The organism is Xanthomonas sp. NCPPB 3200 (genome assembly GCF_056393585.1).
Map to the genome: position 1 here is coordinate 2,348,662 of NZ_CM150785.1, position 230,686 is coordinate 2,579,347.

Sequence of the window (230,686 nt, forward strand, 5' to 3'; positions counted from 1 at the left end):
AGCGAGCGCAGCACGTTTTCTTCGTCGTCCAGCAGCAGCAGCGTACGGTCCGGGCGGCTTTCGGCGAACGATTCCGGGCGCAGGTAGCGGCGGCGTAGCGCCATGCCGGCCGACTCGGCCGACATCGGCTCGCCGAACAGATAGCCCTGGAAGATGTCGCAATCGTTGCGCCGCAAAAAGCCCAGTTGCGCCTGCGACTCCACGCCGTTGGCGATCACCGTCATGCCGAGCTGGTGGCCCATCGCGATGATCGCGCGCGCAATCGCCGCCTCGCGGCTGCCGGCCGGCGCGCTCTTGATGAAGCTGCGATCGATCTTCAGCCGGTCCACCGGATAGCGCACCAGCGCGCTCAGGCTGGAATCGCCGGTACCGAAGTTGTCCAGGCTCAGGCTGATGCCTTCGTTGCGCAGGTTGGCCATCGTCTCGTGGACGAAGTTGACGTTGTTGGTCAACGCGCTTTCGTTGATCTCCAGCGTGACGAACTGCGCCGGCACGCCGGCGGTCTGCAGCATCGCCATCACTTCGTTGAAGAAGCCCGGGCGCAACAGCTGCAGCGTGGAGACGTTGACCGCGATGCTGAAATCGTCGAAGCCCTGGTCGCGCCACAGCCGCGCCTGGCGCACCGCGTTCTGCAGCACCCATTCGCCGATCTGCACGATCACCCCCAGGCGCTCGGCGGTGCGCATGAAGCGCTCCGGCACCAGCATGCCCAGCGTGGGCGACTGCCAGCGCAGCAGCGCTTCCATGCCGACGATGCGGCCGTCGCGTGCGCTCACCAGCGGCTGGTAGCGCAGCCGCAGTTCGCCATGCGGGATCGCATCGACGATCTGCCGCGCAATGATGCTTTCGCTATGCGCATTGGTGGTCGAGTTGCGCGTGTACAGCCGCACCGTATTGCCGCCTTCGCGTGCGGCCTGGTAGCTGGCTTCTTCGGCGTAGTCGAGCAGGATCGACAGCGAGGTCGAGTGTTCCGGGCACAGGCTGATGCCGACCTTGCCGGTCATGAACAAGGTGTACGGCAGCACCGACAGCGGCAGTTCCAGCTGCTGGCGGATCTCTTCGGCAAAATCCTCCGGCAGCGGGGTGTCTTCGCGACGCACCGCCACCACCACCATTTCATCGCTGCCATGACGCCACAACTTGCCGCGCGTGCCGAGAAAGTCCTGCAGCCGGCGCGCCACCAGCGTCAGCGCCTGATCACCGACTTCGGCACTCATGTTCTCGTTGATCGAGGCGAAGTGATCGATATCGATGTGGAACACCATCAACGGCGGGCCGCCGGATGCGGCAGCGTCCACCAGATGCAGCAGTTCGGGGTTGCCCGCGCCCAGGCGGGTGGGTTTGACGATTTCCAGTCCGGGCGGGATTACGGGGCTCCACATGACTTAACGTCCACCATCGTCGTGGACGGACTCGCCGACCGGGTGATAGGGCAGGCGCAACGTCACGCGCGTGCCTGCTCCGGGTGCTGATTCTATCGCGAGCGCACCGCCGACGGTTTGCGCACGCTCACGCATCACGATCAGCCCGAGCCCACGCGGGCCTTCCGGTTCGAAGCCATCGCCGTCGTCGCTGACTTCCAGGCGGAAGCTCTCGCTGTCGATCGAGTACAACCGCATGTGCACTTCGCCGGCGCAGGCGTGGCGCAGCGCGTTGGTCAGGCTTTCCTGCGCAATCCGGAAGCACGCCTGCTCGATCTCGTTGCCCGGGCGCACGTCCAGTGCCTGGATATCCAGCTCCAGCCGCACCGGCGATGCGCGAAACAGCATCGAGGCCTGCCAGCGCAGGGCCGCTTCCAGGCCCAGCGCATCCAGCTGCGGTGGACGCAACAGCATCGACAGGTTACGCAGCTTGGTCACGGTGCTGTCGGCCAGCGACACCACTTCCAGCAGGTCTTCGCGGCGCGCGTCAGGATCCGGCTCGTCCAGCGCCGCATGCGCGGAAAGCTTCATCGCGGTGATCGCCTGGCCGATGTCGTCGTGCAGATCGCGCGAGATCGCGCGGCGTTCGTCCTCCTGCAGCGAGAACAGACGCTTGGCCATCGCCTGCAACTCGGCATTGCTCTCAGCCAGCGCATCGCGCATGCGCTCGGGTTCGCTCAGGTCGCGTACCACCAGCAATTTGCAGCTGCGTCCGCCATAGCGGATATCGCCGGCCGACAGGCCGGCATAGAACGTGCTGCCATCGCGACGGCGCATCGCCCGTGCGCTGGACACCGGCTCGTTGCGATCGCTGCCCGCGCGCAGGTACTCGCGCACCACCGGCAGGTCGCTGTCGCCGACCAGCGTCTGCAGCGGCTCGCCCAGGATGGTTTCGCCCTGGAAACCGAACTGCACAGAACCGGCGGCATTGGCATACATCACGTGCTCGTCGGCCAGGATCAGCACGCCATCGGGCAGCACCCTGACCAGCTCGCGGAACTGCTCCTCGCGCTCGCGCAGCAAGCGGCGCGACTGCTCGCGCTCGCTGACGTCCTGCAGCGTGCCATGGATATGCCGGGCGCCGTTCGGGTTGGTCACGCTTTCGGCGCGCAGATGCACGGTGCGCGGCTGCGAATCGCCGCCGGTCAGCGGCAGCAGCACATCGATCTGCACGTCGCCACCGGTGCACATGTCCTCGATCATGCGTTCGATCCGCGCCTGGGTGGCGGTATCCGAGGCGGTCAGCAGTTCTTCCAGCCGATGTTCGCGCCGATGCATCGGCACGCTGCGGCCGAGTAGGCGGTACACCGCCGGCGAGTAGCGCCCCAGTCCGGTCGCGCGATCCAGCTGCCATGAGCCAAGCCGCGCGATGCTCTGCGCCTCTTCCAGCCGCTGCAGCGCCTCGTCGCGCAGATGCTGTGCCTGGCGTTCCTCGCTGCGGTCCACGGTAACCACCAGGCGGGCAGGGCCGCTGGCCAGATGCAGCTGGTTGCTGCGGATCTCGACATGGCGCGGGCCGCTGCGGGTCAGCAGATCCTCGTGCAGGGTGCAGGTGGCGTCGCCCTTGGCGCGGATCTGGGCGATGATCTCCTCCAGGCGGGCGCCGTCGGCATTGGGCCAGATCGCCTGCAGCGTCTGCTGCAGAAATTCGTCGCGTTCCCAGCCGAAGAATTCCAGCGCTGCCGGGTTGGCATCCAGGATGCGCAGCGTGGCCAGGTCGTAGATCAGCGCAGGGCTGGGCAGGGCCAGGAACTTGGCCTGCAGCACCGCCTCCGATTGCGCAAGTTGCGCGTGCTCTTCCACGATCAGCGCCACGAAACGGCGCAGCACCAAGTGGATCACCACGCTCGACACCAGCAGGAAGCTGGCGTCCGACCAGCGTTCCGGCATGGCAGCGCCGGCCAGGTGCAGCAGCCGGTTGCCCAGCAGCAGCCAGATCACGCCGACCAGCAAATACAGCCCGGTCAGGGTCCACAGACCTTGTTGCAGGCGCTCGGCGAGGCGAAGACGGGACACGGGAGCGGACGAAAACGCGGGCGCGGCGACAGGATGAGGCATGGGTCCGCGGACGACCTTTGGTGCTGGCGATGCAACCATCTTAGCCGCAACTCGTCCCGGTTCGGTCGAGCCCGAAACGCACGCCTCAACTAATCGGAGAAACGGCCGTTATCCATTGCGACTCCGAAGGCCGGGGTCGATTCTTCGGAGTGTTCCAGAGTGGACTCAGGCGTCATTGCAAGCATGCTGCAGCACCCGCTGACCTCGGCGGTGGTGTTGTTGGATGCGCATGGTCAGCCTCTGGCGGCCAACCGCGTTGCGCAATCGTTGGGATTGCCGGCCACCCTTGGCGCCTATGCCGAAGTCCTGGAAAGCAGTCGGGCCCAGGTGGCCAACAGCGGCGGCATGACCGCCTGCGTGCTGCCGGGTACCGGTGGCGGGCGTCTGGAGGGCTGGCTGCGCGCGGTCAGCGACGAACACGGCCAGGTCATGGCCTTCACCCTGAGCATTCCCGAGCCGATGGGCGCCGACGGTACCAGCCGCTGGGAAATTGGCCTGGACAGCGCCGATCACGGACTGTGGGACTGGGACATTCCAGCCGATGTGGTCTACCGCTCCGAGCGCTGGACCCGCATGCTCGGATATTCCGAACAGCCGCTGCCGAACAATCTCACCGCGTTGTCCGGGCTGATCCATCCCGACGACCACGCGCTGGTCAGTGCGGCCGTGCAGGCGCACCTGGACGGCCGTACCGATACCTATACCGCCGAATTCCGCCTGCGTCAGCACGACGGCCAATGGCGCTGGATCCTGGATCGCGGCCGCGTGGTGTCGCGGACCGCCGACGGCCGCCCGTTGCGCATGGTCGGCACGCATACCGATGTGCACCACCACAAGTTGCTCGAGCAGCAGCTGCGCGAGCAGCAGGCCCAGCTCGAAGAGGCCCAGCGCATCGCCAGCATGGGCAGCTGGAGCTGGGACACGCTCAAGGACACGCTGTGGGTGTCGCCGGATTTCCTGCAACAGCTCGGCATGACCCAGCAGCGCCTGCAGGGTATTCGCGACATCCTGCGCCTGCTGGGCCGGCCGTCGGTCGCGCATCTGCGCAGTGCCTGGCGCAAGATCAAGCACGAAGGCCTGCCGGTGCATTTCGAGCTGGAGATCAACGGGCTTGCCGGCGTCAATCCGCATCACCTGCGGGTCTGGGCACAGCCGGTGTTCGACGGCAATGGCGGCATGGTGCGTCTGCTCGGCCAGTTGCAGAACGTCACCGAGCAGCGCCAGACCGATGCATTGATTCGCTGGCGCACCGAGCTGCTCAACCGCGTGTCTGCGCTGGGCAAGATCGGCGGCTGCGAGATCGAGGTCGACACCCGGCGCATGCAGTGGACCGAGGAGTGTTACCGCATCCATGGCCTGCGCAAGGAAAACATCACCCTGGAGCAGGCGCTGTCGCTGTACACGCAGGATTCGCGCGACGCCTTCGAGGCGGCGCTGCTGCGTATCTCCGACGGCGGCCTGCCCGAACAGCTGGAGCTGTGTTTCTACCGCAACTCCGGCCAGCGGATCTGGGTACAGGTGCTGATCGAGCTGGATCGTCGCGAAGGCCTGCCGCCGCGGTTCGTCGCCTTGTTCCGCGACGTCACCCGCGAGCGCGAAGCCAACGAGCGCATCGAGCTGCTGGCCCACTACGATCGCCTGACCGGTCTGCCGAACCGCTTCCTGCTGCGCGAGCAGGCAGAGAACGCGATCCGCGAAGCGCACGAGCGCGGCCAGGTACTGGCGATGCTGCTGATCGATCTGGATGGCTTCAAGAGCATCAACGATTCGTTCGGTCACGCCACCGGCGACAATCTGCTCAAGCTGGCTTCCGCACGCCTGCACCAGCATCTGCGCAACAGCGACCTGTTTGGCCGCTTCAGCGACGACGAATTCATCGTGCTGCTGCGCGATCTCTCCGAACCGGAAGACGCCGGCCACGTAGCGCGCAAGCTGATCAGCGCGCTCGGCGAGCCGCTGCGCAAGGACCACGTCACCCTCAAGCTCGGTGCCAGCATCGGTATCGCGCTGCAAGGTGAAGGCCTGTCGGATTTCGACAGCCTGCTGCGCGCCGCCGATGCGGCGATGTATGCAGCCAAGGAATCGGGCCGCAACACCTTCCATTACTACAGCCAGGACGTGCTGATGCGTGCACAGCGCCGCTTGGAGCTGGAACACGCGCTGCAGGGTGCGCTGGAACGCGAAGAGTTCACCCTGGTCTATCAGCCGCTGGTCAACACGGTGGGGGAATCCTCGCCGGCGATCGAAGCGCTGATGCGCTGGAATCGCCCCGGCCATGGCCAGTGCAGCCCGGTCGAGTTCATTCCGATTGCCGAGGAGTGCGGCGAGATCGTGCGCCTGGGCGAATGGGTGATCGGCGAGGCCTGCCGCCAGGCCGTGGTCTGGGATCGCGCCGGACTCAATTTCAGCCGCATCGCGGTCAACGTCTCTGCGGTGCAGCTGCGCGAGCGCGGTTTTGCCGAGCGCGTACTGGAAATCTGCCGCGACAACGGCTGGTCGCCATCGCGCCTGGAACTGGAATTGACCGAATCGGCCTTGATCCGCGATTCCGACTCGCTGCGCCGCTGCTTCGAGCTGTTTGAGCAGAATGGTGTGCTGTTGGCGGTGGACGACTTCGGTACCGGCTTCTCCAACCTGCATTACCTCAACCGCTTCCCGGTGCAGCGTCTGAAGATCGACCGCAGCTTCGTGCAAGGCATGCTCGACGACGCCAACACCGCCGAAGTGACCCAGGCCATCGTGCATCTGGGCCATGCGCTGGGCATGCAGGTGGTCGCCGAAGGCGTGGAAACGGTGCAGGAAGACGCATTGCTGCGCCAGCAGGGCTGCGACGAAATCCAGGGCTACTTCTACTCGCGGCCGCTGTCGCCGCGCGACATGGCGCAGTGGCTGCGTGAAGCCGAAGCCGGCATGCGCCTAGGCGCGCGCCTGGTCATCGCCAGCTGACGCAATCTGTCGCAGCGCCCGGCGTCGCCCGCCCGGCTGTTGAAATGCGCCGGTCAAAAGCTCAGTGAGTCGAGGGCGCGATGCCCTCACCACTTGCGCGACACGCCGTAAATCCATCCATGGAGGCGCCCCGGGTTCCAGCAACCGGCAGGGGCACTGCACCAGAGAGTTGGTCGGTGGCCTGACAAAAACACACATATTGCAAGGCCTTGAGACTTTGAGAAGTCCATAGCCTGCCTGTCGAAAGCCTGCCTGTTATTCGGCTTGCATGAGGAAGATTTTCGGACGCAAGGTGATCCGAACAATGCACCTCATGCTCTGCTTGCAACTACACACACCGACAATCTCGACTGGTCCTTGTCCGCCTACCGTCGCGGGACCTTACGCGGCATGGATGCCGCGTAAGAGCCTACACGGACGTACTTGCGGCGTGTCCTGCGATGGTGGGCGGGTAAGGGCCTCGCAGCCAACCTGCAAGGCTAGGCGCTCTACACCTGATCCATCACCCGCCAGACGACCGAAAAGGTACACGCCGGGATTCTGGGCAAAAGTAGCGTCGTGCCGGTGCAGCCCGCTCATCATCGCGGGACCTTGAGCGGCATGGATGCAGCTCAAGCGATTTCGAGAATGGATTCAAGGTATGACCAGCGACAGTAGGCAGGCAAGGGCCCTGCAGCCAGGCCGCAGATCATCCGATTGACGTGTTGCGTTATGTCGTAGAAGTGCTCGAGCAGACGGGCAGGGGAGACCTCACCCTGTTGCTGCAATCGCACGGCATTGCGTGTTCGGCGCCACGCCGGGTGGCACGGCCTGATGCACAAACGCCACAGGTCGGGCAGTGAATACAGCCAGCGGGGCGCCTGCCGAGGCACGCCCCGCTGTCGCACAGAAACGTCAGCGTCCGGATACGTCCACAGCGGCGCCATCCAGGCCCAGATCCCAGGCCACGGTCGCGAACAGCAGTTCTTCTTCGCTGCAGCTGCGGCGCGGGTGCTGCATTGCCTGCACTTCCGCACGCGCGGCACGCTCCAGCCGTTCCAGCGCGGCCGGCATGCGTACGCTGCGCAGCGCGGGCCGGGCAGCGTCGCTTTGCGCAATGCGCTGGGCGTGTGCAGCCGCCAGCGCGGCTGATTCCAGCACGGCCGTGGGTGCATCGGTGGGCGGGGCAAGGAGCGTCATCAGCGGAATACCAGGTTGTTGCGGAACGACAAATCCCCGGAAGGCCGGGGAATGTCGGAAATCAGACAGTGCGTGGCATCGGTCTTAGAACAGCTCGACCGTACCGGCGCCCATGCCTTGCTGCGCCACCGGCTTGTGCGGCGGACGCTCCCATTCCACACGCATGTCGCGCAGGCGGTTGGACACCTTGGCCAGCGCGGCGACCAGATCGCTGTCGTACACGCCGCCATTGCGATGCAGCAGTTCCTGCAGCGCCACCGCTTCACGGTTGATCGCGGTGAGGCGATCGAGGTGGGTATGGATACCGCTCAGCGTCTGCGTGGCGATGTCCTCGAACTGCAGGGCACGCACCGCTTCGGCCACGCTACCGTCGATGGAGCGCGCGCATTCGGAGATTTCGCGCATGCCGTCGCCCAACGAGGCATTGATCTGCGCGACGTTCTCCAGCATCGCCGCCGATTCGTGGCGGGCTTCGCGGGAGCGATCCATGTGACGCGAGGCCAGCTGCGAGACCGTTTCACGCACCTTGGCGATCGATTCCTTGGAGCTGTGTGCCAGCTTGCGGATCTGTTCGTTGAAGGTAGTGGAACGCTCGGACAGATTGCGCACCTCGTCGGCGACCACCGCGAAGCCGCGACCGGCTTCACCGGCACGGGCTGCTTCGATGGCGGCGTTCAATGCCAGCAGGTTGGTCTGGTCGGCGATCGACTTGACGTCTTCCAGCAACGCGAAGATGCCATCCAGGTGCTGCGCCATCTCATCGATGTGATGCACGGTGTTGGTGCTTTGGCCGCTCACCTGTTCCAGCGCTTCCACCAACTGCTCCATGCGGGAGCTGGCGTGCTGGGCGAAGCGGGCGACGTCGACACCGGCGCTGCCGTCGTCACCGGCACGGTCGACGATGCGGGCCAATGCCTGGCTTTGCTGGCGCGACTTGCGGTTCATCGCTTCGAAGCTGCCACCAAGACCGGACACGGCCTGGCGGATCAGTTCGCGGGCACGCTCGACTTCCGAGCGCGATCCGTCGACTTCGTTGCTGACGAACGTACGCAGTTCGTTGAGCAGTTGGTCCTGCTCGCGCAGGATGCGGGTCTGGTCCGGATGACGCCGGAACTGGGAGTAGGTCACCCAGGCAGCGAAACCGAGCCAGCTGAGCGTCATGGTCGCCAGGATCGCCCAGCGCACCGAAGCGGGCCAGTCGAATCCGACAGCGAAGGGAAACAGCAAGGTCAGGGCCAAAGGGGCGGCCAGACGGATAAGTGGACGTGAATACATGGGCGTTCTCGGCAGAGTCACGGTTGCTGTATCGGCCGTACCCCCTTTGTCTTTAGCGACGATCGCCACATCGTCTCGCCCGTTCAAGCTTCGTTGACACGCGCCAGCGACCGCCAGCGCGTGTAGCACACCGGGATCGTCAGTGGTCTAGCGCAGCGCGCGGTCCACCGCTTCGATCATTGCGCGCTTGGCAAACAGGAAATCCCACAGGCTGCCACCCATCTGCCGCCACAACACGGCCGAGCGGACCGCGGCCAGCAGCAGCGCGCGGATTTCCGCGACCACGCCGGCCTGGCCCAGGTAATGCGGATTGCCCTGCACCATGACCTTGGGGCGCAAGTGGCTGATGGTCTGCGCATACAGCCCGCCCAGCGAACTCAGCACGTCAGGGTGGCCGCTGTCGCCCAGGCTGTGTGCCTGCCGCGCCGCTGCCTCGATGCCATTGGAGACCGTGGCCACGGTGGCGGTGTCGCGCACGAAGCGGCGCTCCAGCTGCAGCACTGCCAGCGCCAGCCGCGGCAGGACCTCGTCCTGGCCCTGGTTGTGGAAATAGTTGTGCAGCAGCCGCAGCCCTGGCGCCAGGTCCGCTGGCGAGCCGTACACGGCCTCCGGCGAGGACGCATCCACCCGGAACACGCTGTCCATGGCGGTACGCACCGTCGCAGCCTCCGAATGCCCGGTTTCGGCGATCCGCCGCACCTGTTGCAGGGCCTGGGCGACGCCGGCAAGCGCCAGCACGCGGTGATCCATGGAAGAACTCATCAAGCCACTACCTCAGGTGAAAAAGAAGATCCCGCCAGTTGGCGTTCCAGCGGCGCATCGGTGGCGGCGATGACCGCACCGCCCAGGCATTCCTCGCCGTCGTACAGCACCAGCGACTGCCCGGGCGTCACCGCCCGCTGCGGCCGCTCGAAACGCACCTGCACGCTGCCATCGTCCTGCACCTCGACCGTGCACGGCTCGTCGGGCTGCCGGTAACGTGTCTGTGCGGTGCAGACGAAGCTGCGCGCCGGCGGCGCCCCGGTGACCCAATGGGCCTGCTCGGACTGCAGCCAGCGCGATTGCAGCAGCGGGCTGTCGCGGTCCTGGTCCACATACAGCACGTTGCTCGCCACATCCTTGCCGACCACGTACCACGGCGCGGCGGCACGCCCACGCACGCCACCGATGTTCAGGCCTTCGCGCTGACCCAGGGTGAAATAGAACACCCCCGGATGCTCGGCGATGCGCTGCCCCTGCGGGTCGCGGATCTCGCCGCTGCGTGCGGGCAGGTAACGGCCCAGAAACTCGCGGAAGTCGCGCTCGCCGATGAAGCAGATGCCGGTGGAATCCTTCTTGGCATGGGTCGGCAGACCGGCGTCCTGGGCGACCCGGCGCAGCGTGCTTTTTTCCATATCGCCGATCGGAAACAGCGTCGCGGCCAGCTGGGTCTGGCCCAGCTGATGCAGGAAATAGCTCTGGTCCTTGCTGCGGTCAGCGCCGCGCAGCAGGCGCCAGCGCCCGCCGCTGTGCGCCACCCGCGCATAGTGGCCGGTGGCGATGCGCTCGGCGCCCAGCGCCTGGGCCGCCTCCAGAAAATGCTTGAACTTGACCTCGCGGTTGCACAGCACATCTGGATTCGGCGTGCGCCCGGCCGCGTATTCGGCCAGGAAGTGCTCGAACACGCCGCTCCAGTATTCACCGGAAAAATCGCGGAAGTGGAACGGGATGCCCAGCACCCCGCACACCGCCACCGCATCGCGGCGGTCGTCCTCGGCGCGGCAATCGCCGCTGCCATCGTCGGCCCAGTTCTGCATGAACAGCCCTGCGATCGACTCACCCTGCTGGGCCAGCCGCCAGGCCGCCACCGACGAATCCACACCGCCGGAGACCCCCACAACGATCCGCGGCGTACTCATGCGACGTGCCGCACCAAGGCCAAGGGATGGCGCTGGCCGGCCAGATAGTCGGCCACCACTTCCCACACCAGCGGGCTGCGCAGGCGCTCGCTCGCGCTGCGCAATTCGTCCGGCGTCATCCACAACGCGCGCACCACGCCGGTATCCAGGCTGCGCTCGGGATGGTGGGTCACGGCCTCGGCGACAAACGCAAACCGCAGGAAGCACTGCCCAGTCGGGGCGACCCATTGGTAGGTGCCGATGAAGTGGGTCAGGCGGACATCCCAGCCGGTCTCTTCCAGCGTCTCGCGCACCGCCGCATCAAGCAGGCTCTCCTCCGGTTCCAGATGCCCGGCAGGCTGGTTCAACAACAGCTTGCCGCCAATGGTCTCTTCCACCTGCAGGAAGCGCCCGTCGCGCACCACCACGGTGGCCACAGTGACATCCGGATGCCAGCGTTGGTCGGAAGCGCTCATCGCTGCGGGTCCTGCATGATCGGCGCCGCGCTCGCGCTGGCGGCGAACCGTACGGTCTGAAGCCGGGTCAAGCGGCGCTGCGACCCGGCAAGGTGCACGGAGCTGGACACGTCGGTAGTGAACGACGGCGCCAGCAACCGCGCGGTCAGGGAATCGGTCATCAAGGGCCAGCCATGGAATCGGAGACAAATTGTGCGGGGCGCGGCGTAAATCGTCCAATGCGTGCGGCGATGAACCGTATAATGCCCGGATGCCTCGTAAGACCTCACACGAACACGATCACGGCCTCACCGTCGAAGCCAGCAAGCCTGAAGTGGCGCCACCGCCGCGTTATCAGGTGCTTTTGCTGAACGACGACTACACCCCGATGGACTTCGTGGTGACGGTGCTGCAGCAGTTTTTCAACCTCGATCTGGAGCGGGCCACGCAGGTCATGCTGCATGTCCATACCCGTGGACGCGGCGTCTGCGGGGTCTATAGCCGCGAAGTCGCAGAGTCCAAGGTGGCGCAGGTCAACGAATTCTCGCGCATGAACCAGCACCCGCTGCTGTGCACGATGGAACAGACCTGAGGCGTCAATTCGATCATTCCAGCAGCGCAACACTGTGGCTGCAATCACATGCTAACGCCGTCTGAACATGCCTATCCGATAGGGTTGTGGTAAATCCCAACAAAAGCCGCATATTGTTGGCAACAGCCGTTCGGAGTTACCAATGTTCAGCAAAGACCTAGAGCAAACCATCGGCCAGTGCTACAAGCGAGCACGCGAGGCGCGTCATGAGTTCATGACCGTCGAGCACCTGCTGCTCTCGCTGCTGGACAACCCGTCCGCCCATGCCGTCCTCAAGGCTTGCGGCGCCGACCAGGTGCGTTTGCACAACGATCTGGAGCAGGCGATCGAGGCCTCGGTCTCGCGCCTGGCCGAAGACGATGGCCGCGACACCCAGCCCACCCTGGGCTTCCAGCGTGTGCTGCAGCGTGCGGTCTATCACGTGCAATCCTCGGGCAAGAAGGAAGTCACCGGCGCCAACGTGCTGGTCGCGATCTTCGGCGAGAAGGATTCGCACGCGGTGTACTTCCTGAACCAGCAGGACATCACCCGTCTGGATATCGTCAATTACCTCTCCCATGGCATCGCCAAGCTGGGCGAAGACGGCGAGCAGCCGTCCGCCTCCGATGGCGAGCCCAAGAGCGAGGGCGGGGAGGGCGAGGCCAAGGGCGATGCGCTGGCCGAGTTCGCCACCAATCTCAACGAGCAGGCCCGCAACGGCAAGATCGACCCGTTGGTCGGCCGTGGCGACGAAATCGAGCGCACCATCCAGGTGCTGTGCCGCCGCCGCAAGAACAACCCGCTGTACGTGGGCGAGGCCGGCGTGGGCAAGACTGCGATCGCCGAAGGTCTAGCCAAGCGCATCGTCGACAACGACGTGCCGGAGGTACTGGCCGATGCAGTGATCTTCTCGCTGGACCTGGGCGCGCTGGTAGCCGGCACCAAGTACCGCGGCGACTTCGAAAAGCGCCTCAAGGGCGTGCTGGCGGCGCTGAAGAAGGTGCCCAACGCGGTGCTGTTCATCGACGAGATCCATACCATCATCGGTGCCGGATCGGCGTCGGGTGGCACCATGGATGCGTCCAATCTGATCAAGCCGGCGCTGTCGTCGGGCGAGCTGCGCTGCATCGGCTCGACCACGTTCCAGGAATATCGCGGCATCTTCGAAAAGGACCGTGCACTGGCGCGTCGCTTCCAGAAGATCGACATCGTCGAGCCGACCGTGGGCGAGACCTTCGAAATCCTGCAGGGCCTCAAGCCCAAGTACGAGGCGCATCACGGCGTGACCTATGCCGATGACGCGCTACAGGCGGCCGTGGACCTGTCGGTCAAGCACATTGGCGACCGCCTGCTGCCGGACAAGGCGATCGATGTGATCGACGAGGCCGGTGCGCGTCAGCGTCTGCTGCCGGAAGGCAAGCGCAAGGAACTGATCGATATCGAGGAGATCGAGACCATCGTCGCCAAGATGGCGCGGATTCCGGCCAAGCAGGTCAGCGCGACCGACAAGGACGTGCTGCAGCATCTGGAGCGCAATCTGAAGATGGTGATCTTCGGGCAGAACCCGGCAATCGAGACGCTGGCCGGTTCGATCAAGCTGGCGCGCTCGGGCCTGGCCAATCCGGAAAAGCCGATCGGCAACTTCCTGTTTGCCGGCCCTACCGGTGTCGGCAAGACCGAGGTCACCAAGCAGCTCGCGCTGCAGCTGGGGATCGAGCTGGTGCGCTTCGACATGTCCGAGTACATGGAAGCGCATTCGATCAGCCGCCTGATCGGTGCGCCTCCGGGTTATGTGGGCTTCGATCAAGGCGGTCTGTTGACCGAGAAAATCGTCAAGACGCCGCACTGCGTGCTGCTGCTGGATGAGGTGGAGAAGGCGCATCCGGACATCTTCAACATCCTGTTGCAGGTCATGGATCGCGGCATCCTGACCGACACCAATGGGCGCGAGGCGAACTTCAAGAACGTGATCCTGGTGATGACGACCAATGCCGGTGCCACCCAGGCGTCGCGGCGGTCGATCGGCTTTACCAAGCAGGATCACTCCACCGATGCGATGGAGTCGATCCGTCGCGGCTTCACGCCCGAGTTCCGCAACCGCCTGGATGCGATCGTGCAGTTCCAGCCGCTGGGCTTCGACCACATCCTGCGGGTGGTGGACAAGTTCATCATCGAGCTGGAAATGCTGTTGCAGGAAAAGCACGTCTCGCTGTCGGCCACCCCGACTGCCCGCGACTGGCTGGCCCAGCACGGCTTCGATCCGTTGATGGGCGCGCGCCCGATGTCGCGTGTGATTCAGGAGAAGATCAAGCGTCCGCTGGCCGACGAACTGTTGTTCGGCAAGCTGGTGGAAGGCGGTCGGGTCAGTATCGACGTCAAGGATGGCGAACTGGTGGTGGAAGCGCACCCGGAACCGGAGCGTCTGCTGCCGGCAACGGTCGACTGATCGCCTTGCGGTCCTGAAATGAAAGAACCGCTCGAAAGAGCGGTTTTTTTATGCCCTCAGAACGTGTGGCCCGAGTGAGGGGCGCATAGAAGCCGGGCGGCGGTCGCAGCTCGCGAGGAGCCACGACAGCGCGCTCCGGAGCTTGGGCGGGGTAGCGATCGAGGCGCAAGCGCGGAGGCAAGGTGCAAGCGAAGACAGAAGCAAGCCGACACTGCCGGATCACCGCTGCCAACCCGATACGCAAATCTCGGGCACGACAAAAAGCGGCCATTGGCCGCCTCGCGTCTCACACCAGAACCGCTTACTTCATGCGGTAGGTAATACGACCCTTGGTCAGGTCGTAGGGAGTCATCTCAACTTTGACCCGGTCGCCGGTCAGGATGCGGATGTAGTTCTTGCGCATGCGGCCGGAGATGTGGGCGATGATTTCATGCCCGTTTTCCAGCTTGACCCGGAACGTGGTGTTGGGGAGCGTCTCGCTGACGCTGCCTTCGAATTCAATGGAGTCGTCTTTCGACATGTAATCCTGTGCAATCACGGCTGGCCCGGAAGGGCCGTAAGGGACCGCATTTTACGCCCCATCTCCCCGCGGTGCAAATTTTATGTTAAGCGGACTTCAGCGAGCGCGCTGGCAGGCCGCTCGCCGTAGCGCTTGGACCAACTGCCGGGTGCCGCCGCCTGGCCGACCTGCAGCCGCACCTGCTGCAGGAACTCTGCACGTGGCAGGCGTTGCGCACCCAGGCGCATCAGGTGCGGATTCTCCACCTGCGCATCGAGCAACGGCCACCCGCGGGAATGCAGGTGCGCGGCCAGCGCCGCCAGCGCCACCTTGGAGCCGCCGCTGTCGGCACTGAACATGCTCTCGCCGAAGAACATCCGGCCGACCGCCACGCCGTAGATGCCGCCGACCAGGCGTGTGCCATCGAATACTTCCAGCGAATGCGCATGGCCCAGCCGATGCAGTTCGAGATAGGCCTGCTGCATCGGCGTGGTGATCCAGGTGCCATCCTGGCCGGCACGCGGAATCGACGCGCAGGCATCGATCACCTGCGCGAAGGCGGTATCGGCGCGCACGATCCAGTGGCTGCTGCGCAGCTGGCGACGGAAGCGCGAGGACAGGCGCACGCCATCGGTGCGAAACACCGTGCGTGGGTCCGGGCTCCACCACAGAATCGGCTGGCCTTCCGAGAACCACGGGAACACGCCACTGGCATAGGCGTTGAGCAGGCGCTGCGGCGACAGATCGCCGCCGATGGCGAGCAGGCCGTCCGGCTCGCGCAACGCGGACTCGGCCGGAGGAAACGGGGCGGCCGGATCGGCCGCCAGCAGGTAGGGAAGGGCGCGGGACATGCGCGCAGTGTAGAGCGTGTCGTACATGCTGCACCCAGTGCGACGACCATCGCCGGCATGCGACGAATCGCGTGTGTGGTCGACGCGCTTTACGGCATGCGTCCGCGAGCACCGCGCCGCTGGGCGCGTAGTGCGCACTCGGCCGAGGATTAGTCCTTGGATGGTTGAATCGCACCGCCGCCACATCTGCAAGACGCCCGGCCGGCGATCAGCAGTGGCTACGCCCTACGTCGCCGCCGCGCGGCTCAGTCGCGAAACGGGCTGTGCTCGGACAGCTCGCGTGCATGCCGGGCCACCGCCTGGCGCTCGTCGGCACACCATTGCGCCAGCGGCTCGCGGAAGCCGGGGTCGGCGATCCAGTGGCGGCTGCGGACCAGAGTCGGCAGAAAGCCACGCGCGATCTTGTGCTCGCCTTGCGCGCCGGGCTCGAAGCGGGCCAGGCCCTCGCGCAGGCAGTATTCGATGCCTTGGTAGTAGCAGGTCTCGAAATGCAGCCCCGGAAGGGCTTCGCCGCCCCAGTAACGCCCGTACAGCGTGTCGCGCCCGCGCAAACAGAGCGCGCCGGCGATCGGTTTCCCGTCCAGCTCGGCCAGAAACATCACCAGCTGGCGCGGCAGGTGCCGGGCCAGGTGATGCAGGAATTCCGGCGTCAGCGCAGGCGAGTTGCCGTATTCGTTGAAGGTCTTGAGATAGAAGCCGTACATCGCTTGCAGGTCGGCGTCGCTGGCTTCATCGCCATGCACCACGCGCAACTGCACGCCGGCTCGCTGCACCTTGGCGCGCTCCTGGCGGATGTTCTTGCGCCGTTTGTGGTCCATCGCGGCCAGGAAGCTTTCGAAATCGCTCCAGCCGCTGGCGTTGTGCCAGTGGTACTGCAGATCGTTGCGCTCCAGCCAGTCGGCGTCGAAGGCGGCATCTTCGTCGGCCGGGTGGAAGTTGACGTGCGCCGACGACAGCCCGCTGCGCTCCACCAGCGTGCGCATCGCCGCGAGCAACTGCGGGCGCCAGCGCGCTGCGCCCAGCAGGCGCGGTCCGGTCACCGGCGAGTAGGGCACCCCGCACAGCCACTTGGGGAAGTACTCCTGCCCGTAGCGCGCGTAGGCGTTCGCCCAGGCGTGGTCGAACACGAACTCGCCATGCGAGTTGTTCTTCAGGTATCCCGGTGCGGCGGCGACCAGCGTGTCGCCGTCCCATAGTGTCAGGTGCAGCGGGTTCCAGCCCCAGTCCGGGCGCAGGCAGCCCTCCTGCTCCAGGCCTTCCAGGAACGCGTAAGAAATGAATGGGTGCGCGCCGTCATGCAGCGTTTCCCAGGCACCGGCCGGAAGCTCGTCCAGCCGCCGGCACCAGCGGGCCGTGACGCTCATGCGCACGGTCCACTGGTTTCGGCGCTGCCCGCACGGCGCGGCCGGCGGTCAGCAGCCACCTCAGGCGCTCTTGTCGAGGTAGCGCTCGGCATCCAGCGCGGCCATGCAGCCGAAGCCGGCCGAAGTGATCGCCTGGCGGTAGTGCTGGTCGGCGACGTCGCCGGCGGCGAACACACCGGCCACCGAGGTCTCGGTCGCCGCGCCGTTGAGGCCGGAGCGGATTTCCAGGTAGCCGTTGTTCATCGCCAGCTGGCCGTCGAACAATTGCGTGTTGGGATGATGGCCGATGGCAACGAAGAAGCCGTGCGCGACGATCTCGCGGGTGCTGCCGTCGAGGGTGGACTTGACCCGCACGCCGGTGACGCCGGCGTCGTTGCCCAGCACTTCATCGATGGCGTGGTGCCAGACGGTTTCGATCTTGCCGGCGGCGACCTTGGCGAACAGCTTGTCCTGCATGATCTTTTCGGCGCGCAGCGTGTCGCGGCGATGCACCAGGTAGACCTTGCGGGCGATGTTGGACAGGTACAGCGCTTCTTCGACTGCGGTATTGCCGCCGCCGACCACCACAACGTCCTGGTCCTTGTAGAAGAAGCCGTCGCAGGTGGCGCAGGCGGACACGCCGCGGCCCTTGAAGGCTTCCTCGCTGGGGATGCCCAGGTACTTGGCGGTGGCACCGGTGGAGATGATCAGTGCGTCGCAGGTGTATTCGGCACCGTCGCCGGTCAGCCGGAACGGGCGCTGCGACAGGTCGGCGGTGTGGATGTGGTCGAAGATCACCTCGGTCTCGAAGCGCTCGGCATGCGCCTGCATGCGGCTCATCAGGTCCGGGCCCATCAGGCCGTGGGGGTCGCCCGGCCAGTTGTCGACTTCGGTGGTGGTCATCAGCTGGCCGCCTTGCTGCAGGCCGGTGATCACCACCGGCTTGAGGTTGGCGCGGGCGGCGTAGACCGCGGCGGTCCAGCCGGCCGGGCCGGAGCCCAGGATCAGCAGACGGGAATGCTTGGCGGGACTGGCAGAAGAGGCGCTCATGTATACTCGCGATCTAGGAATTGGCAGGGCAGGCGGGTGAATTCGCGCCCCTGTGGCGGCATAGAGTGGCGGTCCCCACCCGGTGAATCAAGGCGGCGCGATGGAACTGCTTGAACCGCAGATGGCATGGTCCACCCAGTACGCGTAATCAACGCCGCCCCGTGCGGCGTTTTTTGTTGACCATCGCATGCCCGCGCAGGCGATGCGCATGCAACAGCTGAAACCGTGGCCTCAGTCGTTTATTATCAACCACTAACAGCATTTTTCTAAGGTCTGGCTACAGGTGGCAAAGCAGGTTCCCGAACGCAGCAAGCCCGCTGAGGGCAAGACGTCCTCGCGCAAGACAGCGGCGGCGGACAATCCGCGTCGGCAAAAGCTCTGGCGCGATCTGGCATTGATCGCGGTGGCGCCGCTGCTGCTGTATCTGCTGGCCAGCCTGTTCACCTATTCGAGCGCCGATCCGGGCTGGTCGCAGACCGGCAGCGTGGTCGCGCCGGTGCACAACATGGGCGGCCGCGTCGGCGCCTGGACGGCCGACGTGCTGCTGCAGTTGTTCGGTTATGTGGCCTTCCTGCTGCCGGTGGTACTGGGCGCGGTGGCCTGGATCGCCTTGTTCGGCATGGACAAGGAAGGGCAGGCCGAGGCCGACCTGGGGCCGGCATTGCGGCTGGTCGGCATGGTGGGTTTCCTGATCGCCTCGACCGGCTTCCTGCATCTGCGCCTGTTCAACGGCGACGTGGCCGCCGCTGGCGGGATCCTGGGGCGGTTGGTCAGCAATTCGCTGAGCGCCGGGTTCGGAGCCTTGGGCGCCAACCTGTTCGTGCTGGTGCTGCTGCTGGTGTCGATCACCCTGGCCACCGGCCTGTCGTGGTTTGCGGTGATGGAGCGCATCGGCACCTGGGTGCTGGCGCTGGGGCCGCTGATGCAGCGCAAAACCCACCAGGCCACCGAGTGGCAGCAGACCCGTGTGATGCGCGAAGAGCGCGAGGAAGTGCGCAAGGTCGATGCGGTCAAGCAGGCCAAGCGCGAGCCGGTCAAGATCGAGCCGCCGCCGGCACCGGTGGTGGAGAAGAGCGAGCGCGCCAAGCGCGATACCCAGATCCCGATGTTCCAGGGCGTGAGCACCGACGGCTCCGACCTGCCGCCGCTGGCCCTGCTGGACGACCCCAAGCCGCAGGCCAAGGGCTATTCGGAAGAGACGCTGGAGACGCTGTCGCGGCAGATCGAGTTCAAGCTCAAGGATTTCCGCATCGAGGCGCAGGTGGTCGGGGCCTATCCGGGCCCGGTGATCACCCGCTTCGAGATCGAGCCGGCACCGGGCATCAAGGTCAGTCAGATCAGCTCGCTGGACAAGGACATCGCGCGCGGGCTGTCGGTCAAGTCAGTGCGCGTGGTCGACGTGATCCCGGGCAAGTCGGTGATCGGCCTGGAGATCCCCAACGTCAGCCGCGAGATGATCTTCCTGTCCGAGCTGCTGCGCTCCAAGGAATACGACAAGTCGGCCAGCCCGCTGACCCTGGCCCTGGGCAAGGACATCGCCGGGCGCCCGACGGTGGCCGACCTGGCGCGCATGCCGCACTTGCTGGTGGCCGGTACCACCGGCTCGGGCAAGTCGGTGGCGGTCAACGCGATGGTGCTGAGCCTGCTGTTCAAGGCCTCGCACAAGGAACTGCGCATGCTGATGATCGACCCGAAGATGCTCGAATTGAGCGTCTATCAGGGCATCCCGCATCTGCTGGCGCCGGTGGTCACCGACATGAAGGAGGCCGCCAACGGCCTGCGTTGGTGCGTGGCCGAGATGGAGCGCCGCTACAAGCTGATGAGCGCGGTGGGCGTGCGCAACCTGGCCGGCTTCAACAAGAAGATCAAGGACGCCATCGACGCCGGCCAGCCGATGATGGACCCGTTGTTCAAGCCCAACCCCGAGCTGGGTGAGGCGCCGCGGCCGCTGGAGACACTGCCGTTCATCGTGATCTTCATCGACGAATTCGCCGACATGATGATGATCGTCGGCAAGAAGGTCGAAGAGTTGATCGCGCGCCTGGCGCAGAAGGCGCGTGCGGCCGGTATCCATCTGATCCTGGCCACGCAGCGGCCGTCGGTGGACGTGATCACCGGCCTGATCAAGGCCAATATCCCGACCCGCGTGGCGTTCCAGGTCAGCTCCAAGATCGACTCGCGCACCATCCTGGATCAGTCCGGCGCCGAAGCGCTGCTGGGCAATGGCGACATGCTGTATCTGCCGCCCGGCACCGCGCTGCCGGACCGCGTGCATGGTGCCTTCGTCAGCGACGAGGAAGTGCATCGGGTGGTCGAGCATCTCAAGGCCAGCGGGCCGGTGTCTTATGTCGAAGGCGTGCTGGACGAGGTTCAGACCATGGGCGATGGCACCGTGGTCGGTGCGACCGGTTTGCCGGAAAGCAGCGGCGGTGGCGGCGACGAGTCAGATCCCTTGTACGACGAAGCCTTGCGCATCGTCACCGAAACCCGGCGTGCCTCGATCTCCGGCGTGCAGCGGCGCTTGAAGATCGGCTACAACCGCGCCGCACGCCTGATCGAAGCGATGGAGGCGGCCGGCGTGGTCAGCCCGCCCGAGCACAATGGCGATCGCACCGTGCTGGCACCGCCGCCGCCCAAGTAATCGGCGGCCGGCAACGCGGCGCGTATCGGCCTGGTCGACGCCGCGTTCCGTGCTGATGCGGAGTGTGTGCGCGCATGCACATGCGCATGGATGCGGCAATGTTGGAAGCCGGTGCCTGACGCTGCGGCGCACACCCGCTACCCTGTTGACCGAGGGCCGCTCCGGCCCGCCGCGATCGAGACCCATGCTGCGTCGTTCCGTGTTGCTGCTCCTGCTGCTGATCTCACTGCCATTGCTGGCCCAGGCCGAGCAACAGGCCGCGCCTGCTGCCGCTGCGGCGCGCATGCAGGCCGACACCAACTACAGCTTCGTGCGCTATCGCGCCGACTACGAAGTGCGTGCCGATGCCAGCAGCGTGGAAACCGACGAGTACGAGATCCTGCTCAAGACCAAGTCGGCGGTGGAACAGTTCAGCCAGGTGCGGCTGAGCTATAGCGAGAAGATGGAAACCCTGGAGGTGCTGCAGGCCTACACCGTCACCGCCGAAGGGCTGCGCCAGGATGTGGCGCCCGACAAGATCTACACCCAGGAAAGCTATTCCAGCGCGGCGGCGGCGATGTATGCCGACCGCAAGGTCAAGGTGGTGGTGTTCCCGAATCTGGCCCCGGGCGCGCGCATCGTCTATCGCGTGCGGCGTGCGCAGAACACCCCGTACTTCCCCGGCTACTTCAGTCTGTGGGAGACCTTCAGCGTGTTCGCGCAATACGACGATGCGGTGGTCACGCTGGTGGCACCGAAGGCATTGCCGATGCATTTGTCGGTACGCGGCTTGCAGGGCGGGACCCGGCCGGTGGTGCGTGGCGATCAGGCGCGCTGGGAGTGGCGCTATCAGCGCACCACGCCGATGAAGAACCAGAACTGGAGCGCGGCGACCTGGGAGTTCAGCCCCACCTTGATGGCCAGCACCTTCGACAGCTGGTCGCAGATGGGCCTGGCCTATCACGTCAAGGGTGGCCGCGCCGCCACGGTGACGCCGGCGATCCAGTCGCTGGCCGACGAGGTGACCCGCGGCATCGACGCGCCGCGGGCGCAGGCCGCTGCGCTGTACGCGTGGGTGGCGCGCAATATCCGCTACGTGGCGGTATACCTGGGCAATGGCGGGCTGGAGCCCAACAGCGCCGACAGCATCCTGGCCAACCACTATGGCGACTGCAAAGACCACACCGTGATCCTGGAAGCCTTGCTGGCGGCCAAGGGCATCGCCAGCACACCGGTGCTGATCGGTGCCGAAGGCGGGCCGACGCTGCCGCCGATCCCGGTGCTCGGCCGCTTCAATCACGCCATCACCTACATCCCGGCGTTCGATCTGTATGTCGATTCGACCAATCCGTACGCGCGCTTCGGCCAGTTGCCGGCCGGCGACCTCGGGGCGCCGGTGGTGCATACGCTGGACGGCAAGGTCACGCATACCCCGCCCAACGACCGCAAGGTCAACCGCTACGTCGCGCGTACCGAGTACCGCTTTACCCCGCAGGGCGGGCTGCACGGCCTGACCACGCTCGACAGCGGACAGACCGGCGAGGTGGGGCTGCGTGCGATGTTCGTGCAGCTCAATGCGCAGAACCGCAATCGCATCGAGGAGTCGATCATTGCGCAGTCCGGCTTCGACGGCACCGGCGATCTGTTGATCCAGGGCGACCCGCTGGATCTGGATGCGCCGTTCAACTATCGCTACTCCTTCCAGGCCGAGGATGCGGTGGATTTTTCGGTGGTCGGCGGCATGACCTTGCCTGATATGCCCGGTGCCGAATCCACCCGAGGCATCTATACGACCACCTCGGCCGACGACAACCTGACCCCGTTCTACTGCAACGACAGCGTGCGCGAGGAGACCTATGTGGTGAGCTTCCCGGCGACGGTGCCGATCATCGCGATTCCGCGCAGCAGTCGCTTTCGCAACGCTGCTGGCGAGTACGCGGTCGAGTGGACGCGCCAGGGCCAGACGGTGACGGCGGTGCATCGCTTGCAACGCGCGGCAGTACGTGGGCCGCAGGCGCTGTGTCAGCCGCAGGATTACCGCGCGTTTCGCGAGCTCTACCAGCAGGTGCGGCGCGGCTTTCGCGGGCAGATCGTGTACGGCGATCTGTCCAGGGTACAGACGGCGCAGTGAGATGAATCCACTGGCGGCGGCCGCGATCTGAACGCCTTGTGCGATAGCGCTCGCCCATTCATCCAGGAAGTATCAGAATTCCCGCATACCCTTTCTGGAACACCGCGATGCATCGCCAGCTCCGTTATGCCGTTCTCGCCACCGCCCTGTTCGCCGGCACCGCGTTTGCCGGTGCGCGTCAGGAGCTGGACACGTTCACACGCGGCCTGAAAGGCCTGGACGGGCAGTTCAGCCAGCAGGTCTCCGATGCCAACGGCCGGGTCAAGGAACGCGCGAGCGGGCGGGTGGCATTGTCGGCGCCGCGCCAGTTCCGTTGGGAATACGCCAAGCCCTACAAGCAGCTGATCGTGGCCGATGGCAAGAAGGTGTGGGTGTTCGACCCGGACCTGGAGCAGGTGACCGTGCGTGCGCAGGGCAGCGAAGAACAGAACAGTCCACTGGTTGCATTGATCGACCCGGCGCGCCTGGACAAGCAATACGACGTCAGCGAAGAAGCGGCGCCGCGTGACGGACTGCAATGGCTGTCGCTGACGCCCAAGGTCGACACCGAAGCCAGTTTCCAGATGGCCTCGCTGGGGTTCGGCAAGGATGGCCTGGCCAGGATGGAAGTGGTGGATGCCGTCGGCCAGCGCACCGCGATCAGCTTCAGCGGCTGGAAGCGCAATCCGGCATTCGCGGCCGACACCTTCCGCTACACGCCGGGCAAGGGCGTGGACGTGGTCGGCGACGCGCAGTAAGCCGTTGCTTGCAGGAGTCGTGCAGCCAACGGCCGTGTTCGCAGAAGGTCGTTGGCTGACGCGATACAATGCCGCGTGGCACGAACCAAGCTCCCCATCACTCCCGAAGCCGATCTGCTCAGCGTAGACGGCGAGCACCTGCGCCCGCTGGCCGAGCGCATGCGTCCGCGCACCCTTGACGAGATGGTCGGGCAGAAGCGACTGCTCGCGCCCGACAGCGCATTGCGACGCGCGGTGGAATCCGGCCGTGTGCATTCGATGATCCTGTGGGGCCCGCCCGGTTGCGGCAAGACCACCCTGGCACTGCTGCTGGCGCATTACGCCGACGCCGAGTTCAAGGCGATCTCGGCAGTGTTGTCGGGTTTGCCCGAGGTGCGCCAGGTGCTGGCCGAGGCTGCGCAGCGCTTTGCCGGCGGGCGCCGCACGGTGTTGTTCGTCGATGAGGTGCACCGCTTCAACAAGGCGCAGCAGGATGCGTTCCTGCCGCATATCGAGCGTGGCACGATCCTGTTCGTCGGTGCGACGACCGAAAATCCCTCGTTCGAACTGAATTCGGCATTGTTGTCGCGCTGCCGCGTGCACGTGCTGGAAGGCGTTTCGCCGCAGGACATCGTCGAGGCCTTGCAACGTGCGCTGCACGATCCGGAGCGCGGGCTGGGGCAGGAGAGCATCCAGGTCAGCGATGCCTCGCTGCTGGAAATTGCCAGCGCGGCCGACGGCGACGTGCGCCGCGCATTGACCCTGCTGGAGATCGCCGCGGAACTGGCAGGCGGCGAGGGTGGCCAGATCACCCCGCAGACGCTGCTGCAGGTGCTGGCCGACCGCACGCGTCGCTTCGACAAGAACGGCGAGCAGTTCTACGACCAGATTTCGGCGCTGCACAAATCGGTGCGCAGCTCCAACCCCGATGCCGCGCTGTACTGGCTCACGCGCATGCTCGACGGCGGCTGCGACCCGGCCTATCTGGCGCGGCGGCTGACCCGCATGGCGATCGAAGATATCGGCCTGGCCGATCCGCGCGCGCAGAGCATGGCGCTGGAAGCCTGGGACATCTACGAGCGTTTGGGCAGCCCGGAGGGCGAGCTGGCGTTCGCGCAACTGGTGCTGTATCTGGCCAGCACCGCCAAGTCCAATGCCGGCTATGCCGCCTTCAACCAGGCCAAGGCCGAGGTGCGCGCCACCGGCACGCAGGAGGTGCCGCTGCATCTGCGCAACGCGCCGACCAAGCTGATGAAGACGCTGGGCTACGGGCAGGACTATCAATACGACCACGACGCCGAAGGCGGGATCGCGCTGGACCAGACCGGCTTTCCGGATGCGATGGGCGAGCGGGTCTATTACAACCCGGTGCCGCGCGGGCTGGAGATCAAGCTCAAGGAAAAGCTCGACCGCCTGCGCGCCGCGCGCGAACAGGCGCGGGCTGACAAGGGCGGCAAGCCCACGGCATAATCGGCCGCACAGGAGATGGCATTCCTCCTTGAACCGCACGCACCCTGCGCGCTGATGATGCCTGCCCACCCCCGCCGGGGCGGCAGGTCTGCGCCCCGGCATCTTTTCTCGCCCAGAAACTGGATGATGCCGATCATGCGCGACACCTTGTTGAACCCCCCTTCTGCCGCCTGCGGAGTGCGCGCATGAACACGCCGGTGTGGTGGCAGCAATTGCTGCTGGCGATGACCGGCGGTGCGCTGGGCTCCGGCCTGCGCTTTGCCATCGGTGCCTCGTTGCTGCAGCGCTTCGGTAACGGATTTCCGTGGGGCACGCTGACCGTGAATCTGCTCGGCTCGTTCGTCGCCGGCGTGCTGCTGGTCTGGCTGGATGCGCGCGGGCCAGCAAGCTGGCCGTTGCGGGCCTTGTTGATCGTCGGCGTGATCGGCGGGCTGACCACGTTCTCGTCGTTGATGATGGAATGCCTGGTATTCGCACGCACGGATCGGTCCGCGATGATCGGCGTGTATCTGGCCATCACGCTGGTGGCCGGGCTGGCGCTGGTGTTCGCCGGTGCGCGTGCCGGTCAGTGGCTGGTGGCGCGTTAGGCGCAGCTCTGCCGTGTAATCGCGGCAGTGAAGCCAAGGCCGGGATGCGGCGACGTTGCGAGCGTAGATACACGCCGACGATTGAATAGCTGGCATGTGTTGGCGCCGCCGGGCAACGGTCAACCTGCCATCAGGAGCCATGCTCGGACGCGACGCCTGGTCGCGTGCCTGTCGGGCGCGCCGACGGATGCTTGGTGTCGCTGGCATTCGCTGGCGACCGTTTGCACTGGCGCATAAAAAAGGCGTGCTCGCGCACGCCCTGATTGACTGACAGCCTGATCTGCACTGCGAGATCGGCCCGGCGGCCGATCCCGCAGTACATGACTTACAGCGCTTCGATGATGCCCGCCGCGCCCATGCCGGTGCCGATGCACATGGTGACCATGCCGTACTTCTGCTGACGACGGCGCAGGCCGTGTATCAGGGTGGCGGCACGGATCGCACCGGTAGCGCCCAGCGGGTGGCCCAGGGCGATGGCGCCGCCGAGCGGGTTGACCTTGGACGGATCCAGCTCGCTGTCGCGGATCACCGCCAACGCCTGCGCGGCAAAGGCTTCGTTAAGCTCGATCCAGTCGATCTGGTCCTTGGTCAGGCCGGCCTGCTTCAGCGCCTTGGGAATCGCCGCGATCGGGCCGATCCCCATCACCTCCGGACGCACGCCGGCCACCGAGAAGCTGACAAAGCGCGCCAGCGGGGTCAGCCCGTAATCCTTGATCGCCTGCTCGGAGGCCAGCAGCACCGCACCGGCGCCGTCGCTCATCTGCGAGGAGTTGCCGGCGGTGACGCTGCCGCCGAACTGGCCGTTGCGGAACACCGGACGCAGCTTGGCCAGGCCTTCGAGCGAGCTGTCCGGGCGCGGGCCTTCATCGGTGTCGACCAGCCGCTTGCGCAGCGCGATGACATTGCCGGCCAGGTCGGGCTGGTGCGACAGGATTTCGTAGGGAGTGATCTCGTCGCGGAATTCGCCGGCGGCAATGGCGGCAATCGCCTTCTGGTGCGAAGCGAGCGCGAATGCATCCTGATCCTCGCGCGAGACCTTCCATTCCTCGGCCACTTTCTCGGCGGTGATGCCCATGCCGTAGGCGATCGCGACGTGGTCGTCGGCAAAGACGTTCGGCGACATGGCGACCTTGTTGCCCATCATCGGCACCATCGACATCGACTCGGTACCGCCGGCCAGCATCAGGTCGGCATTGCCCAGACGGATCTGGTCGGCGGCCATCGCCACGGCCTGGATGCCGGACGAACAGAAACGATTGATGGTCTGGCCGGCCACGCTGTTGGGCAGGCCGGCGAGCAGCACGCCGATGCGCGCCACGTTCATGCCTTGCTCGCCCTCGGGCATCGCGCAGCCGATGATGGCATCGTCGATCCGCGACAGATCGATGCCCGGCGCCTGCGCCACCACCGCACGCAGCACGTGCGCCAGCATGTCGTCGGGACGGGTATTGCGGAACACGCCCTTGGGCGCCTTGCCGACCGGCGTACGGGTGGCGGCGACGATGTAGGCTTCTTGAATCTGCTTGCTCATGGCTATCTCCGATAGCCGGGAATCGAGAATGGGGAATCGGGAATCGCAAGTGCGGATTCGCCTGAGTTCGCCATTTTCATTACCCGGCAGAATAGTGGGGAGAAGCGGGGAGTCGGTTGGGCTTTTACCCATTCCCGATTCCCCACTCCCGATTCTCAGTTCCTGAGTGGCTTACCCGTCTTGAGCATGTGCCCAATCCGCGCCTGGGTCTTTTCCTGCTGGGCCAGTTCGACGAAGTGCTTGCGCTCCAGCTTGAGCAGCCATTCTTCGTCGACCAGTGCGCCGCGATCGACTTCACCGCCACACATCACCGTGGCGATACGGGTGGCGATTTCATAGTCGTAGTCGCTGATGAAGCGGCCTTCCAGCATGTTGACCAGCAGCATCTTGAAGGTGGCGATGCCGACGTCGCCGGCGACCTGGATGCGGCGTGCCGGCAGCGGGGCGCGGTAGCCACCCTCGGCCAGGGCGCGCGCTTCGGCCTTGGCAATGTGCAGCGACTCGAAGCTGTTGAACACCACCTTGTCGGTGGCGCGCAGCAGGCCCAGCTCCTTGGCATTGACCGCCGAATTGGAGACCTTGGCCATCGCGATGGTTTCGAAGGTCTTCTTCAGCTCGGCGAACACATCGCCGCCCGGACCTGCGGCCTGCGAGGCGCGCACGGCGATTTCCTTCAGGCCGCCGCCGGCAGGCAGCAGGCCAACGCCAGCTTCGACCAGGCCGATATAGCTTTCCAGCGAAGCCACGGTCTTGGCGCTGTGCATCTGGAACTCGCAGCCGCCGCCCAGCGCCAGCCCGCGCACGGCCGAAATCACCGGCACCTGCGCGTACTTGATGCGCTGGCTGGTGGCCTGGAAGTTGGCGACCAGCGCTTCGAATGCATCGACCTTGCCGGCCTGCAGCAGACCCAGCGCGCCGGCCAGATCGGCGCCGGCGGAGAAGGGCTCCTTCTGCTGCCAGATCACCAGCCCGGCGAAGTCCTTCTCGGCGCGGCCGACGACCTCCTGCAGGCCGTTGAGCACGTGATCGGAGACGGTGTTCATCTTGGTCTTGAAGCTGACCACGGCGATGTCGTCGCCGTCATGCCACATGCGCACGCCGTCGTTTTCGAACACCGTCTCGCCCGGCGAGAACTGCTCGCCCAGCAGCGGATCGGGGAAGCGCTGGCGCTTGTACACCGGCAGTGCCGAGCGCGGCAGCTTGGCGTCGCGCGCCGGGCTGTACGAGCCTTCGGCCGCATGCACGCCGTCGCGGCCGTCGAACACCCAGTTCGGCAGCGGCGCGCTGCTCATGCTCTTGCCGTTGGAGATGTCTTCGGCAATCCACTGCGCTACCTGCTTCCAGCCGGCGGCCTGCCAGGTCTCGAACGGGCCGAGCGACCAGCCGTAGCCCCAGCGGATCGCCAGATCCACGTCGCGCGCGGTCTCGGCGATATCGGCCAGGTGGTAGGCGCTGTAGTGGAACAGGTCGCGGAAGGTAGCCCACAGGAACTGCGCCTGCGGGTGCTGGCTCTCGCGCAGTTTGGCGAACTTCTCGGCCGGGTTCTTGATCTTGAGGATCTCGACCACTTCCGGCGCCGCGCTGCGATCGGCGGTTCTGTAATCCTGCTTCTCCAGGTCCAGCACCACGATGTCCTTGCCGACCTTGCGGAAGATGCCGGCACCGACCTTCTGGCCGAGCGCGCCCTTGCCGATCAGCGCCTCCAGCCACTTGGGCGACTTGAAGTACTGGTGCCACGGATCGTCGGGCAGGGTGTCGCCCATGGTCTTGATCACGTGCGCCATGGTGTCCAGGCCGACCACGTCCGAGGTGCGGTAGGTCGCCGACTTCGGGCGCCCGACCAGCGGGCCGGTCAGCGCATCGACTTCATCGAAGCCCAGCCCGAACTCGGCGGTGTGGTGGATGGTGGACAGGATCGAGAACACGCCGATGCGGTTGCCGATGAAGTTCGGGGTGTCCTTCGCATACACCACGCCCTTGCCCAGCGTGGTGACCAGGAAGCTTTCCAGTCCTTCCAGCACGGCCTTGTCGGTGCCCTTGGCGGGAATCAGTTCGGCCAGGTGCATGTAGCGCGGCGGATTGAAGAAATGCACGCCGCAGAAGCGGTGGCGCAACTGCTCGGGCAGCACGTCGGAGAGCTTGTTGATGCCCAGGCCCGAGGTATTGGAGGCCAGCACGGCGTGATCGGCCACGAACGGGGCGATCTTCTTGTACAGGTCCTGCTTCCAGTCCATGCGCTCGGCAATCGCTTCGATGATCAGGTCGCAATCGCGCAGCTGCTCCAGACCGCTTTCATAGTTGGCCGGCGTGATCGCCTCGGCCAGGGCCTTGCTGGCGAGCGGGGCAGGGCTGAGCTTGCCGAGGTTGGCGATGGCCTTGAGCACGATGCCGTCGGCAGGACCTTCCTTGGCAGGCAGGTCGAACAGCACGGTGTCGACACCGGCATTGGTGAGGTGCGCGGCGATCTGCGCGCCCATGACGCCGGCACCGAGCACGGCAGCACGACGGACTAGCAACGGATTGGACATAGCGATGAGCCTTTGGTGTGAGCGACTACGGTGTGGAATGGGTACGGAAACCGGGTTCCGCAAAACGAATCAATTCGCGCGCGGCGCGCGCGCGGTGGTCGGCCTCGCTGACCCCGGCCGGGCGCTTGATCAGTCCGAAATCGGCCATCGCATAGGTGAGCGCACCGGCCAGGAAATCCAGGCGCCAGTACAGCTCTTCCTTGCTCAGGCCCGGCACGCAGGCAGCGATGGCCTTGCCGAACTCGCGCAGCACATGCCCGTAGTGGTCGGACAGGAACTTGCGCAGGTTGTCGTTCTTTTCAGCATAGGCGCGCGCAATCACCCGCACGAACGCGCCCCCGCTCTGGCGGTCCTGCGCCATTGCCAGCGCCGGCTCGACGAAGGCCGCCAGCACCGCGGTGAGCTCGCCCGGCTGTGACTTCCTGGCCGCCTCCAGTTGCTGCAGGCGCGCGGCGGTCATCTCGTCCATGCGGCGACGGAACACTTCGTTGACCAGGTTTTCCTTGGACCCGAAGTGGTAATTGACCGCCGCGATATTGACGTCGGCCTGGGTGGTCAGCTGGCGCAGAGAGGTTCCCGCGAAGCCATGCTGGGCGAACAGCTCCTCGGCCGCGCCGAGGATGCGGTCCTTGGTGGAGAAGTGGGCGGGCTTGGGCATGCGCGGGGCGGAACTCAATCAAACGATTGTTTGAGTCTACGGGCTGGACGCTGTGGCGGTCATGCGGCAACGCAGCACGATTCAGGGGGCGGTGTGCAAATGCAGCGACGAAGGGATAGAATTGACCATCGCAAAGAAGCCTAAGCCCGCGTTTTGACGCGGGTTTTTTTCATGATAACCTCGGGCCTTCAGTGGCCCGCCCAACGGAGATCCTCCCATGGCGCTGGAGCGCACCCTGTCCATCATCAAGCCCGACGCCGTTGCCAAGAACGTCATCGGCGAAATCTACAGCCGTTTCGAGAAGGCCGGCCTGAAGATCGTGGCGTCCAAGTACAAGCAGCTGTCGCGTCGCGAAGCCGAAGGCTTCTATGCCGTGCACCGCGAGCGTCCGTTCTTCAACGCGCTGGTCGAGTTCATGATCTCCGGCCCGGTGATGATCCAGGCGCTGGAAGGCGAGAACGCCGTTGCCGCACACCGTGACCTGCTGGGCGCGACCAATCCCAAGGACGCTGCGCCGGGCACCATCCGCGCCGACTTCGCCGACTCGATCGATGCCAATGCCGCCCACGGCTCGGATTCGGTCGAGAACGCTGCCAACGAAGTCGCGTATTTCTTTGCCGCCACCGAAGTGGTCTCGCGCTGAGGCCGAGAGAGTCGAATCGTGAATGAGGTCGTGATCCCCTCCGTGCTGCAGGACGTTCCCGTCCGTACCCCGGAACTGCGCAAGCAGAACCTGCTCGACCTCGACCGCGAGGGACTGGAGCGCTTCTTCGCCGATACGCTCGGCGAAGCGCGCTACCGTGCCCATCAGGTGATGAAGTGGATCCACCATCGCTACGTCACCGATTTCGATCAGATGACGGACCTCGGCAAGGCGCTGCGTGCGAAGTTGCACCAGCACGCCGAGGTTCTCGTCCCGAATGTCGTGTTCGACAAGCCGTCCACCGACGGGACCCACAAGTGGCTGCTGGCCATGGGCACCGACGGCAAGAACGCGATCGAAACCGTCTACATCCCCGACAAGGGCCGCGGCACGCTGTGTGTGTCGTCCCAGGTCGGCTGCGGCCTGAACTGCACCTTCTGTTCGACTGCCACCCAGGGCTTCAACCGCAACCTCACCACCGCCGAGATCGTTGGGCAGGTGTGGGTGGCGGCGCGCCATCTGGGCAACGTGCCGCACCAGCAGCGCCGCCTCACCAATGTGGTGATGATGGGCATGGGCGAGCCGCTGATGAATTTTGACAATGTCGTGCGCGCGATGAGCGTGATGCGCGACGACCTGGGCTACGGCCTGGCCAGCAAGCGGGTGACGCTGTCGACCTCGGGCCTGGTGCCGATGATCGACCGGCTCTCGACCGAAAGCGATGTCTCGCTGGCGGTCTCGCTGCATGCGGCCAACGACACGCTGCGCGAAAGCCTGGTGCCGTTGAACAAGAAATACCCGATCGCCGAGCTGATGGAATCCTGCGCGCGCTATCTGCGCGGAAACAAGAAGCGCGATTCGGTCACCTTCGAATACACCTTGATGAAAGGCATCAACGACCAGCCCGAGCATGCGCGCCAGCTGGCCAGGTTGATGCGTCAGTTCGACAATGCGGTGCAGTCCAAGGACGCCGGCAAGGTCAACCTGATTCCGTTCAATCCATTCCCGGGCACGCGTTACGAGCGCTCGGGCGAGACCGAGATCCGCGCGTTTCAGAAGATCCTGCTCGACGCACAAGTGCTGACGATGGTGCGGCGGACCCGTGGCGACGATATCGACGCCGCCTGCGGGCAGCTCAAGGGGCAGGTCATGGACCGCACCCGTCGTCAGGCGGATTTCCTGCGCACCCTGGAAGGGCAGGCCGGTCGAGATGCGGCAGCGTGATCTAGCAGCCATGGCGGCTGTGGCGATCGCACTGTGCGCGGTCGGCTGCGGTGGTCGCAATGCCAAGCCTGGCAAGATCAGGAGCGTGGAACAGGTTGCGCCGAGTTATGACTTCCATGACAGCGCGGCGACACGCGACCGAATTGCGTTGGAACAGAGGCTGGGTCTTGCAAACAATCGCCTGCAAAGTGGTGACTATGCGGCTGCCGAGCAATTGGTGCGTGAGGTCTTGAAGAAAACGCCTGATTCGGTCGATGCGTTGATGTTTTTGGGCGTGATTCAGCAGGGCCAGGGGGATGCGGCAGCGGGCGAAACTTATCGCCGAACTGCCGAGTTGGCGCCCCAGCGCGGTGACGTCTTGAACAACTATGGTGCCTGGCTGTGTGCCAACGGACAGCCGGCCGAATCGCTTAGCTGGTTCGATCGGGCACTGCAGGACACTAATTACCCGCCTGCTCCGGCATTGGCGAATGCCGGCGGGTGCGCGGCACGGGCTGGGCAAACGGAGCGCGCGGTGCGCGATCTCCGCAAGGCTTTGGAAATGGATCCTGTCAACGCGTATGCGCTCGAATCGATGGCGCGTTACGAAGCAGGGCAGAAAGCGTATTTCGAAGCGCGTGCGTTTATTGAACGACGGCTTGCGGCTGCACCGGCAACCGCTTCCGTGTTACAACTCGCCATTCAGATTGAGCAAGGGCTAGGCGACAAGGTAGCTGCCAGCCGTTATCAACAGCGGTTGGTCAAGGAATTTCCTGACGCAGCGACCGCTAACCCCGGGGCCAATGCATTGTGATCAGTGATTCCAATCCGAACCCTTTCGAGCAGGAAAAGGGCTGCGGACAGCATTTGCGCGACGCGCGCGAAGCGGCAGGTCTGAGCGTGGACGATGTCGCCGGCAAGCTGCGCATGCCGGCGCATGTGGTGCGCTCGCTGGAGCAGGAAGACTGGCAACGCCTGGGTGCGCCGGTCTTTGTGCGCGGTCAGTTGCGCAGCTATGCGCGCTTGCTGCATGTGGACCTGGAGCCACTGCTGCAGCAAGCGGCGATTGCGCCGATCGAGCCGGTCAAGCTGGTCAGCCACACGCATACGCCGCGGGCGCGGCGCATCCTGGAGAGCACGGCGCGCAAGGCGATGTATGTGGTGATCACCGGCGTGTTCGCGGTGCCGGTGTGGTACGCGACCCGTTCGCATCTGGATGGCAAGGCGCCTAGCACGGTATCGCTGGACAGCATGCCGGAAGCGCCCGGGACCGGCACCCCGGCCAACACTGCCACGCAGCCGGCCAGTGCGCCGCGCGAGCAGCCGGCGCCGTACATCGCGTCGATGACGCCGGTGCCGCGGGCCACGCCCGAGGTCGAGACCCCTGCAGGCGGCAGTTTGTCGTTGAGTTTCAGCGGCGACAGCTGGGTGCAGATTCTGGCACCGGATGGCAGCGCGGTCGAAAAAGCACTGGTGCGTGCCGGCGAGCGTCGCAGTTATTCGCCAGGGCAGGTGGGTCGCATCGTGCTGGGTAATGCGTCGGCGGTAGAGGTTCAGCAAGGCGGCAGTATCGTCGATGTGAAACCGTTCCAGCGCGCTAACGTGGCCCGTTTTGCGGTATCCTCCGACGGCTCCGTGGTACCTGCTTCCGAGTGAAGCGGACTGCGGTTTTTCATTTTTCCCTATTGATGTTCCGCGCCTCCGGGATGACGGAGCGAGAGTACGCATGGCGATCGACGATCTGCTGGACGAACACGAACAAGGCGAACGCGTTCGTTCCTGGTTGAGAAAAAATGGCGCAGGGCTGGTAGGCGGCGTCGTGGTTGGCCTGGCCCTGATCCTGGGCTGGCAATGGTGGCAGAAGCACACCGCCACCCAATCGGTGGAAGCCAATGCCCGTTACGAAGCGGTGGTCAAGTCCATCCAGGGCAAGGACCTGGACAAGGCGGCCAAGGACATCGTGGCGCTCGATGACGGCAAGGGCGGTGTCTACGCCGAACTGGCTGCATTGCGTCTGGCCAAGGCCCAGGTGGATGCCGGCAAGCATGCCGAAGCGATCAAGACCCTGCGCGACGTGCCCGCCGAAGGCGAGCTCAAGCAGATTGTGCAGCAGCGCCTGGCGCGTGTGTTGACCGAAAGCGGCAAGCCGGACGAAGCGATCAAGCTGCTGGCCGATGCGCAGGACCACACCAGCCTTGAGATCCGCGCCGATGCGCTGGTCGTGCAGGGCAAGCCGGACGAAGCGCGTGCGCTCTACGCCAAGGCCCTGACCACGGTGGACGTGGCCTCGCCGCAGCGCCGTTTGCTGGAAACCAAGCTGATGGATGTGGGCGGCAAGGTGCCCGATCCGGCGGAGCAGATTTGATGAAGCAGGTTGATATGTACAAGCGCATTGCATTGATCGCCCTGATGGGCGTGTCGCTGGCCGGTTGCAGCACCGTCAAGGGCTGGTTTGCCGGAAAGGACGCCGCCGCCAAGAAGGCGCAGGAACCTGCCGAGCTGGTCAAGTTCGAGCCGACGGTCAAGGTCGACAAGATCTGGTCCACCGGCGTGGGCAAGGGCGAAGGCCATATCGGCGTGCGCCAGCGTCCGGCGGTGGCCGATGGCAAGGTGTACGCCGCGGCGATCACCGGCGGCGTGCAGGCGCTGGATCTGCAGACCGGCAAGCGCGTGTGGGAATACAAGCCCAAGAAGGAAGAGCGTAACGATCGCAAGTTCAAGCAGCGCCTGTCCGGTGGCCCCGGCGTCGGCGAAGGCCTGGTGGTGATCGGCACCCTGTCTGGCGACGTGATTGCCTTGAACCAGGCTGATGGCACCGAAAAATGGCGTGCCAAGGTGCCGAACGAAGTCATCGCCGCACCGGCGATTGCACAGAACCTGGTGTTGGTGCGCAGCAACGATGGTCGCGTCAGCGCCTTCGACGCGGCCACCGGCGAGCGTCGCTGGTTCCATGCCGAAGAAGGCCCGACCCTGTCGGTGCGCGGCAATGCGCCGATCGTGACCGGCCCGGGCGTGCTGTTCGTCGGCAACGACAGCGGCACCTTGAGCGCCCTGGCGCTGCAGGACGGCCGCCCGTTGTGGGAACAGGCGATCGGCGTGCCGGAAGGCCGCACCGAGCTGGAGCGCATGGCCGATGTGGACGGCGCCCCGGTGCTCGATGGCACCACGCTGTATGCGACCAGCTTCAAGAACGAAACCCTCGCACTGGAAGGCCCGAGCGGCCGTCCGCTGTGGACGCGCGATCACGGCGGCGCCGGTGGCGTTGGCGTGTCTTCGGCGGTGGTGGTGGTCTCCGACAACGCCGGCTCGGTGTGGGGCCTGGACAAGAGCAGCGGTGCGGCAATGTGGTCGCAGGCTGCGCTGGCGCGTCGCTCCCTGACCGGTGTGGCCATCCAGGGCGATTACGCTGTGGTCGGCGATTACAAGGGCTATCTGCACTGGCTGAAACTCAGCGACGGTGCACTGGCCGCGCGCGCTCGCGCTGGACGCGACACGCTGCTGGCGCAGCCGATCGTCGTGGACGGCATTCTGTTGGTACAAAACACCGATGGCGATATCACCGCCTTCCGGTTGGCACAATAAGGACTTCGCGATGCTGCCCCTGGTCGCCCTGGTCGGACGGCCCAATGTCGGCAAGTCCACCATCTTCAATGCGCTGACGCGCACCCGTGACGCGCTGGTCCACGACCAGCCCGGCGTCACCCGCGACCGTAACTACGGAGTCTGTCGTCTCGACGAGGAACGTCCGTTCATCGTCGTCGATACCGGCGGTATTGCCGGTGACGAGGAAGGCCTGGCCGGCGCCACCGCGCGGCAGGCCCGCGCCGCTGCCGGCGAGGCCGATCTGGTGCTGTTCGTGGTCGACGGCCGCGAAGGCGCCTCCTCGCTGGACGACGAGATCCTGGCCTGGCTGCGCAAGCTGGCGCGGCCGACCGTGCTGGTCATCAACAAGATCGACGGCACCGATGAGGAAACCGTGCGCTCGGAATTCGCGCGCTACGGGTTCTCCGATGTGGTGGCGTTGTCTGCCGCACATCGGCAGGGCATCGACGAACTGCTCGAGGAAGTCGGCGCACGTCTGCCCGAGGAAGGTGCCGGCGAGTTGCTGGATACCGACCCGGCGCGTGTGCGCATCGCCTTCGTCGGCCGCCCGAACGTGGGCAAGTCGACGCTGGTCAATCGCCTGCTCGGCGAAGAACGCATGATTGCCTCGGAAGTGCCGGGCACCACGCGCGATTCGATCGCCGTGGACATGGACCGCGACGGGCGCCAGTACCGATTGATCGATACGGCCGGCCTGCGTCGCCGCGGCAAGGTCGAGGAGGCGGTGGAGAAGTTCAGCGCGTTCAAGACGCTGCAGGCGATCGAGCAATGCCAGGTTGCGGTGCTGATGCTCGATGCCGGCGAAGGCGTCACCGACCAGGACGCGACCATTCTGGGCGCCATCCTGGACGCTGGCCGCGCCCTGGTGGTGGCGATCAACAAGTGGGACGGGCAGAGCGACTACCAGCGTGCGCAGGCCGAAGACCTGCTGGCGCGCAAGCTGGGCTTTGTCAGCTGGGCCGAGGCGGTGCGGATTTCCGCGCTGCACGGCTCGGGCATGCGCGAGCTGTTCCAGGCGATTCACCGTGCACATGCGTCGGCCACGCACGAATTCAGCACCAGCGAAGTCAACCAGGCGCTGGAAATCGCCTACGAGACCAATCCGCCGCCGAGCATCCGTGGCCACGTCTCCAAGCTGCGTTACGTGCATCCGGGTGGCGCCAATCCGCCGACTTTCATCGTGCACGGCACGCGCCTGAAGGTGCTGCCGGAGTCCTACAAGCGCTATCTGGAAAACTTCTTCCGCAAGCGCTTCAAGCTGGTCGGCACGCCGGTGCGTTTCATCTTCCGCGAAGGTGCCAATCCGTACGAGGGCAAGAAGAACACGCTCACCGAACGGCAGGTGGCGCGCAAAAGGCGGTTGATGAAGCACGTCAAGGGCAAGTAAGCAGGGAACGGCCCGTGCCTGGCCAATGATCATCAGATGGAGTGGCCACAGCGCCTGCACCTGCCGTGGTCCAGTGCCGCGAGCTACGCCAGGAAGGTGCAGTGATTCCTTCTGGCATCTGCACTGGCAGTGCCTGGCATTCTGAGTCGTCGTGGTGCACTGTTATCCTGCGTGCCATGACCGACTATCCCTCCCGCATTCCCTATGCACAGGCGCTGCAGATCCTGCAGGCCGTCGCTGCCAACAGCCGTCCGCCCGACGAGAACATCGCCACCTCGCGTGCCGACGGGCGGATCAGCGCTGCCGATCTGATCGCACCGATCGCGTTGCCGCCCTTCGCCAACAGCGCGATGGACGGCTTCGCGTTGCGGCATGCCGATGTCGCTGGCGGCGATGCGTCGTTGCAACTGGTCGGCGAGCAATTCGCTGGCGAGCGCTGGACCGGAACGCTGGGCGCCGGCCAATGCCTGCGCATCACCACCGGTGCGCCGCTGCCCGATGGTGCCGATACGGTGATCCCGAAAGAGGATGCGCAGGAACGCGATGGCGTGGTGCGTTTCCATAGCATGCCTGCGCCGGGTGCGGCGGTGCGCCAGGCTGGCAGTGACGTGCGCGCGGGCGATCTGGTGGTGCAGAGTGGCCAGGTGTTGACGCCTGCCCGGATCGGACTGGCGGCTGCGCTCGGTCTGTCGCGGCTTGCGGTGGCGCCGCGGCCGACCATTGCGGTGCTGGCCACCGGCGATGAACTGGTGGAGCCGGGCATGCCGTTGGGACCAGGACAGATCTACAACAGCAACCGCGACATGCTGATGGCGCAGCTGCGGGCACTGGGCTACGCGCCGACCGCATGGCCGACCCTGCCGGACGATCCGCAGCGCATCCGCACCATGCTGGAGGACGCGGCTGCGGCGTTCGATGTGGTGATCACCTGCGGCGGCGTGTCGGCTGGCGAAAAGGATTACCTGCCGCGCCTGATCCAGGAGCTGGGGCGGATCCATTTCTGGCGTGTGCGCATGCGCCCGGGCATGCCGGCGGTACTGGGCCAGATCGGGCGCTGCCTGGTGCTGGGTCTGCCAGGCAATCCGGTCTCGGTGCTGGCGACGCTGATCGCCTACGGCGTGCCGCTGCTGGATGGCCTGCAGGGACGTAGCGAGCCGCGCCCGCTGTGGCATGCGGCCCTGGCCAGTCCGTGGGAAAAACGCCACGAGCGCCTGGAGTTCCTGCGCGGGCGGCTGGAGTGCGGCGAAGACGGGCGTCTGACGGCGTTGCCGCATCGTGGCGATGCATCGCACCTGCTGCGTGGCGCGGCCGACAGCAATGCCTTGATCGTGTTGCCCGAGCAGGCACGGCGCTTCGAGGCGGGCGAGAGCGTGCGGGTGATTCCTTACGCGCTTTGAGCGTTTGGTACAGCACGCGCGACAAACAGCAGGGGCCGCGCTCGCCGTCAGGCGGGCGCTATCGGATGCAGGCCGGTCCTGAACGCCGACGGTGCGTGACGTGATGGCAGCCACGGAGGGCGCACGCAGTGGCGCACTGCCCCGTCCACGTCACGCGCAGGAACGTGGCGGCCTGATGCGAAGCGACAACCAGCGCCGATCGGTCGCGCTCAGCCGACGGCGCTGCCGCAGAAGGCGGCGTAATCGGCATATCCGGTGAATGCGACACCGGGAGCACACACCGGGCAATGCGGGTCGGGCGGCAGCCGGATTTCGCGAAAGCGCATTGCCAGCGCATCGAAGCTGAGCAGGCGCCCGGTGAGGGTATCGCCGATGCCCAGCAGCAACTTGATCGCCTCGGTGGCCTGCAGCAATCCGATCACCCCGGGCAGCACGCCCAGCACGCCGGCCTCGGCGCAGCTTGGCGCAAATTCGGGCGGTGGCGGCTCGGGAAACAGGCAGCGATAGCACGGTGCATGGCCGCGCTTGCGGCCGGCATCGAACACGCTCAATTGCCCTTCGAACTGCTGTACCGCGCCGTAGACCAGCGGTTTGCCGAGTTTGACGCAGGCATCGTTGAGCAGATAGCGCGCAGGAAAATTGTCGGCGCCGTCGACCACGACATCCACGTCCTTCAGCAGGGCTTCGACATTGCCGGCAGTCACGCGTGCCTGCAGCGCTTCGACCTGCACGCGTGGATTGAGCGCGGCAATGCGTTGCGCGGCCGAGCTGACCTTGGCAACGCCGACGCTGTCTTCCACATGCAGGATCTGGCGCTGCAGATTGCTGCGGTCCACCACATCGTCATCGGCGATCCGCAGGTGGCCGACCCCGGCGGCAGCGAGATAGAACGCCGCCGGCGAGCCGAGCCCACCTGCACCGACCAGCAACACGCGCGAACGCGCCAGACGCTGCTGGCCTTCCAGACCGACCTGTGGCAGGCGCAGATGGCGCGAATAGCGCTCGAGAAAATCCTGTTCGTCCGGCGGCAGGGTAGGGCGCACTAAGGGAAGGCCGGCGCTGGTCCATGCGGCGGTGCCACCGAGTACCGAAGACACCTGCGTATAGCCTTGCGCGCGCAAGATCTCCGCCGTGTGTGCCGAGCGCTTGCCGCTCTGGCAGATCAGCACGATCTCGCGCGCCTGCTCCGACAGATGCTGTGCGGGTGCGGTTTCCAGATCGTGTTGCGCAATCGCCAACGCGCCTTCGGCCTGGCCGCCGGCACGTTCGTGCAACTGCCGGATGTCGATCAGCAAGGCGCCTTGCAGCGCGCGCAGGCGGGCGTTCGCAGGGGAGATGTCGTGGCTGCTCATGGCGCCATTGTCGCGCAAACACAGGCCATGCGATGCACAGGACTGCCATGTTGGCATCAGGCTCACCAGCATGACGGTAGCGTGGGCACACAAGGAGACCCTCAATGACACCCGATATCGACGCGCAATTGAAACAACTTGCCGATGCATTGCCTGATATTCGTCGCCAGCATCCGGACGATTTCTGGGATGTATTCCACGCACGTGCAGAGAAGATCACCGCTGCCGCAGAGTCGCATGAGCAGGCGGCGCAAATCGTCAAACGCATCGACGAAATCCTGTCGGCGCATCAGCTCGGACCTGCGGATCCCGGTGCCTGACCCGGCAGGCCTCGCTTTACGGGCAGTCTTGCAAGTGCGCATTCGCGGTCCTGAATGCTGAGTATTCCAAGGCAGCCGGACGGCTCGAGCCATGGTCCTTCGAAACAGGAGCTGGTTGCTCAGTGTGCCAGCACCGTCCGAAGTCACCCAACAGGGACGCCATGCCACCTTCACTCCATGTGAAGCGCACTGCGGTGCAGCACGGTTTCCTCTCCAGCTTTCGACGCCGGTACGACGATCGGGTCACGCGACGAGGTCCAGCATGAAGGCACACCTTCTGGCTGGAGATCCATATGAAAGTACGTCAACCGATGTTTGCGGCGCTGACCCTGTGTCTAGGCATCACCGCCGCTGCGCATGCGCAGAACGCAACGCAGGCCGGCATGCCCGCCACTGCCCAGCAACAGGCGGGCACTAATTCCCCGAGCGCGAAGGAGCGTGAGGCGCTAGGCACCCTGAGCGCCATCAACACCAGTGAAATCGGTGCGGCCAATCTCGCGCTGCAGAAGCAGGTGCAAGGTGGCGTGCGCGACTATGCGATGCAGATGGTCAAGGAGCATACCGACAACAATCAGAAGCTGGCCAAGTGGTCGCCGGACCTGTCTGCTGCCGCTGCCAAGGCGCAGATGAGCAAGGGCAAGACCGAACTGGCGGTGTTGCAGAAGCTCGACGGCAAGGCCTTCGAGGCCGCCTACGTCACGGCAATGGTCAAGGACCACACCGATGCGCTGGCGGCGCTGGACAAGCAACTGATTCCTGCGGCCAAGACGGCACAGGTGCTGGCGCATCTGCAGACCACGCGCAGCCATGTCGCCGAGCATCTGGCGGCTGCCAAGACGCTGCAGGCCAGCAGCAGGGGTGCTGGGCGCTGAGGCATGCCTGGCTTGCCGGCAATACCGGTTGCCGTTGTTGAAGACCCGATGCTGCGGATACGTCGCCTGATCATCCTCGCAGAGCCGCACCAGATCCTGGATGCGTGGTGCGATGCCAATGTGCAGCGACGCATCCTGCGTGGAGTGGCGGAGCTGGTCGCTGGCGATGGGCATGCATCGCGCTGGGCGCCGCAGGCCACCTGGTGCCGGCGCGGTATTGTCGGGTTGCAGCGTGGTGAGGCGCGCCTGGGTGAATCGGTGCGTTACCAGGTTGATGGCGGTCGCGGCCTGCAGCTGGGCGTGTTGCTGCATGTGCAGACTGCGCCTGGATGCGAGGGCAGTTGTGTCACGTTGAGCCTGCAGGGTGCAGATGAGCGAGAGCGCGCTGGGCCATCGGTCGAGCGCATGCAGCGTGTCCGGCATCTGTGGATGGGCAAGGCGTTACGGCGCCTGCGTGACGGTATGGACGTGTGAGATCGCGTCCGCTCGTCCGCACCTTGTCGATGAACTTCGAATGCTGGCCCCCCGATTGCAGTTGCTACGGGCGGCCAGGTTTTGAGGGTTCAGTCGGATGGGGTACTTGCGTCGACCACCCCGGGGATCGGTTCGGCATTGCCGAAGTGCGGCCGCAAGGCATCCACTCCGTGCTGCGGCCTGGCCAGCGGGGTCAGGTCCTGGCGATTGGCGCGACGTTGCGCCGTAGAGAACGTGGCCAGCTTGTCGCGCTGATCGATCAGCGGTTGCTGCACCTCGCCATCGCGATTGAACGACCAGGCCAGCATCGGCTCGCCCAGCGGCAATGCATCGCCCGCGGCGGTGCCGTTGCGCGAGTGCCAGGTGTGCCAGGTCTTGCCATAGCTGTTGAGCTTGCTGCGCATCAGTTCTTTCTCCGCAACCAGCGGCAGGTTGGGCGCGGATAGCTGGCCCGACAGGATTTCGCCATTGTGCGGATGCCAGAAGTTGCGCTCGTGCTCTGGCAACTGCGCGAACAGTTGTTCGGAAATGATGTACTCGATACCGGTGAGGTGGGCCTGATCGGTATTGCCGTCGTAGAGCGCGCATTGCGCCAGGTCTTCATTGACCTGATGGCAGTAGTGATGCGCTTCCATCTGTACATGCGGTGCGTCTTTCATCGGATGGAAGCCCACCAGGTAGATGTCGAGCTTGCCGACCGGCCCGGTCGGTTGCAGGACCCTGGCGCCGGCTTCCAGCACATTGGTCTTGGCGCTTTCAGGCGCGCCCGGTGGGGTAACCGAAGGCGGGCTGCGCGAGCAGCCGGCGCACAGCAGGGCAATCCAGAGCGCGGACGGTCGCATGCGATCTCCAACAATCAGTAGTGGGGCCAGCCTACGGAGGCTGATGGTTTGCGAGGCGTGAGCGCGTGCGCAGATATCCAACGGAGCTTCACCTCGCTTGAGCATCTGCTTAATGCCATGGCGGCGATGCTGCGTAGCTACGCATGCCTGGTCGCTCACCCATGTCCGCCACCACCCGCAAGATCGCGACATTCAACGTCAATGGCATCACTAGCCGGCTGCCGCATCTGCTGGAATGGCTACAGCGCGAGCAACCGGACATCGTCGGCTTGCAGGAATTGAAAGCCACGCAGGACGCCTTTCCGGAACAGGCGATCCGCGATGCCGGCTATGGCGTGATCTGGCAAGGCGAGAAGTCGTGGAACGGTGTGGCATTGCTGGCGCACGGCGCCGATCCGGTCGAAATCCGTCGTGGGCTGCCGTGGGACCGCGGCGATACGCAGAGCCGTTATCTGGAAGCTGCAATTCACGGGGTGGTGGTGGCCTGCCTGTATCTGCCCAACGGCAATCCGCAGCCCGGGCCGAAGTTCGACTACAAGCTGGCGTGGTTTCAACGCCTGATCCGGCACGCCAGGACGCTGGTGGACCTGCCGCACCCGGTAGCACTGATCGGCGATTTCAACGTGGTGCCGACCGACGCCGACATCTACGACCCCAAGGGCTGGCGCAAGGATGCGTTGCTGCAGCCGGAGAGTCGCCAGGCGTACCAGACCCTGCTCGAGCAGGGCTGGACCGACAGCCTGCTTGCAGTGCATGGCGAAACGCCGATTTACACCTTCTGGGATTATTTTCGCCAGCATTTTGCGCACGATCGCGGCTTGCGCATCGACCACTTGCTGCTCAATCGCACCCTGGCGCCCGGGCTGCAGGACGCCGGCGTGGACAAGTGGGTACGTGCGCTGGAAAAGGCCAGCGATCATGCGCCGACCTGGATCAGCGTGCATGTGCCCGAAGCGGTAGCCGAGCCAGCAACGCAGGCCAAGGCCGTGCCCAGGCCACGGAAGCGGGCCGTGGCAAAGGCAAGCCCGGCACGCAAGTCCACGACGAAGAAAACGCCCAAGACTGCGGCGAAAAAGGCCGCGACGCGGTCTGCCGCCAGCAAGTCAACCGGACCCACCAAGCCGCGCAAGCCGGCGAAGAAAACCACCAAGTAACGCGGCAGTGCTAGCCAATACTGCCCGCGTGGCGCTCCATCCGACGCTGCTTGACCCGGTGCAGCACATGCCCGATGAGGGCGGTCAGCAGGATCAACACATTGCTGACGATAAACACGGCATTGCCGACCAGGTAGCTGTAGAGGATGAACAGCACTGAGGCGCTGATCTGGCCGATGAACAGCCAGCGCGAAACGCCCTGTGCCGTATCCGAGCGCCATTGCTTGTAGATCTGGCGGATCAAGGTGGCAATCAGGACGGCACTGGCGAGCCAGCCCACAAGGTCGACGAGTTGCATGCGGCACAGATACCGTGGGGGAACCAGGTGCCACTGTGCGATCTGCCGTGTAGGCGCTGCGTTCTAGCGGCTTCAAGCGACGTGCGCCCTGGTCGAGACGAGGGCATGCATGCAGCAGGATGCGGTGATGCCGCGATCGCTGCGCCTGTACCGGCCGCGTCGGGGGCCGGTATCCTAGCCAGGTCATCCACCGGTCGACCGTGCCTTGCTCATGATCAGCTACGCCGACGCACTTGCGATTGTCCATCGGCAGATCGCCGTGCTTGCCGGCGAGTGGGTGAGCAGCGCCGATGCCGAGGGACGGGTGCTTGCGCAGGCGTTGTCGAGCCCGGCCGAGTTGCCGGCGTTCGACAACAGCGCGATGGATGGATTTGCATTGGTCACGGCCGGCCGTGGCGCGATTGCCAGCAGCGAACATGTGATCGGTGGCAGCGTTGCCGCAGGCGAAGATGTAGGTGGCATCACGGCGGGCAGCGCGTGGGAAATCATGACCGGTGCCGGTTTGCCTACAGGTGCCGATGCAGTGGTGCCCATCGAACAGGTGGACGTGCTGGCGCACGATGGCGCGCGGCCGGGCCGCATCCGGCTGCGCGCCGATATCCGCGCCGGTCAGCATATTCGTCGACGTGGGGAAGATGTGGCCTTGCACGACCGCGTGATCGAGGCCGGCACCGTGCTGCGTGCCGCGCACCTGATGCTGTTGGCCGGGCTGGGCTGTGCGCGGGTGCAGGTGGTGCGGCGTCCGCGTGTGGCCTTGATTGCGACCGGCCGCGAGTTGATCGGCGATCCGGCGCAGCCGTTGCGGCCTGGCCAGATCCGCGATGGCACCAGCAGCTATCTGCTCAGCCAGCTGCGGGCAGCCGGTGCCGAACTGGTCTGGCATGGACAGGTGGGCGATGACGATGCCGGCTTCGATCTGGCGCTTGCGCAGGCGCGCGATGCGGGCGCCGAGGTGATTCTGAGCACCGGTGCGGTGTCGCGCGGGCGCTACGATTTCGTGCCCGATGCCTTGGCACGGCATGGCGCGGCGGTGCTGTTCCACAAGGTTGCAGTGCGGCCGGGCAAGCCGGTGTTGCTGGCGCGCTTCGCAGACGGTGCGTTGTATGTCGGTTTGCCGGGCAATCCGATGGCCAGTGCTGCCGGGCTGCGCTTTTTCGTGGAGCCGGCGCTGCGCGGTTTGCTTGGCATGCCGGCCGAGCGCGGCGTGCAGGTTGCGCTGGAAACCCCGATGCAGGCACGACCGCTGTGGCGGCAACATCTGCGCGCACGTTTGACCTGCAGCGCTGCCGGAGTGCTCTGCGTGCAGATCCTGCCCCAGCAGGAGTCGTTCCGCGTGGCGCCGTTGTTGCAGGCCAATGCGTGGGCGGTACTGGAGCCGCAGGACGAAGGCGCCGCGCCCGGTACGACAGCGCAGGTGTTCGGGCTGGGCCATCTGCAGCCGGCTGCACCGGCGATCGCGCCGTGAGCCAGCACTTGCACGTCGTGCGATGCCGTGCAGGCGAGCAGGCGGCATGAACGCGAGGCCTGCATGGACGGGCGTGGTGCTGGCCGGCGGCCGTTCCTCGCGGATGGGGCAGGACAAGGCGCTGCTGCAGTGGCGCGGACGTCCATTGCTGGAGCACATGCAGGCGTTGCTGCGCGATGCCGGCGCGCACAATGTGGTGATCAGCGGCGATCGCCCGGACTACGCCGGGATTGCCGACGCGCAGCCGGACCTGGGGCCGCTTGGCGGCCTGGCCAGCGTGATCAATCGGCTCGCCGATGCAACGACACTGGTGGTGGTGCCGGTCGACATGCCGCTGCTGTCCCGGTCATTGCTGGAGCGGCTGTTGGCGCCACCGCATCGGCGCTGCGTTACCTTTGAAGACCAGATGCTGCCGATGCGCCTGTACGTGGATTACGAGGTGCGTGAGGCGCTCACTGCGCTGATGGCCGGCCCCGGTTCGTCACGTTCGCTGCGCGCCCTGCAGGCTGCGCTGCAATGCCATCGCATCGCTGTCACCGCCAGCGAACGCGCCGCGTTCGTCAATTGCAATACGCCCGAGCAGTGGAGTCAGCTCATTCATGAAAATCCAGATTGAAGCTCAGCAGCTGCGCTTCCGCATCGACGAAGCCGAATTGGCCGATTTGCTTGCCGGGCGCACGGTCGAGAATCTGAGCCGCTTGCCGAGCGGGCAGGGCGCGCGATTGCTGCGCCACAGCGTCAGCCTGAGCGATGGTGACGCGGTCTGCAATTGCACTGCCGAGCATTGGCAGTTGTCGGTGCCGCGCGATGCGCTGGAACAGCATGCACGGCAATTGCCCAGCCGCGAGGGGTTGCGCTTCAGCTTCGATGCCGGTGCTGGCGATGCCGAACCGACGGCGTTGCAGGTGACCTTCGATATCGATGTGCGCGACAGTGCGCGCAAGCGCTTTCCGAAAGCCTGACGTGCCTTAGACGCACATGCGCAGCGCTCACGCGTTGATTTCAAGCCCCGCAGCAATGCCGGGCACCCGATCGCAGGCCAGGCCGCGCGCCTGCAGCGCCGCTTCGATGGCAGCAGCATCGGCATCGCTGTAACCGGCGCCAATGCGCAACGCGACCACATGCAGGCCTTCTGCGGCCAGTTCCAGCACCAGATGCTGTTGGGCGTCGGCCTGCTGCGGCAAGGCGCGGCGTGCGGCATCGCGTCTTGCCAGTTCCAGTACCGCATCGGGAATGTCGTCGCCGATCAGCAGGACGTCGGCCAGATTCATCGCACGCAGCGCCTTGATGGTGAGCAGGCCGGGATCGCCCGGGCCGGTGCCGACCAGTTGCACGCTGCCGCGCGCCGGCACCGCGCCGGCATCGTCCAGCGCCGCGATGAAGGCACTTTCGGCTGCGTCGTCGTTGCCGGCCTGCAGCAGCAAGGGCACATCGCCGTCGATGACGCGATCGAACCAGCGCCGGCGCCGGTTCATGTCGGGAAACTGACTGCGGATGCGCTCGCGGTGACGTGCGAACATGCCGGCGAAGCGGCCGACCGAAACATCCAGTTCGCGTTCCAGCCGTTCGCGCAGGCGGCGCGCCAGCATCGGTGCGGCACCGGCGGAGGAAATGGCGATGACCAGCGGGTCGCGATCCACGATGGCGGGCACCTGATAGGTCGACAACTCGGCATCGTCCACCACATTGACCAGGCGCTGACGCGCGCCGGCAGCAGCAGCGACGCGTTGATTCAACTCGCCATCGTCGGTGGCGGCGACCACCAGCCACACGTCGTCGATCCAGGCGGGATCGAACTCGCCGTCCAGTTGTTCGAAACGGCCAGCCTGCATCAGTTCCGCCAGTTCGGGCGAGAGCGCATGCGCATACAGGCGGATCTGCGCACCCGCCTTGAGCAGCGCCAGCACCTTGCGCGTGGCGACCTCGCCACCACCGATGACCAGCACGGCGCGTGCTTGCAGGTTTGCGAACAGCGGGAACAACGGCATCAGACGTACTCCGAAAGGATGGCTCGCACCGACGGCATGTTGCATGGCACCATCAGGCCACGTCCACGCCTCGCTGCCGCCAATGCGTGTCTTGCTGGTCAACGATACCGAAAAGCCGATCGGCGAACTGCGTCAGGCACTGACGCGCGCCGGTTATACGGTGCTCGACGATGTAGCCTCGGTCGGTGCATTGCTGCACGCGGTACAGAGCCAGCAGCCGGATGTGGTGGTGATCGATGTCGACTCGCCCTCGCGCGATACCCTGGAGCAACTGTCGATGCTGCATGCACATGCGCCGCGGCCGGTGGTGATGTTTTCCGGCGATGGCGACGATGCGTTGATCCATGCGGCGGTCGGCGCCGGCGTCACCGCCTATGTGGTCGATGGCCTGGCGCCGGCGCGGCTGGCGCCGATCGTGCAGGTGGCGCTTGCGCGGTTTGCACAGGAGAGCAGCATGCGCAAGCGCCTGGACGATGTGCAGCAGGCGCTGCAGGACCGCAAGCTGATCGATCGCGCCAAGGGCCTGCTGATGGAAAAACGCGGCCTGAGCGAGGCCGATGCCTACGCGGCGCTGCGCCAGCAGGCGATGAAGCAGGGCGTCAAACTGGCCGAAGTGGCGCGACGCATCGTGGCCATGGCCGAGTTGCTGGGATGAACACATGAGCCAAGCCGACCTCCCCGTATTGCGCGTGGCCTACATGCCGCTGATCGATTGCGCGCCCCTGGTCGCGGCGCAGCGGCTGGGCCTGGATCGCGTCCATGGGCTGCAGTTGGACTTGCAGCGGCAGGCCTCCTGGGCCGGCGTGCGCGACCGTCTGCTGGCCGGCGAGGTCGATGCGGCACATGCGCTGGCCAGCCTGGTGTATGCGATCGACCTAGGCATTGCCGGGCCGCAATGCCCGATGGCGCTGTTGATGACGCTCAATTATAACGGCCAGGCGATCACGCTGGCGCCTGCGCTTGCGCAGGCCCTGGAAGAGGGGCAGAACTTGCCGCAGGCGCTGGCCAGCCTGGGCCGCCGCGCCGTGTTTGCGCAGACCTTCCCGACCGGCACGCATGCGCTGTGGCTCTACTACTGGCTGGCCGCGCGCGGCGTGGATCCGATGCGCGACGTAGAGGTGCTCAGCATCCCGCCACCGCAGATGCCGGACGCCCTGGCCAGTGGCCTGGTCGACGGCTATTGCTCCGGCGAGCCATGGGCTGCGGTTGCGCAGGCGCAGGGCAGCGGTCGCCGCGTGATCCGCAGTGGCGAGCTGTGGGCTGGCCATCCGGAAAAGGTGTTGGCCTGCCGACGCGAATTCGCCGCGCTGCAACCCGAGTTGACCGAACGCCTGACCGCCTGCGTACTGGATGCCTGTCGCTGGCTGGATGCGGACCCGGCAAATCGGGCGCAGTGTGCGCAATGGCTGGCCGAGCCGCAGCATATCGGGGTATCGGCCGCGCATCTGGCCGCTTGCCTGGATGCCGATGCCGAAGCCGAGGCACATGCGAAGGATGTGACAGCGCTGGTCTTCCATGGCGATGGCGCGGTCAACATGCCGTGGCTGTCGGACGGTGAGTGGTTCCTGACCCAGTTCCAGCGCTGGGGCTGGCATGACATCCAGGAAGACGACATCGCGCGGCTGCGCGACATCCATCGACTGGACAACTATCGGCGCGCTGCCGCGCGCGTGGGCGTGGTTTCCCCCGAGGACGACCACCGCAGCAATCGGTTGTTCGATACGCCCTGAGCCCGGATGCCGAGCGCATCAGGCGGTAAGTCAGGCTGGGGTGGGTTGGATGAGAATGGATGCATTGGATCTTGCGGACAGAAGCCGAGGCGACGGCAATGGCGCGAGGCATGTGGTCTGCGGCTTGGTTGCAGGGTCCTTGCCCGCCCACCCTGGCAGGACACGCCGCAAATACGTCCCTGTAGGCTCTTACGCGGCATCCATGCCGCGTAAGGTCCCGCGACGGTGGGCGGGCAAGGACCTGTCGAGATGGTCGGTGTGCGTAGCTCTTCTCAAAGCAACCAGCAAAATCTCTGGTGCGGTGTCCTCGCCGATTGCGGGACCGTGTGGCGGCATGGATGCTGCCACCGAGCCTGCACGGACGGATTCACGCCGTGTCCCGCGGGCGGCGAGGGCACCGCGCGCTCGACTAACACGGCTTTTGACCTAGATATTTGATCGGTATGCACGCGGCCTAGATGAGGCTTCCGAGCACAGCCGTGTATTAGCTCTGTTGGGCGCTGTTAGTCATGCCAAGCGACAGAGCCTGCGATACAGGGTGCACGCTGTTGGTGCAAGGCTGCACGAAAGACGGGACTGGTGAGCTGCAATGGCGTGTCGGTAGGCTGTCGTGAAATCGGACGCCCTGCATCCAAAACGCTATTTTTCAATGACTTGTATCGTCGTGATGCTCAGGTGAGCAAGTTGGCACGTTGATTGCGTAGTGACTCCGTGCAGGTGCAACGGCGTACCTGCCACAACACGAACACGATGCAGCGGATCAACGGCGATCCGCACGCATCCAGGACAACGGCGTCCTTCCGGTTTTACCGGAGGGGCGCCGTTTTTTTTTTGGCCATCGCATTCGAAGAGGTCTCTATGCAGCGCTCGTTCTGGCGATCCGGGCACACGCCCACCTTGTTCGCATCCTTCCTGTATTTCGACCTGAGCTTCATGGTGTGGTATCTGCTCGGTCCGCTGCAGGTACCGATTGCGCAGTCGCTGGGGCTCGATACGCAGCAGCGTGCCTTGATGGTGGCGGTGCCGATCCTGTGCGGCGCGGTGCTGCGGCTGGTGCTGGGCATGCTGGCCGACCGTATCGGTGCCAAGCGCGCGGGCGTTGTCGCACAAGTTGCGGTGATCGCTTCGTTGTTTGGTGCCTGGCAGTTCGGCGTGCACAGCATGGGGCAGGTGTTGTTGCTGGGCGTGTTGCTCGGCATTGCCGGCGCTTCGTTCGCGGTTGCGCTGCCGCTGGCCTCGCGCTGGTACCCGCCCGAGCATCAGGGCACCGCGATGGGAATTGCCGGAGCGGGCAATTCCGGCACCGTGCTGGCGGCGTTGTTCGCACCGATGCTGGCGTTGGCGTTCGGTTACCAGAACGTGTTCGGACTGGCATGCATTCCGCTGCTGCTGACGCTGGTCGTATTCGTCCTGATTGCGAAAGAAGCGCCCGTACCGGTCGCGCGCAAGCGCTGGTCCGACTATGGCCGCGTGTTGGTGGCCAACCGCGACGCGTGGCGCTTCATGTTTTTCTATTCGGTGACCTTTGGCGGTTTTTCCGGGTTTGCCAGTGCATTGCCGGGCTACTTCCACGACCAGTTCGGCTTCGATGCGCGCACTGCAGGGTGGGCGACGGCTGCCTGCGTATTGGCGGGTTCGGTGATGCGTCCGTTGGGCGGTGTGATTGCGGACCGCATTGGCGGCACGCGCGCCTTGCTCACTGTCTATCTGCTGGTGGCTGCGCTGGTGGGCATCGCAGGCTTCGGCGCGGGCGGGGCAATGGTGACGCTGGCCTTGTTCGTACTGACCCTGCTGTGTCTGGGTGCCGGCAATGGCGCGGTGTTTCAGCTGGTGCCGCAGCGGTTTGCGCAGGACATCGGCGTGATGACCGGCTTGATCGGCATGGCCGGCGGCATCGGCGGGTTTGCGCTGGCTGCGGGCCTGGGCGTGCTCAAGCAGCACACCGGCAGTTATGCGATGGGCATGTGGATGTTCGCTGCGTTCGCACTCGGTGGTTGGGCGCTGCTGGCCGGGGTCAAGACACAGTGGCGTAGCGAATGGTCCAGCGCCGGCGCGGCGCGGGTCTGACATGTCGACAGGAATCCAGGCAATGAAGCAACCCAGACTCGTCGTCATCGGCAATGGCATGGCCGGCATCCGCACCGTGGAGGAACTGCTCAAGCTGATGCCGGGCATGTACCAGATCACCGTGTTCGGGGCCGAGCCGCATCCCAACTACAACCGCATCCTGCTGTCGCCGGTGTTGGCCGGCGAGCAGGAGTTCGACGACATCGTGCTCAATCCGTTGCAGTGGTATCAGGACAACGGCATCTGCTTGCATCTGAACAAGGAAGTCACCCGCATCGATCGGGTACGTCGCCGCGTGATCGCCGCCGATGGCACCGAGGCGGAATACGACCGCTTGTTGATCGCCACCGGTTCGGTGCCGTTCGTGTTGCCGATTCCCGGTAACGAATTGAAGGGCGTGATCGGCTACCGCGATATCCAGGACACCCGCACGATGATCGAGACCGCGCGCAGCAAGCGGCACGCGGTGGTGATCGGTGGCGGTCTGCTGGGGCTGGAAGCGGCCAATGGCCTGAAGCTGCGCGGGATGGACGTGACCGTGGTGCATCTGGCCGGGTGGTTGCTGGAGCGCCAGCTCGATCCGGTAGCCGGCAATCTGCTGCAGCAGGCCCTGCGCGCGCGCGGGCTGGAGTTCAGGCTGAGCACGGCGACCAGTGCAGTGCTGGGCAACGCGCAGGGCGAGGTGATTGGCGTGAAGTTCGCCGATGGCAGCGAGATCCCGGCCGACCTGGTGGTGATGGCAGCGGGCATCCGCCCGAATACGCGGCTGGCCGAAGAAGCCGGCATCCACTGCGCGCGCGGCATCGTGGTCAACGACAGCCTGCAGAGCTTCGACCCACGCGTGTACGCAGTGGGCGAGTGCGCAAACCATCGTGGCATTGCCTACGGACTGGTCGCGCCGCTGTTCGAGCAGGCCAAGGTGTGCGCGAATCACCTGGCGCAGTTCGGTATCGGCATCTATCGCGGTTCGGTGGCGTCGACCAAGCTCAAGGTCACCGGGATCGATCTGTTTTCCGCCGGCGATTTCATGGGCGGCGATGGCTGCGAGGAGATCGTGCTGTCCGACCCGGCCGGCGGGGTCTACAAGAAGCTGGTGATCCGCGACGACGTGCTGGTCGGCGCCTGCCTGTACGGCGACACCAGCGATGGCGGCTGGTACTTCAAGCTGCTCAAGGACGGCACGCCGATCCGGGCGCAGCGCGATCAACTGATCTTCGGCGAAAGCGCGCTGGGCGATGCCGGTACCGGCGGACAGGATCGCGCCAGTGCGATGGCCGACAGCGACGAGGTCTGCGGCTGCAACGGCGTGTGCAAGGGCACCATCGTCAAAGCCATCAGCGAGCAGGGGTTGTTCACCGTCGACGAGGTGAAGAAGCACACCAAGGCCGCCAGTTCCTGCGGGTCATGTACCGGCCTGGTCGAGCAGATCCTGATGAACTGCCTGGGCTCCAACTTCCAGGAAACACCGAAAACCAAGGCGGTCTGCGCCTGCACCGATCTGAGCCATGGCGATGTGCGGCGCGCCATTGCCGAACACAAGCTGCTGACCCATGCGCAGGCCTATGCCTTCATGGAATGGCGCACGCCCAACGGCTGCGCCACCTGCCGGCCGGCGATCAACTACTACATGTTGTCGAGCTGGCCGCATGAGGCCATCGACGATCCGCAATCGCGTTTCATCAACGAGCGTGCGCACGCCAACATCCAGAAGGACGGTACCTTCTCGGTGATTCCGCAGATGAAGGGCGGGGTGACCAATGCCGGCGAGCTGCGCCGCATTGCCGATGTCGCCGACAAATACGCGGTGCCGATGGTCAAGGTGACCGGTGGCCAGCGCATCGACCTGCTCGGGGTCAAGAAGGAAGATCTGGTCGATGTCTGGCGCGATCTGGGCATGCAGTCCGGGCATGCGTACGGCAAGTCGATCCGCACGGTGAAGACCTGCGTGGGCAGCGAGTTCTGCCGCTTCGGAACCCAGAACAGCACGCAGATGGGCATCGACCTGGAAACCATGCTGGCCAATATGTGGAGCCCGCATAAGGTCAAGCTGGCGGTGTCCGGCTGCCCGCGCAATTGCGCCGAATCCGGCATCAAGGACGTGGGCATCATTGCGGTGGATTCGGGGTGGGAGCTGCATGTGGGCGGTAATGGCGGCATCAAGACCGAGGTCGCCCGCTTCCTGGTCAAGGTGAGCACCACCGAGGAAGTGCGCGAATACACCGGTGCGTTTCTGCAGCTGTATCGAGAGCAGGCGTATTACCTGGATCGCACCGTGCACTACATCGCACGGGTGGGGCTGGATTACATCCGCGCACAAGTGGTGGATAACGCGGCCAACCGGCGTGCCTTGTACGAACGCCTGCTGTACTCGCTGGAAGGCCTGGTCGACCCGTGGAAGGCGCGTATCGCCGGCGAACGGAAGCAGGAGTACCAACCCTTGCGCATCGCCGCGCCGGCCGCAACGGTGGAGGAATGAGCATGCAGCAGACCGCGTGGATTCGCGTGTGTGCGCTGCAGGAGCTGCCTGCATTGGGTGCGCGCGTACTCGAGATCGAGGGCATTGCACCGATCGCCTTGTTCCGCACCGCCAGCGATCAGGTGTTTGCGTTGCGCGACCGTTGCCCGCACAAGGGCGGGCCGTTGTCGCAGGGCATCGTGGCCGGCGACACGGTGACCTGCCCGTTGCATGGCTGGGCGATCGCCTTGCAGAGCGGCCAGGCCTGCGCACCGGATGTGGGCTGCGCGCCGCGTTACCCGGTCAAGGTCGAAGCCGATGCGGTATGGATCGTGTTGCAGCCGGTATCGCTGCCGGATGCAGTCGCCGAGCCGGCCGCATGAGCGACGGCCAGCAGCTACCTTTGATCGCTGCGGCGGTACAGCCGCAGACGTCTGCGCCGATGCATCGCATCACCCGGTCGACCTGCTGCTACTGCGGGGTGGGCTGCGGGGTGCTGATCCACAGCGAGCACGACACGCATGGCGAACGCATCGTCGGCATCGAAGGCGACCCGCTGCATCCGGCCAATCATGGCCGGTTGTGCAGCAAGGGCCTGGCCTTGCCGCAGACCGCCGCCAGTACGCAGGGGCGCGTGCTCGCGCCGGAGCTGCGTCGTCATCGGCAGGCACCGCGGGCGGCGGTGAGCTGGGATCAGGCGCTCGATCACGTCACCGGCAAGCTGGCGGCGATCGTCGAGGAGCACGGCGCGGACGCGGTGGCGTTCTATCTCTCGGGACAGCTGCTGACCGAGGACTATTACGTCTTCAACAAGCTCGCCAAGGGCCTGCTGGGCACCAACAACATCGACACCAACTCGCGCCTGTGCATGTCCAGCGCGGTTACCGCCTACAAGCTGGCGCTGGGCGCCGATGGCCCGCCCACCTGTTACGAGGATCTGGAGCTGGCACAGACGGTACTGTTTGCCGGCAGCAACATGGCGTATGCGCATCCGGTGCTGTTTCGCCGGCTGGAAGAGGCGCGGGCGAAAAATCCCGCCATTCGCTGGATCGTGATCGATCCGCGTCGCACCGACACCGCGGTCATGGCCGACCTGCACCTGGCGATCGAACCCGGGACCGACGTCGCCCTGTTCAACGGCATGCTGCACCACCTGATCTGGGAGGGTCTGGTGGATGCGCGTTTCGTTGCGGCGCACACCGAGGATTTCGACGCCCTCAAGCACATGCTGCGCGAGTACACCCCGCGCATGAGCGCCGAGATCTGCGGTATCTCGCACGAGGACCTGGTGCAGGCGGCCGAGTGGTTTGGACGCAGCCCGGCGGCATTGTCGCTGTACTGCATGGGCCTGAACCAGTCCGCGCAGGGCACCGACAAGAATCTGGCCCTGATCAATCTGCATCTGGCGACGGGGCAGATCGGCAAGCCGGGCGCAGGGCCGTTCTCGCTGACCGGCCAGCCCAATGCGATGGGCGGGCGCGAGGTCGGCGGCATGGCAACGATGCTGGCGGCGCATCGCGAGATCGGCAATGCCGACGATCGTGCGGAACTGGAACGTCTGTGGCAGTTGCCCGCCGGCCGTCTGAGTGCCACGGCCGGTACACCGGCCGTGCAGTTGTTCGAGCGTCTGCGTGCGGGCACGTTGAAGGCGGTGTGGATCGTCTGCACCAACCCCGTGCATTCAATGCCGGAGGTGGAGGGCATTCGCGCCGCACTGGAACAGGCCGAACTGGTGATCGTGCAGGACGCGTTTTCCGGCACCGACACCGTGCCGTACGCCGACGTGCTGTTACCGGCCGCCAGCTGGGGCGAGAAGGACGGCACCGTGACCAACTCCGAGCGCCGTATCACCCGCGTGCGCAAGGCGGTGGACGCGCCGGGCCAGGCGCGCGCGGACTGGTGGATCGCCCGCGAAGTCGCACGCCGGCTCGAAGCGCGTCTGGCACCTGCCAGCGATGCAGGGCTGTTCGGGTTCGACAGCACCGCGCAGATCTTCGACGAGCATCGCGCGTTGACGGTGGGGCGCGATCTGGACATCGGCGGGCTGGATTACCCGCTGCTGGATGACGCGCCGCAGCAGTGGCCGTTCCCTGCCGGTGCCGCACACGGGCAGGCGCGGCGCTATACCGATGGCGTGTTCGCCACCGGCAACGGGCGCGCGCGCTTCCACGCCACGCCGTATCGCAAGGTGGCCGAGCCGACTTCGGCCCGCTTTCCGATGCGCTTGCTGACCGGCCGCCTGCGCGATCAATGGCATGGCATGTCGCGCAGCGGACGCGTGCCGGCAGCGTTTGCGCATAGCCCCGAACCCGCGTTGCGCATGCATCCGGACGACGCAGCGCGGCGCGGCCTGGTCGCCGGCGAGCTGGTGCAGATCGCCAGCAAGCGCGGTGCGCTGGTGCTGCCGCTGGAACTGTCCGACGAACTGCGCTCGGGCAGCGTGTTCGCCGCGATGCATTGGAGCGGGCAGCACCTGTCCAGCGGCGGCATCAACCAAGTGAGCAGCCCGGCGGTGGATGCGCGCTCGCAGCAGCCCGAGCTCAAGCATGCGGCGGTGCGGGTGGAGAAGGCGGTGTTCGGCTGGCATCTGCTCGCTGCCCGGCGCGGCGATGCGTTGGCCTTGCAACAGGCACTGCAGCCGCTGTTGCGCGATTGCGGCTATGCATCGCTGCGGCTGCATGCCGAGCCGCTGGCCGAGGCCGGCGGGCACTGGGCGGTCCTGCATGCGGCCTGCGAACGCGCGCCGGATGCGCATTGGCTCGATCGCCTGATCGCCGCATTGCAGTTGCCGGCCGGCGCAGACGTGCTGGAGTACCGCGACCTGCGCCGCGGGCTGCTGCGTCGTGTGGGCTGGCGCGTGCAGGACGGCCACAGCCATATCGACGGCCTGCTGCTCAGCGCGGCGCAGCCCAGCGAGGCCAATCAGGCGTTGCTGCGCAGCGCATTGGCAGGCCGGCCCTGGCGCGGCCCGCGGCTGGCGGTGTTTGCGCAGACGCTGGGCGCGCCCAGCGACCCGATCGTCTGCAGCTGCATGCAGGTGTCGACTGCTGCGATCCATGCCGCCATCGACGACGGCGCCGACCTGCACCAGCTCAAGCAACGCCTGGGCTGCGGCACGGTCTGCGGCTCCTGTGTTCCGCAACTCACCCGGCTGTGCCGGCAACCCCGACACGCCTGAGTGCCTGTCCCGACCTCCACATATTGCGAGACCTGCTCATGTCAGTCATTCCGTCCTGCGCGCGTGATGTGGTGTTGTTGTCCGCCGGCCCCGGCGATCTGGATCTGCTCACCATCAAGGCGGTCAAGGCGCTGGCTGCCGCGCAGGTGCTTCTGCTGGACGATCTGGCCAACCCGCAGATCGTCGAACTCGCACCGCAGGCGCGGGTGATCCGGGTCGGCAAGCGCGGTGGCTGCCGCTCGACGCCGCAGGACTTCATCTGCCGGCTGATGCGGCGCTACGCCGTGCAGGGCTTGCGCGTGGTGCGCGTCAAAGGCGGCGAGGCGCTGCTGTTCGGGCGCGCGGGCGAGGAGATCAGCTTCCTGCGCCGCGCCGGTGTGGGCGTGCAGATCATCAACGGCGTCAGTGCCGCATTCGCCGCCGCATCCGCACTGGAAGTGTCGCTGACCCATCGCAGCCATTGCCACGGCATCACCTTCGTCACCGCGCATACGCACGATCACGGCGAGCCGAATTGGGGCGCACTGGCCGCCAGCGGCACCACGCTGGGCATCTACATGGGCCTGCGGCGTGCCGATGCCTTGGCTACCGCGTTGCTGGCGCATCTGCCGGCCAGCACGCCGGCGGCCATCGTGCAGGCCGCCACCCGGCCCGAGCAGCAACGCCGGCTGACCACCCTGGGCGAGCTGGGACTTACCGCCGCCGGCATGCTGCCGGGCTTGCCGACCTTGCTGCTGGTGGGCGCTGCCTTGTCCGAGGCGGCAGCGCAGTGCGACGACCGCTTCGGCATGGCGCTGGAGCAGGCAGCGGGATGAGCGCGATCTGCTGAGCGCCGCGTGCGGCGATCCGCGCACCATCGTCGGCGCGTCTCAACGGGCAACGCGGTGTGCGAAGCACGCCCGCGCGGGTGTCGCTACGTGATGCGCACGCGCTACAGGCGAGAGGTCACACCGAGCAAGGCCGGCCTGCGGTGAGCAGTGCGCAGCATGTAGCCGCATCGCTTGCCGCTCCCGGTTCCGGTTTTCTGGCGCATTGGACAGCAGTGGACAGGGCAGGACAGTGATCGATCAGACCCATGCTGCATGCCCGGTGGAGCGGCGACGGCTGCAAAGTCAGTTCGCCGTTATGGCCGCATTGGTAGCGCTACCGATGGATAAAACGCGGACCCTCTTGCGGCGCGTGGCAGGAGTGCAAGATTTGCACAGCGAGCGCAGCTGTTTTTTCCTGCATTGTGGCGCTTGGCGCCGTCTCGCATGGCTGCACGGCTTGGCACGATAGTTGCGTTACCCCTCCTACCAGTGGCGTGATCGACGCATCGAGAGGAGGCACAGTGGAAGACGGACAAAGCAGTACTCGTAGCCGGCGCGGTTTTGCCGCATTGGATCCTGAAAAGCGCCGCGTGTTGGCGAGCAGCGGCGGCAAGGCAGCACATGCCAGCGGGAACGCACACGAATTTACCAGCGACGAGGCACGCGAAGCTGGCCGCAAGGGCGGCCAGGCCGTGAGCCGCGATCGCGATCATATGTCGCGGATCGGCAGCAAGGGTGGGCGTTCCAAGCAAGCCAAACCTCAGGAAGAGGCCGTCTAGGCGAGCGTGCGGCGCGCATCCGGCGCGCCGTTCTCGCTGCAGCGGACCGCAGGCCCTGCACGTCACGTGCAGGGCCTGCGGCGTTTTTGCGGACACCTCCGCCGCGTCAGCAGATCGGCCTGAACAATCGATTGCAGTTGTGTGTGTTCTTTGAAGCATTTGCGTCTTGCCTTGCTCGGCCAAGCTGTGACGCAGAGGTTGATGTGCAATGCATCGTCAGGCCCTGGGAAGTTTTTTCACTCGTCCTCGCGCGCACGCGATCGATTGCAGGGAAATATCTGCCCATTCCCCGGCGCGCTCACCCAGGCGACTGCAGGATTTGCATCCATTGCAGAATTTTCCTGATCGGCGGCCCGGGCTGGCTCCCTGAGGGTTGATGGAAGGCTCGGGATGCCACTGCATGGCAGCGCGTCTGCGTTGGCCCTTGCGACCGACAAGCATTGCAGCCGTGTCAGCGCACACGCAGCGTCAAGCCAACGACCGCTTCGTCACGACATTGCGCCTGCCGAAGGTGACGCGCCCGTTGTCGCGGGACTTGTCGACGCGCACACTCGCAAAGTCGGCCCTAACCGGACTCGACCTTACGGGCGGTTGCCATCATCGGGTTCGTCGTCGAATGGACCGCCATGCTCGGAGCGCTTACGCTGGCCGTCTTTCATTGGACGGCACCGGTAATGACACAGCGCATGGCGTATCCGATCGGCACACCACGGCAGCCCTGGGGCGAGGCAGAGCGCGCTGCATGGCGCGCACGCCAGCTGCGTCAGCGCAGTCATGCTGACGATGTGGTGCAAGTGATCGATGCACTGGATGCCAGTTATGAGCGCGTGCATTACGGAACGATCCCGGCGGCATCCGAGCAATACCCGTTGATCGCGCTGCGCAGCGTGGCGTGGGACGCCGCTTTGCCCTGCGCGCTGGTGACCGGTGGCGTGCATGGCTATGAAACCAGCGGCGTGCAGGGCGCGCTGCAGTTTCTGCAGCAACGCGCGGCGGCCTATGCAGGCAAGCTCAATCTGCTGGTGGTGCCTTGCGTCAATCCATGGGGCTACGAGCGGATCCAGCGCTGGAATGCCGATGCCATCGACCCCAATCGCGCGTTTCGCCAGGACAGCCCGGCCGCCGAGTCGGCGGCATTGATGCAGCTGGTCGCCCCAGTGGCCGGCCAGATGCTGGTGCATATCGATCTGCACGAAACCACCGACAGCGACGAAAGCGAATTTCGTCCGGCCCTGGCGGCGCGTGATGGCGTCGACTTCGTGCCCGGCAGCATTCCGGATGGGTTTTACCTGGTGGGCGATAGCGAAGATCCGCAACCGCAGTTTCAGCAGGCCATCGTTGCCGCCGTCGCCGAGGTCACCCATATCGCACCTGCCGATGCGAACGGCCGGATCATCGGCGCAGCGGTGGTCGCTCCTGGCGTCATCAACTACCCGGTGCGGCGTCTTGGCCTGTGCGCGGGCGTCACCGACGCGCGCTATCGCACCACCACCGAGGTATATCCGGACAGCCCGCGCGCAACGCCCGCGCAGTGCAACGCCGCGCAGGTGGCTGCGATCTGCGCGGCGCTGGACTACGCGCTCGCCCAGCGCTGACAGCATGGGCTGGCGCCAGATCGACGCTGGCGTCGCGGCGATGCCAGCCATCTGCAGCACGGCCCACGCATGCATGCCCTGAGCCACCGCACGGCTAGACTATGCAGTTCTTCAAGCGCATGGACGACCCCGAATGACTCACGATGCGATAGACGGTGCACGCAGACGCCTGCTGGGCGGCGCGATGGGAATGGCCATCAGCGGCGGCGTGCTTGCCAGGCAACCCAAGACGGAGAACACGATGGCGCAGGACACGCAGTGGCAGGACGGCAGCTGGCTCAATCGGCCACGGACCGTCGCAATCAGCGGCGGCACCTTGGACGTGGTTACCGACAAGGCCACCGACTTCTGGCGCAAGACGCATTACGGGTTCACGCGCGATAGCGGGCATTTTTTCGGTATCACCGCCGCAGCGCGCTTCACTGCGCAGTTGCGGGTGCGCGCGCAGTACGAGTCGCTCTACGATCAGGCCGGCATCATGGTGCGTGTGGACGAGCAGCATTGGGTCAAGGCGGGTATTGAACTGAGCGATGGCCGCGCGATGCTCAGTAGCGTGTTGACCAACCCGGTCTCGGACTGGGCGACCGGCCCTTACGAGGCCGACCCCAAGGACTTCTGGATACGCGCCACCGTTGCCGACGGCGTTCTGCGCCTGCAGGTGTCGGCCGATGGCCGGACCTGGCCGCTGGTGCGGCTTTGCCCGTTTCCTGTTGCCGATACGTACCAGGTCGGGCCGATGTGCTGCACGCCGGAGCGTGCCGGGCTGAAGGTGCGTTTTTCCGACTGGACGCTAGGTCCGCCGCTGGGCAAGGACTTGCACGATCTGAGTTGATGGCCGTGTGGCAACGCAGCGTGCGCGCTGCGTTGCCACGCACATCACTGCAGGAGGCGAGGGCGGCGTCGTGTGGGTCGATCAAGGACGATGCACGCGCCGACTGCACGCGGGCAGCTCGAATCACGGCAAGCGCTGTTCTGCCACCGCGCTTGCCACATAGGCTGCCACCAGCTCCGCCTCCATCGGCCGGGCAAGCAGATAGCCCTGCGCTTCATCGCATCCCCAACTGCGCAGCAGCGCGATTTCGTCGGCGTGTTCGATGCCTTCTGCAACGGTGCGATATCCCAGCGCGCTGGCCAGGCGTACCACCGCCTCGGCGCGCAGCTGCATGCCGGTCTTGGTGGCGATGCCGGTCACCAGCGAGCGATCGAGCTTGAGCACGTTGACCGGCAGCTCGGTGAGGTAGCCGAAGTTGCTGTAGCCGGTGCCGAAGTCGTCGATGGCGACATTGACTCCGGCGTCACGCAGGGCGCGCAGCCGTGGTACGGCCTCCACATTGCTGCGCAGCCAGCGGCCCTCGGTGATCTCCAGCTCGATGCGCTGGGTGGGGATGGCCAGCTCCCTGCAGCGATGGATGACGTCTGCGGCGAGATTGCGGTTGCCAAAATCGCGCGAAGACAGATTGATCGACATGGAGAAGTCCAGCCCCTGCGCACGCCAGCTGGCCAACTGCACCAATGCGTTTTCGATCACCCAATTGGTGACGGTGCACATCAAGGCGGTCTTTTCGAACAAGGGGATGAATTCGTCCGGACCGATCGGGCCGAGGCTGGCATGCCGCCAGCGCAATAGTGCCTCGAAGCCGGTCACCGACAAGTCTTCAAGGTTGATCCGTGGCTGGAACACCAGCCGGAAATCGCCTGCTTCCAGCGCCTTTTCGGCATCCAGTGCCAACCGGTACGAACGCTGGATCGCGTCGTCGTGCGAAGCGCTATACCAGCATACGATGGCGTGATTGCTGATCGCATCGCCCAGCGCCACCAGCCCCTTGCGCATGACGTCGTTGGTGTCCGGTTGTTGCGGTGCAAAGCGCACGACGCCAGCGTGAAAGGTCAACGACATCGGGATGCCGGCTGCGTCCATCGGCGCATGCAGCATGTCGCGCAGATCGAGCAACAGGTCTTCCATCTCGTCTGGCGCGGAATTCAACAGAAAAAACGCAAAGCGCATCGGTGCCACGTGATAGACGGTGGCCTTGCCGCGCAGCGCGCGCGTCAGTACATAGCTGGCGTGGCGCACCAGTTCTTCCAGCGGCTGCATGCCCAGTGCCTGACGTGCTTCATTGGCTGCCTGGGTGTCGTAGACCTCGATGAAGGCAGCGATGGTCGGTACGCAGTGGCTGCCGAAGGCGAGGGCATCCAGGTCCGACTGCAACTGGCGTGCATTGAGCAGGCCGCTGTGCGGTTCGCGCCGCCCGGCGCCGAACTGCAGTTCCAGTTGCGCCGCGGCCACATTGGCGAACATCAGCAGCTGTTGGTGTTCCTGGCTGGCCAGGCGACGCTCGCGCGTATCGATCACGCACAAGGTGCCGGAGACGCCGGTCTGCGGTGCACCGACCGGGACGCAGGCAATAAAGCGCGCCGGCAAGCCCGGGAAGGCGGCGTCGCCCAGTTGGATCGGGGCAAGGGCGGCAGGTTCGATCAGTTCCGTGACGCCATTGGGCGCCGCAGACGCATGCCGGCACAATTCAATGGCCTGCTCGACATGGGCGGCACTGATGCCGCGCGCCGCCAGCACGCGCACGCGGCCGCCCTCGACGATGGTCAGTGCGGCCGCAGGCGCAACCAGGGCATGGCACAGCAGACGCGCGATCTGATCGAGCGGCTCCATGCCCCCCAGGTCGATCGGCACGCCCGACCAGTCGAACTGCTGTTGCTGCCGTTTGCTGTCCAAAGCGAGCGTCATGTCGTCAGTTTCCGTGTTGAAGATCACACACTGCCTGGCTACTACAAACAAACCGAGGTCGTTGACAGGTGACGATCATCGGGCACTAAAACCTTTTCGAATAAGCCGGCCTCTTCAATAAACTCCATCGCAGGCTATCGAGCGCGACAATAAACTGGACAGGTGGAGTGGCCGCACACAAATACCGCAATCAATGAACGGCGTCGACAGTTGGTGGTGGTCTTAATGGTAAAAGCGGGCTCATTAAATCAAATGACGGCACTGCATCGATCAGGTTTTCACTCCTGCACCGCAACATCCACACAGAACTTGTAGTCGAAATGGTTCGGCTCGCTAATATCCGGGTGACCGCATCAGATCGCTCTAAATCATTCGGACTCATCCAGCCATATTCCGCTTCACCACTGAATTATGCCATGTTTTTATTTGAATTCTGCCGCACATGATCTGTGGCGCCTACCGCATGAGGTAGCGCGATAACGCTGACGGGCACGAGTAAACCAGTCGACAGTTTGGGCGTGTGTCATGGATAGTTTCCTGGTTAGTGATATTCGGCACAGTTTCAGGCATGGCGCTTTCCCTATTAATCTCCCACTATTATTCGCAGGGAAATGGTATTAAACGTCCTCATCCGTAGGCGATACCGGTTGGTACGGCACAAGCTGTTTTAAACCGACTCGACAGTAAATCAACTTTCTGCTGTTGGAGAGCGCGTGTGTGTGTGCGTGAGTCTCTGCACGGCGATACAGGGGGAATAAAATGAATCGTGCATTTGCGCTGGTCTGGAACGCGGCGATTGGTAATTGGGTGGTGACGCACGAGCTGGTACGTCGGCGGCGCAAGCCCGGGGCAACCCGCCGCAGCGTGTCGAGCCTAGTCGTGCTGGCGGTGGGAGCCGCCGCACCGATGCTGGCCTGGGGGGCGTGCACACCTGCACTTCCAGCAGCGGGCGCCACCGTCACCTGCACGGGGTTGCCAATCACCAGCAACAGCTTCGCAAGCAGCGCAAACAACCTGACCATCAACGTTGCGGCAGGCACGCAGATGACCGCCGGGCTGCTGGGCGGCACCGCCATTGCGCTCACCGGCACCAATGCCACGCTCAACAACAGCGGTACGATCGACCCCTCGGCGCTCGGCCTGTTGTCGGTGTTGAGCACCGGCGTCAGCATGGGCAATGCCAGCTCCACCGCGGTGACCGCCAATAATCTCGCCACCGGCGCGATTTACGGCACCGGCGGCCTACTGGGGGCGAACCTGCTCAATCTCGATGGCATGGCGCTTGGCATCACCTCGGCCAGCAATGGCGTCGTGCAGATCAACAATGCCGGGCTGATCGATAGCCGTGCATTGTTGAACCTGTCGGTGCTGAGTGCGGATACGCCGGTGATAGCAGTCAGCGGCGGCGGTACCGTCAATGCGGTCAACACCGGCACCATCAATGGGCGCGTCGGCTTCCAGAGTTCGGCCACCGGCAACAGCTTCGTCAACGCCGGCACCATCAACGGCAGCGTGTCGATGGGGGCGGGCAGCACCAACAGCTTCACGGCGGTGACTGGCGGCAGCGTCAACAGCGGCGGCGGGCTGGCGCTGGAACTGCTTGGGCCGGGGGGCTTGCTGAGCTTCGCGCAGACCGGTGTGGTGGATGGCGGCGCAGGCGGCACCAATACGCTGATCCTGCAGAATTCGGCCACCGGCACTGGCAGCGGCAGCACCGGCGTCGGGACGCTCAGCACCGCGCAATACATCAATTTCGGCAGCCTGCGCGTCAATAGCGGCACCTGGTCGGTCGGGGGCGGAAGCAACTTCGGCAGCAGCGCGCTCAATGGCGGCGTACTGCAGTTCGCCAATCCTGCGCAGCTAGGCACTGCCATCACCGCCAATGGCGGTGCGCTGGAGGCGACAGCCGCCGGCCTGAGCCTGTCGCCTGCCGGCGGCATCGCCTTGGGAGCAGGTGGCTTGACCCTGCAGGGCGCCAATGCCCTGACCATTGCCAGCCCCATCGTCGGTACCGGTGCGCTGACCAAGACCGGGACCGGTGCGTTGGGCCTGACCGGCAGCAATACCTTCAGCGGAGGCGTCAACCTGCTCGGCGGCTCAGTGACGGTGGGAACCAATGGCGCACTGGGAACAGGCGCCGTCAACGTGTCAGCCGGCAGCGTGCTTTCCAGTGCGGCGGTCGACTTGCCGAACGCGTTCGTGCTCAACGATTTCATCGGCATCGGCGGCGCCAACACCTTGCGGATTGGCGGCGGCATCAGCGGCGCCGGCGCGCTGAACAAGATCGGCACCGGCACGCTCACCCTGGGCGGCAGCAATACCTATGCAGGCGGCACGACGCTGGGCGCGGGGACGCTGCGGATCGAAACCAATACCGCGCTCGGAGCGGGCACGGTGACAGCCGCCGGTGGGCAGCTGGATACCAGCGCTCCACTGACCCTGGCCAACAATGTTGCCTTGACCAATACGCTGGGCCTGGGCGCCAGCGGCAACGCGCTGACCCTGACCGGCACGCTTGCCGGCGCGGGTGGTGTCAACAAGACCGGCACCGGCACGCTCGCGCTCAACGGCGCCAACACCTTCGCTGGCGGAACCACGCTGGCATCGGGCACCTTGCAACTGGGCAGTGCCTCGGCACTGGGAACCGGCGGCTTGAACGTCACCGGCGCGTCCAACCTCAGCAGCAGTGCGCCACTGACGGTGGCCAACGGCATCAGCCTTGGCGGACCCTTGAACTGGACCGGCGTGCAGGCGCTGACATTGAGCGGTGCCATCAACGGTGGCGGCAGCCTGATCAAGAGCGGTGCGGGCGACCTCACCCTGACCGGTAACAACGCCTACACCGGTGGCACCAGCTTGAGTACCGGGCGCCTGGTGGTGGGCTCGAACGCGGCCCTGGGCACCGGCACCCTGACCGCAAGCGGCGGCGAGCTGGATGCCACCGCTGCGGCAACCCTGGGCAACACGATTGCACTCACCGGTAGCTTGGGCGTGGGCAGCAGCGGCAATGCCTTGAACCTGACCGGCGCCATTGGCGGCACCGGTGCGTTGACCAAGCTCGGCACCGGCAGCTTGACCCTGGGCGGCCTGAACACCTATGCCGGCGGCACCAACCTCACTGCCGGCACCTTGCAGGTGGCCAGCGGCACCGCGCTGGGCACGGGTGCGTTGAACGTCACCGGCAATGCGGCCCTGCAAAACACGGCGGCCACCTCGTTGAGCAACGCGATCGCGTTGACTCCAGGTGCGCTGACACTGAGTGGGGCGCAAGCACTGACACTGAGTGGCGCGATCAGCGGCACCGGGAGCCTGATCAAATCCGGCAGTGGCGACCTCACCCTGAGCGGCAACAATCTGTACAGCGGCGGCACCACGCTCAGCGCCGGCACACTGACGGTGGGCAGCGACACCGCGCTCGGTGTTGGCGCGCTCAGCGCAGCAGCCGGTACCACCCTGGCCAATGCAACCGTCAGCACGCTGTCCAATGCCATTGCCTTGGCCGGCCTGGTCAATGTGGGTGGCAGCAACGCGCTCACGCTTACCGGCGCCATCACCGGCGTGGGCAGCCTGGACAAGCTGGGCCCCGCCAGCCTGACCCTGGCCGGTAACAATAGCTACACCGGCGGCACGCGCCTGAGTGCAGGCAGCCTGATCCTGGACAGCGACACCGCCTTGGGTCTTGGCACCCTGACCGTCGGCGGCGGACTGCTCGACAGCACCGCCGCACGCGTGCTCGCCAACAACGTGGCGCTGGAAGCGGACCTGCAGCTCGGCGGCAGCCAGGATCTCACCCTCACCGGTGCGGTCAGTGGCGTGGGTGGCGTGGTCAAGGACGGCAATGCTGCATTGACGCTGGCTGGACCCAACAGTTTTGCCGGTGGCGTGGATCTCAATGCAGGCGCGCTGCTGATCGGCGACGGCGCAGCACTGGGCACCGGGGCGCTGACCGCTGCCGATGGCACGCAGCTGCAGGCCACTGCCGCGACCACGATCGGCAACGCTGTGGTGCTCAACGGTGCGCTTTCGCTCACCGGCAACAACGATCTGGGCGTCACCGGCATCGTCAGTGGCGCAGGCAGCCTGCTTAAGCAGGGCGCCGGTGCGTTGACCCTCACCGGCAACAATGTCTATACCGGCGGCACCTTGCTCGACACCGGCATCCTGTCGGTCGGCAGCGACAGCGCACTCGGCACCGGCGCGCTCACCGCTGCCGATGGCACGCAGCTCACTGCCAGCACGGCGGTGACCTTGCAGAACGCGGTCAATGTCGCCGGCCAACTCGCCATCGATGGCCAGAACCTCACCCTCGATGGCGTGGTCGACGGCGCCGGTCGCCTGATCAAGAACGGCACGCAAACGCTCACGCTCAATGGCAACAACACCTGGGCGGGCGGACTGCAACTGCAGGGCGGCGCAGTGGTGGTCGGTAGCGACACGGCACTGGGCTTGGGCACACTGAGCGCCGCCGCGGGCACCACACTGGATGCCAGCAGCGCGGTGACGCTGGGCAATGCACTTGCGTTGAATGGCGCACTCACCTTGCCTGGCACGCAGGACATCACGCTCAATGGCGTCGTCAGCGGCAGCGGCAGTCTCGACAAGCAAGGCGCTGCCACGCTGACCTTGGCCAATGCCAATACCTTCAGCGGCGGCGTTGCGCTGGATGCGGGGCGTGTGGTGCTCGGCAACGACGCCGCGCTGGGCGTGGGTGCGCTGCTGGTCGGCGGCCCTGCCGAACTGGATGCCGCTGCCGCGCTGACGCTGGGCAATGCGGTGCAGTTGAACGATCAGCTCACGCTGGTCGGCAGCAACGATCTCGGTTTGAACGCTGCGATCACCGGCACCGGCAGCCTGATCAAGAATGGCGCCACCACGTTGTCGCTCAACGCGAGCAACAGCTATAGCGGTGGCACGACGTTGACGGCCGGCACCATTGCGGTCGGCGCCAACGACGCACTCGGCACCGGCAGCCTGTCGGTGGTCGGCAATGCAGCGCTGAGCAATGCGATTGCGGTGGCGCTGGGCAACGACATCGCGCTTGGCGCAGCGCTCACCGTGGATAACGGTGCGGACATGCTGGTCAGCGGCAGCATCAGCGGTACAGGCGACTTGATCAAGACCGGTGCCGGCACCCTGACCTTGAGTGGCAGCAACAGCTACACCGGCCCGCTGGCGATCCAGGCCGGCACGCTGGTTGCGAGCACCGCTGCGTCGCTTGGCAACGCCAGCAACGTCGATGTCGCTGCAGGGGCGGTGCTGAATCTCAGCAACGGCGGCCTGATCAGCGCGCTCAGCGGCGCCGGCAATGTCACTACCGATGCCGGCGGTACGCTGCAGTTGGGCGGTGGCGATTTTGGCGGCAGCCTTGGTGGTGGCGGCAATCTGGACAAGGTCGGCGCCGGCACGGTGCGCCTGCTCGGCAACAGCGCGATCGGCGGTGCCACCCAGGTCAGCGGCGGTACCCTGGATGTGATCGGCACCCTGGGCACCAGCGCAGTGAACGTGGCGCTAGGCGGCACGCTGACCGGCACCGGCACCACCGGCAACGTGGGAAGCAATGTGACCATCGCCGACGGTGGCCGGCTTGCATTGACCAGTGGCTCCTCGCTCAGCGTGGGTGGCCTGACCCTGGCACCGGGTGCGTTTTTGGATGTCGCACTGGCAGCGCCGAGCAATACGCGGCTGCTCGCGGTCAATGGCGACCTCACCCTGGACGGCACGCTCAACATTACCGACATCGGTGGGTTCGGCACGGGTGTGTACCGGCTGATCGACTACACCGGCCTGCTCACCAACAACGGTCTGGCGATCGGCCTGTTTCCGGGCAGCGTGGATCTCAGCCAGCTCGCACTGCAGACCGCCATCGGCCAGCAACTCAACCTGGTGGTGACGGCACCGGGCAGCATCGTGCAGTTCTGGGATGGCGCGCAGACCACCGCCAACGGCACCATCGATGGTGGTGCAGGGACCTGGGGTGCGGCGACCAACTGGACCAACCAGGACGGCAGCGCCAACAGCACCTGGCAAGGCGATTTTGCGGTCTTTGCCGGCAACGCAGCCGCCGTCGGCGTGGTGGGCACGCAGAGCATCGGCGGCCTGCAGTTCGTCACCGATGGCTATCAGCTGACCGATGCCGGCGCGGGTGGACTGGCTGTGACTGCGCCGTTGACCGCGATCCGTGTGGATCCGGGTGCAACCGCCAGCATCGATGTCGCCATTTCCGGTAGCGGTGGCGTGGAAAAGCTCGACACCGGCACGCTGGTGCTCGATGCGGCCAACAGCTATACCGGCGGCACCGCCCTCAGCGGCGGCACCCTGGTGCTGGGCGACGCGCAGGCGCTGGGCACCGGCACCCTGACCGCAGCAACCGGCACCAACCTCGATAGCAACCAGGCATTGGCGGTCGGCAATGCAGTGGTACTCGATGGCGCGCTCAACCTGGTCGGCAGCAACGACCTGCGCCTGTCCGGCCCGATCAGCGGCGCGGGCAGTCTGATCAAGAACGGCGCGTCCACGCTCACGCTCGACGGCGCCAACAGCTACGTCGGCGGCAGCGTGTTGAACGCAGGCACCCTGGCGGTTGGCAGCAACACCGCGCTCGGTGTCGGCAGCCTGTCGGTGCTGGGCAATGCCACCTTGAGCAACGCGATTGCGCTGGCACTGGGCAATGCGGTCAATCTCGGTGCCGATCTGACCATTGCCAGCGCGGACGATCTGGGCCTGACCGGGGTGCTGAGTGGCGCGGGTGCCTTGACCAAGACGGGCCTGGGCACCTTGACCTTGTCCGGCGGCAACACGTTCACCGGCCCGGTGTCGGTGCAGGCCGGCGTGCTCGCCACCGCCGCCCCCGGCGCGTTGGGCAACACCAGCGTCGTGGATGTGGCCGCAGGTGCCGGGCTCTCGCTCGGCAGCAATGCGGCCCTGAGTGCAGTGACCGGGCAGGGCAATGTCGCGGTGCTGGGCGGCACCACGCTGCAGCTTGGCGCCAACAACGTCGGCAGTACTTTTGCCGGCAGCCTGAGCGATGCAGGCAATCTGGACAAGGTCGGCACCGGCACCTTGCAGCTCACCGGCACCAGCGCGCTCGGCGGCACCACCCAGGTCACCGCCGGCACGCTGGACGTGGATGGCACGCTGGCCAGTGCAGGTGGCCTGACCGTGGGCAGCGGTGCCAGCTTGAGCGGCAGCGGCGTGGTCGATGCGGCGGTCACGGTGAATGACGGCGGCCGCCTGGTGGTGACCAGTGGCGCAGTGTTGACCACCGGCAGCCTGAGCCTGGCTCCCACTGCCACGCTGGACGCGTTCCTGGGCATCCCCAGCCAGACCGGCGTGTTGGCGGTCAATGGCGATCTCACCCTGGACGGCACGCTCAACATCACCGACATCGGCGGCTTCGGCACCGGTGTGTATCGCCTGATCGACTACACCGGTGGCTTGACCGACAACGGCCTGGGCATCGGCACGTTGCCAGGTACGATCGATCCCACCCAGCTGACGTTGCAGACCGCGCTGGCACAGCAGGTCAACGTGGTGCTGCTGGCGCCCGGCAGCAACGTGCAGTTCTGGGATGGTGCGCAGACCATTGCCAATGGCAGCATCGATGGCGGCGCAGGCATCTGGGCTGCAGGCCCCACCAACTGGACCTCGATCGATGGGCTGAGCAACAGCGACTGGCAGAACAGTTTTGCCGTGTTCGCCGGCACCGCCGGCAATGTAGGCGTGCAGGGCACGCAAGGCATTACCGGCATGCAGTTCATCAGCGACGGGTATGTGCTGAGCGATGCCGGCGGCGGTGCATTGAGCGCCAATGCGGCCACCACCATCATCCGGGTCGACCCTGGCGTCACCGGCACCATCGATGTGGGCATCGGCGGCACCGGCACGCTGCAGAAACTCGACACCGGCACGCTGGTGCTGAGCGCCGCCAATACCTACACCGGCGGCACCGCGCTCGGCGGCGGCACGCTGGTGTTGGGCGATGCGCAGGCATTGGGCACCGGCACGCTGACCGCGGCAGCCGGCACCAGCCTCGATACCGATCAGGCATTGGCCGTGGGCAATGCGGTGGTGCTCGACGGTGCGGTGACGCTGCTAGGCAGCAACGATCTCGCCCTGACTGGCGCCATCAGCGGTGCCGGCAGCGTGATCAAGACCGGTGCATCCACGCTCACGCTCAGTGGCAACAACAGCTATGCCGGCGGGACCGCGCTGAGCGATGGCACCTTGTCGATCGGCAGCAACAACGCGCTGGGCACCGGCAGCTTGTCGGTGGTCGGCGCTGCGGTGCTGACCAACCCTGTTGCCGCAACTGTGGGCAATGCGGTCGTCCTCGGCGCTGCGCTGAGCGTCGACAATCCCGCAGACCTCACGCTTGCCGGCGATATCAGCGGCAGTGGCGCCTTGATCAAGACCAACACCGGCACGCTGACACTGGACGGCAGCAACAGCTACACCGGTGGCACGACGGTCAACGCTGGCACGCTGGTCGGCGACAGCGCCAGCCTGCAGGGAGCCATCGTCGACAACGCGACGCTGGTGTTCAACCAGGTGGCCGATGGCGTGTTCACCGGCTCGATCACCGGCACCGGCAGCGTGATCAAGGATGGCGCCGGCGCACTAGTGCTCAACGGTGCGAACGGGTACACCGGCGGCACCACGATCACGGCCGGTACCTTGATCGGCGACACCAGCAGCCTGCAGGGCGATATCGCCAACAACGCGGCACTGGTGTTCAACCAGAACACCGGCGGCGTGTATGCCGGCACGCTCAGCGGCACCGGCTCGCTGCAGAAGGCCGGCACCGGCGCGCTGCAACTGCTCGGACCCAACACCTATACCGGCGGTACCGTGATCAGCGCCGGCAGCCTGATCGGCAACACCACTAGCCTGCAAGGCAATATCGTCGACAACGCCACGCTGGTGTTCGATCAGGCCAGCGATGGCGTGTTCGCCGGCGCGGTCAGCGGCACCGGCAGTGTGGTCAAGCAGGGGGCGGGTGCGTTGACGCTGGTTGCGCCCAATACCTACAGCGGTGGCACCACCATTGCCAGCGGCAGCCTGATCGGTACCACCACCAGCCTGCAGGGCAATATCGTCGACAACGCGACACTGGTGTTCGACCAGGCAGGCGATGGTACGTTTGCCGGCAACATCACCGGCAGCGGTACGTTGATCAAGAACGGCGCGGGCGCGTTGACGCTGGATGGTGTCAACGCCTATCTCGGTGGCACCACGATCAATGCGGGCACATTGATTGGTGATACCGACAGCCTGCAGGGCAATATCGCCAATGCCGGCGCACTGGTGTTCCAGCAGACCGCCAATGGCACCTACGCAGGGATCCTGTCGGGTACTGGCAGTCTGCTCAAGGATGGTGTGGGCACCTTGCTGGTCACCGCAAACAGCAGTGGCTTCACCGGCCCGACCACCATCGTCGCGGGCACCCTGAGCGTGGGTAACCCGGCCAATCCGGGCGCCGCGTTGGGCGGGCCGGTCACGGTGGGCCCGGGCGGCACGCTCACCGGCAGCGGCAGCATCGGCGGCCTGACCTCCGGTGGCACCGTGGCGATCGGCGGCAGTACGGGCACGATCAGCGTCGGCGGCAATGTCGCGCTTGCAAATGGCTCCACCCTGCAGGTCACGCCGGGTGCGGGCGGCACGGTGACACCGATCAGCGTGGGAGGGGCGGCCACGCTGGCACCTGGCAGCACCCTGCAACTGGTACGTGCGACGGACCTGCCGTTGTTCACCGAGATCCCGGTCATCAGCGCCGCCGGCGGGCTGACCGGTCGGTTCACCAACGTCGTCTCCGACTACGCCTTCGTCACGCCGAATGTCAGCGCCAGTGCCACGGCGCTGTCGGTGTCGTTTGGCCGCAACACCGTGGCCATGGTCGATGCAGTCACCGCGCCAAACCAGCAGGCTGCCGCAGCTGCGGTGGATGGCTTGCCGACCACCAGCCCGGTCTACCAGGCAGTGGTGCGCCTGCCCGACGACCCGCAGGCGATCAGCACGGCGTTTGCCTCGCTGTCGGGCGAAAGCCACGCCAGCACGGCGACTGCATTGCTGGATAGCCACTTCCTGCTGAGTGGCGTCGGCAATCATCTGCGTGGCGACAGTCAGGACGCGCAGGTAGGCGACACCACGGTCTGGATCACCGGCCGTAGCCTGCCCAATCGTGTCGATGGGGATGCCAACACCGCTTCGGTGCGGCGCGAGGACAACGGCGTCATGGCCGGTGCAGAACGGCGCATCGGCGAGCGCAGCGTGGTCGGTGTCGCGGTCGGTAATCAGGACATCGAAACCCGCTCGCGCGAATCCTTGGATCGTTCCGACATCGATGGCACCCATGCCGGCATCTATGCCCAGGCCGACTGGTCTGCGTTCGCTGTGCAGGCTGCGGTCGACTATGCGGACTACAGCGTGGACAGCAGCCGCCGGGTGATGTTGCCCGGCGTGCTCGAAGAGCGGCTGACCAGCAACTACGATGCGAAGGCCGTCACCGTGTCGCTGGAAGCGGCCTGGAACCTGCGCACCGGCAATGCGGTGTACAGCCCCTTCGTTGCGGCGGACTACACGCACCTGAAGACCGACGGCTTCGACGAGCGCGGCGGCATTGCCGGGCTGTCGGTGGACAGTGCCAAGGACGAGTACACCACCAGCACGGTGGGCGTACGCGGGCGTTGGCAGCTGGGTGCGGCGGCCGGGGTGTACGCCTCGGTGGGTTGGCGGCATGCGTTCGGCGACCGTGCCGTGGAGCGGTCGGCCGGCTTTGTCGGCAGCGGCTCGCAGTTCTCGGTGCAGAGCGTCACGCTGGCCAAGAACGCGGTGGTCGGCGAACTGGGCGTCAGCCTGATCACCTCGCCCAACAGCCGCATGGCGTTGTCGTTGCAGGGACTCAATGGTGATGGCCAGACCGCATACGGCGGCCAGGTCACCTGGGGCTGGAGCTTCTGATTCACCGCAGACCAAAAAGCCCCGGCATTGCCGGGGCTTTTTTTTTGCCTGATGCACAGTGCTGCATGGCATCGGTGGTTACAGTGACCAAGTGCGGTCGGGTGCCGGTCGCGATCAGAACTGCCAGCGCAAACCGACATTGGCATTGATGCTGTTGGCATCGGAACGACCGCGCTCGGCGCCCACGTTGCCATAGATGGAGAAGGCATCGTTGAGCTGGTAGCGCACGCCCACCGACGCACGCGCCGACTGCTTGGACACCGGCTCGCCGGCCACGTTGAAGCGCGCTTCCGGCAGACCGGTGAACCAGGCGGTGAAGTCCGAGTTCGGATTGCCGAGCAGCGAACGGTAGGCGATCAAGCCATCGAAGCTCCACTTACCGCGCACCAGATGACCGCGCACACCCACCTCGCCATAGCCGGCACGCAACGTGTCGCTGTTGGCGCTCAACCCCAGCCCGGTGGCCGAGGCTTCGCTGAAGGCATCCTGGGTCTGGCTGACCACGCCTGCGGCAATGAACGGCGACAGCCCTGCCTGCGGCATCAGGCCGACTTCGGCACGCAGCGACCAGTTGGTGTCGTGGCGGCGATCCTGCAGGCGCTCGCCGATGCTGCCGGCCTGCACCGTGCGTTCGGTGTCCACATTGCTCATGCCGTAGGAACCGATCCCGGACACGTACGCCTGGCCGATCGGCTGATACAGATACGCGGTCATCGCATAACGGTCCGAGCGCAGGCGACTGGCCGACGCATCGATGTGCGCACGGTCCTGACCCGAACTCAGCGCCGCACCCACGACGGTGCCGGCGTTGCCCATCGGCAGATCCACACCGACGGTGGTGGCCTGCTGGGTGTAATCGGCCGAGTCGAAACCCTTGCCGCCCAGTTCGCCGTCCAGATAGCTGCCCTGCATCCAGGTGGTCAGCGTGGTGGTGTCGGCCAGGTAGGGCAGGCGATCGGCCGCCACGCGTGCATCGTTGAGTGCCGACTGGAAGCCCAGCGTGCGCTCGATGCCGTGTACCTGGCCGGCCAGGGTCGGCAGCGATGCGGCAACCTGCGCATCGTTGGCGGCCAGCAGCGCGCCGGTAGCGCTGATCAGGCCACCCAGGTTATCCGTATCGCCGGAGGCCACACGCGTATCCAGCACCTTGACCAGCGTATCGGCCTGCGTGGCACCGTTGATCACCGACTGCGGCGCACCGGCCGCCTGCGCGCTGGCAGCGGAGGCATTGCGGGTCAACGTGGCGGTGACGGTGGTGGGGTCGTAGGCGAGCGAAGCAGTCCAGAAGAAGTTGTTGGCGTACTGCACCCGATCGAAGCTGCCCTGCAACGTGCCGGCCTTGACGATCTTCTCGCTGCTGCCGACGTTGTAGCCAGCCGCTTCCGGCAGCAACAGCAGGTTGCCCTTCAGGCTGGCCTGGCCGGTGACGGTCAAGCCCTTGCCCAATTCGATGGCGGTGGTGCCGGTGTTGTTGGCCAGGCTGTAGCCGCCGTTGATGACACCGCCGCGCGATTCGAACGTGGCCGAGTTGAGCACAATGACATCCGAACGCAGGCTGCCGGACAGTGCGAGCACGCCGTCGCTGACGCTGGTGCCGCCGGTGTAGGTGTTGTTGCCGCTGAGCGTGAGCCTGCCGGCGCCGTTCTTGGTCAGGCCGCCGGCGCCGGAGATGTCATTGCTGAAGGTGCTGTCGTAGCCGGAGGTCACATTTGCCGCCCAGTTGCTGGCGAACTGGCCCGGGCCCTTGATCGCCTTGGCCGCATTGACTAGGCCGAAGCCGTACAGCGCATCCACGCCGGGGTCGCCCAGGTCAGTGGCGGTGGTCAGCAGGGTCTGCTGCAGGTTGGAAGCGCTCATCCACGGATACACGCCCAGCACCTGCGCCGCGATGCCGCTTACAGCGGCCGTGGAGAACGAGGTGCCGGCGATCTGGCCCTGCAGCTCGGTGCCGGCCAGCGCGGGTGCGAAGTAGCTGCCCGGCGCCACCAGGCACCACTGTGCGGCGGCGCCGCAATGGTTGGAATAGCTGGTCAGGCCGGCGGCATTGCCGGCGCTGTCGATGTTGACCGCGCCCACGGCCAGCCAGTTGTTGCGCAGACTGGCTTCCTGCACCGGCGTCGCCGCCGGGTAGGAGGCTTCTGCCGCGCCTTCGTTGCCGGTGGCGGCCACGATCAGCGCATCGGCCTCCACCAGCGGGGTCAGCGCATACTTCCAGGCCAGTGCGGCATTGGCACTGCTGGCTGCATCTGCATACGAGGCGCCGATCGACAGATTGGCGATGCGCACGCCGGCTGCCGCCAGGTCCACCGCCGCGCGGCGGGTCTGCTGGGTACCGCAGGAGTTTTCGGCGCAGATGCGCGCATAGAACAGGTCCGCATCCGGCGCGACACCGCCGGCGAAGCCGTCCTGGGCGGTGCCCAGCACCAATGCCGAGACGACGGTGCCGTGGCCGCGCAACGCGTTCGATGCGGATTCCGGGGTGCCGGGGGTGTCGGTGTAATCGTTGGAGGTATCGACCTTGCCGCTGATCGGCGCGTAGCTGCCATAGAGGTTGTCGTCCAGCACCGCCAGCTTGACGCCCTGACCCTTGGCGCCGGCCTGTTGTGCCAGATCCGCATTGGTCGGCACCAGCAGATTGCTGGCCAGGCCCTGGTAGCGGGCGGGGGCAGGTGCCGGCGTCGGCGCGGTGTTCGGCAGCGGGTCGGCCGCGGTGGTGTCCGGCGTCGTTGGAGTCGTTGGAGTCGTGGGCGTGGGCGTGGTGGGCGCTGGGGGAGTGGACGGCGTCGGGGCGACCACCGTGGTCTGCGGTGGGTCACTGCGGACATTGCCGCCACCGCCACCGCCGCCACAGGCAGTCAGGACAAGGCAGGAGGCGATCGTGGTTGCGAGTAGCGAGCGATTCATGGGTTGGTCGATTCCGGTAATTAGCGCGCCGCAACTGCAAAAATTCTAAAATTTGGCGCAGACGATTCCAGCACCGGGAAAAGCCGGTGTGGCGTTGGATTTCACGCGTTATTCACTTTATCCGCCGCGAATCTGTCCCCTCAGATAAGCGCTCCGGATAACACGGTGATGCGCCGATGCATCGAACCATGTGCTTGCGAGATTGTTTAACGGCGCTACCGGTAAACTCTAAAACATGAACGGACAGTTGCTATTCAGAGAAAAACATCCCGCATAGGGTTTTACGATTTAGTCCATAGCCAAAACAGATTAAAAAGCGCCTTATCAGGCTCGACTGCAAGGAAATGTCAGAGCGAACGCGACAATAAGTCGTCACGAATCTCCGGGGGCGGCAATCCTAAATGCGACGACTATCGCAGGTAATCAGGAAATGCGTCGAAGATGTCGGTAAATTGCCCACATGGTGTAGCGGATTCGACTGTAAGTTAGCAGCTCTAACGGACTCTTCTGCATCAGGCCTGATCGGATGAGTTTTATCGCAGTGACATCGAAGTTATATTAAATTTTCTGCTGCAGAACGAATATATCCACCGCATTTATATTGACCAAAAGCGAGCGAACCCTGCCATTGTGCCCAATTCCCCGCTTTTCCTGCATGAAATGCGCAAAGGGATATGCTCGAAGAAGCGCTGGATATTCAGTGCGCCGAATGAAACGTCGAGACAGGTACGTCCTCGTTTCAGGCCATCAAGCTGAATGCTGGGAGAATATTCAAGCCGATCTTTTTGGGGGAAGAACCAACATTCGGCGTGCCCCTACAGCCGATTCCTCTGATTCTGTTCTTATCGGCGCCGCTGCGTGCGCCACGCAAGGTGCGACATCGGTGTCATCGCGGCATGGCCGAGCCTGTTCAGGCTGCAGCGGTTTTGTCGAGAGTGCGCCGCTGGCGCTGCGCTAGCGTCTGCATAAATTGTTCAAGTTGCCGCGCCGCCAAATTTGGGCATCACAGCTATGCTCGAGCCCGATGAGTACCCACTGCACCGAAAGAATGTCCACGGAAGGCACCGACCAGGGCCTGCCGTACCGCGTGGTCGCTCGACAGCTCGGGCATCGGCGCATCGTGTTGGAGACCTTGCAGGTCTGTGGGCATCCCGTACCGCTGCCGGCCGCGCCCACCTTCGGCTCGCTGCAGACCGCGCTGGAGATCGGCACCAGGCTGGCCGAGCAATACATCGGCCAGTTGATCGTCAAGCAGGCCGGTGGGCGGCCGGGGCTGGCGGCTGGCCCGGCGCCGCTTTAGCGGGGCCCGATCGGTTTCGACGTGCTGCCGTGGGAAGCCGCATTCGTGCCGGCAGCACGCGCTGCGGTTGTCGAACCCCGCCGCAGGCTCATTGGGCCCTGGCTTTGGCCAGTGCCGCCTTGGCGCGTGTGCCGGCGGCCGCACCGACGCGCTTGTCCAGCACCTTGGCCAGTTCGTGCAGCTGCGCCTCGGTCACGCCGATGTTCAAGCCGATCTTCAAATGCGACTGCAGTTGCGCCTCCACGCCTTCCAGGGCGGCGAGCACGCTGATCGTGGCCAGTTCACGGCTCACCCAATCCAGGTTGTCGCGGGCAAAGATGTCGCCGAACAGATGCGTCTTGAGGTACTGATCGATTGCCGGCGCAAACGCAAACAACGGCCCGGTCACCGGCGCACCGGCCAGACGGGTCTGGTTGGCGGTGCCCAGCGCCAGCAGCGCATCGCCGCTCGGTACCGGGCCGGGCTCGTGTCCCGGCGCATCGGCGATGCCGCGCTGCTTGCGTGCATCGACGACCTGCATCAGCGCGGCCAGTGCATTGAGGCTGCGCGGAAACCCGGCATATGCATACAGTTGGACCAGTACCTCCTTGCAGTCGCTGATGCTCAAGCCAGCATCGAGGCCCGCCTCCAATGCGGTGTTCAAGCGGTCGATATCGCCGGTGGCCGCAAACGCGGCAATCGGCGCAATGGCCTGCTGGCTGGGCGACAAGGTGGCGTGTGTCGTCATGGACGTGATCTCCGAAGGATGTGCTGCCGCGGGGGAGGGGGCAACAGAGAGCAGGGCAACTGCGCCAACAACAGCGCAGCCATGGGGAGCGCGCGGCGCAGCGCGCTCGCGCATGGCATCGCATCTCTCCACCGATCTAGGGGCAAGGCAACGCGAATCCAAGCATCCACTGCCGGACCGTGCGATGCAGATGGCGCCCCAGCTGCGCGCACACCATGTCGAATCGAACGCACCACGCTTGCGTTTTTCATCGCCGTCTCCTTGCCATACGTACCGACAAGCAGCATGAGGCAGATGCAACGCCGCTCCATCCATCCAGCTTGCATGGTCCTATGAATGGCGCTCATCACTGCAAACGCGCATTGGAATTCAAGCCATCCTGGATGCGTACTGCTGTGCGATCGAAAACGCAGTTGGTGCCGGAGAAGTTCTTCCGCGCCAGCCGATTGCTAAGGTTTTCATCTGTCTGTTCCTCTGGTGGATGGAGCCCAGCGTAGAGAGCGTCCTGGAGCACGCACATCTTTCTATGAAATAGGGTCATGGCAGCGGTCCAGCGGTCGCTCGGCAGGATGAGTGGTTTGGGGTCCCGATGCTTGTCCGTGCAGCCCATCGCGCAAAGAAGACCCAGCATCACCGCGCTCATCACGTGGCAGCTGGCAGCATCGGGGCACGTTTCACCAACGCGCCCAATGAGTCCGCCATGAATTCAACTGCCATGCCCGCCCGATCCTGGGCCATCCATCCGTTCCATGCAGCCGTGCTCGGCGGTGTGTGGCCGCTGTTTCTCGGTGCCTTGCTGAGCGACTACGCTTACTGGAGCAGTCATCAGATCCAGTGGGCCAACTTTGCTGCGTGGCTGCTGATCGGCGCGATGGTATTGACCACCATCGCCTTGCTGTGCGCGATCGTCGGCTTCGTTCGCGGAAGCCGCAACCTGATCTATGTAATTGCGCTCGGTGCCGCATGGATTGTCGGCTTCTTCGACGCCCTGCATCATGCACGCGATGCCTGGGCCATCATGCCGGCGGCACTGGTGTTTTCTGCGATTGCGACCGCATTCGCGCTCGTTGCAACCTGGGCGGGGCTATCCAGCCTGCGCGTGGGAGGTGCCCGATGAAGCGTCATATCGTTACCGTCCTGTCGGTTTCCATTCTCGCCGCCGCACTCGCTTCCTGCGGCAAGGCGCCCGAGCTCAAGCAACACGGCGCCAGTCCCGAGCTGCCTGCGCCGGATCGCGGCCTGCTGCCCGACATGACCATCGCCGAGCCGGCAGCCTGGGGCGAGCGCAAGCCCACCGTGCCCGCGGGTTACCGCATCACTGCAATCGCCACCGGTCTGGGCATCCCACGCCAGACGCTGGTATTGCCCAATGGCGACATCCTGGTCGCCGAAGGCCGCGGCGGCAATGCACCCAACCTCAAGCCCAAGGACGTGATTGCAGGTGCGATCAAGGCCAAGGGCAACACCTCGGTCAAGAGCGGCAACCGGCTGACGCTGCTGCGCGACGCCGATGGCGACGGCACCTACGAACTGAAGACCGTATTTGCCGACAAGCTCAATGCGCCGTATGGCCTGGCGCTGATCGGCAACGCGCTGTACGTGGCAAATCAGGACGCGCTGGTGCGTTTTGATTATCAGCAAGGGCAGACCAAGGCCAGCGCTGCGCCCAGCAAGGTCACCGACTTGCCGTCGGCCATCAACCATCACTGGACCAAGGCCCTGACCGCCAGTGCCGATGGACGCTATCTGTATGTTGCGATCGGCTCCAACAGCAACATCACCGAGCGCGGCATGATTGCCGAAGTCGACCGCGCCCAGGTCTGGCAGGTGGATCCGGCAACCGGCGCCCACAAGAGCTATGCCACCGGGCTGCGCAATCCCACGGCATTGGCGATCCAGCCCGGCAGTGGCGCACTGTGGGCGGTAGTCAACGAGCGCGACGAGATCGGCCCGAATCTGGTGCCCGACTACCTCACCTCGGTACGTGAAGGCGGCTTCTACGGCTGGCCCTACAGCTACTGGGGCAAGAACGTGGACACGCGGGTCATGCCGCAGGATCCGCAGAAGGTCGCCTCGGCCATCGTGCCCGACTACGCGCTGGGCTCGCATGTCGCCGCACTTGGTGTCGCGTTTTCGGCGGCCACGATGGGAACGCAGTTTGCCGACGGTGTGTTCGTCGGTGAGCACGGCAGCTGGAATCGCGACCCGCCAGTGGGCTACAAGGTGGTGTTCGTGCCGTTCCGCGATGGCCGCCCGGCGGGCGACCCGATCGACTTCGTCTCCGGTTTCCATGGCGACGATGGCCTGACCCGCGGCCGCCCGGTCGGTGTCACGCTCGATCCACGTGGTGCATTGATCGTCGCGGACGACCTGGCCAATACGATCTGGCGAGTGACGCCGGATGCGGCGCCTGTCGCTCCGCAAGCGGCTGCACAGTAAGCCTGCTTGTCTACCCGGTTCTGCAAAGAACCGGGCAGTATTTGATGTGTTACCTGCGCCGGGGTGCGGGGCAGGGCTACATGTAGGCCTTACCGGGAACAACCCAACTTTTCAGAGGCGCCGGTCTTCAAGGCACGAGCCTCTGTTGGCCGTCTATCAGCACCGCGATCGATCGGCCTTCAATGCAGCCGTCAGGAATGTGCGTCGATGAATACCGAGCGCAGCATCGTCTTGGCGGACCAGCACAAGGGATAGGCATCGCCGTCCCGTTGACATACAGTGCCGGCCCCGCGTCGACCTGGACGACGCAGGCATCAGTGCGATGGACCTCTGGTGAGCCAATCGGCTAGACGCAATCACCAAGGCAAGAACAGACGGACCACGCTCTGCCGATCACCCGAGGCTTGTTGTTGATGTTGTTCAGATGTTCGGTGGTTGTTGTCGTGGCGCTCTTCGCTTCACCTCTTATCGCAGCGGAGTTGGTCGGCCGGGCAACCGTGACCGATGGCGACACCATCACTATCGCGCAGAAACGTGTCCGCCTGTGGGGTATCGATGCACCGGAAAGCGCGCAGCAATGCACCAGCAACGCTGGCAGCGCATGGCCTTGCGGCCGACGTTCCGCTGCCGCACTGGATGGCTACCTGCTCGACAAGACGGTTCGCTGCCAACCCAAGGACACCGATCGCTATGGACGGATCGTGGCCGAGTGCTATGTGCAGGGGCAGTCGATCAACCGCTGGATGGTGCAAGCCGGTTGGGCGGTGGCCTACCGCGAGTACGCCACCGCGTTCGTTGCCGACGAGCGCAACGCGCAGCAACAACGGCGCAACCTCTGGGCCGGCAGCTTTCAGATGCCTGCTGATTACCGACGCAGCAAGCGCAGGCAATCGGCACAGCGGGCTCAGGCCGCAGTGCAGACGCAAACGCCTGCGCACTGCGCCATCAAGGGCAATATTTCCAGCAAGGGCAGCAAGATCTTCCATATGCCCGGGCAACGCGATTACACGCGGACCAGCATCTCACCTGCCAAGGGCGAGCGTTTTTTCTGCACAAGCCAGGAAGCAATCAATGCAGGCTGGCGACGCGCGGCGCGCTGATGGCTGGAATGTGTGCGATCCAGCGTCGAGCAGCTGATCGCGACGCCTGTCGATCCTGCTGGGTGTTTTGGTCAACCAACCCAGCGCGGCGCAATCACCACACCTGAAACATGCACATGCGCCGCAAGCTGTGAGCTGCGTGCTGACCGCCACGCCAAGAGCGGCTGACAAAACATAGCCAACGTTCGTCGGTGCTATGGACGAGGGACTCTGAACCCCAAGCGTAGGAGTGATGCCGATTCCGAGCACCGGGCGCACCCGCCTGACGGCCGCGCAGTAGTTCTGTTGGCCGCTCTAATGCCCGACAAATGCCTCGATATTCTGCACCAGGCTGCGGCGTGTGTAGGGCTTGCTTAAAAACGTCGTCCGGCTGGGTAATCCATTGGGGGAATGCCCCAGACCCGATGTCAGGATCGCCGGCAGATTGTTGCCATCCGCGCGCAGATACGAAATCAGGCCGTATCCATCCAATAGCCCCGGCATCTGCAGATCGGTAAAGACCAGCGCGATCGCCGGGTGCTTATCGATATGCTCCAGCGCGCCCTGCGCATCGGTTGCGGTGACGACCGCATAACCGCTCTCGGTCAGCAGCAGCGTGGCCAACTCGAGCGTGTCAGCATCGTCCTCGACGACAAGAATCAGTTTTTCGTTTGTAGAGCCCATAAAGCAGGTTTTCTGAGGATGCATGCATCACACTACGTTTCCCACGCGAAAAACACGTGATCGATTTGAGAACCATGAACAGCACGCAGGACTTCCCCGACCATCGCTACCGACAGGTCGTCGAGCTGTCACTGGATTCCATCAAGGAAATTGCCTTGGACGGACGCGTCAGGTTCGTCAACGCGCATGGTCTGGCGCGTGTGGCGTTTGTCGATGCCGCCTCTGTGGTGGGTCTGCCCTGGGTGTCGTTATGGCCGAAGCGATTCAGGCCGCGCGTGCGGCAGGCGCTCGCCGCTGCCGAGCGCGGCGAGTCGCAGCAGTTCGAGACCGAATGTACGAATGCAGACGGGCAGCTCCAGAGCTGGTTGGTGTCGACAAGCCCGCTGCGTAACGCGGATGGCAAGATCGAGGGGGTGCTGGCGGTCAATCGCGACATCACCGAACGCCGGCAGTCGCAACTGGCACTACGCACGCTCAACCAGACGCTGCAGGCCCGCACCGAGTCTGCAATCCATCACGTTGAGCCTGCTGCAGCGGCGACGCACGACCAAGTACGTGCAGAGGCGCAGTCTCCAAGCATTGAGGTCGAGCTGGATATTGCACGTGCCGCGCAGCGCCTGGCCGAGCGCGTGGCCGAGCGAGCGCAGGAGGGTGAGGCTGTGGGGCAACTGTTGGCCGGTGTCGTTCACGACCTGAACAACGTGCTGCAAACTGCGGGCGCTGCCATCGATGTGGTTCAGTCGCGCGGCGCCCTTGGCGAAGCGGATCAGAAGATTTTGCGCATGGCAGAGACCGCTCTGCAGCAGGGCTCGGTCATGGCGCAACGCCTGCTGGGCTTCGCGCGCAAGCATCCTTATGCTCCCGAACGCGTCGAGCTCAATGCGCTAGTCGCGCGCCTGCTGCCCCTGCTTCAACAGGCGGCAGGCGCTGCGGTATTGGTCGAGTGGGAGACCACGACTTGCGACAGTGCCGTACTGGCGGATCCACACACGCTGGAACGGGCCTTGTTGAACCTGGTGATCAATGCGCGCGATGTCTGCGCGGTGCCTGGCAGGGTCTGCATCACGGTGGCGACGCGGACGCTAGCAGATGTGGATGCTGCCGGTCGTCGCGCCGGCGATTATGTCACCCTCTCTGTCCAGGACAATGGCAGCGGCATTGCACCGGAGATCCGCGATCAGCTGTTCGACGCCTACTTCACCACCAAACCGGCAGGCAAGGGCACCGGGCTGGGCTTGGCACAAGTGGATGGGGCGGTCAGGCAGGCCGACGGCTATATTGAAGTGCAGTCGATGCCAGGGCAGGGCGCCTGTTTCACGCTTGGCTTCCCGGCGGCGGAGCCGACTGGTTGCTGACATCAGAGATGCCGGCGACGCCTAGATACTCTCGAGAATACCTAGCGGCGTCACGGTGCATCTGCCCATCCATTGTCTGGCATAGTGGTGCGCGGCAAGTTGCGTGTCGAATCGCATCTCGCGCCTGTGCCCATACAAGGTGATCCCATCGTCGAACGACACCAGAATCTCCGGGAAGAAGACGCCCTCCAACGGAACCGTATGTGCAGTCAATCGATAACGACCAATCTGCCGGAACATCGTGGAGTCCATCATGACCTCGGTAGCGGTAATGGCCGGCGTGAAGCGATTGCATTAAGTCGAGGAGCAATTGCACCTTGATCGCTATGTTTTCGATTTGCAAGCAGCGCGGATAATGATCTGCAGGTAGCCTGGAATCGGAAGAGCACAATCGCGGTGGTTTATGCACAGCCCGCTTATGCAAATAAATGCGGGCTTCAATGTCGCGATTGCTTGTCGCGCCGAAACGATCGGGCAACGGCAGTCACGGGGTTATCTGCGATGTTTCCACGGGCGATCGTCTCCAGCATCGGCCATCACCACGTCTGCTTGTTGCTGGACACATCTGACGATGTACACGATGGCTAGACCTGACTCTCCAGTACCGGCTCGCCAGCCAGGACGGCCATTTCCAGGCGGGCCAGATGATCGCTGAATCCGCCGCTCGCGCGGGCGATGCGGCGAGCGCTGGTATTGACGACCGGCTTGACCAGGCGGGCAATCTGCATGCCTGCGCGCTCTAGCGCCGAAACCAGCGCCACGTCTTCGCTGCACTTGAGCGCAGAAAAACCACCGGCGGCCACGTACGCAGCCACACTCATGCCGAGATTGGCGCCATGCACATGCGGATGCCCATCGCGGCGGATTTCCTTGGCCAGGAAGGCCTGCCGTGTTTCGGGACGGAAATCGTGCCAGTCGGTCACCTCCACCACGCCGCAGAACACATCCGCCGCGCAATCGAGCTGTGCCGAAAGCCAGTCCGGCGGCACGCAGGTGTCGGCATCGGTAAACGCAAGCCAGCGTGCCCCGCGCGCAATCGCGGCCGATGCCGCCGCTGCACGCGCAATGCCGACACCACCTGCGGTAGTGACGGTTCTTGCGCCGTGCGCGCGTGCAATTGCGCCGGTGCCGTCGCTGCAGCGGTCGAGCGCGACATGGATTTCCACGCGCTCTCCCGCCAAATGCGGGTGCGCGGCTGCCACCAGAATGGACTGCAGGCACTTGCCGATCAGATCCGCTTCGTTATGCGCCGGAATGGTGACCGCGATCATCGCAGCTGCTCCTGTTGCGCAATCGACGGCCCGGACATCCAGGCCTGCAACACGAAGTCCGCATCCTGGTAGCAGCACAGCGTGTCCATCGCCAATACCTGGTTCAGCGCGCTGTGGACCTGCTCGGCGCTGCGCAACGCGCCATCGAAGTCGTGCCGCCAGTGACATGCCACAAGGCAGCCGTTGGCGGTGAGCGAGCGGGCGAACAACGCCACGGTTTTTTCGAAAGCCGCGGCGTCCAGGTAATAACCCACCTCACTGAAGACGATCAGGTCGAACAGCCCCTCCGGCCAATCCGACGGATGCGCCGCCTGCTGCAGCGTGACCGCAGGCAGTGCCTGCAGCCGCACGCTCGCCAGCTCGACCGCCTGCTGCGACAGATCCGTCGCCAGCAGCGTGTCACAGCGCTGCGCCAGCTGCGCGGTTAGCTCGCCATTGGAACAGCCAAATTCCCAGCCACGCGCGAACCTCGGATAGGGCAGGGCACCGAGCAGGATGTCGCGTTTGCGCTGCTCGTACCAGCGCGAGCGATAACCGAACGGGTCTGCATCGGCGTACATCTGCTCAAAGTGCTCAACGCTCAGCGCGGTCATCGGATGAAGACCTCGAACGGCCGCGCAAAGCGCTCCAGCACCGGCGGCGGCAGAATCGGCTCTGCAACGGGTGGCGTGCAGTGGCCCAACTGGGTGGCAAAGCACGCAATGGCGCGCTGCTTGGCACTCAGCACCGCAGGCGATAGATCGAAGCGCACGGCAGTGCCATCGGCAAATACCCCGTCTTCCGGACGCGACCAATGCCACGCCCAGACCGGATATTGCAGACGCCGCGCCGACTGCGCCTTGCACGCGACATGGGTCGCGCGCGACGCCGCCTCATGATCCGGATGGCCATCGCGCTCCCAGGTCACCAGCACCGTGTCCTGCGCAGTGATCAGATCACCGAGGGCCTGTGCCATGCGCGCTTCGCATGCCGCCAGCGCGCCATCGCCCAGTGCGAGATGGGTCAATGCGCCAGGCACTACACCCAACTGCTGCACGGCGGCATCCAGTTCCAGGCGCCGCGCCGGGCCCAGCACCTGTGGCTGCCAGCCGGGTTCGTCGGGGTAGGCCTGCTCCCCATCGGTCAGCGCGACGATCAACACCGGTACGCCTGCGGCACGCGCGGCGGCAATCAACCCGCCACATCCAAGCACCTCGTCGTCCGGGTGCGGTGCCACCACCACCAGGCGCTGGCTACCTTGCATCAGTTGCGACAGCGTGACGCGTGGCAGCTCGCTCAGGTACGGCGCGTAGCGCCATGCTGTTTCCGGCGTGCCTGTGCCCTCGATGGGCTGCCCGGCTAGATCTTCCAAGGCAATGTCTCCTGTTGGCATAACTCGCCCAGGGCCTGCAGGTCGCGTTCTGCGTGATGCTGCCGAATAAACACCGACAGGTCGGCGCAACGCTGCGCATGTGCGCGGTTGCCGCACAGCGGGCCTGGCCCCAACGCACGCGCGACCCGATCCAGCGCGTCGCGCGCCACCGCTTCGACCACACTGCGTACCTGCAGGACGCCACGCAGATGTGCCTGTTCCGGCTGCGCGTCGATGCGCGTTGCCAGCTGACGCAACAACGCAGCTGCAGATGCCAGGCCTGTATCGATGGCGCCCAGATGCGCGGCGGCATGCGGATCCTTGCTCACACGCGCAGAGGCACGCAGCACATCGGCAACCGCAACGGTGGCGCCGAACCAGCACGCGGCGATGCCGGCACCGCCGTGCCAGAATCCAGGTCGGGTCAGGTACGCATCACCTGCGCCAATCTGCCGCGCTGGCGTATCGGAGAAGCGAACATTGGCCGTCTCGATGCCTTGCATGCCGACTGCCTGCCACGCACTGTTGTCGATCTGAATGCCGGGCTGATCCAGCGCCACGGCAAACAGGCAACTGGCGCCTGCATGGCGCGTCGTTACCAGCGCATGCGTCACTTGCGCCGCACCCGAACACCACGCCTTGGTGCCGTTGAGCACTTGTCCGGAAAAACGCATATCCGAGCCGGGCGGCTCGGCCGCCCACACCGCCCAACGCTGGGTCGGCGTGATGAGGTCCACCCCCAGATCGGCACAGATGGCTTGCGCGTCGTAATGCGCTTCCAGGAACTTGGCCGCGCACAGGTCGTCTGCCGCGATATCGGCAAGCGTCTGCCAGCGCCCCAGGGTGCGACCACGCCCGGGAAGTGGCAGCGTCGGATGTATGTGTAGCCACTTGTCCGCAATCGACTGCTTGAGTCCGTCGGTGCGGGCTGAGTCCGTGTGCGATGCAAAGGCAAGGGTGTGCGATGAAATACGTGCGCTCATCGGGCCACGCTAAGCAGCGCACGGTGCAAGGGGTGTGACGCGTGACAACGGTTCTCGACGTGAGAAGCGAACAGAAGCGCAAGGAAACCACTGCAACTTGCTGCGCAAATCGATATTCAGAAGGCAGCCGCGGCCCTGCCGCAGCCCGACGACGCGAGCGCATTCTCGGATCTGGATGGCGCTGCGCCCACCGCCGATTGGACGGTGCATGCCGGCGCGTCGATCCTGGTGCGGCCCGACGGCCGCATCGCCTTTTGCAGCCATGCCGATGCGCCGGAACGTCTGCACGTGGATTGCAGGCATGTCTTCGGCCAGGCGACAGAGGACGCTGCACGTTGCGCCTGCCGTGATCGGTTTCTCCCACCGCACGATGGCGCTGCGCAGGCCGGCACACCGGGAACGCTGCTCCCGCTTTGCTAGGATGCGCGCACATGCTATCCAGGAGGCCAAGCGCATGACGCCCACAGTGTTTCCCGAGCCCGAGCTGTTCCTGCCGCAGCGTGGCGAGCCCGCGTTGCGGTGGGGAGTGCTGGGGCCTGGAGCGATCGCCTCGGCGTTCGTGAGCGCGCTGCGCCGCCATACCGGGCAACGACCATTTGCAGTGGCCTCGCGCACGCGTGCGCGTGCCGAGGCCTTTGCGAGCACCTGGGCGATGCAGCGCGCCTATGACAGCTACGAGGCGCTGGTCGAAGACCACGATGTCGACATCGTCTATATCGCCACCCCGCACAGCGAACATCTGCAGCAGGGCTTGCTGGCGCTGCGCGCGGGCAAACATGTGTTGATCGAAAAGCCCATGACCACCTGCGCCGACGATGCGCGCGTGCTGGTGCAGGAGGCGCGGCAGCGCGGTCTGTTCCTGATGGAAGCCATGTGGAGCCGCTACCTGCCGCATACCTCGGTGCTGCGGAAACTGCTGGCCGATGGCGCGTTGGGCGAGCTTCGCCATGTGTTCGCCGATCTGAGCCAACGCGGCCCTGACGATGCGACGCACCGCCAGCGCAATCCTGCGCTCGGCGGCGGCGCGCTGCTGGACCTGGGCGTGTATGCGGTGCAGTTCTCTTCGATGATCCTGGGCGCACCGACCGCGATCACGACCACCGGCGCGCTGACCGACACCGGCGTGGATGCCTTCTCGACCATGGTGCTGTCGCATGGCGGCACCGCGCAATCCACGCTGATCAGTTCCATCGTGGCCCGCAGCAGTTCCACCGCCTATGTCACCGGCAGCCAGGGACGCATCGACCTTGCCGGCGAATTCCACAATCCGACCACGCTGAGCCTGGTCGGCAACGACCACGCCGGCATGCCCGCAGTGTGGATGGATCCGACCGGGATCAGCGGCTACGCGGGCCTGTCGTGGCAAGCGACAGCCGCGGCGCGTTACATCGGGGAAGGGCGCAAGGAATCTCCACTCCATCCGCTGGATGAAGTGATCCAGATCATGACCACCCTGGATGCGGCGCGGGCACAGCTGGGGTAGCGGGCGGGGCGTCTGCAGCAGCCAAGGCGCGTTGGCAGAAGCGGCGTACGATCATGCACCCTGTTCACCGCCGCATCGCCAATGCAGCAGGTATTGCAGCTGATGCGAGCCCGCCTGTCTGCCAAGCTGCGCAGGCGAGCGACGATCAACGCGTAGCGCGCAGCAATGCGGTTTTTCACAACAGGAAGGGATCGACGCTCTTCAAGCGCCGCCCGACGCGCAGGGCCGGCCGCAGCAAAAACAAAGCCCCGCGTCTGCGGGGCCTTGTGGTGATCTATGTGCTCAATGCGCGATGGACGCGCTCCGGCACTGCCAGGCGCATTTTGTTCGCCGCGCTTAGGGCAGATCGCATTTGATTTTCGCGTCCACATAATAGGGCTTTGGGACGTCCGGGTTCTTGCTGGTCCTCTCGAACACCACCTCGAACGAATCGAGATCCACGGTACCGTTGCGCGACTTGCAGGCGTCCTGCAATTTCTGCTTTACCGCCGCGATACCCGCGTCGCGATTGGCGCCATCGGCGCTATTGGTCAGATTGGCGATCTCGGCAAATGCAGGCGAACTCAGACCCAGCAGGCAACCGACAGCCATAAGCGTGTGCAGCTTCTTCATACAGTCTCCCTTGCGATGTCTATGATCTTCCGGGGGCATGGACGACAACGGCGATCGATATTCAGCGCAACAGAGCGCCGCGTGCGGTCCAGCCCGGCGCAGCATAGGCCGGGCGGGTGAAGGCCTCGTGCACGTGCTCGCACCTGCGGTAATGGAGCGCTTTGGCGCATGGGTCGGTTGCAGATGCGCTCAGCGCTCAAACGCAGACGGCCCGGACGAGCCGGGCCGTTTGCGATGCCGCAAATCAGAACTCCTGCCAGTCGCTTGCATCGTGCGAGGTGCCTGCAGCCACTGCGCGTTTCGCTGCAGGTGCCTGGCGTGGCAAGCTTTTGACGGCGGCGGGCCGGCCGGCAATCTCGCTGAGCTTGGCCGCAACCGGCGGTGCCGGCCGCGTGGTGCGCGTGCTGCCCTCGCTGATCTTGAACACCGATACCGCCTGCGTCAGCTGCACGGCCTGCTCTTCCATCGAGCGTGCGGCGGCGGTGGCTTCTTCCACCAGTGCGGCGTTCTGCTGCGTGGTTTCGTCCATCTGCGTCACGGTGGTATTGACCTGCTCGATACCGGCCGACTGTTCCTGCGACGCCGCGGAAATCTCGCCCATGATGTCGGTCACGCGCTGCACGCTGGCTACGATCTCGGCCATCGTGGCGCCTGCGGTATGCACCAAGGTCGAGCCTTCGGCGACCCGCTCGACCGAATCGTCGATCAGGCTCTTGATCTCCTTCGCCGCAGCGGTGGAGCGCTGGGCCAGCGTGCGCACTTCCGATGCCACCACCGCAAAGCCGCGGCCCTGTTCGCCGGCACGTGCCGCTTCCACCGCCGCATTCAAGGCCAGGATGTTGGTCTGGAACGAGATCCCGTCGATGACGGAGATGATGTCGGCAATCTTCTTGGACGAGGCCTCGATACCGGCCATGGTGCCCACCACCTTGCTCACGATCTCGCCGCCCTGCGATGCCACGCCTGCCGCACCGATCGCCAGTTGATTGGCCTGACGGGCGTGTTCGGCATTCTGGCGCACGGTGGAGGTCAGCTCTTCCATCGACGCGGCGGTTTCTTCCAGGTTGGCGGCCTGCTGTTCGGTACGCTGCGACAGGTCCTGATTGCCGGCAGCGATTTCGCTGGCGGCAGAATTGATCGACACGGCCGAGTGCTGGATACGGCCGACAATCTCGGCCAGCTGCGCGGCAGTGGCGTTGGCATCATCACGCATCTGCGCGAACACGCCCTTGAAGTCGCCGGTCATCCGCGCGGTGAGGTCGCCTGCGGCGATGGACTGCAGCAGCGACGACAGCGATTGCAGGTTGCCGTCGGCAGTGGCCATCAACTGGTTGAGGCTATCGACCATCACATGGAAGTCGTACTGGAAACGCTCGGCATCGCCGCGTGCGCTGAAGTCGCCGTTGGCTGCGGATTGCGCCAGCTGCTTGATCTCGCGGTTCATCGCAGAAAGGTTGGCCTTTACCTCGTCCATGGTCTGCGTCAGCACCGCCTTCTCGCCGGGCAGGCGGTCCATGCTCTCGCTGAGGTCGCCGATGGCGTAGCGCCCCATGATGCGTGCCAGGTTGGTCTGCACCGCCAGATGCGACGCCACCAGCGTATTGGTGTCCTTGGCCATGCGGCCGTAGTCGCCAGGAAACGCCGCAGCATCGATGCGGAAACTGGTCTGGCCATCATCGTGTCGCCTGGCCATGTCGCTCTGCGCGTCGAGCAAGGATTGCAACTGCTTCTGCATGCCACGCATGGCACGCAACAGGCGGCCGGTTTCATCCTTGGCGTCGCTTTCCACGTCGTTGTCCAGCTGGCCGTTGGCAATCGCCTCTGCGGCGTTGGTGGCGCGTGCAAGCGGCTGGGTCAGGCTGCGGGTGATGAGCCAGGCGAGCAGGCTGCTGATCACCACCACGGCAATGCCACCGAAGATGATCAGCAGCTTGCCGCGATTCATCGACGCCACCGCATCGGCATAGGCTTGCTGGCTCTGGCCTTCCTGACGGGTCACCAGTTCGCGGATCTTGTCCTGCCACGCCATCGTCGCCGGGCGTGCCTTTTCGCTGAGCAAGGCTTGCGCAGGCGCGTTGTCGTTTTGAGCGGCAAGCGCCATGACCTGGTCGTTGATCTTGCCCGAGATGGCGCGTCGCGCGTCCATCTCGGCGCGAATCTTGCGACCTTCCTCGGAGCTGGGCAGCGTATCGAGCTTGGCCCGCAGGTCGTTGTAGCGCTGGCGCTGCGCCTTGATGGTGGCCAGCGCTTCGTTGTTGAGTTCGTCGCTGGTGGCCATGGCATAGGTGCCCAGCGCGATCAGGATCGATGAGTTGGCATCCAGCATGCCGTTGCCGATCTGGATCTTGGCCATGCGGTCAAGCACGATGAAATCGAATTGCTGTCGTGCTTTCGCCATGGTGACCAGGCCGGTTGCCACCAGCAGGCTCGACAACAGAATCAGGATGCCGAAGGCGACGCCGAGACGGCGCCCGACGTTATAGCGTTGCAAATAGGCGGTCATGCGGGTCGTCCTGATGTCCAGTGGGTGGCACCGGCGGCAGGTCGCGTGATGTTCGCGTGAATGCCTCGGCAACGTGATAACGACGCAAAAATCGGAAACTTGAACCAATCATCCCGGCTCGTATTTAGGGTGCGTTTTTATTCACGCCGGTCAGGAAAAAACCGACTGGCAGCGCGACGACGTCAGCACGATACTGAAGACGTTGCTCGCATCCGCGCTGCTCTTGATGTCTGGTCTGTGCCGATTGACAGGCAGCCGCTGCATGAATGACCCATCTGATCATTCCGTCGTCGGCGGCGCGCGATGCAGCGTCCAGCGCAAGCGTTGCTGGCGCGATGCGCATCGATCTGCCGCTGCGTCGCCTGGCCGGCATCTTGTGTCTGCACGCAGTGTCGGCAAAGGCGAACTTGCAAGGACGTCGGCAAGGTTGCCGGCACGTCGGAAGAAAGGTACCAGTGCGGTTGCAACGGTTGGCACCATCGTCGCTGGTGTCAGGCATGCGCACTGGCCGGTATCTCGATACGTTGGTCAGTCGGCGCTTCCGCTCCGGATGTCATGTGGTGCCATCACCGGCTCACTCCGCCACCACGTCCCAAGCGTGATCATGGTCGGCATGAACAGCAGTCAGATCACCGCGCGAACGATCACGGTCACCCCGGCAAGCACCGCATCTGCCGGCAGCGAGGTGGTAGTGCAGTTGTCGGCCAGCCCGGATCCGCGCTGGCAGGCGTGTTTCCATTTCGTCGTGCAAGGCCGCGATGGCTTCTTCATGCAGGGCAGGCCGGTATTCGACAACGCAAGCTTTCACGGGATCTTGCAGGCCGGGCAAGCCGAGGCCTTCCGCCAGGAACTGCCGGATCTGCTGGTATCGGCCAGCGTGCTCGCGCGTGCCCAGGTGAACAAGGACGCAGCGCGATAAGCGTGTTGCTTCAGCAGTAAGAAGTGCTCAGAGAGTCGTGTTCGGTCGCGGGTACTTGGTGACCAGCCCGAAATAGCGGTGGTACGGCGAGGCTGCTTGTCTGCACGACCGCCGGGCATCCGTATGCCGTGAACAACATCGCTACTGCACGGCTCCAACGCTACCTGCACGTGGCACGCAGCACGACAGATCGAGCGCCATATCCCAGCGCTCCAGTCCGGGCGCATAGCCATCCACCGTCACTTGCTGCACCACAAAGCCGAAGCGGGCGTAGAACAGCCGGGTATGTTGACTGGTATCCAACAGGACACGCCGGACATCCGGCATCTGGCGCAATGCTTCAAGCCGGGCCAGGAGCAACTGCGTCCCCACGCCGCAACGGTGCAGACGCGGGTGGACCATGCCCCAGCACAAGCTCGCCGTGGTGCCATCGGCGCCGATCGCGTAGCCGGCGGCGCCAGCGACAGCGTTGCCGCGCTCCAGTAGCTGGTAGTGCCACGCCGCGGCGTGATGGCTCAGGAAGCTGGCGAAGTCGGCACGTTCACCGGCGCTGAAGAACACCGGCACATTCGCATCGAAGAGCGCCATGCAGGCGTCGAAGTCCCGAGGTTGATACGGCCGAATCGTGTCCATCTGCATAGTCTGCCTCAGACGCGCAGATGCCATGCAGCGGCATGACATCCTGCCCCGTGACCGCCACGCCTGCCGTACCACCTGCGCTCAGGCCCGGGCTGTCGCCTCGCGCACGAAGTCTGCATAGGTGCGCAGTGGACGCCCCAGCATGGCCTGCAGTTTTTCCACCGTGCCGTCGGCCGCCCGCATGCCGTGGGTCTGGATGCCGGCCATCATCAGGCGCATGTCATAGGCCAGCCAGGAGGGGCCGTAGGCGGCCATCTGCGCTTCGAAGGCAGCCACGTCATCGCCCGCATAGGCGATCTCGCGCCCAAGCGCCGCACTCCAGACCTTCGCGGCGGAGGGGCCCGTCACTGCATGCGGGCCGACCAGTTCGAGCGTGACACGCTCAAGTGCGGCGGGTGCGCGGTCGCGGCGCAGCAACTCGGCAACCGCGATGTCGGCAATGTCGCGCGCATCGATCATGGCCACACCTACCGAGCCGATCGGCATCGGGTAGACGGCGTACTGTTGAATCGTCTGCTGGATCATCGCCTCGTTCTGCATGAAATACGCCGGGCGCAGAATCGTGGGAGCAATATCGAGGCTTTCGATCATGCGCTCGACCGTGTGCTTGCCGGTGAAGTGCGGCACGTTGGTGAACCTGTCGGCATGGATCACCGACAGGTACACGATGCGCTCGATCCCTGCCTCCTTGGCAAGATTCAAGGCGATCAGCGCCTGCGTCACTTCGTCGGGAGTGACCGCATTCAACAGGAACAATGTGCGCACCGACGACAACGCGCCGCGCATCGACGCGACGTCGGTGAGGTCTGCGACCACTTCGGTGACACCGGCCGGGAAAGTGCGCTTGCCGGGTTGCCGAACCAGTGCCTTGACCTTGGCGCCTGCGTCGGCCAGGCCCTGGGTGATCAGAGAACCGATGGTGCCGGTGGCACCGGTAACGAGAATGCTCATGTGAATCTCCTGCTATGGATGGAAGAGGCGTCAGTGCGACATGTCCGCTGCGCATGGCGTTGCGGTGACGAGACGATAGGCCGTTGCATCCACAATACGAAGACGCAAAAATGTAGACGCCGGGTTTCAAATGTGGAACACCATGGATCTCAATGCATTGATCGATTTCGCGCTGGTCGCGGCGAACCAGGGCCTGGGAAAGGCGAGCCGTGCCAGCGGTAGATCCAAGGCGACCCTGTCGCGTCGCATCGCCGAGCTGGAGGAGCAGTTGGGAGTGCGACTGGTCGAGCGCAGCGCACGTGGCCTCAGGCTCACCGATGCCGGGCAGCTGCTGATGGAGCGCACCGAGGTGCCGTTGAGCGAGGTGGCCGAGGCCATGGCAGCCGCACGCGAGGGGCTCTCGAGCCCGCGCGGACGCTTGCGGGTGGCATCGCCGGTGCTCTTCTCGCAACTGGCGATGGGGCGCATCGGCGCAGAGTTCTGCGCCGCCTATCCGGAAATCACGCTGGAGGTGGTGGCCGAGGACCGCACGGTCGATCTGGTGGAAGAGCAGTTCGATGTGGCGATCCGGATCAACCCCAGCCCGGACAGCAGCCTGGTCGGGCGCTGCTTCGCCAAAGATCGGCTGGTGGTCGTGGCCGCCCCCGGCATCGCCATGCCGACCGGCGGCGCGGTCACATCCATGCCCGCTGTGGTGATGTCGAGCTTCCAGCCGACCACATGGACGCTCGATGACGGACGTCTGGTCCTGGAACCCATTCCACGACTGCGGTTTTCCTCGTTCCTGATGGTCCGCGACGCGGCGATGGCAGGCGGTGGCGTCGCGCTCATTCCGCAGTCGATCGCCTGGAACCAGCTCGCGCGTAGCGAACTGGTGCAGTGGGGCACCATCGCTGGCGCGGAGCCGGCGCTGTGGGTGTTGCACACGTCCAGGCGCCTGGCTGCCCCGAAGGTGCGCGCCTTCGTGGACTTCATGTGCGAGAGGTATCCGGACGCCTCGCTTGTGCTCAAGGGGTAGGGCGCTGCATCCAGCTTGTGCGCGCCAGCCTGCGCGCCGGCCAGCATGGACGTGTTATCGCCTGGAAAGATCCACCACCGAGATGCAGACAACGCTGCGAAAGCGCTGATCGATAAACCGATCAACACATGGATGGCAGGCGCGGTTGCGCGTCCTCGAACACGCCGGTGCGGGCACGCGCCGCCGCGTCATGACGTCGGTAGAACCGCCCTGCGCTCAGAGATGCATGCCGCGATGAGGCAAGCCCTCCCTTGCACAGCTGACGACTGCAGATGCCCAGCCAGCCGCTCGCCGAGCACTCGGTTGCCTCACACGCGCAATAACCGCCTGGCCAGGCTGCGGCCGGGCGCGGCATCGGCGTGGTCGCTACCAGCGCCCAGGATCGGGCGGCGTAGATGGGGTGGCGGCAGGCAGATCAGCACGCATGGCGTCTTTGCCAGTGCCGACTGCAGCGAGGAGCGCCAGACGCCGCGGCGGACGACGGCGTCGTGTTCGACCACCAGCACATCGGCGCAGGCGCGTTTGAGCAGGCCGGCGATCTCGCGCCGCGGATTGCCGACGGCCACGTGGATGCGCACGCGCAGGTCCTCGTCGGGCAGTTGCTGGACCAGGTCGCCGAGCCAGCTGGCAGCCGCGTCTTCGCTCAGCGGCTTGTCGTTGAACAGGCTGTCCACCAGCAGGCCTTCGCTGACTTCCGGCACGACGTGCAGCAGATGCAGGTCGGCGCCGCGGCGACGCGCCAGGGCCGCGGCATCGCGCAGCGATTCCAGGCTGGTTTCGCGGCCGGTGATCCAGCAGGCGACGTGGCCGCCGACAGCGCCATCGCGCGGGATCGCGTCGGCATAGGGCAGGGTGAGCATGGGCGTGGCCACGCGTTGCAGCACCCGCGCGCGCAACGACACATGCAGCGGGCGCGGCAGGCCGGTGCGCTCGGACGGCGGCATGATCAGCAGCGCGTCGTCGCGGCTGCGGCAGAACGAGACGATGCCGGCGGCGGCGGGGCCGCCGGCAAGTGCACGCTCGCAGCCCGGGTAGTTTGAAGCCTCGGCAAAGAACGCATCCAGCGACTGCTGGGCCTGCGCACGCTTGCCCTTGGCGTGCACGTGCAGGATGGTCAGGCGTGCGCGCAGGCGGTCCACCAGTTGCGCCACGGTCGGGATGGCGGCATGGCAGGTCTCGGAAAAATTGGTGGCAAAGATCAGGTGGGTGGGGGTGGTCTGCATGGCTGGCTCCGTGGTCAGTAGATGAAACCGTCGATGGCGCGCACTTCGCGCAGCGGTACGCGCTGACCCAGCATTTCGCGCAGGGTGAGTTCGATGCCGCGCGACAGTGCGGTCATCGGGGTGTCGTGCACGGTGTTCTCGAACGGGTCTTCGATGGCGCTGCTGGCGCTGTCGATGGCGATCAGGGTGAAGCTGATCAGCACCGAGGCGATCGGCATGGCCAGGCCCATGCCGGCGATCAGGCCCAGCGGCACCAGCCAGCAATACATGTTCACCAGCGTGCGCGGCAGCGAGGAGAACTGCCGCGGCAGCGGGGTGTTCTTGATGCGTTCGCAGGCGCCCTGGATATTGGCCAGCGTGGTGAGGTTGGCGTCCAGCGACGACCAGCGCAGGCTGTCAAGCATGCCCCAGTCGCGCGCCTGCTGCAGTTGCTGGCCCAGCCGCAGGGTCAGCGCGTTGGGGATGTTGGCGTAGCCGCGCAGGTCGTCGGCGCGTGCCTGGCCGAGCAGCCCGGCCAGCTCGGGGAACGGGTTCTGCCGGCGCAGGTGACAGCGCAAGGCGTGCACGAAGGCGACCTGGTGCACCACGATATCGTCGCGCAGTGCAGCCTGGCGCGGGTCGGCCGGGTCCACATCCAGAGCGGTCAGGGCCTGGCGTGCGATGGCGCGCGAGGTGTTCACCAGCGCGCCCCAGAGTTGGCGCGCTTCCCACCAGCGGCCATAGGCCGCATTGAGGGTCGGCAGGGATTCGTGAGAAATACAGCCGAATCCGCTTTAAGTTTTTGATGTTGCGTGCTTTTCTTCTTCATACGCCGCTGAGGCCACGAAGTGGCCTATTAGCACTTCGCGTCGAAACTGAATAGACAGAGTCCGCTACCCTCTCGGCTCGGCGATCTGCGTCCAGTGGGGCTCCAAAACGATCTCGGTGAATTGGAGAGGCGCGACCTTACGTTCCAGGTCGAGCGTGTAGTCTCCGAACCGATTGATGTGGCTGGTCCGATACGGCGACAAGCCGCCCAGAACCTCGGGATTCAACTCCATCCCCTCCTCCTGCAGGCTGGCCAACGTGCGTGTCATCTGGTCTACGTTGTGCAGGATGATCATATTGGCCACGAGCTGGTTGTACTTCACGACCTTTCGCTGCTCATGAAGCACGTTCTCGGCAATGATCCCTTCTCCGCCGAAGAAAACCCATTTGACGAAGCCATTGAACTCTTCGCTTTTGTTGGTGGCCGCCTGGATAGTCCGACGCATGTCCACGTCATCGATGTAGCGCAGCAAGAACAGCGTGCGAATGACCTTCCCAAGCTCCCGGAAGGCGAAGTACAACTTGTTCTTCCGGCTGTAGGTTCCCAGCCGGCGAAGGATCGTCGAAGCGGTGATCTTGCCCAACTTGATCGACACCGTGACCCGCAGCATGTCGTGCAGATGCGTTTCGATCAGGCCCCAGTCGATGCTGTCGCCGAACAGCGCCTGGATGTTCTTGTACGGGCGACCCGCCTCCGCGCGGAAGAAGGTCAGATCCTTGATGTTGCGAATACGTGGCATCAACTGAATGCCCAACAGGTAGGACAAACCAAAGACCGGATAACTCTGGGCCTGGGTATCCCCATGCACGATTTCAGGCTGGATATCAGACGTGTTGGCCAGCAATCCGTCCAGAATGTAGATCGCTTCGTGCACACCGCACGGAATGAAGTGACTGAACAGCGCCACGTACTTGTCAGAGACGTGGTAGTAGCCGATGCCGCCATAACCACCGTAGCGGATGTGGTACTCCGAGAGCAGGTTCTGCTCGTACATGCTCCACTTGGTGCCATCGGCCGACGCACTCTTGCCCGAGCCCCAGTAGCCAGGCAGATCGAACTTGTTGAACGTATTGATCACCTGCACGATCGCCTTGTCCAACGTGTCTTCAGTGACGTACTTGAGGTTAAGCCAGGAAATCTGGCGCCGACTGAAGCCCTTGATTGAGCGCGCAGTCTGGGTCGGGCCCAGGTTGCACCCGTAGCAGAACAGCGTAGTGATCACCCGGCGCATGAGATCGTCCACGCGCGCATTGGTGCCCGCAATCGGCCGGAAATGACGGTGCAGCTTGAGCCATTGAGCCGCATCGATCAGCACGTCTACGATACTCATCGCCGGCAGCCTCTCGGTGATAAGAGCATCGACCGTGGCAATGGCGCTGGAGATCTCAGGCCGTTGCAGCTTCCGGAGCACCAGGCGCCCATCCACCACATCGGCGTGGACGTTCTCCGGAAAACGTGCATCCACCGTGTCGGCCAGTGAGCTCAGCTCTTGCTGCAAATGGCGCACGAACTCGCTGGCCTCGGTGGCCAGACCAGATACCTCACCGTAGGCCTCCAGTTCCTGGGCGAATGTGGCCTCATCCACCAGTTGCTCTCGGTAATCGTCGTAGCGCTCCCCGTGGGGAATGAACAGATCACCGGATTTGAGTTCGTCTTTGATCTGGGCCAGCACAGCTAGCTCAAAGTACTTGCGATGCACCCAGCCCGGCCCCAGCGAGTCCGCTTTGCGGCCGAAGACGTGCCTGCGCCAGTTGACTGACAACCAGCCCAGATCCTTTTCAACATCCAGACCGATCGAGCTGGCCTCAATCATGTCCCGCCGCTGACCGCGGAGCGACAGCAGAGCAGCGATCATGCGTTCCATGCCCGCGTCCTGGCTGGTGGAGCGCAGTTGCATGATCTCCAGGCAGTTGAACAGCAACGGGCGGACAACGCTGTAAGGCTGGATCAGGAATGGCAGGTAGTTGCGGCCTGCGTACGCCATATGTTCATCGCATTCGGCCAGCAGTGTGGAAATGTCCGCCACCAGACTCAGTCCGATGGCATCCACACGCTGTGTGTCCGTTCCGTCGATCTGATAAGCCTGCAGGATCTCCTTGAGCTGCGCGATAAGCGTATCAGCACGCTTGCCGTGCTCTACTTGGTAGGCCAACAGTCTTTGCTGGGCCGTGTTCTCCAGGTTCTGCATCAGCCGGATGTACAGGTCGGCCGCATCGTCCAATGTCTTGGCGTACTGGGACCGAATGAAGATCGTCGCCAAGGCATAGCGCTTGGCCGGCTTGAGTTCGGCCAGTTCGCTGGCATCGAGCGCACGCGCCATGGCTCGGAACTGCTTCAGCTTCGGAACCGGAATATCCACGGCCGGCAACTGCTGGGCCAGATGTTGCAGGCGTTGGATATGTTGCAGATAAAAGCGCACTTCCTTATTGGTGGGCCGTTTGGGCTCGCGCTTTAGCGCATTCCAGCCGGTATATGTGGCATTGGCCGGTGCGGCCAACAGTTCCTTGATCAAGCTCTTGGCTGGCGCGGTCAAGGCCTCATTGATGCTGCGGTAATACTGCTCATGCACCTGCTCGCGGGCCTGAACCGCAATCTTCTCCAGCGTACTGAAGCCCGGCAGCTCAAAGCGATGGTGAACCAGCTCCTCCAGCAGCACGTTGATGATGTCGGCGATGACATGCTTGGTTTGAGCGGCGGCCTGGGCCACCGTTGCCAGCCATTCCCTCCCGCTGACATCCAGCGGACGAACGCGCAGGAACTTTCGCAGGCGCGCCATATGGGCGCGTTTAGCGCCGGAGACGTCGTAGCGATTCAAGTCTCGGATGGATAGCGCCCGGCGCAGCCCGGCTGCCTGGGCAATATGTTGCCGAATCCGTTCTGGGACATCGGCTAGGATCACGAAGTAGCCCAGCCGCTGGAACATCTTCAGGTGAATGAGCACAGCCAACTGAGTGGTTGGCTGGGTCGCCATGCTACGTGCGAGGCGCACTTCGCCGCCGCTGGGCGTGTAAATCTCGTCCAGTTCCTTGGCCGTGGGATCAGGTTTCAGGCGCGGATACGCGGTCTCGTGCAGCGTCGCCATGCAGTGCCCTGGTCAGGGTTGAGGTCAATCCCAGTGACGCCCGTCCTCGGCGCGCACGGAGGCTTCCAGAAAGCAGTGGTGGTTATCGGCAACGCGATGCATCTCATCCAGCAGCATGGCCATCCTCTCGTCCATGTCCGCGGCGTCGACCACCGGCATCGTGAGTCGGTACTCGCTTCCCTCGGCATCAAGCCGATGGGCTTGAAACGGGGATAGGCACATCGCCTCAATGCGTGCCCGAGCGCGGCCAGCGCCCCTGCCTCGGGGCGTAAACGGGCTCACTAGCAGGCGCAGCGTCAGGCTCACGGTCGCGGCCGGCGCTGGCAGCGCCGCCGAGGCGAGCGCGGGGGGCGGCGCGGCCTGGAGGCCGGCTTCAACGCGTTGGCGGGCGAACGGATCGCGGCCCTGGATGTAACGCATGGCCGAGTGCACGTCTCGCCATCCGACGTACTCCATCAGGGCTTTCACGTCCCAGCCGTTGTCATTGGCCCAGCCCGCAAAGCCCCGGCGAAGGGAATGGCTGCTGTAGCCTCCCACGGCCTCCAGACCTGCGGACTGAAACAGGTCGCGCAGCAAGGGGATCAGGCTGTTCGGATGCAACCCTTGGCTGCCGACGTTGCCCCATTGATCGACACGCCGGAACAGCGGGCCTTGAGTTAGCGCGGCTGCCTGCACCCAGGCCTGCGTGGCACTGACCGCGCACAAGCGCGACAGAGCGGGCACCTTGTACGTATTGCCTGCCGACTGTCTGTCGCCCTTGCTGCGCGGCAGGAAGCAGATCATTCCCTGCTCGGGTACCAGTTCCAAGTACTCAATCTGCAGCCGGATCAACTCATCGCCGCGGAATCCTCGCCAAAAGCCCAGTAACACCAGCGCCTTGTCGCGCATGGCACGCAAGGCATACGCGTGGTCGGCGCGCTCCTGGGCCGCCAGCGTGGCTTGGTCCAGCCACCCGACTACTTGGGTCAGCTGGGCCAGCTGCAACGGCGTGGCCTGCTTTTCGATTCGGGGGTGTAGCGTCTGAATGCCCTTGAGGACCTTGCGTACCAGCGGCGTACGCGTGGGATCGACGAACCCGTGCTCGGCGTGCCAATGCGCCAGTGCTGCCAGTCGTTGCTTCAGCGTGTTGATTGCTGCCTTGGGGGCCTGCTCGGCCAGATAGCGGGCCACGCTATCGGGCGTCGCCGGCAGATGGCCACCCCATTCGACCTCGAAGTGGCGCAGCGCCGAGGCATAGCTGCGCTGCGTGTTCTGACGCGTGGCCGCTTCGAGGTAGCGGTCCACATCGCTCACGCCTGGCAGCACTCCGCCGACGCGCAACCGGCCGGTTGTCGCAGCGTAGAGAGGTTCGTGCACTCGGCACGTTGTCCGCCATGGCAACTGGCGATCACCCGCTCCAGTTCCCGGGCCATCCTGCGCAGATCCTCCATCCGGGCCTGGATATCAGCCAAATGACTGCGTGCCAGCCGATCTACGTCCATGCAGGACATCTGGTCGTCCCCGGACAACTGCAGCAGGCTGCGGATCTCTTCCAGACTGAAACCCAGATCCCGGCCGCGGGTAATGAAGCGCAAACGCTCGATATCGGCAGGCTCGTAAACGCGATACCCGCTGCCGGTGCGACCAGGTTGGGGTAACAGGCCGATCCGCTCGTAATAGCGGATGGTTTCCAGATGGCACCCACTGGCCTCGGCGGCCTGACTGATCTTCATGTGGCGACTTGACTCTGTAGTAGCTACGGACTTTACCTTGCCCCCTGTCCAGCCGCCAGCCTCCCGCCCGCGCGCCTCTACCCGTGTCCGGAGCTCTCCATGTTGCGCTCACGCCTGATCCGGTATGCCGCGTATCCCGCCCTGATGGGCGCGGTTCTGGCCGGCACGGCCGCAGTATTGGCCGATGGCCTGCCGGCTTGGCCAACCTTGGCGATCCTGGCGACCGCGGGCATTGCCATGGTGGCGCTGCTGGAGTGGCTGCAGCCCTACGAGCCGTCTTGGCGCCATAGCCAAGGCGACCTCAAAGCCGACTTGATGCATGGCGCCGTCAACTTTGGCCTGCTGGCCGGCACCGCCTATGGATTGCATGCCTTTCGCGGCCTGCTGCCCGCCGGCAGCCTATGGCCGACCCAGTGGCCCCTGATCGGGCAGATGCTGCTGGCGGGGCTGGTGATCGACTTGGGCCTGTATGCCATGCACCGCTTCAGTCATCGGGTGCGATGGGCATGGAAACTGCACGCTATCCACCACAGCGCTGAGCGCTTGTATTGGCTCAATGGAGAACGTCGTCACCCGTTGAGTGCACTGCTGATGGCCGGCCCGGGCTTGGGGTTGACTGTCGCCTTGGGTGCGCCGCCGCTGGTGATCAGTGCGTGGCTGACACTGATGAGTGTTCAACTGGCTTTCCAACACGCCAACTTGGACTACCGCGTTGGCCCGCTACGTCGCTGGCTAGGCGTGGCCGAAGTACATCGGTGGCATCACAAGCGTGACTATGAAGATGCCCAGGTCAACTTCGGCGAGTTCTTCATGATCTGGGATCGTCTGTGCGGCACCTTCCTTGATCGCCCTGAAACGCTGCGCGCCGGCGAGGTCGGGTTGCGCGAGGAAACGATGCCTGCCAGCTATTGGGCGCAGATGTGCTGGCCGTTTAACGAGGCTCCAGATCAACGGGATACGGCCTTTGCGCAATATCTTTGGCAAGGCGATCAAGCGCTACAACAAGGCGATCTCACGACGGCCTACAAACGGTACGAATTGGCCCACGTGCTCTCGCAGCACCGCACGCGCTTGCACGTGCGTAGTCATTGGGCGTTCGCAAGATGGGCGTGGCAAGCCCACGACATGCGCGAAATGGCTGGACAACTGCTGCGCCTGATGGCCGCTGCGACCCTGACATGGGTGTGGATGCCTAAAGGCAATACCGGTGGCGCTCGGGTAAACGCCTTGCGCACGATGCCGATTCCTTCAGAACTGCGTAATTACATGGAGAACACCCGATGAGTGACTGTGGCTGCCATCACGAGGCCAAGAACGCCCAGGAGCGACGTGTACTGTGGATTGCCTTGGTCCTCAACGCGGCCATGGCCGTCATTGGTGGCATCGCCGGCTGGATTGCCCATTCCACAGGTCTGCTGGCTGACGCGCTGGATATGCTGTCTGATGCCACCGCGTACGCCATTGGATTGGTGGCCATCGGACGCACGGCCCGCTTCAAGGCCAATGCCGCTTGGCTCAGTGGCAGCATTCTGCTGGTGCTGGGTATTGGCGTGCTGGTGGAGGTCGGACGACGGGTACTACAGGGCGCCGAACCACTCAGCGGATGGATGATCGGCACCGCGCTGCTATCGCTTGTAGTCAACGTCATCGTGTTGCGCATGCTCTCGCCGCTGAAGTCCGGGGAGGTCCATCTGCGAGCAACGTGGCTGTTTACCCGAGCCGACGTGGTGGCCAACATCGGCGTCATTCTTGCGGGCGTACTGGTGTGGTGGCTGGCCAATCCCTATCCCGACTATGTGATTGGCACCCTTATCGGTTTGTACGTGATAAGGGAAGCCATCGAGATCCTGCGTGACGCACGTCGGGCCAGCACGCAAGTGGGCAAGCCGACCGCGTGAAGATGCGTGTGCGAGCTCTGCCCGCGTTCCGCTGGCTGCTGGCGCTGAGCCTGGCACTGGGTGCCATATGGCACCCGGTGCTTACGGCGGTGGGCGAAATGCACGAGGCAGCCCATACGTGGTCCGGCGCTCACGCAGTGCTGATGACGTCCCACGCGGCCGCTGATGAGAGCGCCTTGGGCAAATCGCTCCATCAGTTACATCAACTCGCGCATTGCTGCGCGCACGCAGTCGCCGCTCCGGCGATGACTTGGGCGCCACCTCCTGCTCCGCAGCAGCAGGCCGTAGAGCCACACGCGGTGGAGACGGTGCCCACAGGGCCATTGGTCGATCCGTTCCGACCGCCTATTGCGGGCCAAGCGCTGGCGTAGGCCAGTCCTTAACCATTGGTCTGAACTTCTGGAGTGTTGCTATGCAAGTGCGACGTGCGGCGCTGGCCGCTTGGTTGCTGCTGGGTGCAGGGATACCTGCCTGGGCGGTCGACCCCATGACATTGGACGACGCATTCGACCGCGTTGCCCAAGCCCATCCAGACCTGCGCCTGGTGCAGGCACGTACCGCGGTACTGGCGGCCGAGCACGAGGGCGCCAATCAGCGCCCGCCTTGGACATTGGGTGCCGAGGTGGAGAATGCCCTGGGTACCGGAGATGCGAGAGGCTTGGACAGCGCCGAGTTCACCGTGAGTCTGAGCTCGGTGCTGGAGCGAGGCGGGAAACTGGATGCGCGCAGGGCCCTGGCGCAGAGCCGCATCGATGCGCAGGCTGTTCAGCGGGAAGCTCGTCGGCTGGATCTGTTGGCTGAAACGGCGCGGCGCTATCTGGCATTGGTTGCAGCGGACAAGGCCGCCAAGATTGCCCAAGTCGATATCCAACAGCGCCAGCGTACCGTGGCCGCTGCTCGTCAACGTGTGCAGGCCGGCGCCTCACCCGAGTCGGTGCTGTTGACTGCACAGGCTGCCTTGGCAAGAGCCGAGCTGGCCCAAGCAAGGGCCTCCCAGCAAGCCAGCGCTGCACGCCAGCATCTGGCCGCCCTCTGGGGGGAGCGTGAACCCGTGTCGGCGCCGGTCGCTGGCAACCCGCTCGCACTACCGGCGATCGGTTCTCTGGAAACCCTTTCCTCAGAACTGCAGCGTTCTCCCGAGCTGGCCCAGTTTGTCGACGAGCGGCGCATTGCCGAAGCACGTTTGAATCTGGCTCGCACAGCAGGCACGTCGGATCTGGCTTGGCAAGTCGGCGTGCGTCGGATGCAGGACACAAGCGACACCGCGCTCGTGGGGGGCATCTCGCTGCCTTTGGGTGCTCGAAGCCGGGCGCAACCAGAGATTCGTGCCGCTGAGGCGGAGTTGGAAGTGCTTTCGATCGAACGTGAGGCGCAGGGAATGGCGTTGTATTCCACCCTGGTCGAAGCCCACGGCCGTTACACCGTCGCCCGTGACGAAGTGGCCCGTCTTCAAGACGATGTGCTGCCCAAGCTGACCAAGGCTGAGCAAGCGGCCGAGCGTGCATATCGCGCTGGGGCCATCAGCTATCTGGAATGGGCGCAGCTGCAGTCCGAAAGGACCGCAGCTCTGCAGCAACAACTGGACGTCGCGCTCGATGCGCAACGTGCCCTCATCGAAATCCAACGGCTCACCGGCCAGGCCATGGTTGCCTCTGCCGCTGCCGCCACCTCCGGAGAGTTGACCCCATGAGCCGTTTCCCCTGGATCGCGCTGGCCCTGACATTGGCCCTGACGGCTTGTAGTGGCCCGGCACCCAATGCCCGTGGCGAGGCCGAAGAAGGCCATGAGGCCGAAGAACAAGGCGAGCACGAAGAACTGCCCCAACAGACCACGATCGAGGCCCAAACGGCACAGTCCGCCGGCATCCGCGCCGCCCGCGTGGGTCCTGGCCAGATCGCCGATGAGCAGGAAGTCCAAGGGCTGCTTACGCCGGTCGAAGGTCGCATCGCCCTGGTGACTGCACGTTTCCCCGGTCCTGTGCGTGCCGTTCGCGTAGGCGTGGGCGACCAGGTCAAGGCAGGACAGGTGCTCGCGACGGTGGAGAGCAACTTGAGCCTGACGACCTATTCCGTTACCGCCCCCATAAGCGGCGTGGTGATGGCGCGGACCGCCTCGGTCGGCACGTCTGCCGCCGAAGGCGCGCCCTTGTTCGAGATCGCAGATCTGTCCACCTTGTGGGTAGATCTGCATATCTTCGGACGGGACGCCGGGCACATCGAAGCTGGTGTGCCGGTGACCGTGAGCCGATTGAGTGATAGCGTTTCCGAGCAGACGACCTTGGAACGCGTGCTGCCCGGCACCGCCACGGCCAGCCAAAGCACGATCGCACGCGCGAGCTTGCGCAATGCCGATGGACGCTGGCGGCCAGGTTCCGCCGTTAAAGCACGCATTACCGTTGATCGCGCAGAAGCGGATCTGGTAGTCCCCGTGACCGCGCTGCAGACCGCCGAAGATCGGGACGTGGTGTACGTGCAACAGGGCGAGGTCTATCACACGCGCTCGGTGAAGCTAGGCCGACGCGACGCCGAACGGGTGGAAGTCTTAGAAGGCCTGAAGGCCGGTGAGCAGGTGGTGGTGGCCCAGAGCTTCCTGGTCAAGGCCGACATCGAGAAGTCCACCGTCGAAGAAGAAGAGTGAGGCCCGCCATGCTCGAACGCCTCATCCATTTTTCCATTCGCCATCGCTGGCTGATGCTGGTACTGACCGCAGCGCTTATTGCGCTCGGCGTGTGGAGCTATCGTCAGCTGTCCATTGACGCCACGCCCGACATCACCAACGTCCAGGTCCAGATCAACACCCAGGCGCCAGGTTACTCGCCGCTGGAAGCCGAGCAACGGGTGACATTCCCCATTGAAACGGCGATGGCCGGCTTGCCCCAGTTGGACTACAGCCGCTCGTTGTCTCGCTATGGGTTATCGCAGGTGACGGTCGTCTTCAAGGATGGGACGGACCTGTACTTCGCGCGCCAGCAGGTCGCCGAGCGCCTGCAGCAAATCACGTCTCAGCTTCCTGAGGGGCTAGATCCTGAGATGGGGCCGATCTCTACCGGTCTAGGTGAGATCTTCATGTACACGGTGGAAGCCGAGCCCGATGCCCGCAAGCCCGATGGCTCCCCGTACACGGCCACGGACCTGCGGACGCTGCAGGATTGGGTGATCCGCCCGCAACTGCGCACCACGCCTGGGGTGACCGAGGTCAACACCATCGGTGGCTTTGAACGGCAGATCCACATCACTCCCGATCCAGCGCAACTGGTAGCCCTGGGATTCACGCTCCAAGACGTTGTTGGCGCGGTGATGCGCAACAACCAGAACGTGGGAGCCGGCTACATCGAGCGCAACGGGCAGCAGTTCCTGGTGCGCGTACCGGGCCAGCTACGGGATGTGGACGCGGTCGGCAGCATCGTGCTGGATCGTCGTGATGGCGTCCCAATCCGCGTGCGCGATGTCGCCACCGTTGGCGAAGGCAAGGAGCTGCGCACCGGCGCGGCCACGCAGAACGGGCATGAGGTGGTCGTCGGTACGGCCTTTATGCTGTTTGGCGCCAACAGTCGCGACGTTTCTCGGGCCGCTGTGGCCAAGCTGGAGGCTGCCAACGCCAGTCTGCCCGAAGGTGTGCACGCCAAGGCGGTGTATGACCGCACGGCGTTGGTAGATCGCACCATAGGGACCGTTGCCAAGAACCTGATCGAAGGCGCGCTTCTGGTGGTGGTGGTGTTGTTCCTGTTACTGGGCAATGTCCGGGCGTCGTTGATCACCGCAGCTGTGATCCCGCTGGCCATGCTGTTCACCATCATCGGCATGGTGCGAGGCAACGTATCGGGCAATCTGATGAGCCTGGGCGCGTTGGACTTCGGGCTTATCGTGGATGGTGCGGTCATCATCATCGAGAACTGCCTGCGTCGTTTCGGCGAGGCGCAGAATGCGCTGGGCAGGCAACTCAACGATCAAGAGCGATATGACCTGACGGCTTCGGCAACGGCGGAAGTCATTCGACCGAGCCTGTTCGGCCTGGGCATTATCGCGGCCGTCTATCTGCCGATCTTTGCCCTCTCCGGCGTCGAGGGGAAGATGTTCCACCCCATGGCCATTACCGTCGTCCTGGCGCTGACCGGCGCGATGATGCTGTCGCTGACGTTCGTGCCAGCGGCCATTGCAACCTTCCTGCGTGGACGCGTGGCCGAGCACGATAACCGACTGATGCGCTGGTCACGAGCTCGCTACACGCCGCTGCTGGATTGGGCGCTACGCCGTCGATTGGCCGTACTGGGCGGCGCCACGGTACTGGTGGTCGCGTGCGGCATCCTGGCCACGCGGCTGGGATCGGAGTTCGTGCCCAGCCTGGATGAGGGCGACATCACGCTGCAGCCGATGCGGATTCCAGGCACGAGTCTGGAGCAATCGGTGGCGATGCAGGAAACATTGGAGAAGCGATTGGCGCAGTTTCCCGAGGTGGCCAACATTTTCTCCAAGATCGGTACCGCCGAGGTAGCCACCGATCCGATGCCCCCCTCGATGGCCGACACGTTCCTCATGCTCAAGCCGCGGGATCAGTGGCCAGATCCCCGCAAGCCCAAGGCAGAGTTGATCGAAGAACTGGAGCAAGCCGCCAAGAAAATCCCCGGTAGCAACTATGAGTTCACCCAGCCCATCCAGATGCGCACGAACGAACTGATCTCCGGCGTCCGCTCGGACGTGGCGATCAAGGTCTATGGCGATGATCTGGATCAGCTCGCACGACTTGCTGGCCGCATCGAGCGGGCAATGCGTGAAGTGCCTGGTGCTGAGGACGTGAAGTCTGAGCAAGTGAGCGGACTGCCGTTGCTCACGGTAACCCCAGACCCGGTAGCGCTGGCACGGTATGGATCGAATCCAGGAGATGTGCAGGAGACGGTGGCCACCGCTATCGGTGGTCAGGTAGCGGGCCAGTTCATTGAAGGCGATCGTCGCTTCGCTCTCGTGGTCCGGCTACCCGAAACATTGCGCTCAGATCCGGCGGTGCTGGCAGACCTGCCGATTCCGTTGCCCGAGGACAATAGTCCCGATGAGTCCAGCCGTGAGGCGACATGGCGTGGCGGTAGCCCTCGGACCGTGCCGTTACGTGAGGTCGCTACCATCCAAGTCGAGCGTGGACCGAACCAGGTGAACCGCGAGAACGGCAAGCGACGCGTGGTCATCACGGCCAATGTGCGCGAACGCGATCTGGGAAGTTTCGTGGGAGATTTGCGCACCAAAATCGGCGAGGAAGTGAAGATGCCGGAAGGCTACTGGGTGGCCTATGGAGGCACGTTCGAGCAATTGATCTCCGCCAGCCAGCGCCTTTCCGTAGTCGTTCCGGTCACCTTGGCTCTCATATTTGCTCTGCTGTTCATGGCCTTTGGGTCGGCAAAGGACGCTGCGATCGTGTTCAGCGGGGTACCGCTGGCGCTGACCGGCGGCGTCATCGCGCTGGCGCTGCGCGGAATTCCGTTGTCCATCTCCGCCGGCGTGGGCTTCATCGCCCTATCGGGCGTGGCGGTGTTGAACGGCTTGGTCATGATTGCCTTCATCCGACGCCTGCGCGAACAAGGCGATCCGCTGGATGAGGCCGTGCGCGATGGTGCGCTCGGCAGGCTGCGTCCGGTGCTGATGACCGCGCTGGTGGCTTCTTTGGGCTTCTTGCCGATGGCTCTCAATGTCGGTGCGGGTTCGGAAGTCCAGCGGCCCCTGGCGACCGTGGTGATCGGTGGCATCTTGTCCTCGACCGCCTTGACCCTGTTTGTATTGCCCGTGCTGTACCGGTGGTTACACCGAGAGCGCGACCGGCCCGTTCTCCCGACCACGGCGCTCGCATGAGGCAGCATCATGCCCAAGCCTGACCTGGAAATTGTGCGTGCGGCGATGTTCGCCGATCCCGGGGTGAAGGCGGTCGACGATCTGCGGTGGATGCCTGCCGCATCCGGGCTGGGCATTCAGGCCACGGTGACAGTGGCCTCATCGGCGGTGGACCTGGCCACAGTGCAGGCCGTCGTGGGCCAGATTCTCGCCACTCAGTTCGGCGTAACAGAACTACACCTGACATTCAACGATCCCGGGCCGGCACCGGCGCAACCGACCCGTGGGCCTATCGAAAAGAGGTAAAGCGGAGGGCGGCATTGCCGCCCTCCGAACCCTCAACCAATCCAACCGAAGGCAAACACCGTTCCCAAGGTCGTGCTGAGCGCTGCTACGCCCCACAACCCAAACGCTGATCCGTCGCAATCGCGTGCAGGTGGCGGCCAGCCTGGGGTCGGCTGGGCACGGAGGAGCGCGTGCTCGCCATAGCAGTGCGCCAGAGAGCGCCAGCAGGCCAAAGGCCAGGCCGAACACCAACGCCTTGTGCAGCCCACCGGGCGCGCCGGCAGCGTGGGAGCAGCACCCGACTAGTCTCGGGACTCATAGACTTGGTGCCCTGGCCAGGCGCAGGCGCCTGCCAGGACAAAGGCCACGCTTTGCCGGGCCCGCGTGAACGCCACGTAGTACTTCGCCGGTGAGGTGATACGGGAGGCGTCAGCGGTGCGCAGGAACTGGGCCAGGGGGCCATTGGGATAGATCAGCACGCGGGAGTATGTCCGTCCCTTGGCTTGTCCAAAGTTGACCGCAGGATAGCCATCGCAGGCTTCCCGCCGGTCGTAACGCAGGACGGTGGGCGCGAACTGCAGTACATATTTTTGCACCAGAGTGGGTGCCACCACATAAATGCCCTCATGCCCGGTCAGCTCGCTATTTCCTGACTCGGTGCGCGGCATCTGCGGATACAGCGCATCGGCCAGATCACACAGCGACTGCGCACAGCGGTGGCTGATCACCCGATGCTGGATCTGACACAAGTTCCGCGCCTGCCAGGCTTGGAAAAGCCCCATCATGGCCACACCACGGTATTGCTGGTGACGCGGAGAATGGTTGGTGGCGTAGGTCGCCTGGCGGGTATCACCCACCAGCGTGATCTCGATGCCGCTGGAGAGCAGGCGCTCGACCAGGTCCAGGTCGTAGCCGGCCAAGTCCTGGACCTCATCGATGTAGAGCTCGTCGTACATGGCCGCCAAACGCTCGATGACACGGCCTTGGGTAAGCTCATCGCAGCGCACGGCAAAGTCAGCGGCGCGATCGGAATATATTCGATCGCCGGCCAGATAGTGACGAGCCACCTGACTACGGGGAGCACGATTGTTGGTCCTGCCCTCAACGAAGAGGATGGACTCCACGCGGGGCTGGGCACACAGCGCCGCCTGATAGGGCCGAATGCACTCGCGCAGCAGAAAGCTGTACCAACTGTAGAGCGACACGTGCGCCGGCACGGCGCCAGCCTGCCGTTCAAACGCGCGCCTGATCTCTTCCAGGTTCTCAAGCGTGTAGGTCAGGATGGCGATCCGGCGTTGCGGGCGCGCCAGGGACTGGCGCACCAACATCGTCGTCTTGCCCGAACCGGCCGCCGAGAGCAGTACCTGATTAGGCGATGGCACGCTGGACATAGTCCGGAAACACGATCGAGTGGGGACTATTGAAGATGGCCAACGCTGTATCGGTCTTGTTGCCCTTCATGAACTTCAACAGCGCCGCCTCATCGGCGAACGTTTTATCCAACACCAGATTCAATTGCGCCAGCGTATTTGCCTTGATCAATTGTTGCTCCAGCGAGGGTGCGTCCTCATCGGAGTCATAGTAGATGTAGTTCAGGAAATCAGCGTAGCGTTCCTGCAGCAGGGCTACGTCGCCGTCGTTGTCGGTAACGACAGCGGTTGGGATATCCAGGCGTTGGGCGATCTGCAGAAATCGCTTGAAGGCCAGGGAGTTGACCGAGATCACGTCCACGCCACGGGCCAACGGCGACACGCCGTGGTGATCCTTGAAGGCTCGCTGGACGATCAACTCGTCCGAGGGGCCCTCGACAAGGATCGCCTGCTTGGCCAGGATCAACCGCAGGGTGTCATGACCCGGCAGCTTCATGAAGTAGTCGTGCGTATCGGTCGGCAGTTGGTCCAGTTTTATGTGTCCGCGTGCACTGAAGAGGATCACGTTGTCCACGCCGAGCTTGTTCAACACGAAGCTGCTATGCGTTGCAATGATGACTTGCTGGGCGGTGGACAGAGCTGCGATCTTGTCGATCAGTTGGGTCATACTGGAGAAGGACAGATGATTCTCGGGCTCTTCTACCAGCAGCACGTGCGCAGCACCGGCCGCGCGCATGGCCAGTTTCATTTTGACCGCACTCTGTTCGCCTTTGCCGGCGTGGGTGAAAGGAAGATCGTCCAGGTAGGGAGACAGACTGGCCTCCCACGTCGACCGCGCCGAGGTGTCCACACCCACGGTCAGCGTCTTATTGCTGACATCGCCCGCATTTTCGGCCAGGAACGTGTTGATGGCCGCCACGTCCGTTTCCTGGGAAAAGCTCTGCCGCATGCGGCGATAACTCAGCGACAAGGCCACGCGCTGAGCCGGAGAAAGCACCTGGTCGATGATGCTGCCGATGTAGCGATCCGTGCCTGAAAAGGTCTTGGCACTGGTGGTATCGATTATCGTGGAGTCGAATGGGATGCTGCGGGCGGTGACGCCATTGTTGGCGAAGGAATACCAGCGGACGGTGTAGTACTCCACCGGCAAGCTGCCCCCCTGGTGCTCGCGCAAATAGGCATCGAACTCGGGGCGATAGTCTTCGTTGAGTTCGATCAGCAGCCGAATGCCGGCCATGTCAGCGCCGAGGGAGTTGTTGGTACCCCGCAATGAAGCCAGGGTGGCATCCCGTCCGAGGTAAGCCTCGATCACGATCCGCGGAGGCGAACCAGGCTGTCCATCCCGCAGACGTGCCAGATACTCGTCGACAGCCGGTTGGTGGAACAGGTAGGGGGTGATTTCGTAGGCGATGCCTCGTCCGTGCAATTGGCCGGTCACGACAGCATGAATAGCTTCCAATAGCGTGGACTTGCCGACCTCGTTGTTGCCCACGATCAGGTTCATGTGGGGGTTGAGCGGCAAATCCAGGTGGCCAAACGCCTTGAAGTTCTCGATGACGACTCGTTCGATCGGCATGGTTCATCCCTGTACGACTGCAGCGCGAGCACGGCGCCCGGAGCCATCCGGACACGCCGGCATGGCGTTCATACTAAACCGGGCCAGTGGGCCGGATTTCGTACGGGTGAGACACCCCGGAGGCGGCTGGCGGCCGATCACGCGGGATAATTCAACATTATCCCGTATTAAATATTCAGCCGACGAACGGTCATCTGTCCGCTTCAATAGTATGTAATTACATGGTATGTAATACATTACGAAATAGTTAGAGGGCGGTACCATGGCGCGCGCAGGACTTTATAAGGGGAATGTCCAGAAAGCGCGTGACGCGCTGCTGGCCCAGGGCAAGAAGCCTTCCGTGGACGCGGTTCGGGTGGCTCTGGGCAACACGGGCTCCAAGACCACGATCCATCGCTACTTGCGTGAACTGGAAGAGGAGGAGGGTGGCGGTCCGGCACGTTCGGTGGCCGTGAGTGAGGCCCTGCAAGACTTGGTCGCACGCCTGGCTACGCGACTTCAAGAAGAAGCGGAGACGATCCTCACCAGGGAGCGAGAACGCCATGGGGCCGAACTCCAGCGTCAGCAACAAGCGCTTTCCACCGCCCAACAGGAAGCCGCTGCCCTGGGCAGTCAGCTGCAGCGCACTGAGACCAGCTTGACGCAAGAGCAAGCCGCTCACGCCCTAATTCAGCAGAATCTGGGCGAAAAGGTCGCGGAAATCGCCCAGTTGAATGAGCGCATCGCCGGCATGACGGTGCGGCTGGCTGATCACGAGGCGCATACGCGCTCTCTGGAGGACAAGCATGCCCACGCCCGGGAAGCGCTCGAGCACTACCGCACTTCAACCAAAGAGCAGCGCGAGCAAGAGCTTCGCCGTCACGAGCATCAGATCCAAGAGCTGCAAGTAGCCTTACGTCAGGCCAATGAAGCCTTGGGCGCGAAGAATCAGGAGCTGTTGGTGCTTAACCGCGACAATGGCCAATGGCTGGAGCGCCACGGGCGGATTGAGCGTGAGCTTGCCCAGTTACGACAGGTCCACGAAGGCCAACACAGCGAGATCGTGGCGTTGCGCCAGACCGCGACGGACCATTTGGCACTGCAGGAGCGCTGGAAGACTGACGCCAAGGCCTTGGATGCCATGCGCAGCGAGCTAGCTCAAGTCCAAGACACCCTTGCGCGGGAGCGTGAGCGCCGCCAGAGCGCTGAAGCCGATGCGTTGCGTGCCAACGCGCGTCTTGAAGCGCTGGAGCCCCTGCTGAATCAACTGACGCCGGCACAAAACACGGTGAAGAAACCCCGGCGAAGCAGTAGGCAGGATGGGGGGGCGGACTAGCGAGGCTACTCGTTTGCCTGCTAGCAGCCGGCGTTGCGCTCCCCCGTCCAGTACGCCCATTCCATAGGAACCACCCAGTCTACGAACAGCTTTGCTACTGAGGACTCCGGCGCCAGATGGTAGGGCTTGAACATGCCTTGCTGGGGCGAACTGGTCATCAGGTAGCGCAAGCGCTTCTTGACCTCCTGAAAGATGGCCTCGCGCACATGGGCGCTGTCGTGCACGCCAAGACGCATTGCCACCGACGCGCCTTGGCGTACCGCCGCCCAGCAACAGTAACGCCACTGCGCGATCGGCAGACCCCGCGGTCCGGATTGAAATACGAACCCCACATCACGTGCCCAACCTGGATCGAAGTGATGTTTGAGCAATTGCTGCTCTAGAAACTGCTCGGTCTCCCAGAGTGCAAGTTCATCCCACAGCTCCAGTTTCGCATCCGCCAGTTCTACATCGCGTGCCATATCGCCGAGTTGGTCTTCCAGCACCGGGAGCAGGTGCCTGCGCTCATGGGTAGACCAGGCGAAAGCCCATTGCAGATCTTCGATGGGCGTGACCTCGGCATCGGGTCGGATCTGCCATCGATCCGCTGGCCAGGGAACTTGGATCAGGGCCAAGTCTCGCAAGGCGTCCAGCACCAGCAAGGTGGAGCGGCGTGTGGGCGCCACCGGTATGCGTCGTAGCTGCGCGGTCAGCAGCGCGGCCAGGAAAAGGGTGCCACGAAGCCCCAACTCCTCGATGCTGGCGACCCCAGATGGCGTCATTGACGAGGTTCCGGGCATGCGGGTTCCGGGGGTGAGGGAGCGGCGTGGCTCCTGGCGATGGCAGCGCTACCGGGGTCGCCGGTTGCCTCAAAGCTAAGAATATCTTAGTATGCAAGGCAGGGTACATCCGCCATCCTTATGGGGTCTCCATGGGGTGCGCGCGTGACTTTGTCCGTCGACTCAACACCGACCTTCGCTCGACGCCTCAAACAAGCCCGCCTGCACACGGGCTTGTCGCAGAAGGAGTTGGGCATCCGGGCCGGTCTGGATCCTCACGTGGCCAGCCCCCGAATCAACCAGTACGAGCGTGGCAAGCACGAGCCGAAGCTGGAGACCGCTGAGCGGTTGGCTCAAGCCTTGGGGATCCCCGCCGCGTTCCTGTACACCGATGATGATCTGCTGGCCAAGTTGCTCCTGCGCTGGGGCTCGCTCAGCAAGCAACAGAAGCGCGAACTGGTGAAGCTGATCGAGAGCACATCCGAGAAGTAGGCCGTGCGGTCGCTCGCTTTATGGGCAGCACTTCGCTTCAACCCGGTCCTTGGGAGCGCTCCCGGATGGAACATCAGTAGGCGCGGCGAGCGCGACTAACGGGGCGCGGCATCTCAGGCCTGCCTGAGATTTTGTTCACGACCGATACACGCGCGCCTTGTCTAAAGTGATTTACCATGTCGCCCGTGTCAGCCTCCTCACTTCTACTGCGACTGCTCCTGATCGCCATGCTCGTGCTTAACGGGGCGTGGTCGGCGTTTGCGTCGGTCAGTATGAATCCGGTGATGGAAGAGCAGGCCAGTGAAGTGGCTGCCGCTGTGCAAGTCGACGAGGACTGCGTCGCCCATCACAGTGCTGAGCATCATCCCGATGCCACATCGATTGAAATGGCTGGCACTGGGCACGGCGATCATGCCGGTCCCGACTGTTGCAAGTCGTCTGCGTGCCGGTGCGCCTGCGTGCACGCGTGCGCGAGCGCATTGCCTGCGCGCCTGCATATTGCCGTACAACTGGCCTTGGGCCTGGATGTCATGCCGCTGCCGTTGGGGCATCCGGCACCCGCCTTGCCTCATCTGATCCGACCACCGATCGGCTAAGCGTCCCTAGGCGCCGCAATGGCGCCGTTGGTGTGGTTTGCGTGCCTGTTTAGGCCAGCCACCCGCTCTGTACCACCGCCTGCCGGTGGCAACACGACGCTTGGAGCATTTTCATGTCGCATGATGATTTTCGTGGTCCACACGGTGGACCGCTGCTGCCTTCGAGGCGGCGATTTGTCCAGGGCTTGGCCTTGGGAGGCGCAGTCGCAGGATTAGGGTTCTGGCCCAAGGCCAGTTGGGCGCTCAAGGGCCCGGGACAAGCCAACGTACTGTCGGGCACCGAGTTCGACCTGACCATCGGCGAGACGCCGATGAACTTCACCGGCAAGACCCGCACCGCGATCACGGTCAACGGATCCGTTCCGGCGCCGTTGCTGCGATGGCGGGAAGGCACCACGGTCAACCTGCGTGTCTCCAATGCATTGCCGGCCAATTCCCTCCATGGCACGGACACTTCCATCCATTGGCACGGCATCATTCTGCCGGCCAACATGGACGGCGTGCCGGGACTGAGCTTTGACGGCATCGGACGTGGTGAGACCTACCACTACCGGTTCACCCTGCATCAGGGCGGCACCTACTGGTACCACAGCCACTCAGGTTTCCAGGAACAAGCAGGGCTTTATGGACCGATCGTGATCGATCCACTGGAGCCAGAGCCTTTTAGCTTCGATCGCGACTACGTCGTGATGCTGAGCGATTGGACAGACCTGGACCCGGCGGCCCTGTTCGATCGTTTGAAGAAGATGCCGGGCCATGACAATTACTACAAGCGCACGGTCGGCGATTTTGCACGCGATGTGAAGCGCAACGGTCTGTCGGCCACGTTGGAGGATCGCAAGATGTGGGGCGTGATGCGGATGACGCCCACGGATCTGTCCGACGTCAACGCCAACACCTACACCTACCTGATGAACGGCACGACCTCTCTGGGCAACTGGACAGGTTTGTTCCGCAGTGGCGAAAAGGTGCGTCTGCGTTTCATCAATGGCTCTGCCATGACGTACTTCGATGTGCGCATTCCGGGGTTGAAGATGACCGTGGTGGCGGCAGATGGCTTGTACGTCCATCCGGTTTCCGTCGACGAGTTCCGCATTGCAGTAGCTGAAACCTTCGATGTGATCGTGGAGCCCTCCGGGCAGGACGCATTCACCATCTTTGCCCAGGACTCCGGTCGCACCGGCTACGTCAGCGGCACGCTCGCCGTGCGCGAAGGACTACGCGCGCCTGTTCCGCCTGTGGATCCCCGGCCGCTGCTGACGATGGCAGACATGGGCATGGATCATGGATCGATGGATATGTCTGGCGGCAGCAAGGGCATGGAAGGCGGCTGTGGTGCGGCCATGGGTATGCCCGGCATGGCCCCACCTGCCAGCGGTAACGAGACCTCGGCCCATGCAGGCCACGCGATGCCCGCCGCCGGCGATGGTGCCATGGCCGGCATGCAGCACGGGGGCATGCAATCACACCCTGCCAGCGAGACCAACAATCCCCTGTTGGACAACCAAGCCATGAGCGTGACTTCGCGCTTGGACGATCCGGGCAATGGCCTGCGCGATAACGGCCGTCATGTACTGACGTATTCCATGCTCAAGAGCACCTTTGAAGACCCTGACGGACGCGACCCCGGTCGCGAGATCGAGCTGCATCTGACCGGACACATGGAGAAATTCTCCTGGGGTTTCAATGGTCAGAAGTTTTCCGATGTCGAGCCGCTGCGGCTGAACTACGGCGAGCGCATGCGCATCGTGTTGGTCAACGACACGATGATGACCCATCCGATCCATTTGCATGGCATGTGGAGCGATGTGGAAGACGATAACGGCAACTTCATGGTGCGCAAGCACACGGTGGACATGCCGCCGGGTAGCCGACGTACGTATCGCGTGCGTGCCGATGCGTTGGGCAGCTGGGCGTTCCATTGCCACCTGCTTTATCACATGGAAGCCGGAATGATGCGCACGGTGAGGGTCGACGAATGAACATCAATAGACGCGATACCACCCTGACTGCGCTGACGCTGGCTATCTCGCTGGCCCTGGCCAGTGCGGCCAGCGCCCAATCCATGCAGCACGGCTCCATGCCGATGGGGCAGAGCGCGCAGACCCAGACGCAGGATCACTCTGCACATCAGGCGCCGACATCAAAACCTGCGCCCACCCAAAAGCCTGCAACACCGGCCAAGACCAGCGAAGCGACCATCGATCATGCGGCGATGGGTCATCCCGCGCCACCGGCTAAAGCAGCCGAGCCTGCGATGCAAGGGATGGACCATTCCAAGATGGGGCACGGCTCGCCTCCAAGTACGCCTGTAGCGCCCAAAGCGCAGACGCAGTCGATGCAGGGCATGGATCACAGTCAGATGGCACAGCCCGCTGCAGCCGACACCTCCATGACCACACCTGCGATGCAGGGGATGGACCATTCGCAGATGGGGCATGGTTCGCCCGCACCCGCTACGCCAGAAGCGGGTATGCAATCAATGGAAGGCATGGACCACAGTCAGATGGGACACGGGTCTGCAGCGCCAACGCAGCCGCGCACCCCGATTCCGGCGGTGACCGAGGCTGATCGTCAGGCGGCCATCGCGCCCGCACACGCGCATCCGGTGCATGACAATTCGATCAAGAGCTATGTACTGCTCAATCGCCTGGAAGCCTGGGATGCCGATCCTGGAACCGGGCTGGGTTGGGAGGGTCAGGGCTGGATCGGTACGGACCTCAATCGCGTCTGGTTGCGCAGTGAAGGCGAACGCACAGATGGTCAGACAGAATCGGCTGATCTGGAAGTGCTCTACGGCCGCAGTATCTCCACGTGGTGGGATGTGGTGGCCGGTGTGCGCCATGACTTCAAGCCGGGGGCTTCGCAGAACTTCGCCGCTATCGGCGTACAGGGCTTGGCACCGATGAAGTTCGAAGTGTCCGCCACAGCCTATCTCGGCGAAGGCGGCCAGACTGCCGCCAATGTCGAGGCTGAGTACGAACTGCTGCTGACCAATCGGCTGATCCTACAGCCGCTGGTGGAGGTCACGGCGTATGGCAAGAACGATCCACTGCGCGGAATAGGTTCGGGTCTGAGTACCGCTGAGGCGGGCCTGCGACTTCGTTATGAGTTCACCCGAAAGTTCGCTCCCTACATCGGCGTGGTGTACGAGCGTGCGTTTGGCAATACCGCAGACATGCGACGCGAGCATGGCGAGTCCTTTGAAGACACGCGCTTGGTCGTCGGCCTTCGTACCTGGTTCTAAGGGGAACTGACAATGAAATCCAACAAGAAGATGTGGGTATGGCTCGGCGCCGGCGTGGCATTGGTTGCGGTGGTCGCAACCGCCACGGTCTCTCTGGGCGTGTACAACGTGGCCGCTGATGATCCGCATAGTCGCCCGGTGTATGCGTTACTTGAAACGGCGCGTGAGCGTTCCATTGAGGTGCGCGCCGCCAAGCTTCAGGTACCCACGAACCTGGATGATCCTGAGCGTATCCGCCAGGGTGCGGGCAACTACAACGCTATGTGTGTGACCTGTCATCTTTCGCCAGATGCGGCGGCCACCGAGATGAGCAAGGGCCTGTACCCCGCGCCACCGAACCTAAGCAAGCACCCGGTGGGTCCAGCTGAGGCGTTCTGGGTGATCAAGCACGGCATCAAAGCCAGCGGCATGCCCGCGTGGGGCGGCAGCATGGACGATGAGTTCATCTGGAACATGTCGGCCTTCTTGCAGAAGCTGCCCACGCTGGACAAGGCCGGCTACCAGGCGTTGGTGGCCAGCAGTGATGGCCACTCGCACGGTGGCGGTGAGACCGGCGGGCACTCGCATGGCGAGGAAGCGGGTGCGGATCACCATGGCAGCGGTGATGGCGAAGAGATGGGTGATGACCATGGCCAGGGTCATGAAGCAGGTGGAATGGGCATGGACATGAGCAAGCCTAAGGAAGGCACCACGCATGTGCATGCCGACGGCAAGACGCACGTGCATGCGGCCGAGCCGGCCAAGCAACCGGCGCAGGCCAAATCCGAGGGCGAGCACGATCAGCACGGCTCCATGCCAGCCAAACCAGTCGAGCCAGCTCCCAAGGCCGATGACGGCCACGATCACCAGCATTGATCCCTTCATGGAGCTGCCCCGGCTCCACGCCCGAGCGCCTCGGCGCTCGGGCATCTCTTAAGGAAGCATGATGAACACTTCACGCAGCTGTCTCTTTCTGCTGACCACGGCATTGTCGCTGACCGCATGCGCGCGCCCGGAATCGGCTGTCAGTTCAGAGGCGGCGTCGGCCGCCCAATCTCCGACATCGGCGGCTGCACAGCAGGTCGCTCAACCGCAGCGTCCGTTGCCGTTGGTCAAAGTACATAAGAGTGCGACCTGCGGTTGCTGCCAACTGTGGGTGGAGCATCTGGAGAAAGCAGGTTTTACGGTTGAGGTGCACAACAGCGAAGACCTCAACCCGATCAAGGCGCGCTTGGGCGTTCCCTATGGACGCGGCTCGTGCCATACCGCCGAGGTCGATGGCTACATCGTCGAAGGTCATGTGCCGGTGCAGGACATCCTGCGCCTGCTGCGTGAGCGCCCGGTAGGCCGTGGATTAGTGCTACCGGGGATGCCTGCCGGTTCTCCTGGCATGGAGATGCCCGACGGACGTGTTCAACCCTATACGGTGGAATTTGTACTGCCTGATGGCACCACGCAGCCTTACGTCCTGCACGGTCAACGCAGCTGACAATTTGCTCGCGATCCCTTCTTCCAGCCCAGAGTGATCCATGTCCCCTCATTCCCACGATGAAGCCGGCGCCGCGATGCCGCAGGGTGCCAGCGATGGTCCAGACTCGGTGCGTGATCCGGTATGCGGTATGCAGGTCTCCGCGGCTAGAACGCCGTACCACGCTCTGCATGGCGGAACGAAGTATCACTTCTGCTCAGCCAAATGCCGAGAGCGGTTCATAGCAAATCCCGACCGTTATACGGACGGTACTCCCCAGCAAGTTGAAATGACCGCCCCAGCAGCGGTGGCTCCACCCAGCGATACCCATGCCACGGTCTATACCTGTCCGATGCATCCGCAGATTCGTCAGCCAGGTCCCGGCACCTGTCCGATCTGCGGCATGGCGCTGGAGCCGGAGATGCCCTCGCTGGAGGAGGACGACAATCCGGAGTTACGTGATTTCACCCGACGCTTCTGGTGGACGTTGCCTTTGACGTTGATCGTCCTGGTCCTGGCCATGCTGGGACATCGTCTGCCCGGCTTGTCCACGCAGGCGCGCACCTGGATTGAGCTCGTGCTGAGCGCCCCGGTGGTGCTCTGGGCGGGGTGGCCCTTCTTTGTGCGCTGCCTACAGTCCATCGGCAATCGCAGCCCCAACATGTGGACTCTGATCGGCATCGGCGTGGCCGCCGCTTTTGGCTACAGCGTGGTGGCCACCGTGGCGCCGGGCCTGTTTCCGGACTCTTTCCGCGAGCATGGACGGGTGGGGGTCTACTTCGAAGCAGCGGCGGTCATCGTCTCGCTCACGCTGCTCGGCCAGCTGCTGGAACTGCGGGCGCGCTCCAAAACCTCGGCAGCCATCAAGTCCCTGCTGGGGTTGGCGCCCAAGACGGCTCGCCGCGTCAAACCCGATGGGGGCGAAGAGGACGTTGCGCTGGATCACGTGCATGTGGGTGATCTGCTTCGCGTACGACCGGGCGAGAAGGTGCCGGTCGATGGGGAAGTCATCGAAGGTCGCACCAGTGTCGATGAGTCGATGCTGACCGGTGAACCCATTCCGGTGGAGAAAACTGTCGGTGACCACGTCATAGGCGCCACGCTCAACGGGACGGGCGCCTTGGTCATCCGGGCGGACAAAGTCGGATCCGGGACGGTATTGGCGCAGATTGTGCAGTTGGTGGCCCAAGCTCAGCGCTCTCGCGCGCCGATGCAGCGTATGGCGGACAAGGTGGCGTACTGGTTCGTCCTGGCCGTGCTGGCCACGGCGGTGCTCACGTTCTTCGGATGGGGCCTGTTTGGGCCCGAACCGTCATGGACCTTTGCCGTCCTCAATGCCGTATCGGTTCTGATCATTGCGTGCCCGTGTGCCCTGGGTTTGGCTACCCCCATGTCGATCATGGTCGCCACCGGCCGCGCCGCGCAGGTCGGAGTCCTGTTCCGCGACGCTCAGGCGATCGAACAGCTACGTCTGATCGACACCTTGATCGTGGATAAGACCGGTACGTTGACCGAGGGACGTCCAGCCTTTCGCGACACGCTCTCCTACGCCGGTTTCGACGCCGATCAGATCCTTCGTTTGGCCGGCAGCCTGGAGCAGGGCAGTGAGCACCCCCTGGCCGAGGCCATCGTGGCTGAAGCCCAACGACGTGGCTTGGACCTGGTGGCCGCCCAGGATTTTGATTCGCTCACCGGCCAAGGCGTCCGCGGGCGCGTGGCCGATCAGGATGTCGTGCTCGGCAACCAAAGCCTGATGGCGTCGGTTGGCGCCGACATAGCGCCTTTGCAGAGCAGCGCCGAGCGTCTTCGTAAAGAAGGCGCCAGCGTGATGTTCCTGGCAGTCAATAGGCGGTTGGCCGGCGCCATTGCGGTGGCTGATCCCATCAAAGCCACGACCTTGCCTGCCTTGAACCTGCTACGTGCCGATGGGCTGCACGTGGTGATGGCCTCCGGTGACGCACAGGCCACGGCCGAGGCCGTGGGGCGCACGCTGGGCATCGACGATGTGCGTGGCGGCGTCAAACCTCAGGACAAGGCCGAACTGGTCCAGCAACTCAAAGCCCAAGGACGTCGTGTGGCCATGGCCGGCGATGGCATCAACGATGCGCCAGCCCTGGCGGCAGCCGATGTGGGCATCGCGATGGGGACGGGCACGGATGTGGCCATGTCAAGCGCCCAGCTCACCCTGGTCAAGGGTGATTTGAGGCGCATCGTGCAAGCCCGTGCCATCTCGTCTTCGACAGTGGCCAACATGAAGCAGAACCTGGGCTTCGCCTTCGTCTACAACGCCATCGGCGTGCCTATCGCCGCCGGCCTGCTGTACCCCAGCTTCGGTCTTTTGCTCAGTCCGATGATGGCGGCCCTGGCCATGAGCCTGAGCTCGGTTTCCGTGGTCACCAATGCCTTGCGTTTGTCTGGCTCCACCGTTGTTGCCAACTCCCACCCTGACCGCGCCGATGAGCCTGCGCGCGGCCATTCCTGTCACTGATGGCTCATATCCCACAAGGAGTACTGCAATGAAGCGTTATGCCTCCCTCTCGATGATGGCCCTGTTCCTGATGGCGGGCGCGGCTTTGGCCGGCGGCCAGACCACCACGCCCACCACCGACCACGGCCAGCACAAGCCGATGGATCACAAGAAGCAGGAGCATGGTCAGCACAAGCCGGCCGCGGCCGATGCCGATTTCACCAAGCTCGATACCAACAAGGACGGCTCGCTGTCCAAGGAAGAGCTGGCAAAGCACAAGCTGGCGCCGCACTTCGGCATGCTCGATAGCAACAAGGACGGCAAGCTGAGCCCGCAGGAATTCGCTGCCGGCAAGGGCATGTAAGTGTTGTCGGCTTGGGAGCCGCATCAGCGGCTCCCAGGTTCTTCTGCCGTTCTGCCATTCCCACGGAGATTGTTATGTCCTCTTCGCACGGTACGCACGAAAACGCGCACGACCCGCAATCCCAGCACGCAAAACCGCACACCTCACACCCACCTGCCCACCAGGCCCAGCAAGGGCATCAAGGCCACTACGGCCGCCTGTTGTTGATGATGGGCCTGTCTTTCGTGGCCATGTACGCCTTGATGTACGCCATGGTCGATCAATGGGCCAACGTCTATAACAACGTCAACCAGTTCTACATGGCGGGCCTGATGGCCGCTCCCATGCTGCTGATCGAGCTGTGGCTCATGTCCAGCATGTACCCCGATCGTCGACGCAATCTGATTCTGGCTGCTCTGACGCTCGCGTTCATGCTGTTCTGCTGGTGGGGCATTCGCACGCAAGCAGCGGTCACCGACAAGCAGTTCATCCGTTCGATGATTCCCCACCACGCTGGCGCCATCCTGATGTGCGAGGAGAATCGCCTGAAGGACCCTGAGTTGGTGAAGCTCTGCCAGGACATCATCACCTCGCAGACACAGGAGATCGCGCAGATGAAGCAACTGTTGGCTGAGCGCTCCCGCTAGCTCACTGCCTTTTGCCAGCCGGTATCACCCCACTGCGCCTGCGCGCTGACCATGCGGTGGATCAAGCGCGCGGCCACACGTGCGGTAGCTTGATCCGGATCCAGGGGCGGACACAGTTCCGCCACGTCGACCACACGTACCTTACCCGAGGCCATGACCAGATCCAGCAGGGCTTCCAGGACCTCCAGACTCACTCCGCGTGGGTTGGGGGCACTCACGCCCGGGGCCACCGCCTGCGGCAGCACGTCCAGGCACAGCGTCAGGTAGATCACGTCAACCGCCTCACACCACGCACGCAGCACCTCAGCCTGTGCCTGCCAGTTCCAGGTGCAGAGCACGTCATCGGTGAGGTAATGGGCGCCTTCGCGCTCGGCCGTGGCGAATAGACGCGGTGTGTTGCCGGATCGACTTACACCAATGCAGTGATACTGCAGCGGGGAGCCACTGCTGCGGGCATGCTCCAGCGCCTGCAGGAAGGGCGTGCCCGAGCTCGCACTGCCTTGCTCACGCAGATCAAAGTGTGCATCGAAGTTGAAAATGCCGATGCGAGCCTTGGATGCGCCTAGGTGACCACGCAGTGCGGCGTAGCTGGCATAGCCGATCTCGTGCCCGCCGCCCAGACCAATCACCCAATGTCCCTGATCCAGCAGTTGCTGCGCTCGATGGGAGTAGCGGGCCTGCGCCAGTTCCAATGCCTGATCCATGCAAGTGATGTCGCCCGCATCGTAGAGCGGAGCGCAGTGGAGCACGGGCAGGTTGGCCAAGGCCTTGCGAAGGGCACCGGGCCCTTGTGCGGCGCCTGGTCGGCCGGCGTTGCGACGAACCCCTTCATCGCTGGCAAAGCCCAGCAGGGCAATGCCGGGCACGCCAGGACGCGGGTCCAAGGCCACGCCCTGGTGCCAGCGTCGCGTATCGGCGCTCGCCGGCAGGTCCACGCGTCCGTGCCACGCCAGATTCACGCGCGCAGATCCTGCAGCGGCCAGTCCAGGAACGGGCGCAGACCGCCGCGCTCGATCAAGGCTTCCATCGCCTGCATTTCCGGGGCCAGATAGCGATCTTCATCGTAGCGGGGGACCACGCTACGCACCTGTGCATGCACCGCTTCCAATGCCGGCGAAGACGCCAGTGGCCGCCTGAACTCGATGCCTTGGCAGGCGGCGAGCAGCTCGATGGCCACGATCCGGCGCACGTTGTCGGCCACCTCGCGCGACTTGCGCGCGGCGAAGGTCGCCATGCTGACATGGTCCTCCTGGTTGGCCGAGGTCGGCAGGGAGTCCACGCTGGCCGGGTGGGAGAGGGTCTTGTTCTCGCTGGCCAAGGCGGCTGCGGTCACGTGCGCGATCATGAAGCCGGAGTTCACGCCCGGATTGGCGACCAGGAAAGCGGGCAAGCCGGAGATCGTGGCATCGATGAGCAAGGCAATGCGCCGTTCCGACAGCGCTCCAATCTCGGACACCGCCATCGTCAGCTGGTCCGCGGCAAAGGCCACCGGTTCGGCGTGGAAGTTGCCGCCGGAGATCACCTCGCCGGTGTCGGTGAATACCAGCGGATTGTCGGAGACTGCGTTGGCTTCGATCAGCAGCACGTGGGCGGCGTGCTGCATGACATCGCGCACCGCGCCCATGACCTGAGGCTGACACCGAAGACTGTAAGGGTCTTGCACGCGGGTGTCGTTGTGAAGGTGCGATTGGCGAATGGCACTGCCGGCCAGCAGTCGCTGGTAGTGCGCGGCCACGGCCATTTGGCCGGGCTGACCACGCACGGCGTGGATGCGGGCATCGAAGGGCGCATCGGAGCCGCACGCCGCATCCACGCTCATCGCGCCCGTTAGCACGGCAGCCGCATAGACTTGTTCGGCGGCAAACAGCGCCATCAGCGCAATGCCCGTGGATACTTGGGTGCCGTTGAGCAATGCCAGCCCTTCCTTGGCGGCCAGTCGGATGGGAGCGATCCCGGCGTTTTGCAGGGCCTGGCTGGCCGACAGGATCTGCCCGTCGATGCGTACCTGGCCTTCGCCCATGGCCGCCAAGGTCAGATGCGCCAGGGGGGCCAGATCACCGGATGCACCGACCGAACCCTGGGCGGGAATACAGGGCCAGATCCGGGCGTTGTAGATCGCGATCAGGGTGGTCAGCGTGTGCTCGCGCACACCCGAGTAGCCCCGCGCCAGGGAAGCGATCTTGGTGGCGAAGATCAGGCGCACGCAGGCATCGTCGAGCAATGGCCCCATGCCCACGGCGTGCGAGCGCACCAGGTTGGTTTGCAGCTGTTCCAGTTGCTCGCGTGGGATATGGACTTTGGCCAGTTTGCCGAAGCCGGTGTTGATGCCATAGGCCGGCTCGCCAGCGGCCACGATGGCCTGCACGGCCTGCGAAGAGGCGCGGACGTTGTCCCAGCAATCTGCGTCCAGGGCGATGGGATCAGCCCCTTGCGCGATCTGCCGCAGCTGGGCCAACGTCAGCTGGCCCGGTGTCAGGGTGAGCATGCGATTCACTCCAGAATGGCCGGCAGGGTCAGGCCATGCTCTCGGGCACAGGCCAGTGCCTGCTCGTAGCCCGCATCGGCGTGGCGCATCACACCCGTGGCCGGGTCGTTCCACAGCACACGCGCCAACCGGCGGTCGGCTTGCTCGGTGCCATCGCACACGATGACCACGCCTGAGTGTTGCGAGAAGCCCATCCCGACGCCGCCGCCATGATGCAGGCTCACCCAGGTGGCACCGCCACTGGTGGCCAGCAGCGCGTTGAGCAGCGGCCAGTCCGAGACCGCATCGGAACCATCGCGCATGCCTTCGGTTTCACGGTTGGGGCTGGCGACTGAACCGCAGTCCAGGTGATCGCGTCCGATGACGATCGGTGCCTTGAGCTCGCCATTGCGCACCATTTCGTTGAAGGCCAGCGCGGCCTTGTGGCGCTCGCCCAAGCCGAGCCAGCAGATTCGCGCGGGCAAGCCCTGGAAGGCAATGCGCTCGCGGGCCTGGTCGAGCCAGTGGTGAAGATGCGTGTTGTCGGGAAACAGTTCCTTGACCTTGGCATCGGTCTTGTAGATGTCTTCGGGATCCCCGCTCAAAGCCACCCATCGGAACGGGCCCATGCCGCGGCAGAACAGCGGACGGATACATGCAGGCACGAAGCCGGGGAAGGCAAAGGCATTGTCCACGCCCTGATCCAGCGCCACCTGGCGGATGTTATTGCCGTAATCGATCGTCGGCACGCCCATGGCGTGGAAATCGAGCATCGCGCGCACATGCGTGGCACACGAGGCCGCGGCAGCTTGCGCCAGCTCGCGTCGCTGACCATCGTCACCGCTGCGGGCCTGTTCCCACTGTGAGAGGGTCCATCCGGCGGGCAGATAGCCATTGATCAGATCGTGCGCCGAGGTTTGATCGGTCACGGCGTGAGGGCGGGGACCTCCATTGCGCGCACGCGCGACGAACTGCGGCAGCAGTTCAGCGGCATTGCCCAGCAAGCCCACCGATACCGGCGTCGGGCTGTGTTCGATGATCTGCAAGGCTTCATCGATGGAGTAGGCCTTGTGGTCGACATAGCGCGTGCGGATACGAAAATCGATCCGAGACTCCTGACACTCGATCACGATGCTGCTGGCCCCGGCCAAGGTCGCCGCCAGCGCCTGCGCGCCGCCCATGCCGCCCAACCCCGCGGTGAGGATCCATTTGTTCGTCCAATTGCCAGCGTAATGCTGGCGCCCCAACTCCACGAAGGTTTCGTACGTCCCCTGGACGATGCCTTGGCTGCCGATGTAGATCCAACTGCCGGCCGTCATCTGGCCGTACATCATCAAGCCCTTCTTATCGAGCTCGTTGAAGTGCTCCCAGGTCGCCCAGTGGGGTACGAGGTTGGAGTTGGCGATCAGCACGCGAGGTGCATCGGGGTGCGTGCGGAACACGCCGACGGGCTTGCCCGACTGGACCAACAGCGATTCGTCGTCCTCAAGCGATCGCAACGTTTCCAAAATGCGATCAAAGCTTTTCCAGTCGCGCGCAGCACGACCGATGCCGCCGTAGACCACCAGGTCTTCCGGGCGCTCGGCGACATCGGGGTCCAGATTGTTCTGGATCATGCGGTAGGCCGCTTCGGTCAGCCAGCTCTTGCAGTGCAGCTGGGTGCCGATCGGAGCGCGCACGGTACGCGCAGGGGAAGCGGAGCGTTCCAAGGTATCCATCAAATCCTCAGGGAGTCAGGGGGGCGCCAACCTGGAAGGTGCCCACAAAGCGGTAACGAGATGCCGGGTGAATCAACCGCACAAAGCTGGCCACCTGTCCGCGCGACCACGTACGTCGGGTCAGCACCAGCAACGGATCGCCTTCGTTGATCTTCAGTTGCGCGGCCAGACGCTTGCTGGCCGTCTCGGCTTCGATCACATGTTCGGCGCGTTCCAGCGGCGCAACGCGCATCAGGTACTGGTGCGGAATCTCGGTGTGGAAATCGATGTCCAGGTAGTCCGGTGCCACGCTGGGTTGCACAAAGCGATCCTCCAACTGCACGGGCTTGTCATCGCTGTGGTGGAGTAGGCGGCTGTGGAACAGCTCCGTGCCGGGTGTCAGGCCGAAGTTGGTCGTCACACTGGAGCGCGCCTCGACCGTTTCGCAGATCAGTACCTGGACCGAGTGTGTCTGGCCACGGGACTGAATCTCTTCGCGGATGTTGCGCACCTCGAACATCGCCGATTCGGCCTTGGGGCCGGCGACGAACGTGCCGACACCTTGAACCCGGGTCAGCACGCCGGCATCGGTCAACTCGCGCAGCGCTCGATTCACTGTCATGCGAGACAAGCCGAACTTGGCGGTCAGTTCGTTCTCGCTGGGGACGCGACTGCGCGCGGGCCAGTCGCCGTTGGTGATGTGACGCAGGATGAAGTGCTTGAGCTTCTGGTAGTGCGGCTTGGGTTCGTCCATGGCCCAAGCATTACATGTCTATACAACCAGTCCAACCACTTTCGATGCTGTGCTGCACAAGCAGTTGACACTAAGAATTTCCTCGTGCTATTGCTGTGGTATAGACAACCTGCGGGTTCGCCACACGGTCATGCCGTCGCTTCGCGTGCTACTGCGTATGTTCCTGATCCTCGTGCTCTGCGCGGATGGGATCCTGAGCGCGCAGGCCACTACGCGGATGGCCGTGCGGCACATTCCTCCGCCAGGTGCAGTGAACGGCACTCACTCGGTGCATGGCGGTGCGCGTGTTAATGAACGCGCCAAAATTAGTAACGATTGCAACAAAATTCTTCCCGGTGGCAAGCAAGCCGGGCAGGGTGATCAGAACGATCATCAGTGCGACTGCAGCACCACCTCCTGCGACTGCAGCTGTGTGCTCACCTTCTTCGCCGGGCGTGTGCCGGTCATCTTTGCCGCCCAGCACGCCCTGACGAGCACCTACCTACCTACGCCTGAGTTGCCGCCGCTGCGACGACAGGTATCCCGGCTGTTCCGACCTCCCATCGGCTAATGCTGCTTGGTCGCCATTGATTGGCGACGTCTACGCACGCCCTGATGTCGCATAGGCCCCCACGTCTGGGGCACCAGGGTCATACGCATGCATTGCCCTTCGGGGGAGAGAGAACCCATGTACTTCAAGCGCAATCCTTTGGCGGTATCCGTCGGTGCCCTTCTGTGCGCCGGTTTTTCCACGGTGGCCCTGGCTCAGCAGGCTGAACAGGGCGCCACGAGCGAGTCGGCCAAGACGCTGGACACCGTCCAGGTCACCGGCAGCCATATCAAGCGACTGCAGCTCTCCGGTGTTGGTCCGGTCAGCGTGGTTGATGCCGAAGCCATCGAGCGCTCCGGCGCCACGTCGGTGGAGACGCTGCTGCAGCGCCTGCCGGCCTCGGCCGGTTTCGCCGGCAGCCAATCCAATGCCTACTGGGCCGAGAACGGCTACGGCACTACCCAGGTCAATCTGCGCGGCCTGGGCATCAACCGCACGCTGGTTCTGCTCAATGGCCGTCGTGTGGTCAATGGTGGCACCGGCGCCAACAGCTCGGTCGACCTGAACATTATCCCGGTAGCGCTGATCGAGCGGATCGAGGTCCTCAAGGACGGCGCCTCAGCCATCTACGGTGCCGATGCCGTGGCGGGCGTGGTGAACATCATCACCAAGAAGAACTATGACGGTGCCGAGGCGGCGGTGCGGTACGGACAGACCTTCGAAAGTGATGGCGAAGAGAAGTCGTTCGATTTCGCTTGGGGTATTACGTCAGACCGCGGTTCGTTGATGGCCGGTATCAACTACTCGGAGACCGGCACGGTCAACATGGCCTCACGCGCACCGTGCGGCTTGGGTGAGGTCGACGGGCAACTCGAATGTGTGGGTAGCTCGGCCACCATCGGTGGGCGCGCATTGCTGGCCGACGGCTCGCGCGTGAACTTCAACCAGGATCCCAATGGTGACGGGGATTTCTATGAACCGTATTCGGCTGCCAAGCACAACTACAACGGCAATCCCTATCTCAATGCTGTCAACCCGATCAAGCGCTTGAGCTTCAGCCTGTTCGGCGACAGCACTGTGAATGAAACCACGCGCGTGTTCACCGAGTTGATGTTCACCAACCGCCAGTCCGACCAGTTGGCCACGCCAGGCAGCCTGGGTGTCTATCGCCCGATCAACATTGCAGCCAGCCACCCGACCAACCCGACCGGCCAAGACTTGCTGCTGCAGCGCCGCCGGCTGGAAGAGGCCGGCCCGCGCGAGTTCTTCCAGGAAACCAATACCTTCCGCGTGGTCGCCGGCATCGAAGGCCAGTTGGGCATGAACTGGGATTGGTCGGCCGCGCTGAACTGGGGCCGCAACACCGGTGTGGATGGCTCGACCAATGTGGCCAATCTGGACCGAGTGGATGACACGCTCAACACGGCGCTGTGCAGCAACACCCCCGGTGCCGCGATTCCGTGCGGTGACTATCTGGGCTACGGCGACCTGACGCCCGAGGTGCTCAACTACATCCTGTTCAGGACGCGCGATAACGGCGGCAACGACCAAAAAAGCTTCACCGCCAACATCAGCGGCCAGCTCTTTGAAATGCCGGCCGGCTGGGTGGGCTTTGCCTCGGGCATCGAGGTCCGCAAGGAGCGTGGCTGGCGCGATCCCGATCCGCTGACGGTGCTGGGCATTGCCAACACGAACCAACAGGATCCGATCGCCGGTGAGTACACGGCCAAGGAAGCCTTCGCCGAATTTGCCGTGCCGCTGCTGCAGGACAGTGTGATCGCCGAGAGCCTGACGCTCAATGCCGCCGTGCGCTACTCCGACTACGATCTGTTCGGCGAAGACGTGAACTACAAAGTGGGGCTGGATTGGCAGATCGTGCCGTCCTTGAAGGTGCGCGCCAACTACGCCACGGCTTTCCGCATCCCCAACATCCCCGAGTTGTTTGGTGGCGTGGCCGAGGGCAACCTGACCACGACCGATCCCTGTAGCGGCTGGAGCAGCTTGCCGGCTGATTCGGTAGTGCGTCAGAACTGCCAGGCGTACGGCGTACCGGCAGGCTACGTGCAGCCGGGCAACACGATCCTCACCACGTCGGGTGGCAATCCTGACCTGGAGCCGGAAGATGCCAAGTCCCTGACCGTGGGTGCGGTCTGGACGCCGAGCTTCCTGCCGGGACTGACGCTGACGGTGGACTACTTCAACATCAAGATCGACAACGCGATCCAGCGTATCGATGGCTCAACCAAGCTCTCGATCTGCTACAACACCCCGGGCCTGGCGCATCCGTTCTGCGGCAATGACAACTTCACCCGTAATCCGATCACCGGTGAAGTGGACTTCTTGTCGTCCCAGCCGGTCAATGCGGCCAACGAGCGTGTTCGCGGCATCGATCTGGGAGGCCTGTATGAATTTGCAGTGGCAGGCTTCGACTCCACTCTGAGCGTGGATGTGTCCTATCTGGATCAGTACGACGTGCGTCCGTTCCCAGGGGCAGATGTGATCGAGTACGCCGGCAAGATCACCGGCGGCCGTGGCAGCTTCACCCACTGGCGCGCGTTGACTTCACTGACGATGGAGCGCGAAGCGTGGTCCGGCTCCTACAGCCTGCAGTACATTGGCAAGGCCGATGACATCAATGCCAGCCCCGGCGACATTGGCGATCACGCACCCAGCGTGACTTACCACAATGTCCAGCTCAAGTACGCGCCGGGCAAGACCTTCGATGTGTCCTTCGGCATCGACAACCTGTACGACAAGAAAGCACCGTTCATCCAGAGCTACACCGACGCCAATACCGACACGATGACGTATGACCTGCTGGGTCGTCGTTGGTACGCCCGCGTGGGTTACCACTGGTAAGACCTGCTTGGCCTGCTCCCGTCCTGGTGACGGGAGCAGGCGTTGTCCTCTTGTCGAACGAGATCACTATGAAATCGGCTTTCTGGGCACGCAAGGCCCACAAATGGATTGGCCTGATCATCGGCGTGCAAGCGCTGCTGTGGATGATCAGTGGCGTGTACATGACGGTCATCTCCCTGGACATCATCCATGGCGATCACTTGGCCCATGCCCATCAGCAGCCGCTGGTGGCACCTACCCACTTGTCCGGTGAGGAACTGCAGCGGCGCTATCCGGGTATGACGCAGGTCAAGCTGAAGCGACTGCTTGAGCGGGATGTCTACGAGATTCACGCCCGCGATCAGGTGTACTTGCTGGATGCTACGACGGGGGAGGTGCTATCCCCGGGCGATCAGCAGATGGCGATCGCCTTGGCAAAAGACGTTTATCAGGGCCAGGCATCCGTGGCTCGAGTCGAGTGGGTCACCCAGGCGCCGCAAGAAGTGGCCACCCGCCCGGTTCCCATGTGGGCGGTGCACTACGCCGATGCCGGTGAGACCACCCTGTATTTCTCGCCCTACAGCGGCGAGTTGCTGGCGCGGCGGCACAGCCTGTGGCGCTGGTTCGATTTCCTGTGGATGTTCCACATCATGGATTACGAAGCCCGTTCGGACGTCAACAACACCTTGTTGCGCGTGGCCTCGGCGGTTGGCTTGGTGTTCGTGCTCAGTGGTGCTTGGTTGCTGTTCTACAGCTTTCGCAGGAGGGCCGCAGCATGACGCCCTGGATGAGAACGCTGCACAAATGGGTCGGCTTGATTGTCGGCCTGCAGTTGCTGCTTTGGATGGCCAGTGGTGTGATGATGAGCTGGCTGGACCACGATCAGGTGCAGGGCCATGAGTTCCAGGCCCACGAGCATGCGGCCCATGAGTGGCCTGCCAATGCCCGCTCGCCGGCCAGCTTCCTGGCTGGGAACAAGAAGATCAGTCGCGTCAGTTCTGGCTGGTTGCTGGACACCCCGGTCTATCAGTTGGCCGATACCCAGGGCATTACCTTGGCCAACGCCGTGTCCGGCCAACCCATCACTTTAGACGCGGCTTGGGCCACACGCTTGGCGCAAGCCTCCTATACGGGCCCCGGCACGTTGAAAGCGCCGCGTCTGTTGGAGTGGAGTGGGGAGGTGCGCGATCACGAAGGGCGACTGTGGCGCATCGATACCGACGATGGCCAGGACACCACGGTGTACCTGTCTGCGCAGACGGGCGAGGTGCTCTACCACCGCAACAAGACCTGGCGCCTGTTCGATGTGTTCTGGATGTTGCACATCATGGACTACACCGGGCGCAAGAACTTCAACAACCCACTGGTGGTCACCGCCGCAATCGGTGGTCTGTGGTTGGCCCTGACCGGCATCTGGCTGCTGTTTGCCAGCTTCCACTGGAGCGAGTTCGTGCCGCGCCGCTGGCGTCCGGCCCGCGAGTTGTCGGTATTCGGTCCGGATGGGACACGGCTGCGCACCGTCCGGGCGTCGGCAGGCGACAACGTCTACGTCTCGCTGGCACGCGAGGGCGTGCAACTGCCGTCCAACTGCGGAGGAGGGCAGAGCTGTGGCCTGTGCGAGGTACGCTTCCGCGGCGCGGCGCCCAAAGCGACCGCGGCCGATCGCGCTCACCTGGGCGCCAGCAAGGTCAAGATGGGGTACCGCCTGGCCTGTAACCTGGCCGTGACAGAGGACACCGATGTCGAGGTGGCTGGCGGGGCCAGCCTGTGGACCGAGTATGGCGCCACCGTGGAGCAGGTCACGGCGGTGACGCCTTTCCTGCGCGAGATCGTGCTCAAGCCCGATGAGGTCCCCGGGCCGGAGTATCAACCTGGCGCTTACTTGCAGGTGCATGTGCCCAACTACGAGGTGCCGGTCCACAAGCTGGTGAGGCCCGAGCACCACCATCAGGAGTGGGCGGGCGTGGACCTGCCCGAGAAGTTGGTCAACCGCGAACCGGTCCGTCGGGCGTATTCGCTCGCCTTGCCCGTCGATCAGGCACAGGGGCGTCTGACGTTGCTGGCTCGCTTCAGTCCTGGACGATCGGACAAGAAGCGCCATCCTCCTGGCAGGGGATCGACCTACCTCTACACGCTCTCGCCCGGGGATCGGGTGTGCTTCAGCGGCCCCTTCGGCGACTTTGCGCTCAAGCCCCATGGGCGGGAGAAAGTGTTCATCGGCGGCGGCGCCGGCATGGCTCCGCTGCGCGCGATGATTCGGACGCTGTTGGCGGGGCAGGGCGGTGAACGAATCCACTTCTGGTATGGCGCCCGCAGTCTGAAAGAAGCGCCCTACATCGAGGAGATGGAGCGCCTGGCCCAGCAGCACGAGAACTTCAGCTGGCATCTGGTGCTGTCGGATGAGGCGCAGAACGACGATGCGCTATTGCGGGGCCTGGTGCATGAGGTAGCGCATGACCGCCTGCTCAAGGCCCATCAGGCCTTGGCCGATTGCGAGTTCTACCTGTGCGGACCGCCGGCCATGCTTAAGGCCACACGCGAGCTGCTGACCCGGCTGGGGGTACCCGACAGCCAGGTGGCTTTCGACGACTTCAAGATCTGAAGCAGTCCCGCCGGCCGACCGTGCCGGCGGGCGGCGTGTACCGGATTTTTCCCATGCACTCGTCCCAGTGAGTGGACGTGCTTGAGCCTGCCTGATGAATCAGCGAGTAGCCCGGTGACCACGGCGCTGGATGAGTGGTTCATAGCCCATGTCCTGCCACTGGAAGGCTTGATCCATGCCTTCCTGCGGCGGCATGGACATGAGGACAGCGAGATTCCTGATCTTAGGCAGGAGGCCTACGCACGCATCTATGAAGCCGCGCGACGGGGCTTGCCCGCGCAGACCAAGCCCTTTGTCATGACCACCGTACGTAACCTGCTCATCGATCGTATTCGCCGCTCTCGCATCGTGTCCATCGAAGCGATGGCCGATGTGGAGCAGGCGGTCATGCAAAGCGATGAGGTCACGCCTGAGCGACATTTGGGCGCCCGTGATGAACTGCGCCGCTTGCAGCAAGGCTTGCAGAAACTGCCCCACAAATGTCGACAGATCGTGGAGCTTCGCAAGATCTACGGTCTATCCCAGCGCGAAGTGGCCGGACGCTTGGGGATCGCCGAAGATACGGTAGAGCGCCAGACCCTGCTGGGTATGCGGGCCTTGGCCGACTTCATGCTCGGCGGTACCGGCAAGATCCAGCGTCCGTCACGGCGCTTCAACAAGGAACGTTCGCAGCCATGAGCCCACACAAGGACATCGAACAGGTCGCGGCGCAATGGATCAACCGTGCCGAGTCCCCGCAATGGACTGCACAGGACCAGATGCAGCTGCAAGCCTGGCTGGAACAGGACACCGCTCATCGTGTGGCTTGGCTTCGCCTGAAGTCGGTGTGGACGCGCGCAGACCGCTTGGCAGCGGTGCGCGGCGTGCAGCCACCACGCATACATCGTTGGCGAGCGCCGATGCGCTGGGCTATTGCCGCAAGCGTTGCGATGCTGGCGGTGCTGTTCACCCTCACCGGGTGGGGCCCTGGCACGCGCTACAGCACCGAGGTTGGCGGCCGGGAAGTGATCGCCCTGTCGGACGGTTCCCGCCTGGAGCTCAACACGCACACGCAGCTGCGGGCGCAGGTGGACCCCTCGCTGCGCCACGTGTGGCTGGACAAGGGCGAGGCATTTTTTGATGTGAAGCCCGATCCGGCGCACCCGTTCGTCATCCACGCCGGCGAGCATCGGGTCGTGGTACTGGGAACGAAGTTCTCGGTCAGGCAGGAACGCGAACGCCTGGAAGTGGCCGTGCTGGAAGGCAAGGTGCGCGTTGAGCCGCTGGTGGCCAAACCGGGACGGCCGCCGGTGATCGTGCAGGGCGGGGGACTGCTGTATAGCAAGCCGGCGGGCACGCTGGTGGCGGTCAACGCTCAGGACAAGGTGCGCCGATCCTTGAGCTGGCGCCACGGCACCTTGGAGTTCGATCAAACCACGCTGGCCGATGTGGCGGCCCAGTTCAACCGCTACAACGATAAGCAGCTGGTACTGATGGATCCGGAAACGGCACACATGCGCGTGGGCGGCAGTTTCGATGCCACAGGTGTGGATGCCTTCGCCCGTCTGCTGGCCACCGGCTTCAACCTGCGCGTGGAGACGCAGGGTGATCAGATTCGCGTCTCCCAGCCGCACTAAGACACCAGCAGACATCAATCTGAAACATTTCATACCGGAAGCGTGCCGTCCTCTCGTCACAGATATCAGGCCGATTCGCGCCGACCTGGGGAAAATGCATGGCACGTACGAAAGTGGCGAGGACAGCATTGGCTGTCATGTGTGGTCTGGTCATCGCGGCCTCCGCCGCTGCACAAACGAACAGTTTTGATATCCCCGAAGGGGATCTGAAAGTCGCGCTGGAAGCCTACGCCCGGCAATCGGGCGTTCGCCTGGTCTATTTGAGCGAAGATGTTCGTGATCGACGTACCGCAGGCGCGCGTGGGGACATGTCCCAGGATGCAGCGCTGAACCGCTTGCTCGCTGGAACCGGACTGACGGTCAAGCGCGATCAAAGCGGCGCGCTGGCGATCGTGCGAGAAGGTGCCAACACGCCGACGCCTACGCGCAACGCACCGTCCTCTGGTGTAGGGCAAGCCGGTCCCGATGCCTACAACGCCTCCCTCTCCGGCGGCGCCGACGCCTCAACGCCGTCGACCGCTTCACCCACCACCTTTGATGCGGTCCAAGTGACCGGCAGTCATATCAAGCGCGCACAGATGTCCGGTGTGGGTCCCACCACGGTCATTGATGCCGAGACCATCCAGAGCTCCGGTGCCGTCTCGGTCGAGACGTTGCTGCAGCGCTTGCCTGCATCGGCCGGTGCAGCCGGCTCGCAATCCAACAACTTCTGGACGGGTAACGGTAACGGCACCACCCAGATCAACCTGCGTGGCTTGGGCGTCAACCGCACCTTGGTGCTGCTCAACGGCCGACGCGTGGTCAACGGTGGTACCGGCGCCAACAACTCGGTGGATCTGAACGTGGTGCCCTTGGCCCTTGTTGATCGCATCGAGATCCTGAAGGACGGCGCATCGGCCATCTACGGTGCCGATGCCGTGGCCGGCGTGGTGAACATCATCACGCGCAAGGAAATGGATGGCGTGGAGCTATCCACCCGCTATGGTCAGACCTTCCAGGGTGACGGCGAGATCGGCTCCTTCAACCTGGCCTTCGGCACCACCGGAGAGCGCAGCTCGATGTCGGGCGCCCTGACCTATGCCGAAAGCGGCACGATCACCATGGCGTCGCGGGCACCGTGTCCGTTGGGTGTGGTGGCCGGCACCCTGCAGTGCGTGGGCAACTCGTCCACCATCGGTGGGCGAGCCCGGCTGGCCGATGGACGCGTGGTCAACTTCAACCAGGACCCCAACGGGGATCCACGCTCCTACGAGCTCTATGATCCGGCCAAGCACAATTACAACTACAACTTGCTGCTCAATGCGGTCAGTCCGATCAAGCGAGTGGGCTTGAGCGGCTTTGGTCAGTTCGACCTGACCGAGAACACCCGTCTGTTCACCGAACTGATGGCGACCAATCGCCAGTCCAACCAGCGCGCTTCGCCCAACACCCTGGGGGTGTATCGCACCATTCGGATCGCTGCCACCAATCCGACCAATCCCACCGGCCAGAACCTGACCCTGGAACGTCGGCGTCTGGAAGAAGCCGGTGCACGCATCACCGAGCAGGAGGTCGATACGTTCCGTACCGTGCTCGGTCTGGAGGGGCAGTGGGGCGATAACTGGGCGTGGAATGTCGCGATGAACTGGGGCCGTAACTCGGCCACGGACAGCTCGACCAACATCGCCAACCTGGATCGGGTAGAGAACACGCTCAACACAAGCCTGTGCAGCAACACACCAGGGGCGGCTATTCCGTGCGGCAACTACCTGGGCTACGGCAACCTGACTCCCGAAGTGCTGGACTACATCTTGTTTACCCAGCGTGGATCCGGTGGCAATAGCCAGCAAGGGGTCAGCGGTACGATCTCCGGTGCCTTGTTCGATTTGCCTGCCGGTAGCGTTGCGTTCGCCTCGGGCGTGGAGTTTCGCAAGGAACGGGGATGGCTGTACCCAGATCCGCTGGTCGTCAACGGCAGCGCCAACATCGTGCGTCAGGATCCGATCGAAGGGGAGTACTCGGCCAAGGAAGCCTTTGTCGAGTTCGCCGTCCCGCTGCTGCAGGACGTCCCGTTGGTGGACTACGCAACCCTGAACCTGGCCGGCCGCTATTCCGACTACGACCTGTTCGGCAGCGACACCAACTACAAAGTGGGGCTGGATTGGCAGGTGGCCGAACCGCTGAAGATTCGTCTCAACTACGCGACGGCTTTTCGTATCCCCAGCATCCCCGAGTTGTTTGGCGGCATCGGCCAAGGCAGCCTGACCACCCTGGATCCGTGCAGCAACTGGAGCACGTTGCCCGCGGACTCGGTCATTCGGGCCAACTGTCAGGCCGCCGGGGTGCCGACCAACTTTCGTCAGTTGGGCAACACTATCCTGACCACGACCGGCGGCAATCCCGATCTCAAGCCTGAAGATGCGCGGACCTTCACGGCAGGCTTTGTGTGGACCCCAGGCTTTGCGCCGGGGCTGACGCTCACGGCCGATTATTACCGTATCCGCATCGAGAATGCGATCCGCAGCATTGAAGGCTCGGTCAAGCTGCGTGCGTGCTACACCACGCCGAACTTGGCCCATCCGTTCTGCTCGCCGGCCAACTTCACCCGTGATCCGGTCACCGGAGAGGTCAACTACCTCTCGTCCCAGCAGGTCAATGCGGCGAGCGAGGAATCCGAAGGCGTGGATATCGGCGTGCTGTATCAGTTCGACGTGGCCGGCTGGCAGGCCAGCGCGAGTCTGGACGCCTCGTATCTTGAGCGTTACGACGTCACTCCCTTCGCCGGTGCCACCACCATTGAGTACGCCGGCAAGATCACCAGCGGCTTGGGTAGCTACACCCAGTGGCGTGGCTTGGGCTCACTGCGCATGGGCAAGAACCGTTGGACTGGCGTCTATTCGGCGCAGTACATCGGCAGCGCGGACGACATCATCGCCGTGCCCGGCACGATCGGTTCGCATGTGTCCAGCGTGGTGTACCACAACCTACAACTGAGCTACGGCATCAAGAAGAAATGGGACATCTCCGCCGGCGTTGAGAACGTACTCGATAAGAAGGCGCCGTTCGTGCAGAACAACCCCAACGCCAACACCGACACCATGACGTACGACTTGCTGGGTCGTCGCTGGAACGTCCGCTTTGGTTACCACTGGTAAGCCACGATCCCAAGGAGCAACACATCATGAGAAACACGCAACTATCCGCCGCGCTACTGCTGTTCGCTGTGGCCGGCAGCGCCGGCGCGCACGACCTGTTTGTCGCATTCTCCAAGCCCGGCACCGCAGCGGGCGAGGCGAACACCGCCTTGGTGAACAATGGCACCTTCGATGAAAGTGCTGGCGCAGTCACCCGGGCGCGTCTACAGGACGTTTCGCTCAGCCAGGGCGGTGCCACGGCGGCCCCGGACTTAGGCAGTTGGAAAGAGGTCGGCAAGCAAAGCCAGCTCACCGTGCATCCGGCGGGCGAGGGCACCTATCTGCTGGGTGTCTCGACGATGGCGTCCACCAGCACACGTACGGCCAGCGAGTTCGGCAAGTACCTGGAGTTGGAAGACTTGCCCGATACGCTGGCCACCTATGACGCGAGCAAGTTTCCCAAAGGGGTCACCTATAGCTATACCAAGCATGCCCGCGCCATTGGCCAGGTGGGCACGAAACTGACCGACGACTTCGCCAGCTCGCTGGGCTATCCGTTGGAGATCCGCCTGGCCCGCAATCCTGGAAGCGTGAAGGTCGGCGAACAGCTGTCGTTCCAGGTGCTGCAGCAGGGCACGCCAGTGCCCAACCTGCGCGTGTACGTCGGCCATCGTGCTGAGGCACCGGTCAAGGGCGGGCACGGTAGCGCCACGCTCCTGCGCACCGATGCCCAAGGCCAAGCCAGTTTCCAGGTGACCGCCGCCAAGACCTGGTACATCCACACCAATCACATGGTGCCCTCTACACAAAAGGGCTTGGATTTTGTGTCGGATCGGGCGTCGCTGAGCTTTGAGATTTCCCCGCACGCCGGGCACTGATAAGCACGTAGGTGGTACTCTCCCCTTTGACGCCAGTCATGCCTTCTTCCATGACTGGCGTCTTTTTGTGGGGATGGACCTCAAGTGCTCAGTCTGCCACTCATTCGTTGCCCCGGCTCGCGCGCAATCCACGTCGCCGCACCAGATAGAACGCTGCGGGAATCACCACCATGGAGAGCACCGGTGCGGTGAGCATGCCACCCAGCATCGGCGCGGCGATACGTTGCATGACCTCCGAGCCAGCACCGGCACCGATGAACAGCGGAAACAAGCCGGCCAGAATGACGGCCACCGTCATCGCCTTGGGGCGTACCCGCTGCACGGCACCTTCATAGATAGCCTCTTGCAGGGTAGACACATCTTCCGGCGCACCGCTGGCCAAGCGCTGCTCCCAGGCATGGCGCAGGTACAACAGCATGATGACGCCGAACTCAGCCGCTACGCCGCCCAAGGCGATGAATCCGATCATGCTGGCCACCGAGATCGCATGGCCCAACCCCCAGATCAACCAGAAACCGCCGACCAATGCCAAGGGCAAGCTGAGCAGGATGATGGATACATCGCTGAGCCGGCGAAACACCATCCATATGACCAGGAAGATGATCGCCAAGGCCGCGGGCACGACCCATTGCAGGCGCGCCAATGCCCGTTGCAGGTACTCGTACTGCCCTGACCAAGCCACCCCGTAGCCGGCAGGCAAGCTCACCTGGGACTGCACTGCGGCTTGCAGGGCCTGGACCACCGATCCCAGGTCGCGATCGGCCACATCCACATAGATATAGCCCACCAACCGGCCGTTATCGCTCTTGAGCATTGGCGGGCCTGGACTGACCGAAAGCTCCGCCACCTGGCTCAAGGTCAGTTGCACGCCGCCTGGCGCGATCAGCGGCAGATCCTGCAAAGCCTGCAACGAGTCACGCTGGCCACGGGGGTAGCGCAAGATGATGGGATAGCGCTCGCGCCCCTCGATCGTTTCCCCTATTGGATCGCCGCCAACGACCGTGGCAATCAGTTGCTGGAGTTGGCCTTGAGTGAACCCATAACGTGCAGCGATTTCCGGGCGCACCCGAACATCGACATAGCGCCCGCCGGTGACGCGTTCGGCCAGTGCCGAACTCACGCCGGGCACGGTCTTGGCCACCTGCTCGATCTGCTGGCTCAGGCGCTCGATCTGCTCCACATCCGGCCCGGAGACCTTGATCCCAATCGGGCTTTTGATGCCGGTGGCCAACATGTCGATGCGATTGCGAATGGGCGGGACCCATAGGTTGGTCAGACCGGGAATCTTGACCGCTGCGTCCAACTCCTGGCGTAGCTTTTGAGGGGTCATGCCCGGGCGCCATTGATCCCGCGGCTTGAAGGTCACGGTGGTCTCGAACATCTCGATAGGTGCCGGATCGGTCGCACTTTCGGCACGGCCGGCCTTGCCGAACACGTGCTCGACCTCCGGTACGGTCTTGATCATCCGGCCCGAGAGCTGAAGCAACTGGCGCGCCTTGTCAGCGGACAGGCCTGGCAGGGCCGTGGGCATGTACAACAGGCTGCCTTCTTCCAAGGGCGGCATGAACTCACTGCCCAGCCGGCTGAAGGGGATCAACGTGAGCACCAGCAGCATGCCACTGAGCAGCAAGGTGACACCGGGATGTTTGAGGACCCAGAGCAGGATGGGCCGGTAGCCGGCGATCAGGATGCGATTGATGGGGTTCTGCTGTTCCGGGCGGATGCGGCCGCGGATCAGGTAGCCCATCAGGACGGGGATCAAGGTCACCGACAACCCTGCTGCGGCCGCCATCGCATAGGTCTTGGTGTAGGCCAGGGGCGAGAACAATCGCCCTTCCTGCGCCTGCAGGGCAAAGACCGGTACGAAGGACAGGGTGATGACCAACAAGCTGGCGAACAGGGCCGGTCCAACCTCGGCCGCCGAGCGGGCCATCAACTGCCAGCGCTCCTCACCTTGGGGTTCCCGGCCGTGCGCCTCGCGCCAGTGCTCCAGGTGCTTGTGTGCATTTTCGATCATCACCACCGCTGCATCGACCATCGCACCAATGGCGATGGCGATGCCACCTAGCGATAGCAAGTTGGCGGAGATGCCCTGGGCGTGCATCACGATGAAGGCCGCCAGGATGCCCAAGGGCAGGGTGATGACGGCCACCAGCGCCGAGCGTAGATGCCACAGAAACAGCAGGCACACCAGCGCTACGACCAGGAACTCCTCGCCTAGCTTGTGAGTGAGATTGCGCACTGCGTCCTGGATGAGCTCGGAGCGGTCGTACACCGGAACCACTTCCACGCCCTCGGGCAAGCTGGACTGCAACGCCTGTAGTCGCGCCTTGACGTTCTGAATAGCTCCCAAGGCATCCTTGCCGGTGCGCAGGACGATCACGCCGCCGGCCACCTCACCTTGACCATCCAACTCGGCGATACCACGGCGGAAAGTCGGGCCGCGACTGATCGTGGCCACCTCGCCGAGCAAGACGGGGATGCCGTCGTTGCCGTTCACCGGCACCTGCTCGAATGCCTCCTGTGTGCGCAGGTAGCCTTCGCTGCGCACCATCAGTTCGGCTTCGCCTTGTTCGATCACCGAGCCCCCGGTAGCGCCGTTAGCCGCATCCACCGCCTCGATGAGCTCGGCCACCGTCAGTCCGCGGGCCGCCAACGCCTGCGGATCGGGCTGGATCTGCCAGGCGCGCACCGCACCGCCCACACTGGCTACTTCAGCCACGTCCGGCACGGTCTTGAGCTCATAACGAAGAAACCAGTCCTGCAACGCACGCAGTTGCCCCACATCGCGTTGACCGGTCCGATCCACCAGGGCGTACTGATAGATCCAGCCCAGTCCTGTCGCATCAGGACCCAGCGCTGGATTCACGTTCGGCGGAAGTCGATCGCGCACCTGGCTCAAATACTCCAGTACCCGAGAGCGAGCCCAGTACAGATCAGTGGCATCGTCAAACAAGATGTAGACGAACGAATCACCAAAGAAGGAAAAGCCGCGCACCGCCTTCACGCCGGGCACGGACAGCATTGTGGTGGCCAACGGGTAGGTGACCTGGTCTTCGATGATGCGCGGGGTTTGCCCGGCCCATTGCGTGCGGATGATGACTTGGGTATCCGACAGGTCCGGCAGCGCATCCAACGGCGTGTTCTTTACCGACCAGATGCCGACCACCGCCAGCAGCGCAGCGGCAACCAGCACCAGCACACGGTTGGCGATGCAAGCATGGATAAGGCGCGCAATCATGGCGTGCCCTCCATCGCTTCGGGCATGACCTCGCTTGCCTGGCAATCTGCGGCTGCGGCCGAGCCGAACTTGGGTACCAGTTGCATATCCATGAACGGTGACTTGCCCGGCTTGTCGAAATGCTTCTCCGGCACCATCGGGTCATACCAGTACTGCACCGGGCAGCGCGGCGGCGTGGAGTTGGAGGCCTCTGGCGCGACAGGCGCAGGCTGCCTGGGCGGTGTTGGGACGACCGTGCGCGCATCGTGACCAGCGTCATGGCGCTCGTGTTCACCTGATGCGCTGGCAGGGCCGGTGGGTTGTGCAGCGCCCAGGCGCTCCAACGCACCGGAGAGACTGGCTTCGGAGTCGAGCAGGAACTGACCGGAGACCACCACGCGTTCACCACCGGCCAAGCCGGTCACGATCTGCGTGCGCCCTTGCACGCTACGTCCGGCACTCACCCGTACTGGCCGGAAGCTCCCATCCGGATCCTGCACGATGACTCGGCTGTCCCGCCCGGTGGCAATCAGCGCCTCCGTGGGAACGACCGGCAAGGCCTGCTCGGTATCGGGCTGCACCAGCACCTCGGCGAACATGCCCGGCACCAGCCGACGCTGTGGATTGCGCAGCACGATACGCGCTCGCTGCGTGCGACTGGCCATGTCGACCTGGGGAAGCAACGCCTGGATCTGTCCGGCAAAGCGCTCTGCCGGCCACGCACTGACCGTGGCCTGCACTGAGGTCCCCGGCCGCAAGGTGCCCAGCGCTGCCTGGGGCACCGAGGCCTCCAGCCACAGCGTGTCCAGTCCATTGATCTTAAACAGTGGCGTACCAGGCATCACCGTCTGCCCTTCGCGTACCAGGATCTCGGTCACCACACCACTGTGGTCTGCGCCAAGCACGACGCCGTTGCGGGCCGAGGCGCCAGAAGGAACGCCCAACGAACGCAACCGTTGTTGCGCGGCACCCTGTAGCTCACGCGCGCTCGCGGACTGAGCTTGGCTCAAGGCATGGGCTTCGGCGATGGCGGCGTTCCATGCCGGGGCTTGCACGGTGGCCAGCGCTTGACCACGACGAACCTCGGTAAAGGGCGCCTTTACCTGCACGTGGGTGATCAAGCCCTCCATGCGCGCACTGACCACAGTTTCCTGGGTCAGATCCCATGTCAGCGTGCCGGGCACGCGTACAGCAGTCCCTAGTGACTCTACCGTCACTTCTTGCGTACGGATGCCGACGTTCTGCTGCAGGCGCGGATCGATCTGCGTTCCGTCCCCCATGGCCTCATCTTCGTATTTGGGCAGCAACTCCATATCCATGAAAGGAGATTTGCCCGGCTTGTCGAATCGCTGCTCCGGCGCCATGGGGTCGTACCAGTACAGCACCTTGCGCGCTTGACCCGCGCCGTTCGTGCCGGTGGACGGGGGCGTATCAGAGCTTCGGGTCATCCAGGCGTACCCGCCGGCAAAGCCGAGCGCCAGCAACCCGAGGGCCACGGCGAGCTGTGTGAGACGCGTCTTGGTCGGGTTCATGGCGTGTTCTCCTCATGGGGCAGCAGATAGGCCAATGCCGCCCAGGCACGGCCCTGTTCGCCCAGCAGACGGGCGTTTTCCAGTTGCAGTTCGATCTCATCGCGCCGCGCTTCCAGCCACGGCTGCAGGTCGGCACCGGCGCTGTAGGCGGCCAACGCCGTGCGTGCGCGATCGCGCGCCAATGGCAGGCTCTGCGCGTTCTGGCGCTCCAACTGGCCGGCTAGCCCGCGCCATCGCGCCATCGCGCGGTGTACCGACTCGGCTTGGATGCGTCGGGCCTCATCGCGCTCTGCGGACACCGCCTCCAGCTCGGCCCGTCGTGCCGCGATGCCTCGTGCTTGGCGGTTCTTCTGGAACAGCGGCAAGCCCACGCCCACTTCCACCATGAGCATGTCGCTGCGCGGCATGCCGTCGGGCGCGCGCTCGCGACGTCCGTAGGTGAGCTCCACACTCCAATCCGGACGGGTCTGGGCCACGGCGGCATCCACCTTGGCCTGGGCAACGTCCTGACGCGCCTCCCAGCCCAGTAGGGGCGCATGTTGGTCCAGCTTGGCCAGCAATTGGGTGGGCTCAAGTGGCAACCGCGAAAAATCCGGGGCCGGACCGCTGGCCCGTACCGTTTCAGGTGAGATACCCAACCATCGCGCCAGACCGGCCTGTGCCGCGGCGTGCTCCGCATGTATCTGTTCGAGGCGATCATCCAACTGCAGTAGCGCGGCCTGGGCGGCAAGCACGTCGCTGGCCCCGGCCGTGCCGCCTGCCAAGCGCGCACGCGCCGCACGCTCGGCGATGCGTGCCGGCTCGCGCAAACCTTCCAACGCATCTACGGCTTGCTGCGTACTCCACAGCTCGATCCAGGCCTGCGCGGCTGCTTGGGCCACCATCTGCTGTTCGGCCAACGACAGCGAGCGCGCTTGTGCCAGCGTCGCTTGCGCCAGCGCTTGCTCGGCACGTCGTTTCGCACGCGCAGGAAACTCCTGCATCAGCCCGACTTGCTGGGTGGTCATCTCATCGGCCCGCAGGCTGAAGGCATCCGGTCCGCTGACGGGCCAGTTGGCCAGCCCCACGATCAGACGTGGATCGGGCAGCGTGCCGGCACGGGCGGCTTCCTCGGTACTGGCATCGATCTGTGATCGGCGTACCTGCAGGGTAGGGGCGTTAGCAACCGCCCGCTGTAGGGCTTCGGTGTAGCTGATCGGCATGGCGGGCGTTGCCGCCACCACAGGACCAGTGAGCGCTAGGGCGAACACCAACCCACACGCAATCCTGCGCTTTGCACGCAAGAAGAAAGACATCTCCATAAGACCTCCGGACAAACGACAACGAGCGCGCTGCAACGCATGCAGCACGAGCACGGGTCAATCCAGGAGGGGGGCTTAAATCAGCAGGCTACAGAAGCGCTGCAGGGGAGGCGGATCGGACACGCACACCGGAACGTCCCGATAGAACTGCGCGTGTACCGGTGGCAACAGAGCCTGTACCAGCGCGAAGGCGGCCAGCGCCGGCTGGTAAGGCACTTGAGGGGCCTTCGCATCGGCCGTGGCGATGTGATCGCGCTGGCAATGCTGGTCGCACAACGCCGGAGCATCGGGATCCGGCGCAGACATCTCTTCGCAACCGGCCATCAGAGTCGCCTGTCCGGCTTCCACCGATTCCAGCGGACAGGCGTAGGCCACCAGCGCCAGCTGCTGCAAAAGAAGCGCCCACAATCCCAGCCATGCCAGTCGGGCACGAGGACGGGGACGCCGCCATCGCCTGAGCAGCTTCACCATGACAGCTCCCGCACGCCCGAAGCAGCGCCTGCGGACGCTGGGCGGATCAGGGCAGGGGACGTGCGAGCTCTCATGATGGCCAGTCTAGCCCTCTTGGGGCCGACTGGCATTGATCAGGATCAAGCCCTCCCACGGCCTCAGCGGTGGCATCCGCCGCAGCAAGAGGATGCGGCCGGGGCGGCCGGCGTATCGGCCTCGGAAGGGAGCACGGCGGCGATGACATAGCCTTGCCGCTGGATGGCCTCCACCGCCTGTTCTACGGCAAGCAGGCCCACGATCTTGACCACGCCGCTGCCCAGATCGACGTCCACCTGGGCGTGGGGGTCAACGGCCTGAATGGCTTGGGTGACCGTCCGGACACAGTGACCACAGGTCATACCTTCAACAACGAGATTCATGGACAACCCTCCAAAAAGCATCGGCGGTTTGCCGACAGCGTCACGATGAGCCTTCCCACGGTGGGAAGGTCAAACGGCAGGCCAGTTAAGTGCTGGTCCGCCGTGCGCTGTTGACCTTCCCATCATGGGAAGGCCCAGGCTACCTGCTCGCTCCTACTGGCCCTTACTCCATGGACATAACGCTCACCTCGCCGCGGCCGGCGCCTGCGGACACCCATCGCTTCAGTGTCGCCGGCATGACATGCGCCTCGTGTGTTGGCCGGGTAGAGCGCAGCTTGCGCTCCGTTGCCGGCGTGAGTGATGCGTCGATCAATCTGGCAACCGAAGTGGCCGAGGTAACCGCACCGGCGGCCGCGTTGCCCGCCTTGATCGCTGCGGTGAAGCAGGCCGGTTATGAGGTTGCCAGCCAGGAGCGGGATCTGATCATCGAAGGGATGACCTGCGCTTCCTGTGTGGCACGGGTAGAGCGTGCGCTGCGCGCTGTGCCGGGCGTAATGGAGGTGTCGGTCAATCTGGCCACCGAGCGCGCGCGCATAACGACCACGTCACTGGTGGAGGTCGCATCCCTGGTTGCCGCGGTCAGCGCAGCGGGCTACCGCGCGATCGAACCGCAGACCCCGGCAGGCAACGCCGATACAGCGCCGGCGCGCCAGGCGCTCAGTGGTGACACCCTCAAACTGCTGATCGCTGCAGCCCTGTCCCTGCCATTGGTCGTCCCGATGCTGGGATGGGTCGCAGGTCAGCACTGGATGCTACCGGGCTGGCTGCAGTTTTTGCTCGCAACGCCGGTGCAGTTCTGGATCGGTGCGCGCTTTTATCGCGCCGGATGGCACGCCCTGCGCGCCGGCACGGGCAACATGGATCTGCTGGTCGCTTTGGGGACCAGTGCCGGTTATGGACTGAGTGTCTATCACTTGTTCAATGATGCCGGACACCACGGCGATGCCCCGCTGTACTTCGAGACCTCGGCGGTCATCATTACCCTGATCCTGCTGGGCAAGTGGTTAGAGGCCCGCGCCAAGCAACAAACCACGCAAGCGATCCGGGCCTTGCAAGCACTGCGGCCAGCCACCGCACGCGTGTATCAGGACGGGCAAGAGCGCGAGGTTGCCATTCACGAGGTTGCCGTTTCGGACATCGTCAGTGTGCGGCCAGGCGAGCGCATCCCTGTGGATGGCGTGATCGCGGAGGGCCGCACGCACGTGGATGAGTCCCTGATCACGGGAGAGTCCATGCCCGTGGCGCGCGGGGAGGGCGATCGCGTTACCGGTGGGGCCATCAATGGCGAAGGCCGCATCCTGGTGCGCACACTGGCCATCGGCGCCGAGACCGCCTTGTCTCGGATCATTCGCCTCGTGGAGGATGCACAGGCCAAGAAGGCACCTATCCAGCGAACCGTGGATCGGGTGAGCGCAATCTTCGTGCCGGTGGTGATTGGCCTGGCTTTGCTCACGCTGCTCGGCTGGGGTCTGGGAACGGGAGATTGGAACCAGGCGATCCTGAGCGCGGTAGCGGTGCTGGTGATCGCATGCCCGTGTGCGCTGGGGTTGGCGACCCCAACGGCGATCATGGCTGGCACCGGCGTGGCTGCCCGAGCGGGCATTCTGGTCAAGGATGCCGAGGCGCTGGAAGTGGCACGTACCGTCAAGGTGGTGGCCTTCGACAAAACAGGCACGTTGACCCAAGGACGTCCGGTACTGGCCGAAGAAATTGCCACCCGTGGCCACGCGGCCGATCTGTTGCCGTTGGCGGCGGCCCTGCAGCAAGGCAGCGAGCATCCCTTGGCCAAGGCCGTACTGAGCGTGATGGGCCAGCGCGCCATTCCGCTCGCACGCGACGTGCAGGCGGTGCCTGGCCGCGGCATCACCGGCACGGTGGATGGCAGGAACCTGTTGCTGGGCAGCACCCGCATGATGCTTGAGCATGGCGTGGCGCTCACGGCATTGCAGACCCGGGCCGACCTACTCAGCCAGACCGGCCACACGGTGTCCTGGCTGGCAGAGCAGGGCACCGATCATCCGCAGTTGCTCGGCATTCTGGCCTTTGAGGATCCGCCGCGTCTGGGTGCAGCCGCAGCTGTGCAACGGCTGCACACGCTGGGTCTACGCACCGTCATGATTTCTGGCGACAACCCCGGCGCGGCCGCCTCGGTGGCCAAGGTACTAGGCATCCACGAGGTGCGCGCCAATGTATTGCCTGAGCAGAAGGCTGCCTTGGTCGCAGAATTGGCTCAGTCGGCACCGGTGGCCATGGTCGGCGACGGGGTCAACGATGCGCCAGCACTGGCTGCCGCCAACCTGGGGGTGGCCATGGGAACCGGTACCGATGTGGCGATGCATGCCGCTGGAGTTACCCTAATGCGCGCTGAGCCGGGCCTGATCGCCGATGCCATCGACATTTCCCGCCGCACGACCCGCAAGATCCATCAGAACCTGTTCTGGGCTTTCGGTTACAACGTGGTCGGGATCCCTCTGGCGGCCCTGGGCTTGCTTGATCCGGTCATCGCCGGCGCAGCGATGGCCTTGTCCAGTGTGAGCGTGATTGCCAACACGCTGCTGTTGCGCCGTTGGCAGCCAACCAAGATCGATGTGGGAGAGGCATGATGGCAACCAGACGCAGTTCCAAGGTACTGCGGCCCGAACTGGCCGATGCGCGCGAAGCCGGATTGCATAACATCGGCGAGGCCGCCGCGCTCAGCGAGGTCAGCGCCAAGATGATTCGCCACTATGAAGGGATCGATCTGATCCCTCCGGCCAGTCGCACCTTTGCTGGCTATCGCCTTTACACCGATGCCGATGTGCACAGGCTTCGGTTTATTCGTCGTGCCCGCAACCTGGGATTCTCCATCAAACAGATCCAGTCGCTCTTGGGCTTGTGGAGCGATGACCGGCGAGCCAGCGCCCAGGTCAAGAAACTGGCCCAGGGCCACATCGACGATCTGCAGGTCAAGATTACCGAGATGCAGGCCATGCAGCGAACGCTGCGCGATCTGGCCAGTCGATGCCATGGCGACAACCGTCCGGAATGTCCGATTCTGGACGATTTGGCGAGTCCGACGAACGGGCATTGACGTTCCCACAGTAGGAAGCCTGACGCTGGCTATCCCTGCTGGTTGGAGCAGCAACGCATGCATCGACTACATATCCCGGCCATGGTTTGCAGCGCATGTGTGGCACCCATTCGACGTGCGTTGATGAGCGTAGATCCTTCGATGCGGGCGCAGTTCATGCTGGACCAACGCCGTATCAGCCTCGAAACCCGCCGTCCGCTTGAGCTGATAAAGCAAGCACTCAGCGCGATCGGCTATCCGGCCCACATTCATCATTAGTAGCGCTAAAGATGCGTTGTGCCCTTGCGTCATCTCGATCGCCCCCTATCACCTGACTCGCCGAATGAGCCTCATGCACGCCTACCGTGTCACCCGTGGACAGGGTCCACAAAGTCTCCACAGAATCGAGGTTCCGCCCTCGTCCTTGGGTGAGAACCAGGTGTTACTGGCCGTCAAGGCCGCCTCGCTCAACTACCGTGACTTACTCGTTGCTCACGGTCAGATGGGTGCCGGTGAAGCCCGGATCCCACTGTCGGACGCCGCCGGACAAGTAGTAGCTGTCGGTCCTGCAGTCACCGACTTCTCTATCGGTGATGCCGCACTTCCCATCTTCTTCCCGCTGTGGATTGATGGATCTCCCAGTGACCAAACGCTGTCCCTGTCGCTGGGTGGCAACATCGACGGTGTGCTGACGACACATTTGGTGGTCGACCAAAGCGCATTGGTGCACGCGCCACGCACTCTGTCATGGGAGCAAGCTTCTACGATCGCGTGCGCAGGGGTCACGGCCTGGCACGCGTTGTTTGAGCTGGGTGCGTTGCCCGACGGTGCTCATGTGCTGATTCAGGGCACCGGCGGCGTGTCTACATGGGCGGTCCAGTTGGCGTTGGCAGCCGGCTTGCGCGTCACGGTGCTCTCTGGGAGGGAGGAGGGCATCGAGCACATGGTGGCATTGGGGGCACAAGCTGCCATCAACTACAACACCGATCCCAACTGGGACGAAACGGTGCTCCGCACGACCGGCGGCGTAGATCTGGTGATGGACATCGGTGGCGCCGGCACGATTGCTCGCTCGCTGCGAAGTCTGCGCCCCGGCGGCCAAGTCGTGACCATCGGTGGCGTCGCTGGCGGATTTGCATTGAGCATCGATCCATTCTCACTGATCGGCGGAAAGTCGCTCACCGGAGTGGTAGTGGGTTCCAAGAAAATGACCCAAGCGCTTATCCGCTTCATCGACGAGCACGCCATCGTGCCAGTTATCGACACCATCTTTCCTTTCGCTAAAGCTGCTGACGCGTTTGCGCGCATGGAACATGGAAGGCCCATCGGCAAAGTGGTCATCGCCATCAACTAGCCTCTCGGCTTAACACGAGCCCCTTCATGCCTCTGATCAACATCAAAGTCTCTGCATCTAGTTCTCCGGCGGTGACCGCGGAGATATCTGCCCTGGTAAGCGATCTGACCAGCCGGATTTTAGGAAAGAAGGCGGACCTGATCGCGACAATCATCACGTATGTCCGGCCTGAAGATTGGCTGATCGGAGGAAAGACGCTGAGCGAGATTGGCGTCTCAAGCTTCTCGCTGGAGATCATCGTGACGGATGAGACCAACACCAAAGCAGAGAAGGCAGAGTATCTTGCCGAGGTATTCGCTTGCTTTGAGCGCCTGTTAGGCCCCGTGCACCCGACAAGCTATGTCCATGTCCACGATGCGCGCGCCTCGGCCTATGGCTACGGTGGGCGGACACAAGAAGCGCGGCTCCATCAGTCCTGACATTCCCGTTACGCGCATATCTCGCTTGAAAGGGCACTGTCCAGACAAGTTCTCAGGAACTTCCATACCTAGGAGCTTTCGCCGGGTACTGAAAAGATCTGTCTGATGTCCATGGGGGTCGTGCGGCCATCCTTTGCTACGAGCTCATGAAAAGCTTCTTGAACTTTGGAGAGATGGGCCATCGGCAAAGTGATTTCATCCGATCTGGCCGGATCGCACCAGTACGCCGTGTTGGTCAACGCAACATGCTGGCGGCAGACCATTGGACGGTCCTCGTAAATCGAGCATTGTTCCTGGATAAGGAAGGGGCAGGGCGAACCATGGAAGTCGGCACTAGGAAGCGGCTTCGGCAACCGAGAATGCGAGGAGCGCTTCTCAATAAGCTCGGCCTCAACGGGATAAAGGTGCACCGGGTAGTGGCAACATGCCGAGCAGCCCGCACTGCATGCGACATAAGGAGCCATCGCCGCTGACAGGATCTCCATTTCCTTGTGCAAGGTGCGCAGCTTTTTTATCGGACTTCCAGGCAAGGCGGCCAGCCGACTGGCCAAGCTGGCTTCTCTGTCTTGGATTTCCATCGGAATGCCAGTAAGCATTCGATCGAAATTCGCCTGGGCATTCTTCTTGGCCTGAGTAGGATCGCGCTCTGAGTCATCCGTTTGCTGCGTCATCGGTGCCCCCAAGTGTGCCGCGTTGATGCTCAAGACCTACCAAGCCTGCGTACATCATGCTCGCGGAGGTGAAGGCTATCAGGGCTGGAGCGGCCGGTGCGGGCTAGCCGCAACGCGAGCAAGACACCAATCGAGGACGCAGCCATTCAGACGCCAGGCTCACCGCACCGGCCACGCCGCGGTTTTACATAAGCGACGTTATGCGAAGTAAGTTATTGATTATATTAGTTTAAGTTGGAATTCGCAAGATCCGTAACTGCGCCGTGCGCTGGCTGGCCACAGACGCGATAAGCTAAGCATTCCTTAGTTTTAGTCATTCTTGATGCCATGACGATGCCATCTGAGCGCACCCGCAATGTGCTGCAGGCAGGCGCGTTCCTCAGGCAGCTAGCCGCCAGCCAAGCCGTGCCCAAAGAGGTGCGGCAAGAGGCATACCGACTGCTGCGGCACTATCCAACGGTCAGCGACATTGAGGCGATTGCTGAGCACGAAGAGCGGCTGCGAGCGCTGACCCAGTCGGCCTTCGTACGACCCTACTTGAGCACCGAGATCGAGGCGGACTGGTTCTCCGGATACCCGCTTGGCCCTCATCGCATCTGACCATGAAGCAACCGAGCAGGCCGCGTGGAAGAGGGACTACGTCTGCGGAGGCAGCGCTGGAGGCTTCCTTTGAACGGGCCCGCGACAGCGCAGCCGAGGAACGCGCATTCTTCAAGCGACTGATGGATGCGATCGTGTACGTGCATGCGCCCGTCTCGGACGACGCGCGGACACTGCGGCTAGTCCAGTTCCGCCATCCTGACGGTTTCGACGCGATCCCTTTCTTTACCTCGCTCGACAAGGCGCAGGCGGCCAGCTCGGCTGCTGTCAGAATTCTGGGAGTTTCAGGCCGTGAGCTGCTAACCGGTACTCGCGGCGCGACGTTGATGCTCAATCCCAACGACGGCGGCGTTGTCCTGTACCCGGAAGAGGTTGCGACATTGTTGGATACGGGCTTTCTGGCCAGGGTAGAACGGCTGTCGCCGGCTGAGTTCGCGGTAAGACCTGCCCCGGCGGCACCGGCTTGGCTCGCTCCGGCCATCAGCGCCAGCCTTGAGCACGCCGACTTCGTCTCGTCGGCTTATCTCCTGGAAACTCACTCGTCAGGAGGCGTCGAACAGCCTCCCGGTCTGTTGATCTGGCTGGTGGTCGACCTGGCTTTCGCCGAGCGGGCCGCTCGTCTGGTGACCACCGCCATACAGCCCTTATGCTCAAATTTGGACGTCATCATCGACTTGGCGGTCCACGACGTATCGCAGCCTTTGCCGGCGGGCATGGATGATCCCCAGATCCTGCCCATATTCACGAGAATCAAGTCAACTTGAGCGCGGCTCATCGGCCTATGAGCCCTGAAGACAAGCTACTAGCACTCCTTCCGGAATTGACCGAGGAAGAGAAAGATCGGCGAACGCGCAAGGGTTTGGCCGACGTCGACGCTGGACGTACGATCCCGCACGAGGAACTGCTGCAATGGATCAGGCGACGGTCGGAGCCTTCTTGAGTGTTTTCGTTGGGTCAGGAGCGTGGAAACTCTTGAATCCAATATTCAAGAAGGGCACGCGTGCCTGAGCAGTACTCCAGGAATGCCTGTGTCACACGGTTTCTGGTTCGATCAAGCCTAGTTCTGTAATCCACGAACTGCCTGACGTCGAGGGGTGTTTCCTCGTTGAATCATGGTGTTAGAGCCGATTCGGCTGTTTTTCTCACGAATCCCTGCCGACCCTCCATTGGCGCGGAACGCCAGGAAGATGGTGAGCGCCGAGCCGAGCTGGGCCAGCGGCAAGGCTTCGATCGACAGCCACTGCCAGCCGAAGAAGGTGTAGAGCACGGCCACGGCGCAGTCGAACGCCAGCAACACCAGCAGGCGCTTGTAGGTCTTGGGCCAGATGCGTCGCAACGGAAACGTATCGCGGGTGATCATGGGAGAGGCAACATCGACGTGGGGTGGATGCATTACACCCAGCCTCCACGGTCGTGTCTGCCATCCTTGCGCCAGCGTTGGACAGTGCGCGCACCGTCCGAACGATGCGGCCGGCCTATCTTTCGATAGGTGAAATCCGCAGCCCTGGCCACGATGCTGTGGCATCAACCACCGCAACAGAGGAGCGGCATTGCAGCGCAGGTGCATGGGTAGCCAATGGACAGACTGAGACTGCCATTCAAGTGGCGCGGACAGGTGGTCAAGCTCAATCGCGGCCCGACGCTATGGGCGTCGCTGGCGATGCTGGCCTCTCTGGTGTGGGCGGAGTGGTACTCGCACCTGGGCGTATCGCTGGGGCTGCTGTACATCCTGCCGGTGGTGCTGGCGGCCACGGTGCTATCGCGGCGCGACATCGTCATCGCGGCGATTGCCTGTGCGGTGCTGCGCGGCCTGTTCGTCACCGACGAAACCCCGGTCGAACAGGCACTGCGCTTTTTCATGGCGACGGTTGCCTATGCCGGCTGCGGGTTGCTCGTGGCTGAAATCAGCCGCACCCGCCGGGTGATCCTGGCCCATTACGTGCAGCTGCGCGCCGAACAGCGGCTGCGCCGGCGGCTGGAGCGGCAATTGCGGCTGCTTGCCGAGAGCAGCCCGGCGGCCTTGCTGACCGTGGCCGGCGACGGCCGCATCGTGGCGGCCAACCGCGCCGCGCACGAGATCCTGGACATGGCCGAGGAGAGCGGGCTGGAAGGCCGCGCGGTGCGCGAGTTCCTGCCGCTGCTGGACGATGCGCTGAGCATGAGCGCCAACCTGGATGGCATGCGCACCTCCGCCAGCACCTGGGGCTGCCGCAGCGACGGTACCCGCTTCCCGGCCACCACCTGGTTCTCGGTCTACGAAGACAGCGCCGAGCGTCACCTGGCCGCGATCCTGGTGGACACCAGCGAGGAAGTGCGCGCGCGCGAATCGGCGCACTTCGACGATGTGCTGAAGAACAATCGCCTGCTGGCCGGCGCGGTGTCGCACGAGATCCGCAACCTGTGTTCGGCGGCGGGCGTGGTCACCTCCAACCTGGCGCGGCATCCGGCCATTGGCGCAGATCCGGATCTGGCCGCGTTGCGTAGCCTGGTGGCGGCATTGATGGAGCTGGCGTCCTTCAACCTGCGTCGGCAGCTGCCCGACGACGCGCATGAAACGCGGCTGCAGACGCTGTGCAGCGAGCTGGATGTGATCATCCGTTCGGACTGGGAGGACGTCGATGGCCAACTGATGATCCAGATCGCGGCCGACTTCCCCTCAGTGCACGGCGACCGCCATGCATTGCTGCAGGTGCTGCTCAATCTGGCGCGCAATTCGCTGCGGGCGGTGCAGGCGCTGCCACCGCAACGCCGCCAGTTGATCGTCAGTGCGCGCCTGGAGCAGGAGCGCGCGGTGCTGAGCGTGCGCGACACCGGGCCCGGCATCGCCGAGCCGGGCCGCCTGTTCCAGCCGTTCCGCAGCGACAGCGATGGCTCCGGGCTGGGGCTGTACATCTCGCGTGCGCTGATGGCCAACCAGGGCGGTCTGCTGCGTTACGCGCCTGGCGGCGAAGGCGCCTGTTTCGAGCTGCATCTGCCGCTGGCGCACGCAGCATATGCGGAGGCGCTGGATGGATGAGTCGCGGCGGGCACCGGTGCGCCTCTATCTGCTGGACGACCACACGCTGTTCCGCGAGGGCCTGCTGCGCCTGCTCGGTGCCGACGCCCGTTTCGAGGTGGTCGGGCAGTCCGGCGCATTGGCGCAGGCCATCGTACAGATCGCCTCGCTGATGCCGGACGTGGTCATCCTCGACTACGACATGGGCGAGTACAACGCGCTGGACTACATGCGGCGCCAGGCCGAGCAGGCGCGCCGTCCGGCCACGCTGGTCGTCACCGCCGGCCTGCCCGAGCGCGACGCACTGGCCTTGATCCGGCTCGGCGTGTCCGGTATCTGCCGCAAGGATGTCTCCACCGATGAACTGATCGACAGCATCCATGCGGTGGCGATGGGCCGTGTGCTGATCGACCAGCGTTATCTGCAATCGCTGGTCGCCCAGGGCACCCAGGAAAGCCGGCCCAGTTTTACCGACCGTGAGCGCGAAGTACTGCGTGGCCTGCTGCGCGGGCAGTCCAACAAGTTGATCGCACGCCAGCTCGGCAGTTCGGAAAGCGCGATCAAGGCCACCTTCCAGCAGCTGTTCAACAAGCTCGACGTGCGCTCGCGCAGCCAGTTGGTGATGGTGATCCTGCAGGATTATCGCGACCTGGTGTGAGGCGTCTTGTTCCTTTGAAAGACATCGGGCCAGCGATGCAGGTGCACACGCTTATCCGTTGAACCCGATGCAGTTGCAACGGCACGCTGACAGATAGGGCGTGCGACAAGGCCGCATGTGTGACGCTGATCTGCCGCCTTGCAGGCATGCCGATCGGGATGCGATGGGTGGTGTTTCCGGACAAGCGACGAGCCTCACGTCATCACACAATGTCGGACTCATCTGCACGAGGCATGGACAAAGCGCCGGTCATCATGCGCGCCTGATGGAGAGAGGTGTTACATGGCGAAGCCGACGCTGTTCTTCCTGCACGCCCTTGGGTCCAGCAGCAACGAGTGGTCTGGCGTGATCCAGCGACTGGAGGCGCGTTTCGACTGTGTGGCGCTCGATATTCCCGGCTTTGGAGACGCGCCGCCGCTGCAGCATGTCGACACCGCCGCACTGGTTACCTGGTTTGTCGAAGAGGTGATCCGGCGGCAACCGACCTGCTGGTTTGTGATCGGACACAGCATGGGCGGAAAGATCGCCACCCTGGCAGCGGCGCCGGCACGCGAGGGCGTAGCCGGGCTTGCCGGCCTGGCCGGCGTGATCCTGGTCGCGGCGTCGCCGCCGGCGCCCGAGCCGATGGAGGAGTCACGCCGGCAGACCATGCTGGCCTGGTTCGAAAAGGGCCATCCCACCCGGCAAGAGGCCGAGCAGTTCATCGACGACAACTGTGCGGGGAGGTTGCCTGCACCTGTGAGGGACGCGGCTGTAAACGATGTGCTGCGAACCAGTGCAAAAGCATGGATCGCCTGGCTCTCATACGCCAGTCGTGAGGACTGCAGCGCGCAGGCCGGCTGCATGCACGTGCCCGCCTTGATCCTCGCCGGCAGCGAGGATGGCGACCTCGGCGAAGCCGCGCAAAGCACGTTGAACGCGCCGCATTATCACGCTGCGCGTCTTGCCGTCGTGGCCGATGCCGCCCACCTGATCCCCTACGAACAACCGCAACACCTGGCGCAGCTGATTGCAGCGCATGTGGAGCGCAGCATGGACACGTGCCTGCCCGATGACTTCGTCAGGCTGCTCAATGCAGACCGGGTTGCCCCGCGCATGCGCAAGCTGCTGCTCAGCCGGCACGCTGGCCCACCCGCAGATGCGCAAGGCGTGCTGAGCCAGCATCAACTGGAGATACTCGGCGCAGTCGTTGCGCGCGTATTGGATGGGGAAAGCGATGCGCGCGCGATTGCACGGCGGATCGACGTCCAGCTTGCCGAAGGCGCAGGAGATGGTTGGCGCCATGCCGCGTTGCCACCCGATCGGCTGGCGATGCCGCTGGGGCTCGACACGCTCGACGCGCTGAGCAACGGCTTCGCTGGCCTGCCTGCGGAAACCCAGGACCATTGGCTGCGCGGGGTGTCGCGCGCGACGGCTGGCGATTCCTCGGCACATGGGCTGGATGCAGCGCAGCTGGCGCACTGGTTCGAGGATGTGCGCGCCGAAGCCGTGCGGACCTGGGTCAGCCTTCCCGCCACGATGGCCGCATTGGGATACGACGGCTTTGCGGTTGGCGGTGTCGGTATCGACAGCCTGGGCTATCAGCACACTGCAGCCGACCGGCAGGAAGCCTGGCAGCTTCCCGCCGAAGGCCTGCGATGAGCCGGGGCATCCACGACGCTGCGGTCGATGTGGTGGTGGTAGGCAGCGGAGCAGGCGGCGGCCCGCTGGCCGCACGGCTTGCACAGGCAGGTCTGTCGGTGGTGGTGCTGGAGGCGGGTGCGGCCTTCAGCCCCGCCTCCCATCTGCCCGATGAGCTGACCACCGGCATCTACTGGATGGAGGAGCGCCTGAGCGGCGGGCAGACGCCCACCGCATTCGGCGCCAACAATTCCGGTTCGGGCCTGGGTGGTTCGACCCTGCACTGGGGCGCCTTCTGCCCGCGTCCGGACAAGCGCGATCTGAGTCTGTCGACGCACACCGGGCAGCGCAGCATGGACTGGCCGATCGCGCATGAAGAGCTGCTGTCCTATATCCGCCGCGTGGAGGAGTTCATCGGCGTCTCCGGGCCGGCGCACTATCCGTGGGATCCCGAGCGCAGCTACGCCTATGCGCCGCCGCAGCGCAATGCGTCGGCCAACGCGATGGAGCGCGGTTGCCGAACGCTCGGCATCACCGCCACCGACGCGCCTGCCGCGTTGGTGACCAGGGCGCATGCGCAGCCGCACTACGGCATGCGCGCGGCCTGCAACAACTGCGGCGCCTGTCATCAAGGTTGCAGCAATGGCGCCAAGGTGAGCGTCGATACCACCTGGCTGCCGCTGGCGCGCGCGCACGGTGCCCAATTGCGACCCGGTTGCCGGGTCATCGACATCGAGCGCGACGCCCGTGGCATGGTCAGCGCGGTGGTCTACCAGCAGGACGGACGCGAACGGCGCCAGCGTTGCGCAGACCTGTTCCTGTGCGCTGGCGGCGTGGAAACACCGCGCTTGCTGCTCAACCTGGGGCTGGCCAACTCCAGCGGTCAAGTCGGGCGCAATTTCATGGCACATGTGGCCACCCAGGTGTGGGGGGAGTTCGATGCGGACATGCGCATGAACCGTGGCTACCCCTCGTCGCTGATCACCGAGGACATGCTGCGCCCGACCAATGCCGATTTCATCGGCGGCTATCTGGTGCAGAGCCTGGGCGTGCAGCCGATCACCCTGGCCAACACCCTCGCACGTGGCGCAGGCCTGTGGGGGAGGGAGCTCGTCTCGACCATGGCGCGCTACAACCGCCTGGCCGGCATCGGAATCAATGGCGAATGCCTGCCGCAAGATGCCAACCGGCTAAGCCTGTCCGACGAGTGCGATGCCTTCGGCCAGCGCAAGGCGCGTATCGACTTCAGCTACGGACCCAATGAACGCGCGATCGATGCCCACGCCCGCACATCGCTGCACGCAATCTGGGAGGCGGCCGGTGCCCAACGCATCTTCGCCGCCGCCCGCTCCGCACACACGCTGGGTACCTGCCGCATGGGCATCGATCCGGAGCAGGCCGTGGTCGACCCGGACGGCCGCGCATTCGATATCGCCAACCTCTACATCTGCGACAACTCGATTTTTCCAAGTGCGCTGGCAGCCAATCCCGCGCTGACGCAGATGGCACTTGGCCTGCGCACGGCGGAGCGTTTTCTCGCCCGCTAGTTGCGTGCCTACCACCACCTCTCTCTACCACCAGGAGTTCAGCATGGATCTCGGAATCAACAATCGGATCGCCCTCATCAGTGGCGGCGACTCGGGAATGGGCAAGGAGACTGCGCGGCAGCTGCTCGAAGCCGGCGTGCGCGTGGCGATCACCGATCTTCCGGACGGTACGCTCAACCAGGCAGTGGCCGAGCTGTCGGGCCTGGGGCAGATCATCGCCATCGAGGGCGACGTCACGCGCGAGCAGGACGTCGCCGCCATCTGGACGCAGGTGCGTGAACAACTGGGCGACCCCGACATCTACATCAACGCAGCAGGCGTCACCGGCGCAACCGGCGATTTCCTCGAGGTCAGTGATGCCGGCTGGCTCGAAACGCTGGACATCAACCTGATGGGCGCAGTGCGCATGTGCCGCCAGGCCATCCCCGCGATGCGCCGCAATCAATGGGGACGGATCGTGCTGTTCGCCTCGGAAGACGCCGTGCAGCCTTACGTGGACGAGCTGGCCTACTGCGCATCGAAGGCAGGAATCCTCAGCCTGGCCAAGGGCCTGTCCAAGGCCTACGGACCGGACAACGTGCTGGTCAATACGGTGTCGCCCGCCTTCATCGCAACCCCGATGACCGACAAGATGATGCAAAAGCGCGCCAGCGAAAACGGAACCACGTTCGAGCAGGCGATCGAATCGTTCCTGGACGAAGAGCGTCCCGGCATGGTGCTCAAGCGACGTGGCCGCCCGGAAGAAGTGGCCTCGGCGGTTGCCTTCCTGTGCTCCGAGCGCGCCAGCTTCATCAACGGCGCCGGGATCCGGGTGGATTCGGGATCGGTCTTTACCATCGCGGGTTGAGGCGGGCGTCGTTCCGAGATGCGGTGAGCTACATAAGCTGCCGCGTCCTTTCTCTGCGCGCGTTACCAGGTGCCGGTAAGTGGGCGCATGTGTAATCGGCTGTAGGAATACTGCAGCCACGTTGCTCGGAAAACCAGCTCGTTTCAGCGGAGTGGGGCGCCCACGTTCACGGCGACGCGTAGCCTGCATGCTGGGCTACCACCGGCGGCGCGCGGCCGCTCAAAGCATCTCGATACCCCTCTCACGCCGTATCGCAGGCATTGTCTTCGGCAGGGTAGGAGACGCTACTTTCTGCTTCTCGCTGCTGCATCGCTGTTACCGGCTGCCGCCAACGCTTTCGGCGCGAACTGATACCCCATCGAGCGCCAGGACGATGCGATGCCCAGGTCATAGCCATAGACCAGGGCGACGTGGATCGCCGACATAGCGGCCGCCTTCTTGTCGTTGGCGAGGACGACCTTGGCAATGTGCTCCGCCAACGCTTTGTCGTCGATGCGCCGTTCGGACAGGTTGACCTGCACAACCACAGATTCGACATTCGGCGTGCCGAACACCGTGTTGTGCACGACGCGCGCGGACTGCACGCCCGGCTCGGCACTGACGGCTTCATGGGCCGCCAGCAAGTCCTTGAAGTAGTCGCTCTGCGCAAGTTGCCCGGTAAACGCCGGGACTGCTGCGGCTGCGATCATCAACACAGCGACCACCACCAAGTGCACACGCCACACCGGCATCGGCCTTACCGCGGCGAGCGGTGTCTGCGCGGTCACCACCGTGCTTCCCACCGCAAGGTCGTGCAACGACCGGCGACCGCGGCGATTGAACAGATACAGATAAAGGATCGAGAGCGTCCCGCCGAAGATCAGCAGCGTCAACACATACTGCAGCGGCGAGAGCAACACATCGCGATCGAACTGTGCGCCGTTGAGGAAGAACGGGACACCCAATACCGAGTAACGCAGCAGCGATCGCGGAAGTGCCAACAGGGCATCGTCCCTGCCAGCGACGCGCACGCCCAGCAGGCGCTTGCCCAGGGTCTGCCCCTTGCAAAGCGCGCTGTTCATGACCCCGAAGTAAGTCAGTGCAACGAAGAATCCGAACAAACGCCCATAACCGCCCATCCGCACGAACACATCCAGCAACGCCCAGCCAGCCAACGCGCCAGCCATGCCAAGCACGAGGCAATCGACCAAGAACGCAGCAGACCGCCGCCAAAAACCCGCCGCGCCAGGCGCAGTATCAACTTCCATGTAGTTCCCCGTCAGGTGTTCTCCCGGGCGGGATGATGCCATGCTGCGGTCAAGGAGACCACGAGTCGGCGGCTTTACCCGGGGATTCGCGGCAATTTGGTGGCAGATAAAATCTCAGTTTCTGGTCGACAACGGGCATGGCTGGGGAGGACAGCTTGGGGAAATGTGGCTATCGATTAGGGAGCGTTATCGTGGATAGAGCAAAGGATCGATTATGGGGCGTACATAGGGAGGCTAGACCGCATCGAGTAGGGTCGTCGGATAAAAAATTCTCACGCTGTGAGACGAGTTGCTCGAAGCTGGGACTCAATTTTTGAATACATATGGATGCCTGGACGCTGCACCATCGCATGCGACCATTGCGGATACCTGCAATTGAGGAGGGACACTGATTTTGATCAGTGCGGGCCTCTCACACGGCGCGAACGTAACCTTTGGATTGCAAAGGCTATCCAAATCCCAGCCAATGAGGCGTATTTCGAAAAATATGAATCCGGTGATCGGAGTGCTAAATTTTTGAAGGATTTTGACGCCACTGTTGAACATGAACTTGTGCATTTTTACGAGGCTTTTTTCAACGGTAATAAATTCAACGGGCAGGAGGGTGATTTATATGGAAATTATTTATATGGAAGGCCGATTCCAATTCGCTAAAAAATTAAGAATATTTATTATGGCAGCCAGTTTTCTTGCAAGCTTGGCCGCCTGCTCAAAGAGTGGCACACAGGTAGACGGAAGTTATTCGCCCAGTAAATCTTGCGACGTCGAAAAAATGGAAGTACTGGTTGCCATGAGCAAAAATTCAGAGATAGCTGCTTATGACTCGGGATATTTCACCGGCTCTGAGTTGGTATTCTTGTGGGATGCAGCGCCGAGAAGTGTTGATAAATGTAAGCGCACACAGGGGAATGTGCGGATAATTAGATCAATCGAGCCAAATTACGTACGTCCGCGCGAATTTATTCTTGTCGAAAAAATATATTCTGATTCGGATGCAGCGTTCGTTCAATTTCATCTTGTGCCAACTGGTAAAAATGGAGATGTGTTCCTTAGGAAACAGGAGGGGCATTGGCGCGTGACGCAAAAGAGGCTTTGGGAGAATTGAGGCGCTACGAAAATTGCTTGAGTCCCGAATCCAAGGAAACGCGCAGCCCCAAAGGTTACGAGTCGGCGGGTGATCTGTTGTCGACTCCACGCAATTCAGTGCCAGCCAAAACTAGAGGCCTGCGGTTAATGTTAATTACGGAACTGACGGGCGTTAGCCCGCCCAGGCTGTCGTGCGGAATTTGTTGATTGCATTGGCGAGCCAATATTCGGTCTGTTCGCGAACCTCGCTCAGCGTGCGGAAGATGTGCATGTCCAACACGCCGCGTCTTTAGCTGCCGTTGAAGCGTTCGATAAAACCATTTTGCATCGGACGTCCCGGCTCAGTGAAATCCAATGCGATGCCTTTACACTCGGCCCACTCGGCCAAAGCTAAGAAGTTTGACGGGGTAGCCCTGTCAAGATGATGCGGGCCGCTGCAAGACTGTGGTCTACTTCGATCGAAGGCTTCCAGACTGAAATCGTCGATGACATTGAACATGCGGAAGCGTCGACGATCCCACTACGCATCGGACATGAAGTCGATCGGCCATTCGGTATTGGGGCGTGAGCTGCCGGTTGAGGTGCCGTGTGACCCATCCTGTATTTCGCATAATGTATATTATGTCAGATCCAACTCAGTGGCCGGCTACCTCACAGCCCCATTGTCTTCCTGCAGCTCCCGCTTGAACGGCACATCCGGCGGCGGTCTGGCTGTTGCCGGTTGATCGTTGAGGTTCGGGTCGCTCAGGCCGCAGCCGCCGCCGAACTGCAGCAACGACACCACGCAACTGATCTTGGTGGTCGTGCCCGGGATCGGGATTTCGATCTTCTTCAGGCCGCGCCGCACCCATTCCTGCAGCAGCGACTGGTTCGGCATCCAGTACTTGTCCAGCGAGGTCGGCGTGTAGCCGTACGGCGGACGTTTGAGCCAGGTGCCGCCCTGGGCGATCTGGTCGCGGGTCCAGGTATCGGTTTCGCTGCCCGGCGGTCCGCGATCACCGGCGCCGTTGCCGGCATCGCCGGCTCCGGCGGCGACGTGAACGCTGCCGTCTGCGTTGAACATGCCGTTGCGTGCTCCATTGGCGCCTGTGGTTTCGCCGGCGCGACGATGGTCGGATTTGCTCCAGTCGTCCGCGTTGGCCGCGACATCCCAGCCGCCGCTGCGGTCTGCTGGCGCCGGGCCGGCATTGCTGGTCGCCGGCTTGGCTGAGGATGCGGCTGCCGCCGTGGTGCTGCTGGGTTGCGCCGATCGCGCCGAATTCGCCTGTGCCTGATTGGGCTGCGTGGAGGCCGCCGATGGCTGGGTTGCTGCAGCTACCGACGTCGACGATGTCGGCGCTGGAGTCGCCGGCGTCTGCTGGGATGGCGCGGCCGGTGCCGGCTGGGGCGTCGGGTCCGGCACGCTTGGCAATTCGGCCGTTCGAATGGCCACCTCAGGCATGCGCACCGTCGGTGTGATCTCGCGGCTGCGCACCGATGGCGCAACGACCTGGGGCCGGTCCGGCACGACGACTTCCCGCTCGCGCACCGTCGGTGCGTTGGCAGTGCGCATCGCGACGGTCGCGGCGGGACGCTGCAATTCGCGCAGCTGCGGCTGCTCGGTCACGGTCTGGATATCGCGCTGACGCACCTCGATCTGCGGTGCGGCCGGCGCGACCGGACGCGGCGCCACCGTGATCGTCGGCGGTGGCGGCACGACAAAGTCGTTCGTGGCCACCGGTGTTTCGGTGACCTGTAGCGGCGATTCGATCGTCACCGGCGGCACCGGTACGGTCACGCGTGGCACCTCCGGCGCTATCGGTTCGCTGGCAGCGGCAGCCACCGGTTCCGGCGCGATGTCCTGGGCCTGGGCTGTGCTTGAAGGAGGGTCGACGGACTCGACAGGCGCAGGCGCCAACGGCGCTGCGCTTGGCCTGCCGGTCGCAGCGGATGCACTGGATTGTGACGCCGAAGCCGCATCGCCCGAGGCGGCCTGCGCAGCGTCAGCGGGCTGCCCTTGCCCACCGCCCTGCTCTGCCGCACCGTCGCCGATGAAGGTCATGCGCACCCGTGATTCGTCGCCGGTCTGGGTGTCATCCGGCGCCCAGCGCACCGTGACGACCCAAATGAGCAGTGCGATGAAGCCAAGATGGATCAACAGGCTGCCGAGCAGCGCCAGCCAGTGCTGTGGTCGCTGGTCTTTCGGTCGCGGCTCCCAGTGCTGCCACCACAGGCTGCGAAATGCCTGGAACGGCGACAACAACGCCACGCCAGCACCTGCAGGCGGCGCTGGCCGTGCCAGCAGCACGCCCATCACCTGGTCATCGTCGAACGCAGCCGCCGGCCCGATGCGACTGCTCATCCAGGTTGCCCAGCCGTAAGGCAGGCCGGTGCGCCGATCCAGGATGAGCTTGCCCGGCATGCGCGCGCGCAGTGCCTGCAGCAGATCGGCGGCCGTGGTCACCGGTGGCGGGGAATCAGGCCGCGCTGTCGCGCGGGATATACGGCGCGTCGCCGGTGGCGTGGTCGGTCGCGTCGCGCACCGCAATCACGCCGGGCACGCGCCCCATCAGGGTTTTCTCGATGCCCTGCTTCAAGGTCACATCGGCCATGCCGCAGCCGTGGCAACCGCCGCCGAAGCGCAGCAGCACGACACCCTCTGCCGAGACCTCCTGCACCGCCACGCGGCCGCCATGCGATGCCAGCTGCGGATTGATCTCGTTCTCCACCACCCAGCGCACGCGCTCCACCATCGATGCGGACTCGGCCGGCGCTTCGCCCTTGATCTTGGGTGCCTTGATGGTGAGCTGCTGGTTGCCGGTGGACTGGGTGACGTAGTCGATCTCGGCGCCATCCACCCAGGGCACGCTGGCGGCGACGATATATAAGGTGAAGCCGTCGCAGTCGATCGCCCATTCGTCGCCGCTCAGGTCCGCCGGTTCGGCGAACTCCAGCCGGGCGTCGGCGCGCGGGGTGCCCGCATCCACTGCGCTCAGGCGCACGCCCATGCCGGGCACGCCCTCGCGTTCGATGAGCTTGCGGAAATAGGTTTGGGCTTTGTCGGATATCTGGATCATGCGGGTTATTCTACCGCCCAATGCGCCTGCGCTCATGGAACACCGTGATCCTGAGTGAACGCGCTGTCCGCCACCCCTGCGAGACTGTCATGACCGATCTGATTCCCCTGGAACAGGCCCATTGCCTGCCGCGCAAGGGCAGCGACCACAAGCTTGGCGAAGCGCGTCTGGCTGAACTGCTGCCGCAGGTGCCGGGCTGGGAGCTGGCCGAAGTGGGCACGGCGATTACCCGCACATTCCGCTTTGCCGACTATTACCGCACGCTAGCCTTCGTCAACGCGCTGGCCTGGATTGCCCACCGCGAGGACCACCACCCCGACCTGGGCGTGCATTACGACCGCGTGGTGGTGCGCTATTCCACCCACGACGTGGGCGGCTTGAGCGAAAACGACTTCATCTGTGCGGCCAAGGCCGCCCAGCTTTACGATCAAGGAGCCACCCCATGACCCTGTCTCGCGCCGCCCTCGCCGGCCTGTTCCTTGCCGTCGGCATCAGCGGGTGTGGCAAGTCGTCGCAGCAGCCCACCGCACCGGCGGTGGCACCGACCGAACTGGCCGCCTTGAAGACCCCGCCGCCGGAATACTCGCCGCAGCTGGCCTGTGCCGGCATCGGCGGCACCTCCGTGCTCCGGGTCGTGGTCGGTGTCGAAGGCACCCCGACCGACGTCTCGGTATCGCAAAGCAGCGGTCAGCCGGTGCTGGACGAAGCCGCACAAAAACGTGTGCGCGAGTGGAAATTCCGGGCCGCCACGCGCAATGGCCAGGCAGTGCCGCAGACGATCCAGGTGCCGGTCGCGTTCAAGCCGCCGGTGCCGCGCCCGGACGAATGCTTCGCCATCGAAGAGCGTGCGCGTCGAGGCGGCTAAGCCGCCTTTGATGTAGTGCGCGCAGAAGCGCGGCCGCGCCGGCCCGCAACACGCAAGGCTGAGCACGGCGAACGGCCTGCATCAGCTCCAGCTACCCACGGTGCGCGCCTCATGCCAGCGTGCACGCGTCAGGGTTATCGCGCCAGACACCACGCCTTCGTCATCCAGGCATGGCCATCCTGCAGCCGCAGTGTGGCCATGCGCAAAGTGCGCAGCAGCAGTCGCCACGCTCCCCGCCGAGTACGTTCTATTCCACGAGGTCGTGCGTCACATGCTCGAAGTGTCATCCCACAATGTCTGGACCGCGTTTGCGGTCACGCTGGCCGCTGGCCTGGCGACCGGACTCGGCAGCCTGATGGTCGTGTTCTCCAAGAAGCCCAACCCGCGCCTGCTGGCGTTCGGGCTGGCATTTGCCGGCGGCGCGATGGTGTATGTGTCGCTGTCGGAGATTCTCAACAAGTCGATCGCCTCGTTCTCCAACGCCTACAACGACAAGCTCGGCTTCACCTTCGGCACGCTGGCGTTTCTGGCCGGCATGCTGCTGATCATGGTGATCGACCGCCTGGTGCCCAACCCGCACCAGAGTCTGTCCAGCGATGATCCGCTGTTCCGCGACGATAACCGTGCCTATATCCGCCGGGTCGGCTTGATGACCGCCATCGCCATCACCGCGCACAATTTCCCAGAAGGCCTGGCGACCTTCTTCGCCACACTGGAAAGCCCCGCGGTCGGCATGCCGCTCGCGTTCGCCATCGCCATCCACAACATTCCCGAGGGCATCGCCATTGCGGTGCCGGTGTACTTCGCCACCCGCAACAAGTTCTACGCCTTTGGCGCCAGCCTGCTCAGCGGACTGGCCGAGCCGATCGGCGCCGGCATCGGCTATCTGGCCTTGTCCAGCGTGCTGTCAGAAGCGGTGTTCGGCACGGTCTTCGGCCTGATTTCCGGGGTGATGGTGTTCCTGGCGCTGGACGAATTGTTGCCGGCGGCCAAGCGCTACGCGCAGGGCCACGAGACGGTCTACGGCCTGGTGGCCGGCATGGGCACACTGGCGATCAGCCTGGTGTTGTTCCGCTTCGCCACGCCTTAACGCCCGGCCGAACCGCAGCCGCAGTGCCGGCACGACCATCGGCTCGACCGCCAGGACACGTCGGCGACGCGCTGGCGGCCACGACCGGGATGTCAGCGACGCTGCGGCGCAACTGCGGCCTCAGCGCCCCAGCCGGTCTAATGCCTCGGCCAGTTCCGGCGCCAGCGGCGCGCTCAACACATAGGGCGTCTTGCCGGCATCCAGCGCAAATTCCAACGAAGCGGCGTGCAGGAACAGGCGCTTCAGGCCGAGCTGGTCGCGCAGGCGCTTGTTGACCTCCGCTTCGCCGTACTTGTCGTCGCCGGCCACCGGGTGCCCCAGGTGCTGGGCGTGCACGCGGATCTGGTGGGTGCGGCCGGTTTCGATACGGACTTCGCAATAGGAGTGCCCGCCGCGTCGCTCCAGCAGCTTGAAGTGGCTCAGCGAGGGCTTGCCGATCGCATTGACCTGCACATGCCGCTCGCCGCCCTGGCGCAGCCCGATGTGCAGCGGCGCATCGACCGTCATCACCCCGTCGGGCATGCGGCCGACCAGCAAGGTCAGATAGCGCTTGGTGATGCCGCGCCCTTCGACACGGTCGTCCTCGCGCATCAAAGCCTGCAGCTCGGTCAGCGCCGAACGCTTCTTCGCCACGATCAGCAGGCCGGAGGTATCGCGATCGAGCCGGTGCACCAGTTCCAGGGTCTGATTCGGCCGCAGGGCGCGCAGGGTTTCGATGGCGCCGAAGCTGATCCCGCTGCCGCCATGGCTGGCGACCCCGGAGGGCTTGTTGAGCGCCAGCAGCCGTGCGTCCTCGAACACGATGGCCGCTTCCAGCCGCGCCAGGAACGACGCCGGTGGCGCCGCCTTGTCGCCCTCCTCGGTCACGCGCACCGGCGGGATCCGCACTTCCTCGCCACCCTCGAGCTTGCGCTCGGCCTTGGCCCGCCCGCCATTCACGCGCACCTGGCCGCTGCGCACCAGCTTGTAGATCAGGCTGCGTGGCGCGCCCTTGAGCTGGCCGAGCAGGAAATTGTCCAGCCGCTGCCCAGCACGGTCTTCCGGAACTTTGAGAATGCGCACGCCCACACGGTCGGTGGGCGGCTTGGGGGTCTGGGGGTCGGTCATCCGGCTCTTTATTCTGTTACACTCGGCGAGCGAGATAAGGGTTTGATTTCGTTGGAAGTTGATTGGCCAGAAGCCTGCCTTCCGATGATTCCGGCACAGTGCGCGACCACCGCCCCCGGGGCGGCCATGTTAGCGGCTCACCGGCCTGCCCGGCCATCGCCGGCGGTTTTTGACCGTCGCGCTGAACATGTCCCGTGCGCTGCCCCGGTTCGTCCGGACGCGGCTGCCGGCCCTGAAACACCTATAAAACTTAAGACAAGCGCTCCCGCGGCCTGCCGTGGTGTTGCAGCGCTGGAAACCCTGGTCAGGCCTGTCCGCGCGTTGCGCGAAGGGCCGACAAGCTGTTCCAGAGGCGAAACGTCACGGCGTTCCGCGCGGTAGAGCGCGAGAGGAACGCAACAATGAAGCGAATGCTGATCAACGCAACGCAGGCCGAAGAGCTGCGCGTGGCGATTGTGGACGGCCAGACCCTGTACGACATCGACATCGAACAGCCGTCCAAGGAACAAAAGAAATCCAACATCTACAAGGGCCGTATCACCCGGCTCGAGCCCTCGCTGGAGGCGGCGTTCGTGGACTATGGCGCCGAGCGCCATGGCTTCCTGCCGCTGAAGGAAATCTCCCGCGACTATTTCCAGGCTGGTGTCGACCACAACAAGTCGACCATTCGCGAGTTGTTGCGCGAGGGCCAGGAAATCGTGGTGCAGGTCGACAAGGAAGAGCGTGGCAACAAGGGCGCCGCCCTGACCACGTTCATCTCGCTGGCCGGCCGCTACATGGTGCTGATGCCCAATTCGCCCAGCGCCGGTGGCGTCTCACGTCGGATCGAGGGCGAAGACCGCGCTGCGCTGAAGGAAGCGCTGGACAAGCTCGACATCCCCGACGACATGGGCGTGATCATCCGCACCGCCGGTGTCGGCCGTGACGCCGAAGAACTGCAGTGGGATCTGGACTACCTGCTGCAGACCTGGAAGGCGATCGCCGAGGCGGCGCTGAGCAAGCCGGCCGCGTTCCTGATCTACCAGGAATCGCGCCTGATCATCCGCGCCCTGCGCGACTACCTGCGCGCCGACATCGGCGAAATCCTGGTCGATACGCCGGAGCTGTATGCCGATGCCCAGGAGTTCATGCAGCAGGTGATGCCGCAGAGCCTGCGCAAGCTCAAGCACTACACCGACGACATTCCGCTGTTCAACCGCTTCCAGATCGAATCGCAGATCGAAGGCGCCTACGAGCGCAACGTGCGGCTGCCGTCGGGCGGCTCGATCGTGGTCGACCAGACCGAGGCACTGACCGCCGTCGACGTGAACTCCTCGCGCGCCACCAAGGGCAGCGACATCGAAGAAACCGCCTTCCAGACCAATCTGGAAGCGGCCGAGGAAGTGGCCCGCCAGTTGCGCCTGCGCGACCTGGGCGGTCTGGTGGTGATCGACTTCATCGACATGTCCTCGACCAAGCACCAGCGCGAAGTGGAAAACAAGCTGCAGAACGCGCTCAAGTACGACCGCGCACGCGTGCAGCTGGGCCGCATCTCGCGCTTCGGCCTGATGGAAATGAGCCGCCAGCGTCTGCGTCCGAGCCTGGGCGAATCCAGCCAGATCGTGTGCCCGCGCTGCGACGGCCATGGCCGCATGCGCAGCGTCGAGTCGCTGTCGCTGTCGATCATCCGCGTGGCCGAAGAGCACGCCATGAAGGAAAACACCGGACAGGTGCTGGTCCAGGCCCCGGTGGAGATCGCCAACTACCTGCTCAACGAAAAGCGCAGCGCGCTGCGCGAGATCGAGCAGCGCCACGAGTCGCCGATCATCATCGTCGCCGACGAACAGCTGCACACCCCGCACTACGAAGTCACGCGGTTGCGTGAGAACGAGCTGGGCGAAGACAGCGGCAAGCCGAGCTACCAGCGTGGCACCCCGCGCAAGCTGCCGGTGCATGCGCTGACCAAGGCACAGTTGAATATCCCGGCTGCGCCGGCAGTGACCTCGATCAAGCCGAGCCAGCCGGCTCCGCTACGTGAAGAGGCCCCTGCCCCGGTTGCCGCTGCACCTGCACCGGCTCCGGTCGCACCACTGCCGCTTCCCGCGCCGGTCACCGGTGTGGTCGGCTGGCTGAAGCGCATCTTCGGCGGCGTCGAGCCGGTCGCGCCTGCGCCCGAGTCGACCCAGCGTCCGCGTCAGAACGATGCCGGCCGCAGCAGCCGCAACGAGCGTGGCGATCGTGGCGGCCAGCGTCGCGACGGCCGCGATGCCCGCAACGGTGGCAACGGTGGCAATCAGCACCGCGGCAATGGCGGCAACGGCAATGGCGCCAACAAGGAGCGTCGTGACGAGCGCCGTCAGCCGGCCAATGGCCAGGCTGCGCAAAACGGCGGTCAGGCGCAGCAGGTGCAGGTGCCCAAACCGCCGCGCAACGAGGCACCGCAACAGCCCAAGCAGCAGGCCCAGCAGCAGAAGCAGAAGCCGCAGAACCAGGCACCGCGCCCGCCGCGTGCAGCTGCGCAGCAGCAGGACGGCGCGCCGTCAGAGCGGCAGCAGCGCCCTGCGCGTCAGGAAGAAGGCACTGCCTCGGCGCAGACGCTGACCTCCACCGCTGCAACCGCAACGACTGCCACCGTGGTCGCGGCAATTGCCGACACCGCAGCACCGGCAACGCCGGTGGCAGCATCTGCGGTCACCCCGGCGCATCCGGTCGAGGTCATCGTGACCGAGTCGCAGGCCGATCGCGGTACCGACGCAAATGCGGAGAGCCAGTCGCCGGAGGCAGCAGGCGATGATGCGGCAAATGGCGAAGGCGGCAGCCGTCGTCGTCGCGGTCGTCGCGGTGGCCGTCGTCGTCGTCGTGGCGCTGGCGCAAGCGGTGAAGGCGGTACCGGCGTCGATGGTCTGGAGACGGACGATCTGGACGGCGATGCCGAAGGCGATCTCGATGGCGACAACGAGAGCGACGAAGCCGGTGCGCAGGTCCACACCTCGGCTGCCCCGCGCGCCGGTCAACCGGAGTTCGACTTCGACGATGACGCGACCACGCCTGCGGTATCGGTACGCGCCAAGCCGGAATCCAGCGCTCCGGCCGCAGTGAAGCCGCGCCCGGTTCCGAAGGAACGTGCGGAAGCACCGCTGGCGGCTGACACAACGTCGACCACGGCGCCGGTTTCCAATGCCACGCCGTCGTTCGAGCAGCAGGCTGCAACGCCGTCAGTCACCGCAGCCGAGCAGGCAGGTGGCAATGCATCGGCGGCCTCCGCTGCACCGGCTGCAACCGCCTCGGCCAGCAACACGGCGTCGGCTGCATCGGCACCGGCTGCGCAGGCTTCTGCCGTTGCATCGACGACCCCGCAAGCGCCTCAGGCTTCGGTTGTTGCGCAGGAATCGGCGACCTCGCCGGCTCAGGCTCCGGTTGTCGCTTCGGCTCCGTCCGCTGCCTCGACGCAGGTTGAAACCTCGGCTCCGGTCGCGACGCCAGCTGCGGCTCCTGCTGCTCAGCCGGTCGAGCGTGCGGCTCCTTCGGTCGTGCGTTCGCCCGAGCCGGCTGTGCAGTCAACGTCGGTGCCGTCAGCATCGTCGGCATCCGCCGACGCTGCAGCGCCTGCGGTTGCTCGGCAGGAACAGGCAGCACCGGCTGCAACTGCGGCCGCAACGCAAGCGGAGACGGCGAAAACCGACGCAGCACCGGCAGCCGTCAGTGTGCCCAAGCCGGTCGCTGCTGCGCCTTCCAGCGCGCAGGCAGACGTCGTGACATCCAGGCCGCCGCATGCCGAGCCGTCAACGGCGGCAAGCCCGGCTGCCGATGTTGCTGCGACGTCCACCGCCACGGTGCCGCAGACCTCGGCGGCGGCCGATGCTGCGCCGGCACGCAAGCCGTACGCTCCGGTGCAGACCACGCTGCTTGACGCATTGGCTCCGGCCGACGCAACAGCAGCAGCGACCGCAACATCGACGCAGGCCGAAACGCCGGTGCCGTACAAGGCGCCTGAGCGGCCTGCAGCGGTCGCACCCGTGCTGTCTGCAGACGCCAACGAGCACACTGCCGACAAGCCGAAGCCGACGGTCGTCGTGTCCGAGGCAGCAGAGCCGGCAGATGCAGCGCGCAATGGCGATGACGCGCAGGAGCAGCAGGACGACACCAACAAGCCGCGTGGCGATCACTGATCGTTTCCCAGCCGGTTGAACCCGCCTGCATGAATCCAGGCGGGTAGTGTCAAACAAGGCGGCCTTCGGGCCGCCTTGTTTTTGCGTGCGGCAGTGTCATGCCGATGCTAGATGACCAGGCTTTGCAGGGATCGCAACGAAACGGTTGTCGTGCTTGTCCCAGGCGTTTTTCCCGCCGCATCAACGAACGACGGGGCGATTGCCACCAAAGTCAGGACTCAGGCAGAAGCCAGCGCCATCGTGGCCCTGCGCCGTAACTGCATCCACGCCAGCAGACCGAAATGTCCGCTGCTGCGCATCGGCAACCACTCGCCATCGGATGCAGCGGCATCCAGACCGATTCGATCGCTCTGCTCCAATGGCGCGGCGCACTGCGCTGTAGCGACACGTCGTCATCGGCAGCCGTCGCAAGCGAAGCGCCTCTCGGGCAGTGAATGCCGACGTGAGCACGCGCGTTCGCTTGCACGCCGGAGTGCCGCTCCTGCGCAAAACAGCGTATGCCTGTTTTCATCGACGCGTTGTGCAGCAGCATCTGACGGCTATGTCTGCGAGCGCGAAAATCCGAAGGCGCGGTTTACAAGGTTCGCGCCGGATCGGTCAGGCCGTACTGATTGGCCAGACGCGCCAGGGCGATGTTGTCCTGGATGCCGACTTTCTCGAACAGGCGCGCCTTGTGCGTGTTGATGGTCTTGGCGCTGAGGTTCAAGCGCTTGGCGATGTCTTCCTGGCGCAGACCCTGGGTCAGCAACAGGGCGACCTCCAGTTCGCGCGGCGATAGCGCGTCGAAGGGCGAGCCGCCCCCTTCCAGGTTGGACAGGGCCAGATTCTGCGCAATGGTATTGCCGAGATAGCGCCGGCCCAGGGCGACTTCGCGCACCGCACGCAGCAACTCCTGCGCATCGCCGCCCTTGCCGACATACCCCGATGCGCCGGCTTCGAGCAGACGCTTGGGCAGTGGGCCATCTTCCAGCACCGAGACGATGATAACGCGGGTGCCGTAATCGCCCTTGACGATGCGCTCGGTGATTTCCAGGCCGCTGACACCGGGCAGGTGCAGGTCGCACAGTACGATCTCGGGCTTGAGCTGACGGATTTGCGGCAAGGCCGCCTCCCCGCTCTCCGCCTCTCCCACCACATCGATGTCCACTTCCTTGGACAGGATCATCTTCATGCCGGTACGCACGAGTGCATGATCGTCGATCAGAAAAACTCTGATGGTCATCCTTGTTGTCCTCGCTGTGCGGCTGGCTGGTGCAGCCTATCTCCGTGAATAATTCAGGGCAAGCTCGATGCAACGTATTACGTTCGAGTCAGAACGCGAAGTACTCTGCCGCCACGCGTCATGGTAGGCATTGCGTGCACTATCGCGGCGTGATCGGATGATGCGAGCGGGCCCAATACGCGAACATCGGGCATTTCACTCGCGCTCGGTCAGATTTTTCCTGCTTCGGTGCTGCGCTCGGCATCCACCAATGGGCGCAATTGCGCATCGAGTGCAACGCGTTCGTCGAACACGAAGCAGCGGCCGTCATAGCCTTCGCCACCGACTTCTTCGAAATAGCCGAGGATGCCGCCTTCGAGCTGCAGCACGTTGTCCATGCCGTCGGCCTGCATCCACAACGCCGCCTTCTCGCAACGAATGCCGCCAGTGCAGAAGCTGACCACGGTGGCGTCGGCCAACGCAGCGCGATGCGCTTCCAGCGCCGCCGGCAGGTCGGTGAACTTGTCGATCGGCAACGTCAGCGCGCCCTGGAACGTGCCGTACGCCACTTCCTGGGCGTTGCGCGTATCCAGCAGCACCAGCGGGCGGCCGCGATCATCGCGCCCTGCCCGCATCCACTCGCGCAGCGTGGCGGGCGTCACCGCAGGCGCACGGCCCTGCAGCGGCGAGGCATCGTCGCGGCGAAAGCTGATGATCTCCGGCTTGACCTTCACCTTGAGCCGCGCGAACGGCTGCAACGCGCTCAGGCTGTACTTGATGCGCATCTGCGCAAAGCGCGCATCGGCCTGCAGCCACGCATAGAACGTGTCGATCTGCTCGGCTTCGCCGGCCAGAAACAGGTTGATCCCTTCTTCGGCCACCAGCACCGATCCCTTCAAGGCCTGCTGCCCGGCGTGTGCCAGGACGCTGTCGGCGAGCGACTGCGGGTCCTGGATGGTGACGAATTGGTAGGCAGCGGTATTGGTGATCATGCGGCCATTTTAAGCCGATGCGGCCGCAGGTGCGATCAGCCGCGCAACAGCAGGAACGGCAGCAGGACCAGCGAGGCGACAACCAGCATGCCGATCAACGTGGCGATCACGAACAACGGCCGCTTGCGCAGCAGCGCGCCGAAGGTTTCGGCCGTGCCGGCAGCGAGCGCATCCTGGCGCTGCGCACGCGCCACGGCACCGCGTTGGGCCTGATACGCATCCATCAGCGCCTTGGCGCGCGGGTGATCGGCATCGTCACTGAGCCAGATGCCGCCGGCGGAGATGCCCCAGTTGCTGGGCCGGGTTTCGTAGATCTGCACCAGATGCTCGCGCATCAGTGCCCGTACCTCGTCGGCTTCGTCATCGGGAACATTGCGCAGATTGAGCAGCAGCTTGGCCATGGGCGCGATGATACCGGGAGCCAGGTGCGATAATGATGCACTCCCTTTGCTGGACCATCCCATGCGCCTTCTGTCGACGCTTTGTGCTGCCCTGCTGCTCGCGGGCTGTGCGCCTGCCCTGCCGCCGTCCGGCGGCACCATCGCCACGTTCGAGCGGATCGACCGCAACATAGGCACCGGTGCCGAAGCCACACCGGGCGCGCTGGTCACCGTGCACTACACCGGCTGGCTGTACGACGAAAAAGCCGCCGACAAGCATGGCAAGAAGTTCGACAGCTCGCTCGACCGCGCCGAGCCGTTCCAGTTCGTGCTGGGCGGCCATCAGGTGATTCGCGGCTGGGACGAGGGCGTGGCCGGCATGCGTGTGGGCGGCAAGCGCAGCTTGATGATTCCGCCCGCGTACGGCTATGGCGACAACGGCGCTGGCGGCGTGATCCCGCCCGGCGCATCGCTGGTGTTCGATGTGGAATTGCTCGGCGTGCAGCCGCGCTGAAGGGCTGCGCAATGACGGATGCGAGCAAGCGGCGGCTGGCCATCATCGGTGGTGGACCGGCCGGCCTGATGGCGGCAGAGGTGGCATGTGCGGCAGGCCTTGCGGTCGACCTGTACGAAGCCAAGGGTTCGGTCGGGCGCAAGTTCCTGATCGCCGGCAAGGGCGGCTTGAACCTCACCCACTCCGATCCGACGCCGTTGTTTGCGCAGCGCTATCGCGAGCGCAGCGAGGCCGTCGCATCGTGGCTGCAGCAGTTCGATGCGGATGCGCTGCGCGCCTGGGCGCGCGACCTGGGCGTGGAGACCTATGTCGGCAGCTCGGGGCGCGTGTTCCCGATGGATCGCAAGGCCGCGCCGCTACTGCGTGGCTGGGTGCGCCGACTCAAGGAACAAGGCGTCACGTTTCATGTGCAGCATCGTTGGCTTGGCTGGAGCGATGACGGTGGCTTGCGTTTCCACTCGCCCACCGGTGATGTCGAACGCACCGCAGATGCGGTGGTGCTGGCGCTTGGTGGCGGCAGCTGGCCGCAGCTCGGCTCCGATGGTCGCTGGCAAGGCGTGCTGCAGGATCGCGGTATTGCGGTGGCGCCGCTGGTGCCGGCCAACTGCGGCTTCGACATCGCCTGGAGCCCGCATTTTGTGCAGCGGCATGCCGGTGCGCCGCTCAAGCCCGTGGTCGCGCACTGGCAGGATCGCAGCGGCACACCGCAGCAGTTGCAAGGCGAGTGCGTTGCGACCTCCACCGGCATCGAGGGCAGCCTGATCTATGCGCTGGCTGCGGATCTGCGCGCGCAGATCGATGCCGATGGCGTCGCCGAGCTTGGCCTGGACCTGCTCCCGGGACGCTCGCTGGAACGCGTCAGCGCCGAACTGGAAAAACCGCGCAAGGGACGCAGTTTCAGCGAGCATCTGCGCCGGCAGGTCGGCATCGACGGCGTCAAGGCCGCCTTGCTCTACGAACACCTGGGCAAACAGGCGGGCGACGATCCGGCGCTGGTTGCGCGTACGCTCAAACGCCTGCCGTTACGCCTGTTGCGAGCGCGTCCGCTTGCCGAGGCGATCAGCTCGGCCGGTGGCGTGCAGCTGGAGGCGCTGGATGCGCAGCTGATGGCGCGCGCGCGGCCTGGCGTGTTCTGCGCCGGCGAGATGCTCGACTGGGAAGCACCGACCGGCGGCTATCTGCTGACTGCCTGCTTCGCCAGCGGATTACGTGCCGCGCATGGCGCGGTGCAATGGCTGCAGCAGACCGACCACGCTACAGACGATCGCTGACCGCCTCGCGCGGCCACACTGATTTGACGTCGTAAATCACCGCACCCGGTTTGCCCAGTGCGGCAATACGCTGGGTGTCGTAGTCGCGGTATTGCGCATGCGCGACTGCCAGCACGACGGCGTCGTACGCACCCTCGTCCGCAAGCTCGCACAACTGCACGCCGGCGTGTTGCAGCGCTTCTGCGGGGTCGGCCCACGGGTCGCAGGTGTCGACCTGCACGCCAGCGGCTTGCAGCAGCTGCACCAGCTCCAGCGCGCGGCTGTTGCGCAGGTCCGGGCAGTTCTCCTTGAAGGTGGCGCCCAGCACCAGCACCCTCGCCTGCGCAAGCACCACGCCACGCGTGGCCAGCATGCCGCAGACGCGCTCGGCCACGTGCCGGCCGACGCGGTTGTTGACCTGGCGCGCGGTGTGGATCAGGTCCGGGTGATAGCCCACGCTTTCGGATTTGTGCATCAGGTAATACGGATCCACCCCGATGCAGTGACCACCCACCAGGCCGGGACGGAACGGCAGGAAATTCCACTTGGTTCCAGCGGCTTCCAGCACGTCCAGCGTATCGATGCCCAGCTTGTCGAAGATCAAGGCCAGCTCGTTGACCAGTGCGATATTGACGTCGCGCTGGATGTTTTCCACCACCTTGGCGGCCTCGGCCACGCGCATCGACGGTGCCCGCCAGGTGCCGGCAGTGATGATGCTGGCGTACAGCGCGTCGACCGCATCGGCGGCTTCTGCGGTAGAGCCGGAGGTGATCTTGCGGATATCGCGCAGACGCCGCTGGCGATCTCCCGGGTTGACGCGCTCGGGGCTGTAGCCACAGAAGAAGTCGTCATTGAAACGCAGCCCCGATGCGGCTTCGAGCAAGGGCACGCAGACTTCTTCGGTAGTGCCCGGGTAGACGGTGGATTCGTAGATCACCAGGTCGCCGGGTTTGAGCGCAGCGGCGATCAAGGTGGTGGCACTGCGCAGCGGTTCCAGGTCGGGCTGCTCGAAGCTGTCGATCGGCGTCGGCACGGTGACGATGAAGATGCTGCACGCAACCAGGTCCGCAGCGTTCGCGGTATAGCGCAACCGGGTGGCGGCAGCCAGCTCGGTGTCGTCCAGCTCCAGCGTGGCATCGTGGCCGTCGCGCAGCTGCGCGACCCGCTGCGCATCGATGTCGAAGCCCAACGTATCGCGTTGCTCGCCGAACGCGACGGCCAACGGCAGGCCGACATAGCCCAATCCAATCACGGCGATGCGGGCCTGCTGCGGAGCGAGTAGCGTGGTTCTGGACATGCGGTTCCTTCGATCGTGCGCAGCCGGTTGCTGCGCGCCTGCGCGGTGGGAGCATAGCGCAGGCAACCATCGGACCATGAGTGCGGCGAACTGGCGACGCGGCGATTCACAATCGGCGCGCAATCAGGCACGCTATCGCAATGCCCGGGTGGCGAAACTGGTAGACGCAAGGGACTTAAAATCCCTCAGCTGCAAGGCTATGCGGGTTCGATTCCCGCCCCGGGCACGCTCTAGTGGCACTGCAAAGTGCGCAACGCCATCGACGCGTCGACAAACCTTGCCTGCAGCGCTGTCGCATTGAGCAGTCCAGCCTCTGCGTTGCGCTGACAAGTGCATGACGCGCCCTCAGCCCGCTCCCCCGTCTCGGACATCACCGCAACCGTCAGTGCCTCGCAGGCTGAGGTGGAACAGCGCTAGCAGATTGGTGATCAAGGCTGCGGTAGACGTGATCAGCGATGCCAGACAAGATGGAGCGGCGCGCCATTGCATAGCATGCAGGCCGCGGTGCCCTTCCGTGCGCCTGGAGAGCACCAACCGCAGCATCCACGCAGCGCCACGCACAACGATGCGATCTTGTTTACGACAGAAGTCCTGGCGCCGCGGAGCACCAGGCGCAATGCGCATCTGGCATCAAGCACGCCGCGCTACGTCAGCGAGAAGAAGGCCAAGAGTTGCCCTCCTCAAGTGCTAGCCCGACCGGCATCGGCCAATAAAAAAACCCCGTATATCGTTCGATATACGGGGTTTGAATTTGGAGCGGGAAACGAGACTCGAACTCGCGACCTCAACCTTGGCAAGGTTGCGCTCTACCAACTGAGCTATTCCCGCGTGGAGCAAAATTGTACAGCTTGTTACTTCGTTGCGCCAGTCCTGTCGTCGTTGCCGACGCATGAAACAACGCATGCAATGTGGAGGCCTGGGCCGGAATTGAACCGGCGTACGCGGATTTGCAGTCCGCTGCATAACCACTCTACCACCAGGCCGAAACATCAAACCCAAGGCATCCTGCCTTGAAACAACGAGACCTCCGGCAAGGGGCCTTGTCTACATCTGGAGCGGGAAACGAGACTCGAACTCGCGACCTCAACCTTGGCAAGGTTGCGCTCTACCAACTGAGCTATTCCCGCTTGGGAGGCGAAATTCTACAGCGAACAGCATCGCTGTCAACTATTGCTTTCGACTTTTTTCGGTTTGCTGGTGATCGCGGCTTTTTCGTCGGCGCGCAGGCTCGGCCAGGCGGCCTGCAGATACTGGAATCCGGACCACAGCGTCAGCAATGCGGCGATCGCCAGCGTCCAGTATCCGGCGCGGAAGATCAGGTTGCCGAACCAGATTTCGTGCGTGGGCATCTGCCCCGGCGTCACCGAATACAGCAGACACAGCAACGCGACCATCTGTGCGGTGGTCTTGACCTTGCCGATCACCGCCACCCGCACCTTGGCACGCTGGCCGATTTCGGCCATCCATTCCCGCAATGCGGACACTGCGATTTCACGGCCGACGATGACCGCCGCCCAGAACGCCATCCACGGCGTGGGGTGTCCCTGCACGATCAGGAACAACGCCACTGCGACCATCAACTTGTCGGCCACCGGGTCCAGGAACGCGCCGAAGGCCGAATACTGGTGATAACGCCGCGCGACCCAGCCATCCAGCCAGTCGGTAATGGCGGCCAGCGCGAACACGCCGGCGGAGGCGAAATTGGTCCAGGTGTACGGCAGGTAGAACACCACGACCAACACCGGGATCATCACGATCCTCAGCAGTGTCAGCCACGTGGGGATGGTCAACTTCATTACGGACTCGACTCGCCTGCCGCATCGGGAAGCGCCAGCCCGTGCAGGTTAGCGTAGATTCGCGCGGCAAGTGCGGCATTGACGCCCTCCACCCGCGCAATCTCGGCCTCGCCGGCAGCCTTGAGCCCGACCAGGCCACCGAAATGCTTGAGCAGGCTCGCGCGTCGGCGCGGACCGATGCCGGGGATATCCTCGAGCTTGCTGGTCATGCGCGCCTTTTGGCGGCGGCCGCGATGACCGGTGATCGCAAAGCGGTGCGCTTCGTCGCGCACCTGCTGGATGAACTGCAGTGCCGGCGATGCCGCACCCGGCCGCAGTTCGCGGCCGTCGGCCATGATCAGCGCCTCGTGCCCTGCCCTGCGCTCCTCGCCCTTGGCCACGCCGACCAGCAGCACATTCTCGATGCCCAGATCGGCCAGCGCGCCCTTCGCCTGTGCGAGCTGACCGGCGCCACCGTCGATCAGCAGCACATCCGGCAGCACGCCGTTTTCTTCCACCGCGCGTCGAAAACGCCGTTCGATGGCCTGACGCATCGCCGCATAGTCGTCGCCCGGCGTGATTCCGGAAATATTGAAGCGCCGGTATTGGCCGCGCACCGGGCCGCTGGCATCGAACACCACGCACGAGGCCACCGTCGCCTCGCCCATGGTGTGACTGATGTCGAAGCACTCCACCCGCCTGACCTGCTCGGCCAGCCCCAGCATCTCGCGCAATGCCTCGCTGCGTGCATGCTGCGCGCTCTGGCTGGTGAGTTCGGTGACCAGGGTCAGCTGTGCATTGCGTGTCGCCAGCAGCAGATAGCCGGCACGCTCGCCGCGCACGTTCCACTTCAACGTCACCTTGTATTCGGCGGCGGCGCTGAGTGCGGCCTCGATCAGCTCGGCATCGGGAATTTCTCGATCGAGCAGGATCTCACGTGGCGGCGAATGTTCGGCGTAGTACTGCGACACAAACGCAGCCAGGATTTCGTCCGCGCTGTCTTCGCCATTGGTCTTGGGAAAGAACGAGCGCGTGCCCAGGTTGCGGCCGTCGCGAAAACTCAGCAGCAGCACGCAGGCCTGGCTGGCTTGCGTGGCGCAGGCCAGCACATCCAGATCCGCCGCGCGGCCGTCCACGTACTGGCGGTTCTGCATGCTGCGCAGCGAGGACAGCAGATCGCGCAGGCGTGCGGCGCGCTCGAACTCCAGCGCCTCGCTGGCCTGCTGCATCGACTGCATGATTTCTTCGCCGAGCTGGTCGCTCTTGCCTTCCAGAAACATGGTGGCGCGGCGTACCGATTCGGCATAGTCGGGCGCGGCGACCAGCTCCACGCAGGGCGCGCTGCAGCGGCCGATCTGGTATTGCAGGCACGGCCGCGAGCGGTTGCGGAACACGCTGTCTTCGCAACTGCGCAGCTTGAACAGCTTGTGCATCAGGCTCAACGTTTCGCGCACGCCGGTAACGCCGGTGTACGGGCCGAAGTAGCGCCCCTGCACGGCACGCGGGCCACGATGCAGGGCGATGCGCGGCCACTGCTCGCGGGTCAGCAGCACGTAGGGATAACTCTTGTCGTCGCGCAGCGATACGTTGTAGCGCGGCGACAGCGACTTGATCAGCTGGTTCTCCAGCAGCAGCGCTTCGGCCTCGCTGCGGGTCACGGTGACGTCCATCCGCGCGACCTGCGACAGCATCGAGGTCAGCCGCGCATTTTTCGGCGTGCCGTTGAAATAGCTACCCACGCGCTTGCGCAATGCACCGGCCTTGCCGACATACAGTAAGGTGTCGTCGCCCGCGTACATGCGGTAGACGCCGGGCGCGGTGCTCAATTGCGCAGCAAACGCCTTTCCATCAAAATCGGTTTGGGGCCTTGCGTTCATTCTTCTATCGAAACATCGCGCAGTTCGCCGCTCGCCAGGTCGTAGCGCAACACGGCATGGGCATCGGTCTCGGCAATCCACACCGCACCGGCGGCGACCGCCAGCCCGGCCGGGCCATGCAGGCGGCGTGGCAGCGCAACCGTGGTCAGTTCGCCGCCACCCAGACGCAGGCAGCGCAGGCGGCCGTTGCCGGTGTCGGCAATCCACAGCATCGGCGAATCGGCCCCCAGCGCGATGGCTTGCGGAAACTGCAGCCGCGCGGTGCCGCGCGGGCCGTCCTCGTCGCCGAACTGCCAGGTGCCCTGCCCGCCGACCAGGGTCTGCACCAGATCGCCACGCAATTGCATGGTGCGGATCGACGAGCCCAGGCCATCGCAGATGTAGGCCACCTGCTGCACCGCGGCCAGGCCGGCCGGCTGTGCAAATGCGGCCAGATGCCCGCTGCCATCGCGAATCTCGAGCGCACCGGTACCGGCGCGTGCGCTCAATGCGGCGCGGCCCAGGTCATAGCTCCAGATGCGGTTGTCGCCCGCCATGGCGATCAACACCTGATTGTCGGCAACGGCCAGGCCTTGCGGGTAGTTCAGCGCCGAGGCACCGGCGAACGCCAGCGGCCCCTCAACCGGCTCGCCGGAGCGCCCGATGCCGCACAAGGTGTCGACCTGCCCGCTGCGCAGGTTGATGCGACGCAGGGCGTGATTGCCGGTGTCGGCGACATACAGCTGGTCGCGCTCCAGCGCCAGGCCTTGCGGGCGCCGGAACGCCGCCTCACCGACGCCTCCATCGATGAAGTCCGCGTTGCCGTGGCCGAACTGGCGCAGCACGCGGCCGCCATGCGTGCATTCGAGCACGCGGTGATGGCCGGTGTCGGCGATGTACAGGCGGTCCTCGGTGGCGGCCAGACCGGTTGGAAACCGCAGCTCCAGGCGCGGCTCGGGATCGCGCTCGGCCACCCCATGCAGGTCGGCGTCCGATGGCGGCTGCTGGCCTTCGCACAGGGCGACCAGCGCCTTGTCGAGATCGCCGGTCACGCCGACCAGACGCTGACGCTCGCGGCCGTAGGCATCGAGCAGCACCAGCGTCGGCCAGGAGTCGATGCCGAAACGGCGCCAGGTCTCCCAGTCCCTGTCGAGCAAGATGGGCGCGCTGACACCATGGCCGCGCAGTTGTTTGAGCGCGCGTTGCGGCTCGCGTTCGCTGTCGAAGCGCGGCACCTGCACCACGATCACCTGCAGCCGGCCGGGGCTGCGCGCCTGGAAATGCGCCAGCTCGGCCAGGCGCTCGGCGCACCACACCGAGCTGGCATTGACGAATGCCAGCACCAGCGCCCGCCCGCGATGCTCCTGCAGGGTGGATGGCCTGGCATTGAGCCAGGTAGGAAATTCCGGCAATTCCTGGGTAAGCTGGGCAGTCATACCGTAATTATGCCCAAGCCCGATTAGCTGCGGGTGAGTCTGGCCACGGTCTGGCGCGCAGCGGTATCGACCAGTTGCCAGGCACGCTCGAAATCGTCCATGTCACCGGTGTAGGGGTCGGGGATATCGTCACGCTCTTCCACACCGGCCCAGGGCAGCCAGAGCGCGACCTTGTCGCGCAGCGGCGCCGGGGCGAGGCGTTGCAGATCGCGCAGATTGCTGCCATCGGCGCACAGCAACCAGTCGAAGTGTTCGAAGTCGGCGCCGCGCACCTGGCGCGCGCGCAACCCGGAGATGTCCACGCCATGGCCGCGTGCGCAGCGAATCGCGCGTGGGTCCGGCGGATCGCCGGCATGCCAGTCGCCGGTGCCGGCCGAATCGACCTCGATCCGCCGCGACAGCCGCGCCTCGTCCAGCCGCGCACGCAGGGCGCCCTCGCCCATTGGCGAGCGGCAGATATTGCCCAGACACACGATCAGCACCCTCATGCTGTTGCCACGCGGGTTTGCGCGCGCGCCAGATCGTCCGGGGTATCGATGCCCGGCGGAAACTGCTCCGGCGTCAACGCCACCGCGATACGGTAGCCGGCCTCCATCACGCGCAATTGTTCCAGCGACTCGATGCGCTCCAGCATGCCGGGCGGCATTGCCGCGAAGCGCTGCAGAAATCCTGCGCGGTAGGCGTAGATCCCGATATGGCGCAGCCATTGCCCGTCACCGGGCAAGCTGTCGCGCTGACTGGCGAAGCTGTCGCGATGCCAGGGAATCGGCGCGCGACTGAAGTACAAGGCGTCGCCACCTGCGTTACGCACCAGCTTGACCACGTTCGGATCGAACAGTTCGTGCGCGCCGTCGACCTGCGCGGCCAGCGTGGCCATTTCGGCGCCGGAGTGCAGCAGCAGCTCGGCCACCGCACGGATGCCGGCGGCCGGCGCGAACGGCTCGTCGCCCTGCAGGTTCACCACGCAGGTCTCGGCTTCCCATCCGGCGATCCGCGCGCATTCGGCAAGCCGGTCGGTACCCGATGCGTGCGCGTCGCCGGTCATCGCCACATGCACGCCGGACAGGCCTTCGACTACCTCGGCAATGCGTGCATCGTCGGTGGCCACCCAGACCTCGCGCGCGCCGGCCAGCAGCGCCCGCTCGGCCACATGCTGGATCATCGGGCGATCGCCGATCAGCTGCAGCGGCTTGCCCGGCAAGCGCGTGGAAGCGTAGCGTGCGGGAATGGCGACGACGAAATCTGCAGGGGTTGTGGTGGTCATGCGTGCGCGCTCTGGAAAGCAGGAAGAGTGGAAGAAACGAGATAACCGAATCGCATGATGTCGTGGTGTGATTGAGCGAAGTCGCGGTGTTCAGTTGAGCAGCGATGCCTTACACCATCACTAGCACGCCGCTCACTAGCACGCCGCTGCATGCACTGCTCGCACAGGCACACCGACCATCTTGATTGGTCCTTGCCTACCCACCGCCGCAGGACCTTAAGCGGCATGGATGCCGCGTAAGAGCCTACAGCGACGTACTTGCGGCGTGTCCCGCGACGGTGGCTGGGCAAGGACCCTGCAACCAAGCCGCAGATCGCCCACCGGCGCAGCGTTCACACCCCTTGCCGGCTCGCCAACTTGTCCAGGCGATCCAGCAGGCTCACCCAGAACGCAGCCGGCAGCTCCGCCTTGAGCGGCACGCTGTACAGCCATTCGTCGGCAAATGGCCTGCACTTCACTGCATCCTTTTCGGTCATCAGCACCGGCAGGCGGCTGCCGAAGCTGAAGTCGGCGGCGCGATAGACATGGTGATCGGGAAAGGCATGCGGCACCACGCCAATGCCGCGCGCGCGCAGCATTGCGAAGAAACGTTCCGGGTGCGCAATCCCGGCCACCGCATGCACGCGCTGGCCGGCCAGCCTGCTCAATGGCTGAGCGCGCTTGCCATCCATCGGTTGCACACTGTCGATGCTCAGGCGCATCTGCCATTCGCCGAATCCGGCGTCATCGGGCGCGGGTGCCGTCGTTGCTGCGCTGGCCTGGCCCAGATTGACCACACGGAAATCGCAGTCGCGTGCGCGTGCAGCCGGCTCGCGCAGCGGCCCGGCCGGCAGCAGGCGCCCATTGCCGTAGCGGCGCTGGCCATCGACCACTTCGATCTCGACATCGCGGGCCAGCCGGTAGTGCTGCAACCCGTCATCGCAGACGACGATGTCGCAGCCCGCTTCGACCAGGGCGCGCGCCGCAGCCAGGCGATCGCTGTCCACACGTACGCGGGCACCGGTCTTCCAGGCGATCAGGACCGGCTCGTCGCCGCCGAGCGCGACCGGCGTGTCCGCCTCGACCCAGCGCGCCGTGCCCGATTCGTCACGGCCATACCCGCGGCTGGCCACGCCGGGCGTCCAGCCGGCCTCCTGCAACTTGGCGACCAGGGCAATCGTCAACGGCGTCTTGCCGGTGCCGCCGGCGGTGACGTTGCCCACCACGATCACCGGCACCGGCACGCCGTGGCGCTTGCGCCAGCCGCGGCGATACAGGGCGCGTCGCAGCGCGATGGCAGCGCCGTAGACCGGCGCCAGCAAGCGCGCCGACAGCGGGATCGGCGCATTGTCGTACCAGTAACCCGGCGTGCGGGTGCCGCGCTTGCTCATGCCTGACGTTCGCGGAACTGCATGCCGTGCAGGTGCGAGTACAAGCCGCCCTGCTCCAGCAATTGGTGATGGGTGCCGCGCTCGACGATACGGCCCTGGTCCATCACCAGCACCTGGTCGGCATGCTCGATGGTGGACAAGCGGTGCGCGATCACCAGCGTGGTGCGGTCCGGCATCAGCTTGTGCAAGGCGTCCTGCACCAGGCGTTCGGATTCGTTGTCCAGCGCCGCGGTGGCTTCGTCCAGGATCAGGATCGGCGCGTCCTTGAGCATCGCGCGCGCGATCGCCAGCCGCTGGCGCTGGCCGCCGGACAGGCGCCCGCCCTTGGTGCCCACATGCGACTGCAGGCCTTCGGGCAATTGCGCGACGAACTCCATCGCGTTGGCGCCCAGGATGGCGCGTTCCAGCTGGCCGGCATCGGCACTGCGCATTTCGCCGTAGGCGACGTTGTCGGCGATGCTGCCGTCGAACAGCATGACCTGCTGGCCGACCAGCGCGATCTGCCGCCGCAGATCGGCCAGCGCATACGCCTGCACCGGGTGTCCGTCGAGCAGGATCTGCCCGGACTCTGCTTCGTAGAAGCGCGGGATCAACTTGATCAGGCTGGACTTGCCGCTGCCGGAACGCCCGACGATCGCCGTCACCGTGCCCGGTTGCGCCACGAAACTGACCTCGGCCAAGGCCGGGTTCACCTGGCCCGGATAGCGTGCAGTGACATTGCGGAATTCGATCAGGCCCTTGGCGCGCGTCAGCGGCACCGCGCCCTGGTCCGGCTCGTCGGGACTGTCGAGCACCGAGAACAGGCGCTCGGCCGAGGCCAGGCCGCGCTGCACCATGTTCTGCACATTGGTGAGCTGCTTGAGGCCCGGGATGATCGTCAGCATCGAGGTCATCAGCACCACGAAGTCGCCGGCGGTCAGCCGCCCGGCCAGTGCCTGGGCCCCGGCCACGAACAACAGCGCCGACAGACCGATCGCACCGATCATCTGCACCGTGGCGGTGGAAATGCCCCGCGTGGATTCGACCTTCATCGCCAGACGCAGATTGCGGTCGGCCAGCGCGCCATAGCGCTCCATTTCGGTCTGCTGGGCACCGTAGATCTTGACCTCCTGATGACTGGACAAGGTCTGGTCGGCCGCCTGCAGCAGATGCGCGCCGCTTTCCTGGATGCTGTGACTGATGCGCCGATAGCGCCGCGCCACCTTGTCCATCACCCAGGCCAGCACCGGCGCCAGCACCAGGATGGTCAGCGTGACCTGCCAGCTATGCCACAGCATCAGCGCCAGCGCACCGATCACCTGCAGCGACTGCTGGATCATCACCTTGACCGCATCCACCGCCGCCTGCGCCACCTGGTCCGAGTCCGAGCCCAGGCGGATCAGCATCGACGGCACCGGTTCGGAATCGAAGCGCGATCCCGGCAGGCGCAGATATTTGGACATCACCTTGACGCGCAGGTCGCGCGCGATGCTGCGTGCGGATTTGCCCATCGCCATATCGGTGATGTAGCCGGCGACGCCGCGCACCACGAACAACAGGATGATCTGCACCGGCAGCCAGCGACTGACTTCGGCATTCTTGTAGATGAAGGTCTCGTCGGTGATCGGCTTCATCAACGCCAGGAAGCCGGTCGTGCCCGCCGCCTCGATCAGCGCGGCAATCAGCGCGGCGACCAGCAACAGGCGATACGGCTTGGCGAAGGCCAGCAGGCGACGGTACGTGCGCCAGGACGAAACTGGCGCCGGGCGGTCGTTGGAGGTGGTCACTGGCGGGTTCCGTTAGTGCGTGTCTGGCCGGTCGTGGGTGTCGCCCCAGCTTGAGGCGCTGTGGCGATCGCGATGCGGCGGAAGCCGAGTTGCCCCAATGCATCCTGCGCGGTCACCACCGCTTGATACGGCGTGCGTGCATCGGCGCGCAGCAACACCGTCTGCTCGCGGTCGTCGCCGGCGAGCTGGGCGATGGTCTGCTTGAGCGAGTCCACGTCCGAGCGCAGCACTTCCTGATCGTTGATGAAATAACGCCCATCGGCATTGACCAGCACGCTCAGCGAACGTGGCGGTGTGCTGCTGTGCTGGTCGCTGGCGGTCGGCAGCTGCAATTGCAGCGTGGAGCGTGCGTCGAAAGTCGTGGTCACCACGAAAAAGATGATGAGGACAAGGATGACGTCAATCAATGGCACCAGATCGATATGCGGCTCGTCCTGGCCTCGGTCACTGCCGATGCGCATCCGTCAGCCCTTTGCCATGACGGGTTTGCCAGCTGCCGCGACCGGCGCCGTGGCGGCTGGCACCACGCGGCCGTCCATCGTGTCCAGCAACAAGGTGGCTTCCTGCTCCATCTCGATGATGTAACCGGCGATGCGGCCCTTGAAGAAGCGATGCGCCATCAATGCCGGTACCGCGATGATCATGCCGGTGGCCGTGCACACCAGCGCCTTGCCGATGCCGCCGGCCAGCTGGTTCACATCGCCCACGCCGTGATCGAGGATGCCCAGGAACATCTGGATCATGCCGACCACCGTGCCCAGCAGTCCCAGCAGCGGCCCGGCCGAAGCGATCGTGCCCAAGGCATTCAGATAGCGCTCCATGCGGTGCACCACATGCCGGCCGGTGTCCTCGATACGCTCGCGAATCAATTCACGCGGACGACCGCGCACGTCCAGCGCTGCGGCCAGCAAGGCGCCCAGCGGCGAATTGCGCCGCAGCGACTCGATGTGGCTGGGATCCAGTTTGCCGCGCGCGGCCCAGTTGCGGACCTCCTCGCCCAGACCTGGCGGGGTCACCTCGTTGCGGCGCAGGCTCCACAGACGCTCCAGCACGATCGCCAGCGCGATCACGCCCAGCAACAGCAACGGCACCATCGGCCAACCGCCTGCCTTGACCAGCTCCAACACGATTCGATTCCTCCGGCAACGCGGCCGCCTATTCGCTGGTCGATAGGATAGCAGCCGACCGCCGCCGTTCCGCAGCATCCCAGAGCCGTGGCTGCCAGCGTCGCCGCTCGCGTACCTGCAGGCCGTCGGCGCCCAGCCAGACCCGGATTGCCCCGGCCCGGGCCGTGTCGAGCAACTCGGCGCCACTGCCCTGCCAGCGCTGCACCACCTCGGCACGCGGGTGACCGAAGCGATTGCCGTGCCCGGAGGACACCAGCGCCAGCCGCGCGCCGGTGGCGGCGATGAAATCGGCATGCGAGCCGTCGGCGCTGCCGTGGTGCGGGACCACCACCACATCGGCACGTAACTCCGCGGCATGTTCACGCAGCAGGCGGCGCTCGACGAGCTCGCCGATATCGCCCGGCAACAAGGCGCTTCCATACCGTGTTTCGATGCGCAGCACGCAACTGGACTGATTGCGCAGATACGGAAAGCCGGCGCTGGGGTGCAGGAAGCCGAAGCGCACCCCATCCCATGCCCATTGCTGGCCGGCACGGCAGCGGGTGCTGACGTCCAGTGGCGCCTGTGGCGGTGCCGCCGTCATCGCCACGGGCAATCCAGCACGCACCGCTGCATAGCCGCCAGCATGGTCGGCGTCGGCGTGACTGAGCACGATGGCATCCAGGCGGCGCACCCCGAGCGCGCGCAAGGCCGGCAGCACTACCCGCTCGCCCGCATCGACGCCATCGCGCACCGCCGGGCCGGTGTCGAACAGCAATGCATGCCGTTGCGTGCGTACCAGCACGGCCAGACCCTGCCCCACGTCCAGCACCTGCATGTCGGCTTCGCCGGCCGCGGGCAGCTCGCGGTCCGGCCACAGCAGCGGCAACCACAACAACAGCGCCATGGATTTGCCGGGCGTGCCGCGCGGCAGCAGCAACCAGAACGCGCCGAACAAGGCCGCGACCAATGCGAGCGCATCGGACTCGGGTACCCACCACAACGCCACCGAGGTCTGTCCAAGCCAGACCAGGCCTGGCCAGGTGAGCTCGAAGCACCAACCAGCCAATCGCCATGCCCACACGCCCGCTCCCGGATGTACTGCTTCCAGCCCGGTGCCCAGCAAGGTGAGCGGCACCACTACAAAAGTCCACCAGGGAATGGCGACCAGATTGGCCAATGGCCCCACCAGCGATGCCTGTCCGAACAGGCTGACGGTCAACGGCAGCAGGCCGACAGTGGCGACGGTCTGGGCGGACAGGAAGCCGCGCACGACCGCGCGATCGTCCGCTGGCAGGCACCACACCAGCCAGGCCACCCCGGCAAAGCTGAGCCAGAAGCCCGCCACCAGCACGCTCAGCGGGTCCCACAGCAGCACTGCCAACAAGGCCAGCGCGAGGATCTGCACGGTGCTGGCGCGCCGCCGCAGCACCCGCGCCAAGGCGACCACGGCAATCATCAGCACGGTGCGCACCGTCGGCAGCGCCAGGCCGGCCAGCGCCGCATAGCCTGCGGCACCGAACAAGGCGGCGACCGCCGCCGCGTGGGACCGCGGAATCCGCGTTCCAAGCACCGGCCAGGCTCGCCAGAGTCCGGCGACCAGCAGGGCGACGAATGCAGCCACCAGCCCCACATGAAATCCCGAGATCGCAATCAGATGGCTGAGCCCGGTCGCACGCAGCGTGGCCCAGGCTGCGTCGTCCAGCCCGCGCGTGTCGCCCAGGGCGAGCGCGCGCAGGTAAGGCGCCGATGATCCGGGCACGCGGTCGGCAATGCGCCGCGACATCGCTTCGCGCCAGGCATCCACGCCGCGCGGTGCAGCGGTCTGCCGCGCCGCAATCGGCACCCGCACATAGCCGCTGGCGGCCATGCGCTGCGCCAGTGCCTGCCGCTCGGCATCGAAGCCACCAGGGTTGCGCAAGCCGCGCGGCGCACGCAGCTTGAGCCGCAGCTGCCAGGCGGCGCCCGCGCGCAGCGCGGCACGCGGCCCGATGCGCTCGGCACCGAAGTCGTCATACCAGGCCAACTGCAGCAGCTTGCCGCGCAGCGCGGCAGGCTGTGCGGGATCGTCATCCACACGCAGCTGAAAGCGCGTGCGTCGTGGCTCGGCGACCGGCAATTCGACAATCTGCCCGCGCACCGTCAGTTCCCGCGCTTCATCCTGCGGGCTCAGTTGTGCCTGCAGGACGCCGGCGACCTGCCAGCCCATCAGACCGAAACCGAACAGCGCGCTGGCCAGTGTCCCCACCAATACGATCCACCGCGGACGCAGCCATGTGCCGAGGCCGATGCCCAGCACCGCTGCAGCAAGGCATGCCGCATAGACCGCACGCGACAGCAGCGCAGGCGACCACGCGCACACCACGATGCCCAGCAACAAGGCCGCTGCCGCGGTCATCGTCGGTATCCGCCGCGGTGTAGGCGGTGCCTGTGCTGCCGCATCCATGCTGTCGGTCGCCATCCCGGCCGTGGTCCATCCACCGACTCAAGTTAGACCAGCGCCCGCGTCGGGCACAGCAGCGAGCGGCGCATTGCGGGGTAGGAATCAGGCTGCCCCTGCCGTGGTACATCCGGCCGGTGGAAGGCGCTGCCACGCAGGTGCAATGCGCCAGGCGGGACAGCGTGTGCTGGCCGCATCAGCAACCCTATCAGCCTCCATTCGCCTCGATTTCATGACTGCCGCGCTATGTTCGCCACTGTTTCTGAGGAGCTTCCCCCATGCGTAAAGGCACTGCACTGATTGTCGGCGTGACCGGCATTTCCGGTTACAACCTCGCCAATGTCCTGGTGGCCGATGGCTGGACCGTCTATGGCCTGGCACGGCGCCCGCTGCCTCAGGACGGCGTGATCCCGCTTGCGGCCGATCTGCTGGATGCCGACAGCACCAGCACCGCGCTGCGTGGCCTGCCGATCACCCACGTGTTCTTCTGCACCTGGACAAGGCGCGACACCGAGCGCGAAAACGTAGAAGCCAACGGCGCGATGATGCGGCATCTGTGCGAAGCGCTGAGCGATGCGCCGCTGCAGCACATGGCGCTGGTCACCGGTACCAAGCACTACCTCGGCGCGTTCGAGAACTACGGCAGCGGCAAGGCGGAAACGCCGTTCCGCGAAAGCGAGCCGCGCCAGCCCGGCGAGAATTTCTACTACACGCTGGAAGACCTGTTGTTCGCACACGCCGAGCAGCATGGCTTCGGCTGGAGCGTGCATCGCTCGCACACCATGATCGGCATGGCCAATGGCAGCAATGCGATGAACATGGGCGTGACGCTGGCGGTGTATGCATCGCTGTGCAAGCACACCGGCCAGCCGTTCGTGTTTCCCGGCTCGCAGGCGCAGTGGAACAGCCTCACCGACCTGACCGATGCCGGCCTGCTCGGCAAGCAGCTGGCCTGGGCCGGCCTGAGCCCGGCCGCACGCAATCAGGCCTTCAACACCGTCAACGGCGACGTGTTCCGCTGGCGCTGGATGTGGAGCCAGATTGCCGACTTCTTCGGGCTCGACGCTGCGCCCTGCCCCGAGACCCCGCAGCCGCTGGAGGCACGCCTGAGCGAGACCGCGCCGGCAATATGGAGCGAGATCGCCAGCCAGCATGGCCTGGTGGAGGCTGACGTCAATCGATTGGCATCCTGGTGGCACACCGATGCCGACCTGGGCCGCGAGATCGAGTGCGTCAACGACATGACCAAGAGCCGCGAACTGGGCTTTACGGATTTCTACGACAGCCGTGCATCGTTCCTGGAACTGTTCACGCGCCTGCGCGCGCTGCGCATCATTCCCTGATGCGCTGGGTCGTCGCCACACACGTGGCGGCGACCGTCCTTCCTGTCAATGCGCGTCCTGTCACCGCGAGCATCGGCGCGATGCTACGCGCGGGCATTGCGTGCTGAACGCGAATGTGTGGCGAACGCCGGTCGATGCATCACGCGAATGCACCCGTCACCAGCCCCAGGATCTTCAATCTGAGACCGCGGGTTCACCGCCGCCCAGCCGCCAGGAACTCCGGCGGCCAGGCAACGCGTCTCACACCGCAGATGGCGCCAGTTCGCGCAGCTTGCCCTGATGCAGCTCGAGCACGCGGTCCAGGCGCCGCGCCAGGCTGCGATCGTGCGTTACCAGGACCAGGCTGGTGCGCTGCGCACGGTTGAGTTCCAGCATCAGTTCGAACACGGTCTCGGCGGTCTTGTCGTCCAGGTTGCCAGTGGGCTCATCGCCCAGCACGCAGCCCGGTTTGTTCACCAGTGCGCGCGCCACCGCCGCACGCTGACGCTCGCCGCCGGACAATTCGCTGGGCTTGTGCTCGATGCGATGTCCGAGCCCGACCGATTCCAGCAACTGCAAGGCCTGCGCCCGGGCCACCGACACCTCTTTCCCGGACAACAGTACCGGCATCATCACGTTTTCCAGCGCGGTGAATTCCGGCAGCAGATGATGGAACTGGTAGACGAAACCCAGGGCCTGATTACGCAGCTTGCCGCGCTCGCCATCGGACAACGCCGACATGCGCCGGCCGGCCACGTACACCTCGCCGGAGGTCGGAATATCCAAGCCGCCGAGCAGATGCAGCAGCGTGCTCTTGCCCGCCCCCGAGGCGCCGACAATGGCCACGGTTTCGCCGGTCGCCACGGTCAGATCCAGGCCGTCGAATACCGGCGTGCGCATCTTGCCTTCGGCGTAGGTCTTGCCCAGACCCTCGGCGCGGATTACCGCCTCTGCTTGGTTTGGCGTTTGCACGGCCGATTCCCTGATCTCATTCATAGCGCAGCGCCTCCGCCGGCTGCGTGCGCGAGGCGCGCCATGCCGGATACAAGGTCGCCAGGAAACTCATCACCAGCGCGACGACGGTGATCACCACCACGTCCTGGGTCTGCATGTCGGTCGGCAAGCCGGTGATGTAATACACATCCTCGGGCAGCAGCTTGACGCTGAAGATGGTCTCGATCACGCCCAGGATGCGTTCCAGGTTGAGCGTCAGCACGATGCCGCCGATCACACCCATGATCGTGCCCATGAAGCCGATCAACGAACCCTGCACCATGAACACCTGCATCACCCCCGCAGGCGACAGGCCCAGGGTGCGCAGGATGGCGATATCGGCCTGCTTGTCGGTGACCAGCATGACCTGCGAGGACACCAGGTTGAACGCGCCCATCGCCACGATCAGCGACAGCAGGATGCCCATCACGGTCTTTTCCATCTTCAACGAGTGGTAGAGATTGGCGTTCTCCTGGGTCCAGTCGCTGACCCGGTACGGGCCATGCAACTTCACCGCTAGATCGCGCGCCACCGGCCAGGCCTGATCCATGTCGTGCAGGCGCAGCCGCACGCCGGTGACGCCGTCCATGCGCAACGCGCGCGCCAGGTCCTGCATGTTGACCACGGCCAGGCCGCGGTCGATCTCGTTGTAGCCCGCCTCGAAGATTCCGCTGACGGTGAAGCGCTTGAGCCGCGGCATCGCGCCCAGCGGCGTGGCCTGGGTATCGCTGAGCAGCACCACGATGCTGTCGCCCATGTCCACGCCCAGCCAGATCGCCAGCTCTTTGCCGATGACGATGTTGTAGGAGCCCGGGGTCAGGCTGTCGACCGACCCCTGCTGCATCTTCTTGGCCAGTACCGATACCTTACCCTCTTCGGCAGGAACGATGCCGCGCACGATCGCCGGCTGCTTGCGCGGGCCCTGCAGCAGCGATTCGGTTTCGATGTACGGCGCGGCACCGGCGATGCGCGGATCGGCCATGGCGACCGCGACCGCATGCTGCCAGTCGTGCATCGGCGCGCCGTCCGCACTGACCGTGGCATGCGCGGCCATCTGCAGCAGACGGTCACGGATTTCCTTCTGGAAACCGCTCATCACCGCCAGCGTGGTGATCAGCACGGTCACGCCCAGGGCGATGCCCAGGATCGATGCCATCGAGATAAACGAGATGAAGCCATTGCGCCGCTTGGCACGCAGGTAGCGCAAGCCGATGGCAACCGGGATAGGTTTGAACATGCGGTTCAACCAGGAAAGGGACGCTATGGTGCCACTTGCGGCCGCCGGGACGAAATGGCGTGTGCCTGAGCGGCCAGACGCAGTTCACGTCGCTGCGCTGCGGGCAAGGTATCCGGCCAGAAAAGCAGGCGTTGGCGACGTGCATCCAGGCCAGTCCACGCCACCACCGCGATCGGCCCGCGCCACGCCACCTGCAGGCCCTGCACCTGCACACCGTCAACGCTGGCGGGCGTTTCGCTCCAGGGCACGATCACTTCCCGCGCTGGCGAGCGCAACAGCAGGTGCAGTGATCGTCCACCGGTCAACACCGTATAGACGGACAACAGCATCGCCAGCCATGGCGGCACCCCACTCCGCCAGAGTGCCCACAATGCGAGCGCGCTCAGCACGCCCAGCGCGCAAGCAAGCCCGCGCGAGGGTCGCCATTCAAGCCGGCATGGCGCGAATATCGGCGATGAGTGCGGCGTTGACGGCATCGGGGCAGGCCTCGTATCCCATGAACCAGCGCCACAACTTATCGTCTTCGCAATCCAGCAGCTGTAGGAAAACCGCGCGCTCGGATTCGGAAGCCTGCGCCCAGCGTTGATCCAGATAGCGCCCGAACAATTGATCGAGCTCGCGCATGCCGCGCCGGCAACGCCAGCGCAGTTTCTTCAACAGGGTTTCTTCATCCATCTCACTCTCCAGCTCGCCTTGCCGGCGCCGAAAACGACAGCGGCACCAGACCAAGGGCCGGTGCCGCTGTGAACCATCTCCCCGCCAACGCGGGGCCGCATTGCCCTGCGATCAGGCGCGACGCGCCATCATCAGCTTCTTGATTTCGGCAATCGCCAGCGCCGGGTTCAGGCCCTTGGGGCAGGTCCGCGCGCAGTTCATGATGGTGTGGCAGCGATACAGCTTGAACGGGTCTTCCAGGTCGTCCAGACGCGCACCGGTGTCCTCGTCGCGCGAATCGATGATCCAGCGATACGCCTGCAGCAGGATCGCCGGGCCCAGATAGCGCTCGCCATTCCACCAGTAGCTCGGGCAGCTGGTCGAGCAGCAGGCGCACAGGATGCACTCGTACAGGCCATCGAGCTTGCGGCGGTCTTCCGGCGACTGCAGGCGCTCGCGGTCCGGCGGCGGCGGGGTCTGGGTACGGATCCACGGCTTGATCGACGCGTACTGCGCGTAGAAGTGCGTCAGATCCGGCACCAGGTCCTTAATCACGCTCATGTGCGGCAGCGGGTAGATCGGCACCTCGGCCTTGCCGCAGGCAGCAATCGCCTTGGTGCAGGCCAGCGTATTGGTGCCGTCGATGTTCATCGCGCACGAGCCGCAGATGCCCTCGCGGCAGGAGCGGCGGAACGCCAGTGTCGGGTCGATCTCGTTCTTGATCTTGATCAGCGCGTCCAACACCATCGGGCCGCACTTGTCGAGATCGATCTCATAGCTGTCGGTACGCGGGTTGGCTTCGCCATCCGGATCCCAGCGGTAGACCTTGAAGGTGCGCGTGTTCTTGGCGCCCTGTGCAGGGTAATGCTTGCCCTTGCCGATCTTTGAATTCTTGGGGAGGGTGAACTCTGCCATAGCTGCTCTCGTTGGCTCAGGCGATGCGCGGTGCGAACGACAACCGCACCGTGCGCATGAAGGTAAAGATGACGGATGCCACCGCCGAGGCGGTGGCGCAACCGCCGGCGGCGTGCCGGCGTTGCCCCTGCGTCATGGGGCGATCCGGCTGTCGCGGTGCACGGCTGCGGTACCCGGACAGGCCGGCCAGCATAGGCAATGCGAAAGCGGATCGATCCATGCGCATCGATCAGTAAACGCGCGGCTTCGGCGGGACCACGTCCACGTCCTTGCTCAGCGTGTACATGTGCACCGGACGATATTCGAACTCGCACTTGCCCTTGTCGTCGACGGTGACCAGCGTGTGCTTCTGCCAGTTGACGTCGTCGCGGTCCGGGAAGTCTTCATGCGAATGCGCACCGCGGCTTTCATGCCGCTGTTCGGCCGAGTTGATCGTCGCCACTGCATTAAGCAGCAGGTTGTTCAACTCGTAGGTTTCGATCAGGTCCGAATTCCACACCAGCGAGCGGTCCGAGACCTTGACGTCCTCGAAGCTGGCGAAGATCTCGGCCATCTTGTCGACGCCCTCTTTCAGCGTCTTGCTGGTACGGAACACGGCCGCGTCCGACTGCATGGTGCGCTGCATGTTGTCGCGGATCACCGAAGTCGGCGTGGAGCCGTTGGCGTAGCGCAGCTTGTCCAGCAGGCCCAGCGCCTTTTCGCAGGCATCGGACGGCAATGTCTTGTGCGGCTGGTTGGGCTTGACCGTCTCGGCGCAGCGGTTTGCCACCGCACGGCCGAATACCACCAGATCCAGCAGCGAGTTGGAACCCAGGCGGTTGGCGCCGTGCACCGACACGCAGGCAGCTTCGCCGATCGCATACAGGCCCGGCACGACCGCATCCGGGTTGTCGCCCTGCTTGCGCACGACTTCGCCATAGAAGTTGGTCGGAATGCCGCCCATGTTGTAGTGCACGGTCGGCAACACCGGAATCGGCTGCTTGGTCACGTCCACACCGGCAAAGATATGCGCGCTCTCGGCGATACCGGGCAGCTTCTCGTTGATCACTTCCGGGCCGAGGTGGGTCAGGTCGAGCAGGATGTGATCCTTGTGCTCGCCCACGCCACGGCCTTCGCGGATCTCCACGGTCATCGAGCGCGATACCACGTCGCGCGATGCCAGATCCTTGTAATGCGGTGCATAGCGCTCCATGAAGCGCTCGCCGTTGCTGTTGCGCAGGATGCCGCCTTCGCCACGCACGCCCTCGGTGATAAGGCAGCCCGCACCGTAGATACCGGTGGGATGGAATTGCACGAACTCCATGTCCTGCACCGGCAGGCCGGAACGCATCACCAGGCCGCCGCCGTCACCGGTACAGGTGTGGGCGGAGGTGGCGCTGAAGTAGGCACGGCCATAGCCGCCGGTGGCCAGCACCACGCCGTGGGCGCGGAACAGATGCAAGCTGCCATCGGCCATATCCAGCGCCAGCACGCCGCGGCAGACGCCTTCCTCGTCGAAGATCAGGTCGAGTGCGAAGTACTCGATCATGAAGCGTGCGTTGTGCGCCAGCGACTGCTGGTACAGCGTGTGCAACATCGCGTGACCGGTACGGTCGGCCGCCGCGCAGGTGCGCTGCGCGGACGGGCCTTCGCCGTACTTGGTGGTCATGCCGCCGAACGGGCGCTGGTAGATCTTGCCCTCTTCGGTCCGCGAGAACGGCACGCCGTAGTGCTCGAGCTCGATAATGGCCGGAATCGCCTCGCGGCACATGTACTCGATCGCGTCCTGGTCGCCCAGCCAGTCCGAGCCCTTGATGGTGTCGTAGAAGTGGTAGCGCCAGTCGTCTTCGCCCATGTTGCCCAGCGCGGCGGAAATGCCGCCCTGCGCCGCAACGGTATGCGAGCGGGTCGGGAAGACCTTGGTCAGGCAGACCGTCTGCAGGCCCTTCTGGGCCAGGCCGAACGTGGCGCGCAGGCCGGCGCCGCCGGCGCCCACCACGACCATGTCGTACTTGTGTTCTGTGATCTTGTAAGCGGACATCGAATTATGGATTCCTGTTTGGTCGCGGACGACTCAGCTGATGCCCAGCGCAATACGCGCCACGGCAAACACGCTGACGATGGCGCCCAGCACGGCGACGAAGCGCACGATGGTCTGCGCAGCAAGCGCGAGCAGCGAGTTGTGCACGTAATCTTCCAGCACCACCTGCATGCCCAGCTGCGCATGCCAGAACGAGGCGATCAGGAAGCCGACCAACAGGATCGCGTTCCAGGGCTTGGCCACGGCAGCGCTGGCCGCAGCGTGATCGGCACCGATCAGGCTCAGCACGAAGATCAGGAACCAGATCGACAGCGGCACCAGGGCGGTGGCGGTCAGGCGCTGCACCACGAAGTGCTCGGTGCCGGTCTTGGCGGCACCCAGGCCACGCACGTTCTTCAGCGGGGTACGGTAGCGGTTCATACGGCACCTCCGGCCAGCAGTACATAGGCCCAGATCGCAGCGGTGAGCACGAAGCTCAGGATTAGCGACAACCAGCCAAGACTGACGAACGAGCGCACTGCATAGCCCTGTCCGAAGTCCTGCATGATGTGGCGCAGTCCACCGAACAGGTGGAACGCGAAGCACCAGGTCCAGCCGAACAGGAAAACCTGGCCGTACCAGGCGCCTGCGTGCTCGCGGAAACAATTCCAGTGGTCGGGGCCGAGCATCAATGTCAGCAAGGCGGCGGCAATCGCCAGGGCGCCGATGGACAGTACGATGCCAGTGGCTCGATTGAGAATCGAGGTCACCATCTGTATCTGCCAGCGGTACACCTGGAGATGCGGGGAAAGAGGACGTTCGCGGATCGCCATTCGCTGGGCTCGTTTTCTCGGCTGGGCGGCACTAGACCGCTGTGGCTAAAAGCTGCTCAAAAATCGATGCAGCGTCCATTTTTTTCCCAGTCGCCGTAGCGCGTTGGCTCGGGGCCGTCGCGTCCACCAATCTCCTTGGGCAGTGGCTGCTTCTCGGGAAGATGCTCCTGAGGAGAAGGCTGCGTCTCGGAATCCTGCGCTGGGGTGGGGGTTGGATGGCCTATCATAGTGGTCTCACAACATTGCGATTTTAGTCCTCCCCTTCCATGGCTGACAACCTGAATCTTATTCCACAGGGTTTTGGCTCCCTGCACGACATGCAATACGTCCGCTTGATCGGGACGGATGCAGTGGCGTTCGCGCATGCGCAATTTGCCAACGACGTACAGGCGCTGGCGATCGGGCAGTGGCAGTGGAATGCGTGGTTGACGGCAAAGGGGCGCGTGATCGCCATCTTCGCACTCCTGCGTGAGGACGACACCCACCTGCTGATGCTGTTGCCCGATGGCAATGCGGCCGAGATCGCAACGCAACTCGGCCGTTTTGTGTTCCGACGCAAGCTCAAGATCGGCGTGGCGGCGCTTTCGGCGTTTGGCGGCCTTGCCGCGCCCGCCCGCGCCCAGGGCGCGCAGGCCGATATCGGAACGCAGCGTATCGAATTGGACCTGGGCAGCCCTGCCCTGCCGCGCACGCTGGTGTTGCTGACGAACGATGAGGCATTGGCCGCGCCTATCGAAGTACCGCGCATGGACGCCGAGTGGCGCCGTACGGACCTGCAACTGGGGCTGGCGCGCCTGCCCGATGCGCAACGTGAGCAGTGGACGCCGCAGCAGCTGGCGCTGGATCGCCTGCAGGCCTTCAGCGTCAAAAAGGGCTGCTATCCGGGCCAGGAGATCGTGGCGCGGACGCATTTTCTGGGCAAGGCCAAGCGTGCGCTGCAGCTGTTGCAGGTCGATGCCGTTGGCAGCGATTCGCTGGTCGAGGCCGGCCAGGCCGTGCTGCTGGGCGATGCCACCGTCGGCACGCTGGTCAGCGTGGCGGGCGATCTTGCGCTGGCGGTGTTGCCGCTGGAGCTGACCCTGGAAGCCGACGCCGTGCCGCAGGCGGGCGCGCATGCCGCCCGCCCGCTTGCGTTCGTACAGGGGCTGGCGCGTTAGGCCAGCGCCAGCCGTTCGCCGCTGGCCGGGTCGAAGAAGTGCAGCGCCTCGCTGCGCAGTGCCAGGCGCAGATGCTCCCCCACCGCCGGCAGGGCCTGCGGCGCGACCCGGATCACCAGCGGCTGGCCGCCGCGGTCGAGATTGAGGAAGATCTCGTTGCCGACCGGCTCGATCACATCGATACGCGCGTCAAAGCCCAGCGCGGCGTCGTTTGACGGCTGCAGATGCTCCGGACGCACGCCGACGATAACTTCGCGACCGAACCAGCTGCGCTCGACCCGCGCCGCACCCAGCGGCACGCGCCAGCCATCGGCCATGACCAGATGCAGGCCGTCCTGCTCATCCAGGCGCCCCTGCAGCACGTTCATCGCCGGGCTGCCGAGGAATCCGGCCACGAACAGATTGGCCGGGCGGTCGTACAGCGCCATCGGGCTGTCGATCTGCTGGATCACCCCATCCTTGAGCACCACGATGCGCTGGCCCAGCGTCATCGCCTCGACCTGATCGTGGGTGACGTAGATCATCGTGGTGCCGAGCTTGCGGTGCAGCTGCGCGATCTCGGTACGCACGCTGTGGCGCAGCTTGGCGTCCAGATTGGACAGCGGCTCGTCGAGCAGGAACACCGACGACTCGCGCACCATCGCCCGCCCCAGCGCCACGCGCTGACGCTGGCCGCCGGACATCGCCTTGGGCAGCTTGTCGAGCATCGGGGTCAGCCCCAGCAACTCGGCGGCGTTGTTGACCCGCTCGGCGATGACCTGTTTGGGGTGGCCGCGCAGCTTGAGCCCGAAGGCCAGGTTCTCGGCCACGGTCATGTGCGGGTAGAGCGCATAGCTCTGGAACACCATGGCGATGTCGCGGTCCTTGGGAGCCACGTCGTTGACCACGCGCTCGCCGATCTTCAGCGTGCCGGCACTGATGTCCTCGAGCCCGGCGATCATGCGCAACAGGGTCGACTTGCCGCAGCCGGACGGACCGACCAGCACCATCAGCTCGCCATCGGCGACCTCGAAGCTCGCACCCTGCACCGCGACCTGGCCGTTCTCGTAGACCTTGCGGACACCTTCCAACTGCACTTTCGCCATCTTCGGCCTCAACGTAAGTTGTGCGCCCTGCCCTCGGCCCTCCCGACGGCGGTGACGCCGCATGCGCCTGCAAGGAAATCCCCTGCAAACGAATGCATTGGTTTATTCTGACATGTAATCGTTTTCACATGGCAACATCGATCTCGGGAGGGACCATGCCGCCACCGACCCAAGCCGCTACCTCAAGCGGTGCAGCCTACCTTGCGAGGCCCGCCATTCGGCCACGCATGTGCAGGTCAACCGCCGCGGCGCTAACCGCTGACGGCCACTTGCTGCAACAATCGGGGATTGGGCGTCCGCGTCCATCCCCCGCTGCGCGCACGCCAGTGTCGCTCAGGAACAGACATACCGACCGCCGGCTGTCCGGCGCCTTTCCGACCAGCTGCTGATCACGATGTCTCCAGAATCTGAAATTCGGTCCATGCACAACACCCTGATCCTGTTCGGCGCCACCGGCGATCTCGCCCAGCGCTATCTCTTCCCGTCCCTACTGCGATTGTTCGTCGATGGCCTGCTGCCGGAGGACTTCCGTATCCGTGCGCTGGCATTGTCGCCGCACGACACCGAGGCGTTCCGCGAGGTCCTGCGCCCGCGCCTGGCTGCCGCGCTGCCGATCGCCACGCCCGAGCAGATCGAAACGCTACTGCAGCGGGTCGACTATCGCTCGGTGGATCTGCGCGATGCCGAGTCGGTGGCCAATGCCGTACGCGAGCTGGCCAGCCGCCAGTGCGTGAGCTACCTGGCGATTCCGCCGGGCCTGTACATCAGCACCTGCCAGGGCCTGGCCCTGGGCGGCGCGCTGGCCGCGCCGCACCGGCTGATGCTGGAAAAGCCGATCGGCCACGACTCGGACAGCGCCCGCGAGATCCTGCAGTCGATCGGCGCGCTGATCGACGAAGACCGCGTGTTCCGCCTGGACCATTACCTGGGCAAGGCGGCGGTGCAGAACCTGATCGCGCTGCGCTTCGGCAATACGTTGCTGGAAGCGGTGTGGAACCGCACCTACATCGAGTCGGTGCAGATCCTGGTGGCCGAAAGCGAAGGCGTGGACGGGCGCGACGCCTACTACGCACGCTCCGGCGCGCTGCGCGACATGGTGCAGAGTCACATCCTGCAGTTGTTGTGCCTGGTGGCGATGGAGCCGCCGGCCTCGCTCGAAGCCGATCGCATCCGCGACGAGAAGGTCAAGGTGCTGCGCGCGCTGCGCCCGATGACCGCCGAGCATGCCGCCCACGACAGCGTGCGTGGCCGCTACACCGCCGGCAGCATCAACGGCCAGCCGGCGCAGGCCTATCACCCGCCGGAAGGCAGCGACGTGGAAACCTTCGTCGCGGTGACCGCGCATATCGACAACTGGCGCTGGGCCGGGGTGCCGTTCCACCTGTGCACCGGCAAGCGTCTGGCCGAGCGTTCCACCCGTATCGTGGTCACGCTCAAGCCGGTGACGCATTGGCTGTTCGAGCGCCCGGACCGGCAGAACGCGGTGCCCAACCGCCTGACCTTCCAGCTGCAGCCGCAGGAAAACATCGAGCTCGGCCTGATGAGCAGCCTGGCCGGCCCGGAATGGGGCGCGATCGAACTGCAGCCGCTGGAGCTGGAACTGTCGGTGCCGACCGGCCTGCACCGCCGCATCGCCTACGAGCGCCTGTTTGTGGATGCCTTCAACGGTAACCCGGCGCTGTTCGTGCGCGACGACGAGGTCAAGGCCGCTTGGTCGTGGATCGACAGCGTCAGCGATGCGTGGAAAGACGCGCAACTGCCGCTGCAGCCCTACCCGGCCGGCAGTTGGGGCCCCGATGCCGCGGCGCCCTTCCTGCCCCCGGCCACCGACGCACAGGGACACAGCGCATGACCGCTCCTTCCAAGCCGGTGCTGGTTGCCGATATCGGCGGAACCAATGCGCGCTTCGCGCTGGCCGACGTCGACGCCTCGGTGCCGCTGCTGGATGACACCTCGCGCGAATTTGCGGTGGTCGATTTCGGTTCGCTCGGCGAAGCCGCGCGCTATTACCTCGACCAGATCGGCGTGCAGGCCACCCAGGGCGTGTTCGCCGTGGCCGGCCGCGTGGACGGCGACGAGGCGCGCATCACCAACCATCCGTGGGTGATCTCGCGCTCGCGCACCGCGGCGATGCTGGGCTTCAGCACCCTGCACCTGATCAACGACTTCGCCGCGCAGGCCATGGCGATCAGCCTGCTGCGCCCGCAGGACGTGGTGCAGGTCGGCGGCGCCAGCTGGCGGCCGGCGCCGATCGATCAGCCGCGCAACTACGGCGTGATCGGCCCGGGCACCGGGCTGGGCGTGGGTGGGCTGATCATCCGCAACGGGCGTTGCTTTCCGCTGGAAACCGAAGGTGGCCACGTCAGCTTTCCGCCCGGCACGCCGGAGGAGATCCGCATTCTGGAGATCCTTTCCGAGCAGTTCGGCCGGGTCTCCAACGAGCGCCTGATCTGCGGCCCGGGCCTGGTCAACATCCATCGCGCGCTCAGCGAGATCGCCGGGGTCGACCCGGGCCCGCTGCAGCCCAAGGACATCACCGCGCGTGCGGCGGCGGGCGACCCGCGCTCGTCGCGCACCATCGATCTGTTCTGCGCCATCTTCGGTGCGATCGCCGGCGATATGGTGTTGATGCAGGGCGCCTGGGACGGCGTATTCCTCACCGGCGGGCTGGTGCCCAAGGTGCTGGATTCGCTGCAGCATTCCGGCTTCCGCCAGCGCTTCGAACACAAGGGACGCTTCTCCGCGATCATGTCGCGGGTGCCGTCGCTGGCGGTCATGCACCCGCATGCCGGCCTGCTCGGCGCCGCCGCCTATGCGGTGGATGCGCAGCGTCAGCATCCAGGGGAGCAGCGATGAACCTGCAGGACAATACGCGCATCACACTGGTGCGTTACGAAGACCCGGCCGAATGGACCGAGGCGGTGGCCAGCGAAATGGCCGACCTGCTGGAACAGGAGATTTCGCGCCGCGGCCAGGCACGCATGCTGCTGTCAGGCGGCACCACCCCGGCGCCGGTGTACGAATCGCTCGCCCACCGCCCGCTGGACTGGTCGCGGGTGGAAGTGGGCCTGGTCGATGAGCGCTGGCTCTCGCCGCAGGATCAGGACAGCAACGCCTGGCTGGTCAATCACAGCTTTCTGACTCACGCATCGGCGGCAACCTTCATCCCGCTGGTGCGCCCGGGCAAGCAGTTGCCCGAGTGCGTGCACACCGCGAACCTGCAGGCCAGGCACGCCGAGCCTGCGTGCCTGGCGGTGCTGGGCATGGGCGGCGACGGACACACCGCCTCGCTGTTTCCGGGCTCGACCGACCTGAGCAAGGCACTGTCCAGCCCGCAGCCCTACGCGTCGCTGGATGCCACCGGCTGCCCCGGCTCGAATCAGTGGCCGCTGCGGATCACGCTGACACCGGCCGGACTGGCCGCCATCCCGACCCGCCTGCTGCTGTTGCGCGGCAAGCAGAAGCTGGACGTGCTGCAGGCTGCATTGGCCGGTGACGATGTCAGCGAGTATCCGATCCGCGTGGCGCTGCAGCCGCCGGGCCCGAAATTGCGGGTTCATTGGTGTGCGTGAGTGCGAGTCCCTCGCAAGAGCCCGCACATCCATGTGCGGGGATTCAAACGTGCGAGTCCTTCGCAACAGCCGATTTTGTGCGAATCCTTCGCAACAGCCCGCACATCCATGTGCGGGTATCAAGAAGAGCGTGCTTACTTTCTTCCCCCCCGTTTCTCATAGCCGGTAGCCAATGAGCCTGCATCCGAACATCCAAGCTGTCACCGACCGTATCCGCAAGCGCAGCGCGCCGTCGCGGGCGGCGTATCTGGCCGGTCTCGATGCCGCCCTGCGCGAGGGTCCGTTCCGTAGCCGTTTGAGCTGCGGCAACCTGGCGCATGGTTTCGCCGCGTCCGAACCGACCGACAAGTCGCGCCTGCGCGGTGCGGCCACGCCCAACCTGGGCATCATCACCGCCTACAACGACATGCTGTCGGCACATCAGCCGTTCGAGCATTACCCGCAACTGATCCGCGACACCGCGCGTACGCTCGGTGCCACCGCGCAGGTGGCCGGCGGCGTGCCGGCGATGTGCGACGGCGTGACCCAGGGCCGCGCCGGCATGGAGCTGTCGCTGTTCTCGCGCGACAATATCGCCCAGGCCGCGGCGATCGGCCTCAGCCACGACATGTTCGACAGCGTGGTGTACCTGGGCGTGTGCGACAAGATCGTGCCAGGCCTGCTGATCGGCGCGCTGGCGTTCGGGCATCTGCCGGCGCTGTTCATGCCGGCCGGCCCGATGACGCCCGGCATTCCGAACAAGCAGAAGGCCGAAGTGCGCGAGCGCTACGCCGCCGGCGAAGCCACCCGCGCCGAACTGCTGGAAGCCGAGTCGTCCTCGTATCACTCGCCCGGCACCTGCACCTTCTACGGCACCGCCAACTCCAACCAGGTGTTGCTCGAGGCGATGGGCGTGCAGCTGCCCGGTGCCTCGTTCGTCAACCCGGAGCTGCAGTTGCGCGATGCGCTGACCCGTGAGGGCACCGCGCGTGCGCTGGCAATTTCTGCGCTGGGCCAGGACTTCCGTCCGTTCGGTCGCCTGATCGACGAGCGTGCCATCGTCAATGCCGTGGTCGCGCTGATGGCCACCGGTGGTTCGACCAATCACACCATCCACTGGATTGCGGTGGCGCGTGCGGCCGGCATCGTGCTGACCTGGGACGACATGGATCTGATCTCGCAGACCGTGCCGCTGCTGACCCGCATCTACCCCAACGGCGAAGCCGACGTGAACCGCTTCCAGGCCGCGGGCGGCACTGCCTTCGTGTTCCGCGAGCTGATGGACGCGGGGCTGATGCACGACGACCTGCCCACCGTGGTCGAAGGCGGCATGCGCGCCTATGCCAACGAGCCGCGCCTGCAGGACGGCGAGGTCGTCTACGTGCCCGGCACTGCGACCACCGCCGACGACAGCGTGGCGCGGCCGGTCAGCGCCGCATTCGAATCGCAGGGCGGCCTGCGCCTGCTGCGCGGCAACCTGGGCCGCTCGCTGATCAAGTTGTCGGCAGTCAAGCCGCAGCACCGCACGATCGAAGCGCCGGCAGTGGTGATCGACACGCCGCAGGTGCTCAACAAGCTGCACGCCGCCGGCGTGCTGCCGCACGATTTCGTGGTGGTGCTGCGTTACCAGGGCCCGCGTGCCAACGGCATGCCGGAACTGCATTCGATGGCGCCGTTGCTGGGTTTGCTGCAGAACCAGGGCCGGCGCGTGGCCTTGGTCACCGACGGCCGTCTGTCCGGTGCGTCGGGCAAGTTCCCGGCGGCGATCCACATGACGCCCGAAGCCGCACGCGGCGGGCCGATCGGGCGTGTGCGCGAAGGCGACATCGTGCGCCTGGACGGAGAAGCCGGCACGCTGGAAGTGCTGGTCTCGGCCGAAGAATGGGCATCGCGCGAGGTCGCACCCAACACCTCGGTGGCGGGCAACGACCTGGGGCGCAACCTGTTCGCGATCAACCGCCAGGTGGTTGGCCCGGCCGACCAGGGCGCCATCTCGATTTCCTGCGGCCCGACCCGTCCGGACGGTGCGCTGTGGAGCTACGACGCCGAGTATGAACTGGGTGCCGATGCAGCGGCCGCCGCCGCACCGCACGAGTCCAAGGACGCCTGATTCCCCTTCCCTCTGCGCGACCGCCTCGCGGTCGCCGTCTAACGGAGTTGCAATGACGATTGCCCAGACCCAGAACACCGCCGAACAGCTGCTGCGCGATGCCGGCATCCTGCCGGTGGTCACCGTGGACACGCTGGACCAGGCGCGCCGCGTGGCCGATGCGCTGCTCGAAGGCGGCCTGCCCGCGATCGAACTGACCCTGCGCACCCCGATTGCGATCGAAGCGCTGGCCATGCTCAAGCGCGAGCTGCCCAACATCGTGATCGGCGCCGGCACCGTGCTGAGCGAGCTGCAACTGCGTCAGTCGGTGGATGCCGGTGCCGACTTCCTGGTCACCCCCGGCACGCCGGCGCCGCTGGCGCGCTTGCTCGCCGATGCGCCGATCCCCGCCGTGCCCGGCGCGGCCACGCCGACCGAGCTGCTGACCCTGATGGGCCTGGGCTTCCGCGTGTGCAAGCTGTTCCCGGCCACTGCCGTGGGCGGCTTGCAGATGCTCAAGGGCCTAGCCGGCCCGCTGTCCGAACTCAAGCTCTGCCCCACCGGTGGCATCAGCGAGGCCAACGCGGCCGAGTTCCTGTCGCAGCCGAATGTGCTGTGCATCGGCGGCTCGTGGATGGTGCCCAAGGACTGGCTGGCGCAGGGCCAGTGGGACAAGGTCAAGGAGAGCTCGGCCAAGGCGGCGGCGATCGTGCGGCAGGTGCGCGCGGGCTGATTCTCTGGCCGGCGTATCCAGCAGCTTGGAACCCAGGTTGCCGGGAACGCTGGATAGCTGAGGACAGCTGATCAGTTGGCGCTTTGGTTTTGAATGAGTAAAGCCCGGTTTGCTGGCGCTTTGATTTCGGTTGAGAAAAGCGTGGTTGGTTGACGCCTTGATTTTGCGCGCAGAGCGGCCCGCGGGCGCCGGGGCAGGACACGCCGTGAACCCACCCATGGGGGCTCTTACACGCCCCATGTCGTGTAAGGTCCTGCTCCGGCGCCCGCGGACCACTCTCGAATGTTCCTGTGTTGGCGGAACGGAGAGCAGCCAGTGCCGCATGGCATGCCCGACCTAGCTTTGGTCGTTGCCCCGCCTAATGAGGCAGGGGCCTCTTCGCATCCCTCTTGAAGGCAGCGGATTGAGAGCGGTGGAAACCGTGCACTTCTGAGTAGTTGGCATCTGGGCGGTTTGTCTGGGAGCTACGAAGTCGAAGGTCCAGAGGACGTGCAGCGAACGTGGCGGATGATTGGCACGCACCAAAAATCGACCACTGAATCGGCTGCCGTTTTTCGTCGCTCAACGTCGCGGAAACGACTCGCCGAAGCGGCAGCGTGGCCGGGGATTGGCGGAGAGCGGCACAGGGATGTGCCGCGGCGGCGAGTCAGACAGGATGTCTGACCGAGCCGAGGAGCCAGTCCACGGATGCGCTGTCGCCCTCACCGAAGCCAGCGAATGGCAGCCGTGTACTGAGCAGTACCCAGACAACCCGTACCCTCTCACCCCAACCCCGCGCCCCGCGCCCCGCGCCCGGCCCACGCTTGCGGCGCGGGCGCTCCAACGCGCGCCCATGGCGCGCAAGCCGTGCCGCCTCGCCCCACCGGGAGAGGGCCTTTGCGCCTTGCCACTCAGGGCCTCAGTGCGCTGGTGAATGCCTTACGCCGGGAAAACTTCAGCAGGGTTGGCGGCTCACGATTCCAGCGCAACGCTTGTCGGCGGCGTCTTCGGCACGCCGCGCGCACGTCGTACCAGCGCGGCTGCGCCGTTGCTCATGTCATCGAGAATTGCGTAGATCGTCGGCAGGAACAGCAGGCTCACCACCGTCGAGAACGCCAGCCCGCCGGCGATCGCGCGGGCCATCGGGAAGTACGGCGGGCCGTCGCTGAACATCGTGGTGCTGGTCAGCGAGATCGGCACCATCGCCAGGATGGCGGTGCCCATCGTCATCATGATCGGTCGCAAGCGCTCGCGTGAGCCTTCGATCAAGGCCTGGGTGCGGCCCATACCGCGGCGGCGCAGGTTGTTGATGTGCTCGATCATCACGATGCCGTTGTTCACCACCACGCCCATCAACACCAGGATGCCGATGAAGGACATGATCCCGAACGAGGTACCGGTGATCCAGAACAGCCAGAACACCCCAAAGATCGAAAACACCACACCGCTCATGATCGCTGCAGGAAACAGCAGCGATTCGAACACCGCCGCCATCACCACGTAGATCATCACCAGCGCGATCACCAGGTTGAACACCATCTGGCCCATCGCTTCGCCGTCGTCCTGGTAATCGCCGCCGTCGAAGGTATAGCTGTAGCCGGCGGGGAAACTCATCGCCTTGAGCGGCTTTTCCATTGCCGCGCGTGCTTCCGGCACGGTGACCTTGCTGGCCAGATTGGCCTTGATGGTCAGCGTGGTCTGGCGATTGGTGCGGCCGATCTGGGTGGCGGCCGGGCGAATCTGCACATCGACCAGACTGAGCAACGGCACGCTGCGGCCATCCTTGGTACGCACCGTGAAGCTGGCCAGGTCTTCCGGCTTGCTCTGTTCGGCGCCGGCAAAGCGCACCCACACCGGCACCTCGTTGTCGCCGCGGCGGAACTCGCGCAACGGCGTGCCACGCAACGCCAGACCGACGAAACTTGCCACCTGCTCGGCACTGAACCCGAAGGCCGCCGCACGCTCGCGGTCGACCCGGATCGCCAACTCGCTGGTGCGGTCGCCGGTGTCCACGTGCACGTCGCGCAATTCCTTGCGCTGCGCCAGCAGCGGCATCACATCGTCGGCCAGGGCCTGCAAGGCCTGGGTCGAATCGCCGACCAACTGCACCTGCACGCCTTGATTGCCGCTGCCGCCATCGCCCTGATTGCCGATGCTGTAGTCCGCACGTGCCGAGCGCGGCAAGGTCTTGCGGATCTGTTCCAGCAACGCCGGCAGCTCCTTGACCTTGCCCGCGTCGAAAGTCACGGTGGTGCTGCCGCCTTCCGCTTCGCTGAACCACGAATAGATCTGGGTGATGTGGTACTTGTCGCGATTGGCTTGCAGGTAACGCTCGACCCGCCCCACTTCCTCACCCATCTGCTCATGCGTGTACGAGCCTTTCCACTGATACTGGATGAAAGCCTCGTTGCCGCCATCGCCGCCGAACATGTCGACCTTGGTCAACTTCATCGGCACCAGGCTGATCGCACTGACCAACACGATGCCGGCCACGCTCCAGCCGCGATGGGCCAGCGTCCATGCCAGCACCTTTGCATAACGGCGCTGCAGCCGCGCAATCACGCCGCGCTCGGAGCTCACCATCGGTGGTGTCTTCATGCGCGCCGACAACATCGGAATCAGGCTGATCGCCACCAGCCACGAGGCCAGCAGCGAGACCGAAATGGTGATCGCGATCTGCGCCATGAAGATGCTGATGTTGTTGGTCTCGCCGAACAGGTTGGGCACGAACACGATGCAATGGCACAAGGTGCCGGCGCTGAGCGCGATCGCCACGCTGCGCGTGCCGAGCAGGGCCGCCAGCTGCGGTTGACCGGGCATGCGCTCGCGTTCCTGGTAGATGCTTTCCACCACCACCACCGCGTTGTCGACCAGCATGCCGACCGCCAGCAGCAGGCCCATCATGGTCAGGATGTTGAGCGTGACGCCGACGAAGTACATGAAGCCCAGCGTGATCGCAAAGCAGATCGGAATCGCCAGCGTCACCATCAGCGTCGATGGCCAGTGGCGCAGGAAGAAGAACAGCACCGTGATCGACAACAACAGGCCCACCGCGCCGGCTTCGGCCAGTTCCGCCAGCGACGAAGTCACCGCCTTGCCCTGGTTGTCGATCACCTTGATCTGCACATCGCGCATCGCAGGTTCGGCGCGGATGTCCTCGACTTCCTTCAACGCCGCCTTGGACACATCCACCAGGTTGGCGCTGCGCTCCTTGTAGATGTCCAGCCCGATCGCCGGGCGCCCGTCCAGGCGACGGCCGTAATTCATCCGCGTCGGCTTCAACCGCACCTGCGCGATATCGGCCAGCCGCAGTCCCTTGGCATTGAGCACCAGGTCGCGCAGTTCCTGCAGGTCGCGCAATTCGCCGATTGGCTGTACCCGAATGCGCTGGCCGTTGTCGTCGATCTGCCCTGCCGACACCGAAAAATTGAGCTTGCCCAGGCGCTCGCTCAAATCATTGAGGCTGAGGTCGTGCGCGGTGAGCCGGTCCGGCGCGATGGCGATCTCCACTTCGTTCGGCGGTGCGCCGGAGATCTCCACCTTGGCCACGCCGGGAATCCGTTCGATGCGCCGCTTGAACTCGCGGTCGAGCATGTCGTACGCGCCGGTCAGGTCGGTCTGGCTGGCCAGGCGCACCTTCAGCACCGGCTCGTCGCTGCTGGACCATTTGTAGATGTGGAAGCGCTGCAGATCTTCCGGAAAATCGTCGCGGATGGCATCCAGCCGCTCGCGCGCATCCGATGCGGCGATGGCGATGTCGCGGTCCCAGTCGGAGAACTCGATGAAGATGTTGGCGCCGTCGGCGGTGGCGGTCGAGCGCATGCGCTTGATGCCGGTCATCGTCGCCAGCGCCTCTTCGGCCGGCCGCACCAGGTTGCGTTCCACCTCGTCCGGGGTGGAACCGGTGTACGGCAGTTGCACGAACAGGAACGGTGCGGAAATATCCGGCAGCGCCTCCAGCGGCAGCCGGAACGCGGCAATCAGCCCCACCACCACCAGCGAGACGAAGCACATGATGGTGGTGACCGGCCGACGGATGCTGAAGGCGGCAACGCTCATAGCGCCTCCAGCCCGTCGGAGTTACCGGTCGCCTGCGCACGTTGGCCGGCCGTGCGCCGGCCACGCTCCAGGTAGTACGCATCGGCGCGACGGTCCAGCAGGTCGTACACCACCGGGATCACCAGCAGGGTCAGCAGCGTGGACACCAGCAACCCACCGATCACGGTGATCGCCATCGGCGCGCGCACCTCGGCGCCCTCGCCCATCGCCACCGCCAACGGCAGGAAGCCGAACAAGGTGCACAGCGTGGTCATCACGATCGGCCGCAAGCGCGAACGCGCGCCTTCGATCAAGGCCTCGCGCTTGGGCACGCCCTCCTCGCGCAGCTGGTTGACCTTGTCGATCAGGATGATCGCGTTCTTGGTCACCAGCCCCACCAGCAGGATCAAGCCGATGAACACCACCACCGACACCGGCTTGCCCGTCATCAGCAAGGCCAGCACCGCGCCGACCATCGCCAGCGGAATGGTGAACAGGATGACGAACGGATGCAGCAGCGATTCGAACTGCGAGGCCATCACCAGATAGACCAGAAAGATCGCCAGACCGAAGGCGAACAACAGCGACTTCACCGATTGCGCCAGTTCCTCGCCCTGCCCGCCGATATGCATGCCCACGCCGGCGGCCAGCGGATCGTTGCGCACCATCGATTCGACCTCGCGCACCGCGCCGCCCAGATCCATGTCATGCAGGCTGGCCGAGACGATCGCCACGCGGGTCTGATCGGCGCGATGGATCTCGCTCGGCCCGGTCGTCGCCACCACCTCGGCCACCGCCGCCAGACGCACCGGCCGGCTGCTGCCCGGGTTGACGATCAGCTGCCGGATCGCATCCACACTGGCGCGGTCGCTGTGTTGCGCACGCACCAGCACATCGATCTTGCGATCGCGAAAGCTGTAGCGCGTGGCCACATCGCCGCGCACCTTCTTAACGATGACATCGGCGATCTGGCGGGTGGTCAGCCCCAACGCAGCGGCGCGTTCCTGATCGAAACGGATCTGGATTTCCGGGAAGCCCTCTTCCACCGTCGACTTGACGTCGGCGTAATGGCCATTGGCCCGCAGCATCGCCGCCAGTTTCTGCCCGGCACGTTCCAGCTCGCCCAGATCCTGCCCGCGCAGCTCCACTTCCAGCGGCGTGGAAAAACTGAACAATGCCGGCCGCGCAAAATCCACCTGCGCTCCCGGATGGTCCACCATGCTGCTCCGCAGCCGCCTGGTGGCCGCCGCTTCCACTTCCGGGCTGCCGCCGCCGGCCATCACCACGGTGAGCTTGCCGATGTTCTCGCCGCTCTCGGTGGGGTTGGCGTCCAGCCGCGTACCGCTGCCGCTCACCCCATACAACGAGGCGATGCCCGGGTCCTTGTCGTGCGCCAGCTGCAACTCGCGCACCAGGGCGTCGGTCTGCGCCAGCGGCGTGCCGGAAGGCAGCTTCACCGTCATTTCGAAGCGGTCCTGCGCCAGCTGCGGAATCAAATCCGCACCCAGCATCGGCACCAGCAACACGGTGCCGATGAACGCAGCGGCCGCCAGTCCCAGCACCAGGCCGGGCCGCCGCAATGCCGCCGGCAGCATCGCCAGATAACCACGCTCGGCGCGGCCATACGGCGCCATCGCCAGGTCGCTGGCCTTGCGCATCACCGGCGATACCACCCGTGCGATGCCGCGCCACAGCCTGACCACCGCCCACGCCACCGCGAAGAACGCGTAGCGCACGCTCGCGCCGGCCCCGCGCCGGCCGGCAGCCACCGGCTTGAGCCAGCGCTGCTGCGGCTGCCACTGCGGGTGGCTCGGCTCGTCCGGGAACGCCATCGGCGGCGCGCCCTTGAGCGAACTCAGCATCGGAATCAGCGTCATCGACACCACCAGCGAGATCGCGATCGCGATCGCCACGGTCAGCGCCTGGTCGCGGAACAGCTGCCCGGCGATGCCCTCGACGAACACCAGCGGCAGGAACACCGCGATCGTGGTCAATGTGGACGCCATCACCGCCATGCTGACTTCACGGGTGCCGGCGATTGCCGCATCCAGCACGCTCAGGCCACGTTCGCGCGCCTTGGCGATGCTTTCCAGCACCACGATCGAATCGTCCACCACCAGCCCGGTGGCCAGTGCCAGCCCGCCCAGCGACATCACGTTGAGGCTCAGGCCCAACTGGCCCATGAAGAAGAACGTGGTGATGATCGACACCGGCAACGACAGGCTGATCACGAAGGTGCTCCAGCCATCGCGCAGGAACAGGAAGATGATCAGGATCGCCAGCACGCCGCCGATCACCGCATCCTTCTTGACGTCGCTGATCGCGTGCTCGATGAAGTGCGACTGGTCCTCGATGGTGGTGATTTCCACATCGCCGGGCACGGTCGCCTTCAACTGCTCCAGCCGCTTGCGCAGCGCTGCGGCGGTGGACACGGTATTGGCATCGCCTTCCTTGTAGATCGCCAGCTCCACCGCTTCCTTGCCGCCCAGGCGGATGATCGCCTCGCGTTCCTTGTAGCCCTGGCGGACCTCGGCCACATCCTTCAATCGCACCGGCATGCCGCCGGCGATGCTGCTGCTGGACGCCGACGAGGTGCTCTGCACTTCGGCCGCCGCGGCCAGCGCCGCCTGCGACCCGGTGGATGCGGCGATCGCATACATCTGCTGCATCGCCGCTTCCGCGGCGCTGCCGCTGCTGCTTTGCGTGGTCACCAGCATGTTGCGGATCTCGTCCAGATCCACGAACTGGTTGACCGTGCGCACCAGATACCGCTGCGAGCCTTCCTCCAGCCGGCCGCCGGAGATATTGACGTTCTCCTCCTTGAGCCGGGTGATCACGTTGTCGATCGGCAGGTTGAGCTGCGCCAGTTTCTGCTGATCGATATCGACCTGGATCTCGTCTTCCAGCCCGCCGCCGACCTTGACCGCGGCCACGCCGGCCACCGGTTCGAGTTTCTTTTTCAGATCTTCATCGGCGTAGCGACGCAGCCCGGTGAGCTGGCGGATCGCATCGTTGTCGGAGGCCGGCGCCTGTTTGGGCGACAGCGCCAGCCGCATGATCGGCTCGGTGGATGGATTGAAGCGCAGCAGCACCGGCGGCTTGGTTTCCAGCGGCAGCGACAGGGCTTCCATCTTGTCGCGCACCTCCAGGCTGGCCTGGTCCATGTTGGTGCCCCAGGCGAACTCCAGCACCACGTCGCTCTGCCCGGTGCGCGAGATCGACTTGAGCTTGCGCAGGTTCTTGACCACGCCGACGGCTTCTTCCACCGGCTCGGTCACCAGCGTTTCGATTTCCGCCGGCGCCGCGCCGGTGTATTCGGTGCGCACGGTCAGCGTGGGGTAGCTCAGGTCCGGTAACAGGTTGACCTTGAGACTGCGCAACGCGATCAGCCCGAACAGCAGCATGGTCACGGTGATCATCGCGATGGTCACCCGCCGCCGCGTGGCGAAGGCCACCAGACCGCCGCCGGGCAAGGGGGTATACGGGTCGTGCACGGGTGCGTGCGGGTTGCCGTGATCGCTCATGAGCGTTTCCCGTCGCTGCCGGCTGCCGGTGCCGCAGCGGCAACCGGCTTGCGGTCGGGCTGGCCGATGACCTGCACCGCAGTGCCATCACGCAGTGCCACCTTGCCGGCGGTCACCACCTGGTCGCCTTCCTTCAGCCCTTGCCGCACTTCCAGCCACGGGCCTTCGGCATAACCGAGTTTCACCGGCACCCGGCTGGCCTTGCCGTTACGCACCACGAACACCGCCGGCTCGCCATCGTCCAGCAGCGCCAGGCGCGGGATCACCAACGCGTCCTTGCGCTGGTCGTAGTCGATGCGGATGCGCCCGAACATGCCTGGCTGCAGCGCTTCGGCGCCCTGGCCGAACGCACAGATCACCCGGAAGGTACCGCTGCCCGAATCCACCACCGGCGCAATGCGGTCGACCTTGCCGATGAACTGCTGACCGGGCAAGGCATCGGCCAGCAAGGTCACCGGCTGGCCGGACTTGAGCGTGGCCAGCTCGCGCTCGGGCACGTTGAGCGTGGCCTCCAGCTGCGAATCGTCGACGATGCGGAAGATCGGCGTATTGATCTGCACGAAGTTGCCGGTCTTGATCGAGCGCGAGGCGATCACCCCGGAAATCGGCGCCTGCACCGTGGTGTAGGACAGCTCCAGCGATGCCAGGCGATGCTGCGCGCGGCTGTTTTCGACATCGAACTTGAGCTGGTCGACATCGGCCGCACTGACCAGCTGTTGCCCCACCAACTGGGTGGCACGGCGGTAACTGTTCTCCAGTTTGCGCAGCTGCGCTTCGCTTTGCGCCACCGCCAGATGCGCACGGTCCGGATCCAGGCGAACCAGGGCCTGACCCGCGGACACCTTCTGGCCCTCTTCCACCATCACCGCCAATGCAACGCCGGAGGTCTTGGCCACCACCTGCGCTTCGGCACGCGGCTCCAGGGCGGCGGTGCCGGTATAGCTGGCCGCCACCGCACGGCGTGCGGCCTTGGCAATTTCCACCGGCACCGCATCGACGGTTTTCTTCTCCTCGGCGGCCTTGGCCTCGCCATCTCCCGCCTTGCAGCCGCCCAGCAACAGGCTCGTGGTAATCAACAATGCAGCGGCGCAGGTTCCGCTGCGGCCGGGCAGGAAGGAGAGTGGCGACATCGTCGTGTCCTAGTGGATGCGTGAACAGGTGTTGTAGGCAAGTAGACCACCAGAACGATCATGTCGCCAATGCGCCAAAGGTCATGGTCTGTTCAAGTTCGCGTATTCACCCCGTTTGCGCGGCGCCAAATCGCAGGCATACTCGGACCGGTTCCGCCACGCCCCCACGTGCGGACGTTCAATCAGTCTTCCGGATACGAAACCATGCGCCCGCAGCCGCTCGCCGCTTGTCTCGCTCTGGTCGTCTTCCTGCCGTTTGGGGGCGTATCAGCGACACCGTCAGTCACGCCAGCCGCACCCGCCACGCCTGCGCCCGCCGCGGCAGTGGCCACACCCGCAGCGCCCACCGGCAACCCGTCCAACGGCCGCTTGCTGGCCTATACCTGCCAGGGCTGCCATGGCGTCACCGGCTACAAGAACGCCTATCCCAGTTATCGCGTGCCCAAGATCGGCGGCCAATCCAGCCAGTATCTGACCCAGGCGCTGACCGAGTACCGCCAGGGCAAACGCAAGCATCCCACCATGCAAGCGCAGGCGCAGAGCTTTTCCGAGCAGGACATCGCCGATATCTCCGCCTACCTGTCCACCCTTAAATAAGCGCCCACATGCCGAACGCCCTGCACGCTTCGCGTCTAGCCATCGCCCTGGTCGCTGCCCTGATGTTGGCGGCCTGCTCCCAATCCCAGGTTGAGTCCACCGATCATTCCGCCGGCGATGCCGGCCACGCCAGCGGCGAACATGGCTCCGGCTCGTCTGCCGGCCTGCCGACCGGGCGCGCCGACGCCGGCGACAAGCTGGCGCACGCGAAAGGCAAGGCCACCGGCCAGAGCTGCGTCGATTGCCACGGCGCCGACGGCAATGCCCCCATCGACCCCAGCTATCCCAAGCTCGGCGGCCAATACGGCGATTATCTTGCGCACGCCTTGCAGGCCTACCGCAGCGGCGATCGCCAGCACCCGTTGATGACGGCGCAGGCCACTGCCCTGAGCGATCAGGACATCGCCGACCTGGCCGCATACTTCGGTGCTCGACAGACGCAGCTGCGCGACCTGCACGGCGTCAACTGAGTTGCCGATGCGCAGCGTGCCCCGCGCACGCTGCGTCTCATGCGAAATGAAAAAGCACTTGCGCGAACATTAACAGGCCGCTATCATTTCGTTCTCAGTTTCGTGGGGCCATAGCTCAGCTGGGAGAGCGCCTGCATGGCATGCAGGAGGTCGGCGGTTCGATCCCGCCTGGCTCCACCACTCCTGACTTAGGCCGTCAGGGTGACAACTCAGGTTTTGATACGCGTCCCCATCGTCTAGAGGCCTAGGACACCACCCTTTCACGGTGGACACCGGGGTTCGAATCCCCGTGGGGACGCCAATCATCTGAAAGCCCTGGCACTGCCGGGGCTTTTTTTTTGCGTGTTTTTCAGCATCGATTGCGTGCGCGGCTATCTGCACGCAGTGCTCGTGGTGTGGCGTGTCATCTGTCGATATCGATGATGCAACAGCTCCGCATCAACGTAGTGCGCCTTGGAGCTTTGCACCTCACCTGCTGCAGCTACCGGCACGGCTACGCGTATGCCGGTGCAAGCAAACGCGGGATGTTGCGATGCGGATCGAATGTTGTGCGCAGACTGTTGCATATGACCGACGTGCAAAAACTGCCACGGCCACTGTATCGCCACACCTTACGCAATCAGACACTCGTGCATGCAGACGACATCTAGGTCGATCAGTTTGCGACGCGCGCACTCATCAAGCGCTCGCAAAGGCACGCGCCACATTGGTCCCAGCCACTGGCGAATCGGTCGCGCAAACTTTTTTGCACACACCACTTCCCAAGTGTCATCGATGTCGCTATGATTGCCGGCTCGCAGCATCGTGGGGCCATAGCTCAGCTGGGAGAGCGCCTGCATGGCATGCAGGAGGTCGGCGGTTCGATCCCGCCTGGCTCCACCAAATTCCGGACATAGGCCGTCTGGAATCTACAACCAGGTTTTGATACGCGTCCCCATCGTCTAGAGGCCTAGGACACCACCCTTTCACGGTGGACACCGGGGTTCGAATCCCCGTGGGGACGCCAATCATCCGAAAGCCTCGGCACTGCCGGGGCTTTTTTTTGCATCTAACTCAGAGCGCCCTGTTCCACCGCATGCAGTCGGTGGCGGCACGATACGAGCGCATCGTGTCACTCCATCCACACTCACGCATACGCGGATCGACGGTGTAATGCACTCCGCGATGAAGCCCCTGCCGCACTCGCGCGTCGAACGAATCCGCACAACGACGGATCAGGTCTGGCCGACATCCAGTGCCTTGCGGCCTTCGTGGGTGAGATCGATATCGCCGTCTTCGGCCTGGGTCGCATAGCCGGCACGCACTGCCCAGTTGGCCTCTTCGTCGGCGACCGGCGTGGTGTCATGGATGTCGCGCAAGATGCGCAGTTGCTGCGAAGAATCGAAATCCATGGGAAGCCACCTGCTTGAAAAGAGCTTTCCAAGGTACGCATCGCGCGTGATGGCTGCGTGCCTACAGGCGTCTACCAGCAACCCATGCTCATCTCGCCGGAATTTTCAGCGACCACGCATCATCGATGCGCGTTAATGGAACACGCCGCCATACAACGAAGAACGTGACGTCGCTGCACCAGCTGCTGCACCACGTCGACCACAAATCGCTCTATTTCTGACCGCAATGATGCTCGGCGCGACGGGGCAACAGCCGCCAACATTCGCAGGTTCCGACGATTATCGAGCGCACAAAAGAAAAGCCCCTCTGACCGTCGCCAGAAGGGCTTTGCTTGTACCGCTACATCCTGGTGCCGAAGGTGGGACTCGAACCCACACGCTTTTAAGGGCGGCGGATTTTGAATCCGCTGCGTCTACCGATTCCGCCACTTCGGCGTGGCCGCGCAGTATAGCGACTTGCGCATGAAACGAACAGTGTCAGAACGCGCCTGACGAATTCAGCTGCAAGCAATGGCGTCAGCGCTGCGGTGGAGCAGTGTCGATATACTGGCCGACTTAGGTGAAGGAGTAAGCAATGTCGGTGTTGCGTGGAGTTCGGGTGCTGGTGGTCGAGAACGACCAGATGAATGCCATGCTGCTCGATCTGCAGCTCGTCCAGGCTGGCGCGGTGGTGCTGGGTCCGGTCGGGGAAGTTGCGCAAGCGCTGACCCTGATCCAGGCCGATGCGCCGGAGATCGCAGTGCTCGACTACCGCCTCGGCAATGGCGAGACCAGCGAGCCGGTCGCCCGGTTGCTGTCGGAGCTCGGGATTCCGTTCGTGCTGGCGACCGGTGTTGCCAGTGGCACCATCCCCAGCGGCTTCGAGCGCGGCGTGATCCTGACCAAGCCCTATTTGTCAGACGAACTGATCAGCGCTTTGGCCAGGGCACGGCAACTGAGCGGCGCCGCCAGCTGAAAGCTCCGACCAGCCCCTGGGTCGCCAGCATGCGGGCCCGGCCGATGCCCTCATGCATCGCCAGCCACACCTGCAGACCGCCCGCCTGCTGCGCTTAACGTAGGCTCATCGCGCGGTCGCGCCGGCTGCCACACCCCCTCGATCACGGCCCGCTTGCCACTAGAATCGTGCATCCAGGCATGATGGGCAGGTCACCAATGGATATCGCCGTGTCGCCGTTTGCCGGTCTGTTGCCGGAGACGTGCGAGACAGCCGGGCTGTTGCTGGCATCGTCCGCATGCGCCGCCGACCCGCTGCTACGCGACAGCCCAGCGCTGCGCACGACGCTTTCGCTGTGCCTGCATGCACAGGCGCCAATGTTGCTGGTCTGGGGCGAGCAGTCGCGCTGCATCTACAACGATGCCTGCGCCGCGCTGTTGGGTGAACGCCACCCGGCAGCATTCGGCCAACCCTTCGCGGAACTTGCAGACGGCGCCGAAGCCAACCACAGCAATGCCGATACGCGTGCAGCATTGACGCTGTCGACGTGGTCCTGCAGCCCGGTGCTGCAGGCCGGCAAACCTCTGGGCATGCTGTATGTCGCGGGCACGCCCGCCCCTGCTGCAGGGCCGCCCCGTCGCGAGTCCGCGCCCGCAGCGGTGTCGCCTTCGCTCGACCAGTCGCCGGCCTTCATGGCGGTGCTGCGGGGACCCGGCTACATCATCGAAAGCGCGAACCAACGCTTCCACGAGCTGGTCGGCCAGCGACCGTTGCTCGGCCGTCCGTTGCTCGAGGCGATGCCGGAAGTCGCAGACCAGGGCTATCTCGAGCTGCTCGATGAGGTGCGGCGCAGCGGCCGCCCCTTCATCGGCGAATCGATGTCCGCCTATCTGCAGCGCACGCCCGGCAATGCGCTCGATCAGACCTTCGTGGATTTCCTGTATCAGCCGATGCGCGAGCGCGACGGCCGCATTGACGCGATCCTGGTGCACGGATTCGATGTCACTCAGCAACGCAGCATGGCAAGTCGCGACAGTTTCCTGCTGATGCTCGAAGACGCGCTGCAAAACGTTTCCGATCCGCGTCAGATCATCGATACCAGCGTGCGCTTGCTGGGCGAGCATCTGCAGGTCAATCGCTGCGCGTTCGGCCTGGCGGCGGCCGACGGCAGAACCATGCACGTGATCAGCGACCATGTGCAGGACATGCCTAGCCTGCAGGGCGATTTTCCGCTGGAAGTGGCACAGGGCCTGCGCGACGCCCTGCTGGAGAATCGCCCCTGGTTCACCACCGATGCGATGGCGCCCGGCGCACCGGACTACGTGGCGCAGCAGTACCGCCGCTCCGGCCTGCGCGCGTCGCTGGCGATTCCGCTGCACAAACACGGCCGCCTGGTCGCGGCCATCGGCGTGCATCAGCGCGCACCGCGGCGCTGGCTGTCCGCCGAGATCGAGCTGGTCCGCCTGGTTGCGGCGCGCTGCTGGGAATCCATGCAACGCGCCAAGGCGCAGCAGCAACTGGCCGCCAACGAGGCGCGGCTACGCCGACTGGCCGATACGCTGCCACAGATCATCTTCATTGCCGACCCGGAGGGTGAGCCGCATTACTTCAACCGTCGCTGGCACGAATACACCGGACTGGATCCTGCCGACCACCAGACTACCGCGTGGCATCAGGCACACACCGCCGATGGCCTGCAGCTGTCTGCGCAGGCCTGGGCGTTGGCCATCGAGGGCGAACGCGCCTACGAAATGGAGTGCGAGCTGCAACGCCACGATGGCCAGCGGCGCTGGCATCTGGCGCGTGCCCTGCCCGTGCGCGGGGACGACGGCAGCATCAGCGAGTGGATCGGCACCTACACCGATATCCATGACCGCCGTGCGTTCGAGCAACAGCTGCGCGAAAGCGAAGTGCGCTTCCGCGCCTTGTGCGAGACGGTGCCGGCAATGATCTGGATGGCCGATGCGCAGGGCGACTGCGTGTACTGGAATCCGCGCTGGTACCACTTCACCGGGCAGGCCGAAGACCAGGCAATGGACCAGGGCTGGTGGGATGTGATGCATCCGGACGACGCCGAACGCGTGCGCCACGCGTTCGGCCAGGCCTTGGAGCAGCGAGGCGAGTTCCTGGCCGAGTACCGCGTACGTCGTCACGACGGGCAATACCGTTGGTGCATCGATACCGCGTCGCCGCATTTCGCCAGCGACGGACGCTTCCTCGGCCATATCGGCTCGCTGACCGATATCTCCGAACGCAAGCTGATCGAGGATGAAACCGCCTCCGATCGCGCCATCTTGAGCCTGATCACCACCGGCGCGCCGCTGCCGGTGGTGCTGGACGCCATCGCAGCGAGCGTGGAAGCGCGTGGCGAGATTGCGCTGTATTGCGCGGTGATGGTGCTGGATGACGTACGCAAGATGCTGAGCTTCGGCTCGGCGCCGCATTTTCCGGTCGAGTACCGCGGGCATTTCGAAGCCTCGCCGATCGGGCCGAACGGGCCGCCCTGCGCGCGCTCGGCCTATCTCGGTCAGCAGGTGATCTGCGAGGACATCCAGGCCGACCCCAGCTTCAGCGACCACCACGCGATTTCGGCGGCGCTGGGCATCGTCGCCTGCTGCGTGACGCCCATCCTGGACAGCAACGGCCAAGTGCTGGGCACGCTCAACATCTACTACGACCGCGTCCACCTGCCCTCGCTGCGCGAACAGGCGATGGCGCGCTCTGCATCGCATCTGGCCGGCATCGTCATCGAGCGTACGCGCGTGGATGCCAAGCTCAAGCAATCGCTGCAGGCCGAGACTGTCGCACGCAGCCAGGCCGAGCATGCCAACCGGGTCAAGGACGAGTTCCTGGCCACGCTCAGCCACGAATTGCGCACGCCGCTCAATGCCATCCTGGGCTGGTCGAGGTTGATGCAGTCAGAGGTGTTCGAGCCGGCCAATCTGGGCAAGGGGCTGGTCATCATCGAACGCAGTGCGCGTGCGCAGACGCAGATCATCGACGACCTGCTCGACATGAGTGCGATCCTGTCCGGCAAGATCCGCCTGCAGGCAGAGCACTTCGATATCGCAGGACTGATGCGCAGTACGGTGGAGTTGATGCAGCCGTCTGCACTGGCGCGCGACATCGCACTGGAACTGGATGCACCCGGCGAGGGCGAGCTGTGGTTCTTCGGCGATGCCGGGCGGCTGCAGCAGGTGCTGTCCAACCTGCTCAGCAATGCGCTCAAATTCACCTCACCCGGCGGAACGGTGCGGGTGGCGCTGGAGATCGAGGACGAACGGCTGCGACTGTGCGTGCAGGACACCGGCATCGGGATTGCGGCCGAGTTCCTGCCGCATGTGTTCGACCGCTTTCGGCAGGCCGATGCCGGCACCACGCGGCGCGTGGGCGGGCTGGGGCTGGGCTTGTCGATCTCGCGCCAGTTGGTCGATCTGCACGGCGGCAGCCTGGGTGCCTCCAGTGCGGGCGAAGGCAAGGGGTCGACCTTCACCATCGTGCTGCCGTTCCAGCACGGGGTCAGCGATCTGCGTCCCGCGTCGGCCGGGTCGCTGCAGGTCGGTCCGCTGCCGAGTGATTGTCTCGGGCGCCTGGATGGCGTGCGCCTGCTGCTGGTCGACGACGACCAGGATTCGCGCGAGGCGGTGGTGCAGTTTTTGATACTTGCCGGCGCGCAGGTGCAGGCGGCCGGCTCGGTGGAAGCGGCCGAACAATGCCTGGCAGAGACGCCCTTCGACGTGCTGGTCAGCGATATCGCCATGCCGGTGCGCGACGGCTACGACTTGATCCGCACGGTGCGCTCCGGCCGCGCCGACCTGCCGCGGCACATCCCTGCGATCGCCCTCACCGCCTATGTGCGCGAAGAAGACCGCGACCGCGCTGTGGTCGCCGGATTCGATGCGCATATGGGCAAGCCGGTGGAACCACCCGGCCTGGTCGACCTGATCGAACGCCTGATCTTGCCGACGCGCGCGGTACGCAGCGAGGCGTGAGATCGCCTGGAAACGCAATAAAACAGCGTGGTCAACCACGTGCTGCTTGCAGCACACACACAGACCATCCCAACAAGTCCTTGCCCGCCCACCGTCGCGGGACCTTACGCGGCATGGATGCCGCGTAAGAGCCTACAAGGACGTACTTGCGGCGTGTCCTGCGATGGTGGGCGGACAAGGGCCCTGCAGCAAGGCCTCAGACCAGCCGCCTTACGACTGATCGTATCTGCATAGGCGCACCGCGGTGGTCGGAGTGCACGGACCCGCAGCCAAGTTGCAGATCAGCCTGCCCAAGCGCGATCCAATCGCAGCCGGACCCGCCGCCTTGCGAGCGGGTCTATCTACACGGCCCAGCCACGCCAGGACAGCCGCCTGGCACGCTGGCTCAGCCGCGCTTGGCGCGCGCGAATGCTGCGGCCAGCGCGTTGTCGGCCGGCGGCGCAGTGGTGCGCGGCTTGCTGTTGCCCTGCGCCGTGCCACGCCCACCGCCACCCTCGCGCCGGCCCTGCCCCGCGCCGCCGTTGCCGCGCTGATCGCGCGATTGGGCTGCAGCATCGGCCGGCGGTGGCGTATCGGACAGACGGCAGGTCAGCGCGATGCGTTTGCGCGCCACGTCCACTTCCAGCACCTTGACCTTGACGATGTCGCCGGCCTTGACCACATCGCGCGGATCCTTGACGAAGGTGTCCGACAACGCGGAGATGTGCACCAGGCCATCCTGATGCACGCCGATGTCGACGAACGCACCGAATGCGGCGACGTTGCTGACCACGCCTTCGAGCACCATGCCGGGCTTGAGGTGCTTGATGTCCTCGATGCCTTCGGCGAACTGTGCCGCCTTGAATTCGGGGCGCGGATCGCGGCCGGGTTTTTCCAGCTCCTTGAGGATGTCGCGCACGGTCGGTACACCGAACTGCTCGTCGGTGAACAGCTCCGGCTTGAGTCCACGCAGGAAGCTGCCGTCGCCCAGCAGGGCCTTGATCGGCTTGCCGGTGCTGCCGACGATGCGCTCGACCACCGGATAGGCTTCCGGATGCACCGCCGACACGTCCAGCGGCTCGTCGCCATCGGCGATGCGTAGGAAACCGGCGCATTGTTCGAAGGTCTTGTCGCCCAGACGCGGCACCTTGAGCAGGTCCTTGCGGCGCTTGAACGGCCCATTGTCGTCGCGATGGCGCACGATGTTTTCCGCCACCGTGCTCGACAGCCCGGACACGCGCGACAGCAGCGCCGCCGACGCGGTATTGACGTACACACCGACCGCATTGACGCAGTCTTCCACGCGCGCCTCCAGCGCCTTGGCTAGACGATATTGATCCACGTCGTGCTGGTACTGGCCCACGCCGATCGCCTTGGGCTCGATCTTGACCAGCTCGGCCAGCGGATCCTGCAGGCGCCGCGCAATCGACACCGCACCGCGCAGCGACACGTCCAGATTGGGAAACTCCTTGGCAGCAAACTCGGACGCCGAATACACCGACGCACCAGCTTCGCTGACCACGATCTTCTGCAGCTTGCTCGCCCCGCACAGCGCGATCGCCTCACCGGCGAGCTTGTCGGTCTCGCGGCTGGCGGTGCCATTGCCGATCGCAATCAGCTCCACGTTGTGCTGCATGCACAGCTTCTTGATCGTCTGCAGCGACTGCTCCCATTGCCGCTTGGGCTCATGCGGGTAGATCGTCTCGGTGGCCACCAGCTTGCCGGTGGCATCGACCACGGCGATCTTGCAACCGGTACGGATACCCGGGTCCAGCCCCAGCACCACGCGCGGGCCGGCCGGTGCGGCCAGCATCAGGTCCTTGAGGTTGTCGCCGAACACGGCGATCGCCTCGGCCTCGGCCTTTTCGCGCGCCTGGTTGAACAGGTCCAGCAGCAGATGCATGTGCAGCTTGGCGCGCCAGGTCAGCCGGCAGGCATCCAGCAACCAGCGATCGGCCGGACGGTTCTGGTTGGAGATGCCGGCATTGCGCGCCACACGGCCCTCGGCGTACTGATGGCCGGCCTCGGCATCGTTGCCCGGCTCCAGATCCAGGTACAGGAACTCCTCGCGGCGCGCACGAAACAGCGCCAGCAAGCGGTGCGAGGGAATCTTGGACAGCGATTCGGCATGATCGAAGTAATCGCGGTATTTGGCACCGGCCTCTTCCTTGCCCTCGGCAACGCGCGCGCGGATCACGCCGTTGTCGTTCAACCAGCTGCGCAGCTCGCCCACCAGGGCGGCATCTTCGCCCCAGCGCTCCATCAGGATGGCGCGTGCGCCTTCCAGCGCTGCCTTGATATCGGCCACGCCCTTTTCCGCGTCGATGTAGGCCGCAGCAGCGACTTCCGGCGCCTGGTTCGGGTCGGCCAGCAGGCCATCGGCCAGCGGCTCCAGACCGGCTTCGCGCGCAATCTGCGCACGCGTGCGGCGCTTGGGCTTGTAAGGCAGGTACAGGTCTTCCAGCCGCGACTTGCTGTCGGCCGCCACGATCTCGGCGCGCAATTCGTCGCTGAGTTTGCCCTGCTCGCCGATGCTGGACAGGATCGCCGCGCGGCGCTCTTCCAGCTCGCGCAGATAGGTCAGGCGCGTTTCCAGATTGCGCAGCTGGGTATCGTCCAGCCCGCCGGTGACTTCCTTGCGGTAGCGCGCGATGAACGGAACGCTGGCGCCTTCGTCGAGAAGGGCAATGGCGGCGCGCGCCTGGGCGGGTTGGGCACCGATCTCGTCGGCGATGGTGCGAGCGATCTGCTGGGCAAGCTGGCTGTCGTGCATGGCGGCGCGGCCGGAGCCGCTTCACTGAAAAAAGCATTTTCGCAGTGCTGGCCCGCCGCGGGAACCCGTTGACAGGATCGCCATAACCCTATGCCGGCGCGCCCGTCGATGGCTGACAAGCGCTAGCGGGCGATCGTCAGGTGGTTACCGATTGTGCGGAAGCGCCGAAGTACCGTTGCGATACCTGCAGCAGTGGGCACTTTGCGCCCACTGACGGTGAGCGCACTCGTCCGGTCGGCTGCGCTTAACTGGCGCGACCTGCGTAATGCGTGGCCGCGCGCTCGACCAGGATGCTTTCGTGCAGCGATTCCAGTGCCATCACGCGGATCTTGCCGACGTCCTTCAACGGCACCATGCGCTCGACATAGATCTCCGGGCCAGCGTCGGTCATCGCGCGCGACTTGCTGAACCCGTAAGGCACAACTCCCTTGTCGCCATCTTTGCTGCCACCGACGTACAGAACGATCGACATGCCCACACCCTCATTAACAACTGTGACTACGTTAGTGGCGCGAGCATAACGACCGTGCCGTGAGGAGCTTTCCACGCACGTTAACGCCGGCTGTTTGCGGTTTGGTGACGGCGGGATCCCCTCGCCTGTCTGCACAACCGCTTCACCCGACCTGCCGGTCCAATTGCGCTCCGCCCGCACGTACGACACCGCATGGACCTCAAGAGTGGCTACCCGTTCTGGTCGATCCGCAACGGGTTGATGCGCGCCTATCCACGTCTGGAGCGGGACACCGATTGCGAGGTGGCCATCATCGGCGGCGGGGTCACCGCCGCGCTGATCGCGCACGAACTGCTCAAGCACGGGCACGAGGTGGTGGTGCTCGAGCAGCGCGAGATCGGCTGGGGCAGTACCTCGGCCAGTACCGCCTTGCTGCAGTACGAAATCGACACACCGATGATCGAGTTGGCCAGGCATTACGGCATGCCGGCGGCAGCGCTTGCATACGCTGCGTGCGCGCAAGCCATCATCGACCTGCAAGGCCTCTGCAATACGCTGGGCGGCTGCGACTTCAGCCGTCAGGACAGCCTGTACTACGCCAGCCGGTCGCGGGATCTCGACGACCTACGCAGCGAACTGCAGGTGCGAAAAACCCACACTCTTCCGGTCGAATGGATCGAGCGCGCGCCGTTGTGGCACAACTACGGCGTACGCTCCGAGGGTGCGATCCTCAGCCGCCTGGCTGCCAGCGTCGATCCGTATCGGCTGTGCTACCGCCTGTTTGCAGAAGGCGAGCATTACGGCGCGCGCATCTACGACCGCACCGCGATCGCCACCCTCACACCCCACGACCGGCATGTCGCGTTGCGCACCCGCGACGGGGTCACGCTGCGCGCCCGGCACGTCATCATGGCCGCAGGCTACGCAAACCAGCAGTGGCTGTCGCAGCGCGTTGCACGCAACCGCAGCAGCTACGCATTCGTGACCGATCCGCTGCACGATGGCGAGATGGGCGCGCTCAAGCACACCATGATGTGGGAAACCGCGCGTCCCTATCTCTACCTGCGCAGCACGCCGGATGGACGCGTGGTGGCCGGCGGCGAAGACGACAACATCGATCTGCCCGCACGTCGCGACGCACGTGTCATGCGCAAGCTGAAGACGCTGCTGAAGAAGATCCACCAGACGATGCCGGACATCAGCCTGCGCCCGGTGTTCGCCTGGGGCGGCACCTTCGCCGAAACCGCCGATGGACTGCCATTCTTCGGCCCGCATCCGCAACATGGGCCGCGGGTGTCGTTCGCGATGGCGTACGGCGGCAACGGTATCACCTACAGCGCGATCGGTGCAGGCTTATTGCGCGCGCAACTGGAAGGCAGGCCTCACCCGTTGTCGGACCTGTTCGGTTTCTCGCGGTTGCGCTGAGATCCCCACGGCCACCAGCCGTGGCCGTGCAGCGCATACGTGTCGGCGGCCCGTTCCAGCGGATTGCGCACGTGGATGCCGCCGCACAGCAGATACACCGGCAAAAACAGCGGGCCGAGCAGCATGTACTGGTAAACATGCGCACGTTCGTGGTCGCCCAGGCGCACCGGCGGGTGCTGACAACGCCCGGCCGCATGCGC

General features: G+C 64.7%; 183 protein-coding genes, 9 tRNA genes, 4 pseudogenes and 1 riboswitch (2 of these 197 running past the window's edge). Of the genes and pseudogenes, 104 read left to right on the top strand and 92 right to left on the bottom strand.

Annotated features, from left to right (window positions below; translation table 11 throughout):
- Both AC06DU_RS10260 and AC06DU_RS10265 read right to left on the bottom strand, forming a co-directional pair.
- A protein-coding gene (locus AC06DU_RS10260) for an EAL domain-containing protein (protein WP_016901733.1) crosses the window boundary here: on the bottom strand, positions 1-1,382 show its 5' portion. It extends 340 nt beyond the left edge of the window; only the first 1,382 of its 1,722 coding nucleotides appear in the window; its start codon is at positions 1,380-1,382; its stop codon lies beyond the left edge, outside the window.
- Between the two features lie 3 nt (positions 1,383-1,385).
- Positions 1,386-3,518, bottom strand: coding sequence for a sensor histidine kinase (locus tag AC06DU_RS10265; protein WP_081008513.1), 2,133 nt, complete (start codon positions 3,516-3,518; stop codon positions 1,386-1,388).
- Positions 3,519-3,638: 120 nt separating this feature from the next.
- Here AC06DU_RS10265 and AC06DU_RS10270 point away from each other — a divergent pair, with 120 nt between their 5' ends.
- Entirely contained in the window at positions 3,639-6,425 is a 2,787-nt protein-coding gene (locus tag AC06DU_RS10270; protein ID WP_326520108.1) for a sensor domain-containing protein, read from the top strand.
- An 894-nt stretch (positions 6,426-7,319) separates the two neighbouring features.
- Here the strand turns inward: AC06DU_RS10270 and AC06DU_RS10275 are convergent.
- The 6 genes from AC06DU_RS10275 to AC06DU_RS10300 all read right to left on the bottom strand — a co-directional run bounded on the left by AC06DU_RS10275 (position 7,320) and on the right by AC06DU_RS10300 (position 11,393).
- Positions 7,320-7,604 (bottom strand): hypothetical protein, encoded by a 285-nt coding sequence (locus AC06DU_RS10275; RefSeq protein ID WP_047128680.1) that lies wholly within the window; start codon positions 7,602-7,604, stop codon positions 7,320-7,322.
- Between the two features lie 84 nt (positions 7,605-7,688).
- Positions 7,689-8,966, bottom strand: a complete 1,278-nt coding sequence (locus tag AC06DU_RS10280; protein WP_180968744.1) for a methyl-accepting chemotaxis protein — start codon at positions 8,964-8,966, stop codon at positions 7,689-7,691.
- 60 nt (positions 8,967-9,026) lie between these two features.
- Positions 9,027-9,641 (bottom strand): high frequency lysogenization protein HflD, encoded by a 615-nt coding sequence (gene hflD, locus AC06DU_RS10285; RefSeq protein ID WP_024940108.1) that lies wholly within the window; start codon positions 9,639-9,641, stop codon positions 9,027-9,029.
- Positions 9,641-10,777, bottom strand: a complete 1,137-nt coding sequence (gene mnmA / locus AC06DU_RS10290; protein ID WP_478204301.1) for a tRNA 2-thiouridine(34) synthase MnmA — start codon at positions 10,775-10,777, stop codon at positions 9,641-9,643. The genes hflD and mnmA overlap by 1 nt, the downstream gene beginning before the upstream one ends.
- Positions 10,774-11,232 carry an NUDIX hydrolase gene (locus AC06DU_RS10295; protein ID WP_478204303.1) on the bottom strand — a complete coding sequence of 153 codons (459 nt, stop codon included), beginning with the start codon at positions 11,230-11,232 and terminating at the stop codon, positions 10,774-10,776. Before AC06DU_RS10295 ends, mnmA begins: the two co-directional genes overlap by 4 nt.
- Entirely contained in the window at positions 11,229-11,393 is a 165-nt protein-coding gene (locus AC06DU_RS10300) for a hypothetical protein (protein WP_478204305.1), read from the bottom strand. The genes AC06DU_RS10295 and AC06DU_RS10300 overlap by 4 nt, the downstream gene beginning before the upstream one ends.
- Before the next feature lie 89 nt (positions 11,394-11,482).
- Here AC06DU_RS10300 and clpS point away from each other — a divergent pair, with 89 nt between their 5' ends.
- Positions 11,483-11,803 carry an ATP-dependent Clp protease adapter ClpS gene (clpS, locus tag AC06DU_RS10305; RefSeq protein ID WP_016901748.1) on the top strand — a complete coding sequence of 107 codons (321 nt, stop codon included), beginning with the start codon at positions 11,483-11,485 and terminating at the stop codon, positions 11,801-11,803.
- Between the two features lie 142 nt (positions 11,804-11,945).
- Positions 11,946-14,228, top strand: a complete 2,283-nt coding sequence (gene clpA / locus AC06DU_RS10310; protein WP_478204307.1) for an ATP-dependent Clp protease ATP-binding subunit ClpA — start codon at positions 11,946-11,948, stop codon at positions 14,226-14,228.
- A gap of 301 nt (positions 14,229-14,529) precedes the next feature.
- Here clpA and infA read toward each other — a convergent pair whose 3' ends face one another.
- The 4 genes from infA to trxB all read right to left on the bottom strand — a co-directional run bounded on the left by infA (position 14,530) and on the right by trxB (position 17,971).
- Positions 14,530-14,748: a translation initiation factor IF-1 gene (gene infA / locus AC06DU_RS10315; protein ID WP_002813418.1), complete on the bottom strand. Its 219-nt coding sequence runs from the start codon at positions 14,746-14,748 to the stop codon at positions 14,530-14,532.
- 80 nt (positions 14,749-14,828) lie between these two features.
- On the bottom strand, positions 14,829-15,578 hold the full coding sequence (gene aat / locus AC06DU_RS10320) for a leucyl/phenylalanyl-tRNA--protein transferase (RefSeq protein ID WP_478204308.1): 750 nt from the start codon (positions 15,576-15,578) through the stop codon (positions 14,829-14,831).
- A gap of 245 nt (positions 15,579-15,823) precedes the next feature.
- Positions 15,824-16,942 carry a GNAT family N-acetyltransferase gene (locus AC06DU_RS10325; RefSeq protein ID WP_478204309.1) on the bottom strand — a complete coding sequence of 373 codons (1,119 nt, stop codon included), beginning with the start codon at positions 16,940-16,942 and terminating at the stop codon, positions 15,824-15,826.
- A gap of 60 nt (positions 16,943-17,002) precedes the next feature.
- Positions 17,003-17,971 (bottom strand): thioredoxin-disulfide reductase, encoded by a 969-nt coding sequence (gene trxB / locus AC06DU_RS10330; protein WP_016901755.1) that lies wholly within the window; start codon positions 17,969-17,971, stop codon positions 17,003-17,005.
- Between the two features lie 283 nt (positions 17,972-18,254).
- Here trxB and AC06DU_RS10335 point away from each other — a divergent pair, with 283 nt between their 5' ends.
- From AC06DU_RS10335 to crcB, 5 genes are all read left to right on the top strand, one after another.
- Positions 18,255-20,612, top strand: a complete 2,358-nt coding sequence (locus AC06DU_RS10335) for a DNA translocase FtsK (protein ID WP_065031398.1) — start codon at positions 18,255-18,257, stop codon at positions 20,610-20,612.
- Positions 20,613-20,796: 184 nt separating this feature from the next.
- Positions 20,797-22,722, top strand: a complete 1,926-nt coding sequence (locus AC06DU_RS10340) for a DUF3857 domain-containing transglutaminase family protein (protein WP_478204311.1) — start codon at positions 20,797-20,799, stop codon at positions 22,720-22,722.
- A gap of 107 nt (positions 22,723-22,829) precedes the next feature.
- The gene (gene lolA / locus AC06DU_RS10345) at positions 22,830-23,459 is read left to right on the top strand and encodes an outer membrane lipoprotein periplasmic chaperone LolA (RefSeq protein ID WP_016901760.1); all 630 of its coding nucleotides are present in this window, start codon (positions 22,830-22,832) and stop codon (positions 23,457-23,459) included.
- A 159-nt stretch (positions 23,460-23,618) separates the two neighbouring features.
- Positions 23,619-24,908 (top strand): replication-associated recombination protein A, encoded by a 1,290-nt coding sequence (locus AC06DU_RS10350; RefSeq protein ID WP_226427869.1) that lies wholly within the window; start codon positions 23,619-23,621, stop codon positions 24,906-24,908.
- A 2-nt stretch (positions 24,909-24,910) separates the two neighbouring features.
- A riboswitch (Fluoride riboswitch) is annotated at positions 24,911-24,979 on the top strand.
- A 114-nt stretch (positions 24,980-25,093) separates the two neighbouring features.
- Positions 25,094-25,495 (top strand): fluoride efflux transporter CrcB, encoded by a 402-nt coding sequence (crcB, locus tag AC06DU_RS10355; protein WP_184578037.1) that lies wholly within the window; start codon positions 25,094-25,096, stop codon positions 25,493-25,495.
- Between the two features lie 325 nt (positions 25,496-25,820).
- On the opposite strand, the gene AC06DU_RS10360 is transcribed toward crcB, so the two are convergent.
- From AC06DU_RS10360 to AC06DU_RS10370, 3 genes are all read right to left on the bottom strand, one after another.
- On the bottom strand, positions 25,821-27,026 hold the full coding sequence (locus AC06DU_RS10360) for an acetyl-CoA C-acyltransferase (RefSeq protein WP_478204313.1): 1,206 nt from the start codon (positions 27,024-27,026) through the stop codon (positions 25,821-25,823).
- 155 nt (positions 27,027-27,181) lie between these two features.
- Positions 27,182-29,554, bottom strand: coding sequence for a 3-hydroxyacyl-CoA dehydrogenase/enoyl-CoA hydratase family protein (locus AC06DU_RS10365; RefSeq protein WP_102581678.1), 2,373 nt, complete (start codon positions 29,552-29,554; stop codon positions 27,182-27,184).
- A 25-nt stretch (positions 29,555-29,579) separates the two neighbouring features.
- On the bottom strand, positions 29,580-30,212 hold the full coding sequence (locus AC06DU_RS10370) for a TetR/AcrR family transcriptional regulator (RefSeq protein ID WP_024940119.1): 633 nt from the start codon (positions 30,210-30,212) through the stop codon (positions 29,580-29,582).
- A gap of 217 nt (positions 30,213-30,429) precedes the next feature.
- Here AC06DU_RS10370 and ndk point away from each other — a divergent pair, with 217 nt between their 5' ends.
- The 8 genes from ndk (at position 30,430) to AC06DU_RS10410 (ending at position 38,445) form a co-directional block, all read left to right on the top strand.
- Positions 30,430-30,855 (top strand): nucleoside-diphosphate kinase, encoded by a 426-nt coding sequence (gene ndk, locus AC06DU_RS10375; RefSeq protein ID WP_024940120.1) that lies wholly within the window; start codon positions 30,430-30,432, stop codon positions 30,853-30,855.
- Between the two features lie 18 nt (positions 30,856-30,873).
- Entirely contained in the window at positions 30,874-32,079 is a 1,206-nt protein-coding gene (rlmN, locus tag AC06DU_RS10380; protein WP_039527310.1) for a dual-specificity RNA methyltransferase RlmN, read from the top strand.
- Between the two features lie 10 nt (positions 32,080-32,089).
- Complete coding sequence (locus AC06DU_RS10385) at positions 32,090-32,872, top strand: tetratricopeptide repeat protein (protein ID WP_478204409.1); 783 nt, start codon at positions 32,090-32,092, stop codon at positions 32,870-32,872.
- A complete protein-coding gene (locus tag AC06DU_RS10390) occupies positions 32,869-33,714 on the top strand; it encodes a RodZ domain-containing protein (RefSeq protein WP_478204314.1) in 846 nt (281 codons plus the stop codon). Before AC06DU_RS10385 ends, AC06DU_RS10390 begins: the two co-directional genes overlap by 4 nt.
- Positions 33,715-33,784: 70 nt before the next feature.
- Positions 33,785-34,423 (top strand): YfgM family protein, encoded by a 639-nt coding sequence (locus tag AC06DU_RS10395; RefSeq protein ID WP_478204316.1) that lies wholly within the window; start codon positions 33,785-33,787, stop codon positions 34,421-34,423.
- Entirely contained in the window at positions 34,423-35,640 is a 1,218-nt protein-coding gene (bamB, locus tag AC06DU_RS10400; protein ID WP_478204318.1) for an outer membrane protein assembly factor BamB, read from the top strand. Before AC06DU_RS10395 ends, bamB begins: the two co-directional genes overlap by 1 nt.
- A gap of 10 nt (positions 35,641-35,650) precedes the next feature.
- Positions 35,651-37,048 carry a ribosome biogenesis GTPase Der gene (gene der, locus AC06DU_RS10405; protein WP_024940126.1) on the top strand — a complete coding sequence of 466 codons (1,398 nt, stop codon included), beginning with the start codon at positions 35,651-35,653 and terminating at the stop codon, positions 37,046-37,048.
- Between the two features lie 176 nt (positions 37,049-37,224).
- Positions 37,225-38,445, top strand: coding sequence for a molybdopterin molybdotransferase MoeA (locus AC06DU_RS10410; protein ID WP_184614495.1), 1,221 nt, complete (start codon positions 37,225-37,227; stop codon positions 38,443-38,445).
- A gap of 209 nt (positions 38,446-38,654) precedes the next feature.
- Here AC06DU_RS10410 and moeB read toward each other — a convergent pair whose 3' ends face one another.
- Entirely contained in the window at positions 38,655-39,797 is a 1,143-nt protein-coding gene (gene moeB, locus AC06DU_RS10415; RefSeq protein ID WP_478204320.1) for a molybdopterin-synthase adenylyltransferase MoeB, read from the bottom strand.
- A gap of 104 nt (positions 39,798-39,901) precedes the next feature.
- On the opposite strand from moeB, the gene AC06DU_RS10420 reads away from it, so the two are divergent.
- From AC06DU_RS10420 to AC06DU_RS10430, 3 genes are all read left to right on the top strand, one after another.
- Complete coding sequence (locus AC06DU_RS10420; RefSeq protein ID WP_184614499.1) at positions 39,902-40,117, top strand: hypothetical protein; 216 nt, start codon at positions 39,902-39,904, stop codon at positions 40,115-40,117.
- A 293-nt stretch (positions 40,118-40,410) separates the two neighbouring features.
- Positions 40,411-40,989 (top strand): DUF4142 domain-containing protein, encoded by a 579-nt coding sequence (locus AC06DU_RS10425; RefSeq protein ID WP_478204321.1) that lies wholly within the window; start codon positions 40,411-40,413, stop codon positions 40,987-40,989.
- A 48-nt stretch (positions 40,990-41,037) separates the two neighbouring features.
- On the top strand, positions 41,038-41,463 hold the full coding sequence (locus tag AC06DU_RS10430) for a hypothetical protein (RefSeq protein ID WP_478204323.1): 426 nt from the start codon (positions 41,038-41,040) through the stop codon (positions 41,461-41,463).
- An 89-nt stretch (positions 41,464-41,552) separates the two neighbouring features.
- Here the strand turns inward: AC06DU_RS10430 and AC06DU_RS10435 are convergent, their stop codons facing one another.
- Entirely contained in the window at positions 41,553-42,305 is a 753-nt protein-coding gene (locus AC06DU_RS10435) for an OBAP family protein (RefSeq protein ID WP_478204324.1), read from the bottom strand.
- Between the two features lie 161 nt (positions 42,306-42,466).
- On the opposite strand from AC06DU_RS10435, the gene xth reads away from it, so the two are divergent.
- Positions 42,467-43,459, top strand: a complete 993-nt coding sequence (gene xth / locus AC06DU_RS10440) for an exodeoxyribonuclease III (RefSeq protein WP_478204326.1) — start codon at positions 42,467-42,469, stop codon at positions 43,457-43,459.
- A 10-nt stretch (positions 43,460-43,469) separates the two neighbouring features.
- Here the strand turns inward: xth and AC06DU_RS10445 are convergent, their stop codons facing one another.
- Positions 43,470-43,757: a PQ-loop repeat-containing protein gene (locus AC06DU_RS10445; protein WP_184380360.1), complete on the bottom strand. Its 288-nt coding sequence runs from the start codon at positions 43,755-43,757 to the stop codon at positions 43,470-43,472.
- A gap of 211 nt (positions 43,758-43,968) precedes the next feature.
- Here AC06DU_RS10445 and AC06DU_RS10450 point away from each other — a divergent pair, with 211 nt between their 5' ends.
- The 3 genes from AC06DU_RS10450 to AC06DU_RS10460 are packed head-to-tail and all read left to right on the top strand — an operon-like array spanning position 43,969 to position 46,184.
- Positions 43,969-45,222, top strand: coding sequence for a molybdopterin molybdotransferase MoeA (locus tag AC06DU_RS10450; RefSeq protein WP_184614507.1), 1,254 nt, complete (start codon positions 43,969-43,971; stop codon positions 45,220-45,222).
- 46 nt (positions 45,223-45,268) lie between these two features.
- Positions 45,269-45,838: a molybdenum cofactor guanylyltransferase gene (locus AC06DU_RS10455; RefSeq protein ID WP_435004103.1), complete on the top strand. Its 570-nt coding sequence runs from the start codon at positions 45,269-45,271 to the stop codon at positions 45,836-45,838.
- Positions 45,822-46,184 (top strand): hypothetical protein, encoded by a 363-nt coding sequence (locus AC06DU_RS10460; protein WP_104568442.1) that lies wholly within the window; start codon positions 45,822-45,824, stop codon positions 46,182-46,184. The genes AC06DU_RS10455 and AC06DU_RS10460 overlap by 17 nt, the downstream gene beginning before the upstream one ends.
- 27 nt (positions 46,185-46,211) lie before the next feature.
- On the opposite strand, the gene AC06DU_RS10465 is transcribed toward AC06DU_RS10460, so the two are convergent.
- Positions 46,212-47,210, bottom strand: a complete 999-nt coding sequence (locus AC06DU_RS10465) for an NAD(P)-dependent oxidoreductase (RefSeq protein WP_184380365.1) — start codon at positions 47,208-47,210, stop codon at positions 46,212-46,214.
- A gap of 82 nt (positions 47,211-47,292) precedes the next feature.
- On the opposite strand from AC06DU_RS10465, the gene AC06DU_RS10470 reads away from it, so the two are divergent.
- From AC06DU_RS10470 to AC06DU_RS10515, 10 genes are all read left to right on the top strand, one after another.
- On the top strand, positions 47,293-47,865 hold the full coding sequence (locus tag AC06DU_RS10470) for an ANTAR domain-containing response regulator (RefSeq protein ID WP_024940396.1): 573 nt from the start codon (positions 47,293-47,295) through the stop codon (positions 47,863-47,865).
- 4 nt (positions 47,866-47,869) lie between these two features.
- On the top strand, positions 47,870-48,940 hold the full coding sequence (locus tag AC06DU_RS10475; RefSeq protein ID WP_478204327.1) for a CmpA/NrtA family ABC transporter substrate-binding protein: 1,071 nt from the start codon (positions 47,870-47,872) through the stop codon (positions 48,938-48,940).
- A gap of 897 nt (positions 48,941-49,837) precedes the next feature.
- Positions 49,838-51,007, top strand: coding sequence for a nitrate/nitrite transporter (locus AC06DU_RS10480; RefSeq protein ID WP_181098362.1), 1,170 nt, complete (start codon positions 49,838-49,840; stop codon positions 51,005-51,007).
- A gap of 58 nt (positions 51,008-51,065) precedes the next feature.
- Positions 51,066-53,483: a nitrite reductase large subunit NirB gene (gene nirB / locus AC06DU_RS10485; protein ID WP_478204410.1), complete on the top strand. Its 2,418-nt coding sequence runs from the start codon at positions 51,066-51,068 to the stop codon at positions 53,481-53,483.
- Positions 53,480-53,845, top strand: coding sequence for a nitrite reductase small subunit NirD (gene nirD / locus AC06DU_RS10490; RefSeq protein ID WP_081008620.1), 366 nt, complete (start codon positions 53,480-53,482; stop codon positions 53,843-53,845). Before nirB ends, nirD begins: the two co-directional genes overlap by 4 nt.
- Positions 53,842-56,640, top strand: coding sequence for a nitrate reductase (locus AC06DU_RS10495; protein WP_184611987.1), 2,799 nt, complete (start codon positions 53,842-53,844; stop codon positions 56,638-56,640). The genes nirD and AC06DU_RS10495 overlap by 4 nt, the downstream gene beginning before the upstream one ends.
- Positions 56,641-56,708: 68 nt before the next feature.
- Positions 56,709-57,455, top strand: coding sequence for a uroporphyrinogen-III C-methyltransferase (cobA, locus tag AC06DU_RS10500; RefSeq protein ID WP_181097767.1), 747 nt, complete (start codon positions 56,709-56,711; stop codon positions 57,453-57,455).
- A 515-nt stretch (positions 57,456-57,970) separates the two neighbouring features.
- Positions 57,971-58,228 carry a KGG domain-containing protein gene (locus tag AC06DU_RS10505; protein WP_024940389.1) on the top strand — a complete coding sequence of 86 codons (258 nt, stop codon included), beginning with the start codon at positions 57,971-57,973 and terminating at the stop codon, positions 58,226-58,228.
- 674 nt (positions 58,229-58,902) lie between these two features.
- A complete protein-coding gene (locus AC06DU_RS10510; RefSeq protein WP_478204328.1) occupies positions 58,903-59,823 on the top strand; it encodes a M14 family metallopeptidase in 921 nt (306 codons plus the stop codon).
- 133 nt (positions 59,824-59,956) lie between these two features.
- Entirely contained in the window at positions 59,957-60,655 is a 699-nt protein-coding gene (locus tag AC06DU_RS10515) for a DUF1349 domain-containing protein (RefSeq protein ID WP_024940387.1), read from the top strand.
- Positions 60,656-60,778: 123 nt separating this feature from the next.
- Here AC06DU_RS10515 and AC06DU_RS10520 read toward each other — a convergent pair whose 3' ends face one another.
- Positions 60,779-62,590 (bottom strand): EAL domain-containing protein, encoded by a 1,812-nt coding sequence (locus AC06DU_RS10520; RefSeq protein WP_160954730.1) that lies wholly within the window; start codon positions 62,588-62,590, stop codon positions 60,779-60,781.
- Positions 62,591-63,322: 732 nt separating this feature from the next.
- Between AC06DU_RS10520 and AC06DU_RS10525 the strand changes: the two genes are divergently transcribed.
- A complete protein-coding gene (locus AC06DU_RS10525) occupies positions 63,323-73,519 on the top strand; it encodes an autotransporter-associated beta strand repeat-containing protein (protein WP_478204329.1) in 10,197 nt (3,398 codons plus the stop codon).
- A gap of 114 nt (positions 73,520-73,633) precedes the next feature.
- Here AC06DU_RS10525 and AC06DU_RS10530 read toward each other — a convergent pair whose 3' ends face one another.
- A complete protein-coding gene (locus tag AC06DU_RS10530; RefSeq protein WP_478204330.1) occupies positions 73,634-76,423 on the bottom strand; it encodes a S8 family serine peptidase in 2,790 nt (929 codons plus the stop codon).
- A gap of 1,024 nt (positions 76,424-77,447) precedes the next feature.
- On the opposite strand from AC06DU_RS10530, the gene AC06DU_RS10535 reads away from it, so the two are divergent.
- A complete protein-coding gene (locus tag AC06DU_RS10535; protein ID WP_024940668.1) occupies positions 77,448-77,723 on the top strand; it encodes a hypothetical protein in 276 nt (91 codons plus the stop codon).
- An 88-nt stretch (positions 77,724-77,811) separates the two neighbouring features.
- Here the strand turns inward: AC06DU_RS10535 and AC06DU_RS10540 are convergent, their stop codons facing one another.
- Positions 77,812-78,450, bottom strand: coding sequence for a carboxymuconolactone decarboxylase family protein (locus AC06DU_RS10540; RefSeq protein WP_080689558.1), 639 nt, complete (start codon positions 78,448-78,450; stop codon positions 77,812-77,814).
- 700 nt (positions 78,451-79,150) lie between these two features.
- On the opposite strand from AC06DU_RS10540, the gene AC06DU_RS10545 reads away from it, so the two are divergent.
- The 3 genes from AC06DU_RS10545 (at position 79,151) to AC06DU_RS10555 (ending at position 81,989) form a co-directional block, all read left to right on the top strand.
- Complete coding sequence (locus AC06DU_RS10545) at positions 79,151-79,567, top strand: hypothetical protein (RefSeq protein ID WP_054592712.1); 417 nt, start codon at positions 79,151-79,153, stop codon at positions 79,565-79,567.
- Positions 79,564-80,889 (top strand): PQQ-dependent sugar dehydrogenase, encoded by a 1,326-nt coding sequence (locus tag AC06DU_RS10550; RefSeq protein WP_435004123.1) that lies wholly within the window; start codon positions 79,564-79,566, stop codon positions 80,887-80,889. Before AC06DU_RS10545 ends, AC06DU_RS10550 begins: the two co-directional genes overlap by 4 nt.
- 413 nt (positions 80,890-81,302) lie before the next feature.
- Positions 81,303-81,989 carry a thermonuclease family protein gene (locus AC06DU_RS10555; RefSeq protein WP_478204411.1) on the top strand — a complete coding sequence of 229 codons (687 nt, stop codon included), beginning with the start codon at positions 81,303-81,305 and terminating at the stop codon, positions 81,987-81,989.
- Between the two features lie 294 nt (positions 81,990-82,283).
- Here the strand turns inward: AC06DU_RS10555 and AC06DU_RS10560 are convergent, their stop codons facing one another.
- Positions 82,284-82,676 (bottom strand): response regulator, encoded by a 393-nt coding sequence (locus AC06DU_RS10560; RefSeq protein ID WP_372358761.1) that lies wholly within the window; start codon positions 82,674-82,676, stop codon positions 82,284-82,286.
- A 50-nt stretch (positions 82,677-82,726) separates the two neighbouring features.
- Between AC06DU_RS10560 and AC06DU_RS10565 the strand changes: the two genes are divergently transcribed.
- Positions 82,727-84,007 (top strand): two-component system sensor histidine kinase NtrB, encoded by a 1,281-nt coding sequence (locus tag AC06DU_RS10565; protein WP_054592697.1) that lies wholly within the window; start codon positions 82,727-82,729, stop codon positions 84,005-84,007.
- Positions 84,008-84,028: 21 nt separating this feature from the next.
- Here the strand turns inward: AC06DU_RS10565 and AC06DU_RS10570 are convergent, their stop codons facing one another.
- The 5 genes from AC06DU_RS10570 to AC06DU_RS10590 form a co-directional block, all read right to left on the bottom strand.
- Positions 84,029-84,247 (bottom strand): hypothetical protein, encoded by a 219-nt coding sequence (locus AC06DU_RS10570; protein WP_478204332.1) that lies wholly within the window; start codon positions 84,245-84,247, stop codon positions 84,029-84,031.
- Between the two features lie 344 nt (positions 84,248-84,591).
- Positions 84,592-85,278: a glycosyltransferase family 2 protein gene (locus tag AC06DU_RS10575; RefSeq protein ID WP_054592698.1), complete on the bottom strand. Its 687-nt coding sequence runs from the start codon at positions 85,276-85,278 to the stop codon at positions 84,592-84,594.
- On the bottom strand, positions 85,275-85,871 hold the full coding sequence (locus AC06DU_RS10580) for a class I SAM-dependent DNA methyltransferase (protein ID WP_054592699.1): 597 nt from the start codon (positions 85,869-85,871) through the stop codon (positions 85,275-85,277). The genes AC06DU_RS10575 and AC06DU_RS10580 overlap by 4 nt, the downstream gene beginning before the upstream one ends.
- Positions 85,868-86,629: a PIG-L deacetylase family protein gene (locus AC06DU_RS10585; RefSeq protein ID WP_081008623.1), complete on the bottom strand. Its 762-nt coding sequence runs from the start codon at positions 86,627-86,629 to the stop codon at positions 85,868-85,870. Before AC06DU_RS10585 ends, AC06DU_RS10580 begins: the two co-directional genes overlap by 4 nt.
- Positions 86,617-87,612 (bottom strand): acyl-CoA dehydrogenase family protein, encoded by a 996-nt coding sequence (locus tag AC06DU_RS10590; RefSeq protein ID WP_478204334.1) that lies wholly within the window; start codon positions 87,610-87,612, stop codon positions 86,617-86,619. Before AC06DU_RS10590 ends, AC06DU_RS10585 begins: the two co-directional genes overlap by 13 nt.
- Positions 87,613-88,066: 454 nt before the next feature.
- On the opposite strand from AC06DU_RS10590, the gene AC06DU_RS10595 reads away from it, so the two are divergent.
- Complete coding sequence (locus tag AC06DU_RS10595) at positions 88,067-89,095, top strand: Gfo/Idh/MocA family protein (RefSeq protein WP_184611970.1); 1,029 nt, start codon at positions 88,067-88,069, stop codon at positions 89,093-89,095.
- A gap of 53 nt (positions 89,096-89,148) precedes the next feature.
- Positions 89,149-89,451 (top strand): hypothetical protein, encoded by a 303-nt coding sequence (locus AC06DU_RS10600; protein ID WP_184611968.1) that lies wholly within the window; start codon positions 89,149-89,151, stop codon positions 89,449-89,451.
- On the opposite strand, the gene AC06DU_RS10605 is transcribed toward AC06DU_RS10600, so the two are convergent.
- Positions 89,432-89,707, bottom strand: a complete 276-nt coding sequence (locus tag AC06DU_RS10605; protein ID WP_024939953.1) for a hypothetical protein — start codon at positions 89,705-89,707, stop codon at positions 89,432-89,434. The genes AC06DU_RS10600 and AC06DU_RS10605 overlap by 20 nt on opposite strands.
- Positions 89,708-89,951: 244 nt before the next feature.
- Positions 89,952-92,210, bottom strand: a complete 2,259-nt coding sequence (locus AC06DU_RS10610; protein ID WP_102256747.1) for a methyl-accepting chemotaxis protein — start codon at positions 92,208-92,210, stop codon at positions 89,952-89,954.
- 613 nt (positions 92,211-92,823) lie between these two features.
- Between AC06DU_RS10610 and AC06DU_RS10615 the strand changes: the two genes are divergently transcribed.
- Positions 92,824-93,129, top strand: a complete 306-nt coding sequence (locus AC06DU_RS10615; protein ID WP_166771386.1) for a hypothetical protein — start codon at positions 92,824-92,826, stop codon at positions 93,127-93,129.
- A 141-nt stretch (positions 93,130-93,270) separates the two neighbouring features.
- On the opposite strand, the gene AC06DU_RS10620 is transcribed toward AC06DU_RS10615, so the two are convergent.
- A complete protein-coding gene (locus tag AC06DU_RS10620) occupies positions 93,271-93,768 on the bottom strand; it encodes a GNAT family N-acetyltransferase (protein WP_243849355.1) in 498 nt (165 codons plus the stop codon).
- Positions 93,769-93,849: 81 nt separating this feature from the next.
- Complete coding sequence (locus AC06DU_RS10625) at positions 93,850-94,719, bottom strand: NmrA family NAD(P)-binding protein (RefSeq protein ID WP_166771313.1); 870 nt, start codon at positions 94,717-94,719, stop codon at positions 93,850-93,852.
- Between the two features lie 142 nt (positions 94,720-94,861).
- On the opposite strand from AC06DU_RS10625, the gene AC06DU_RS10630 reads away from it, so the two are divergent.
- On the top strand, positions 94,862-95,737 hold the full coding sequence (locus AC06DU_RS10630) for a LysR family transcriptional regulator (protein WP_166771314.1): 876 nt from the start codon (positions 94,862-94,864) through the stop codon (positions 95,735-95,737).
- A 308-nt stretch (positions 95,738-96,045) separates the two neighbouring features.
- Here the strand turns inward: AC06DU_RS10630 and AC06DU_RS10635 are convergent, their stop codons facing one another.
- From AC06DU_RS10635 to AC06DU_RS10655, 5 genes are all read right to left on the bottom strand, one after another.
- A complete protein-coding gene (locus tag AC06DU_RS10635) occupies positions 96,046-96,960 on the bottom strand; it encodes a universal stress protein (RefSeq protein ID WP_166771315.1) in 915 nt (304 codons plus the stop codon).
- A 14-nt stretch (positions 96,961-96,974) separates the two neighbouring features.
- Positions 96,975-97,640 carry a bestrophin family protein gene (locus tag AC06DU_RS10640; protein WP_478204336.1) on the bottom strand — a complete coding sequence of 222 codons (666 nt, stop codon included), beginning with the start codon at positions 97,638-97,640 and terminating at the stop codon, positions 96,975-96,977.
- 192 nt (positions 97,641-97,832) lie between these two features.
- Complete coding sequence (locus AC06DU_RS10645) at positions 97,833-100,850, bottom strand: Tn3 family transposase (protein WP_046933271.1); 3,018 nt, start codon at positions 100,848-100,850, stop codon at positions 97,833-97,835.
- A gap of 24 nt (positions 100,851-100,874) precedes the next feature.
- A complete protein-coding gene (locus tag AC06DU_RS10650; protein ID WP_046932193.1) occupies positions 100,875-102,143 on the bottom strand; it encodes a site-specific integrase in 1,269 nt (422 codons plus the stop codon).
- The gene (locus AC06DU_RS10655; RefSeq protein ID WP_478204337.1) at positions 102,140-102,562 is read right to left on the bottom strand and encodes a MerR family transcriptional regulator; all 423 of its coding nucleotides are present in this window, start codon (positions 102,560-102,562) and stop codon (positions 102,140-102,142) included. The genes AC06DU_RS10650 and AC06DU_RS10655 overlap by 4 nt, the downstream gene beginning before the upstream one ends.
- 99 nt (positions 102,563-102,661) lie before the next feature.
- On the opposite strand from AC06DU_RS10655, the gene AC06DU_RS10660 reads away from it, so the two are divergent.
- From AC06DU_RS10660 to AC06DU_RS10685, 6 genes are all read left to right on the top strand, one after another.
- Positions 102,662-103,846, top strand: a complete 1,185-nt coding sequence (locus AC06DU_RS10660; protein WP_127170488.1) for a DUF3703 domain-containing protein — start codon at positions 102,662-102,664, stop codon at positions 103,844-103,846.
- Entirely contained in the window at positions 103,843-104,460 is a 618-nt protein-coding gene (locus tag AC06DU_RS10665) for a cation diffusion facilitator family transporter (protein ID WP_046935221.1), read from the top strand. Before AC06DU_RS10660 ends, AC06DU_RS10665 begins: the two co-directional genes overlap by 4 nt.
- A gap of 412 nt (positions 104,461-104,872) precedes the next feature.
- A complete protein-coding gene (locus tag AC06DU_RS10670; protein WP_046935220.1) occupies positions 104,873-106,150 on the top strand; it encodes a TolC family protein in 1,278 nt (425 codons plus the stop codon).
- A complete protein-coding gene (locus tag AC06DU_RS10675) occupies positions 106,147-107,097 on the top strand; it encodes an efflux RND transporter periplasmic adaptor subunit (RefSeq protein WP_080955612.1) in 951 nt (316 codons plus the stop codon). Before AC06DU_RS10670 ends, AC06DU_RS10675 begins: the two co-directional genes overlap by 4 nt.
- Before the next feature lie 8 nt (positions 107,098-107,105).
- Positions 107,106-110,294 (top strand): efflux RND transporter permease subunit, encoded by a 3,189-nt coding sequence (locus tag AC06DU_RS10680; RefSeq protein ID WP_071118342.1) that lies wholly within the window; start codon positions 107,106-107,108, stop codon positions 110,292-110,294.
- Between the two features lie 9 nt (positions 110,295-110,303).
- Positions 110,304-110,579, top strand: coding sequence for a hypothetical protein (locus tag AC06DU_RS10685; protein ID WP_046935218.1), 276 nt, complete (start codon positions 110,304-110,306; stop codon positions 110,577-110,579).
- A gap of 281 nt (positions 110,580-110,860) precedes the next feature.
- On the opposite strand, the gene AC06DU_RS10690 is transcribed toward AC06DU_RS10685, so the two are convergent.
- Positions 110,861-111,949, bottom strand: coding sequence for a UvrD-helicase domain-containing protein (locus AC06DU_RS10690; protein ID WP_046933399.1), 1,089 nt, complete (start codon positions 111,947-111,949; stop codon positions 110,861-110,863).
- Complete coding sequence (locus AC06DU_RS10695; protein WP_046932181.1) at positions 111,927-113,504, bottom strand: ATP-dependent nuclease; 1,578 nt, start codon at positions 113,502-113,504, stop codon at positions 111,927-111,929. The genes AC06DU_RS10690 and AC06DU_RS10695 overlap by 23 nt, the downstream gene beginning before the upstream one ends.
- 262 nt (positions 113,505-113,766) lie before the next feature.
- Here AC06DU_RS10695 and AC06DU_RS10700 point away from each other — a divergent pair, with 262 nt between their 5' ends.
- The gene (locus AC06DU_RS10700) at positions 113,767-114,819 is read left to right on the top strand and encodes a DNA-binding protein (protein ID WP_046932571.1); all 1,053 of its coding nucleotides are present in this window, start codon (positions 113,767-113,769) and stop codon (positions 114,817-114,819) included.
- A 20-nt stretch (positions 114,820-114,839) separates the two neighbouring features.
- Here AC06DU_RS10700 and AC06DU_RS10705 read toward each other — a convergent pair whose 3' ends face one another.
- The gene (locus AC06DU_RS10705) at positions 114,840-115,598 is read right to left on the bottom strand and encodes a hypothetical protein (protein WP_223866275.1); all 759 of its coding nucleotides are present in this window, start codon (positions 115,596-115,598) and stop codon (positions 114,840-114,842) included.
- A gap of 120 nt (positions 115,599-115,718) precedes the next feature.
- Between AC06DU_RS10705 and AC06DU_RS10710 the strand changes: the two genes are divergently transcribed.
- From AC06DU_RS10710 to AC06DU_RS10750, 9 genes are all read left to right on the top strand, one after another.
- Complete coding sequence (locus AC06DU_RS10710; protein WP_046936731.1) at positions 115,719-116,069, top strand: helix-turn-helix domain-containing protein; 351 nt, start codon at positions 115,719-115,721, stop codon at positions 116,067-116,069.
- Positions 116,070-116,245: 176 nt separating this feature from the next.
- Positions 116,246-116,665 carry a transcriptional regulator CopL gene (copL, locus tag AC06DU_RS10715; RefSeq protein ID WP_046932580.1) on the top strand — a complete coding sequence of 140 codons (420 nt, stop codon included), beginning with the start codon at positions 116,246-116,248 and terminating at the stop codon, positions 116,663-116,665.
- Positions 116,666-116,778: 113 nt separating this feature from the next.
- Positions 116,779-118,647, top strand: coding sequence for a laccase-like oxidase CopA (locus tag AC06DU_RS10720; RefSeq protein ID WP_046932582.1), 1,869 nt, complete (start codon positions 116,779-116,781; stop codon positions 118,645-118,647).
- Positions 118,644-119,912 (top strand): copper-binding protein CopB, encoded by a 1,269-nt coding sequence (locus tag AC06DU_RS10725; protein ID WP_046932584.1) that lies wholly within the window; start codon positions 118,644-118,646, stop codon positions 119,910-119,912. Before AC06DU_RS10720 ends, AC06DU_RS10725 begins: the two co-directional genes overlap by 4 nt.
- Before the next feature lie 12 nt (positions 119,913-119,924).
- Positions 119,925-120,767 (top strand): c-type cytochrome, encoded by an 843-nt coding sequence (locus AC06DU_RS10730; RefSeq protein WP_229014274.1) that lies wholly within the window; start codon positions 119,925-119,927, stop codon positions 120,765-120,767.
- Positions 120,768-120,837: 70 nt separating this feature from the next.
- Positions 120,838-121,380: a DUF411 domain-containing protein gene (locus AC06DU_RS10735; RefSeq protein WP_080948167.1), complete on the top strand. Its 543-nt coding sequence runs from the start codon at positions 120,838-120,840 to the stop codon at positions 121,378-121,380.
- A gap of 130 nt (positions 121,381-121,510) precedes the next feature.
- Positions 121,511-123,847 carry a heavy metal translocating P-type ATPase gene (locus AC06DU_RS10740; RefSeq protein WP_071118344.1) on the top strand — a complete coding sequence of 779 codons (2,337 nt, stop codon included), beginning with the start codon at positions 121,511-121,513 and terminating at the stop codon, positions 123,845-123,847.
- 28 nt (positions 123,848-123,875) lie between these two features.
- On the top strand, positions 123,876-124,190 hold the full coding sequence (locus AC06DU_RS10745; protein WP_046932587.1) for a hypothetical protein: 315 nt from the start codon (positions 123,876-123,878) through the stop codon (positions 124,188-124,190).
- Positions 124,191-124,264: 74 nt separating this feature from the next.
- Complete coding sequence (locus AC06DU_RS10750) at positions 124,265-124,816, top strand: DUF305 domain-containing protein (protein ID WP_046932588.1); 552 nt, start codon at positions 124,265-124,267, stop codon at positions 124,814-124,816.
- On the opposite strand, the gene hutG is transcribed toward AC06DU_RS10750, so the two are convergent.
- Genes hutG through hutC form a run of 4 tightly spaced genes read right to left on the bottom strand, consistent with a single transcriptional unit; the run spans position 124,813 to position 129,731 of the window.
- On the bottom strand, positions 124,813-125,775 hold the full coding sequence (hutG, locus tag AC06DU_RS10755; RefSeq protein WP_046932591.1) for a formimidoylglutamase: 963 nt from the start codon (positions 125,773-125,775) through the stop codon (positions 124,813-124,815). The genes AC06DU_RS10750 and hutG overlap by 4 nt on opposite strands.
- Positions 125,772-127,310, bottom strand: coding sequence for a histidine ammonia-lyase (gene hutH / locus AC06DU_RS10760; protein ID WP_197046136.1), 1,539 nt, complete (start codon positions 127,308-127,310; stop codon positions 125,772-125,774). Before hutH ends, hutG begins: the two co-directional genes overlap by 4 nt.
- The gene (gene hutU / locus AC06DU_RS10765) at positions 127,307-128,989 is read right to left on the bottom strand and encodes a urocanate hydratase (RefSeq protein ID WP_197046137.1); all 1,683 of its coding nucleotides are present in this window, start codon (positions 128,987-128,989) and stop codon (positions 127,307-127,309) included. Before hutU ends, hutH begins: the two co-directional genes overlap by 4 nt.
- Positions 128,990-129,005: 16 nt before the next feature.
- On the bottom strand, positions 129,006-129,731 hold the full coding sequence (gene hutC / locus AC06DU_RS10770) for a histidine utilization repressor (protein ID WP_046932594.1): 726 nt from the start codon (positions 129,729-129,731) through the stop codon (positions 129,006-129,008).
- Here hutC and AC06DU_RS10775 point away from each other — a divergent pair.
- The 8 genes from AC06DU_RS10775 to AC06DU_RS10810 all read left to right on the top strand — a co-directional run bounded on the left by AC06DU_RS10775 (position 129,730) and on the right by AC06DU_RS10810 (position 141,307).
- On the top strand, positions 129,730-130,281 hold the full coding sequence (locus AC06DU_RS10775) for a CopL family metal-binding regulatory protein (protein ID WP_128698483.1): 552 nt from the start codon (positions 129,730-129,732) through the stop codon (positions 130,279-130,281). The two genes, hutC and AC06DU_RS10775, sit on opposite strands and share 2 nt — an antisense overlap.
- 183 nt (positions 130,282-130,464) lie before the next feature.
- A complete protein-coding gene (locus tag AC06DU_RS10780; RefSeq protein WP_478202423.1) occupies positions 130,465-133,119 on the top strand; it encodes a TonB-dependent receptor in 2,655 nt (884 codons plus the stop codon).
- Between the two features lie 68 nt (positions 133,120-133,187).
- The gene (locus AC06DU_RS10785; RefSeq protein ID WP_046932600.1) at positions 133,188-133,877 is read left to right on the top strand and encodes a PepSY domain-containing protein; all 690 of its coding nucleotides are present in this window, start codon (positions 133,188-133,190) and stop codon (positions 133,875-133,877) included.
- Positions 133,874-135,700 (top strand): PepSY domain-containing protein, encoded by a 1,827-nt coding sequence (locus AC06DU_RS10790; RefSeq protein WP_071118343.1) that lies wholly within the window; start codon positions 133,874-133,876, stop codon positions 135,698-135,700. Before AC06DU_RS10785 ends, AC06DU_RS10790 begins: the two co-directional genes overlap by 4 nt.
- A 114-nt stretch (positions 135,701-135,814) precedes the next feature.
- Complete coding sequence (locus tag AC06DU_RS10795; protein ID WP_052757254.1) at positions 135,815-136,378, top strand: RNA polymerase sigma factor; 564 nt, start codon at positions 135,815-135,817, stop codon at positions 136,376-136,378.
- Between the two features lie 80 nt (positions 136,379-136,458).
- Positions 136,459-137,316, top strand: coding sequence for a FecR domain-containing protein (locus AC06DU_RS10800; RefSeq protein WP_237474904.1), 858 nt, complete (start codon positions 136,459-136,461; stop codon positions 137,314-137,316).
- 137 nt (positions 137,317-137,453) lie between these two features.
- Positions 137,454-140,450 (top strand): TonB-dependent receptor, encoded by a 2,997-nt coding sequence (locus tag AC06DU_RS10805; RefSeq protein ID WP_201417331.1) that lies wholly within the window; start codon positions 137,454-137,456, stop codon positions 140,448-140,450.
- Between the two features lie 26 nt (positions 140,451-140,476).
- Positions 140,477-141,307 carry a DUF4198 domain-containing protein gene (locus AC06DU_RS10810; protein ID WP_046932606.1) on the top strand — a complete coding sequence of 277 codons (831 nt, stop codon included), beginning with the start codon at positions 140,477-140,479 and terminating at the stop codon, positions 141,305-141,307.
- Between the two features lie 100 nt (positions 141,308-141,407).
- Here the strand turns inward: AC06DU_RS10810 and AC06DU_RS10815 are convergent, their stop codons facing one another.
- From AC06DU_RS10815 to AC06DU_RS10835, 5 genes are all read right to left on the bottom strand, one after another.
- Positions 141,408-144,548, bottom strand: coding sequence for an efflux RND transporter permease subunit (locus AC06DU_RS10815; protein WP_046935216.1), 3,141 nt, complete (start codon positions 144,546-144,548; stop codon positions 141,408-141,410).
- Entirely contained in the window at positions 144,545-146,059 is a 1,515-nt protein-coding gene (locus AC06DU_RS10820) for an efflux RND transporter periplasmic adaptor subunit (protein ID WP_046933520.1), read from the bottom strand. Before AC06DU_RS10820 ends, AC06DU_RS10815 begins: the two co-directional genes overlap by 4 nt.
- On the bottom strand, positions 146,056-147,360 hold the full coding sequence (locus AC06DU_RS10825; RefSeq protein ID WP_173426936.1) for a TolC family protein: 1,305 nt from the start codon (positions 147,358-147,360) through the stop codon (positions 146,056-146,058). Before AC06DU_RS10825 ends, AC06DU_RS10820 begins: the two co-directional genes overlap by 4 nt.
- 75 nt (positions 147,361-147,435) lie before the next feature.
- Positions 147,436-147,831, bottom strand: coding sequence for a hypothetical protein (locus AC06DU_RS10830; protein ID WP_046932609.1), 396 nt, complete (start codon positions 147,829-147,831; stop codon positions 147,436-147,438).
- Between the two features lie 137 nt (positions 147,832-147,968).
- Positions 147,969-148,229: a heavy-metal-associated domain-containing protein gene (locus AC06DU_RS10835; protein WP_046935270.1), complete on the bottom strand. Its 261-nt coding sequence runs from the start codon at positions 148,227-148,229 to the stop codon at positions 147,969-147,971.
- A gap of 275 nt (positions 148,230-148,504) precedes the next feature.
- Between AC06DU_RS10835 and AC06DU_RS10840 the strand changes: the two genes are divergently transcribed.
- From AC06DU_RS10840 to AC06DU_RS10860, 5 genes are all read left to right on the top strand, one after another.
- Complete coding sequence (locus AC06DU_RS10840; protein WP_478202424.1) at positions 148,505-150,832, top strand: heavy metal translocating P-type ATPase; 2,328 nt, start codon at positions 148,505-148,507, stop codon at positions 150,830-150,832.
- Positions 150,832-151,299, top strand: a complete 468-nt coding sequence (gene cueR / locus AC06DU_RS10845) for a Cu(I)-responsive transcriptional regulator (RefSeq protein WP_080952949.1) — start codon at positions 150,832-150,834, stop codon at positions 151,297-151,299. The genes AC06DU_RS10840 and cueR overlap by 1 nt, the downstream gene beginning before the upstream one ends.
- A gap of 123 nt (positions 151,300-151,422) precedes the next feature.
- On the top strand, positions 151,423-151,557 hold the full coding sequence (locus tag AC06DU_RS10850) for a hypothetical protein (RefSeq protein ID WP_255419551.1): 135 nt from the start codon (positions 151,423-151,425) through the stop codon (positions 151,555-151,557).
- A gap of 73 nt (positions 151,558-151,630) precedes the next feature.
- Positions 151,631-152,632, top strand: coding sequence for a zinc-dependent alcohol dehydrogenase family protein (locus AC06DU_RS10855; protein ID WP_046935269.1), 1,002 nt, complete (start codon positions 151,631-151,633; stop codon positions 152,630-152,632).
- Positions 152,633-152,658: 26 nt separating this feature from the next.
- Positions 152,659-153,051 (top strand): tautomerase family protein, encoded by a 393-nt coding sequence (locus AC06DU_RS10860; protein ID WP_046935215.1) that lies wholly within the window; start codon positions 152,659-152,661, stop codon positions 153,049-153,051.
- A gap of 68 nt (positions 153,052-153,119) precedes the next feature.
- On the opposite strand, the gene AC06DU_RS10865 is transcribed toward AC06DU_RS10860, so the two are convergent.
- Positions 153,120-153,755 carry a YkgJ family cysteine cluster protein gene (locus tag AC06DU_RS10865; protein WP_127170486.1) on the bottom strand — a complete coding sequence of 212 codons (636 nt, stop codon included), beginning with the start codon at positions 153,753-153,755 and terminating at the stop codon, positions 153,120-153,122.
- A 294-nt stretch (positions 153,756-154,049) separates the two neighbouring features.
- Between AC06DU_RS10865 and AC06DU_RS10870 the strand changes: the two genes are divergently transcribed.
- Positions 154,050-154,322 (top strand): BPSL0761 family protein, encoded by a 273-nt coding sequence (locus tag AC06DU_RS10870; RefSeq protein WP_046935214.1) that lies wholly within the window; start codon positions 154,050-154,052, stop codon positions 154,320-154,322.
- Between the two features lie 2 nt (positions 154,323-154,324).
- Positions 154,325-155,086, top strand: coding sequence for an SseB family protein (locus AC06DU_RS10875; protein WP_052759879.1), 762 nt, complete (start codon positions 154,325-154,327; stop codon positions 155,084-155,086).
- A 293-nt stretch (positions 155,087-155,379) separates the two neighbouring features.
- On the opposite strand, the gene AC06DU_RS10880 is transcribed toward AC06DU_RS10875, so the two are convergent.
- The gene (locus tag AC06DU_RS10880) at positions 155,380-155,682 is read right to left on the bottom strand and encodes a hypothetical protein (protein ID WP_478202426.1); all 303 of its coding nucleotides are present in this window, start codon (positions 155,680-155,682) and stop codon (positions 155,380-155,382) included.
- 216 nt (positions 155,683-155,898) lie between these two features.
- On the opposite strand from AC06DU_RS10880, the gene AC06DU_RS10885 reads away from it, so the two are divergent.
- The 5 genes from AC06DU_RS10885 (at position 155,899) to AC06DU_RS10905 (ending at position 161,989) form a co-directional block, all read left to right on the top strand.
- Positions 155,899-157,338, top strand: coding sequence for an ATP-binding protein (locus AC06DU_RS10885; RefSeq protein ID WP_478202427.1), 1,440 nt, complete (start codon positions 155,899-155,901; stop codon positions 157,336-157,338).
- A complete protein-coding gene (locus AC06DU_RS10890) occupies positions 157,331-157,975 on the top strand; it encodes a LuxR C-terminal-related transcriptional regulator (protein ID WP_065031359.1) in 645 nt (214 codons plus the stop codon). The genes AC06DU_RS10885 and AC06DU_RS10890 overlap by 8 nt, the downstream gene beginning before the upstream one ends.
- Before the next feature lie 282 nt (positions 157,976-158,257).
- A complete protein-coding gene (locus tag AC06DU_RS10895) occupies positions 158,258-159,616 on the top strand; it encodes an alpha/beta hydrolase (RefSeq protein ID WP_478204412.1) in 1,359 nt (452 codons plus the stop codon).
- Positions 159,613-161,142 (top strand): GMC family oxidoreductase, encoded by a 1,530-nt coding sequence (locus AC06DU_RS10900; protein ID WP_478202429.1) that lies wholly within the window; start codon positions 159,613-159,615, stop codon positions 161,140-161,142. The genes AC06DU_RS10895 and AC06DU_RS10900 overlap by 4 nt, the downstream gene beginning before the upstream one ends.
- Before the next feature lie 43 nt (positions 161,143-161,185).
- Positions 161,186-161,989, top strand: a complete 804-nt coding sequence (locus tag AC06DU_RS10905) for an SDR family NAD(P)-dependent oxidoreductase (RefSeq protein WP_478202431.1) — start codon at positions 161,186-161,188, stop codon at positions 161,987-161,989.
- A 284-nt stretch (positions 161,990-162,273) separates the two neighbouring features.
- On the opposite strand, the gene AC06DU_RS10910 is transcribed toward AC06DU_RS10905, so the two are convergent.
- Positions 162,274-163,155, bottom strand: a complete 882-nt coding sequence (locus AC06DU_RS10910) for an RDD family protein (RefSeq protein WP_478204414.1) — start codon at positions 163,153-163,155, stop codon at positions 162,274-162,276.
- Between the two features lie 694 nt (positions 163,156-163,849).
- Between AC06DU_RS10910 and AC06DU_RS10915 the strand changes: the two genes are divergently transcribed.
- Positions 163,850-164,341: a hypothetical protein gene (locus AC06DU_RS10915; protein ID WP_478202432.1), complete on the top strand. Its 492-nt coding sequence runs from the start codon at positions 163,850-163,852 to the stop codon at positions 164,339-164,341.
- Between the two features lie 95 nt (positions 164,342-164,436).
- Here the strand turns inward: AC06DU_RS10915 and AC06DU_RS10920 are convergent.
- The 3 genes and pseudogenes from AC06DU_RS10920 to AC06DU_RS10930 form a co-directional block, all read right to left on the bottom strand.
- Positions 164,437-164,887 (bottom strand): annotated as a pseudogene (locus AC06DU_RS10920) (integrase core domain-containing protein); the annotation flags it as partial.
- An 81-nt stretch (positions 164,888-164,968) separates the two neighbouring features.
- The gene (locus AC06DU_RS10925; RefSeq protein WP_478204415.1) at positions 164,969-166,765 is read right to left on the bottom strand and encodes a transmembrane repetitive protein; all 1,797 of its coding nucleotides are present in this window, start codon (positions 166,763-166,765) and stop codon (positions 164,969-164,971) included.
- A 13-nt stretch (positions 166,766-166,778) separates the two neighbouring features.
- The gene (locus AC06DU_RS10930; protein WP_024938663.1) at positions 166,779-167,378 is read right to left on the bottom strand and encodes an NfuA family Fe-S biogenesis protein; all 600 of its coding nucleotides are present in this window, start codon (positions 167,376-167,378) and stop codon (positions 166,779-166,781) included.
- 89 nt (positions 167,379-167,467) lie between these two features.
- Here AC06DU_RS10930 and AC06DU_RS10935 point away from each other — a divergent pair, with 89 nt between their 5' ends.
- The 3 genes from AC06DU_RS10935 to zupT all read left to right on the top strand — a co-directional run bounded on the left by AC06DU_RS10935 (position 167,468) and on the right by zupT (position 169,333).
- A complete protein-coding gene (locus AC06DU_RS10935; RefSeq protein WP_024938664.1) occupies positions 167,468-167,824 on the top strand; it encodes a 4a-hydroxytetrahydrobiopterin dehydratase in 357 nt (118 codons plus the stop codon).
- Positions 167,821-168,243 (top strand): energy transducer TonB, encoded by a 423-nt coding sequence (locus AC06DU_RS10940; RefSeq protein ID WP_039527161.1) that lies wholly within the window; start codon positions 167,821-167,823, stop codon positions 168,241-168,243. Before AC06DU_RS10935 ends, AC06DU_RS10940 begins: the two co-directional genes overlap by 4 nt.
- A 271-nt stretch (positions 168,244-168,514) precedes the next feature.
- Entirely contained in the window at positions 168,515-169,333 is an 819-nt protein-coding gene (gene zupT / locus AC06DU_RS10945; RefSeq protein ID WP_016904561.1) for a zinc transporter ZupT, read from the top strand.
- 120 nt (positions 169,334-169,453) lie between these two features.
- Here zupT and AC06DU_RS10950 read toward each other — a convergent pair whose 3' ends face one another.
- A complete protein-coding gene (locus tag AC06DU_RS10950) occupies positions 169,454-170,440 on the bottom strand; it encodes an RluA family pseudouridine synthase (protein ID WP_046342788.1) in 987 nt (328 codons plus the stop codon).
- Between the two features lie 410 nt (positions 170,441-170,850).
- Here AC06DU_RS10950 and AC06DU_RS10955 point away from each other — a divergent pair, with 410 nt between their 5' ends.
- On the top strand, positions 170,851-174,588 hold the full coding sequence (locus AC06DU_RS10955) for an Rne/Rng family ribonuclease (protein WP_478204417.1): 3,738 nt from the start codon (positions 170,851-170,853) through the stop codon (positions 174,586-174,588).
- Between the two features lie 574 nt (positions 174,589-175,162).
- Here AC06DU_RS10955 and AC06DU_RS10960 read toward each other — a convergent pair.
- The 3 genes from AC06DU_RS10960 to AC06DU_RS10970 all read right to left on the bottom strand — a co-directional run bounded on the left by AC06DU_RS10960 (position 175,163) and on the right by AC06DU_RS10970 (position 177,182).
- On the bottom strand, positions 175,163-175,810 hold the full coding sequence (locus tag AC06DU_RS10960; RefSeq protein ID WP_024938667.1) for a response regulator: 648 nt from the start codon (positions 175,808-175,810) through the stop codon (positions 175,163-175,165).
- 209 nt (positions 175,811-176,019) lie between these two features.
- On the bottom strand, positions 176,020-176,781 hold the full coding sequence (locus tag AC06DU_RS10965) for a sulfurtransferase (protein WP_024938668.1): 762 nt from the start codon (positions 176,779-176,781) through the stop codon (positions 176,020-176,022).
- A 35-nt stretch (positions 176,782-176,816) separates the two neighbouring features.
- Positions 176,817-177,182: a DUF6164 family protein gene (locus AC06DU_RS10970; protein WP_065031449.1), complete on the bottom strand. Its 366-nt coding sequence runs from the start codon at positions 177,180-177,182 to the stop codon at positions 176,817-176,819.
- A 61-nt stretch (positions 177,183-177,243) separates the two neighbouring features.
- Between AC06DU_RS10970 and AC06DU_RS10975 the strand changes: the two genes are divergently transcribed.
- Both AC06DU_RS10975 and AC06DU_RS10980 read left to right on the top strand, forming a co-directional pair.
- Positions 177,244-177,675 carry an FKBP-type peptidyl-prolyl cis-trans isomerase gene (locus tag AC06DU_RS10975; RefSeq protein ID WP_160955143.1) on the top strand — a complete coding sequence of 144 codons (432 nt, stop codon included), beginning with the start codon at positions 177,244-177,246 and terminating at the stop codon, positions 177,673-177,675.
- An 11-nt stretch (positions 177,676-177,686) separates the two neighbouring features.
- Positions 177,687-178,946: a TIGR03862 family flavoprotein gene (locus AC06DU_RS10980; RefSeq protein ID WP_478202433.1), complete on the top strand. Its 1,260-nt coding sequence runs from the start codon at positions 177,687-177,689 to the stop codon at positions 178,944-178,946.
- On the opposite strand, the gene AC06DU_RS10985 is transcribed toward AC06DU_RS10980, so the two are convergent.
- Positions 178,930-180,222 carry a nucleotide sugar dehydrogenase gene (locus AC06DU_RS10985; RefSeq protein WP_478202434.1) on the bottom strand — a complete coding sequence of 431 codons (1,293 nt, stop codon included), beginning with the start codon at positions 180,220-180,222 and terminating at the stop codon, positions 178,930-178,932. The two genes, AC06DU_RS10980 and AC06DU_RS10985, sit on opposite strands and share 17 nt — an antisense overlap.
- Before the next feature lie 142 nt (positions 180,223-180,364).
- On the opposite strand from AC06DU_RS10985, the gene AC06DU_RS10990 reads away from it, so the two are divergent.
- A tRNA-Leu gene (locus tag AC06DU_RS10990) sits at positions 180,365-180,448 on the top strand.
- Positions 180,449-180,974: 526 nt separating this feature from the next.
- On the opposite strand, the gene AC06DU_RS10995 is transcribed toward AC06DU_RS10990, so the two are convergent.
- The 13 genes and pseudogenes from AC06DU_RS10995 to AC06DU_RS11055 all read right to left on the bottom strand — a co-directional run.
- Positions 180,975-181,050, bottom strand: a tRNA-Gly gene (locus tag AC06DU_RS10995).
- Positions 181,051-181,131: 81 nt separating this feature from the next.
- A tRNA-Cys gene (locus AC06DU_RS11000) sits at positions 181,132-181,205 on the bottom strand.
- 68 nt (positions 181,206-181,273) lie between these two features.
- Positions 181,274-181,349: transfer RNA gene (locus tag AC06DU_RS11005), tRNA-Gly, on the bottom strand.
- Between the two features lie 36 nt (positions 181,350-181,385).
- Complete coding sequence (pgsA, locus tag AC06DU_RS11010) at positions 181,386-182,018, bottom strand: CDP-diacylglycerol--glycerol-3-phosphate 3-phosphatidyltransferase (RefSeq protein ID WP_016902574.1); 633 nt, start codon at positions 182,016-182,018, stop codon at positions 181,386-181,388.
- On the bottom strand, positions 182,018-183,874 hold the full coding sequence (gene uvrC, locus AC06DU_RS11015; protein WP_478202436.1) for an excinuclease ABC subunit UvrC: 1,857 nt from the start codon (positions 183,872-183,874) through the stop codon (positions 182,018-182,020). The genes pgsA and uvrC overlap by 1 nt, the downstream gene beginning before the upstream one ends.
- The gene (locus AC06DU_RS11020; RefSeq protein WP_478202438.1) at positions 183,871-185,289 is read right to left on the bottom strand and encodes a hypothetical protein; all 1,419 of its coding nucleotides are present in this window, start codon (positions 185,287-185,289) and stop codon (positions 183,871-183,873) included. The genes uvrC and AC06DU_RS11020 overlap by 4 nt, the downstream gene beginning before the upstream one ends.
- Before the next feature lie 23 nt (positions 185,290-185,312).
- Entirely contained in the window at positions 185,313-185,777 is a 465-nt protein-coding gene (locus tag AC06DU_RS11025) for a low molecular weight protein-tyrosine-phosphatase (protein ID WP_024938676.1), read from the bottom strand.
- Positions 185,774-186,553: a 3-deoxy-manno-octulosonate cytidylyltransferase gene (kdsB, locus tag AC06DU_RS11030; protein ID WP_478202439.1), complete on the bottom strand. Its 780-nt coding sequence runs from the start codon at positions 186,551-186,553 to the stop codon at positions 185,774-185,776. The genes AC06DU_RS11025 and kdsB overlap by 4 nt, the downstream gene beginning before the upstream one ends.
- Positions 186,554-186,885: 332 nt before the next feature.
- Positions 186,886-187,923 carry a tetraacyldisaccharide 4'-kinase gene (gene lpxK / locus AC06DU_RS11035; protein WP_024938678.1) on the bottom strand — a complete coding sequence of 346 codons (1,038 nt, stop codon included), beginning with the start codon at positions 187,921-187,923 and terminating at the stop codon, positions 186,886-186,888.
- Complete coding sequence (gene msbA / locus AC06DU_RS11040; RefSeq protein WP_016902580.1) at positions 187,920-189,689, bottom strand: lipid A export permease/ATP-binding protein MsbA; 1,770 nt, start codon at positions 189,687-189,689, stop codon at positions 187,920-187,922. The genes lpxK and msbA overlap by 4 nt, the downstream gene beginning before the upstream one ends.
- Positions 189,686-190,150, bottom strand: coding sequence for an ExbD/TolR family protein (locus AC06DU_RS11045; protein ID WP_047128748.1), 465 nt, complete (start codon positions 190,148-190,150; stop codon positions 189,686-189,688). Before AC06DU_RS11045 ends, msbA begins: the two co-directional genes overlap by 4 nt.
- Before the next feature lie 3 nt (positions 190,151-190,153).
- Positions 190,154-190,816 (bottom strand): MotA/TolQ/ExbB proton channel family protein, encoded by a 663-nt coding sequence (locus tag AC06DU_RS11050; protein ID WP_039514427.1) that lies wholly within the window; start codon positions 190,814-190,816, stop codon positions 190,154-190,156.
- Positions 190,710-193,256, bottom strand: a pseudogene (locus AC06DU_RS11055) (DNA internalization-related competence protein ComEC/Rec2); the annotation flags it as partial. The pseudogene AC06DU_RS11055 and the gene AC06DU_RS11050, both read right to left, overlap by 107 nt.
- Before the next feature lie 257 nt (positions 193,257-193,513).
- Here AC06DU_RS11055 and AC06DU_RS11060 point away from each other — a divergent pair.
- The gene (locus tag AC06DU_RS11060) at positions 193,514-194,578 is read left to right on the top strand and encodes an SDR family oxidoreductase (protein ID WP_039521715.1); all 1,065 of its coding nucleotides are present in this window, start codon (positions 193,514-193,516) and stop codon (positions 194,576-194,578) included.
- A gap of 240 nt (positions 194,579-194,818) precedes the next feature.
- Here AC06DU_RS11060 and lolD read toward each other — a convergent pair whose 3' ends face one another.
- The 10 genes from lolD to AC06DU_RS11110 form a co-directional block, all read right to left on the bottom strand.
- Positions 194,819-195,529 (bottom strand): lipoprotein-releasing ABC transporter ATP-binding protein LolD, encoded by a 711-nt coding sequence (gene lolD, locus AC06DU_RS11065; protein ID WP_478202441.1) that lies wholly within the window; start codon positions 195,527-195,529, stop codon positions 194,819-194,821.
- 16 nt (positions 195,530-195,545) lie between these two features.
- Positions 195,546-196,787: a lipoprotein-releasing ABC transporter permease subunit gene (locus AC06DU_RS11070; protein WP_478202442.1), complete on the bottom strand. Its 1,242-nt coding sequence runs from the start codon at positions 196,785-196,787 to the stop codon at positions 195,546-195,548.
- Between the two features lie 23 nt (positions 196,788-196,810).
- Positions 196,811-197,263 (bottom strand): YgfX family protein, encoded by a 453-nt coding sequence (locus AC06DU_RS11075; protein ID WP_184613968.1) that lies wholly within the window; start codon positions 197,261-197,263, stop codon positions 196,811-196,813.
- Positions 197,214-197,462, bottom strand: a complete 249-nt coding sequence (locus tag AC06DU_RS11080; RefSeq protein WP_016902588.1) for an FAD assembly factor SdhE — start codon at positions 197,460-197,462, stop codon at positions 197,214-197,216. The genes AC06DU_RS11075 and AC06DU_RS11080 overlap by 50 nt, the downstream gene beginning before the upstream one ends.
- A gap of 111 nt (positions 197,463-197,573) precedes the next feature.
- Positions 197,574-198,356, bottom strand: coding sequence for a succinate dehydrogenase iron-sulfur subunit (locus AC06DU_RS11085; RefSeq protein WP_024938686.1), 783 nt, complete (start codon positions 198,354-198,356; stop codon positions 197,574-197,576).
- A 16-nt stretch (positions 198,357-198,372) separates the two neighbouring features.
- Positions 198,373-198,582 carry a hypothetical protein gene (locus AC06DU_RS11090; protein WP_065031460.1) on the bottom strand — a complete coding sequence of 70 codons (210 nt, stop codon included), beginning with the start codon at positions 198,580-198,582 and terminating at the stop codon, positions 198,373-198,375.
- 3 nt (positions 198,583-198,585) lie between these two features.
- Positions 198,586-200,376, bottom strand: coding sequence for a succinate dehydrogenase flavoprotein subunit (gene sdhA, locus AC06DU_RS11095; RefSeq protein ID WP_184613966.1), 1,791 nt, complete (start codon positions 200,374-200,376; stop codon positions 198,586-198,588).
- Between the two features lie 33 nt (positions 200,377-200,409).
- On the bottom strand, positions 200,410-200,796 hold the full coding sequence (sdhD, locus tag AC06DU_RS11100) for a succinate dehydrogenase, hydrophobic membrane anchor protein (protein ID WP_016902592.1): 387 nt from the start codon (positions 200,794-200,796) through the stop codon (positions 200,410-200,412).
- Positions 200,793-201,188 carry a succinate dehydrogenase, cytochrome b556 subunit gene (gene sdhC, locus AC06DU_RS11105; protein WP_026064344.1) on the bottom strand — a complete coding sequence of 132 codons (396 nt, stop codon included), beginning with the start codon at positions 201,186-201,188 and terminating at the stop codon, positions 200,793-200,795. The genes sdhD and sdhC overlap by 4 nt, the downstream gene beginning before the upstream one ends.
- Before the next feature lie 56 nt (positions 201,189-201,244).
- Entirely contained in the window at positions 201,245-201,553 is a 309-nt protein-coding gene (locus AC06DU_RS11110) for a DUF1674 domain-containing protein (RefSeq protein ID WP_228599687.1), read from the bottom strand.
- Between AC06DU_RS11110 and ygfZ the strand changes: the two genes are divergently transcribed.
- On the top strand, positions 201,455-202,345 hold the full coding sequence (ygfZ, locus tag AC06DU_RS11115; protein WP_478202443.1) for a CAF17-like 4Fe-4S cluster assembly/insertion protein YgfZ: 891 nt from the start codon (positions 201,455-201,457) through the stop codon (positions 202,343-202,345). The two genes, AC06DU_RS11110 and ygfZ, sit on opposite strands and share 99 nt — an antisense overlap.
- Here the strand turns inward: ygfZ and AC06DU_RS11120 are convergent.
- Positions 202,342-203,430: an ABC transporter ATP-binding protein gene (locus tag AC06DU_RS11120; RefSeq protein WP_016902595.1), complete on the bottom strand. Its 1,089-nt coding sequence runs from the start codon at positions 203,428-203,430 to the stop codon at positions 202,342-202,344. The two genes, ygfZ and AC06DU_RS11120, sit on opposite strands and share 4 nt — an antisense overlap.
- A gap of 421 nt (positions 203,431-203,851) precedes the next feature.
- Between AC06DU_RS11120 and zwf the strand changes: the two genes are divergently transcribed.
- The 5 genes from zwf (at position 203,852) to AC06DU_RS11145 (ending at position 209,803) form a co-directional block, all read left to right on the top strand.
- Positions 203,852-205,282, top strand: a complete 1,431-nt coding sequence (gene zwf, locus AC06DU_RS11125) for a glucose-6-phosphate dehydrogenase (protein ID WP_065031463.1) — start codon at positions 203,852-203,854, stop codon at positions 205,280-205,282.
- A complete protein-coding gene (gene glk, locus AC06DU_RS11130) occupies positions 205,279-206,286 on the top strand; it encodes a glucokinase (protein ID WP_016902597.1) in 1,008 nt (335 codons plus the stop codon). Before zwf ends, glk begins: the two co-directional genes overlap by 4 nt.
- Entirely contained in the window at positions 206,283-207,002 is a 720-nt protein-coding gene (gene pgl, locus AC06DU_RS11135; RefSeq protein WP_478202444.1) for a 6-phosphogluconolactonase, read from the top strand. Before glk ends, pgl begins: the two co-directional genes overlap by 4 nt.
- Positions 207,003-207,174: 172 nt before the next feature.
- Positions 207,175-209,091: a phosphogluconate dehydratase gene (edd, locus tag AC06DU_RS11140; protein ID WP_478202445.1), complete on the top strand. Its 1,917-nt coding sequence runs from the start codon at positions 207,175-207,177 to the stop codon at positions 209,089-209,091.
- A gap of 52 nt (positions 209,092-209,143) precedes the next feature.
- Positions 209,144-209,803: a bifunctional 4-hydroxy-2-oxoglutarate aldolase/2-dehydro-3-deoxy-phosphogluconate aldolase gene (locus AC06DU_RS11145; RefSeq protein ID WP_039815810.1), complete on the top strand. Its 660-nt coding sequence runs from the start codon at positions 209,144-209,146 to the stop codon at positions 209,801-209,803.
- 951 nt (positions 209,804-210,754) lie between these two features.
- Here AC06DU_RS11145 and AC06DU_RS11150 read toward each other — a convergent pair.
- Genes AC06DU_RS11150 through AC06DU_RS11160 form a run of 3 tightly spaced genes read right to left on the bottom strand, consistent with a single transcriptional unit; the run spans position 210,755 to position 218,474 of the window.
- Positions 210,755-213,841, bottom strand: coding sequence for an efflux RND transporter permease subunit (locus tag AC06DU_RS11150; RefSeq protein WP_478202446.1), 3,087 nt, complete (start codon positions 213,839-213,841; stop codon positions 210,755-210,757).
- Positions 213,838-217,344, bottom strand: a complete 3,507-nt coding sequence (locus AC06DU_RS11155; RefSeq protein WP_478202447.1) for an efflux RND transporter permease subunit — start codon at positions 217,342-217,344, stop codon at positions 213,838-213,840. Before AC06DU_RS11155 ends, AC06DU_RS11150 begins: the two co-directional genes overlap by 4 nt.
- Positions 217,341-218,474 (bottom strand): efflux RND transporter periplasmic adaptor subunit, encoded by a 1,134-nt coding sequence (locus AC06DU_RS11160; RefSeq protein WP_039529911.1) that lies wholly within the window; start codon positions 218,472-218,474, stop codon positions 217,341-217,343. Before AC06DU_RS11160 ends, AC06DU_RS11155 begins: the two co-directional genes overlap by 4 nt.
- 204 nt (positions 218,475-218,678) lie before the next feature.
- Between AC06DU_RS11160 and AC06DU_RS11165 the strand changes: the two genes are divergently transcribed.
- The 6 genes from AC06DU_RS11165 to AC06DU_RS11190 all read left to right on the top strand — a co-directional run bounded on the left by AC06DU_RS11165 (position 218,679) and on the right by AC06DU_RS11190 (position 220,547).
- Positions 218,679-219,071, top strand: a complete 393-nt coding sequence (locus tag AC06DU_RS11165) for a c-type cytochrome (RefSeq protein WP_039521742.1) — start codon at positions 218,679-218,681, stop codon at positions 219,069-219,071.
- 8 nt (positions 219,072-219,079) lie between these two features.
- A complete protein-coding gene (locus AC06DU_RS11170) occupies positions 219,080-219,541 on the top strand; it encodes a c-type cytochrome (RefSeq protein WP_167708994.1) in 462 nt (153 codons plus the stop codon).
- Between the two features lie 104 nt (positions 219,542-219,645).
- Positions 219,646-219,721, top strand: a tRNA-Ala gene (locus tag AC06DU_RS11175).
- 45 nt (positions 219,722-219,766) lie between these two features.
- Positions 219,767-219,842, top strand: a tRNA-Glu gene (locus AC06DU_RS11180).
- Positions 219,843-220,347: 505 nt separating this feature from the next.
- Positions 220,348-220,423: transfer RNA gene (locus tag AC06DU_RS11185), tRNA-Ala, on the top strand.
- Between the two features lie 48 nt (positions 220,424-220,471).
- Positions 220,472-220,547, top strand: a tRNA-Glu gene (locus AC06DU_RS11190).
- Between the two features lie 208 nt (positions 220,548-220,755).
- Here the strand turns inward: AC06DU_RS11190 and AC06DU_RS11195 are convergent.
- The gene (locus tag AC06DU_RS11195; protein ID WP_039521745.1) at positions 220,756-220,932 is read right to left on the bottom strand and encodes a hypothetical protein; all 177 of its coding nucleotides are present in this window, start codon (positions 220,930-220,932) and stop codon (positions 220,756-220,758) included.
- 348 nt (positions 220,933-221,280) lie between these two features.
- A tRNA-Leu gene (locus AC06DU_RS11200) sits at positions 221,281-221,367 on the bottom strand.
- Positions 221,368-221,506: 139 nt separating this feature from the next.
- Here AC06DU_RS11200 and AC06DU_RS11205 point away from each other — a divergent pair.
- The 3 genes and pseudogenes from AC06DU_RS11205 to AC06DU_RS11215 all read left to right on the top strand — a co-directional run.
- On the top strand, positions 221,507-221,887 hold the full coding sequence (locus AC06DU_RS11205) for a response regulator (protein WP_046342825.1): 381 nt from the start codon (positions 221,507-221,509) through the stop codon (positions 221,885-221,887).
- Between the two features lie 671 nt (positions 221,888-222,558).
- A pseudogene (locus tag AC06DU_RS11210) lies at positions 222,559-222,822 on the top strand (hybrid sensor histidine kinase/response regulator); the annotation flags it as partial.
- 54 nt (positions 222,823-222,876) lie between these two features.
- Positions 222,877-225,858, top strand: a pseudogene (locus AC06DU_RS11215) (PAS domain S-box protein); the annotation flags it as partial.
- A gap of 385 nt (positions 225,859-226,243) precedes the next feature.
- Here the strand turns inward: AC06DU_RS11215 and AC06DU_RS11220 are convergent.
- Both AC06DU_RS11220 and AC06DU_RS11225 read right to left on the bottom strand, forming a co-directional pair.
- A complete protein-coding gene (locus tag AC06DU_RS11220) occupies positions 226,244-228,610 on the bottom strand; it encodes a Tex family protein (RefSeq protein ID WP_478202448.1) in 2,367 nt (788 codons plus the stop codon).
- A gap of 244 nt (positions 228,611-228,854) precedes the next feature.
- Positions 228,855-229,082, bottom strand: a complete 228-nt coding sequence (locus tag AC06DU_RS11225) for a hypothetical protein (protein WP_016904406.1) — start codon at positions 229,080-229,082, stop codon at positions 228,855-228,857.
- 192 nt (positions 229,083-229,274) lie between these two features.
- Between AC06DU_RS11225 and AC06DU_RS11230 the strand changes: the two genes are divergently transcribed.
- Positions 229,275-230,486, top strand: coding sequence for an NAD(P)/FAD-dependent oxidoreductase (locus AC06DU_RS11230; RefSeq protein WP_349777777.1), 1,212 nt, complete (start codon positions 229,275-229,277; stop codon positions 230,484-230,486).
- Here AC06DU_RS11230 and AC06DU_RS11235 read toward each other — a convergent pair.
- A protein-coding gene (locus AC06DU_RS11235) for a hypothetical protein (RefSeq protein WP_349777776.1) crosses the window boundary here: on the bottom strand, positions 230,444-230,686 show its 3' portion. It continues 273 nt past the right edge of the window; 243 of the gene's 516 nt are visible here — the last part of the coding sequence; its start codon lies off the right edge, out of view — the gene reads right to left on this strand; the stop codon is at positions 230,444-230,446. The genes AC06DU_RS11230 and AC06DU_RS11235 overlap by 43 nt on opposite strands.

Excerpts from the sequence above, each read along its gene's own strand:
- AC06DU_RS10265 (WP_081008513.1), bottom strand. The coding sequence starts at position 3,518 with ATGGTTGCATCGCCAGCACCAAAGGTCGTCCGCGGACCCATGCCTCAT.
- AC06DU_RS10275 (WP_047128680.1), bottom strand. The coding sequence starts at position 7,604 with ATGACGCTCCTTGCCCCGCCCACCGATGCACCCACGGCCGTGCTGGAA.
- hflD (WP_024940108.1), bottom strand. The coding sequence starts at position 9,641 with ATGAGTTCTTCCATGGATCACCGCGTGCTGGCGCTTGCCGGCGTCGCC.
- mnmA (WP_478204301.1), bottom strand. The coding sequence starts at position 10,777 with ATGAGTACGCCGCGGATCGTTGTGGGGGTCTCCGGCGGTGTGGATTCG.
- AC06DU_RS10295 (WP_478204303.1), bottom strand. The coding sequence starts at position 11,232 with ATGAGCGCTTCCGACCAACGCTGGCATCCGGATGTCACTGTGGCCACC.
- AC06DU_RS10300 (WP_478204305.1), bottom strand. The coding sequence starts at position 11,393 with ATGACCGATTCCCTGACCGCGCGGTTGCTGGCGCCGTCGTTCACTACC.
- clpS (WP_016901748.1), top strand. The coding sequence starts at position 11,483 with ATGCCTCGTAAGACCTCACACGAACACGATCACGGCCTCACCGTCGAA.
- clpA (WP_478204307.1), top strand. The coding sequence starts at position 11,946 with ATGTTCAGCAAAGACCTAGAGCAAACCATCGGCCAGTGCTACAAGCGA.
- infA (WP_002813418.1), bottom strand. The coding sequence starts at position 14,748 with ATGTCGAAAGACGACTCCATTGAATTCGAAGGCAGCGTCAGCGAGACG.
- aat (WP_478204308.1), bottom strand. The coding sequence starts at position 15,578 with ATGTCCCGCGCCCTTCCCTACCTGCTGGCGGCCGATCCGGCCGCCCCG.
- AC06DU_RS10325 (WP_478204309.1), bottom strand. The coding sequence starts at position 16,942 with ATGAGCGTCACGGCCCGCTGGTGCCGGCGGCTGGACGAGCTTCCGGCC.
- trxB (WP_016901755.1), bottom strand. The coding sequence starts at position 17,971 with ATGAGCGCCTCTTCTGCCAGTCCCGCCAAGCATTCCCGTCTGCTGATC.
- AC06DU_RS10340 (WP_478204311.1), top strand. The coding sequence starts at position 20,797 with ATGCTGCGTCGTTCCGTGTTGCTGCTCCTGCTGCTGATCTCACTGCCA.
- lolA (WP_016901760.1), top strand. The coding sequence starts at position 22,830 with ATGCATCGCCAGCTCCGTTATGCCGTTCTCGCCACCGCCCTGTTCGCC.
- AC06DU_RS10350 (WP_226427869.1), top strand. The coding sequence starts at position 23,619 with ATGCGTCCGCGCACCCTTGACGAGATGGTCGGGCAGAAGCGACTGCTC.
- crcB (WP_184578037.1), top strand. The coding sequence starts at position 25,094 with ATGAACACGCCGGTGTGGTGGCAGCAATTGCTGCTGGCGATGACCGGC.
- AC06DU_RS10360 (WP_478204313.1), bottom strand. The coding sequence starts at position 27,026 with ATGAGCAAGCAGATTCAAGAAGCCTACATCGTCGCCGCCACCCGTACG.
- AC06DU_RS10365 (WP_102581678.1), bottom strand. The coding sequence starts at position 29,554 with ATGTCCAATCCGTTGCTAGTCCGTCGTGCTGCCGTGCTCGGTGCCGGC.
- AC06DU_RS10370 (WP_024940119.1), bottom strand. The coding sequence starts at position 30,212 with ATGCCCAAGCCCGCCCACTTCTCCACCAAGGACCGCATCCTCGGCGCG.
- ndk (WP_024940120.1), top strand. The coding sequence starts at position 30,430 with ATGGCGCTGGAGCGCACCCTGTCCATCATCAAGCCCGACGCCGTTGCC.
- AC06DU_RS10385 (WP_478204409.1), top strand. The coding sequence starts at position 32,090 with ATGGCGGCTGTGGCGATCGCACTGTGCGCGGTCGGCTGCGGTGGTCGC.
- AC06DU_RS10395 (WP_478204316.1), top strand. The coding sequence starts at position 33,785 with ATGGCGATCGACGATCTGCTGGACGAACACGAACAAGGCGAACGCGTT.
- bamB (WP_478204318.1), top strand. The coding sequence starts at position 34,423 with ATGAAGCAGGTTGATATGTACAAGCGCATTGCATTGATCGCCCTGATG.
- der (WP_024940126.1), top strand. The coding sequence starts at position 35,651 with ATGCTGCCCCTGGTCGCCCTGGTCGGACGGCCCAATGTCGGCAAGTCC.
- AC06DU_RS10410 (WP_184614495.1), top strand. The coding sequence starts at position 37,225 with ATGACCGACTATCCCTCCCGCATTCCCTATGCACAGGCGCTGCAGATC.
- moeB (WP_478204320.1), bottom strand. The coding sequence starts at position 39,797 with ATGAGCAGCCACGACATCTCCCCTGCGAACGCCCGCCTGCGCGCGCTG.
- AC06DU_RS10420 (WP_184614499.1), top strand. The coding sequence starts at position 39,902 with ATGACACCCGATATCGACGCGCAATTGAAACAACTTGCCGATGCATTG.
- AC06DU_RS10425 (WP_478204321.1), top strand. The coding sequence starts at position 40,411 with ATGAAAGTACGTCAACCGATGTTTGCGGCGCTGACCCTGTGTCTAGGC.
- AC06DU_RS10430 (WP_478204323.1), top strand. The coding sequence starts at position 41,038 with ATGCTGCGGATACGTCGCCTGATCATCCTCGCAGAGCCGCACCAGATC.
- AC06DU_RS10435 (WP_478204324.1), bottom strand. The coding sequence starts at position 42,305 with ATGCGACCGTCCGCGCTCTGGATTGCCCTGCTGTGCGCCGGCTGCTCG.
- xth (WP_478204326.1), top strand. The coding sequence starts at position 42,467 with ATGTCCGCCACCACCCGCAAGATCGCGACATTCAACGTCAATGGCATC.
- AC06DU_RS10445 (WP_184380360.1), bottom strand. The coding sequence starts at position 43,757 with ATGCAACTCGTCGACCTTGTGGGCTGGCTCGCCAGTGCCGTCCTGATT.
- AC06DU_RS10450 (WP_184614507.1), top strand. The coding sequence starts at position 43,969 with ATGATCAGCTACGCCGACGCACTTGCGATTGTCCATCGGCAGATCGCC.
- AC06DU_RS10455 (WP_435004103.1), top strand. The coding sequence starts at position 45,269 with ATGAACGCGAGGCCTGCATGGACGGGCGTGGTGCTGGCCGGCGGCCGT.
- AC06DU_RS10460 (WP_104568442.1), top strand. The coding sequence starts at position 45,822 with ATGAAAATCCAGATTGAAGCTCAGCAGCTGCGCTTCCGCATCGACGAA.
- AC06DU_RS10465 (WP_184380365.1), bottom strand. The coding sequence starts at position 47,210 with ATGCCGTTGTTCCCGCTGTTCGCAAACCTGCAAGCACGCGCCGTGCTG.
- AC06DU_RS10470 (WP_024940396.1), top strand. The coding sequence starts at position 47,293 with ATGCGTGTCTTGCTGGTCAACGATACCGAAAAGCCGATCGGCGAACTG.
- AC06DU_RS10475 (WP_478204327.1), top strand. The coding sequence starts at position 47,870 with ATGAGCCAAGCCGACCTCCCCGTATTGCGCGTGGCCTACATGCCGCTG.
- nirB (WP_478204410.1), top strand. The coding sequence starts at position 51,066 with ATGGCCGGCATCCGCACCGTGGAGGAACTGCTCAAGCTGATGCCGGGC.
- nirD (WP_081008620.1), top strand. The coding sequence starts at position 53,480 with ATGAGCATGCAGCAGACCGCGTGGATTCGCGTGTGTGCGCTGCAGGAG.
- AC06DU_RS10495 (WP_184611987.1), top strand. The coding sequence starts at position 53,842 with ATGAGCGACGGCCAGCAGCTACCTTTGATCGCTGCGGCGGTACAGCCG.
- AC06DU_RS10510 (WP_478204328.1), top strand. The coding sequence starts at position 58,903 with ATGACACAGCGCATGGCGTATCCGATCGGCACACCACGGCAGCCCTGG.
- AC06DU_RS10515 (WP_024940387.1), top strand. The coding sequence starts at position 59,957 with ATGACTCACGATGCGATAGACGGTGCACGCAGACGCCTGCTGGGCGGC.
- AC06DU_RS10525 (WP_478204329.1), top strand. The coding sequence starts at position 63,323 with ATGAATCGTGCATTTGCGCTGGTCTGGAACGCGGCGATTGGTAATTGG.
- AC06DU_RS10530 (WP_478204330.1), bottom strand. The coding sequence starts at position 76,423 with ATGAATCGCTCGCTACTCGCAACCACGATCGCCTCCTGCCTTGTCCTG.
- AC06DU_RS10535 (WP_024940668.1), top strand. The coding sequence starts at position 77,448 with ATGAGTACCCACTGCACCGAAAGAATGTCCACGGAAGGCACCGACCAG.
- AC06DU_RS10540 (WP_080689558.1), bottom strand. The coding sequence starts at position 78,450 with ATGACGACACACGCCACCTTGTCGCCCAGCCAGCAGGCCATTGCGCCG.
- AC06DU_RS10545 (WP_054592712.1), top strand. The coding sequence starts at position 79,151 with ATGAATTCAACTGCCATGCCCGCCCGATCCTGGGCCATCCATCCGTTC.
- AC06DU_RS10550 (WP_435004123.1), top strand. The coding sequence starts at position 79,564 with ATGAAGCGTCATATCGTTACCGTCCTGTCGGTTTCCATTCTCGCCGCC.
- AC06DU_RS10555 (WP_478204411.1), top strand. The coding sequence starts at position 81,303 with ATGTTGTTCAGATGTTCGGTGGTTGTTGTCGTGGCGCTCTTCGCTTCA.
- AC06DU_RS10560 (WP_372358761.1), bottom strand. The coding sequence starts at position 82,676 with ATGCATCCTCAGAAAACCTGCTTTATGGGCTCTACAAACGAAAAACTG.
- AC06DU_RS10565 (WP_054592697.1), top strand. The coding sequence starts at position 82,727 with ATGAACAGCACGCAGGACTTCCCCGACCATCGCTACCGACAGGTCGTC.
- AC06DU_RS10570 (WP_478204332.1), bottom strand. The coding sequence starts at position 84,247 with ATGTTCCGGCAGATTGGTCGTTATCGATTGACTGCACATACGGTTCCG.
- AC06DU_RS10575 (WP_054592698.1), bottom strand. The coding sequence starts at position 85,278 with ATGATCGCGGTCACCATTCCGGCGCATAACGAAGCGGATCTGATCGGC.
- AC06DU_RS10580 (WP_054592699.1), bottom strand. The coding sequence starts at position 85,871 with ATGACCGCGCTGAGCGTTGAGCACTTTGAGCAGATGTACGCCGATGCA.
- AC06DU_RS10590 (WP_478204334.1), bottom strand. The coding sequence starts at position 87,612 with ATGAGCGCACGTATTTCATCGCACACCCTTGCCTTTGCATCGCACACG.
- AC06DU_RS10595 (WP_184611970.1), top strand. The coding sequence starts at position 88,067 with ATGACGCCCACAGTGTTTCCCGAGCCCGAGCTGTTCCTGCCGCAGCGT.
- AC06DU_RS10600 (WP_184611968.1), top strand. The coding sequence starts at position 89,149 with ATGCACCCTGTTCACCGCCGCATCGCCAATGCAGCAGGTATTGCAGCT.
- AC06DU_RS10605 (WP_024939953.1), bottom strand. The coding sequence starts at position 89,707 with ATGAAGAAGCTGCACACGCTTATGGCTGTCGGTTGCCTGCTGGGTCTG.
- AC06DU_RS10610 (WP_102256747.1), bottom strand. The coding sequence starts at position 92,210 with ATGACCGCCTATTTGCAACGCTATAACGTCGGGCGCCGTCTCGGCGTC.
- AC06DU_RS10615 (WP_166771386.1), top strand. The coding sequence starts at position 92,824 with ATGAACAGCAGTCAGATCACCGCGCGAACGATCACGGTCACCCCGGCA.
- AC06DU_RS10620 (WP_243849355.1), bottom strand. The coding sequence starts at position 93,768 with ATGCAGATGGACACGATTCGGCCGTATCAACCTCGGGACTTCGACGCC.
- AC06DU_RS10625 (WP_166771313.1), bottom strand. The coding sequence starts at position 94,719 with ATGAGCATTCTCGTTACCGGTGCCACCGGCACCATCGGTTCTCTGATC.
- AC06DU_RS10630 (WP_166771314.1), top strand. The coding sequence starts at position 94,862 with ATGGATCTCAATGCATTGATCGATTTCGCGCTGGTCGCGGCGAACCAG.
- AC06DU_RS10635 (WP_166771315.1), bottom strand. The coding sequence starts at position 96,960 with ATGCAGACCACCCCCACCCACCTGATCTTTGCCACCAATTTTTCCGAG.
- AC06DU_RS10645 (WP_046933271.1), bottom strand. The coding sequence starts at position 100,850 with ATGGCGACGCTGCACGAGACCGCGTATCCGCGCCTGAAACCTGATCCC.
- AC06DU_RS10655 (WP_478204337.1), bottom strand. The coding sequence starts at position 102,562 with ATGAAGATCAGTCAGGCCGCCGAGGCCAGTGGGTGCCATCTGGAAACC.
- AC06DU_RS10660 (WP_127170488.1), top strand. The coding sequence starts at position 102,662 with ATGTTGCGCTCACGCCTGATCCGGTATGCCGCGTATCCCGCCCTGATG.
- AC06DU_RS10665 (WP_046935221.1), top strand. The coding sequence starts at position 103,843 with ATGAGTGACTGTGGCTGCCATCACGAGGCCAAGAACGCCCAGGAGCGA.
- AC06DU_RS10670 (WP_046935220.1), top strand. The coding sequence starts at position 104,873 with ATGCAAGTGCGACGTGCGGCGCTGGCCGCTTGGTTGCTGCTGGGTGCA.
- AC06DU_RS10675 (WP_080955612.1), top strand. The coding sequence starts at position 106,147 with ATGAGCCGTTTCCCCTGGATCGCGCTGGCCCTGACATTGGCCCTGACG.
- AC06DU_RS10680 (WP_071118342.1), top strand. The coding sequence starts at position 107,106 with ATGCTCGAACGCCTCATCCATTTTTCCATTCGCCATCGCTGGCTGATG.
- AC06DU_RS10685 (WP_046935218.1), top strand. The coding sequence starts at position 110,304 with ATGCCCAAGCCTGACCTGGAAATTGTGCGTGCGGCGATGTTCGCCGAT.
- AC06DU_RS10690 (WP_046933399.1), bottom strand. The coding sequence starts at position 111,949 with ATGTCCAGCGTGCCATCGCCTAATCAGGTACTGCTCTCGGCGGCCGGT.
- AC06DU_RS10695 (WP_046932181.1), bottom strand. The coding sequence starts at position 113,504 with ATGCCGATCGAACGAGTCGTCATCGAGAACTTCAAGGCGTTTGGCCAC.
- AC06DU_RS10700 (WP_046932571.1), top strand. The coding sequence starts at position 113,767 with ATGGCGCGCGCAGGACTTTATAAGGGGAATGTCCAGAAAGCGCGTGAC.
- AC06DU_RS10705 (WP_223866275.1), bottom strand. The coding sequence starts at position 115,598 with ATGCCCGGAACCTCGTCAATGACGCCATCTGGGGTCGCCAGCATCGAG.
- AC06DU_RS10710 (WP_046936731.1), top strand. The coding sequence starts at position 115,719 with ATGGGGTCTCCATGGGGTGCGCGCGTGACTTTGTCCGTCGACTCAACA.
- copL (WP_046932580.1), top strand. The coding sequence starts at position 116,246 with ATGTCGCCCGTGTCAGCCTCCTCACTTCTACTGCGACTGCTCCTGATC.
- AC06DU_RS10720 (WP_046932582.1), top strand. The coding sequence starts at position 116,779 with ATGTCGCATGATGATTTTCGTGGTCCACACGGTGGACCGCTGCTGCCT.
- AC06DU_RS10725 (WP_046932584.1), top strand. The coding sequence starts at position 118,644 with ATGAACATCAATAGACGCGATACCACCCTGACTGCGCTGACGCTGGCT.
- AC06DU_RS10730 (WP_229014274.1), top strand. The coding sequence starts at position 119,925 with ATGAAATCCAACAAGAAGATGTGGGTATGGCTCGGCGCCGGCGTGGCA.
- AC06DU_RS10735 (WP_080948167.1), top strand. The coding sequence starts at position 120,838 with ATGAACACTTCACGCAGCTGTCTCTTTCTGCTGACCACGGCATTGTCG.
- AC06DU_RS10740 (WP_071118344.1), top strand. The coding sequence starts at position 121,511 with ATGCAGGTCTCCGCGGCTAGAACGCCGTACCACGCTCTGCATGGCGGA.
- AC06DU_RS10745 (WP_046932587.1), top strand. The coding sequence starts at position 123,876 with ATGAAGCGTTATGCCTCCCTCTCGATGATGGCCCTGTTCCTGATGGCG.
- AC06DU_RS10750 (WP_046932588.1), top strand. The coding sequence starts at position 124,265 with ATGTCCTCTTCGCACGGTACGCACGAAAACGCGCACGACCCGCAATCC.
- AC06DU_RS10775 (WP_128698483.1), top strand. The coding sequence starts at position 129,730 with ATGGCCCAAGCATTACATGTCTATACAACCAGTCCAACCACTTTCGAT.
- hutC (WP_046932594.1), bottom strand. The coding sequence starts at position 129,731 with ATGGACGAACCCAAGCCGCACTACCAGAAGCTCAAGCACTTCATCCTG.
- AC06DU_RS10785 (WP_046932600.1), top strand. The coding sequence starts at position 133,188 with ATGAAATCGGCTTTCTGGGCACGCAAGGCCCACAAATGGATTGGCCTG.
- AC06DU_RS10790 (WP_071118343.1), top strand. The coding sequence starts at position 133,874 with ATGACGCCCTGGATGAGAACGCTGCACAAATGGGTCGGCTTGATTGTC.
- AC06DU_RS10800 (WP_237474904.1), top strand. The coding sequence starts at position 136,459 with ATGCAGCTGCAAGCCTGGCTGGAACAGGACACCGCTCATCGTGTGGCT.
- AC06DU_RS10805 (WP_201417331.1), top strand. The coding sequence starts at position 137,454 with ATGTGTGGTCTGGTCATCGCGGCCTCCGCCGCTGCACAAACGAACAGT.
- AC06DU_RS10810 (WP_046932606.1), top strand. The coding sequence starts at position 140,477 with ATGAGAAACACGCAACTATCCGCCGCGCTACTGCTGTTCGCTGTGGCC.
- AC06DU_RS10815 (WP_046935216.1), bottom strand. The coding sequence starts at position 144,548 with ATGATTGCGCGCCTTATCCATGCTTGCATCGCCAACCGTGTGCTGGTG.
- AC06DU_RS10820 (WP_046933520.1), bottom strand. The coding sequence starts at position 146,059 with ATGAACCCGACCAAGACGCGTCTCACACAGCTCGCCGTGGCCCTCGGG.
- AC06DU_RS10825 (WP_173426936.1), bottom strand. The coding sequence starts at position 147,360 with ATGGAGATGTCTTTCTTCTTGCGTGCAAAGCGCAGGATTGCGTGTGGG.
- AC06DU_RS10830 (WP_046932609.1), bottom strand. The coding sequence starts at position 147,831 with ATGGTGAAGCTGCTCAGGCGATGGCGGCGTCCCCGTCCTCGTGCCCGA.
- AC06DU_RS10835 (WP_046935270.1), bottom strand. The coding sequence starts at position 148,229 with ATGAATCTCGTTGTTGAAGGTATGACCTGTGGTCACTGTGTCCGGACG.
- cueR (WP_080952949.1), top strand. The coding sequence starts at position 150,832 with ATGGCAACCAGACGCAGTTCCAAGGTACTGCGGCCCGAACTGGCCGAT.
- AC06DU_RS10850 (WP_255419551.1), top strand. The coding sequence starts at position 151,423 with ATGAGCGTAGATCCTTCGATGCGGGCGCAGTTCATGCTGGACCAACGC.
- AC06DU_RS10855 (WP_046935269.1), top strand. The coding sequence starts at position 151,631 with ATGCACGCCTACCGTGTCACCCGTGGACAGGGTCCACAAAGTCTCCAC.
- AC06DU_RS10860 (WP_046935215.1), top strand. The coding sequence starts at position 152,659 with ATGCCTCTGATCAACATCAAAGTCTCTGCATCTAGTTCTCCGGCGGTG.
- AC06DU_RS10870 (WP_046935214.1), top strand. The coding sequence starts at position 154,050 with ATGACGATGCCATCTGAGCGCACCCGCAATGTGCTGCAGGCAGGCGCG.
- AC06DU_RS10875 (WP_052759879.1), top strand. The coding sequence starts at position 154,325 with ATGAAGCAACCGAGCAGGCCGCGTGGAAGAGGGACTACGTCTGCGGAG.
- AC06DU_RS10880 (WP_478202426.1), bottom strand. The coding sequence starts at position 155,682 with ATGATCACCCGCGATACGTTTCCGTTGCGACGCATCTGGCCCAAGACC.
- AC06DU_RS10885 (WP_478202427.1), top strand. The coding sequence starts at position 155,899 with ATGGACAGACTGAGACTGCCATTCAAGTGGCGCGGACAGGTGGTCAAG.
- AC06DU_RS10890 (WP_065031359.1), top strand. The coding sequence starts at position 157,331 with ATGGATGAGTCGCGGCGGGCACCGGTGCGCCTCTATCTGCTGGACGAC.
- AC06DU_RS10895 (WP_478204412.1), top strand. The coding sequence starts at position 158,258 with ATGGCGAAGCCGACGCTGTTCTTCCTGCACGCCCTTGGGTCCAGCAGC.
- AC06DU_RS10900 (WP_478202429.1), top strand. The coding sequence starts at position 159,613 with ATGAGCCGGGGCATCCACGACGCTGCGGTCGATGTGGTGGTGGTAGGC.
- AC06DU_RS10905 (WP_478202431.1), top strand. The coding sequence starts at position 161,186 with ATGGATCTCGGAATCAACAATCGGATCGCCCTCATCAGTGGCGGCGAC.
- AC06DU_RS10910 (WP_478204414.1), bottom strand. The coding sequence starts at position 163,155 with ATGGCTGGCGCGTTGGCTGGCTGGGCGTTGCTGGATGTGTTCGTGCGG.
- AC06DU_RS10915 (WP_478202432.1), top strand. The coding sequence starts at position 163,850 with ATGGAAATTATTTATATGGAAGGCCGATTCCAATTCGCTAAAAAATTA.
- AC06DU_RS10930 (WP_024938663.1), bottom strand. The coding sequence starts at position 167,378 with ATGATCCAGATATCCGACAAAGCCCAAACCTATTTCCGCAAGCTCATC.
- AC06DU_RS10935 (WP_024938664.1), top strand. The coding sequence starts at position 167,468 with ATGACCGATCTGATTCCCCTGGAACAGGCCCATTGCCTGCCGCGCAAG.
- AC06DU_RS10940 (WP_039527161.1), top strand. The coding sequence starts at position 167,821 with ATGACCCTGTCTCGCGCCGCCCTCGCCGGCCTGTTCCTTGCCGTCGGC.
- zupT (WP_016904561.1), top strand. The coding sequence starts at position 168,515 with ATGCTCGAAGTGTCATCCCACAATGTCTGGACCGCGTTTGCGGTCACG.
- AC06DU_RS10950 (WP_046342788.1), bottom strand. The coding sequence starts at position 170,440 with ATGACCGACCCCCAGACCCCCAAGCCGCCCACCGACCGTGTGGGCGTG.
- AC06DU_RS10955 (WP_478204417.1), top strand. The coding sequence starts at position 170,851 with ATGCTGATCAACGCAACGCAGGCCGAAGAGCTGCGCGTGGCGATTGTG.
- AC06DU_RS10960 (WP_024938667.1), bottom strand. The coding sequence starts at position 175,810 with ATGACCATCAGAGTTTTTCTGATCGACGATCATGCACTCGTGCGTACC.
- AC06DU_RS10965 (WP_024938668.1), bottom strand. The coding sequence starts at position 176,781 with ATGATCACCAATACCGCTGCCTACCAATTCGTCACCATCCAGGACCCG.
- AC06DU_RS10970 (WP_065031449.1), bottom strand. The coding sequence starts at position 177,182 with ATGGCCAAGCTGCTGCTCAATCTGCGCAATGTTCCCGATGACGAAGCC.
- AC06DU_RS10975 (WP_160955143.1), top strand. The coding sequence starts at position 177,244 with ATGCGCCTTCTGTCGACGCTTTGTGCTGCCCTGCTGCTCGCGGGCTGT.
- AC06DU_RS10980 (WP_478202433.1), top strand. The coding sequence starts at position 177,687 with ATGACGGATGCGAGCAAGCGGCGGCTGGCCATCATCGGTGGTGGACCG.
- AC06DU_RS10985 (WP_478202434.1), bottom strand. The coding sequence starts at position 180,222 with ATGTCCAGAACCACGCTACTCGCTCCGCAGCAGGCCCGCATCGCCGTG.
- pgsA (WP_016902574.1), bottom strand. The coding sequence starts at position 182,018 with ATGAAGTTGACCATCCCCACGTGGCTGACACTGCTGAGGATCGTGATG.
- uvrC (WP_478202436.1), bottom strand. The coding sequence starts at position 183,874 with ATGAACGCAAGGCCCCAAACCGATTTTGATGGAAAGGCGTTTGCTGCG.
- AC06DU_RS11020 (WP_478202438.1), bottom strand. The coding sequence starts at position 185,289 with ATGACTGCCCAGCTTACCCAGGAATTGCCGGAATTTCCTACCTGGCTC.
- AC06DU_RS11025 (WP_024938676.1), bottom strand. The coding sequence starts at position 185,777 with ATGAGGGTGCTGATCGTGTGTCTGGGCAATATCTGCCGCTCGCCAATG.
- kdsB (WP_478202439.1), bottom strand. The coding sequence starts at position 186,553 with ATGACCACCACAACCCCTGCAGATTTCGTCGTCGCCATTCCCGCACGC.
- lpxK (WP_024938678.1), bottom strand. The coding sequence starts at position 187,923 with ATGAGCAAGCGCGGCACCCGCACGCCGGGTTACTGGTACGACAATGCG.
- AC06DU_RS11045 (WP_047128748.1), bottom strand. The coding sequence starts at position 190,150 with ATGCGCATCGGCAGTGACCGAGGCCAGGACGAGCCGCATATCGATCTG.
- AC06DU_RS11060 (WP_039521715.1), top strand. The coding sequence starts at position 193,514 with ATGCGTAAAGGCACTGCACTGATTGTCGGCGTGACCGGCATTTCCGGT.
- AC06DU_RS11070 (WP_478202442.1), bottom strand. The coding sequence starts at position 196,787 with ATGTTCAAACCTATCCCGGTTGCCATCGGCTTGCGCTACCTGCGTGCC.
- AC06DU_RS11075 (WP_184613968.1), bottom strand. The coding sequence starts at position 197,263 with ATGCCGTCAACGCCGCACTCATCGCCGATATTCGCGCCATGCCGGCTT.
- AC06DU_RS11080 (WP_016902588.1), bottom strand. The coding sequence starts at position 197,462 with ATGGATGAAGAAACCCTGTTGAAGAAACTGCGCTGGCGTTGCCGGCGC.
- AC06DU_RS11085 (WP_024938686.1), bottom strand. The coding sequence starts at position 198,356 with ATGGCAGAGTTCACCCTCCCCAAGAATTCAAAGATCGGCAAGGGCAAG.
- AC06DU_RS11090 (WP_065031460.1), bottom strand. The coding sequence starts at position 198,582 with ATGCGCATGGATCGATCCGCTTTCGCATTGCCTATGCTGGCCGGCCTG.
- sdhA (WP_184613966.1), bottom strand. The coding sequence starts at position 200,376 with ATGTCCGCTTACAAGATCACAGAACACAAGTACGACATGGTCGTGGTG.
- sdhD (WP_016902592.1), bottom strand. The coding sequence starts at position 200,796 with ATGAACCGCTACCGTACCCCGCTGAAGAACGTGCGTGGCCTGGGTGCC.
- sdhC (WP_026064344.1), bottom strand. The coding sequence starts at position 201,188 with ATGGCGATCCGCGAACGTCCTCTTTCCCCGCATCTCCAGGTGTACCGC.
- ygfZ (WP_478202443.1), top strand. The coding sequence starts at position 201,455 with ATGGCTGACAACCTGAATCTTATTCCACAGGGTTTTGGCTCCCTGCAC.
- AC06DU_RS11110 (WP_228599687.1), bottom strand. The coding sequence starts at position 201,553 with ATGCGCGAACGCCACTGCATCCGTCCCGATCAAGCGGACGTATTGCAT.
- AC06DU_RS11120 (WP_016902595.1), bottom strand. The coding sequence starts at position 203,430 with ATGGCGAAAGTGCAGTTGGAAGGTGTCCGCAAGGTCTACGAGAACGGC.
- zwf (WP_065031463.1), top strand. The coding sequence starts at position 203,852 with ATGCACAACACCCTGATCCTGTTCGGCGCCACCGGCGATCTCGCCCAG.
- glk (WP_016902597.1), top strand. The coding sequence starts at position 205,279 with ATGACCGCTCCTTCCAAGCCGGTGCTGGTTGCCGATATCGGCGGAACC.
- pgl (WP_478202444.1), top strand. The coding sequence starts at position 206,283 with ATGAACCTGCAGGACAATACGCGCATCACACTGGTGCGTTACGAAGAC.
- edd (WP_478202445.1), top strand. The coding sequence starts at position 207,175 with ATGAGCCTGCATCCGAACATCCAAGCTGTCACCGACCGTATCCGCAAG.
- AC06DU_RS11145 (WP_039815810.1), top strand. The coding sequence starts at position 209,144 with ATGACGATTGCCCAGACCCAGAACACCGCCGAACAGCTGCTGCGCGAT.
- AC06DU_RS11150 (WP_478202446.1), bottom strand. The coding sequence starts at position 213,841 with ATGAGCGTTGCCGCCTTCAGCATCCGTCGGCCGGTCACCACCATCATG.
- AC06DU_RS11155 (WP_478202447.1), bottom strand. The coding sequence starts at position 217,344 with ATGAGCGATCACGGCAACCCGCACGCACCCGTGCACGACCCGTATACC.
- AC06DU_RS11160 (WP_039529911.1), bottom strand. The coding sequence starts at position 218,474 with ATGTCGCCACTCTCCTTCCTGCCCGGCCGCAGCGGAACCTGCGCCGCT.
- AC06DU_RS11165 (WP_039521742.1), top strand. The coding sequence starts at position 218,679 with ATGCGCCCGCAGCCGCTCGCCGCTTGTCTCGCTCTGGTCGTCTTCCTG.
- AC06DU_RS11170 (WP_167708994.1), top strand. The coding sequence starts at position 219,080 with ATGCCGAACGCCCTGCACGCTTCGCGTCTAGCCATCGCCCTGGTCGCT.
- AC06DU_RS11195 (WP_039521745.1), bottom strand. The coding sequence starts at position 220,932 with ATGGATTTCGATTCTTCGCAGCAACTGCGCATCTTGCGCGACATCCAT.
- AC06DU_RS11205 (WP_046342825.1), top strand. The coding sequence starts at position 221,507 with ATGTCGGTGTTGCGTGGAGTTCGGGTGCTGGTGGTCGAGAACGACCAG.
- AC06DU_RS11220 (WP_478202448.1), bottom strand. The coding sequence starts at position 228,610 with ATGCACGACAGCCAGCTTGCCCAGCAGATCGCTCGCACCATCGCCGAC.
- AC06DU_RS11225 (WP_016904406.1), bottom strand. The coding sequence starts at position 229,082 with ATGTCGATCGTTCTGTACGTCGGTGGCAGCAAAGATGGCGACAAGGGA.
- AC06DU_RS11230 (WP_349777777.1), top strand. The coding sequence starts at position 229,275 with ATGGACCTCAAGAGTGGCTACCCGTTCTGGTCGATCCGCAACGGGTTG.